Below are 230,686 nucleotides of genomic sequence, written 5' to 3'. Positions count from 1 at the left end.
TTGTGCAATCTATTTTTAATCAAGCTCAAGATATTCTGACAAAAATCGCAAAGCCCCATCCTCGTTATTGGATAAAAGGATCACATCAGCATCCCCTTTTACTGTTTCAGAAGCATTTGCCATTGCAGCACCAATTCCTGCAAATCTTAACATCTTTCTGTCATTGTCTCCGTCTCCAACCGCAATTATCTCTTCTTTTTTAATACCAAGCATATCACAAAGCCATTTCAGACCCGATGCCTTACTTACACTACTGTTTTGAAGTTCTATATTATCTGCAATAGAAGAAGTCGCTGAAACTTCCGTTTCCTCTTTCAGCACCATTTTGATTTTTTCCTGTACATTCTGATTTACAAAAAATAAATTAATCTTCTCTATATTTTCAAGCAGTCTATCCTGTGCTTTCAGATGATTTACGAAGGTATGATTCTGTCTGAAATATGAAACAAAATTACCATCTTTGTCAACCTGATTCAGACGGCTGATATTTTCAATATCGGAATATACATTTCCTTCTGAAAAAAATTCTGCAAACCCGTCGGCCACCTCCAGACAATCTGCGATTTTTCGCACGATGTCATATGGAATTGTCCTGCGAAAAAGAAATCTCTGATTTTTCAGATCGTATATACCTGCCCCATTTTCCACTATTGCATAACGTATTCCACTCACTCTTTTCAATTCTTCCGGAAATAGGGGCACGCTTCTTCCAGTGGCAATGACAATCTCAATTCCTCTGTCTATCGCCTTTTGAATCTGTCGAATTGTAAAATCACTTATTTTATTTGCAGAATCCAACAGTGTCCCATCCAAATCAAATGCCGCCAGCCTCACGTCTTTCATATCCATCCCCCTCTTTATCACATCTATCCTATTTTTTCTGCAATCCATGCTTCATAAGGAAGAAATGTCTCAGGAATTTCTGTTCGTTTATAATTGCTGATGACAATCTTCATAGTTTCATCCAGACAATCTCTTACCTCTTCCAATGAAATTTCTTTTTCTGACAGATTCGCTGCCACAAGCCATCTTTTTCCATTCCATGTTCGTTCATATACGAATAATTCTGGATGTTCCGGCAATAACAGATGGTAATCTGCTTCTGTCAAAATATCTTCTGTATGACGCAGTGTGATCAATTTCTGATAATAATAAAAAATGGAATCTTCATCCGCAAGTGCTTCTTTCACATTGATCTCCTGATATCGGTCACTGACTTTGAACCACGGTGTGCCGGTTGTAAATCCTGCATTGTCACTGTCATCCCACTGCATCGGTACACGTGCGTTGTCACGTGCTTTGTTCCAAACCGCCTTTTGAAAATCTTCTCTGCTGATACTCTTGCCAGTTTCCACTAATTCTTTGTACGCATTATGAATTTCCACATCGTCATATTCGTCTAATTCATACTGCACATTCGTCATACCGATTTCCTCTCCCTGGTATATATAAGGAGTTCCCTGCATACCATGCAATACCGTTGCATATGCTTTTGCACATTCCTTACGATATTCACGGTCATTTCCCCATCTGGAAATCACTCTCGGCTGATCATGATTCTCAAAATATAAAGAGTTCCAACCCACTCCATTTACCTTGTTCTGCCACTCACTCATGACTCTTTTTAGTTCTACCAATGAAAATGGTTTCAGCGCCCATTTTCGGTTTACAGATCCTGGAATACGGTCAATATTCATATGTTCAAACGTAAATATCATATTCAGCTCTTTCCGCTCTGGATTGCTGAACAGACTTGCCTCCGAAGCAGTCGACCCTGGTGCTTCTCCTACTGTCATACAGTCATATTTTGAGAGCACTTCTCTGTTCATCTCCTGCAGAAATTCATGCAGACGCGGACCATTGCTATGCATATACCCTGTGTAATACTTCTGCCCTGGCTTCTGCGGATAATCTGGGAAATCGGTATATTTGGAAATTGATGCAATCACATCCATTCGCCATCCATCTACCCCTTTATCAAACCAGTATTTCATAATGTCATAGACTGCCTGTCTCACTTGCTCGTTTTCCCAATTCAAATCCGGCTGTTTCTTTGTGTAGAAATGCAGGTAATATTGTCCTCTTGTCTCCGCATATTCCCAAGCGCTTCCACAAAAGCTGGAGCCCCAATTATTCGGCTCACTTCCATCCGCTTTTGGGTCTTTCCAAAAATAGAAATCACTGTACGGATTGTCATCGGATTTATAGCTCTCCACAAACCACTCATGCTCATCCGAAGTATGGTTTACCACAAGATCCAAAATAATTTTGATTCCACGGGCATGTGCCTCTTCGATCAGGCGGTCCATATCCTCGTTTGTTCCAAATTTGTCATATATTTTTCGGTAATCACGGACATCGTACCCATTATCATCCTGAGGAGAATCAAACACAGGACTCAGCCAGACTGCATCTGCCCCAAGCTTTTTGATATAATCCAATTTTTCTATAATTCCGTTCAAATCTCCGAATCCATCTCCGTTAGAGTCTTTAAAACTTCTCGGATAAATTTGGTATACAACTGATTTTTTCCACCATTCACTCATTGTCCTTCTCCTCTTCTTTTATGCAATTCCCAAAACCGATAACACAATGCTAAGTACGATCACTCCAAGAATCAATACTGTGATACTGACATTTTTCTTTTTCAGCAGATAATAACAAAGTAAGGTGATTCCAAGCGGTACAATTCCAACAAAAATCTGATCAAGCATATTCTGAAGGTTCATCACAGATTCCCCCTTCATGCTCACTTCCAGCTTTGAAGTGAATGTCACCATCTGAGCAGTCATTCCTCCGACCATAATCAGACCAACTGTACTCGCCGCCTTCGTCAAAATATTCATCAGACCACTTGCATATACTTTCTGAATATACTGTGAACCAAGTTTATATCCTAAAAATGTTCCGTAATAACGAACTAAAATAGACGGAAGGTTAAAAAGTATTAAAAACACAAGTGGTGCCAATACGTTTCCGCTCTGTCCCATGCTGACTGCAATTCCCGCTGCGATCACACGGAGCACACCCCAAAAGATAGAATCTCCAATCCCTGCAAGAGGTCCCATAAGACTTGATTTCACAGCATTGATCGATGCCGTATCAAAATCCGGTTTCTCGCTATTTTCTTTTTCCATAGAAGCTACAAGTCCCATAATAAATGTCGAAAACGGAACCGTTGTATTGAAGTATGACATACTTCTCGAAAGCGCCTCTTTTTTCTTTTCCGGATCTTTGTAAAAATGATTAAGCGCCGGCATCAGTGAATAACAAAACCCAGATGCTCCTTGTTTTGCCGGGCTTACTGCCGCATACAATGTTGCAGACCGCCAGAATGCTTTTCTTAAAAATTTTCTTTCTTCTGCCGAAACAGATTTTACAAGCTTACTCATTGAAAAATTCCTCCTCTTCCTCATCTAATTCTGTATCTTTTAGATCGCCTGCATACACAGGTCTCATCTGCGCTAGTTTACTCATTTGGTAATCATTCATTCCAATCACTACTGCTATGATCACGCCAAGAACAGCAAGTGCCACAAGTGGCAATTCCAAATATGCCACACAAATAAATCCCAGGAAAAAGAACATACATATTTTCTTGTCCCAAAGCATCTTCATGAGCATTGCCATACCAACAGCCGGAAGAAGTCCGCCGCATACAGTCAGACCATTCATAACTACGTCCGGTATCCATTCAAGAAATGCACTTACTGCCTCCGATCCAAACAGGATTCCAAAAAATGCAACCAGAGAATACAAAGCCCAATTCACTGCCCATAGTCCATAATGCAGTGCAGTAATCTGCTTTTGTTTTCCCTCCTGCGCCAGCCTGTCAAATGTCTTCGCAAACATTCCGACAATAAAAATATATAAAAGTGTCTTAATCTGTAATCCCAAAATTCCAATTGGGAGTGCCAAAGTCAGTGCAACCCCACTGCCTTTTCCCATCATGATCGCAAACGCTGTGCCTACTGCTGTAGCAATTCCAGGCTCCGCCGCAGATGCTCCACCGATATTTACCACTCCCATAAAAACAGCTTCCAACGCTGCGCCTACAGTCACTCCGGTTGATAAATCTCCCAGGAACAGTCCTACAAGCGGTCCGATTACAATCGGTCTGTTTAACATTGTAAATCCTGCTAACTCTGCCCCTCCAACGCAGATAAATACTGCTAATGCCACTAAAAATGCTTCTACCATTGTTCATTCTCCTCCTTTTATCTCTTGTTACTCATCCAGTTTCCCAAGTACATCTTTCACAAGTTTCTGCTCATCATTTGGAACTTGCTGCATACAAACTTTATCGTCCAATTCCACTAGTTTTTTCAAACTTTGTATCTCCTCTTTCGTAAGCATGATAGTCGGTGATAAACTCTGCTTTTTCGATGCCTCAATTCCATCAAATCTTCCTGTGTTTCCAAGATTCAAAAATCCAATCTCTCCAACATTCTCTCTTACAGTCACTGCATCTTTCACAGTTCTTGTCAAAACAAGAATTCGCATTTTTTCTGCTTTTGGATGATTCAGCATTCGAATAGCCTCTTGAACCGGCTTAATCAGCACTTTAATCCCTGCCGGAACTGCCATTTTCAATGCCATCTTCTGTGTCGGATCATTTGCCGCCTCATCGTTTGCAACCACAATTCCCTGTACTTTCAGCTGCTTTGTCCATGTCATTGCTACCTGACCATGAATCAATCTGTCATCAATACGCAATGCCGCAATCTTCGCTGTTGAATTTTCATAGTTTTCCGGCTGTTTCACAACTTGTTTCTTTTCTTGAGTACTCTTTTTCAATTTATTTTCCTCAACCAGACACCCATCTGCACTTACTAGTTTAAGTTCCTGTCTTGCCTCTTCAATCATCTTCTGTAGTTCATCGACAGTCACATCATCATCTGCAAACATAATTTGTATGAGAATTGGTATATTCACTCCGGTAATCAATACCACATTTTTCCTCTCACTGTACTTCAAGAGCTTCTGATTCACACTTCCCCCTTGTATGTCCGTGAATACAAAAATTTTTTCTTCGCCAGCCTGTTCAAAAAACTGACTCATTTGAGTTTCAATATCGTCATCGGGCTCTACATATGCATCAATTGTTGTAATCTCTGCCATGTTTCCTACCAAAAGCTGTATTGTGCGACTCATTCCGGATGCCATTTTTCCATGTGTCGCAATCAGTACTTTTTTCATCTCATTTCCTCCTTTTTCTATGTCATACTCTGTCAAAGTTATGTATGTAACTTATCTTGTTTTAAAGATATCACTCATTTATTTATGTGTAAATAGGTTATATACATAACCTATAAAATAGACAAGAAAATCAAAGATTTTCGCACAAAAAAAACATGAAAATTGTAAATAATGAACAATCACTTTTGCAACTTTCATGTTTTCTATTTTTCTCTTCTGAACTATTTTCTACACAGACTGCCGTGTGATCAACGTAACCGGAAATCGAAATTCCATCTCCAGGTCTGGAAACTCTCCTTCTTTTTGCTCAATTAAAGAAATCAGCGTATCAACTGCTTTTACTGCCCGTTCTTTTATATTCTGATGAACCGTTGTAAGCTTAGGTGTAGTGTATCTGGCATAATTAATATCATCATATCCTGCAATCCCAATCTGTTCCGGAACTTTTATCTTTCTATCCGCCAGAAAGCTCATTGCCTCAATTGCAAACAAGTCTGAAAGAAAGAATGCTGCTGTTTTCTTTGCAAATGGAATTTGACTGACAAGTTCTGCATAATGCTTTTCTCTCTCTGAGCGGCTTCTGCCAAGCGCCATAAAGTAAACTTTTGCTTCTCTCTGTCTGAAATGTCCCAGCGCCTGCTGTGCCCCTTCCCATCGCATGTGGTCTACACCATGATCCCTTGATGCACAGACAAATATCTGATCATAACCAATATTCAAAAGATACTGCGTCATCATATAACCACCACTTATATCATCCAGTCCGATATTCGGCACAATCTGATTCCCTTCCAATTCGCCATATGCGTCAATTGACACGACCGGCTTTTCTATCATATAATACATTTTTTCACAATCTCGCTTTGTGAAAGATAATGTCACAACACCATCAATGTCCCAGGCCATCACCATCCGGAAAATGTCATCTAGATTATCAGCCGAATAGAACATCATATAATATCCAAGTGTTCTTATTTTTTCCTCAATAAACCCGAGAATTTTGCCATAAAAAGGATCTGCCAAAATCGCCTCATCAAATTTTTTATGCGAGTTTATCACAACTGCGATAAGCCTTGAGTTTCCATGTCTCAACACTCTAAGTCCCATCTTTTGAACATATCCCATCTCTTTGATAAGATTCTGTATTTTTTCGATATTGGCAGGTGATACTTTTTTTGTTTTTCCGTGAATTACATTGGAAACAGTTGTCGTACTGACTCCTGCCTTTTCCGCGATATCTTTTATTGTGACCATACTCATCGTCCCCTTTATATCCCTTTATGCAAAAATACCCGACAGCAAGTTGTCGGGTATTCTAATCACTATTGATTTACACTAATTCAAGAAGAACTTCCATAGCGGCATCACCTTTACGTAAACCGATTTTTACGATTCTTGTGTAACCACCGTTACGGCTCTCATATTTAGGAGCGATCTCTGTGAATAATTTTTCCACTAAATCAACTTCTTTTGCACTTCTCTTCTTGCCATCTTTTACTTCAACTACAGGATAAAGAACTTTTAACATTTGTCTTCTTGCATGTAATCTTGAAGGCATATCTTTTTTGATTGTTTTTTCAACTTCATCATAAACAGTAACTTTTTTACCATCTACAACTTCTTTTACTCTCTTGCCGTCTTTGTCTTTACGAGCAACTTTTGCCATAACTTTTACTTCTTCAAAGTTATCTTTTTCTTTTACAGCTAAAGCGATAAGACCTTCAGCAACTTTGCGGATCTCTTTTGCTTTTGCTTCTGTTGTAACGATTTTACCATTGTTAAGTAAAGCTGTTACCTGATTTCTGATTAATGCTTTTCTTTGGCTTGATGTTCTTCCAAGCTTTCTATATTTTGCCATAATAATTATCCTCCATTTGACACGTGGTTATGCTTCTTCGGGCTTACTAGCCATGTGCTTAGTCATGCCATCGGTCTTACTGACTAACATAATTTTCACTAAGTGCTCTACTCTTCACCTTGGCTCAGTTCAAGACCAAGCTCTTTTAATTTAGCTAATACTTCTTCTAAAGATTTACGTCCAAGATTACGTACTTTCATCATATCTTCAGGAGTTCTATTAGTTAACTCTTCAACTGTATTGATTCCTGCTCTCTTCAGACAGTTATATGAACGAACAGAAAGTTCTAATTCATCAATGCTCATCTCAAGCACTTTTTCTTTTTCATCGTCTTCTTTTTCAATCATAACTTCCGCTGCCTGAGCAACTTCTGATAAATCGATGAATAATTTCAAGTGTTCGTTGAGCACTTTCGCTGCAAGACTGACTGCTTCGTCCGGAAGTAATGTACCATTAGTATATACATCAAGTGTCAGCTTATCATAATCTGTAATCTGACCAACACGTGTATTCTCTACTGTAAGATTTACACGTTCTACCGGTGTATAGATAGAATCAATCGGAATTACCGCAATTGGTAAATCCTCTTTTTTATTCTTATCTGCGCTCACATAACCTCTGCCCTTTGTGATTGTAAGTTCCATGTACAGTTTGCTGTCAGCTCCGCCATTCAAAGTTGCGATAACCGCATCAGGATTCATAATCTCAATATCCGGATCTACCTGAATGTCAGCTGCAGTAACTACACCTTCACCTTCAAACTCGATGTAAGCAGTCTTTGGTTCGTCTGTTTCTGAAGTATTTTTGATAGCTAATGATTTTAAATTCATTACAATCTCAGTAACATCTTCTTTTACTCCCGGAATTGAGCTGAACTCATGTAAAACTCCATCGATTTTCACCTGACTGATTGCAGCTCCAGGTAATGAAGAAAGCATAATTCTTCTCAAAGAGTTACCAAGTGTTGTTCCATAACCTCTCTCTAAAGGCTCTACAACAAATCTTCCGTATTTCTTATCTTCTGAAATCTCAGTAATTTCAATATTGGGTTTATTAAAATCAAACACTACAAAGCCCCTCCTTTTGGGTTATTAAAGTATTGAGGGTGAATCAGTTTCTACATAATCCTAGGGATTATTTAGAATATAATTCGACAATCAACATCTCGTCTACAGGAACATCGATAACTTCTCTTGTAGGAAGTTCTTTTACAGTTCCCTGAAGGCCTTCTGCATTTACATCTAACCATTCTGGAACTAATCTTCCACCTGTTACTTCTAAGATATCTTTATATCTCTGTGAACCTTTGTGTTTTTCTTTGATTTCGATAACATCTCCAGCTTTTACTAAGTAAGATGGGATATTTACTTGTTTACCATTTACTAATACATGTTTGTGGTCAACAATCTGTCTTGCTTCTTTTCTTGTTCTTGCAAATCCCATACGGAATACAACATTGTCTAATCTTGACTCAAGAAGAATCATAAGATTTTCACCTGTCATACCGTTCATTTTAGAAGCTTTTGCAAAGTAATTTCTAAATGGTTTTTCTAAAACGCCATAGATAAATTTCGCTTTTTGTTTTTCGCGTAATTGAAGTCCATATTCGCTCATTTTTCTATTAGCTCTTTTTAATTGTCTGTTAGATTTTTTATCGATTCCTAAATAGATTGGATCCATACCAAGTGATCTACATCTTTTAAGAACTGGAACTCTGTTTACTGCCATGTTCTATATCCTCCTATTACACTCTTCTACGTTTTGGTGGGCGACATCCGTTATGTGGAACCGGAGTCACATCTTTGATACTTGTTACATCAATACCGCATGCCTGTAATGCACGGATCGCTGCCTCTCTACCAGAACCTGGTCCTTTTACCATAACGTCTACTGATTTAAGACCATGTACTAATGCTGCTTTAGCTGCTGTCTCAGCTGCCATCTGAGCTGCATAAGGAGTAGATTTTCTTGAACCTCTGAATCCTAGACCACCAGCACTTGCCCATGAAAGAGCATTTCCCTGAGCATCTGTTAATGTTACGATTGTATTATTAAAAGATGATTGAATGTGTGCTTGTCCGCGTTCAACGTTTTTCTTGACACGTTTCTTTGTCACTTTTTTTGTAACTTTTTTAGCCATTTAAACTAACCTACTTTCTTTGTTTTTGTTATATTGTTTCTTTTCATAAGGTAGTTCTTCTTACTAAATTCGTGCATCGGTATTCCCTCGCACTCATTAAGTTCCGAAGAACAAAGTTCGCACTAACCTCAAGCTGCGTTTAACAACTTGCTTTCGCTAAGTGCTCTACTTTTATTTCTTCTTATTTGCAACAGTTCTCTTAGGACCTTTTCTTGTTCTTGCGTTTGTCTTTGTCTTCTGACCACGAACAGGAAGTCCTTTTCTATGACGAATACCACGGTAGCATCCGATTTCCTGTAATCTCTTGATGTTTAAAGCAATCTCTCTACGAAGATCACCTTCTACCTGATAGCTTTCATCGATAACAGCACTGATCTGTTTTACTTCTTCGTCTGTTAAGTCTCTACAACGAGTATCTGGATTTACTCCAGCTGCCTCCAAAATTTTTGTTGCGCTTACTCTACCGATTCCGTAGATGTAAGTCAAACCGATTTCTACACGTTTGTCTCTTGGTAAGTCTACACCAGCAATACGAGCCATGTAATTTTCCTCCATCTTGAATTTTAGTAAATAAATAACTGCAGCCCGATAAAATATCGCCTGAAATGTGTGCAGATATTTATTCCCATTGGTTAATATTGTCTCAAATTGGGGTACATCATAACGTACCCAGCTGCTAGATACTACAGCCTTTCCCGGAAATGACACCGGGTATTATAAGCAATATACATCGAGGAATAGTTTCCCTGTATATTAATAGTGTTTCCACACCGCCTGGCGTGTCACACTACAGCCGCCTAAATAATGTTTGTGCTCTCACGCACAAAATCGACAACGATAATTATCCTTGTCTTTGTTTGTGTTTCGGATTTTCACAGATTACTCTGATGCTTCCTTTTCTTTTAATGATTTTGCATTTTTCGCAAATTGGTTTAACTGATGATCTAACCTTCACGTCAAATCCTCCTTTCATCCACTGCTTTGCCTGTATTTACCACGTTTTCTAATATTAGATACTAGAAAACGTTCGTTTTACATTATAGCATTATTTTTTATTTAAAGTCAATACTTTTTTATTTATCTCTCCAAGTAATTCTTCCTTTTGTCAAATCATATGGTGACAGCTCTAAAGTTACTTTATCTCCCGGCAGGATCTTGATAAAGTTTGTGCGAAGCTTTCCACTGATATGCGCTAAGACCTGATGGCCATTTTCCAATTCTACTTTAAACATTGCATTTGGTAATTTTTCTACTACTGTTCCTTCAATTTCAATTACATCAGCTTTTGACATTTCTAATTCCTCCCTGTTTCCTTATCAAATAATTTTAGTATTCGCTTTATTGCAACATCGTCCATTCCGGACAGCTCATACTTTTCACATATGAGCTGTACATGTTTCTTTTTCTTTTTTTTCGGGTTCTCAAGTTTTCTGCCGGAACCGTCTATTAAATATACATATGTTTCATCCACCTGATGTATCACATACACATGCCCTTTATCATGTCCGGCTTTGGATCTTGCAAGCATTCCAACTTCATATTTTTCCATACTGCATCCTCTTTTACTTCGATAAGGTCAAAAGTATTGGTTCGTCTTCTGTGATCAGTACTGTGTTTTCATAATGTGCTGACAGCGAACCGTCTCTTGTCACAACTGTCCAGTCATCGTCCAGCCAGTTGACGGCACAACCTCCGATGTTGATCATCGGTTCTATCGCTAAAGTCATTCCTTTTCGAAGTTTCATTCCCTTTCGGTTCATTTCGTAATTTGGTATTTCCGGAGCCTCATGCAGCTTTGTTCCGATGCCGTGTCCACACAGATCACGAACTACGCCGTATCCACGTTCCTCTGCATATCTGCCGATTGCGGAAGAAATTTCAAATAAATGGTTGCCCTCTTTTGCAAACTTTATTCCCTCAAAGAAACATTCTCTTGTCACTTGGATCAAGTCCTTTGCCTCTTTGCTGATCTCTCCGATTCCATGGGTTCTTGCCGCATCTGAATGGTAACCTTTATAAATAACGCCTGCATCCAAACCTACGATGTCGCCTTCCTTCAGGACTCGTTTCGCACTTGGAATTCCATGAACAACTTCATCATTTACAGAAACACAGATGGATGCCGGATATCCGTTATAGTTCAAAAAAGAAGGCTCGCATCCATAGCTGCGTATAATCTCTTCTCCCAAACGGTCTATATCAAGTGTTGTCATTCCCGGATGTAATGCTTTCCCCAATTCATCGTGAACGATCTCCAAGATTCTTCCGGCTTCCTTCATCAATTCAATTTCTCTTGCTGATTTTATTGTAACTGGCATAATGTTTACGCTCCTAACACGTTTACGATAGCAGCAAATACCTCATCAATATCTACAGTACCATCTACTTCTACTAAAATATTTTTTTCTGTATAATAATCAATCAATGGCTGTGTCTGCTCATGATATACATTCAGACGTTTCTGTACTGTCTCTGGCTTGTCATCTTCTCTTAAGATTAATTCTCCATGACAGTTATCGCATATATTTTCTTCTTTTGTAGGTGCATATACAATATGATATGTAGCACCGCAGTCCACACATGCTCTGCGTCCCGACATACGGCGGACAATGTTTTCATCTGGAACTTCCACATTGATTGCGTAGTCCATCGCTTCTCCCATCGCTGCCAAAGCTTTGTCAAGTGCCTCTGCCTGAGGAATTGTTCTCGGGAAACCGTCTAAGACATAACCATTGCTGCAGTCATCCTGCTTTACGCGGTCTACGACCAAATCTACAACAAGTTCATCCGGCACTAAAAGTCCCTGATCCATATATGTCTTTGCTTTCTTTCCAAGCTCGGTTCCGTTTTTAATATTTGCTCTGAAAATATCTCCTGTGGAGATATGAGGAATCGAATACTTTTCAGCAATTTTCTTTGCCTGTGTCCCTTTTCCCGCACCAGGTGCACCTAACATTATAATTTTCATATGCTTTCCTCCATAAAAATATCCATATAGCATTTTAACTCGCTGAACTTCTATCCTACCAAGACTGAAATTCAACGAGCTAAATAGCTAAACAATTACTTGCCTACTTATGTTTTTAGTATCCAAGGAAGCTGTTACTGCTTACAGAACCTTTTCCACTATTCAAAAATCCTTTGTAGTTACGTACAAGCATCTGTGATTCGATTTGTTTTAACGTCTCTAACACAACACCTACGATGATGATGATAGAAGTTCCACCAAACGAAACATGTGCTCCAAAAACTCCATTAAAGAAGAATGGAATTACCTGTACAATCACTAATCCAATAGCACCTATAAAAATAATATATTTCAAAATCTTTGCTAAGTAATCTACAGTTGGTTTTCCTGGTCTGATACCTGGAATAAAACCACCGCTCTTTTTCATATTATTCGCAATTTCCAACGGATTAAATGTAATTGATGTATAAAAATATGCAAATAAAATTGTCAAGATAATGTATACAATCAATCCCCATGAATACTTGATATTCTCTGGATTACACCAGTTATTCGAGTTTAATCCTCTTAAAATCTCACTTCCGATACCGTCTCCATCACCTTTTCCAAGGAAAGATGCGATCACGATTGGGAACTGCATTAAAGAAGATGCAAAAATAACCGGAATTACTCCTGCTGTATTCACTTTCAACGGAATGAATGTAGATTGTCCCCCCACATTTTTTCTTCCTTGAATTTTCTGTGAATATTGAACTGCGATTTTTCTCTGTCCATCCTGAAGGAAAATAACAAACACAATAACTGCAAGGATGATTGCTACGATAATGAACGCCGCTAATCCTGCTGTTGCAAGGCTCTTTCCCTTCATAAACTGAGTATATAATGTATTAAAGTCATCTGGAATACGTGAAAGAATATTAATCAAAAGTACGATAGAAATACCATTTCCAACACCTTTTTCTGTAATTCTCTCTCCAATCCACATCAAGAATGCGGAACCAGCTGTCAATGTAAGTACTACGATTGCTGCGTTCACAAAGTTATATTCTACAAGTAATCCGCTGCGTCCAAATCCAACTGCCATAGCTGTTGACTGGATTAAAGCTAAAAGAACTGTCACATAACGTGTAAATGCTGCAATTTTCTTTCTTCCTTCTTCACCATCTTTTTGCATCTCTTCCAATTTTGGAATCGCAATTGTAAGAAGCTGCATAATAATAGATGATGTAATATAAGGTGTAATACTCAAAGCGAATATTGACATTTGTTCAAATGAACCACCTGTGAAAGCGTTAAAAAAATTAAACGCTTCCCCAGTTTGATTTGCAAAGAAATTTTGAATAAAAGTTGGATCCACTCCCGGTGTAGGCAGTTGTGATCCAAGTCTAACAACGAACAGCATTGCAAATGTATAGAAAATTTTCTTTCGAATCTCTTCTATTTGAAATGCTTTCCGAAATGTCTTTAACATTAGATCACCTCAGCTTTTCCACCAAGACTTTCAATTTTAGCTGCTGCACTTGCACTAAATGCGTTTGCCTGAACTGTAAGTTTCTTAGTTAACTCTCCGTTTCCAAGAATTTTTACTCCATCTCTAGGATTTTTCACAATACCAGCTTCAATAAGAGTTTCTACTGAAACAACTGTATCGTTTTCAAATACCTCTAATGCGCTTACGTTAATACCAACGATCTCTTTTGTATTTCTGTTAGTGAAACCTCTTTTTGGTATTCTTCTATATAATGGCATCTGTCCACCTTCGAAACCTGGTCTTGTGCCGCCTGAACGTGCTTTCTGACCTTTGTGTCCTTTTCCGGCAGTTTTACCATTTCCAGAACCGTGTCCACGGCCTCTTCTGAAATTATCACTATGTTTTGATCCTTCTGCTGGTCTTAAGTTTGATAAGTCCATCGTGACACCTCCTTATCTTTTTCTTATACTTCTTCTACTTTTACTAAATGTCTTACTTGTTGTACCATTCCTCTTGTTGCAGCGTTATCTGGTAAAACAACTGTTTTGTTCAGTTTTTTAAGACCTAAAGCTTCAACTGTTTTTTTGTGTTTTGGCACAGCACCGATTGTAGATTTTACTAATGTAACTTTTAAATTTGCCATTTTCAATCTCCTCCTTAGCCTAAGATTTCTTCTACAGATTTACCGCGAAGCTTAGCTACTTCTTCTGGAGTCTTGATCTGACTTAATCCATTAATTGTAGCAAGTACTACGTTTTGTTTATTGTTAGATCCCAATGATTTTGTACGGATATTTTTGATACCTGCAAGCTCAATTACCGCACGAGCCGGTCCTCCGGCGATAACTCCAGTACCTTCCGGAGCTTTTTTCAGTAATACTGAAGCACTTCCGAATTTACCAATCAAATCATGTGTAATACTTTCGTTTTCATCTAAGGAAACAGAAATGAGTTTTTTCATAGCATCTTCTTTTCCTTTGCGGATTGCTTCCGGAATTTCAGTAGCTTTTCCTAAACCTGCACCAACATGGCCATTTCCATCACCAACAACTACTAAAGCTGTGAATCTGAAGTTACGACCACCCTTAACAACTTTTGTTACACGTTTGATTGATACCACTTTTTCTGTTAGTTCTAATTGACTAGCATCAATACGATTTTGTTTCATGTGTGTTCCTCCTCCTAGAATTCTAATCCAGCTTCTCTAGCTGCATCTGCTAACGCTTTGATTTTTCCCTGGTAGATAAATCCACCTCTGTCAAAGACAACAGTGTTAATACCTTTTTCAATTGCTTTTTTAGCAATTACAGTTCCCAAATATGCTGCTGCATCAACGTTGTTAGTTTTTTCTAATTCTGCTTTTACATCTTTCTGTACAGTAGATGCTGATACCAGAGTAGTTCCAACTGTATCGTCAATAATTTGAGCATACATATGATTATTACTTCTAAACACAGCTAAACGTGGTCTTTCAGCAGTTCCGCTGAAACGGTTACGTAATTTTCTATGTTTGTTTACACGAACTTCGCTTCTTGATTTTTTACTAACCATCTTCACACTCTCCTTAATTATTTTTTACCAGTCTTACCAACTTTACGTCTAATAACTTCATCAGCATATTTAATACCTTTACCTTTGTATGGTTCCGGTCTTCTCTTATCTCTGATTTCAGCTGCGTATTGGCCTACTTTTTCTTTATCGATACCTTTTACAGTAATTTTGTTCTGTCCGTCAAGTACTGTCTCAACACCTTCTGGATCGATCATTTCTACTGGATGAGAGTATCCTAAGTTTAATGTTAATTTGTTTCCTGATTTTGCGGCTCTGTAACCAACACCGTTTACTTCAAGAACTTTTTCATATCCCTGAGTAACACCAACAACCATGTTGTTGATCAGTGTTCTTGTAAGACCATGTAAAGCTTTCATTTTCTTTAAATCACTTGGTCTTGTTACTACAACTTCTTCGCCTTCTTTTTTGATTTCCATTTCTACTGGAAGTTCTCTTACAAGAGTTCCTTTTGGACCTGTTACAGTCACTTTGTTGTTCTCAGCGATTTCAACAGTTACACCTGCTGGAATTGCTACTGGCAGTCTTCCTATACGTGACATACCCTTACCTCCTACACTTAAATTTTCGGAGAAGCGGCTATGGCTTCTCTGTTTTCAGTTGCTTTCGGGCTACCAAACAAATGCTAAAACTTCTCCACCTACGTTAAGTTTTCTAGCCTCTTTGTCTGTGATAACACCCTGATTTGTTGAAATGATAGCTGTTCCAAGTCCACCTAGAACCTTTGGAAGTTCGTCTTTGCTTGCGTATACACGAAGTCCCGGTTTAGAAATTCTCTTAAGACCTGTAATAACTTTTTCATTTTTGTCTGCACCGTATTTTAATGTAACACGGATTGTCTTAAAGCTTCCGTCTTCTACGATGTCATATTTTGTAATGTATCCTTCGTTTAAAAGAATATCAGCAATAGCGATTTTCATTTTAGACGCTGGAACATCTACTGTATCATGTTTAGCAGTGTTTGCGTTACGAATTCTTGTAAGCATATCTGCGATTGGATCACTCATAGTCATTTGAAGTTGCCTCCTTATTCTTTGCTTTTATTGTTACATCCTTCAGATGCAGCCGGTGAAAACCGACCACTTCTACTACGGATATCCTAGTTTTCACTAAGTTGCTTTCAGTCTACCAAGAAGCTTTTTTCACTCCTGGGATTTGTCCTTTGTAAGCTAATTCACGGAAACATACTCTGCAGATTCCGTATTTTCTTAAATATGCATGTGGACGACCACAGATTCTACAACGATTGTACTCTCTAGTAGAGAATTTTTGTTTACGTTGTTGTTTGATTTTCATAGATGTTTTTGCCATGAAATATTTCCTCCCTACTATTTTGTAAATGGCATATTGAACTGAGTCAATAATTCGCGAGCTTCTTCGTCTGTCTTAGCTGTTGTAACAAAGATTACGTCCATACCTCTTACTTTATCAACCTTATCGTATTCGATTTCAGGGAAGATTAATTGTTCTTTGATACCAAGAGCATAGTTACCTCTTCCATCAAATGCGTTAGGATTAACACCTCTAAAGTCACGTACACGAGGTAATGCTAAGTTAATCAGACGATCAACGAACTCATACATTTTTTCTCCTCTTAATGTAACTTTACATCCGATAGCCATACCTTCTCTAAGTTTGAAGTTAGCTACTGATTTTTTCGCTTTTGTAAGAACCGCTTTCTGACCTGCAATTTTCTCAAGGTCAGCTACAGCTGATTCTAAAACTTTGTGATTATCTTTTGCTTCGCCAACACCCATGTTGATAACAACCTTATCAAGTTTTGGCACTTCCATAATATTTTTATAACCAAATTTTTTGATCATTGCGTCAACGATCTCGTTCTGGTATTGTTCTTTCAGTCTACTCAAAGTTTATTTCCTCCTTCCTTAGATTAGTCAATAACTTCGCCTGTTGATTTTGCAACACGTACTTTTTTGTCTCCATCCATTTTGAAACCTACTCTTGTAGCTTTTCCTTTGTGAAGATACATTACGTTAGATGCATCAATAGGTCCTTCTTGGTGAATGATGCCACCATTCTGATTAGCAGCACTTGGTTTTGTGTGCTTTGTCAGCATGTTTACACCTTCAACTAATACTTTGTTATCTTTTTTATTAACAGCAATTACCTTGCCTTCTTTATCTTTATCTTTTCCAGCGATTACTTTTACAGTATCACCTTTTTTGATTTTCATAGTTGACATCCTCAGGCACCTCCTTATAGTACTTCCGGAGCTAATGAAACAATCTTCATAAATTGTTTTTCACGAAGCTCTCTTGCTACTGGTCCAAAAATACGAGTTCCTCTTGGGTTTTTGTCATCTTTAATAATTACAGCAGCATTTTCATCAAATCTGATGTATGAACCGTCTTTACGACGAGTTTTGTTTACTGTACGAACAACTACAGCTTTTACTACATCACCTTTTTTAACAACGCCACCTGGTGTTGCATCTTTAACAGAAGCAACGATTACATCACCGATGTTTGCATATCTTCTAGTAGAACCACCTAACACACGAATGCAAAGTAATTCTTTCGCACCTGTATTATCTGCTACTTTAAGTCTACTTTCTTGCTGTATCATGCAGGTAAACCTCCTTCAATACTATTTTACTTTTTCCATAACTTCAACAAGTCTCCATCTTTTATCTTTTGATAATGGTCTTGTCTCCATAACTTTTACTTTGTCACCGATGTTGCATTCATTTGCTTCATCATGTGCTTTCAATTTATATGTTCTCTTTACGATTTTGTTGTAAAGAGGGTGTTTTACGTGATCTTCAACTGCAACTACAATAGTTTTATCCATTTTGTTGCTGATAACTTTACCAACACGTGTTTTTCTTAAATTTCTTTCCACAGTTTTGCTCCTTTCACAATTTTCAACACAATCTTAATTATTATTCAGCTTTAGAAGCTTCTGTAATAACTGTCTGAATTCTAGCAATGTTTTTTCTTACTTCTTTAATTCTGCTTGTGTTTTCTAATTGATTTGTTGCGTTTTGGAATCTTAAGTTAAAAAGTTCCTTTTTAGCAGCTACTAATTCTTCGTTTAATTCTGCAACTGATTTTCCTTTTAAATCTTTTACAAATGTATTAATTTTCACTGTTATCACCGCCTTCTAAATCTTCGCGAGAAACGATCTTACATTTACAAGGTAATTTGTGCATAGCAAGACGTAATGCTTCACGAGCTACTTCTTCAGGTACTCCTGAAAGTTCAAACATTACACGTCCTGGTTTTACAACTGCTACCCAGTATTCAAGAGTTCCTTTACCAGAACCCATACGTGTTTCAGCTGGTTTCGTAGTTACAGGTTTGTCAGGGAATATTTTAATCCAAACTTTACCACCACGTTTGATGTAACGTGTCATCGCGATACGGGCAGCTTCAATCTGGTTTGAACGGATCCAGCATGGTTCCATTGCAACAATACCATATTCACCATTTGTGATTTTATTTCCACGTAAAGCTTTTCCTTTCATAGAACCACGGAATTGTTTACGACGTTTTACTCTTTTAGGCATTAACATAATTATTTATCGCTCCCTTCCTTAGTTGCTTTCGTTGGAAGAACTTCGCCTTTATAAATCCAAACTTTCACACCTACTTTACCGTAAGTTGTGTCTGCTTCAGCGAATCCATAATCAATATCAGCTCTAAGTGTCTGAAGTGGAATAGTTCCTTCGCTGTAAAACTCTGTACGAGCCATATCAGCTCCACCTAAACGACCTGATACTGCTGTTTTGATACCAAGTGCTCCGGATTTCATTGTTCTTGACATGCAAGATTTCATAGCACGTCTGAATGAGATACGGTTCTCTAACTGTAATGCGATGTTTTCAGCTACTAACTGAGCATCTTTATCCGGTCTTTTGATTTCTTTGATATCAACAACTAATTTTTTATCTGTGAACTGTTGAAGTTCTTTTTTCACTTTTTCAATCTCAGCTCCACCTTTACCGATTACAACACCCGGTTTTGCTGTGTAGATGATGATTTTTACACGGTCAGAAGCTCTTTCGATCTCAATCTTAGAAACTCCTGCGCTGTATAATTTCTTTTTCAGAAATGTTCTGATTTTATGATCTTCTACTAAATAATCTGCAAATTTATCTTCTGCATACCATTTAGAGTCCCAATCTTTGATAACACCGACTCTCAAGCCATGAGGATTAACTTTCTGTCCCATTATTGCCCTCCTTATCTTTCATTCAGCACTAAAGTAATGTGGCTCATTCTCTTTTCGATTCTGTAAGCTCTACCCTGTGCTCTCGGTTTAATTCTCTTCATTGTTGGTCCCTTGTTTGCGTAACATTCTTCAATGTAAAGGTTCTCAACATTCATACCGTTGTTGTTCTCAGCGTTTGCGATTGCTGATTCTAATAATTTCTTTATTAAGCTAGAAGCATATCTTGGATTGTATGTTAAAATACCAAGTGCTGTTTGTACATCCTTACCTCTGATGGCATCTAATACGAAACATGCTTTCTGAACAGAAACTCTAGCGTAAGATAACTTAGCTGATGGTCTAGTGTCCTTATTTGCATTTCTCTCTCTTTTGATCTGGGATCTATGTCCTTTTGCCATGGATGAACCCTCCTTTCAAATTACGATTAATTAACGAACTCTTGATTTCTTTTCGTCTTTTCCATGTCCTCTGTATGTTCTTGTTGCAACAAACTCTCCAAGTTTGTGTCCAACCATATCTTCTGTTACATATACAGGTACATGTTTTCTTCCGTCATGAACTGCGATTGTATGTCCAACCATTTGTGGGAAAATAGTAGAACGACGTGACCAAGTTTTGATAACTGATTTGTCACCTGCTTCGTTCATAGCTTTTACTTTTTTCAGTAAGCTTTCATCCGCGAATGGTCCTTTTTTAAGTGAGCGAGCCATAGGTTCTAACCTCCTTGTAAACTGATTTATTTAATACCTTTACCATCTCTTCTTCTAACGATTAACTTGTTAGACTGTTTGTTTTTCTTTCTTGTCTTAAGACCAAGTGCTGGTTTACCCCAAGGTGTACATGGACCTGGACGACCAATTCCTGTCTTACCTTCACCACCACCGTGTGGATGGTCATTAGGGTTCATTACAGAACCACGAACTGTAGGTCTGATACCCATGTGACGTTTACGTCCGGCTTTACCAATGTTAATCAGGTTGTGATCTCCGTTACCTACAACACCGATTGATGCTCTACAGATGATCGGCACCATTCTCATTTCGCCTGATGGCAATCTTAATGTTGCATATTTTCCTTCTTTAGCCATTAACTGAGCGCTGTTACCAGCTGAACGAACTAACTGTCCGCCTCTTCCTGGATATAACTCAATGTTGTGGATCTGTGTACCTACTGGGATCTCAGAAAGCGGTAAGCAGTTTCCTACTCTCACTTCAGCTTCTGGTCCGTTCATTACTTTCATTCCATCTGTTAAGCCTTGAGGTGCAAGAATATAAGCTTTTTCACCATCTGCGTAGCAGATAAGCGCGATATTCGCTGTTCTGTTTGGATCGTACTCGATTCCGATTACAGTTGCCGGAATACCATCTTTCTTTCTCTTAAAGTCGATAATTCTATATTTTCTTTTAGCTCCGCCTCCGCGGTGTCTTACTGTGATCTTACCTTGATTGTTACGACCAGCTGTTCTGCTTTTAGAAGCTAACAAAGATTTCTCTGGAGTTGTCTTTGTGATTTCTGAAAAATCAGAACCTGTCATATGTCTTCTGGAAGGTGTATATGGGCGATATGTTTTAATTCCCATTACTGTCACTCCTTTCGTTTACGATTATTTATTATCACGGTTTTAATCCGTATGGTTTCTATTGTTGGGCTGTCTCTTACAGTCCTTCGAAAATTTCGATATCAGCGCTTTCAGCTGTTAACTGAACGATTGCTTTTTTTGTCTTAGCAGTTTTTCCGAATGTCATACCACGTCTTTTTGTTTTTCCATCAAGATTCATAGTATTTACGCTTTTTACTTTTGTTCCTGCGAACATTTTTTCAACTGCTTCTTTAATCTGATTCTTTGTAGCCTGTGTGTGAACTAAGAAAGTGTATTTCTTGTCAGCCATAAGCTCCATAGATTTTTCAGTGATTACTGGTTTAAGGATTACGTCATAGTATTTAATGTCTGCCATTATGCGTACACCTCCTCGATTGTTGCAACAACAGCTTTCGTTACGATTACTGTGTTGTATTTTAAGATATCGTACACATTAATTGTATTTGTCCAAGCTGTTTTCACATTTGCAATATTTCTTGCAGATAATGCTGCATTTGTGTTTCCATCTTCTAACACTACTAATGCTTTAGATACTTCTAAGTTGTTTAACATGTTCTGGAAATTCTTTGTTTTAATTTCACCAAAGTTCATTTCGTCAAGAACGATGAATTTGTTTTCTAATACTCTTGTTGTAAGAGCTGATTTCAGAGCTGCTCTCTTTTCTTTTTTGTTTAATTTGAAAGAGTAGTCTCTTGGTGTTGGAGCAAATACAACTCCACCGCCTGTCCATTGTGGAGATCTTGTAGAACCTTGTCTTGCATGACCTGTTCCTTTTTGTCTCCATGGTTTTCTACCACCGCCTGAAACTTCTGAGCGAGTTTTTGCTTTCTGCGTTCCCTGACGTTTATTTGCAAGTTGGTTCACAACTGCCATGTGTAATAAGTGTTCATTTACTTCAACACCGAATACAGCATCATTCAAGTCGATTGTTCCAACTTCTTTACCTTCGATATTATAAACAGATACGTTTGCCATCTGTGTGTTCCTCCTTTCCTATTAAAGACTAGATTGCTTTTACGCTTTCTTTAATTGTTACTAAAGATTTCTTAGGTCCCGGAACTGATCCTTTTACTAAGATTAAGTTGTTTTCAGCATCTACTCTTACGATTTCAAGATTTTGAATTGTAATTCTCTTGCTTCCCATGTGTCCTGGCATCTTTTTACCTTTGAATACTTTACTTGGATCAGATGCAGCACCATTAGAACCTGCATGACGATGGAATTTAGAACCGTGAGTCATAGGACCTCTGTGTTGGTTATGTCTCTTAATCGCACCCTGGAATCCTTTACCTTTTGAGATTGCAGTAGCATCTACTTTGTCTCCTGCTGCAAAGATGTCAGCTTTGATTTCCTGTGCTAATGTAAATTCCTCAGCATTTTCAAATTTGAATTCTCTTACAAATCTCTTGCTTGAAACACCAGCTTTGTCAAAATGTCCTTTTTCTGCTTTTGTTGTACCATGTCTGTGTACAATCTCTTTTTTACCATTTTTGTCTTTGTTCACGATTTTGTCTTTTTTGTCAACAAAACCAACCTGAACAGCACTGTAACCGTCGTTCTCAACTGTTTTGATCTGTGTTACTACACAAGGACCAGCCTGAAGAACAGTTACTGGAGTTAATACTCCGTCTTCGTTGAAGATTTGAGTCATTCCGACTTTTGTAGCTAAGATAGCTTTCTTCATTATTATTACCTCCTGTGATTTACAGCGGAACACTTTCGTGTTCATCCTAAATTATAGGATACTTACTGTCTCTTAATTTGATCGAACTCTTATTTGTTTTTCATTTTGATGTCGATATAAACACCAGCTGGCATCTCTAATCTTGATAATGCATCAACAGTTTTCTGTGTTGGTGTGATGATATCGATCAGTCTTTTGTGAGTTCTTTGTTCGAACTGCTCTCTGGAATCTTTGTATTTGTGTACGGCTCTTAAGATTGTTACTACTTCTTTTTTAGTTGGAAGTGGTACCGGTCCGCTCACCTGTGATCCATTTTTCTTTACAGTTTCGATAATTTTCTTTGCAGATGCATCAACCAATTGGTGATCATATGCTTTCAGTGTAATTCTCATTACTTGACTTGCCATAAAAAAAGTCGCCTCCTTTTCGTACTATTAAACTCAAGTACGACAAGCGGTGACTGTACACTCTCCCGTGTGTGTCGTGAGAACTCACACGTTGTTACCGTTTTTCATCGGTTGTTATTGATTCGTACAGTGACTTGTCGCCAGTTTCCTAACTTGACATTCGCTCCACGGAACACCTACTATTATAAGTAGCAACCTCACGCTTCAACGCTATCATGTCACAGCTTTTTTAGTATACATGATTTCTTTTCATTTTTCAAGACTTTTTTTTATTTTTTTCTGCCAGTTCGTTTACAAGAGAAAATTTCTCATAAATCTGCTGCAAAACCGACTGCTATACCACTGTTTCAAGCTTTTGCAGCCGAACTGTTACTCTTATATTTATAAATAGGAAGAAACGCTGAATCTTAGGCTTTTTTTCGGCACTTTACTGAACTAAATTTCACCTTTGAATCCATTGACTTTTCCTATTGAACTTGTTACAATTATCAATAGATAAAGACATATTTTTAACAAGGTATATTCAATATCGGGGGCTTTGCATATACTATCTCTTTGATATGTCTCTATTTTTTACCAATTTTCAAAATTTAATATTTAATCTGGAGGGATATTATATGAACGCTACTCTTATTTTACGTATCGTTATTATTGCTTATACTGCAGTTTTTGCTATTTACTGGATTGCCGACTGTATCAAACATAAAGAAGAATTTACAGGCAAGAAAGTTATCTCATTGTTACTTATTGGTATTATCACTAACTTTTTCGATACATTAGGAATTGGTAGTTTCGCTACCACTCAGGCAGGTTTCAAATTTACAAAGTCTTGTGATGACGAAGTAATGCCAGGTACTCTCAACGTTGGAGATGCGATTCCTGTCGTAACAGAATTCGTACTCTTCCTTGGATTGATTGACTTAGACACAGTTACATTAGTAGGTTTACTTGCAGCAGCTGCAATCGGTTCTTACATCGGTGCAGGTATCGTTTCAAAACTTCCTGTAAAACAGATCCGTATCGCTTTAGGTGTTGCATTACTTTTCCTTGCAGTGATGATGGGTTGTAAATTAATGGAAGTTGGACCATTCGGTGCTGCCGGAACAGCTACAGGTCTTACAGGCGTAAAACTTGTTCTTGGTATCGTAATCAACTTCTTCTTAGGTGCTTTGATGACAATCGGTGTTGGACTTTACGCTCCATGTATGGCTATGATTGGTGCACTTGGTATGAATATTAAATCTGCATTCCCTATTATGATGGGTTCTTGTGCATTCTTAATGCCATCTTGTGGTATCAAATTCATCAAAGAAGGAAAATACGACAGAAAAGCTTCTGTTATGTTAACAGTTGGTGGTATGATCGGTGTATTCATCGCTTACTTCTTAGTAAAAGAGATGCCAACTACAGTGTTGACATGGATTGTTATCGTAGTAATGATTTACACAGCACTTACATTCTTCAAAGATGCGAAAAAACTTTCATAGTTCTATATACGCAAACAGAAACCGGAGCAAAAGCTCCGGTTTCTTCTTTATTATAATACTATCGCTTCTCTTTTCTCTTTCTTTCCATTAGGACAACTAACATCGATACTGCTACTACAAGCCAAACAATCATAGAATTGTTATCTCCTGTTTTCACACTCGATTGCTCTTTTGGATTTTCTTTTGGATTTTCTTTCTGATTTCCACTTTCCGGCTTATCCGGTGTTGTGCCACTTTCAGATTTTTCTTCCAATCCCTGAACTGCCGCTCTCAGCATATCTGATGCCTTTCTCACATCAGCACTTGTCGCATTCTCATCAAATGCAACTTTCTTTGCAAACTCCAATGCTGATTCCACCTTGCCTGCTGATTCCTCAGTATATCCTGTAAGATCCATTTGTTCCACATCTTTGATCAACTCTTCTAATTTTTCCTTGCTCGGAATTTGTCTCAGATCAAAAATCGCCTTCTGCAATTGTCCAAATGCTGCATCTACCGCTTCCTGAGTTGCCTTTTCATCCTCATATACCTCTTTTGCAAGTTCATAAGCTTTCACAAAAGCTTCTCTCGTTACAGGTGTATAGGAATCAAGCTCTTTCCTGTATTGTTCTGCCTCATCCAGTTTCTTCTTAAGATCTTCTTTTTTCACAGGCGTGCTCGGAATCAACTCCAACCCTTTTTCTGCTTCCTGCAGCCGTTTTAATGCTTCATCAACTGTTTCTTGTGCCGACTTTTCATCGTCCAATACTGCTTTTGCATTTGCAATTGCATCTTCCATCACTTTGCGGCTCTGTTCCGTGTACATACTCAGATCCATTTTAGCCGCCTTATCATAGGCTTCCTGTAGTTCTGCCTTGTCAACCGGCACTTCTACCTTTTTCGGTCCGGTAATGCGAATCTCAGTAGCGGAAGCATAATTATTAGAATCCGTCGAAAGCGACTCTACCGCATAGACACGGACATTTGTTGCCTCCACTTCTGAAAAACTTGCCTTTTTCCAACTGTTTCCAGAACTCCATGTTCCACTGCTCACTTCCTGATAACTCTGTCCGTTGTCAGCACTCACTTCAATTCTGTATTTTGTGATAACTCCATTTGTTCCACTTGTTCTTGGCAACAAACGGATTCCATCCACCAGTTGTTTTTCCGGAAGCCGGATATCAATCCACAGGTCTTCTCTCTCTGCCCCAGCCCATGAAGAATGCCACAGCGTTCCTGTATTGTTATCCAGAACATAATTTGCCAAGCCTTCCGTCTCACTTCCTGCCTGCTCACTTCCGGCAGTTGCAGTCATTCCTTCCAGAGAGATATCAAACTCATCGTTCTCTGCAGGATCTTTCGGAATCTGGCTTACAGAATACTTATCAAGAATCTCTGTCCCCAGCTTTTCCAAATCCATACCGTTTGCTTTCGTTGGATATTCGTTATTGCTCCGAGCCCACGCCCATTCCATTTCAAACCAATCTGCTGCTGAGTAATTTTTTGACTCTTCTCCTGCCAATTCTTTTTTCCGTTCGGCAATCCATTTTTCCCAGCGTGGTTTATAATAGTCGCTTGTAAGTCCTGACCACTGACGATTGGAATAATCAATCAAGCCTCCACTGTTTGCCTGCTCGATACTTCCCCATGTTGTGATAAGGCCACGTGCATTTAGCTCATACAATTCTTTTGTGAAATCGTCTGCATTTTTCGCAAGTGCTTTCGCCGATTCCAGCCATGTGCCAAGCATAAATTCTTCCTGTGTTCCGGTTACTTCCTCTACCTTTGTAATAATTTCAAGGAAACTGTTTGACATTTTTTCAAATTTTTCAGCGTCCCCCTCGCGGAATGCATCTGCCATCTTCTTCTGATATTCCTGAGCAGTGTTCGATAACACCTGCTCTAATACATTTGCAAGATCATATTGATAACCGGCACTGTCTTTTAATTTGTCATAGTCTTTTAGCAACAGTGCTGCCGCTTTTTCCAGTTCAGCCTTATCATAATCGATCACCGCATTTCCCCAAGTGGAAGCCGCTCCAATATCTAATCCCGGACGGGCGTTGACAACCGACTCCGGCGCTCCCTGTCCTTTCATATTCATCTCTGGATTATACACAGTATCATTCAGGATTTGCATTGCTTCATACGCCGATTGGCTCTCTGCCCCATATCTTCTCGTTGTGTAATCCTTAAACCATTCGTCCAGGTTGATCGCCGATAAATTCTCACCATCATCTGACCAGATTGTCTCGAAGAACAGATCATACAGTACCGGATTATTCACAGATGCTTCCGGTGTGATACCGATTCCCGCCATATGGTTCGCCTGTGCCGCTGCCTGCGCAACACCATTTACAAAATTCTCAATATGTCCGTGCAGTCCGAGACGCCCTCCGAAGTTATTCAACATGCAGTAAACCCAAGGAGTGTTCAAAAATTCTCCACCGCCTTCTGCTCCACCGTAAGAGCCAGGATCTGTCTCGTTCCAGTGCGGAGTTTTCTCTGCATAGAGATCAAGTACAAGCGCATGGTCACGTGCTGCATCTAATCCCTGAAGCAGAGCCGTCGACGGATTTCCCTGCCATGACTGAATAATCCAGATACCATTTTCGTCTGCCTCCATCATGTTTGCCAACACTTTCTCGGCAATGACTGTCGGGCTCATACCACCTGTGTTTCCACCTTCATGGAACGGATCTGTTGCATAGTAGTCAGATACATCTCCATATACTTCCTTTTGTACCTTATAGAACAACTGCGCATATTTGTCAAATGTCTCACTATCTGTCTTCAGCATACTCGGTCTTTGGAACGAACACCATGTCCCCTGCTTGATTACCTGTGCACTTGGGTCTTTATCTGTAATATCAACAGGAACCATACCGCTATAACCTTGCAGTACCGGCTGCATGCCAAGTTTTCTCATAATAAGCTGATTTTTTCTCGCAAGTTCTGTTCTCTCCGTGAACCAGCTGTCATGTACCGGTCCTCCAAATCCGGATAGATTTGCCATATATGCCCATGCATAGTATGCCGGCCCTGCGATGAAATCTTTTGCTTCTTCGTGCGAATATCCAAGTTCTCCCAAAAATCTTCTCCACACTTCTTCCTGCGCTGTTGCATCGAGAACAACATTTACACCATTCAATGCAAGCCAGTCCAATTCATTTCTCCATTCTTTCTCACCCCAGAACGCCATAGAATATGAAAGCGTACAGTAGTTATAAGAATAGCGGACCGGGAATTTTGTCTCTTTATGTACCGTTCCCTCAATTGGAACAATGCTCTTTGGCATCTTCACCTGATCCCCAACCTGAGAAATATTTACGTTACAATAATATTTCAAATAATGGTTCAGCCCTGTCGCAAGAGAGACACCATCGTTTCCTTTGATGTGAATCTTTCCATCTTTCTGAGATAACTCAAAGTAATCATATGCATTGTCGCCTTCTGCCACTTCCAAGGTAAACCAGTCAACATACGCTGAGCCGATTCTTCTTTCAATGATCCCTTTCACTTCATCAATCGTATCTTGTTCTGTAATCTGCACATCATATGCGGAACCCGCAAAATCTTCCACCTGAACTTTTGGTGTCTCCTGAATTTTCGTTCCGCTTTCCTTTCCAAGCACACGGATTTCATTGATCAAAGACTTTTCCGAAGTCGACTGATATTCCATATATACACGAACAATTCTTGCTTCTTTTCCATCAGCAGCGTATTTTTCACCGTCTGCCGGACAGCTTTCTTTACTTGTTTTTTCCGCAAGCTTATCAAAATCTCTTCCGTCCATACTCGTATAAATCGAATACTGGGAATATCCTGTGGACGGTGTAAACACTTGAATCTCATCCAGATTATAATTTTTCTCCAAATCAATATCAATGTATGCCGGATATCTGTCCCCCGACCACACATTCGTTGTAGAGCCATCATTCACTCTGGATACTGTAGACTGACCTGTGTTAGTATGAACCGGTTTTTTATATGCGATACTCTCAGTATCTTCTACATTGCTTCCGTTTGCATCTGCAAAGATTTTAAATTCCGCCAGCGCCGGCCACGGATCTCCGCCTGTGCTCGCAATATCAGTCACATTGATGCGAATGCTCTTTAAATTCTTGACACTGTCTAAAGATAATGTCTGAATATATCCATCCTCCAGACGCGTTGCCTTCACTCCTGCAAATAACGTCTGCCACTCGGTGTCATTTTTACTCTTCCCAAGTACGTCAAATGTAAATTCAAAGCCATTTTCATCCGGATCCACAAGTTCAAAAGCCGCCTCCATAGATTTTACCGGATACTCTCTGTCGAGCTCCATCTCGATCCATGCGCCGTCTTTCAAACCGGAGATACCTCCATTGTTGTAAACGTACAATGTCTCATAATTATCATCAACCAGATTGCTTTTTACTCCGGCATCCCCGCCAACAGATGTGATTGTCGCCTGCGGCGCCACATTGGTCAGATCACTTTCCTCGGAAGATGCCTCCGCCCAGATTTCCACCTCTGCAATAGCCGGCCAGAACGCTCCCGGCTGTCCATCGTTTTGCGGATTAGACAATGTAATATACGTGTGTGTAAAATTCAAAGGTGTCTCATATTCAAATTCATAGACATCATCAAAACAGTGATTCACTTTTGTATCATCCACAACAAGATCACTCGTGACGTTATTCAATGCATGTGACAGTTGAATATCCACCGTCCAAGGAGTATGTCCCTGTTCAAACTTTACAACGATTTTTTTAATCTTTTTTGTATTATCTGCAGGCAGCTTCAATGATACCTCACTCGGCCATGTATCACCGTTTTGCACCCACAAGGTCGCATCGTCACCGTCAACCAGATTTTCTTTTTCTTTCCCCGCTTCCGAACTTGGGACTGTAATCTCTGATTCCGGTGCGATATTCACCAATTTTTCCTCTCCTTTTTTCTCTCCGGCAGCGACAAGTGTCGGTACCTGGATCGAAATCATCACAAGACTCAATACAAATATTCCTGCAAGAATCTTATGAAATCCCTTATATATTTTCCTTTTCATTTCTTTTTCCTTTTTCCCATTTCCCTTTTCCCTTTTAAAACAACCGGCAACTTTCATTGCCGGCTATTTTATTATTCATCCGTTTTTTTCTTTTTTAAGATTTCTTTTCCTGCAATTACGGATGCTGCTGCCGCAAGAACCATCATCATTGGCGCCGCAGTCGAATCTCCTGTCACCGGTTTCTTTCCTGATTCATCTGAACCACCGGCAGATGGAGTACTTAGTTTCTTATTTTCCTCTTTTTTCACTAAATCCTTAGCTGCCTTTGCAAGTTTCTCTGTAGCTGCCTTGATTTCCTCTGCTGTTGCATCTTCATCATCAAGCACCGTCTTGGCATTTGTGAGTGCTTCTTTATATACTTTCCAGCTGTCTGCTGTGTAGTCAGCTTCTTTGTAGTATGAAACACATTCATTGTAGTATTTTTCCAAAGCGCTCTTATCTACTTCGCTCGGTACTACAGGTTTGTCAGCTTTTTCTAACTGTTCAACTGCTGCCCTCAACTGCCCCTCTGCTGCATCTACAGCATCCTGATCAGCTTCCGGATCTTTCATAACTACTTTCGCCTGAGCAAGTGCATCTTCAAACACTTTTACGCTCTCTGATGTATATCCGCTCAGATCCATCTTTTCTGCTTCTTTGATTAAGTCTTCCAATTTATCTTTGTTTGGAATCAGTCTCAATTCAAAGAGAGCTTTTTGAAGATCATCATGTGCTTTTTTCACTTGTTCTTCTGTTGCTTCTTTATCGTCAATGACTGCTTTTGCAGCGTCTATTGCATCTGCATATGCTTTCCATGTACCTGGTGTGTACTCTTTTTCGTCTCTGTCAGCCGCTACACAGTCATCATACAATTTCTTAAGACTGTCTTTGTTTACTCCATCCGGATCTACCGGTGTGTCAGATTCTTCAAACTTAGCAACCAATGTCAGGTTATCCTCCGGTGTTACTTTGTAAGAAGCTTCCTTGCTCACTTCATTTCCGAAAATGTCATACCAGCCAACGAATTTGTTTCCTTTATCTGCTTTTGCAGTAAATGTAACTTCCTCGCCTTTGTTAATCTGCTCTTTTGAAACTTCTGCTGTTCCTCTTCCTTCTACATATGTGCTGATGCGAAGTGGTACTTTTGTCAAGTCCTCTGTTCCTCCAAGCACTTTGAACTCTGCCGCACTACCGAAATCATTCTGTCCTTTTGTAACTGTCAGTCTTAATTTTGATGTGTTGATTGGTTTAAATCTCACATTTTTCTCAGATCCGTTAGAAGCCCATGTTCCTTTATCTACAGCTTTCTGCCAGTTTCCGGAAGCATCTTGATATTCCAATGTATATTCTAAGATATATCCATTATTTCCTGTCTGTCTTGGCATATAGTAGAATCCATTGATATCGTAATTCTTCTTCATATCAATTGTGATCACAGCCGGAAGTGGTTTCTTGTTTGGCGACCACTGTGTATGCCAGATTGTAGAAATATTATTATCAAATGCATTTGTAATTTTTCCATCTGAGTTTTCGTTGTCAGCTGTCACTGTGAAGTCTTTTGAATCGATTGCTCCCTCTGTCAAATCTTCTTTTACCACTTTAGAAGTCAACACAATGTTATCGATCACTGCGTTTACCGCATTTGTCTTAGAACCAATTCTTTCTGTCGGCAATGACAATGACGCACGTGAGATATTAGATGCTTTCAAATCGCCTTCATATGTGTAGCTTCCTGTTGCAGTATATTTCTTGCCATCTGCAATCAGAGAAGTCACATCTCCGTCTGTTCTGATTGTCAGAGATACTTTCTGATTTACCGGAAGCTTATATCCAAAGGAATAGTCATAACCTTCTCTTGTAAATCCAAGTGTTCCATCTTCCATGATACGGATATCATATGTTCCGTACTCTGCATCTGCCTCGAATAAAATTTCTCCAGGCATTCCAGGTTTTTTCATTGTAATGTCGAAAGAAAGTTCCTTTCCAGGGCCAACACGGTCAAGCGGAGTAGAGACATAGCTTTCTTTTCCGTTCAATACAAATGCTTTATCTTCTACTTTTGCGTTCACTGCATCTTTTGCATCATAGCCGTTTCCGGATTCATCATTCAGACCTTCATCAAAATCGTATGATACAATAGTGTCCCCCTTGCTGTCTACTTTGTCATATGCATTTGTGCGAGGAGCTTCTCCAACTGCTTCACTGACTTCTGTTGCCTCTGCGTAAGTCTTTTCTTCATCTCCCCACAAGCTTGATGCGTAGAATGGAGCTGCATCGTTGAAACGGTCATAAATTTCCAGCTCAGAAAGACCATTTGCTTTCTTATCTACCATGTCATTCCAAATTGCATAAGCTCCACCGAGTGTCTGTTCAGAACCAACCGGAACTCCCATACGTTTTGCCGGATCATAATTACTGTATAAGTGCTGTTTATTCAAATAATCACCATAATATCCGGCTGCCGGAACAATGTAAACTGTTCCATCGTTCATATCAATCAGATCATATCCTTCTTTGTACATCTCTTTTGGATTTGCCCAACCGTCATTCCAGATATTCATCTGTACATCTTCGCTTCTTACATCTGTCTGACCTTTTCTTGCAGTAAGACTTCCCCAAAGACGAACTTGATTACCTTTCTCTTGAACATGTGCTAACAAATCATCTGTAAATTGGCGGAACTGTTCTTTATATGTTTCTGAATATTCATCTGTTCCGATATTAACAATTGTCTCTTCATCGAATACAGGATTCTCACCTTCCAAATATTCATCCCAAAGACCTTCTACAAATTCTAAAGACTTCGCATATGGCGTTTCACTTGCATCACCCCCACTAGGAGTTGCCAAATTAAAGTGATCATTCTCACGTCCATTTCCACCCATTTTAAGGTCTGGACGAACCTTTGTAAATGCAAGAGAGTGTGCCGGTGTATCGAACTCAGGTACAATATCCATACCGATTTCACGGTAATCCTGAATCATCTGACGCATCTCATCTTTTGTCCAGTACATGTCATCACTTGTCAAATCTGCCTTATTCAGATTTCCATCTGCTTTGATATCAGACTCCAAACGGAATCCCTCATATGCAGTCATCGGATCTTCTCCTGCAGTTGTGTAATCTTCCAAGAAGATATAGTTGTCATTTAAGTGAAGCTGTAAGTCGTTCATCTTGTACCATGCCATTGTCTTTGCAACTTCATTGACAATTTTCTTAGAGAATGGTCTTCTTCCGACATCAAGCATGAATCCACGCACTTCGTATTTTGGATAGTCACGCGCCTCGCCTTTTGCGATTGTTCCATCTGTCTGTTTTAAAATCTGAAGAATACTTCTTGTTGCCCAGTATGCACCTGTTGAAGTTTCTGCTTCCACTGTAACTGAATCACCAATTTTCAGATTGTATCCTTCCTCTTTCAGACCTGTTCCTGCTTCTACAAGTGTAAAGAAGAAATCTCCGGCATTTGCGCTGTCCGCATATACAATTTCAAGATCTTTTCCAAATAAATCTTTATAATCTTTCTGGAACTCTGTTGCCGCTCTCTGAAGCGCTGCTTTATCTTTGTTTGCAACAACGATACGGCTGCCGTCCTTCACTGCAAACTCTCCGCCTTTTGCACCTTTCCACTCAGCAAGTTCCGGAATTACTGCTGGCTTTGCGTTGTCTCCCTCTTCCTGCTCGTATTTACCGGTAACAGTCATTGTATATTCTTTCGAGTCAACTGCTTTTCCATCTTTTCCTTCTGCTTTTACATTGAAGTTCATCTTAATCTGCTGTGTAACCAACGGCTGATAAACTGTCAAGTCTCTGTCTAAAATCTGCTCATAATCTGCTCCGACAAAGCTTATTTCAAACCCTTCCGGAACTTCCGGCATTGTAAATTTCTTAGAATCACCTTCGATCGATTCAGGCAGCTCTAAGTTATCTGCAACTTCCTGTGGATCCTGAGTGTTTTCCGGCTCTTCTAATTTTCCGGCATAAGTCTCAAACTCCCAGATACCAACTGTGTTCCATGTCACCTCAGCTCCGTTTTCCGGCGCCCCTTTTGGATCGAATTCTTCAATGAAAAGGCGTACATGCTGTGTGTTGATCGGTTCATCTAAGTTGATAATCTGCTGATAGCTGTCTGGTTTTTTCTCAAAACTTACAACCGGCTCCCAGTTTGTACCGTCTGACGATTTTTCCAAACGATATTTTGTTGCATTCGTGCGCTCCCAGTGAATCTTGAATGACTGGATAGAAATTTCTTTTCCATAATCTAAGCTAATCCAGTGTTGTCCTAACTTAGCCGGACTTGCCCAACGCGTTGTATCATCTCCGTCAACTACTTTACTAGGTTGGAATTTTTCAAGATTATCTTCATATCCGTCTGCTGCTACTGTTGCACCTTCACTCAAGTTCTCAGCCTCTCCGAGTACTTTGAACTCATAGAGAGATACAGACTGCCAGTTACCCGGGTTCAACGTATACCCGTTCACCGTCAAACGAACAAAACGTCCTGTTGCAGCTTTCTCAAGATTGATCCTGCTTGTGAGAGATGTAATATTCTTACCATCTTCCTTTACATAAACATCTTTATAAGTACCATCTTCTGTGTCAGAAACAGAAATCTTGAAATTTGTAATATTGGTTCTCTCCCACTCAATTACAAACTGACTGAATGTCTTTACTGCCCCCAAGTCTAATGTCAACGTTCTCGCTTCCTGTGTGGTGCTCTGTGCTGTTGACCAGCGTGACTGTTCCGGTTTCTCAGCATCACGATTCACAATGCCATCTACCGCTTTCTCCGGTCCCCACTGATTTGCCAGTTCCTGATTGCTCGCAGTTACTTTTGAATTAAGAGCATAGTTAACCTCATAACCCGCTTTCTCTTCCACATTTTCTGCCTTTACAGCCGGCGCTACAGTTACAGACCCCAATACCATTGCCGCAGAAAGGGCGCCTGCACTTGCACGCATCCATGTTCCTTTTTTCTTCATATCTTTCCTCCTCATTATTTATTATCAGACGAATCTTTACAGCAGGAAAATATTCTGCTTTGCACTAAAAAACCGAACTTTTGGAACAGACTATACAATTTTACATTATATACTCTGTTCCAAAAGTTCGGTTTTGCCTAAAAAGTAACAACCCGCCTGTATAATATTAATTTTATTAAAGCACTTTTTGCCAAAATTTGCAAGTGAATATTTTATTCTAAATCCTATATCGTTAGATTTCCTCTTTCATCTTCCTTATTCAATTTGCTATTTCTGTGTATTCAACTGCTTGTATCTCTTATAAATTCAAAAAAGATTGCGCTTCTTTGCACGAAGTGCATTTTTTTGAATTATAGGATTCCAAAGGAATTTCCTATAATTCAAGAAAAACCCCGGAAACTTGCGTTTCCGGGGTATAAATTCAATTAGTTCAAATCACAAATCAACGATTACTCAATGATTGTAGCAACTCTTCCTGAACCTACAGTACGTCCACCTTCACGGATAGCGAAACGTAAACCTTGTTCCATAGCTACTGGGTGAATTAATTCGATTGACATTTCTACGTTGTCACCAGGCATGCACATTTCTGTACCTTCTGGTAAGTTACAAACACCTGTTACGTCAGTTGTTCTGAAGTAGAACTGTGGTCTGTAGTTGTTGAAGAATGGTGTATGACGTCCACCTTCATCTTTTGTCAATACGTAAACCTGAGCTGTGAATTTGTGGTGGCAAGTTACACTACCTGGTTTAACAAGACACTGTCCTCTTTCGATTTCAGTTCTCTGAACACCACGAAGTAATGCACCGATGTTATCACCAGCTTGAGCTTCGTCAAGAAGTTTACGGAACATCTCGATACCTGTGATAACAACTTTACGAGATTCTTCTTTGATACCAACGATTTCAACTTCGTCAGATACGTGAAGTGTACCACGTTCTACTCTACCTGTAGCAACTGTACCACGTCCTGTGATAGAGAATACGTCTTCTACTGGCATCAAGAATGGCTGATCTGTTGCTCTCTGTGGATCTGGAATGTAGCTATCTACTGCATCCATAAGTTCCATAATTTTGTCTCCCCATTCTCCGTTTGGATCTTCAAGAGCTTTAAGAGCTGATCCCTGGATGATTGGAGTATCATCTCCTGGGAATTCGTATTCATCTAATAATTCACGAATTTCCATTTCTACTAATTCTAATAATTCTTCATCGTCAACCATGTCACATTTGTTCATGAATACTACGATGTAAGGTACACCTACCTGACGAGAAAGTAAGATGTGCTCTCTTGTCTGAGCCATAACACCATCAGTAGCAGCTACAACAAGGATAGCACCATCCATCTGAGCAGCACCTGTGATCATGTTTTTAACGTAATCGGCATGTCCTGGGCAGTCAACGTGAGCGTAGTGACGTTTTTCTGTTTCGTACTCAACGTGAGCTGTAGAAATTGTGATACCACGTTCTCTTTCTTCTGGAGCTTTGTCGATGTTTTCGAAATCTACAGCAGCGTTACCAGCAACTCTTGCTGCAAGAGTTTTTGTGATAGCAGCTGTTAAAGTTGTTTTACCATGGTCAACGTGTCCGATTGTACCAATGTTAGCATGTGGTTTTGTTCTTTCAAATTTAGCTTTAGCCATTTTGAATAATCCTCCTTAATTATATGCCCCTTATAAAGGGGCTTTTTTCATATTTTTGATTTACTCGGTTATCTCTGATTATATTTCAAATCATATAGATTTTCAAGTCTTTTTAAGATTTTCGTCCCGAAAATTAGTAAGAATTATGCATTTTTATTAGATAATACTTTTTCCTGAACGTTCTTCGGTACTGGTTCATATTTCTCAAAGAACATAGAGTAGTTACCACGTCCCTGAGTTCTTGAACGTAAGTCTGTAGAGTATCCAAACATTTCTGACAATGGAACGTAAGCTCTTACGATCTTACCGCCGCCTAAGTCATCCATACCTTCGATACGTCCACGACGTGCATTGATGTCACCGATAACATCACCCATATATTCTTCCGGCATTGTTACTTCAACTTTCATGATTGGCTCAAGAAGTACCGGAGCCGCCTTTGCCATAGCATCTTTGAATGCTAAAGATCCAGCAATATGGAATGCCATTTCACTTGAATCGACTTCATGGTAAGAACCATCGTATACAGTAGCTTTAATACCAACTACCGGGAATCCACCAAGTGTACCAGATTTCATAGCTTCTTCAATACCTTCTCCTACTTTTGGAATGTATTCTTTTGGAATCGCTCCACCTACTACTGTAGATTCAAAGAAGAATGTCTGCTCGCCATTGACATCTGTTGGCTCAAATTTAACTTTACAGTGTCCGTACTGTCCACGTCCACCTGACTGTTTTGCATATTTGCTGTCTACATCAACTGCTTTTGTGAATGATTCTTTGTAAGCAACCTGCGGTGCACCTACGTTTGCCTCTACTTTGAATTCACGAAGAAGTCTGTCTACGATGATTTCAAGGTGAAGCTCACCCATACCAGCGATGATTGTCTGACCTGTTTCCTGATCTGTATGAGCGCGGAATGTCGGGTCTTCTTCTGCAAGTTTTGCTAAGGATTCACCAAGTTTACCCTGAGAAGCTTTTGTTTTTGGTTCAATAGCTAACTCGATAACCGGCTCTGGGAATTCCATAGATTCAAGAACTACCGGATGCTGTTCGTCACAAATTGTATCTCCAGTTGTAGAGAATTTGAATCCGATCGCAGCTGCGATATCTCCTGAATATACTTTGTCAAGCTCTTCTCTCTTGTTTGCATGCATCTGAAGGATACGTCCAACACGTTCTTTCTTTCCTTTTGTTGCATTCAATACATAAGAACCTGAGTTCATTGTTCCAGAGTAAACTCTGAAGTATGCTAACTTACCTACGAATGGGTCAGTCATAATCTTAAATACTAATGCTGAGAAAGGACCTTCATCAGAAGATTCTCTTACAACATCGTTTCCGTCTTCATCAACACCCTGGATTGCAGGAATGTCAAGTGGTGAAGGCATGAATTCGATAACTGCATCAAGAAGTTTCTGAACACCTTTGTTTCTGTAAGCTGTACCACAGCATACCGGAACAGCTGCACAAATACATGTTCCTTTTCTTAATGCTGCTTTCAACTCTTCTACAGATGGTTCTTCTCCTTCTAAATATGCCATCATTAAATCGTCGTCTAATTCGCAGATTTTCTCTACTAATTCTGTACGATATAACTCAGCATCATCTTTCATATCTTCCGGAATATCAACGATAGAAATGTCATCACCTTTATCATCATTGTAGATATAGGCTTTCATTTCAAATAAATCGATGATTCCTTTGAAGTCATCTTCTTTTCCGATTGGCAACTGAATGCAGATTGCATTTTTACCTAATCTTGTCTTAATCTGTTCAACTGCTGCGTAGAAGTTGGCACCTAAAATGTCCATCTTATTGATGAATGCCATTCTTGGTACGTTGTATGTGTCAGCCTGACGCCATACGTTTTCTGACTGTGGTTCAACTCCACCTTTTGCACAGAATACACCTACTGCACCATCAAGTACACGGAGTGAACGCTCAACTTCTACAGTAAAGTCAACGTGTCCCGGAGTATCAATGATGTTGATACGGTGCTCTAAAGCGCCAGCTTTAGGTTTGCAGTTTTCCTGCAATGTCCAGTGACATGTTGTAGCTGCTGAAGTGATTGTGATACCTCTTTCCTGCTCCTGAGCCATCCAGTCCATAGTAGCAGTACCTTCGTGAGTATCACCAATTTTATGGTTAACACCAGTATAGTATAAGATACGCTCTGTTGTTGTTGTTTTACCAGCATCAATATGAGCCATAATACCGATGTTTCTTGTTCTCTCTAATGGATATTCTCTTCCAGCCAAGATTTTTTCCTCCTATTATTTGAATCAATTTCAGCAAGCTGAAATTAGAAACGGTAATGAGCAAATGCTTTGTTTGCTTCTGCCATTTTGTGCATGTCTTCTTTCTTCTTTACAGATGCGCCTGTGTTGTTAGCTGCATCAAGAATTTCGTTTGCCAGTCTTTCTTCCATTGTTTTTTCTCCTCTTTTACGAGAATACAATGTAATCCAACGAAGTGCTAAAGCCTGTCTTCTGTCAGCTCTTACTTCGATCGGCACCTGGTATGTTGCACCACCGATACGTCTTGCTTTTACTTCAAGTACCGGCATAATGTTGTTCATTGCTTCTTCAAATACTTCGATAGCTGGTTTGTCAGCTTTCTCAGCAACTCTTTCAAATGCTCCGTATACAATCTTCTGTGCTACACCTTTTTTACCATCTAACATAATGTTATTGATAAGTTTTGTAACCACTTTGTTGTTGTATAATGGATCCGCTAATACGTCTCTTTTTTGAGTATGTCCTTTACGTGGCACGGTTCTTCCCTCCTTAATTATGGTTTCGAAATTTTCATTTCTAATAAAATTAATTCATCGGTACTCACATTTTCTGAAATATGAATGTGTTCGCGCGGGACTTACTATCTATCGATATAACCCGCAACCTACAGGAATCATAGTTCTGTTTGTGATACGATTGTTACATAAAATGTAGTTCGCACTACACTCGCGCTATGCACTTGCTAATATTCTATTTCTTAGCGTCTTTTGGTCTCTTAGCTCCGTATTTAGAACGAGCCTGACGTCTTTTTGCAACACCTGCTGTATCAAGTGTTCCACGAACGATATGGTATCTTGTACCTGGTAAGTCTTTAACACGACCTCCACGGATAAGAACAACACTATGTTCCTGAAGATTATGTCCCTCTCCTGGGATATAGCTTGTTACTTCGATACCGTTAGAAAGACGAACTCTGGCAATCTTTCTAAGAGCTGAGTTAGGTTTTTTAGGTGTAGCTGTCTTAACTGCTGTACAAACACCTCTTTTTTGTGGTGCTGAAGCATCAGTAGCTTTCTTTCTTAAAGAGTTGTACCCTTTCTGAAGAGCTGGTGCTGTTGATTTCTTTACAGAAGTCTGACGTCCCTTTCTTACTAACTGGTTAAATGTTGGCATTCCTTTCACCTCCTATGAATACTGTTGGTTGCTGTTTTAACTTATTCTAAGTTATACGTGCACAAAAAACAATGCGTTTCGATGCACACTTAGACAGTGTAGTATGATTCTTTCCAAAAGTCAAGTATCCAAATCAAAAAAATAAGAAATAATCCCAAAAAACTGAATTATTTCTTACTCTGTTTCACTTAACTCATCATATTTCTATATTCATTCGCCGACATTCCGACAATTTTCTTAAACACTCTGGAAAAATGTGCCATGTCCAAAAATCCTACCTGCTCTGCAATATCACCAATCCGAAGAGACTGTTCTTTCAGCAGCTCCTGCGCTTTTGCAATCCTCGTTCTGTTCAAAAGCTCAGAAAAACTGTGACCGGTATGCTTATTCAACAATTTACTCAGATGCCACTGACTGACATAAGTCTGCTCTGCTACTTCCAAAAGCGTCAATCTCTCTGTGTAGTGATTTTCTATATATCTCATTGCATTTTTCACAATAAAACTATTTGCCATATCACATTTTTCTTTTGGGCCCTCCGCCTTAGAAATTGCTGCTTTCTTTCCGAGTCCTTGAACCATAGCCTCCACCGCTTCTTCAATCTCTTTCATGCTGGAGGGTTTCAAAAGAAATCTTCGCACGCCTAGCCGAACTGCTTCCTGCGCATACTCAAAATCGCGATATCCTGTCAAAATACTGATCTCCATATCCGGAAACTCTGATTTTAATCCCGCTATCATCTTCAACCCGTCAACTCCTGGCATGGCAATATCAGAAAAAACAAGGTCCGGATGATACTGTTCGATAATCTTGCGTCCTTCTTCCCCATCGCTTGCCGTTGCAACGATTTTGCAGTTCCACTGCTCCCACGGGAGTGTCTTTGTCAATCCTTCTACGATAATCAATTCGTCATCAACAATTACTACTTTGTTCACTTCTCACACCCTCTGCCTTACATCAACAAACCATCTCTTATTATACACGTCCCAAAAAACTTGTCAAAACCTTTTCTGCCCCTTTCAGGGAATCCCGTTTAAAAACGCCCCGTCTCTTCCAGACGTTTTCTTACATTCTCCCGGCTGTCACGCTCCATCTCCACTTTCTTTTCACGTACCGGAATCACAATCGTTGACACAATATATTCCCCCTCTTGTTCAATACAAAGTCCATACTCTTCTCCATAGATCAATTTCACCCGCTCGTTAATATTCCGAATCGCAAGCGAGACATGATGCCCCATCTCCTTGGCAATCTCCTCCGGTCTTTGATTCAGCAATGTTTCAATTCGTTCTTTCGCCTCTTTTGTGAGCGGTTTTCCACTATTCATCACCTGAAGATAAACGTTTTCCACGTCGCTGTGTATTTTTATCTTAATTATCCCCTGCTTAATTCGTTCAATACCGTGAACGACCGCATTTTCTATCATCGGCTGGAGCACAAGCTGAGGAACTTTGATTGAAAGCAGTTTCTGATCAATTTCCTTCTCCACGGTAAGTCTCTTTCCAAAACGCTTTGATATAATATGAAAATACGCATCCGCACAGCGAAGTTCCTGCGAAAGCGTTGTCAGACGCTTTGATTCCCGATTCATATTATAATCAAGTACAACTCCTAAAGATTCAATCATGCTCGACACCTCCAGATTGCCTGACATTCTTGCCTGCCAGTTCATCATTTCCAGCGTATTATTTAAAAAATGGGGATTGATCTGCGCCTGAAGCGCCATGATTTTTGCATCTTTCCTTGCCATTTTTTCATCATAAGCATAATCAAACAAATACTTTACCTGTTTTGACATCTTATTAAATGCTTCCCGCAAATACTCAAATTCTATATTCGGCATCTTTTCATCCTGCACAATTGTCCCGATCGCCCCTCGTTCAATCGCTTTTGATGCATCGATCATCTTTGTGATTGGCTTGGAAATATGAATCTTCAAAAAGTAAAACACATATACAAACAGAGGGATCATAAGCAGGATAATAAAGAGAATCACTTTGTAAAACTCGTACACTTCAATATACAACTGTCTGTTTGAAGACAGATAGATGATTTCTAAATTATAATACTCCTGACGATTGCTTCGCATATATCCGCTGTACTCCAGATTATGTATACTAATCTGCTTATACGATTCCTTTCGTCCAAACTGCTGTAAAAGCTCCTTCTCCATTTTCTTCTGCCATTCCTCTTTAATTTTGCCCTGTATCATCACACGATTCTCTACTTGGTTCAGATAAATCGCCGTCTCCTCTGCTATTTGGGGCTGAATATCATGAAACAGTCTGGATACATTCAGTTCAATTGCCAATGTTCCAAATATCCCCTGCGCAGAATCCGCATACAGATTTTGCACGATAAAAATACGCCCGTCTATCACGAGCATCTGCACATCCAACCTCTCCTGCTTTCTAATTTCTCGAATTGGCTCATGTATATTCTTCATGCAGTCAGGAACTGTACCTCCCTCTCTTACACTATAGCAAAAAGGAAATTCTTTTCCCTTCTCGTAAAACAAAAATGTGTCATAGCTTTGTTCTAGATAAAACATACGTTCCAGCCGTTTTTTCACCCTCTCACGAAACAGCTCCTCTGACTGCTTCCCAATTTGATATTCCCTCCATGCATTTTCATATTCTTCATCGTATGCTGCTTTGCAGATTTCAATCGCATGATTCAATCTTCCGGAAATCAGCGATGAGACATACTCCATCTCATTCTCCACCATAGACTCCGTTTTTTCCATAATTCCCCGCCTGTAAGAACTTGCCACAAACAGGACAATAAAAATAACCGGCACGATCCCGCACAGCAAAATGATCCCCATAAGCCGGTTATTCAAAGACTTCCCCCACTCTTTTATTTTCTTCAACACCCACACTCCTCTATTTCTATTTTTAGCTACATTCCCAATGCCACACACCAAATTGGGAGCGTGATAAGCGATACTATCGTCGTGACAAATATCATTCCCGTAGCATATGTCTCGTCCCCGTCGTATTTCGCTGAAAGCAGCGCCGTTGTGATCGGAGCCGGCATTCCTGCAATGATGACAGCAATCCCGCGAAGCAGCGGATCAATGTCCAAAAACATCGTCAGTAAAAAGACAACTCCAGGGATCACAATCAGACGGACACCTGTATAAAACAACATAGTCCGGTCAATGAGTCCTCTCGGGTTCATCTCCGCCAACATCATCCCTACAAGCATCATGCTAAGCGGTGTATTGCAGCTGCTTAACCCCGAAATAGTTTTCATCAGAAACTCCGGCAATACAACTCCTGTTCCCATTAGTATTGCGCCGACATAAACTGCGATAATACACGGATGCGTCAGCACCTTTTTCAAAATATTTTCTCTCTTCCCTTTTAAAAATACCGATATTCCAACACTCCACATCACAATCCGCACCGGGATCATAAAAATGGAAGCGTAAAACAATCCGCTCGTCCCGTACACTCCCTCAATAATCGGATTCCCCAAAAATCCACCATTGGAGACAATCGTCCCATATCGCAGCGTCTTCTTCCTGTCCTGTGGCGCTTTTTTAAACAACACCGAACTCAGAAAAACACTGACTGCATTGTATCCGACTGACAATAGCAAAATCACACTGCACGAAATAAGCATTTCCCATTTCCAATCGACAAAAAAGGAATTCAAAATATTGAATGGGAGTGTCACATAGAGACACAGATCCACCATATTTTTCCTTCCTTCTGTCTCGACAATATTTTGTTTTCGTATCAAAAAGCCGATTAAAACAAGCAGAAACATCATCATCTGCATGTTGAGCATATTCTTTAATATCATCTGTTACAGTCCCAGTATATCTGAAATTTTGCCCATCTCTTCCAATGCAATATCAATCAAGTCATCCAGGCTTAACTTAGTAAATTCGATGGATTCCATGTAATCACGGTTCGCACCTGCCGCAAATCTCATCTCATTGAAACGTTTCATAACGGATTTATGTTTTACGCTTGCAATCTTCTTATCCGGATAAATCTGTGCAACTGCCTTTACAAATCCGCTCATCGGATCCGCCGCCAGCACTGCGTACTGAAGATTTGTCTTTGCTTTCACACCACATTTTGGATTGTGTGCACAGATTGCGTCATGCAGCACCTTATCGTCCACTCCTTCTTTTTTCAGGATTTCGACAGAAGTAGACCCGTGTACTTCTGGGTGGTTCTTCCAGTCACAATGTTCTTCATCCAGATCATGCAGTAATCCTACGATTCCCCAAAATTCCTCTTCTTCCGGGGCGAGTCTCTTTGCAATTCCTTTCATAATCGCTTCAACCGCATAAGAATGTTGAATGTAAGCCTCTCCTTTCATATATTTCATTAAAATATCATGTGCTTGTTCTCTTGAAATACTCATTTCTTCAAAACTCCTTTTCCAAAACTCTTTCTCTCTATTCTAATACAAATCTCACTTTCTGTAAATAGTCTTGTTTTTTTTGCTATATTCCTAAGAATTGGCAAATAATGCCAAGAAATACAATTGTATTTTGTCAGAATTAGGAGGATAATAGAAATAGTTTGAAAACACACAAATATCTTACAGAATTAGGAGAATTATTATGCATTACACAGAACCTTACAAACTTCAATTGAATCTAGAGATCTCCAGTTCAAACATGTTGGAAATTCTAAAACAATTGGCACGTCTTTCAAAAGACAGCAACATCAATACGTCTTTCACACTTCCCGAAGCCATACCTGATATTTCCGGCGAGCCTTTGGAAACTCGTATCGTATCTCTCATACATGAGATTGGTATTCCCTCTCACATCATGGGGTATCAGTATCTGAAAGATGCCGTACAGATTACGATGCACGACAGAGATACACTCAATGCGATCACAAAAGTATTATATCCGGAAGTTGCCATAAAAAACAAAACAACTTCAAGCCGAGTGGAGCGTGCCATACGCCATGCAATTGAAATTGCATTTACCAGAGGAAACTCAGAATTTATCACCTCCTTATTTGGTTACAGTATCAATCCTGCTACCGGAAAGCCTACAAATTCCGAATTCATTGCTGTCATTTCTGATTATCTTCGTATGAAACATCATTAATCTCCCAGACAAAAGAAAAAAATCATCGGTCTTTAAAAAGATTCCGATGATTTTTTCTAATGATTGTTTTTAATATGCCTCTACAATCTCTTTTAATAATTTCCATACATTGTCGATTGACTGCTTGGACACACGCTCTTTTACCGTATGTACATCCATCATATCCGGTCCCATGGAGATAATATCCACGTTTTCCATCTTGCCATCCCAGAATCCACATTCCAGTCCTGCATGAATCGCCTCGATCACTGCCTTCTTTCCAAATAACGCTTCATATTTTTCAATCGCAAGATCACGAAGCGGAGATTCTTTCTTAAACTCCCAGCCCGGATAGTCGCTTGAGGAGATGCTCTTTCCGCCAAGTACATCTGCAACTGCTTCGATCTGGCTCTTCACAATGGATTTCTGTGATTCTACCGAACTTCTCACAAGACTTCCGATCACAAGCTTTCCATCCTCTTCTTCCATCACACCTAAGTTTGTAGATGTCTGAACAAGACCTTTCACACCCATTGACCAGCTTATGATACCATTTGGCAAAAGCAGTAACGCATTCTTCACATTCGAAGCTGTCTTTTCTGTGTAAACCGTACAGCTGTCCACTTCCGGCTTGACCTCAACGAGAACCTCTACTTCATCTGAGAACTGCAGCTCATTCTGGAATACAGCCTCACATGCTTTCAGACATTCTGTGAATCGCTCTACATCTTCAGGTCTCACAAAACATTCCATCTTTGCCGAATGACAAATAACGTTCATCTTGCCTTTCGCCTCCACTGCTCCGATCTCAAAACCAAAATCGTTCAGCGCATAGAGAATTCGTCCTAAAAGCTTGATTGCATTTCCTCTCTCCAAATGGATATCCGCACCGGAATGTCCACCCTGCAATTTGCCAAATGACACTTCCACCGGCACATATGTTCCATGTTTTTCTTCTCTTTCTATCGGAAGCTCAAATGTATTGCGCACTCCACCGGCACATCCGACACAAAAGATTCCCTCTTCTTCCGAATCCAGATTGATCAGCGCCTTTCCTTCCAGCACACTCATATCCAAATTCTCTGCACCTTTCATGCCGACTTCTTCATCCACTGTAAAAATAAATTCTAACGGTGGGTTTTTGATATCTTTGCTGTCTAAAAGCATTAACGCATAGCAGACTGCAATTCCGTTATCTGCCCCAAGCGTCGTATCTTTTGCATAGAGGAACTCCCCATTATCCAGAACCTCGATTCCGTCCTCATAACGATGATCAGAGTCTTCTGTCTTGACATAGACCATGTCAATATGTCCTTGGAAAATAATTGGTCTTCTATGCTCTTCCCCCGGAAACGCCGGTTTCTTAATAATGACATTGTTGTATTCATCCTGAATCACTTCAAGATTACGTTCTTTTGCAAACGCCACCAAATAATCACTGATTGCCTGCTCATCTCCGGAAGTTCTTGGTATTTTTGAAATTTGTTTAAAATAAGAGATAATCTTTTCTAAATCTGTCATCTTTATATCCATTCCTTTCGCTTTGCTCAGGCACAAAACGTTATGAAAACAGTTTTCTACCCGGCTTTTTTTCTTTATAATTCTTTTTGTAGGGAACTCGGTATACTACAAATCACGGGGAGGTGAGTAGGCTGTTCCTCTTCTGGAATGACTGTATTTTTATATGTGTAGTTCGCCTTTTCAAGCACAAATAAGTGTGACACCAAGCACGTAATCTTATCTTTGTATAAACTACTTCGTTTATGGCTTAGGCGTTCAGTCAATGCCGTCTCTCCCTATAATCTTTAGTGAACCTTTTGGTTCTGAAAGGAGTCCCTATGGCTTTAAAAATCGTGTACAAAATTTGTTGTGGTATCGATGTCCACAAAAACTTTGTAGTGGCTTGCATTGCTAAAACGGATAAGCAAGGCGTTACCACTTATGAGCGCCATCACTTTTCAACCTACACGAAAGGACTGAAACAGTTGCTCAAATGGCTGCTCGACCGTAATTGCAAGGATGTCTGTATGGAATCTACAGGTAAATATTGGATTCCCGTTTACAATGTCTTAGAACACGACTGTTCCATTGTCCTTGCTCATCCGAAATATGTTAAGGCTATCCGTGGTAAAAAAACTGACAAGAAAGATGCGAAATGGATTGCTGACCTGTTTAAACATGATCTTGTTGCCGGTAGCTTTATGCCTCCTGCTGACATCCGTCAACTCCGTGACCTTATGCGTTACCGTTTCAAACTGACCTGCTTTAAGTCCAGCGAAAAGAATCGTCACCAGAATTGTCTCACGGTTTCCAACATCCAGTTGGGGAACGTTGTCTCGGACACTTTTGGTAAGAGTTCTCAAAAGATTATTGCTAAAATCCTTGAAAATCCTGATGATACTTCTTTTGATATCGGATCTTTAATCCATGGTTCCATGAAAGATAAACTTCCTGAACTGGAACTCGCCATTGACGGATATATCACTCCGGAACAGGCTGCTAAATTAAAGATCATTAAAGAACATTTTGATAACCTTGAAGCCCGGAAAGCAGAGTTAGAAGAACTCATTCTTGCGCTCGCCAATCCCTATCAGCAGGAAATTTCCATTATCCTAACCGCTCCAGGTTTTAAGAACACCTTTACTGCTATCGGTATCATCTCCGAAATCGGAACAAACATGGAGGCTTTCCCTTCGGCGAAACACTTATGTTCATGGGCTGGTCTTACTCCAACCAACAATGAAAGTGCAGGGAAGAAAAAATCTGTCCGGGTTTCCAAGGCCGGATGCTATATCAAACCACTTCTTGTACAGTGTGCAAACGCTGCGATCAAGAGCAAAAAGCATCCTGAAATTCGTGACCGCTACCTCCGTATCAAAAAGCGTCGCGGTCATAAGAAGGCAATCATTGCTATTGCAAGAATGCTTCTTACAGCATTATACCACATGCTCAAAAATGGTGAGAATTATAATTCAGATTTATACCAAAAATCTGATATTCTTCCGACAACCCGTGAAATCACGGTTGAGCAGGCTATTTTAATGGCTCAGTTTCAAGGTTTCCGCATCAAGTCAGCAACGGAATAACCTGTAACTTTGTCTACATATTCAATTTTCAAAGCAGCCACCGTAAGATGGCTTTGTTGTGATACGATTAAGGTAATGGATAACCTCTACTTTTCATTTTCAATCTTACTCCTTAAACCGGTACAACTGTTAATTCTTTGCTTAAATTGTTCAGTACTTCACATCCGTCTTCTGTAATCAGTACCAAATCTTCAATACGAACACCTGCTACACCCGGAACGTAGATACCTGGTTCTACTGAGAAACACATACCTGGTTTCAATACGTTTTCATTGATTCCGGAAACATCACCGTATTCATGAACTTCCATACCAATGTTATGGCCTGTTCTGTGTGTGAAATATTCTCCGTATCCCATCTCTGTAATATAATCACGCGCTGCATTGTCAACATCACAATATCTTGCTCCCGGTTTTGCCGCTGCAATTCCGCGTCTGTTTGCCTCTAAAACGATCTCATAGATCTTTCTCGCTTCGTCAGATACCTCTCCGATGAACACTGTTCTTGTCATATCTGCACAGTATCCGTCTTTGATACATCCGATATCAAGTACTACCGCATCTCCGACTTTTCCTGTAGAATTGTCTGACTCATGATGTGGATCAGCTGCATTATCGCCATATGCGATAATTGGCTCAAATGAGTGTCCTTCTGCTCCGAGTTCCAAATAGATCTCTAAAAGTTTATCTCCCATCTCAAGTTCTGTATAACCTTTTGACACAAGTGGAATCAGTTTTTCACACCCAAGATCATTCAATCTGGAAGCCTGTCTCATCAAGTCCTGTTCTTCTGCACTCTTGATCTGACGGATATTATCAACGATAAATGAAGCATTGATATATTCTGTTCCCACGCCAAGCTCCATCAGGCGAAGTAAAAATTTTGCAGGCCAGATCTTATCAACTCCGATCTTTGTGCCTTTTCTCATGTAACTTGCTAATTTTGCTACACAGTCCTCTGTATCGTCAAAGTAAATAACTTCTACTCCCATCTCAGGTTGTGGGAATAACTTTCCGATAACAAATTTGTGATTCCCTTCCACATCCAGATACAATACCTGCATTCTTTCCATACAGTTTACATAGCGTCCTGTCAGATAATTGATAGATGCCGGGTCTGAAATGAGCAGCTGCTCAATTCCTGTTTCTTTCATTGATTCTAATACTCTGTTTAATTTGTTTTGATCCATGGTTATACACCTCGTCTTCATTTTTTTAGTCAAATTCATTATAAACTTCCTCTATTTAAAAGTCAATCTGGCATCGGTTGCTTTTCCAAACAAATCGCCCTGCATATAATCAAAAATCATATCTTCTACGAGCTTTAATTCTTCCATCTCCGCCACTCCTTCGAGGCAGACCTCTATCTCCATGTCATGACATATTTTTACTATAAACCGGATGAAATCCAAATCAAAACTGCTTTTGACAACACGGCGCACGATTGTTCTGTCCACCTTCACGATATCTACCAGATCGTTTTTCAGCAGACCGATCGATGCGTAATCTGCGCCAAAATCATCCAGCATGATCTTCATACCGCTTTCTTTGATAGCTCTGAAAGCCTGTTCATAAATCTTCATATCGCTGATAAAATAACTGTCCACCACTTCGATTACAATCTTTTCCGGCAGAACCTGTGAGCTTTTTACAATCATTATAATTTCCTGAATATAATTCCAGTCCGAAAGCTGCGCATAAGACACGTTCAAATTTAGAGACAGATTCCAGCCCTCCGACAGCCACTTTTTCAGTGCCATGCATCCAGTCTGGAACATCCATCGTCCGACTGGATTCAATAACCTGTTCTTTTCTAAAAACTTACTCAGCTCATCATACTCCAAATTTGCAATGTGAGGATTGTCCCATTGCAAAAGCGCCTCAACAGCTATCACTTCCTTCGTCTCACCTTCCACAATCGGTTGATATTTTAAAGAAAATGCTCGAAAATTGTCCGAGATGTCTTCCTTTAACAGTCGGATGATATCCAGTTCTCTGGATCTGTATGCCAACATTTCCTGGGAAAACAGTTCCAGACAGTCTCTTCCGTTCTCCTTTGCATATTGCAGCGCATAATCCGTATACTCATACAGATCAACAAAGGAACCTGCATCTTTCGGATATTCTGCATAGCCTGCCGACACTGTCATCAAAAGTCTTCTCTTTCCATTCCCCCGGTAACACTGGCAGCGCGAGCGTATTGCATCATACAATTTTTTCACAATTTCTTCATTCGGATATTTCACAAGAATTCCAAAATGATCCCCTTCCAGCCTGTAGACACGAATCCCCTCCGGAACCAGCTCTAAAATTAATTTTGCCACTGTCTTTAACACCTTATCCCCTGTCTGCCTTCCGTATCCCTCATTGATATTACGAAATCGGTCAATCCCCACGACAAACATTCCAATCTCACCAAATGCATTCTCTTCCAGCATTTTCGCAAAATCCTCTGAGAAAACTTCACTCGTGTAAAGCGAAGTCAGCGCATCGATTCTCGGCTTTCTGTCAAGTTTACTGAGCACTCCGGCAAACACTGCCGGCTGATCCTTCTCATCCCGCATGAGATATCCCCGACATTTCACCCAGTGATACTCACCATCCCTTGCACGAATCCGAAATTCCACAAGGTGATTATCTTTTCCTTCTTTCCCAATCTCCATATTCGACAGATAAAACGTTTCCCAGTCATCAGGATGTACTACCTCTTTCCAATAAGGCAGAGGATTTTTTATCACTTCCCTCGGAAACTGAAATTCTTTCACCATTCCCGAAGGATAACGATATACTCCGTTCTTCATATTACATATATATATATATTCATCTGTACTCCGAATCAAAGCGTCATATAACAGTTTTGTGTCATATGAAAATTCTCCCACCAAACTATGTTTCAACTCCTCTCACTCTTTCTAACTGTAAAAAGGAATGTGCAAAGCACATTCCTTTTTCTCTATTCCTGAACGGTCAGTTCTTCCGCATTCTCTTCTGTTATTTCTTCTGTAAATTCTTCCGAAGTTTCATCCACTGCAGTCTCTTCTACTACACCTTCTGTCAACTCTTCAAAATCTTCCAGTGTAATCTCATCATCCATCTCGAGTTCTGTATCTAATTTTACATCACGATACTTTCTCATACCTGTACCGGCTGGAATCAATTTACCGATAATTACATTTTCTTTCAGACCGATCAACGGATCGACTTTTCCTTTGATTGCTGCCTCTGTCAGAACTTTTGTCGTCTCCTGGAAGGACGCTGCTGACAAGAAAGAATTCGTAGCAAGAGAAGCTTTTGTAATACCAAGCATTACCTGTTCTCCAACTGCAGGTTCTTTTCCTTCTGCAATCAATCTTTCATTTGTATCTTCAAAATCAAGTGTATCTACCATTGTTCCCGGTAAGAAGTCAGAATCACCATTCTCTTCGATACGGATCTTCTTCAACATCTGACGAACAACAACTTCGATATGCTTATCGTTGATTTCTACACCCTGAAGACGATATACACGCTGTACTTCCTGAATCATGTAATCCTGCACAGCACGCAAACCTTTAATCTTCAAGATATCATGAGGGTTTACGCTACCTTCTGTAAGTTCATCTCCGGCACCTAATTCTGCTCCGTCCTGAACTTTGATTCTGGAACCGTATGGAATTAAGTAAGCTTTCGACTCACCTGTCTCATGATTTGTGACGATAATCTCACGTTTTTTCTTTGTGTCATTGATTGTAGCAGTTCCGCCGAACTCTGTGATAATTGCAAGTCCTTTTGGCTTTCTTGCCTCAAAAAGCTCTTCGACACGAGGAAGACCCTGTGTGATATCGCCGCCGGCAACACCACCGGTATGGAATGTACGCATGGTCAACTGTGTACCCGGTTCACCGATTGACTGAGCTGCGATAATACCAACAGCTTCACCAACCTGGACAGGCTCACCTGTCGCCATGTTCGCACCATAACATTTCGCGCAGACACCGATGTGTGATTTACAAGAAAGAATCGTACGAATCTTCACTTCTGTAATCGGTCCACCGTCTTTGTTCACACCAAATTTCATTACCTGTTCTGCACGTTTTGGTGTTACCATATGGTTTGCTTTTACGATGATATTTCCATCTTTATCATAAATTGTCTCACATACATAACGTCCTGTGATACGTTCCTGTAAGCTTTCAATCTCTTCTTTTCCATCCATGAATGCTTTTACATACATTCCCGGAATCTCTGCCCCTTCTTCCACACAGTCAATCTCACGGATGATCAAATCCTGAGATACGTCAACAAGACGTCTTGTCAGGTATCCTGAATCGGCTGTACGAAGCGCTGTATCGGAAAGACCTTTACGAGCACCATGGGCAGACATGAAGTATTCGAGTACGTCAAGACCTTCACGGAAGTTAGACTTGATTGGCAACTCGATTGTACGACCCGTTGTATCTGCCATCAAACCACGCATACCAGCAAGCTGTTTGATCTGTTTGTCAGAACCACGGGCACCGGAGTCAGCCATCATAAAGATGTTGTTGTACTTATCCAGTCCGTCAAGCAGAGCTTTTGTAAGCGCATCATCGGTATTCTTCCATGTCTCAACAACTTCTTTGTAACGTTCTTCTTCTGTGATAAGACCACGTTTGAAGTTCTTTGTGATTCTGTCCACAGTATCCTGTGCTTCCTGAATCATCTGCGGTTTCTGAGGAGGCACTGTCATCTCAGAAATAGATACTGTCATCGCAGCTCTTGTAGAATATTTGTATCCTGTCGCTTTGATCTTATCCAACACTTCTGCTGTCACAGTTGCTCCATGTGTATTAATAACTTTTTCAAGAATCTGTTTGTTCTGTTTTTTACCTACAAGGAAATCAACTTCCAATAACAGTTCGTTGCCCGGAATGCTTCTGTCTACGAAACCTAAATCCTGAGGAATGATCTCGTTGAATAAGAAACGTCCAAGTGTAGATTCTACATTTCCTGTAAGTGTCTCGCCGTTTGGCATTGTCTTTGTCACACGTACTTTGATACGTGAATGAAGTGTGATAACTCCATTTTCATATGCAAGGATTGCTTCGTTCAAGTTCTTGAAGAACTTGCCTTCTCCTTTTACTCCCGGTCTTTCCTGTGTCAGATAGTAGATACCAAGAACCATATCCTGTGAAGGAACAGCTACCGGACCACCGTCAGACGGTTTCAGTAAGTTGTTCGGAGATAACAGTAAGAAACGGCACTCTGCCTGAGCTTCTACGGAAAGTGGAAGATGGACAGCCATCTGGTCACCGTCGAAGTCGGCATTGTATGCAGTACATACAAGTGGGTGAAGCTTAATCGCCTTACCTTCTACCAGAATCGGTTCAAATGCCTGAATACCGAGTCTGTGGAGGGTAGGGGCACGGTTTAACATAACCGGATGCTCTTTGATAACATCTTCTAATACATCCCAAACTTCTGTCTGAAGTCTCTCTACCATTTTCTTTGCATTTTTAATATTATGAGCAGTACCATTTGCCACTAATTCTTTCATAACGAATGGCTTGAACAGCTCGATTGCCATCTCTTTCGGAAGACCACACTGGTAAATCTTAAGTTCCGGTCCTACTACGATAACGGAACGTCCTGAGTAGTCAACACGTTTTCCAAGTAAGTTCTGACGGAAACGTCCGGACTTACCTTTCAACATATCAGACAATGATTTTAACGCTCTGTTACCAGGTCCTGTTACCGGACGACCGCGACGACCATTGTCGATCAATGCATCAACAGCTTCCTGAAGCATTCTCTTTTCATTACGAACGATAATGTCCGGCGCTCCAAGCTCTAACAGTCTTCTCAGGCGGTTATTTCTATTGATGATTCTTCTATACAGATCATTCAAGTCAGATGTTGCAAAACGTCCACCATCCAACTGTACCATCGGACGCAAATCCGGTGGGATGACCGGAATGACTGTCATGATCATCCATTCCGGTTTGTTTCCTGAACCACGGAAAGCTTCCACTACTTCAAGACGTTTTACGATTCTGGCTCTCTTTTGTCCTGTAGCGCCTTTTAAGCCTGCCTGCAGTTCTTCATATTCTTTATCAAGATCAATTGCCTGTAAGAGTTCCTGAATGGATTCCGCTCCCATACCTACACGGAAAGCGCTTCCCCATTTTTCTCTTGCTTCCTGATACTCTTGCTCTGACAATACTTGTTTGTACTGTAAATCTGTCTCACCTTTGTCTAATACGATATAAGATGCAAAGTATAATACTTTTTCCAGTGTTCGCGGTGATAAATCAAGGATCAATCCCATACGGCTTGGGATTCCTTTGAAATACCAAATATGTGATACCGGCGCAGCAAGATCGATGTGTCCCATACGTTCACGACGAACACTTGCCTTTGTTACTTCAACACCACATCTGTCACACACAACACCTTTGTAGCGGATTTTTTTGTATTTACCACAGTGACATTCCCAGTCTTTGCTAGGTCCAAAGATCTTTTCACAGAAAAGTCCGTCCTTTTCCGGTTTTAAAGTTCTATAGTTGATTGTCTCTGGTTTTGTTACTTCGCCTCTTGACCATTCCAAGATTTTTTCAGGTGACGCCAAACCGATTTTGATCGCATCAAAAGTCATCGGCTGGTATGCTGGTTCATTATTTGTTACTGGCATTATTGGCAATCCTCCTATTCTTCGTCTAACATATCGTCAAAATCGATATCATCCGGTTCATCAAATTCATCTTCCTCTACATCCACAAGTTCCTCGCCTGCAAATTCCTGCTGACTGAAACCATGTTCTCCATAAGATTCATTCTCAGAATTGTATCTTCTGTCTCCTTCAATAATTGAATGTAAATCTGTTTCACCGTAATCGATTGTCTCCATAATCTCAACTTCTGTCTGATCTTCACGCAATACTCTCACGTCAAGTCCCAGTGACTGAAGTTCTTTCAGGAGTACCTTGAATGATTCCGGAATACCTGGTTCCGGTATATTGTCACCTTTGATGATTGCCTCGTATGTCTTCACACGACCAACAACATCATCGGATTTTACAGTTAAGATCTCCTGCAGTGTATATGATGCACCGTATGCTTCCAGTGCCCAAACTTCCATCTCTCCGAATCTCTGTCCACCGAACTGTGCCTTACCACCTAACGGCTGTTGTGTTACCAGTGAGTAAGGACCAGTAGAACGCGCATGGATCTTGTCGTCTACTAAGTGGTGCAGTTTCAGATAGTGCATGTGTCCAATTGTAACAGGGCTGTCAAAATACTCTCCCGTACGTCCATCACGGAGACGAACTTTACCGTCACGTGACAGCGGAACACCTTTCCACAATTTTCTGTGTTCTCTGTTGTCTGATAAATACTGTAATACTTCCGGAAGTAATTCTGCTCCATGTTTCTTTTCGAATTCTTCCCATTCAAGGTTTACATAGTCATTTGCCAGATCTAATGTATCCATAATATCGATCTCGTTCGCACCGTCAAATACCGGTGTTGCGATATTAAATCCAAGTGCTTTCGCTGCAAGACTCAAGTGAATCTCAAGCACCTGTCCGATGTTCATACGTGAAGGCACACCAAGCGGGTTCAACACGATATCAAGCGGACGTCCGTTTGGAAGGAACGGCATATCTTCTACCGGAAGTACACGGGAAACAACACCCTTGTTACCGTGACGACCAGCCATCTTATCACCTACAGAAATCTTTCTCTTCTGTGCGATATAGATGCGAACTGCCTGATTCACTCCAGGTGAAAGCTCATCTCCGTTCTCTCTTGTAAATACTTTTGCATCTACAACAATACCATATTCTCCGTGAGGTACTTTCAGGGAAGTATCTCTTACTTCTCTCGCCTTCTCACCAAAGATGGCACGAAGAAGTCTCTCTTCTGCTGTCAGCTCTGTCTCTCCCTTCGGAGTTACTTTACCAACTAAGATATCTCCGGCACGAACCTCGGCACCGATGCGGATGATACCTCTGTCATCCAGATCTTTCAATGCATCATCACCGACACCCGGAATATCACGTGTGATCTCTTCAGGTCCTAATTTCGTGTCACGTGCTTCTGCCTCATATTCTTCAATATGGATTGATGTATACACATCATCCTGTACTAATCTTTCACTCAGTAATACAGCATCCTCGTAGTTGTAACCTTCCCATGTCATGAAACCGATCAGCGGATTCTTACCAAGAGCCATTTCACCGTTAGATGTCGAAGGACCATCTGCGATCACCTGTCCGGCTTCTACTTTCTCCCCTTTGACAACGATTGGTCTCTGGTTGTAGCAGTTGCTCTGGTTACTACGTAAGAATTTTGTTAATTTATATGTTTTCTTTGTTCCATCATCATGTTTAACAACGATCTCTTTTGAAGTAGAACGCTCGATCACACCAGCCTGCTCTGCCACGATACATACACCAGAGTCTACTGCTGCTGTTGTCTCGATTCCCGTACCGACTACCGGAGCCTCTGTCATCATAAGCGGTACTGCCTGACGCTGCATGTTGGATCCCATAAGAGCACGAGTAGGGTCATCGTTCTCAAGGAAAGGAATCAATGCTGTCGCTACAGAGAATACCATCTTCGGAGATACGTCCATGTAGTCAAACGCTGTTCTTTCATATTCCTGTGTCTCTTCACGGTAACGACCCGCAACATTCTTATGAATGAAGTGTCCTTCTTCATCAAGCGGCTCATTCGCCTGTGCCACATGGTAGTTATCTTCTTCATCCGCTGTCATGTAGACTACTTCATCTGTTACGACAGGATTCTTCGGATCTGCTTTATCAATCTTACGGTATGGCGCTTCAATAAAACCATACTCATTAATTCTCGCATAAGTAGCCAGCGAGTTGATCAGACCGATGTTCGGACCTTCAGGGGTCTCAACCGGACACATTCTTCCATAGTGAGAATAGTGAACGTCACGCACCTCGAATCCGGCTCTGTCTCGCGAAAGACCACCTGGACCAAGTGCAGATAAACGTCTCTTATGTGTCAACTCACCAAGCGGGTTGTTCTGATCCATGAACTGTGACAACTGTGAAGAACCAAAGAATTCTTTTACAGCTGCTGTTACCGGCTTGATATTGATCAATGACTGTGGTGAAACTCCTTCTAAATCCTGAGTTGTCATTCTCTCACGAACCACTCTCTCTAATCTTGACAGACCGATTCTGTACTGGTTCTGAAGCAATTCGCCAACCGCACGGATACGTCTGTTACCTAAGTGGTCAATGTCATCATCTGTTCCCATTCCATATTCCAAATGAATATTGTAGTTAATAGAAGCTAAAATATCTTCTTTTGTAATATGTTTTGGAATCAATTCATGTATATTTTTATGGATCTCTTCTTTTAATTCGTCAATGTCCCCAGCTGTTTCTTCCAATAATCCAGCAAGTACCGGATAGTACACTGCCTCTGTTACGCCAACTTCTTCCGGATCGATATCTACAACTGCTCCTAAATCTACCATCATATTAGAAAGCACTTTGATATTACGTTCCTCACCGTCTACGTCAATCCATACATATGGAACAGCCGCATTCTGGATTGCTGTCGCTTTTTCTCTCGATAATTTCTCACCTTTTTCAGCAATCACTTCACCTGTGATGGCATTCACAACATCCTCTGCCAACACCTGACCTGTGATACGGTTCTGAAGCGCTAACTTCTTATTGAATTTGTAACGTCCTACTTTTGCAAGATCATAACGTCTTGCATCAAAGAACATACTTGTGATAAGACTCTCTGCGCTGTCCACTGCAAGAGGCTCACCCGGACGAATCTTTTTGTATAACTCTAACAGACCTTCCTGATAATTCTCAGCAACGTCCTTTCCAAAGCTTGCTAAAATCTTAGGTTCCTCACCGAATAATTCTAAGATCTCTGGATTTGTTCCGATACCAAGTGCACGAATCAACACTGTAATCGGTACTTTTCTTGTTCTATCAACACGAACGTAAAATACGTCATTCGAATCTGTCTCATACTCCAGCCATGCACCACGGTTCGGGATTACTGTAGAAGAATATAATTCTTTTCCCACCTTATCATGTGCAATCGCATAGTAAATTCCAGGAGAACGAACTAACTGGCTTACGATAACACGCTCGGCACCATTGATAACAAAAGTACCTGTCGCTGTCATAAGCGGAAGATCTCCCATGAAAATCTCGTGCTCGTTAATTTCATCTGTTTCTTTATTATAAAGTCTTACTCTCACTTTCAAAGGTGCCGCGTAAGTCGCATCACGCTCTTTGCATTCTTCAATCGTGTACTTTACATCATCTTCGCATAGTGTAAAATCTACGAACTCAAGGCTCAGATGACCGCTGTAGTCAGAGATTGGCGAAATATCTTCAAATACTTCTTTTAATCCGGCGTCCAAAAACCACTGATAAGAATCTTTCTGAACTTCAATTAAATTCGGCATCTGCAATACTTCTTTTTGCCTTGCATAGCTCATACGCGAACTTTTTCCGTTTGTGATGGGACGAATTCTGTTTTTCTCCATTGACGTTTCACTCCTCGTATATATATTTTTCTGGGTTACATTGCATTCAATAGTCCATACTACTCCACAATAGTGCATCTTTAACCCTATCATAAAAAAACAGGCTTGTCAATCATTTTTTTTCAAAAAAAGAGAATGTGACTGTACACATCCTCTTGCGCCTCTCCTATTCATTATGACCGTAATATTGCCTATACTTTTCGCCATAATATCCGCCTTTGCGAACTTCCACTTTACTCAGCACAGCACCAAGTACCGGGCAGCCGCTATTTTCAATTTTCGCTTTCACTTCTTGAACCAGACGATACTTCGTCTTCCCAGATTCAATAACGAGCACGGCTCCGTCACATTCTTTTGCGATGATCGCAGCATCAATCACAAGACCAAGCGGCGCGCTGTCTATAATAATATAATCATAGACATCTTTCAAAGACTCCAACATCTTGTGAAACTTCTCCGATGCCAAAAGCTCTGTCGTGTTCGGTGTGGATGGTCCTGCCACTGCAACATGCAATTTTGGAACGTTTGTCGCACAGATTACATCACTCAACGGACATTGCCCGGATAAAAAATGAGACATTCCATATTGTACTTTTCCCATTTCAAAACGAGAAACCAGCACAGACTTTCTCAAGTCCATATCCAGCAATAACACTTTTTTATTCATCTTCGCCAATGCTGCCGAAAGATATACTGACTTTTCTGTCTTCCCTTCTCCCGGAAACGTGCTTGTAATCAAAATAACTTTTTTATCCACTCCACAAAACATGAGATTCGTTCTGAGTGTCTTAAACTCTTCTTCCATATCATAATTTAAATCTTCTAATTCGATATTTAATCTATTCATATGCTTTCTCCTACTTTATCGTCTTCCATCCAGCATTTTTTTCGGGTTCTTCACAAATACTGTTTCTGCGTACTCTTTTCCCATTTTTTTTAACACATATTTTGCACATTCTCCCAAGTTTGGATAACGCGTTTTAGAATCATGTGCATCACTCGCAATGAAATGTATCCATCTTTTCTTCAGCAATCTGCGAGATACATTCTTCATTCTAAATCCATTCTCCCCAAGCAGAGAGCCTGCATTGACCTGTATCATCGCTCCCAACTCAATCAACTCTTCTACCTGCTCCAGTTGTTTTATCACTTGAGGATATCGCTCCACATGAGCCACAACAGGACAATACCCTTCCTGCTGCAACTGATAGATATAGTTACGCACTCTTTGATAATCATGTCTGCCCGAAAACTCGACCAGCACATATCTTCCGCCATTCATCCTAAAGCGCTCTTCCTTACATAATTCCATCAGCATATCTGCATTGGCATGGTATTCACATCCGAGATATACCTGCATATCCAGTCTAATCCTGTCAACCTCACGCGCAACATATTCTGCCCGTCTCTCAACAATATCTCTCGGTGTCTCAAACATTCCTTTTCTATAGTGCGGCGTCAATATCAGCTCTCTGACACCACTTTTATACTCTTGCAAAAGCAGATTCCTGACTTCCTTTTTGGATGCAGCACCATCGTCTACCGCTGGGACAATATGACAGTGCACATCAATCATTCCTCGCATAAAGGCTCTCTCTTTCTGCTACTTTCCCGTATTTAGAAAAATCTCTTCTTCTAGGCTTTCCTAGCAAGAAGAGATTTTTTAATCTGTTTCGCTATGCTATTATTATCTTACACTCTCTTTTTTTCTGAATGCAAAAGCTCCTGCTGCTGCAACTACAACAACTACTGCTGCCATTGTCACTGCCATACTCTCACCTGTCTTCGGTGACGTAGAAGAAGATGCTGCTGTATTCTTATCTACTACAAAAGCAACCGGTGATAAAGAATCAAATGTTGCTGTGATTGTTCCCTGTCCAGCTTTTGCTGTCTCTTGTTTCCATGCACCGTCTACATAGTGAAGTACTGCAACTTTTGTTGTCTCTAATACTCCTGGTACTTTGAATGTGATTGTAAGTGGAAATTCTACATTGTCCCCTGTAACAGTCACTTCACGAACATCAACAACTTCCATACCTTCTACGAAACTGTCTTTTAATACTTCTTTTACTTTTGCTACATTCTTAATCTCGTCTGCAGCTGCTTTATTCGCTTCCGGAACATCTGAAATCTTAACCTCAACTGCATTCCCATTCTTGTCTACTGCTTTTTCTGTCTCTGTAACTACGGAATCTATACGCTTACTTGGTGCTGCAAGTGCACTCATTCCCATCATAGATACCATCATAGCTGCGAGAATAACTCCCATAATTTTCTTCTTCATCTCACATACTCTCCTTTGTATATATTTTTTATAAATCTAAACAATTTTTATTGTAGCACTATTTCTTCTGTTTGTAAAATAGTTTTATGATCATTTCTTGTAATTTTTGATTATCCACAATGAACTCGTCATGTTTTTCTCCCGCCTGCACTTCTCCCGGAACCACTTCAATCGGTTTCTTCATCTCATATCCGGACAGACGTTCCATCTCATCTATCGACATATCAGTAACAACATACTCTTCGATCTCTTTAAATATCTGTCGATACCAGCTTGTGTCCTTTCCTTGAAGCTGATATACCAATGCTTCAATAAACTGTGACTGCCGCTCCATACGCTCATTGTTACTTCCTGTCTTATCGATATCACGCTTCCTTACATACTGCTCTGCCTGTTCTCCATTCAGTACAAGTGTGGCTCCTTTTTCAAACAGCGGATTGATCTCCGTATAATCCTCCGGCACAGTAATCTGTACGCCGCCTACTGCATCTGTCAACTCCTTGACTCCCTCTATACTAAGAGCCAAATAAGAACTGATTGGAATTTCGTACAACAGATTGGAAACCGCCTCTTTCGTCAACTGGCAGCTCTCTGCCTCCCCATCTCCATACGCATACTGTATCGTAATCTGGGCACGCTCCTTTCCGAGATACTCTCCATTCAGATCATACGTCTTAACATCTGTCATGGAATCTCTAGAAATCTCCAAAAGAGTTGTCGTCTTATCCTCTTTATTCGTACTAAGCAGAATCAGAGCATCTGACTGACCGCCTTTTCCCACTTGCTGTTCTGTAAACTCATCTGATTTATCGACACCTATGAACAAAATATTTTTCAAATTATGATTATATTCATATTGTTTCCCCTGATAGGTTACATAGAGATCTTCCTGTGTACGTTCTCCTGCATCAGCATTGGCTTCTTCCCCTTTGCGTCTATTCCATTCACCATATCCAAACAAACCGCCAACCAGAAGGACTATCACCAGCACACTTCCAATTATCACTTTTTTCTGCTTATTCATCTACCTCTACCGCTCCCACAATAAATCGATTCTCCGGCTGTCCGCTAATGCATGTACTGAGCGTAATGATATGACTATTTTCATCGACAGACACCTCACTACGGATCTGATTCTTCATATTCCGAGATTCATAAATCGACTGCAGAAAATCCTTTCGGTCTTCCACATTCTGATTATTGTAATAATACAAAATATGTCTGTCATCATAGACAACTGCCGCAAAAATCTTATAGACTTTTTTCTCCGTCTCTGTATAGATTACAACTTCTTCATGTTGATTAAAAAAGTCAGCATCCTCAAACTTATGCAAATCCTTAAACATGGAACCATCCTTCATATCATGTCCATATATAACTGTATTAAAATCCGAAAAATCTTTCGCATTCAAACGTTCTGTATAAATCGAACCCGGATACCCTTCTGCCCCCTCAATCGTATGGTTCAGATAATAGGAATCATCCGTCTGGCTTTGCACAATCGGATAATGAATATTCGTATCCGGAATATCTATCCATGCATAAATATCTTCATTCGTCTCTTTTAGAGAAGCAAAGTCGATTGGTATCTGATCCTTTTGTTCTTCTTCAGTCATCGGCTCTTTTATCTGCTCTTCTACCTCTTTTTGTACTTTTTTGTAGATATCATTATTTTTTTCCTTATGCAGATAATCGTATCCGATATATGCCACACCTCCAATGCAGACAACGATGCAGCTCCAAAATAAAATTCTCTTTACTTTTCCATTCATAATACTCGCCTATCTTCTGCTTCTTTTTCCTGCCGGAAATGCCGCCAATGTGTCCAGATTCAGATATTTTCTCACATCTTCTGAATCCTTGATTGTATCATCCATCATATATAGCACTACAAGAATTCCAATCATAAGAATCGCGCCAATCATTCCCCCTAATACAACATTCTTCGTCATACTAGGACTGGCTGGATTCTTCGGTTCCACCGCTTTCTCCACAACATTCGGCTTATCTATATTCATAACATTCGCCACACGTGTTGCAGTCGCATCCGCCATTGCATTGGCGATAGACTTCGCCATCTTAGGATCTGTATCTGTTGCCGTAATTTTTAAGATTGTCGTCTCACTCGGATTCTCAACTGCAATGTTATTCGACAACTGTTCATACGACATATCCAAATCCAATTCTTCAATTACATTCTCAACTACCGGTCTGCTTTTTGCCAGAATCGTAAAATCTGCCGTCAACTGACTGCTGAGCGTCAAACTAATATTAGAAATATTCGCTGTCGAACCTAAAATATATATTGATGAAGATGCGGTATACTGTGGTGTCATAAAAATCTTCGTGTAGCTTCCCATAACCACTGCTCCGACAACGAAACACAGAATTATCATCCATGCCTTTTTCAATAGCACATGAAACAATTCTGCCAAATCAATTTGTAGCTCATCCGAATTCTGATATTCATATTTTTCCTGCATCTTTATTCCCTTTCCATTTTCCCTTGTATATTATTAATAAAAATCAAAATATATAATAGCATACTTTTTTTTCAATTACAATGTGTAGGCGTTTAATTTACAAGCCAAACGCATGAATGTGCTCCTCAACCACACCATATACTAAATTCAAAAATTATAAAGACATAATCTTCTCTAAATGCTTTTCTGGATTTGTTCCAATCACATACCGTTTCTTTTTCATGCTTAACGGACGGCTTCCTACCTCTAAAATTTTTAACATATTCAAAGCCAGTTTTCTTATAATGTTCAGATTATAGGATGCCTGCTTTTCTAATGTGTGATTCCCATCTTCTCGAAAGGTTACATCTAAATGCCAATGATAGCTTTCTATCATCCAATGACCACGCACAGCTCGCTCTGCTTCTTCTATATTGGTCGACAGGCTGCTTATGAAATATCTTTCTTCTACTGTTGTACTGCCATCTGTCCCTGCTATTGTATTACGAGTCATGATAATGCTTTTTAATCCTGCCCATTCTTTCTTCCGGCTTAACCAGCTGATGTCTTCTGTCTGCCAGTATTCCCGTTTCTCAAGGTTCCCCCTGGCCTTTTCTATCCGGTTTTTATAAGCGCATTTCTCACGAAGTTCTTTATCTGCAAAATATTCCCTCACATCTTCCAGAAGACTCCCCTGGTTTGCCTTTAATGCCAGAACATAATCCGCACGCTTTTGGCGGATTTTCTTTACAATAGCCACCTGGGTTCCCATGGCATCTGTTGTTATGATTGTCCCTTTTATATTCAGATGGTCCAACAGTTCTGGGATTGCTTTGATCTCATTTGTTTTTTCTTCTACTCGTTTCTGTCCCAGGCAAAAGCCTCTTTCATCTACAGCACTGACAATATGATTCGGTCTCTGGTTCTTATTTCCGTTCCCTCTCTGGGTTTTTCCGTCAATCGCAAGCAGGCGCTTTACTTTCTCCCCCTCATCGCTGCTTAACATTTCATTCCACTTTTGCTGAAAACTTTCCAGAAATTCAGTGGGCACCATTGCAAAAACTCTTTGGAGTGTATCATGGAAAGGGATTCCATTTGGAAGTTCCAGATAATTTTGCAAAAAATCTTCATGTTCTTTTCCAAACATCTCAATCTCTACCCAATCATCTGCATTTGCAAGCGTAGCAAAAAATACAAGCAGGATAATATCCGCCATCTTATGCAAAACTTTCTTCTCCTGTCTTATGTCCATCACCGTACCTGCATAGTCTAAAATCTCTTTCATATGAACACCCCATCCTTTTTTCTTTGATTATATCAAAAAATCCGGACAGGGTGTTCATAATTTATTCATTCATGCGTTTGTCGTGGAGCTTGTACTTTTTTTCTTTGTATATTATTTTTCGTTTTAAAATATTTTCTCTATTCCCCACGAGGCTCGTGACGCTCCTTAATAAAACATCCTACATGCTCTTTCTATTCAATATGATTAAATATATCTCATGTTGTAGTTTATCGGAGCAATGGCTCCCTTGACCGGCTTGAGATGTCGATTTCAATACATCTCATGTTGTAGTTTATCGTTGTCGCTATTTATAAATCCATAAACAGCTTTATATATTTCAATACATCTCATGTTGTAGTTTATCGCCGGTTTTACCATCACCGCGTTGGTCTTTTCTCCCATTTCAATACATCGTAAACGCAAAATAGCGAGTACCTTGACATTTTTAGGCGGCTGCTTTGCAGCCACCGATATTTAAGCTTTGCGGATCCCTGCCGGAAGTTTTTCTGACCAGGGCAGAAGATCTTCCAGAAAAGAACAATCCTTATCATTCATGTGTTTCGGAATCTCTTCCAAGAGATGCTGCACATAATCAAAAGGTTTCAGATTATTGGCTTTTGCAGTTTCTACAATACTGTAAATGATTGCGGAAGATTTGGCTCCATGAATCGTATCGATCATCTGCCAATTCTTTTTTCCAATACAAAAGCCTCGGATTGCCCTTTCGGATGCATTATTATCAATCGGAACATCTCCGTCTGTAAGAAATACCCGGAGATATTTTTCCTGATTTAGTGCATATCTTACGGCATCACCAAATTTGTCCTTTTTAGACACATTTATGGTTTTCAGGTACGAAAAAAAAAGCATCCACAAGAGGTTTGATAACCGCCTGCCGCTGTTTAATCCGTTCATCCGAAGAAAGGGCATTCAGTTTCCCTTCTTCCCGATAGATCGCCTGAATCTGTTTCATCAGAAGAAATGTATTGGATTCCTTTTGATAGGATTTTGGGATCAGCTTTAAGGCTTCATCAAATCTACGGCGACAGTGCACCCAGCATCCGGCAAGGGTATAAAATATTGACACATGATAGGATAATAAACTAAAAGGATAGTCATCTGACGGGCAGTATACTGCCCGTCAACCTTAATACAACATCGAAAATAATCTTTTTATACCATCATCTTTTCATTTCTACGATTTTTTTGTTAGTATTTTCTATATCCATCGTAGTGTTTGTCAAATGAAATCCATGTTTTTATAATCAAAAACACAATAAAAATCTGATTATCCGCTAAAACACAGTATCTATCAGCATTTTCAAGAAAACAAATACATCAATTTACTACTTATTTACTACTAACGAATGAGCCTTGATACGCAAGTTTTCCTAGATATGCAAAGATATGGTACAGCACATCAGTATTAAAATAAGAAAAAATTGAATAACTCATAGACTATGGAACGCCTAACATGACGTTCCTTTTCTATTTCCAGCCGTTCTTATTGGACGGCTATTTTATTACCCAAAATGAAAGGAGCATTAGATTTATGAAAAAGATGTTAAAACGATTGTGTACGGGCTTCTTAGCTCTTGCAACTGTCGTTACTGCTTTACCGACTACACCCGTCCATGCAGAAAGCAAGCAATACTGGACGGAAAGTGCAGAGCGTGTCGGTATCATTGAAAAAGTAATGAATGACGGTTCTATCGGTTCGACATTCAATGAGGGCTATATGAAAGTCGAGGGCGAAACTGCCTATTGTATTGACATCAATACAGATTTTAAGAACGGCTACAAGACCAGAGCTGACGCAAGCTCACGCATGAGTGCCGACCAGATTTCAGATGTGGCGTTGTCCTTAGAGTATGTCAAACAGTATGGCGAAGCTCACAAGGAATTGAACTATAAACAAGTCTATCTGTTGGAACAATGTGTAGTCTGGCAGAGATTGAGCGTACATCTTGGCTGGCAATGTGATAACGTGCGAGCTTCTTATGATGAAATTCCAAAGGCAACGCAGGACGAAGTTTTCTCTGGTGCAAAAGCCTTTGTCAAAGAAAATAAAGGACGCTATGAATGTGGCGGTTATATCTACTCTGGCGAGGGGCAGGAATTGGGACAATTCTGGGCGAAGCTGAATGTCGGAAATGCAAAACTGCAAAAGACTTCCAGTAATACCAGTATTACCGACGGTAACGGGAATTACTCTGTCGCTGGTGCGACCTATGGTGTCTTTGCTGATAAGGACTGCACAAAACAGCTTGCCACCCTTACGACTGATGAAAACGGAAATACAGATGTTGTAGAGGTAAAAGCAGGCACAGTCTATATCAAGGAATTATCCGCACCAGCAGGATATAAAGTGGATAAAACAATCTATCCATTAACAATCAAAGCTGGCGAAACAGCAACTTTGAATGTATCAGATACACCAAAAGTAACGGACACTTTGATTGAGCTTTTCAAGATTGATATGGAAACACAGAAAGACAATCCGCAAGGGAACGCTTCTCTAGCAGGTGCAGAATTTACATGGAAGTATTATGCAGGCTTCTATAATAAAGACAATCTCCCTGCCGAAGCTACTCGTACATGGGTTACAAAGACAATCGCTGAAACAGACAGCGACGGGACAACTCACTACATCAAAAAATTAGCGGACGCATACAAGGTATCTGGCGATAGCTTCTATATGCAGGACGGCAAGGCGGTTCTTCCACTTGGAACGCTAACCGTTGAGGAAACGAAAGCTCCAAACGGCTACTTGTTAGAGGGTGCATATATGCAGGCTGGCGATAAGTCCGAACAGATTAAGGGCTTATATGTAACACAGATTACCGAGGACGGCGACCTTGCCGTATTATCTGGAAGTAACCAGTTTTCCGTATCAGACAAGGTTATCCGTGGCGGTGTCAAAATTCAGAAACGAGATTTAGAAACGGGCGATACAAAGCCACAAGGAAGTGCTACCTTGAAAGATACTGCTTTTGACATCATTTCCTTAAATGATAATGCGGTATTGGTTGAGGGCAAATTATACAAGAAAAATGAAGTGGTAAAAACAATCCATACCGATATTGAGGGTGTCGCTTCTACTTCTTCTGACCTTTTACCTTATGGAAAATTCCGTATCGTTGAAAGTGAAGCTCCCGACGGTTACTTAACTGACGGTGCAAAGCCGATTGATTTTACAATCACAGAAAATGGAAAAATCGTGGACTTAACCGACGAAGCTCATTCTATCTATAATCAGATTAAGCGTGGAGATATTGAGGGTGTAAAAATCGGTGCAGGTACACACAAGCGTCTTGCTAATGTTCCCTTTAGGATCACAAGCAAGATGACGGGCGAAAATCATGTCGTGGTAACTGATGATAACGGGCAATTCTCCACTTCTGCTGAATGGGCTTCTCATAAGCACAATACAAACGCAGGAAAGACCAGCGAGGACGGTGTGTGGTTTGGAACTTCTGAACCAGATGACAGCAAAGGTGCATTACTTTATGATACCTACATCATTGAAGAATTACGCTCTGATAGTAACAAAGGCTTTGAACTTATCCCACCTTTTGAAATCGTGGTATCAAGAAATAACCTTGTGATTGATTTAGGAACGCTGACTGATGAATACGAAAAAGAAATCTCTATCCATACCACAGCGACCAGCAAAGACGGCGAAAAGACTATCCTTGCAGGAAAAGAGATTACGATTGTTGATACTGTCAAATTAGACGGACTTACAAAAGGCACAAAGTATCAGTTAAAAGGCTGGCAGATGTTAAAAGAAGAAAATGTAGAACTTCTTATCAATGGAAAACGTGTGGAAAATGATTATACCTTTGTCGCTGATGATGAAGAAATGAAAGTGGAAATTTCCTATACATTTAATGCGTCTGCTTTAGGTGGCAAAAACCTTGTTACCTTTGAAGAATTGTATGATTTCAGCAATCCAGACGAACCCGTAAAAGTTGCGGAACATAAAGACATTGAGGACGACGGACAGACGGTACTTATCACAGAGCGTATCGTCAAAATTCATACGACTGCTACGGATAAGGACGGCAACAAAGAGCTTGAAGCTGGAAAAGACGTTACAATCATTGATACCGTAATCTTAGAGGGCTTAGAAGTCGGTACACAGTACAAACTTGTGGGCTGGCAGATGTTGAAAGAAGAAAATGCAGAGCTTCTTATCAATGGAAAACGTGTGAAAAGTGATTACACTTTTACTGCTGACAGCGAAACTATGAAAGTGGAAGTTGCCTTTACCTTTGACGCTACTTCTCTTGACGGCAAACAGCTTGTAACTTTTGAAGAATTGTACGATTTAAGCAATCCAGACGAGCCGAAGAAAGTTACCGAGCATAAGGATATTGAGGATAAGGGACAGACGATTACCTTTAAGGAAAAAACCAAAGTCCCAGAAGAACCAAAGAAACCCGAAACACCACAGACACCAGATACACCGCATAAAACAGACAGTCCAAAAACTGGCGATAGCACAAACCTTTACGGACTGCTTGCACTTCTTTTGACTTCTGGTGCTGGACTGGCAGGTATCTTCTTCTGCAAACGCCGTAAAATGAAGAAATCATAAGGCGGTAACGGTATGAGAAAAGAAAAATCACGTTCTCCGCCGATACCGTGTCGGCAGACTTCCGCTTATTCTGGATTGTCTGCTACTTACCTGCAAGAACACGGATAGTCAAGGGTGCGTAAGCATTGATTTTACCCTTTACTATCTGGGGGATTGCTGGTACTTCCCAAACCGCCAGAATAAGAAATCACAATCAAAAAACTTATCAAAAATAGAAAGAAATGAGGTAAAACACTATGGAAATGAAATATGTCGTGCCAGATATGGCACAGTCTTTTGGAACTCTTGAATTTGCAGGCGAAAGTGAGCCAGTCTTTGAAAGAGATAAAAATAACCGCAGGGTCTTAGCCAGACGAAGCTATAACCTTTATTCTGACGTACAAAAAGGCGAAAATGTTGTGGTAGAAATTCCCGTGCAGGCTGGCGAAAAGCATTTCAAGTATGAACAGAAAGTAAAACTTGTCAATCCGAAGTTATATGGCAGAGGTTACGCAATCGGGGATATGGGACATACCGATTATGTGTTGCTTGCTGATGATATTGTAGCAGTTGAAGAAAAGTAAAGGAGTGAAGAATTTATGAGATTATCAAACGGGTTTGTTATTGACAAAGAGAAAACATTTGGAGAATTAAAATTTACAGCGGTGCGAGATGTGTTCTTGCAGAATGAGGACGGGACACCGAGTACCCAGCTTAAAAAGCGTATCTATGATTTGAAGTGCAGTCTGCATGGTGGAATTATCCCCGTGTCCGTACCGCCAGAAGTACCGTTAAGGGAATTTCCGTACAATGCAGTTGTGGAGCTTGTCAATCCCGTAGCCGATACGGTATCAAGAAAGACTTATACGGGTGCAGATGTGGACTGGTATGTAAAGGCAGAGGATATTGTATTGAAGAATAAAGGCAACCAGAACGCAGGCAGTCCACAGAACCCTACAACGCAGGGACAGCCGAAGAAATAAAAGTGATGTATTTGTCTTAATTTTGATTGACCAATTTTGATTGACACAAACAATGCGGAGTGATATATTTATCTCATAAAGATACAAAAACATCTCATTTGAAAGGAGAGATAAATATGTCAAAGAAACAAATTAAAAAAATTATTTTTATGGGGGTAGGGTGTGCTTTATTGCTTATTGTTGGTACAATCTACTCCCTATTATACAATAATGGACGCTGGGTCAAAAATATGGATATGTCGGAATATGTATTTTCTTACAAGGATATTCCTATGTTAGTAATTGGAGCTTTAATAGCACTATATGCTATCTATATAGTAATTATCTGCTTTAAAAATGTCTTTTCAAAAAACAGCAGGGAAAAACGATATTCAAGAACAATTTCTCCTTACTGGGGATTTTGTGGAATGTTTGGTTTTCTGGGGTTTGGCGGATTTTGGACATACTATAAATTTGGAGAAATATTTCCTTTTGCTTTTTTCATATTTTTTGGTTTTTTCAGTTTTTTCTTTGAAGGTAAACTTTCTCATATCTTAGAAGATGAGCTTTTTCAAGAAAATAAACGTAAGGCACAATTAGAAGCTTACAAGATAGGTTTTAAACTATTATTTGTAGTTATCTGGCTTATGGCAATAGGTATGTTTTCCCGTAATGTTGAGTGGTGTGCAATGTTTATGCTGATTTCTGTTTCACTTATCTATGCTCTTGTTCTTTTTCTTAGCAACTATTTATTATATCGTTATGAAAAAAGGGAATAAATTATGGAAGCAAAGTTTGTATGTAATTTAAAAAAATATCGTGTAGCACAAGAATTAACACAAGAACAACTCGCTGACATTGTAGGTGTTCGTCGTGAAACTATTATGAGATTAGAAAAAGCACAATATAATCCGTCACTTAAATTGGCAATAGATATTTCAAGAGCTGTAAAAGCTCCGATAGAAGATATATTTATTTTTGAATAAAGACAGTTTAAAGCAGTTAGTCTTAGGATTGACTGCTTTTTTCGTACACAGAAAGGAGAGATTGTTTTATGCGTAAGATTTGGAATAAAGGACACCGTATCAGAGCCAGCGACAAGCACCTTGTTTACCACTTTTCCATAGGAACGCTTCTGTTTGTATTCGTGGCGGTTCTCCTGCTACTGAATAGTAAACAGCTCATGCGTACCGACTGGGAACATTTCAGCTTATTAGACAATGGCTTTACGCTTTCCCTTTACAACTTCATAACCATACTGATAGCGACTGGTGTTTGTGCATTGGTCGCTTTTCTGTATTACCGCTTCTGTTACGACAGTTTCAAGAAGCTACTGCACCGTCAAAAGCTGGCAAGAATGATACTGGAAAATAAGTGGTATGAAGCCGATACCGTACAAGACAGCGGTTTTTTTACTGACCTGCAAAGCAGATCAAGGGAAAAAATCGTCTGGTTTCCAAAGATTTATTATCAAATGGAAAAAGGACTTCTTCATATCCGCTGTGAAATTACGCTGGGAAAATATCAAGACCAGCTTTTACGGTTGGAGGATAAGTTGGAAAGTGGCTTGTATTGTGAGCTGACCGACAAGACCCTGCATGACGGCTATATCGAATATACCCTGCTTTATGATATGATAGCGAACCGCATTACCATTGATGAAGTACGGGCAGAAAACGGTTGTCTTAGATTGATGAAAAATCTTGTCTGGGAATATGACGCACTCCCTCACGCTCTGATTGCTGGTGGGACTGGTGGCGGTAAAACATATTTTCTGCTGACACTCATTGAAGCCTTACTGCATACAAACGCTGTCCTTTATATCTTAGACCCGAAGAACGCTGACCTTGCAGACTTAGGGACAGTTATGGAAAATGTGTATCACACCAAAGAAGAAATGATTGATTGCGTCAATGCCTTTTATGAGGGCATGGTACAGCGAAGTGAGGAAATGAAGCGACACCCGAACTATAAGACGGGCGAAAACTATGCCTATCTGGGACTGCCACCCTGCTTTCTTATCTTTGATGAATATGTAGCATTTTTTGAAATGCTGGGGACGAAAGAAAGTGTGAGCTTACTTAGCCAGTTAAAGAAAATCGTTATGTTAGGACGACAAGCAGGTTATTTCCTTATCGTTGCCTGCCAGCGTCCAGACGCAAAGTATTTCTCGGACGGTATCAGAGATAACTTCAATTTCCGTGTGGGCTTGGGGCGTATCAGCGAATTAGGTTACGGTATGCTGTTCGGTTCAGATGTGAAAAAGCAATTTTTTCAGAAGCGTATCAAGGGACGTGGCTATTGTGATGTGGGAACAAGCGTTATAAGTGAGTTTTACACGCCTTTAGTTCCAAAAGGACATGATTTTTTGCAGACTATCGGCTTTCTTTCACAAGCAAGGCAGGACGGGACGGCGACGTGCGAAGCGAAAGGCGACGGCACGGACTAGCCGTTGCTGGTGTGGCGTAAGCCACGCCAGCAGGTAAAACCCCTCGGTATCTAACAGAGGGGTACGTTTGCAAATAGACAATAGACAAAAAACATAGGAAACATAAGGCTTCTGGCATGGTTTTCTAGCAAAAATCGGCTGTGAAGTCGCCTTAAAAAACTTCACACTTTACAGATTGGGGGTATGGTTCTGAATGAAGAACAACGGATAAAAGAATTACGGGAGAAACGGATTGCTTACGGTATCTCACAAGGCAGGCTGGCGGTGGCTTCTGGTATCACAAGGGAATATTTCAACAAGATAGAAAGTGGAAAAATGAAGCCGTCAAAGGAACTTCTGGAAACTCTGCATAAGGAACTGGCAAGGTTCAATCCAGAAGTACCGCTTACCATGCTGTTTGATTATGTGAAAATTCGTTTTCCCACGCTGGATATACAGCACATCATCAAAGATATATTAAAACTGAATATCAATTATATGCTCCATGAAGATTACGGACATTACAGTTATACGGAGCATTATTCTTTAGGGGACATCTTTATCTATACGTCGGCTGACGAAGAAAAAGGTGTCCTTTTAGAGTTAAAGGGGCGTGGTTGCCGACAGTTTGAAAGTTACCTGCTGGCACAACAAAGAAGTTGGTATGACTTTCTCATGGACGCACTCATAGACGGTGGCGTGATGAAGCGTATCGACCTTGCTATCAACGACCATACGGGTATTTTGGATATTCCAGAGCTTGCGGAAAAATGCAGGAAACGGGAATATATCGGAAAGTCCAGAAGTTATAAGTTTTATCAGTCGGGCGAGCTTATCAAGCATAGAGAGGACGACAGAGAATATATGGGACGCACCCTTTATCTTGGTTCGCTAAAATCAGATGTGTATTTCTGTATCTATGAAAAGGACTATGAGCAGTACGTCAAGTTAGGGACACCGCTGGAAGAAGCCGACATTATCAACCGTTTTGAGATACGGCTTAGAAATGAACGTGCCTATTATGCAGTACGAGATTTGCTGACCTATTATGACGCAGAGCAGACTGCCTTTTCTATCATCAACCAGTATGTGCGGTTTGTTGATGAAGAAGCAGACAAGCGAAAAAATGACTGGAAACTCAATGACCGCTGGGCGTGGTTTATCGGCGATAACAGACAGAGCTTGAAGCTGACGACAAAGCCAGAGCCTTACACCTTAGACCGTACATTGCGGTGGGTACAACGGCAGGTAGCACCGACCTTGAAAATGCTGAAAAGGATTGATAAGGGAAACGGAACAGACTACATGAAAACTATCGAACAGCAGGCAAAGCTCACAGAAAAGCATGAAATGATAATCAAACAGCAGACGACCCCTGCAAAAGATTTAGTAGAAAGTTAGGAGTGATGAAAAAATGTGGGAATTATTGAAAGACTTCCTGCTGGTATCTGTTGGAACGGGTATCGGCGTAGCCTTGATGTGTATTTTAAGTGTTGGCAAAGGAGCTGACTATGAAATGAAGAAATTAAAAGAAAGCGAGGACAAATAACATGAATTTCGGGCAAAATTTGTATCAATGGTTTTTAAGCAACGCACAGAGCTTAGTGCTTATGTCGATTGTGGTTATCGGTATCTACTTAGGGTTCAAGCGTGAGTTTTCAAAACTTATCGGTTTCTTGGTAGTTGCCTTGATTGCTGTCGGCTTGGTATTCAATGCTGGCGGTGTGAAAGATGTACTGTTAGAGCTGTTCAATAAGATTATCGGTGCATAAAATTTTATTGTGGGGCTGATGTATGGGTGCTATAATGTGAAAAAAGAAGTAATCGAGGTGTTCTATTTTGAATGAGAGAGAAAAAATTATTCGTTTATGGTTTGATATGTGGTTGAAACAGCAAGACTTAGGAATAGATAAAATTTTTACAGAAGATGTTGTTTATACGGAAAGCTGGTGTCCTAAATATGAAAATCTTAAAACAGTAAAACATTGGTTTAATGAATGGAATACTCGTGGTAAAGTCATTATTTGGGATATTAAACAGTTCTTTCATAAAGAAAATCAAACTGTCGTAGAATGGTATTTTAAAAATGAAATGAATACGGGAAGCGTTGAAGAATTTGACGGTATTTCCTTAATTGAATGGACAGAAGATAACAAAATCAAATCATTAAAAGAATATGGTTGCAATCTGAATAACTATAATCCATATCAACACAGCGATAACCCTCAATTTAGAGATGAAAAAACAAACTGGTTTTAAAACTTAATCAAATTATATCCATATACATAAAGCAGTTAGTCTTAGGATTGACTGCTTTTTTCTTACCTAAAATCAGATTGGAGTGATGAAATGAGCGATATTTTTAAGGATATGCAGGCAAACGTCGGCTGTGATTATATTTCTAACCTGCCCTCTTACAAGCGTAAAGTGTGGCATGAAATGAAGCGATTACCGCTTACGAATTATGATATAAAACAGTTAGAAGATTTTTCAAAGTATGTGTTTGGTATGTCGTACCAGAGCTTAAAAGATGTGATGAAGCAACAGAAAGGACGTGAGGAACAATGCAGGAAACAAGGGTGCTGGTGGAAACGAGAGGAACAACTGGCGAAGAAACAATATCATACTGGTTCGACCTGCCGATAGATGTTGCCGAGTTTGAAGAAAAGTTAGGTATCGGTGCAGAAAGTGGGGATTATCGTATTATCGAAAAGGTGTTGCCTTATGCTGATGAAGTCCACGAACACACCAGCGTGTACCAGCTCAACGAATTAGATTTTATGTACCGCCAGCTTTCAAGTGATATGCAGGAAGAATATGTATCACTACTTACGGTGTTTGAAAATTTAGAAGCACTTTATATTTGCAGGAACGTGATTATTGTTTATCCCGACTGTAAAAGCATGATAGATGTTGCAAGGCAAAAGCTGATGAACGACCCGATGTTCAAGCATTTATCCGAGGACTGTCAAGAATACTACTTTGACTTTGAAGCCTACGCTTCTCACTTGCAGGAACACGGGAAATTTTTAGTAACAGAACACGGTATCTTTGAACTGCCAGAGTAGGAAATGAGGTGGTGCTTATGATTGATGATATGGCGGTTTATATTGCTAATCTTGGCAAATACAATGAGGGCTATTTAGTCGGTGCTTGGTTCACGTTCCCCATTGACGAGGAAGATGTGAAAGAAAAAATCGGCTTGAATGAACAGTATGAGGAATACGCTATCCATGATACCGACAACTTTCCCATTGCGATTGGCGAGTATGTTTCCATTGAAGAACTCAATGAGATGTATGAAATGATAGAGGAACTTCCCGACTATATTGTAGAGTGTCTGGACGAATTTATCAGCCACTATGGGACGCTGGAAGAAGTCGTGGAACATAAGGACGATATTTACTATTATCCCGACTGTGAAACCATGACAGATGTTGCCTACTACTACATAGACGAATTGCAGGCACTTGGGGACATTCCACCCAGCTTACAGAATTACATTGACTATGAAGCCTACGGGCGAGATTTGGATATGGGCGGTTGCTTTATTGAAACAAGCCGAGGTATGTGCGAGATACCATATTAACGCTGGAAGATCAGCGACAAGCATTGTTGCTACTGACAGCGTATTTCTCTTTAAGGGACAGTCTGAAAATGGCTGTCCTTTTCTATTTTGAAAGGAGCTGAAAGAACTTGAAAAAGATTAAAAGCTACACGGGTATCTGGAACGTGGAAAAAGTCTTGTATGCAATCAATGACTTTAACTTACCCTTTCCCGTTACTTTTACACAGATTACATGGTTTGTGATTACGGAATTTATCATCATTCTGTTTGGGGATATTCCCCCACTTTCCATGATTGAGGGAGCATTTCTCAAATACTTTGGTATTCCCGTTGCTCTCACTTGGTTCATGTCGCAGAAAACCTTTGACGGAAAGAAGCCGTACAGCTTTTTGAAATCACAGATAACCTATGCCCTGCGACCAAAAATCACTTATGCAGGAAAAGCCGTAAAACTGCATAAGCAGATATTGAATGAAACAATCACGGCAGTAAGGAGTGTGAACTATGTTCCCGATAAAATATATTGACAATAACCTTGTCTGGAACAAGGACAATGAGGTGTTCGCCTACTATGAGCTGATACCATACAACTATTCTTTTCTATCCGCAGAGCAGAAATTTATCGTGCATGACAGTTTCCGACAGCTTATCGCACAGTCCCGTGAGGGTAAAATTCATGCGTTGCAGATTGCCACAGAAAGCTCAATCCGCAGTATGCAGGAACAGTCAAAGAAGCTGGTAACTGGAAAATTAAAGGAAGTTGCCTGCCAGAAGATAGACGAACAGACCGAAGCGTTAGTATCTATGATTGGGGACAATCAAGTGGACTACCGCTTTTTTCTTGGCTTTAAGCTCATGGTTACGGAAGAACAGCTCAATCTGAAGAACATCAAAAAATCGGTGTGGCTGACGTTCACAGAATTTCTCCATGAAGTGAACCACACGCTGATGAATGATTTTGTTTCCATGCCGAATGATGAAATCAACCGTTACATAAAAATGGAAAAGTTACTGGAAAATAAAATCTCCCGTCGCTTTAAGGTGCGTCGCTTGGAAATCCATGATTTTGGGTATCTCATGGAACATCTTTACGGCAGGGACGGTATCGCTTATGAAGATTATGAGTACCAGCTACCAAAGAAAAAATTGAACAAAGAGACGCTGATAAAATACTACGACCTTATCCGTCCGACAAGGTGTGTGATTGAGGAAAGCCAGCGGTATTTACGATTGGAACATGAGGACAAGGAAAGCTATGTGTCCTATTTTACCGTCAATGCGATTGTAGGAGAGCTTGATTTTCCGTCGTCTGAAATCTTCTATTTCCAGCAACAGCAATTCACATTCCCCGTTGATACGAGCATGAATGTAGAAATCGTGGAAAATCGGAAAGCATTAACGACCGTCCGCAACAAGAAAAAGGAACTGAAAGACCTTGATAATCACGCCTATCAAGCAGGAAGTGAAACCAGCTCAAATGTGGTGGACGCTTTAGACAGCGTGGACGAGCTGGAAACTGATTTAGACCAGACAAAAGAAAGTATGTATAAGTTAAGCTACGTCATACGGGTGTCTGCACCCGATCTTGACGAGCTGAAACGCCGTTGTGATGAAGTCAAGGACTTTTACGACGACCTCAATGTAAAGCTGGTGCGTCCTGCTGGGGATATGCTGGGGCTTCATTCTGAATTTTTACCAGCCAGCAAGCGATATATCAATGACTATGTGCAGTATGTAAAATCAGATTTTTTAGCTGGGCTTGGCTTTGGTGCGACACAGCAGTTAGGAGAAACTACGGGTATCTATATGGGCTATTCTGTTGATACGGGAAGAAATGTGTACCTGCAACCGTCCCTTGCCAGTCAAGGTGTAAAAGGTACAGTTACCAACGCTTTAGCGTCTGCTTTTGTCGGTTCGCTTGGCGGTGGGAAATCGTTCTGTAACAATCTTCTGGTATATTATGCGGTGCTGTTTGGCGGTCAAGCACTTCTGTTAGACCCTAAAAGTGAGCGTGGTAACTGGAAAGAAACGCTCCCAGAGATTGCACATGAAATCAATATCGTAAATCTTACCAGCGATAAGGACAATGCAGGGCTTCTTGACCCGTTTGTGATTATGAAGAATGTAAAAGACGCTGAAAGTCTGGCAATCGACATCTTAACATTCCTTACGGGTATTTCTTCAAGGGACGGCGAAAAATTCCCCGTACTTCGTAAGGCAGTACGCTCCGTTACCCAGAGCGACAGTCGGGGCTTGCTCCATGTGATAGACGAGCTACGCCGTGAAGATACGCCCATATCAAGAAATATCGCAGACCATATCGACAGCTTCACGGACTACGACTTTGCACACCTGCTGTTTTCAGACGGTACGGTAGAAAATGCTATCAGTCTGGATAATCAGCTCAATATCATTCAAGTAGCCGACCTTGTACTGCCAGATAAAGATACCACTTTTGAAGAATACACGACCATTGAATTGTTGTCTGTGTCTATGCTGATTGTGATTAGTACCTTTGCCCTTGATTTTATCCATTCGGACAGAAGCATTTTTAAGATTGTCGATTTAGACGAAGCGTGGGCGTTCTTAAATGTGGCACAAGGAGAAACCTTATCAAATAAGCTGGTTCGTGCTGGGCGAGCTATGCAGGCAGGCGTTTATTTCGTTACCCAGTCTGCCTATGACGTGTCAAAGGAAAGTCTGAAAAACAATATCGGCTTAAAGTTTGCATTTAGAAGCACGGATATAAACGAGATAAAGCAGACCTTAGAGTTTTTCGGTATCGACAAGGACGATGAGAACAACCAGAAACGCTTGCGTGATTTGGAGAACGGACAATGCTTATTGCAGGACTTATACGGGCGTGTCGGTGTGGTGCAGATACACCCAGTCTTTGAAGAACTGCTACACGCCTTTGATACCAGACCGCCCGTACAGAGAAATGAGGTGGAGTGATGAAAGAAAGGATAAAAGGTGTGTTCACAAAAAAGAAGATTTTCCACTTTCTCAAAATGGCTCTGTTCGTGGTGGCACTCTCCCTTATCCTGCTTTCACTTTTGGGGACGGTGGCTCATGCGACGGGGCTTGTAGACGATACCATAAACGCAGAAAATCTTTATTCAAAATATCCCCTTTCCAACTACCAGCTTGATTTTTTCGTCGATAATAGCTGGTCGTGGCTTCCGTGGAACTGGCTCGACGGTATCGGAAAATCGGTACAATACGGGCTGTACTGCATTACCAACTTTGTCTGGACTATCAGTTTGTATTTGAGTAATGCAACGGGCTATGTGGTGCAGGAAGCCTATAAGCTGGACTTCATCAATGATATGGCAGACAGTATCGGAAAGAGCATACAGACCCTTGCAGGCGTTACCGAGAACGGCTTTTCTTCTACGGGCTTCTATGTTGGTTTCCTGCTTCTCATTATCTTAGTGGTGGGAATGTACGTTGCTTATACGGGACTGATAAAACGGGAAACCAGCAAAGCACTTCACGCTGTTATCAACTTTGTGGTGGTGTTCGTGCTGTCCGCTTCATTTATTGCTTATGCTCCCGACTATATCAAGAAGATAAATGAATTTTCATCAGACATCAGTACCGCTTCTTTGGATTTGGGAACAAAAATCATGCTCCCTAACTCCGACAGCGAGGGTAAGGACAGCGTGGACTTGATACGGGACAGCCTATTTTCTATTCAAGTGGAACAGCCGTGGCTCTTGCTTCAATTCGGGAACAGCAACGCAGAAGAAATCGGGACAGACCGTGTAGAAGCTCTCGTATCGGCAAGTCCAGAGGACGAGGACGGGAAAACCAGAGAGGAAGTCGTGAAAACAGAAATCGAGGACAACGACAATAACAATCTGACAATACCGCAGGTCGTGAACCGTTTGGGTATGGTGTTCTTCCTCTTGTTCTTTAACTTGGGTATCACGATATTTGTATTCTTGCTTACGGGCATGATGTTGTTCAGCCAGATACTTTTTATTATCTTTGCAATGTTTTTACCTATCAGTTTTTTACTTTCCATGATACCGAGCTATGAAAGCATGGCAAAGCAGGCAATCGTGAGAGTATTTAATACCATAATGACACGGGCAGGAATAACGCTCATTGTAACGGTGGCATTTAGTATTTCCAGTATGTTTTACAACATTTCCACAGACTACCCATTCTTTATGGTGGCGTTCTTGCAGATAGTATGTTTCGCTGGTATCTACATGAAGCTGGGCGACTTAATGAGTATGTTCTCACTTAATGCTGGCGACAGTCAAAGCATGGGACGACGCATATTCCGCAGACCGTATCTGTTTATGCGACATCGGGCTAGGCGTATGGAACACCGTATTGCAAGGGCGGTAAGTGCTGGCGGTATTTCGGGCGGTGTAGCTGGTGCGGTGGCTGGAAGTGCCGTTGCTGGCAAGAGAGCCGAAAGAAAAAATACGGCTTCTAAAGAAAATCGGGGCAATACCACTTCCAGCATGGGACAGCGTGCAGGTTCAAAAGTCGGTGCTGTTTTAGATACGAAAAATAAAGTGAAAGACAAGGCAAACGCTGTCAAAGAGAATATCAAGGATATGCCGACACAGACCGCTTATGCGGTGTATTCCGCAAAGGAAAAGGCAAAGTCCAGCGTGTCCGACTTCAAGCGTGGCATGGTGCAGGAACAGCAGTCCAGACAGACGGGACGCTTGGAAAAGCAGGAACAGCGTAAGAAAAATATCGCTGACAAACGTATGGAGCTTCAAAAGGCACAAGAAGCAAGGCAGGTACAGCGAAAGGCTGACGGATCAGCGACAACGGGAGCTACCCGTCCCCATGAGCGACCAGTCACAGCTTCAACCATTCCAAAGCCGAGTGTTGAAAAAATGCAGGAAGTCAAACGCCCAGCCACAGCTCCAACTCCGAAAGCAAGTGAGCCAGTCAAGACAAATGTTATCAAAGAGCGTCCGTTATCTTCTGGTGCTTCTGATAAGAAAGCACCCCAGCCTACACAGACAGTACATAGGCAGAATGTAGAAAAAGTGGTATCGCAGGAAACACGCCAGAATGACACCAAAGACCGCAGGATAAAGGTTCAGCAGACCCAGAGCGTCCAGAAGAACCAGCAGACCATAGAGAAAACCCGTAACCTTGTAACGAAGAAAGGACAGAAGAAAAAATGAAACTGAAACATATCGCTATCATTGGCAGTCTGTTTCCTATCCTCTTTTCTCTGGTGCTTTTCTTTGGCGTCCTCATTAGTGCGGACAGCGACGACGAGAACAGCAATTTTTCTTCTGGCATTACGGGTATGAACCTATCCGCAGAAGTCTTGAAACATCAGCCTATGGTAGAAAAATACGCCAGAGAAAACGGTATCTCCGAGTATGTCAATGTGTTACTTGCTATCATTCAAGTAGAAAGTGGCGGTACGGCAGAAGATGTTATGCAGAGTTCGGAAAGTCTTGGTTTACCGCCTAATTCCTTAGATACGGAAAGCTCAATCAAGCAGGGGTGTAAGTATTTTGCGTCCCTGCTTTCTTCCTGCAAAAATCAAGGTATCGACGACTTGAATGTAGCGATACAGTCTTATAACTATGGCGGTGGCTATGTGGGATATGTGGCAGGAAAAGGAAAAAAACACACTTTTAATCTTGCAGAGAGCTTCGCCCGTGAGAAATCGGGTGGAAAGAAAGTAACCTACACCAACCCGATAGCCGTTGCTAAGAATGGGGGCTGGCGGTATGGCTATGGAAATATGTTCTATGTGGAAGTAGTCAATCAGTATTTAGCAGTTCCGCAGGTATCGGGAGAACTGGCACAAAAGGTAATGAATGAAGCGTTGAAATATCAAGGCTGGAAGTATGTGTATGGTGGCAGTAACCCGAATACTTCCTTTGATTGTTCGGGATTGACGCAATGGTGCTATGGAAAAGCTGGTATCTCCTTACCGAGAACAGCACAAGCACAGTATGACGCAACCCAACATCTGCCACTCTCGCAGGCAAAAGCAGGCGATTTGGTGTTTTTCCATTCCACCTATAACGCTGGTTCGTATGTAACACACGTCGGTATTCTTGTTTCGCCGACACAGATGTACCACGCAGGCGACCCGATAGGATATGCAGACCTAAGTAGTAGTTACTGGCAACAGCACTTAATCGGTGCAGGACGAGTAAAACAATAGAAAGGACTTGAAAAATATGTTTAAGAAGAATAAGAAACAGACAGAAACTATCAAAGAACCAAAAGAAAAAAAGGTGCGTACTGTCAAGGTAGGCACACATAAGAAAACCGTGATTGCGTTGTGGGTGGTGCTTGTCGCAAGCGTGAGCTTTGGGGTGTATAAGAATTTTACGGCTATCGACCAGCACACCACCCATGAAAAAGAAATCATTGAACTTTGCTTGCAGGACACCAACGGGATAGAAAATTTCGTGAAAAACTTTGCGAAGTCCTATTACACATGGGATAACAGCAAAGAAGCTATCGAAGCAAGGACGCAGGCAATCAGCGGTTATCTGACAAAGGAATTGCAGGACTTAAATGTAGACACCATTAGAACCGATATACCGACCAGCTCCACGGTTACAGATGTGATTGTATGGCATATCGAGCAATCGGGAGCGGACATTTTTTCTGCTACCTACGAAGTAGATCAGCAGATAAAAGAGGGAGAACAGACAAGCAATGTGAAAGCAACCTATACTGTAAAAGTCTATGTGGACGCAGACGGGGATATGGTAATCGTTCAAAACCCTACCCTTGCACCAGCAGTTGAAAAATCAGACTATGAGCCTAAGACACCAGAAGCAGACGCAAGCGTGGACGCTGATACGGTAAATGACGCTACCGCTTTTCTGGAAACATTCTTTAAGCTGTACCCAACAGCGACGGAAAAAGAGCTTGCTTACTATGTATTGGGAAATGTGATTGAACCTATCGGCAGGGACTACCTTTATTCTGAACTGGTAAACCCTATCTTTATAAAGGACGGCGACAATGTGAAAGTCAAGGTTGCGGTAAAATTCATTGATAATCAGACAAAAGCGACGCAGGTATCGCAGTATGAGCTTGTGCTACATAAGGATAGTAACTGGAAGATTGTAGGATAAATGATATAGCGTGCATTTCCTATCAGATTTGCACGCTTTTACAAAACGACAAGAAAACTGTGCAAAAATATTGACTTGTAATGACCGAATGCTATAATATAAATGACAAGTGTACTTGGTATTATTTGAAGGGAGCGTTATATAATGGATAAAGAAAAAATACTATCACAAAACAAAAAAGAGAATCTATATCTTGATGAATACGAAAAACATATTAAACTTCAAGGGAAATCTTTTGGCTTAATGTTTGTTTTATTTATCTGCATTTTAATTCTTTTCATTAAAGCAGTTTGTAAAGAACCTTACTATGACATAATGACAATTATTGGGTCTGTGGCATTTGGCTCTATGGGTTATGAAGCACATATTTCAAAAAATAAATCCAAATTTGTTATTGCTTTATTCTTTTTTCTATTTATGGGGTATTACTTTTATAAATTTTTAATGGTAGGTTTATAGAATGGACGAACATTTAATTTTGCGAAACAGATTAAAAACTGTACGAAAAGAAAAAAAATTATCACAAACAGAATTAGCTGAACTAGTCGGGGTTTCTCGGAATACAGTTAGTTCTATTGAAACTGGACAATTTAATCCAACAGCAAAATTGGCATTAGTGCTTTGTATAGCTTTAGATAAAAAATTTGAAGAATTATTTTATTTTGATTAAAGGAGAGAACGATTATGGAATTAGAGGAATTGATTGTTGAAATAGTTATAGGATTGTTTTTACTTTTTACATCTTATCAAATAGGTATAAAAGAGAATATTACTTTATTACATGGTTATCATTATACACAACTTGACCCTAAAGATAAAAAGGTGTTTACAAAAAAAATAGGAATAGGCACTTTACTGGTTAGTATTGGTATTCTTGTTATGCCGATTATCAATTTAATCTCTCATTCTGAATTAGGCTATTACATAGGTCTTATTTTGATTGTTGTAGGAGTGTTTTATATCATATTCATCATTGTAAAATACAATGGAAAACTTATTAGCTTTAAAAAGTAGAATTGAGGTATGAATATGATAGGACTGAACAAAAGAGATATAAAAAAGGCATTGAAAGCTGGTGCAAAAGCTGGCGGTGTATCATTGGCTGATGTTCGGGCGGATATTGAAGCTACGATTGATGAAGCTATGAATAGCACCGACCCAGAGGTGCAGGCAAATTTCAAAAAGTATTTTGGGAATAAACGCCCTACACCAGAAGAATATATTTATATCATTACGAAAAAGACAAAGGCAAAATTATAATAAAAGGGTCGTGGAAATGCTTCACAAAATTGTGATCTGCATTATCACGGCTCTTTTACTCTCTGTTTACTTTCAAAACTGTAAGTGTAATTGAATACTGCCCTTGCTATAATTTAATTGTATTCCAAAACAAATAAATGTGGCAGGAAGAAAGGAGCGATTTTTAATGGAACACATTTTAAATTTAGAGCAAGTAAAAAAATACTACGGGGGTAACTCTGGAAATATCACAAAGGCAGTAGACGGTATTTCTATGTATGTAGATAAGGGCGAATTTGTCGCAATCATGGGAGCTAGTGGTTCTGGAAAGACTACCCTATTAAACTGTATCTCTACGATTGATACTGTAACCAGCGGACACATTACAGTCAATAATCAAGATATTACCAAAATCAAGGATAAAGATTTTGCTGATTTCAGACGTGAAAATTTAGGGTTCATTTTTCAAGATTTCAACCTTTTAGATACTTTAACGATTGGAGAAAACATTTCTTTATCATTGGTTATCAACAAACAGAACCCTACTGATATTGAGAAAAGAGTTCATGCTATCGCCGATAAATTGGGTATTCGTGATATTTTATCGAAATTTCCTTATGAAGTTTCTGGCGGACAAAAACAGCGTTGTGCTTGTGCTAGAGCCTTAATCAATGAACCGAAACTGATTTTAGCTGATGAACCGACGGGAGCTTTGGACTCAAAAGCTTCCAGATTATTACTGGAAACAATGTCTGAAATCAACAAGAAAATGCAGGCTACTATTTTAATGGTAACACATGACCCGTTTAGTGCGTCTTTCTGTGAACGTATTTTGTTCTTGAAAGACGGTAAAATATTCAATGAAATTTTCAGAGGGGAAAAAAGCAGAAAAGATTTCTTCAATGAAATACTGGATATATTAACCTTGCTCGGAGGTGAAGTGGGAAATGTTAGGTAAGTTAGCGTATAGAAATACAAAAAGAAATATTAAAGATTATTTGATTTATCTGATAACCGTTACTGCATCCTTTTCTCTTATATTTGCTTTTAATTTGGTGGCAAATTCTGATGAAATTGTAAAGTTATGTTCCAGTATGGATGCATTTAAGAATTCATTGTTCGCTGTAAATATTCTTATTATTTTTGTGATATGCTTTTTGATCAACTATACAACGAAATTTATGTTTGAAAAAAGAAGTAAAGAATTAGGAACATATATGCTTCTTGGCATTAAGAAAAAAGAAATTGCCCACTTAGTTGTAATTGAAAATATACTGTTGGGAATTTTAGCATTTGTATTAGCTATTCCTATTGGCTTTTTATTCAGCCAGTTTGTGTCGTTAGTAATTGTAAACTTACTGGGTATTCCAAAAACTCTCTTTATTTCTTTGAATTTCGTTTCTATTGGACTATTGATAATTTATTTTTTAACTATTTATGTTTTGGTTTTGCTTAATCTATTAAGAAGAATAAGTAAAATGACGATACGTGATTTTCTTTATTTTGACAAACAAAATGAAAAGAAAATGTTCCGTGACAGTAAAAAAAGAAATGTCATTTTTGTTTTAAGTATTATTCTTGGTGCGATTTCTCTTTTTCTCTGGAATTCACGTTGTACTATGGATAATTTTAATAAGCAAGAAACACTTACTTATTTGATGGTAAGCGTAATCATGTTGATTATCAGCATTTATGGTATATCTACAACTTGTGCAGATATGTTCTTGACTGTTATCTTAAAATTTTGTATAATAGGAATTGAAGTTAAATTAGATGCTAAAAATTTGTAATTAAGAAGGAGGGATTCGTCATGTTGGTATTCCAAATGCGTAATGTAGATAAAACATCTACTGTTTTGAAACAGACTAAAAACAGTGATTACGCAGATAAATAAATACGTTAGATTAATTCCTACCAGTGACTAATCTTATGACTTTTTAAACAGATAACTAAAATTACAAACAAATCGTTTAACTTCTGTATTTATTTACAGATGTAATCACTTCAGGAGTGATTACATGAACAAAAATATAAAATATTCTCAAAACTTTTTAACGAGTGAAAAAGTACTCAACCAAATAATAAAACAATTGAATTTAAAAGAAACCGATACCGTTTACGAAATTGGAACAGGTAAAGGGCATTTAACGACGAAACTGGCTAAAATAAGTAAACAGGTAACGTCTATTGAATTAGACAGTCATCTATTCAACTTATCGTCAGAAAAATTAAAACTGAATACTCGTGTCACTTTAATTCACCAAGATATTCTACAGTTTCAATTCCCTAACAAACAGAGGTATAAAATTGTTGGGAATATTCCTTACCATTTAAGCACACAAATTATTAAAAAAGTGGTTTTTGAAAGCCGTGCGTCTGACATCTATCTGATTGTTGAAGAAGGATTCTACAAGCGTACCTTGGATATTCACCGAACACTAGGGTTGCTCTTGCACACTCAAGTCTCGATTCAGCAATTGCTTAAGCTGCCAGCGGAATGCTTTCATCCTAAACCAAAAGTAAACAGTGTCTTAATAAAACTTACCCGCCATACCACAGATGTTCCAGATAAATATTGGAAGCTATATACGTACTTTGTTTCAAAATGGGTCAATCGAGAATATCGTCAACTGTTTACTAAAAATCAGTTTCATCAAGCAATGAAACACGCCAAAGTAAACAATTTAAGTACCATTACTTATGAGCAAGTATTGTCTATTTTTAATAGTTATCTATTATTTAACGGGAGGAAATAATTCTATGAGTCGCTTTTTTAAATTTGGAAAGTTACACGTTACTAAAGGGAATGGAGATAAATTATTAGATATACTACTGACAGCTTCCAAGAAGCTAAAGAGGTCCCTAGCGCCTACGGGGAATTTGTATCGATAAGGGGTACAAATTCCCACTAAGCGCTCGGGACCCCTTGTAGGAAAATGTCCTAAGTGTGGCAACAATATTGTATTAAAAAAATCGTTTTATGGTTGTTCAAATTATCCTGAATGTAAGTTTACTTTAGCTGAACATTTTAGAAAGAAAAAACTAACCAAAACGAATGTAAAAGAATTACTGGAGGGAAAAGAAACCCTGGTAAAAGGAATCAAAAACAAAGAGAAAAAGCCCTACAATGCCGTTGTAAAAATTGGGGAAAAGGGATATATTGATTTTATCTCTTTTTCAAATCAAAACCACCGGCTTAGCCGGTGGTTTGTACTAGCCCTATAAGGGCTTATTACCGACGCTAAGTCTAAAGACTCATCGAATTTGGTTCGCCAACTGTACCGTCATTTACTTATTAAGCCCTATGGGGCTTATTTTATTTATTTTGGTTTACTGGCTCACCCGTAAACGGGTCAATATATTCTTTTAGTGTCATCTGATCATACTCTAAATCATTTTGTAATTGATTTTGAATATATTCTTGTATCTTCTTTGCATTTTTCCCTACAGTATCTACGTAATATCCTCTGCACCAGAAATGGCGATTTCCATATTTGTATTTTAAATTTGCATGGCGTTCGAAGATCATAAGTGTACTTTTTCCTTTCAAATACCCTACAAAACTTGAAACACTTAAACTTGGTGGTATCTTTACAAGCATATGCACATGGTCTGGGCATATCTCTGCCTCTACTATTTCTACACCTTTTCTTTTGCATAGCATACTTAAAATATTCGCAATATCCTGTTTCATCTTCCCATACGCTACTTTTCTTCTATATTTTGGTGCAAAAACAATATGATACTTACAATTCCATTTCGTATGTGCTAAACTGTTTATATCCATTTGGATAACCTCCTTTGATTTTATGTGGTTGGCGAACCAACATAATTATATCACTGGAGGTTTTTTACTGTAAGCTTAAGCAATGCTGACTCACCGGCCTAGCCGGTGGTTTATTTGTTCATCAAAGTTCCGTTTCTCTTCTGAGAAACTCCACTATGCTGAACAGGCTTAAAGCCTAACAAATAAACATAAAAGCCCTTTAAAGAGGGCTTTTATATATTAATCACAAATCACTTATCACAAATCACAAGTGATTAATCACAAATCACTTGTGATTTGTGATTCTTAATGATACAATATTACTATGTTTTAGCTTTAAAGGCTCGTACAGACTATATGTTTTGTGCGGGCTTTTTTCATACCCGAAAAAATTTAAAAAATTTTTCAAAAGAGGTCATTAAATCACACCTAGCTGTCCTTATATGGTGCGGAAAGAGGGATAAACACTTTTCAAATCATAAAGGAAAGGAGGTGAGATTGATGAAACCGTCTGACTTCCAGAAAACAGTTCAATGTCGTTTTGAAAGTTGTTTAAAGAAAGTTGTCCGTAGTGTCGTGAAAGATTATTACAAGGAATTAAACCGTCGTAAGAATAAAGAAATATCTTTCAGCGAATTGCCAGATGTCCTTGTTGATAAAATGGCTGTTTGGGACGACTACGAAACAGATTATACAATCTTTTCAGTATGTGGCATTGATATTCGTGTCCTTGATGATGAATTGGCAGAAGCCTTGAAGAAACTTCCAGAAAGAAAACGCAATACTCTGTTGATGTATTACTTCTTGGAAATGACAGAAAGTGAAATTGCCAACTTGCAGAAAATCACGCAAAGCGGTGTATTTAGAAACCGACATCACGCTTTGGAAACTATGAAAAAAATACTCAAGGAGGAACATTAGAAAATGAAACAGTTATTTAAGAAACCGTCTTATTACTTGATTTCATCAGCTATGGACGGAAACGAAAAAGCGATTGAAAAATTACTGGCATTTTATGACCCTTACATATCAAAGTGCTGTTTGCGTTCACTTTATGATGAATACGGCAATGTTTATATCGTTGTAGATATGGAATTAAAAGGACGTATCAGAGAAGCACTTATCAAAATGATTTTAGGTTTTGATATTGAAGATATGGACTTAGAACCAGAAGAATAAGCAGTTTTTAGCGGAGCATGATTTAATATCCCCCCTCTTTCCTGCTCTGCCACCTGCTTTTATATGAAAGCAACACGCTTTCACCACAGCTCTTTGACAACTGAATAAAGCAGACAGATACGTTTGTGAGATGGCGAGCCACGGGGACTGTACGCCACGACCTTTTCAAAAGAAAGCGAGCGACCCACGCAGTGATCCGAGAGCGACTGTTGGAAAAGTTGTTTTGCCACGACCTATCCTCACAGAATAATGATACGTCCGCATGGTGCGGTTCTGCCCACAAGAATGGGAATAGTTGAGATACTAATGGAGCTTTCCAAAGCCGTCTGCCTGCTTGTAAAAAACGACACACAGTAAAGGGGGGTGCATAGATTATGAACAATACTGATGTGCCTATTTGGGAAAAATATACGCTGACGGTTGAAGAAGCGTCCAAATACTTCCGCATTGGCGAAAAGAAATTGCGTAAATTAGCCGAAGAAAATCTTGACGCTGGCTGGGTTATCGTGAACGGCAACCGTATTCAGATTAAGCGAAAACAATTTGAAAAAATCATAGATACATTGGACGAAATCTAATGTCATTGAGCCGTAGATATGGTATAATAAATATAGCGTATCACGGCTCGTTCCATGACGGAAAGGAGCTTTACACTATGTCTAATGTAAAACGAAAAGACAGTAAAAATCGCAATTTGCGTAATGGAGAGAGCCAGCGAAAAGACGGAAGATACGTTTATAAATATACCGATATATACGGAAAGCCACAATTTATCTATTCTTGGAAACTTGTACCGACAGACAAGACACCTGCTGGAAAGCGTGATGATATATCGTTGAGGGAAAAAGAAACACAGATTAAAAAAGACCTTAACGACGGTATCGATACAGCAGGCGGTAAAATGACAGTCTGCCAGCTCTACGACAAGAAGAACAGCCAAAGAAAGAACATCAAGAGGGCTACTGAAAAAGGACGACAGTATCTTATGAACGCTCTGAAAAATGACCCATTGGGTATGAGGGCGATTGATACTGTTAAGCAGTCGGACGCTAAAGAATGGGCTATCAGAATGAGCGAAAAAGGATACGCCTATAAAACGATTGATAACTACAAGCGTTCCTTGAAAGCGTCATTTTACATGGCGATACAAGACGACTGTATCAGAAAGAACCCGTTTGAATTTAAGCTAAGTGATGTTCTGGAAGATGATACGGAGCAGAAAGTTATCCTTACACCAGAGCAGGAAGAACGCCTGCTTGCCTTTATGGAAAAGGATAAGATTTACAGCAAGTATTATGATGAGGTTGTGCTTCTGCTGGAAACGGGACTTCGTATTTCTGAATTTTGCGGACTAACGACGCATATTGATATGCAGAACAGAATACTCAATATAGACCACCAGTTATTGAAAGACAGCGAAATCGGCTACTATATTGAAACGCCAAAGACCAAAAACGGAAAACGAGAACTTCCATTGACAGAACGGGCTTATCAAGCAATCCAAAGAATACTAAAGAACAGAGGAAAGGCACAACCGTTGATTGTAGGTGGTTATAGCAATTTCCTATTCTTGAACCGTGAGGGCTTACCTAAAGTTGCAGGAAACTATGAGGGCATGGTGCGAGGACTAATTAAGAAGTATAACAAGTATCACACGGACAAGTTACCGAACATCACACCACATTCATTCCGACATACTTACTGTACGAATATGGCAAACAGAGGAATGAACCCAAACACCCTGCAATATCTTATGGGACACGCTAACATAACCATGACACTTGGCTATTATGCACACGGTACATTTCAATCTGCAAAAGCAGAACTGGAAAGACTGGCTTGTTAATATCGGAGCTTATATTTACTACTCATTTACTACTTTTGGTTGCATTTTCATGCTGGTAAATGCCAGCTTATGCAAGGTATCTTCCAAAAAGAAAATACCGATAAAGCCCTAAAATACGGGATATATCGGCATTTACCAACTTATGAAAAGATAATCAGAAATTTAGTAAGTTTTTGATAAAAAGAAATTGCCTTATCATTTTCTTGAAGTACCCATAAATGATTGGTCTTTAATTCTTTAATTGCAAATTCAATTAATTCTGAGCCTATTCCGCTATTTTGAAAAAAAGGATCAACATATAATTTGCAAATTTCTGTCTCTTTTATTTCCATAAATGCACTTACCAAACCATCATCAAAAACATAAATACTTTCTAAGACTTCATCAAATTTAAAATACTCATCAATTATTGAAATAACTTGCAACTTACTAACTAAGACTTCCCATACCCCAAATTGGACTTGTTCCTTGAAAATTCAATATTTCAGCTAACAAAATAGCGATTTATGCCACAGTAGCCAGTGGATGGAGTGCATTACGCAGATATTCTGGCAGTCTGGACTCAAAATCAGCAGTAAATCTAGCCAACTGTTCGTCACTAAGCTTCAGAAGTTCCTGAAGGCTTGCCATGAAAGCATCCATCAGGATGCTAAGTGAACGGTAGAAAGTGATATCTGCCATTTCATCTACCAGAAAAAAGAACAGTTCCCCTAGGGTTCGTTGATCTTCATTCTGTCTCTGCTCCATTGCAAGTAACATGTATCTGGTAAACACGATTGCTACGTGAGCAGTCAGTGCATCATAAGATAAGCTATGACATTCACCAATCAGATTCAGCATAGACTTGCAGGTCTTGAAAAAGACCTCGATTTTCCAGCGTTTGCCATAGATGCGGATGATTTCTTCTTCGGAGAGCGATGTATCTGTGCATATGAAAGCAAGCCAATCCTTACGATTGGCCTTGTTTCTTACGCAAACGATTTTTGCTGGAATGGGATTCTCTTTCCCTACCATCACATCAACAGAAAGAAGATACCTGGAACGGCCACGACGTTTCTTGTTCCTGGAATATATTTCCTTGATATTAAGCTGGTCCTCACCATAAGTGTACTTGATGCGGCTACTTTTCTTGATCATGGCAATGACATCCATTCCTCTAGACTTAAGCGCAGTTATCTGTGCAGGATTGGAAAACCAGGAATCAAAAAGCACATATTCTGCAGAAAGCCCCGCAGATACAGCGGTATCAAGGAGTGTAAGCATTGCCTCCGGAGCTTTTGTCTGTGCAAGCTTACGACGCTTTCCGGCAAGAGTTCTCTTATCAAATGCCTTCACAGGGCCGATGATGTTCGACTCTTTGGATGAAGCCAGGAGACAGCTGTTTACAGGAATCAGCGTATTCCCATCGCTCCAGCTTACGGTCTGCATACGGAAGCCTTTCTTGTAGTTCATTCCCGTATGATCAAAGACTTTAGATCCCAGTTCTGTCTTTTTGCAGCTTGTACGATGGAACAGACTGTCGTCGATGATAAACACGTTCTTACGGGAGTCATCAGTAAGGTGCTTTAGATCATTCTTCACGATGTCAGCAGCAAGAAGTGATGTAAAACGGAGCCAGTTGGTTTTCGTAGAATTCAGAAAACGATAGAAGGTGTTCTTGGAAAACGCTTCTTTGAAGGAACCTGTTTTCTGTTGCATATACATACTTCTTCCAGTGAAAATGTTCCCCATCTTATACTTAAGCAGAGAAACAGCGGAAACGCCTTTCTCTTTGGTGCCGTTGCATTGCTTCAACAACCTGCCAACGTGATGCTTGATAAAAAACTTCTGGACACAATCAAGTAATGCTACCTCATTGCTATTGTTCTGTGATATACTGGACATGGCATAAATCCCCTTTTCTATTTTGGTTTTTCGACAATTCTATTATACCAAAGGAACGTATTTATGCCTTTTTAATTGGCTGAAATATTGAATTTTCAAGGTTAATCACACCTTATTGGTGTGGGAAGTTTGAGTTACTAAATGAATAAATTTTGTCTTTAAATACCGGATAATAATTTGCACGATTATTAAAGACATAGATTTCTCCAATTCTTGATAAATCTTCTCTGCTTGCTTTTCTAATGTTCATATAATAACCCCTTGTCAAATATTTTCAACTTTCTTTGAATACCAGTCATACTAAGCACTTACGACATCCATTCAAAGCATTAATCTGTCTTTTAATAAAAACTGATTCTTATTATATTCAATGAGTCCATCTTTTTGCATTTTGGAAAGTTCGTTGCACATGGTACTACGGTCAACATTCAAATAATCAGCCAGCTGTTGGCGATTATATGGAATGAGAAAAGAATTCCCTCCAAATTGTTTTACACATTCTGAAAAATAGGACATTAATCTCCCACGTATAGATTTAGAACTGGTATGTTGAATCCTTTGAGAAAGTTGAAGACTTTTATATGCACAAACAGTCAACAAATTTTGTACAAGTTTGGTGTGAAAGATACATGATTTAGAGCAAGTAGTCAGAACACGCCCTACATTCATAAATAATACAGAAGTATCTTCAACTGCAGACACTGTAACCAACATTGGTTGGCCCGGAATACAGGCATATACTTCACCAAATACGGAACCAGGGGCAACATTTCCCAGAACGCTGCTATTTCCCCAAATATCATTGCATGATATCATCACCATGCCTGAGAGAACAATTCCTATATTTTCTGTAATACTTCCTTCAGAAAGAATAACTTCACCTTTTTTGTAGCTGTGTTCCGTGGTGTTAAGGCAGTTCAAAAGACTTGTAATTTCAGTTGTTTCTAACCCACGAAATAGTTGTGTATTAGATAAATTCACATTTTCCTCCTTTTTGTTGTTATAACAACATACTTTCATTATAAATTATATTATAGTAACATTGAAAATACAAGAGAAAGGATGAATTTATAATGATTCGTAAAATTATCCAGATAGATGAAGAAAAATGTAATGGATGTGGAGCTTGTGCTGATGCCTGTCACGAAGGAGCCATTGGTATCGTAGACGGGAAAGCAAAACTCCTGCGCGACGACTATTGCGATGGTTTAGGAGACTGCCTCCCTACCTGTCCAACCGGAGCGATTTCCTTTGTGGAACGAGAAGCTGCTGCCTACGATGAAAAGGCGGTACAAGAAAATATGAGAAAAAAGAATGAACAGAATTCTTTTTCTGCTAGTGTTCATGAAGGCTGCCCCGGCAGCCGGATGCAACATATCCAACGTTCACCGCAATCTGCTCCTTCTACTCCAATACGGACTGAATCACAGCTGGGGCAGTGGCCCTGCCAAATCAAGTTAGTTCCCGTCAATGCCCCCTATTTTGACGGAGGTAAATTACTGATTGCAGCAGATTGTAGCGCATATGCCTACGCCAGAATGCACGAGGATTTTATGTGCGGAAAAATTACGTTAATTGGCTGTCCCAAGCTAGACAATGTAGACTATAGCGAAAAGTTAACACAGATTATTCAAAGCAACAATATCCAAAGTGTGACAATTGTACGAATGGAAGTTCCCTGCTGTGGCGGACTGGAATTGGCCGCAAAAAAAGCGTTGCAAGCAAGCGGAAAATTTATCCCTTGGCAGGTCATCACCATCTCTGTTGATGGTAAAATTCTGGATTGATCTTACATTTAGATTCAGGAAATACATCCAACAACACAAAATAAAAACACTTGATAGGAGGCGATTATTATGAGTATAAAAATGAAAAATATTTCACAAGCAGAAGTATTAACACTAAAAGAACAGATTTCTTATCAGGATGGGCAAGTTGTCAGTAAAACACTGGCACAAAATCCAGCAGTAAGTATTACCTTGTTCTCATTCGCAAAAGGGGAGGAAATCAGCACTCATGCGTCAGATGGGGATGCTTTTGTTACCTGCTTGGATGGTGTTGGAAAAATCACTATCGACGGTACTGAGTATCTGTTACACGAAGGGGAATCCATCATTATGCCTGCTGGACACCCTCATGCGGTATATGGACAAGAAGCATTTAAAATGCTTTTAATCGTTGTATTTTAATGAAATTCAATTCCCATAATCAGGAGGTGATTTTATGAAATCTGCAAGAGTAGAACAGAATCTCTGTATTGGTTGCGGACTTTGCTGTAGTGTCTGTGACGAAGTTTTCCGCATAAATGAACATGGAAAAGCAGAGGCTTATCAACCGTCAACCAATGAAAATCAAGAGGTCGTACAAGAGGCTATTGATTCGTGTCCTGTGTCTGCAATCGTTTGGAACGATTAATTTAAATGCATTTATCTTTTTCAGATTATACGGCAACCACATAAACGAAAATCAAATAACTTTATTTAATAACTTTTAGGAGGTCTATTATGGAACAAAAAATGTTTTGCTATCAATGTCAGGAAACCGCTGGGTGCAAAGGCTGTACCATGTCTGGTGTGTGTGGAAAGAAACCTGATGTAGCAGCCATGCAGGATTTGCTGGTCTATGTCACAAAAGGAATTTCGGCTGTCACAACTGCACTACGTCAGGAAGGCAAACAGGTGTCCGCAGAAATCAATCATCTGATTACTTTAAACTTATTCACTACTATCACCAATGCAAATTTTGACAAAGAGAGCATTGAAGCGAGAATCCGCGCCACACTGACAGAAAAAGAGGTACTGTTGGCGCAAATCACAGATCCTTCTGTCCTGCCAGAAGCAGCAAAATGGAATGGCTCCGGCAACTGGGAAGAAAAGGCCCAAACAGTCGGCGTACTTTCCACAAAAAATGAAGATATCCGTTCTCTGCGAGAACTGATCACCTACGGTCTGAAGGGATTGTCTGCATACTCCAAGCACGCAAATGTGCTGTTGAAGGATGACAGTGAGGTGGACACTTTCCTTCAGCAGGCACTGGCTGCTACACTGGATGATAATCTCAACATGGAGGACTTGATCGCCCTGACAATGGAAACCGGAAAACATGGTGTATCCGGTATGGCTTTGCTGGACAAGGCCAACACGGAAGCCTATGGAAATCCCGAGATCACAAAGGTAAACATTGGCGTTGGAAAAAATCCCGGTATTCTGGTTTCCGGTCACGACTTGCGAGATCTGGAAATGTTGCTGGAGCAGACACAAGGAACTGGTGTGGATGTTTATACCCATTCCGAGATGCTTCCCGCTCATTATTACCCAGCATTCAAAAAGTATCCCAACTTTATCGGTAACTATGGTAATGCGTGGTGGAAACAGAAGGAGGAATTTGAATCTTTCAACGGTCCTATCCTGATGACAACCAACTGTATTGTTCCGCCCAAGGACAGCTACAAGGACAGACTCTACACCACCGGCGCAGCCGGATATCCAGGATGCACCCATATTCCGGGAGAAATCGGGGAGCAGAAGGACTTTTCCGCTATCATTGAACACGCCAAAAAATGCTCTGCACCAACCGAAATTGAAACGGGAGATCTCATCGGCGGATTTGCACATGCACAGGTTTTGGCTCTTGCAGATCAGGTTGTTGAGGCAGTAAAAAGCGGCGCGATCAAAAAGTTTGTAGTTATGGCAGGCTGTGATGGTCGAGCCAAGAACCGGGAATATTATACTGAATTTGCCAAGGCACTGCCGAAGGATACCGTGATCCTGACAGCTGGATGTGCGAAATATAAGTATAACAAATTGCCTTTAGGCGACATCAATGGTATTCCACGTGTTCTAGATGCCGGACAGTGCAACGACTCGTATTCTCTTGCTGTCATTGCATTAAAACTTAAAGAAGTTTTTGGTCTGGACGATATCAACGACCTGCCTATCATTTACAACATCGCATGGTATGAACAGAAAGCTGTTATCGTTCTGTTAGCGCTTTTGTATCTTGGTGTAAAGAACATCCATCTCGGTCCTACTCTCCCGGCATTTCTTAGTCCTAATGTAGCTAAGGTCTTGGTAGAAAACTTTGGCATTTCAGGAATTAGTACTGTAGAAGATGATCTGAAACTTTTTTTTGAAACACTTGCAGAATAATTCTTATTAGTAATATTTTTCATGTTAATTAATCTTATAACAATTTAATACGAAGATCAAAGGTAGTCATTCTTTATGATTGACTACCTTTGACCTTAAACATAAAGATTTAAATAGAACTATCTGAGAAAACAGCAGAAACAACATTTTATTGCCCTAAAAAGAGAACTGGACTGTGAGGAAGCAGGCAAGGTTCAAATATTTTAAGACATATTTTCTACTAGTATTGTTTTTCTGTATCATAAGTTGTATCATATGTTGATATACTCACTGATGATAGAAGGCGGTTTTATTTGTGTATCAAGGGTTTGCAAAATTTATTCGTGGAAAAGTATTTTCCGTTATTTTTTTAATAGTATCATTCTTCCTTATTGGATATATTTCTATAAGAAGTACAGCAAAAGGTTTTAAAGGACTGTGACCTTGTACTAAGCTATAATGGGATTCCCACCAGTAAGCACACCCTCCCACGGGCATTAGAAAAACTTGCCGGATTGGCAGGAGTACACCGTATCAAGATTCATGCACTCAGACATTCCCATGCTTCCCTGCTCATCAGTATGGGAGAAAATCCTTTATTGATTAAAGAACGTCTGGGGCATGAAAAGATACAGACCACGTTGGGAACCTACGGACATTTATATCCCAACACCAACGTGGAAGTTGCCAAAAAATTAACTGGCGTTCTCACTTATACTCCGGCAACAACCAGTGTTGCCGATTACACCAGCAATCAGCATACAGCACTCTATCACAGAGCAGTTGAATAAAAAAATGCAATCAAAATGCAATTCTATAAAGGAAAAGCTGTAAAACCGTAAGCGCAAAATATTGCTACGCTGCCCATGAATCACGCTTGCACCAAAATGATAGATGCAAGCGTTTTGCTCTATGTTTAGTTTTGACAGTTTGCTTTCGCAGTCTCGCTCCATGGGGCAAGCTGTTCCAGCTGTTCATCTGACATTTTATCGTCTGGCCGCTGTGATAAGAGGTATGTCAGATATTTGTAGGTATTCAGGTCATTCGCTTTTGCCATCTCAACCATTGTATACACAATAGCACTAGAGGCCGCTCCCTTCGGACTGGCACTGAACAGCCAGTTCCTCCGACCAACAGTGAATGGTCTGATTGCATTCTCGCTAAGATTGTTGGATAAACTGCAATGACCATCTTCCAGATAGGTCATCAGGGTGTCTTTCCGATTTTGGGCATAGTTCACCGCTTTCGCCAAACGGGTTCCCTTGTTTGGACGCTGTTGATCCAGCCAAATCCAGAATGCCTCCAGTATCGGCTTCTCCTTTTCAAGACGGAACTGTTTTCTCTGCTCCGCAGTATGATTTTTTGCTTTTGAGTACCGCTCACAATCAAACAGCTTGGAGCAAAATTGTACTCCCTGCACCGCCGGAAGGCTGTAATCATACTCTTTCCCTTTCGGTATGGCATCTGTGAAATAACGTCTCACATGTGCCCAGCAAGAGCAGCGTTTGATATCCGGCAGATTGTTATAACCCTGGTATCCGTCGGTCTCCAGATATCCACGGAACCCCTGCAGGAAAGATGCTGCATGGAACTTTGCCCTTGTCTCTGTGTAATGATAGAGCAGGATCGGCGGAAGCCCATCTTCTCCACTGCGGAAGAGCCACATCCAGGAATCTGTTTCAGGATTGCGCTCCGGCTCATTCAGTACCTGAACCCGAGTTTCATCTGCCATCAGATATTTACGCATCCGTAACTGACGGTGAAAATAATCATAAACATGGCAGAGGTAATTCTCGGTACAGTAAATGATCCAGTTAGCAAGCGTAGCCCGGCTCAATGGGACACCCAGCTGCTTCCATTCCGATTCCTGCCGGTTTAATGGCAGACCATTCTGGTACTTCTGGTGCATTGCCCATCCTACAACGGATTCCGATGCATAACTTTCCGGGATCAATGGTTCCTGAACAGGCGCTTTGACAAATGTCTGATCATCCGGGTGTTCCTCTGATATGGCACACTCCGGGCATTTATAGGTTTCACGATAGATATTTACTACTTTCCCTTTGGCAGGGGTAAACCGGAATTCATGGCGGACGAATTCTTTCCCAATACATTCCATCTGCGTTCCGCAGGTTGGACAGTTCCGCTCCTCCTCCGGAAGAGAAATGATCTCGTCGCAGGAAGGAACATTTTTAAAGAGATCCGCATGTGTCCGTCGTGCTTTTCGCTTATGTTCCGGAACAGTGATGTCATCAGGAAGTTCCTGTTTCCATGTCGGATCTGCTTCCTGCTCGGCTTCATCAAAAAGATTCAGCTGACCATCGATATCTTTCCGTTTTTCACTGGAAGTACCAAAGAGCTTCTTCGTGAGATATTCAATCTGCTGACGAAGATTTTCTTTTTCCAGACGGTCTGCTTCCAATGTTTTTTGTAAAGACTGGATCAGTTCTGTCTGTGCGGAAATCGTTTTATTCAGTTGGTTGATCATGTCCTTGTACGCAAGGATTTTTGAATCTTTTGAATTACCAGCCATATGTCTTCTGCTCCTTTTTTACTGCTCTTATTATACCATAAAAAGCAATGAAAAGGAAGCAGAAAACCCAGTATTTACAAGGGATTGCAGACATGATACAGGGTGTGGAAAGCTCTCCATTTTTGTTGGCTGGCATAGAGGTTTTACACAATCATTCCGTAGGTTTGAATGCTTTTGGTTGTTCGATTTCAAGACCGGACATGAGCCAGTCGAATTGCTGCCAGGTCAGTTGCTTTACTTCCAACTGATTTCTGGGCCAGCGGAATCTGCCCTGGACTTCCATACGTTTATACAGCAACACAAATCCGTCAGATTCCCAAAGCAAAGCTTTGATCCTGTCACAACGTTTTCCACAGAAAAGATACAGGGCGCTTCGCCTTGGATCCATATGGAGTTGATTCTCTACAATAGCACACAGCCCGTCAATGGATTTCCGCATATCCGTTCTGCCTGTTACGATATAGATTTCATCGGCGGCTGTGATATCCCCTAACATTCCAACTCCTTCACAATGCGAAGCGTTTGAGCCAGAAGCTGAGGATCTGTTCCATTTGGTATTGTTAGATGCAAACTTCCTACAGACAGCTTCATTGGCTCTGCTACGGAAAGGTTATTTTTTTCCGTAGCTACCGGAATCACATTTAATGGCTGTTCATATGGGAGCGGGTCAGTATCATGAAAATCCACTCTGACAACTTCCTGGCTTTCCGGTGCACGATAGCTGCGTCCGGTTGACGCTGGCAAATCCACACAACCTTTCTGACGCAGCCTTTTTACCCAGTTGTAAAAAGTTCCCGGTTTAATGTCATGTTCCACACACCATTGATGATCTGTCAACCCACTTTGACGGCATTCCATGATGAGACGGTATTGTTCTTCGGTAGGTATTCTTTTGCTTCTCATGAGCACACCTCCATAAATCGGATAGAGTAAAATGCTCGCATCTATCATTTCTAGCAAGAGAAGATGAAGTGAAATGCTTGCATTTTCTATTGATTATTATGGAATGATTTTTAGGGCAACACAATCCGTCGAATTATTTTGCGCTTACGTAAAACCCTTGTAGATAAAGGCTTTACAGCTTAGCTCCAACTATTCAAACTCTTCCCCAAGGAAGTATTATCAAATCAAAAATGCTGATTTTATGCGGCATTCCACCGCATCTGTTTCATCTAATGTTACTCTTTTCATATCGTTTTCAAAAACTTTAGTAGCAAATTAGTTGCAATTATTCAATATTGCATCTACGAAATCCACGGCAGATATAATCTACTTTTACTACTAAAAAAGAATAATCAAATGTGGCTTACGGGTACTTCACCGTGCCTGCTGCCACCACCACTATGAAAGGAGCTTTTCTATGAGCAATCAACACAAACACCCAACTATAAGTTTTAGAATCAGCGATGCTGAACGCAAACAAATCGAAGCTCGTATTCTTGCCAGCGGCATGATGAAAAAAGATTACTTTGTCCGTTCCTGCATCTATAACCGCATCTGCGTTGTCGGCAAGAAAGAAACTATATATCCTCTTGTGCAGACTGTTAATGCTCTGTATCTACAATTACTTGAAATGCAGAAATCATTTATTGAATGCTGTGAACATCAAGCTTTAAACAGTCTTCCTAAAAGCGATGAAATCAGAGAACTACAGACCGATTATAACAATCTGCTTACAGCCATCATTGACCTGCTTGATGGTGCTAAGTATCTGTGGGAAGGAGAACATCATGAAACAAAATAATCCTTGTTACCTGTTTGGTATGTATGAACCTGACACAGATTCCGTTATTGTTAATGCCATCAATGATACCTATACCGGCACGCCTCTTACTATCAGTTGTGAAAAATGCAATTCATCTGTCTTGCTTGATACACCGAATGATATTGTGTATCTATATCGTCTGACACAGGACAGTCCTCTGCTGTATGCTGAATTGGCTTGCAAACCTAATGGATTACAGGAATATGCAGATGCTATGAATGAATTTAATTGATTTTTCCAAAATTAAAAGAGCATTTTATTGGGGTTAGTCTCATCTACGTCTCACCAGTCTCAAGAATATTTTGAGACTGGTGAGACTATGTTAAAATCCCAGTATTTTATTTGAATTACAATTTCTTCTCCACCTTCTCCAATTCATCCAACAATGCTGGTTTTCTTGGATATCTCTGCATCAATTCCTCAATTAAAGATTTAGCAGTATCATTACCCTTCCATTTTATAAGCTGTGCAATATTCTTTGTTATCTTTTTATATTCTCGTCTATCCTTTGCCTGAGCACAACTCTCACTTATTTCCTTATAACATAACTCATATACCTGCTCCGGATAATCCTTTACCAAATATTTTCCATAATAAAACAAATCATACGGATTTTCCATTACATCGTCAAGCAATCTCTTCTTTTCATTTTCAGAAATAAGAACAGTACGATAGCAAACAGTTCGCTTGCTATTCTTTAATTCATCTAATAAGCTTTCGTAATTCTCATTCCATGCGTCGTGCTCTTTATAAATCTGTTTCAAAACATCCCAGAACTTCTCATTTCCCATTAATAACAGTTTTTTTGCCTGTGCGATTTGCTTTTCCGCAATGTTTGCTGTCTTGTATATGTCATATAGCACGTTATTCCAATCTTCCGGATCGCTACTATGATAATGCCATGTCTCTTCTTCGTTTGCTTTCTCTAAACAAAGCTTCTCTGCCTCATCATAGTTCTTGTCTTCCATAGCATCTTTAATAGCTATAATACGGAGTTCATTTATCGAAATATTCTGATATAGTTCCTCATGCGTATTCTTTTTGCCATATAAATGTCTATGTAAAAGGTATCTTACAATCAAATCTTCTTTTTTCGTATATTCCGGGTAATAATCCTCCCGTGAAATTTCCAACAGGGTATCCAAAACCTTTTCAAGTTTCTTTGCACTCTTTTCATCGCATAGGCAAATCCCACATTTCAGCAAGTCATAACGCCAGTCAGTCCAACCATCAAATACACTCTTTTTTGCCTCTTTTATAATCAATGCAAATGCTTGTTCCCGCATTTGTTTGTCCTGTTTTTCGATTTCTTTTGCGCATTTTTCTATTAATTCGTATGTACACATGATAACATCTGTAAGCATTCCCGAACTACTATCTGCATGAGATGCTAACTTAACACCAGATACCAGGATATATGTAGCCGCCTCAAGTGCAACCATATAACCACGCATTTCTAAAGTCTCAGCACACATATCAAGACAGTCATGCATATCCATACAAATATTATCGCAGCTGCTCCAACCAATGTATCCCCGATAGGTGTTACATTTAATTGATGCAGTAATTGTGTTTTTCACTATCGATATAATATCTTCTGTGGGTATCATAGTATCCCCTTTCTTTTATTCAACAATATCAATCTTATATCTTTCACACCATTGCGTTGCGATTTTTTCATAAGCTTCATCACGATATTGGTACCAATGTTTCTCCAGATTTAAGTCATACAATTTATCCTTAAATCTTCTAAAAGCACCTCTACCCTAGATTTCCCCTGCCAATACATCCTGATTCTTTCCCGCCGGAAGCTCGTATATGAACTCTTCCATTATTCGATACTCGTTGATATCGTATTGTCCCGGTAACGGTATATAATCCTCAACAAATCCCTCTTTAATATCTTCAAAGAGTTGCGGATTGTCCTCACCATCCACCATTCCATCAAACAACATCAGAACTTTTTCATTGTGGGTATCATAATAATATTCTGTTTCCATATTGGCAAATTCCATTGCCTCGATTATGTCTTCTAATTTTACTTTCATCTTTTATCCTTTTCCGACTTCTTTATTTCCACTTTCAATAATTTTGCAGCAATAGAGCTATTTATTTCTTTATTTGTATCGAAATAATCTGTTTTCTTGTTCTTTCCAATTCGGACCTTATCTCATTTTCTTCAAAATCTTGAGGAACATCATAGTTCAGGTTCGGCATTACTACAATAAACTCCCAAATGACGTTTATCTCCTTTTATTTGCTTTTCAAACTCCCTGAATTTTCTGATGCAAACTTTAATCCTACTTCCAAAATTACACATGCTCTACTGAGACATTCTATATAATTTCCCTGCCAATCTGATAATCTCTCAAAAGGATTTCTAATTCTCATTACTTATTATTTTCTTTGTCTATGATTTTGCGTTCAATTATATATCAATTAGATTAAGCTTATTATTTATAACACTTTCTACATCTTCCTGATTCATCAACCACCTAGAAACATCCTCTATCTTCTTAGTTTCAAACCCCGTAAGATACTTTATCTCACTTAGAGTCAGCCCTTTCTGAATAAGTTTTGAAACGCCCTTTAATGCAAGTGTTGTTGTATTTATGTTATTAACTTCTTCTAATTTTTCTTGTATCGTAGCCAGTGCCGAACTGGAGGTAATCTTCTTTCCCTTTGTATTCAAAAAGAAATATTCTCTATTAGGATATCTATGTACCATATTATATTGTCTAATATCAGATACCATTGACTTATCCACACTTAGATTGATTACACTATCTTTATTTCTAATTGTAATAATTCCATCAATGTCATTTACATCATCCTTTTTTAAGTTTACTAATAAGTTTAGTTTAAATCCATATTTTAAGAGAAGGTTGCATAATATCTTCTGACCGAATTTATAAAAATCACTCTTTTTTAGATTATTACAAATTTTTATTATCTCAATTTCAATCTTATCATCTATCGGACAATATATTTCTTGCTTTAATTTTGTATTGAGACATTTTTCAATATCTTCAATCATTTCATTGTTCCTACATCCACCTTCAAGTGCACTACATTCTATCCCACCCATCTTTTTTATATAGTTTTTATAGAACAAATCGATTGCAGACAAAAATCTATTAACTGCCTCTTTTCTATGCGCCTTTGCGCTAGAATTATAATATGACGCACATGCGCACACTATATCCTGCCTTAATAATTTGTTATTGAATAAATCCTTAAGATCACAATCTCCATATATATCACAGTACTTTAAAAAAGCTTGATAACATTGCCAATAATTTTCTCCCTTTCCGCCAACCTTCAGACTTTCAAAATGTGTTTTTAATGCTATTGATAGAAATTGATTCATTTTATCTTCTCCAATCGATAAATCATATAAATTCATTAATCATTTTTAGTCTCAACTGAGTCTCATAATCTCATCTTAAAAATGAGACTCAGTTGAGACTGACTTGAGACTAAGTTTTTCCGACACGCTAAAAGTCCCTATTTTATCACGTTTTTAGATTTTTCTTCAGTCTCATAAAGTATCAAAATTTATGAGACTTTGTTGAGACTAACTTGAGACTGTCTCATTACAATGTCCATGTTGAAGTCTTTTTATCGTAAACGGCACCTGTTACTTTCTTAATTTTCGCATAATCTCTAAACACCGTTGATCTTGATATATCCAATTCTGCCATTACCTGTTCAACTGATAAATGCAGATTCTCGCAAATCATATTATAAATTTTCTGTTCTCTTTCAGATAATGTTTTCTGTTCTGTTGCTTCATCTGCAGCTATTCTGTCTAATGGTATATTAATTCTAAATACATCATCTTCAATTAGCTCTGGCTTACCACCATCTGAATACATCGGTGTATACTTATAAAGATTTCTTACTCCCGAACCAATAGTATCTGTTCTACCAATATTAGCAAAAAATTGCTGAATTAAAGGATTCTTTGGATAAGGAGTAAACTCATCACTCATAATATTTCCATGGCGTCTAGGAATACACCAATTTTCTGTTCTCAGCCAATCCTTTTCGATAATCACCTTTGCTGGATATGCACTTGAATAATCCCTATGCACAAGTATATTACCAATAACCTCTCTTGAAATAATACCTCTAATACTCGTGCTAATATTGTTGATTAAGCAAAATTTATCTGATGTATGCTTTGCAACAAATTCCATTAAAAGATCATATGCCTCAATTAAATTAGTTGTTACCTGCAATCTATCATCATATCTATCTAGATTCTCAACCCTATATAATGCATCGGTAATATATCCAGGACAACAAGACCTTATCACATCATCTTTGCCAAACAATAACACACCTGCAAGATTATATCCTTGAATACCTGATGAAAAATCTTTTTCCCATAATCCGGCACTCTTCATAATTTCATCATCTGACATTGTAAGCCATTGATGGTCCGGATTTTTACTTTTAGCCAAGTTTCTTACTTTATCCATTAAATCAATACGAAGATCATCCTTCGTAACATATGGAAAAATCTTATGCTCTGCATATGTGTTGCTTTTTCTGTTATACATATTTTGTAACTGAATAGGTGAATCTGTAATATCCATGTCCCCATCTTCATTTCTGTCATATATTCTATTAATACATTTTTCGACAGTTGATGTTGGTGGTACATACACCCATAATAATAATTTACCTTCATATTCAAATTCTTCTATGGAAAGATATAGTGTAGGTGACATTCTATCAGGATTGTTAAGCTGATTAACAAAGTTTTTTCTCATATCTTTACTCATATTTCTATTAATCCCGATTGGTGTTCCATCATCTTCTACGCCCATGATAATATAGCCACCATATCTATTAGAAAATGAGCACACTGTTTCATAAACATCTGCCTGTATCCCATGCTGACATGTCTTGTACTCAATTGTTATTTTCTCATCATTTGTGAGCAAATTTCTCATCAATTCGGTTGTCATTTAATCGCCTCCTGTATTTATTAATCAGCATAATATTCTGCCATAAATCGCATACCATTTTCTTCATTATCCTGAATATACTGTAATAGTTTCTTATCAAACCTATCATTCATATATTCAACAATTATTGGACATACCCAATATTGACTTCCCTCCTGAGGTTCCATATCCATTTCTAAAGCATCAAGATAATCCGAAGAATGAAATTTTATACTATCTATAACTGACAACAAACTCAAAAATATATCTGTAATATTTTGAAGTGTCTCTATAAGCTCTTTATCTTTATCTTCCTTTTTGTTCTGATATATATAATTATCCGTTACAAATCTAATGCCATTCGCATGGACATAATTATTTAACTTTCTGTCCTCTCTCAACCACTTATCTACAAGAAAATTATCAAAAATATATTTGACCTTTTCATTATTACTTACCAAATATGATTTGTATTTTGATGTATCAAAAAATTGTTTTCTATCCTTATTGTTTTCTGAGCTTTCCAATACATTATAAATCCATTTTTCCATAGCTAGTTCTGCGTCTGTTTTTCTTTCACCTGAAACCAATATAGACACATCTAACTCTATCATTTTCATCATAGATTCCGAGTTTATGTTGAATTTTTCTGCTTCTTCATCCGTTAAACCATGTTTGTTCTGTATAACATTCAATACAAATAAATACTGCATTAAATCATCTCTACACTTCCGTAATAAAGTATACGCATCCGAATAGGCATCTCTATTACAACAAAAATCAATAGTCTCTAGGGTTTTACATATTGACATCATTGTCTCTCCGGATAACATATATGGTCCTTTTTTTCCATAAGATACATCTACAGACGAAAATGCTGAATCTGCTAAACAAAAGAATATATACCATATATTTTCAATATCTTGGGAATAAAACTTATAATTAGTGTCTTCTATATCATCCATACGTTCTCCTTCGCATCCATTCAAACAGTTTATTTATATTTGCCACACACCTTCATTCTTACCATTTCCTTCATAACCTCTTCTATCTGCTTTGCCTTATCATGGGATTCAATCAAGAATCCCATTTCAATATTTCCTTGCATTCCGTGATATGAAAGATTAGCTGACGACACCAGTGATTTCTTTACATCTGATACAATAAGTTTCGCATGCAATGCTGCCATCTTGTCATCTTCTTGCTTTTGATATTCATATATCTGTAAGAATCGCGAACGATATGACATCAGTCTGTCAAGCACTTCCTTCTGCTTTTCTGTATCATTCACATATAAACGAACATATACTCCTTGCTGGCTTTTTTTAATAATAACATCGAGCATTTCGGTAAAATAATCTGAGATTGAATAACCAGTTATAGTAAGACTCTTTTCTGTATTCTCTATCAGATTACGCATTGTATCTTTGGTTCTTAATGTTTTCACACGGAATGAATCTGGTGCAGTAAGAACAAGCTCTGCGTGTTCAATTTTCTTTGACGAATACATTTTCATGCAAAGACTGATTATATCTGTTATCTCTTCTTCGGAACAATTAGTAAAATGTTTTCTAAGCTCTTCAATCACACAATAAAACTGTGCATTCTCTCCATTAACAGAATAATTTTCAAGTGCATCTACAATCAGACCTGCGATATATTCGATTTTTACACTTGTATTCCACATAAATCTCTCACCAATTCTCTGAAATATCCCATTTCCTCATGCTCCGGTACCGGTACAACTAATGCTCTATCAAGTAGGCGGTTACCATTTTCACATGCAGTTTCTGATATCATAGTACAAGAATGGCAGGCAGCCCCATTTAATCTCTCACTTGTCGGATTCTTCATAAAGCATTCTGGATCTGTTGTACATGTCAAACCATTCTCTAATGCCCCTTTTAAAAGCGGTAAAAACTTATTCATTCCACCTAGTTCAACAAGTCCACCTAGTGAGCCTTCCTTATCTGCCGCACCTGTATAAATTAAAATTCCACACATATTTTCACTACTATAAATGCGCTCATGTAATGCAGATGACGAATATCCTGACTGCATAGACATTTCCTTAATCAGCATATGTGAAAGTGTATGTAACAACACATACTCTGCATTTCTTGGTTTAAAATTCTCCCATCCTTTTTTCTGACAATATACTGCATAGCATTCCTCATATTTATCGGAACGAGATTTCACAGTCTCTATCTGCATCCACTGATTTATTTTTCCCTTATTTAATTCAATGAATACACCTTCACCATTAATTTCGACTGCCGGAAGCCATTTTTCTCCCGAAGAGCACTTCAATTTTACGATATGTGACTGCTCATCCACTTCTGGTTCTGGTGCTTCCAGTCTTGTAAAACCTGTCAAAACTCGTACTTCACGTAATCTATGTATTTTAATAATCCTAGAAATATACGCTTTTAAGCTTTCGCTCAAAGCAACTTCTTCCGCTTTAAAGTACTTAACATCATGTTGATACTCAACATCCTCATGATGCGTAATAGCTGCATACTCCATTTCTTTAAGTTCAATAAACTCTTTGATATTTTGGCTTAATCTATCATAGGCAGCTTTAAAGTCTTCATAAGAATATTTATCTCCAAAATACTTCTGATAAGCAAATGAAAGACCTGCCTCTTCTCCCATAGCCTCTACCAATGCTTCAATAGTTGCTCTTTGTGCACCCATGATATCATTAATAGGATTTGTCCAAGGCGGAATTGATATTGCATTTCTTGTGACTGTAAAATGCACATTAGATGCACCACGCTGGCTAGGTATTACACTCTTCTTACAAATTTTCGTCTTTGCTCCTGGTCTATGTGGATGGTTTCCTGAACAGCATAGACCTGCAAATTTTTCTTTTTGCATTGCCCCAGACATATCTCTCCTTGCACCGCAATTACACTCAACACGGAGTTCTGCAAGTGATGAAGTATTGCCCGTTGATTTTAGGTACATATCTTCTTTACAACTTGTTTCTCCATGATGTACCCACCATCTCCAAGGGAAATCGTCCATATGCCCATCTTCGCATACTGTTATAAATCTCGAAGGATATGCTGGAAATCCACACTTAGGGCATTTCACTTCACCTTGATTCTTTTTGTACTGATCCAAATCAAAGTAATCTCTCATATCAAATAAAAATTTACAAGTTCCCTTTGAGCACACATGGTAGTATGGGAATGACACAACAGGAATATCCTCTTTTCCACCTGTCTTTGGCATAAAGAATCGTCGAACATTCATATAACTAGCCAATCTTGCATCTCTAATTTCTTTACCAATATTGTTAGTATCCCAGTACTCTATATCTAAAACTGTCAATGAATCATTTACAGCATCCATTATCGAGCCTGGTCCATATGTAGTTATTAACTGATTCGGACGAATCTCGCCCAATTTTTTATAAAAATTCATCAGACACCCTCCCAATAAAATACTGTTGACGACTGCTCAACATCACGCATAGAACTTAGTGTTGGTTTTTCTTTGTCTCCATAATATTCGCCATAATATGTAAGCAGCCTCTTCTTATCATCAGCTATTGTTGGAACAAAATAATATAGCTTTTCGTCTTTTGCAATGTTCTTCCAAGTATTGATAAACTCATCCATTTCTTTCTCCGTATCTACATAAGACGATGGTGCCGTTATCTTAACTCGCTCAAGAATTTTGTCTTTTATATCTTTGATTTGTTCATCAGAAATATCATTAATGTTTGATGCTCCACCATTATCAGCCATCGTCTCTACCTGTAATCTTAGTAAAGAAACTACCAATGCATGTAATACTCTGTCTCTAGCTCTGGCTGCAAATGGCGTTGCTGTAGTTCCTTCTACATATCTATACATCTGAGAGTGGAAACCAACAAAATTCTCATAATTAGACAAATCCCTTGGTCTGTATGGGTTGTAAACAGTAAAAATAATTCCTGGATGCTGTCGCCCCACACGGCTTGTAGCCTGAATATATTCAGAGTTCTGCTTTGGCTGACCTACAACTGACATAAGTCCTAAACGGTCAACATCCATACCTACCGCTATCATATTAGTTGCAATAACAACATCATAACAGCCTTGCTTCTTCTTGTTTTTATCATAAGAAATTGCTAACTTTTCAAGAACCTGCGCAATCTCCCATGAAGGTATACGAGATGTAATTTCCTTCTTTCCCTCAAAACTGAGATACCTCTGTTCTGAGCTATTATATTTATTCTTTACAACACGAATACGGCTTGCTATATCATCGTCAAGAAGGCGCACTGCACCACCCAATTCTCGAATACTATTAAAGTACCCAATCAATGTGTAATATGGATCAATATAATCCTCATATTCCGGATCCTTTGCTATATCTAGTGCTGTTTGCAAAATAATTGAATACAAACGAATAAGAGTTGTTTTTACAGATTGTCCGCTCGCACATATACCAGCATATTGACGAAATGGCTTTTTTCCATCACTAATCATTCTACTGATTTTTTCTTCTGAAGCATCAACTAAATTTTCAGTTGGAAGCGGTACTTCCTTAATAAAAAATGAATCTCTTGTATCAAAGCCACTTGGCGGAAATTGTGCAAATTCATTTCTCCCATAAAGAAACTTAATCTGTTCCCCAGCATTTCTAATAGTTGCTGTTGAAACAATATACTTAGGGCGAATCTTCTTTCCATTCTTCTCAATACAACACATCTCTTCTACAACAGTTTCATATCCACCATAAATAGTTCCAAGAGGACCAGTAATTAAATGAAGCTCATCCTGTATAATTAGCTCAGGAGGATAGAATTGTTTACATGCAACTGTTTCAGCCTTTTCCAATCCCGCTGCGACATCTGCATTATGTCTTCCTGCATGCTTTTCTCCAATAGCAATATGTCCACATCTACTACAATATCTATCTGTTCTGCCAAATAGCAAACCAACTCGTTCAGACCATGGAAGTCTAGCAAATTTATCTACCGTAGAAATAATCACAGTAGGACACTTTGCATAAATTTCCTCATCAACAAGATAAACCGGTATGGTTCTTCCTGTTTTTAACGAAAACATACAATTCTTATCTGCACAATGAATTTTAACATACTTTCCCTTTTCATTGATGTCATATTCATCCCGTGTGATTTCCTTACCGCAATAAGGGCATTTAATAATCTGCTTTGTAAGCTTCCTTATAAATTCTTTCTTCTTAAACTGATCCGAATCACTGTATTCGCTAAATTTATTTGGGGTAACATTACCTCCAACCCAAAATCCAATTGAAATTCTTTCCTTACCATATAGTTCTTGGTTTTCTTCTCGCAGTCGTTCCATCGCAACAATAAGACGCATCAGTCTGTCTCTCTGCTGAGTTGTAAGTAAACGAAGCGTGTACCTTAAAAATACTGTTACTCCACCATCTTTCTCATAATCAGTTTCATCTGAAGCTGTCAGTCTCCTATATGCTATAGTAAAAGCAATCAGCCCTAAATATGCCTCTGTCTTACCACCACCAGTAGGGAAGTATAATAAATCAACAATATTTCGTTCCGGAGACTCACCATCCATAATCCCATACAAATTCAAAAGAACAAATGCAATCTGGAATGGTCTCCACTCACTGTGATCTTTCTTTCTTCCTTTTTCTGGCATATCAGTCATATAATCTCTTAAGCTGCAAGGAATGCCATTACCATAATCTTTTGAAAAAGCTGTAATACTTCTCTGTAAATACATTGCTTGATTCATAAATACAAACGCTTGATATACCTTATCATTGTTTTCAATCAAATCAATTCCAGCATTCATCCTACGATTTGCATCATTGCATTTATCAATAATAGTCTGACCTGTTGCCTTAAATTTATCATCATGCATAGCTTCGTCGTTTGTCAATGCATCTGTAATCCAACTTCCATACATTTCTGTCAATGTACGAAGATTCTGAATAACTTCTGACTTTTTCTTTGGTGAGCCCATCTGAAGCATCGAAAAGGCATGCTCCGTCATATCATCTATCTGTGCACTTACACTTGGAATTTCATAATCTGGAATAAATGATGATTTTATAGCAGTTGCATTTATCTCTTCTGCTTTCTTTTCCCAAGTAGCAGTACAACCTCTTCCTCTTGCATAAACTGGTCTGCCTTTATAATAATATTCATCCTCTAATTCAACTTTTCTACAGAGATATTCTGGTACAAAAATAGGACTCATCAAATCATCTGCTATAAGCATCTCCACTTGGAACATTACCTTTTCATATTCTTTTTCATCGCCATCTGACTTATCATTATTATGCAAATAAACCGATACCATCTTGTATCCATTGTCTAACTGCATCTTCATAACATAGATATAGATGTTTCCATTAGACTCAAGTGGAATCTGCTTCGAACGCCCCACCTGATTAAAATCGATTTCCACAACATCATTCATCTGCTCACGAATATATATGGTATGTTTCTTCTTTTTCTTATTCTCTGCATCTTCTTCTAAGGTTTCATCTATTACTTCACCTTGCACCTGTTCTGCATAATACTTTCCCCAATTAATATAAGCATTAACCTTTTGAACATCATCAGAGACATAGAAAGACACACCTATAGAAGACGGCTTCTGAAAACCACCTTTTACTCTATCCTCTGGTTCCTCTTCTTCAAAAATTCCTGCCTCCAAAGTTTCTCCATCAGCATCGAAATTCTTTTCTGTAAACTCTACATCATTGTAATTTTCATCTTCCGTTACATCTGTATCAGCAGGATATAATAATCCCGTAATATAACTACTCGTTGGTACTTCATTCAATTGTTCACAATCTGATGTTGGTCCTATTAAGTCTTTTCGTACTGCATCTAAAATCTTCTGTCGAACAATAGCATGTTTAAAATCCTTTATATCAGCCATCTACAACCTCCGTTTATTCTCCGTCTACTACAACAGGAATTGCCATACCAATTACATATTTGAATGTATTACCTACTATAATCTTATCCCCTGGCACTAGGCGGTACTCCCAAGTCTTTCCGTCCGCATCCACCTGTGATGCACATTCGCACCACTTAATTGCAGCCTTTGCTTTTTCCTGTACATCTTCATTATCTGTTTGATTTGCAGCCTTCACTTCAATCATATATTTCTTATCAGCCGTCTCTACTAAGAAATCAGGATTATACTGTTTTGCCGCCTTATAAAATAGTCCTAACTGATTCAAAGGCGGCTTTATAAATCTAATAACTTCTGAATCCTCTTCTAATACCACGGACAACCTTCTCTCATCATCACTATCAAATGCATTCTCTGCATAATATGATTTTTTATAGCCTTCAAACAAATATTGCTTAATATTTTTCTTATCTGGCACTTCCTTCTTAAAATTCAGTCGTCCATTTTCCTTCATATTCTTCGCAAATGATTTGAATATAATAAGGTCTTTCTGAACGTTAAATACAAACTCAGTGCTTTCTTCCTTTGACGCATATATCTGTTTTCTTAAGTCCTCTACTATAACAGTTGCATATCTACGGACAATCTTCTTTTTTACTTCATCCGTACCTTCGATTAATGCGAGATACTGATCAACCACATCAAGAATAAATTCTGCATCATCAGAACTAAACTCTGGAATACTCTCCAATAAAGAAACTGCAAGCATATTCTCAGGATTTTCTACAATAAGTGCGTCTGCATCCAGCACTTGCAACAACCTACCATTTACAGCGTCATACCTCTCGATTCTCGATGCCGCAACATCAAAATCCATAATGTTTCGCTTAACAGTAAAAGGTTTAAATATAATTGTTGAACTATAACTAATTCCAATTTTGGGAACAGATATAGCAACTTTCTTTAACTCTTCAACTTTCTTGATAAACTCTTGTTTTGCATATGGCAATACATTCTTACTACCAGATGACTTCTGTAAATCAATCTGCAATGAACCATCCCCCTGATGTACAGTAAATGATGTATCAACTGCATCAGTACCAATGCTCGTCTGTGTCATTTTGTAATCTGATGCTGTGCCATCACTTGTTTCTTTTCCATCATCGTTAGCAAAATAATCAAAAATAGACATCTGTCCACTATCACTTTCGGACTTCTTGGGTGCTACTTTCTTTGCAAATGCTTTCTGATACTCAGCAAACAGATTCTCCACCACATTTTCATTATTCAAATCTTGGTATGATTTCACTTTACTTTCGCATAACGCTTCATCAAATAATGAAATCTGCTGGTTCTCAACTGCTGGCTCTACCATAACTGTTTTTGTGTTCGGTATATCTTCCTCATCAAGATTTCTCTTCTTAAATACAGGGTTATTCTTGATATCATCAACAATTTCTCGATAATGGTCGTGAGCAACAATATCCAGGGTATCTAATTCCTCAATACCCGTTATCTCACCAAAAGGAAGCCTCAATCCTCTACCAATAGTTTGAAGTGCCAATATATCACTCTTTGCAGCATTAAGAGGGATAATTGTAAACAGATTATTTACATCCCAACCTTCTTTCAGCTTATATACATGCAGCACAATCTCAATGGGATTGGTATTTTTCTCAATGGTTAGTAATTTCTGAATGTTCTCTTCTGTCTCTGCACCACTTGTACTTGAGTCAATTTCAATAACCTTGCCAACATAACGGCCTCCAAAAAAAGCATCAGAATCTATTTTTTCTTTTATTTTTCTAGCATGTGTTGTATCTTTACAAGCTATCAAAACAATCGGCTTTACCTGTTCTAACTGATTGTCTATACAATATTTACATACGATGGACTTTCTTCTCTCATGAAGCTTGATTCCATCTTTCAACTTCATTTCCTCTATATCATCATCTGAATATCCTGCTGTATTTGTTCTTCCCATAACAACCGGAATCTTCAAAAACTTCCCAGCTCCATCCTCTAATCCGTAGTGATAAATAATATTCTTATTTGTACTTTTAGGTGTAGCAGTATATTCTAATCCCAACACTGGATTAAGATAATTAATCGCTTTCTTTGATGCTGGGGCATAGTAACGATGCGCTTCATCCATACAAATAACCAAGTCATCAAACGAACGTAACACATCCGCAAAAGAGCCACCCAAATTTTCATTAAACTTGTGAAATTTAAATTCGATAGCTCCCCTAGTAAAAATCTTTGAAATATTAAAGATAAATATCTGAATATCAGATGTTTTTTCTACCACCATTTCCTCTTGGATATATCTTACCGGGTATGATAAATAATTTTCCCCATCATAAACTTTGGGTCTTCCCATCTCTGCTTCAAGTCCCTTAAACATGTATTTTGGATGTCCCGGGACCGCCTCTCGACGCATTTTGTCATAAATCGTATTTCCTGGTGCCAGAATAAAGAAATGTTTGTACCCTTTTGTCTTGTACAAATAATAAATGCATGCACCCATTAAACGTGACTTACCAATACCGGTTGTCATATCAAAGCAGAATGATGGAAAATCAAATTCCTTATCTACAGATATTGTATGTGGAGCTTGGCAATTCTCTGATGCTATTTCCTCTGCTTCAGCTTTTGAACTAGTTCTATATTCAATCTTGGAACTGATTGCATCAAAGTATTGTAGCGCTTCATACTGAGGATCACGCAGGCTCATAGCCCATTTGATTTTATCTACTGAACTCATTATTCCTGCACCTCGCTTTCAAAATTACATTTATCTAATAAATCCTTTGGTATCTTTTTCACTTCAACATTCTCTGGAAGCATCATATCTGCTTGATTTTTCTTACAATAAATCAGTAAACTCTGCTTATCACCTAAGTTCTTCATTATCGACATCACATACTTTGTATTAACAAATTCTTCTGTGATATGTATGAATCGATTCTCTGATGAATGTCCTTGAAACTCCCCAGATGGTTCATAGGTAAATCCTTCTATCTTGCAAATAGCTTCACATACCATATCCCATGTATAAGATGGATTTATTTGATAAACAGGAAGAACTTTGTTCTTTACAAGTAATGGTTCTGCAAGTTCGTAGAATTTATATCCCCCGCCACCTTGCCAACCTACCTCTTTAGAAATTCCTCCCTGTTCACCATCAATTACGTTATCAAGTCTAACTTTACAATGCGAGTAAGCTTGATTTTCCATCTCAATTCCTATCCATCTTCTATTGAGTTTATGTGCTGTAGCTGCCGTAGTTCCTGACCCCAAAAAACTATCTAATACCATATCTCCTTCTGATGTTGTCATTTCAATAATTTGCTTCAGTAGCTTTTCTGGTTTTTTACCATTAGGGAATGTCACATCGCCCTCTTTAGTTAAATTCTTCATCCATGCATTCATGTCCCAATATGTTCCCTGTAAATCCTTTTTATACAGTTTTCCATCTATTATCTCTGAAGTATCTCTTAACCAAACAAATAAATTGCATACATCCCCTTTATAAAACTGTTCATAAACTACGCCTCGATTTTTTCCAGTTTTAGGAATATATTCTATTGATAGATATTCATCTTCAACACCAGCTTCTTTTCTGTAATCCATAACTCTTGTCCTTATTGAAGTCTGAGCGTTGGTAGTTCTAAATACATTTATTCCGTATTTTTTATAAGCCTCTTGTGTAGTTAATCCCTCTCTTTTAGCAACTTGATTAATAGATAATGTTTCAACTCCACTTCTTTTATATATTTTAATTTCATTTCCATCACCATCAACAGTTGATCCGATATATTCTTTTTCTCCAGGATTAACCAAAACACTTGTATATTTCCAGCTCTTACCTTCGTCTATGTACTGCTGTATCAATTCAGACATTTCAGTATATTTATATGGTCCATTAAATAGAGGTAGCAAATCATAATTTTTAGCATACACTAGTATATATTCACAATTTTTCTTTAATCGCTTATCTTCGCCTCCACCAGATGCCCCTGCAACATTTTTCATATTTACGGAAATCATATTAACAAAATTACTTCTTCCAAAAATTTCATCACACAATACCTTTAAATATGCCTGTTCTTCATCATCTATCTGAATCCAAATAGTTCCATCTTCGGCAAGTAAATTACGAAGGATTTCTAATCTTTTTTTCATTATTCCTAACCAAATAGAATGCTCTAAATTATCATCATAATGTTCAAACGCCGCTCCAGTATTATATGGTGGATCAATATAAATACACTTTATCATCCCCGTATACTTATTTTCCAAAGCTTTGAGTGCCAACAGATTATCCCCATGAATCAGCATGTTTTCTGTATTCGATTCACCATATGATTTTGATTTATCTTCAATTAATATTCTCGGTTCTAGTTTCTCTTCCTCATATTTACCAACCCATGTCAATTCTAACTTTCCTTTTTTATCCATGGTAGCCTCCTAAAACTTAATCACTATCTTTGTTACCAGTTGTGTTTTTACCAATATATCTTCTGCAAACTGCTTCTGCATATTTACAGTCTCTTCTTCCAATGTCGACATTTCATCATGAAATGCCCGTACCATTTTTTGTTTCTGTTCTTCTAAAATTTCTATTTGTTTTTTTAATGCAATCTTCTGTCTAAAATCGCCTTCAATTGCATATTTTTCTTTAAGCTCGTCTAATTCTGATGTATCCTTGACTCTAAGCAAATATTCCTCTTTTCTTGATTGCAGCCAATTATCCAATTTTTTCTGATTAGCAATCAAAACTGTTCTTTTAGATTCTGTATATTTCTGTTGCATAAATTCATCCACTTTATCAATATATAAAAGGATTTCTTGATTATTAGGAGTCTCTTCTTCTAAGCACTGCTCATTCAATTTTTCACAAAGCTCTCTAGCCAACACATCTGAAGCGCCATATATTTTTCCTGTTATATCAATAATTTCAAATACTGCATCTTCAATAATCTCTCCAACATAAGAACTACCAATAAGTAAATATCCGTGTTGAATTTCCGGAATTTCCAAGTCTATATTAGTTTCATAGTACTTTGGAAATATCTCATTTTCCTCTTTACTTCTACTATTCCAATACTTAAACTGTGAATCATATTCAGCAATTTCTTTCATGATAATATTAAAATGAGACTTATGTTGTTCCTCTGTTTTATATGTAAATATGGATTTCAGTTCATCCATTTTCTTGTTTCTTTTCTTTTCTAATTCCTTTTCCAAATCCTTAAATTGCTTTGTAAAATCTGATGTTGTTTTACATTCCTGATATATAAGTGTAACTCTTTTTTCAAAATCTGCTCCACTTTCTAATAATCCAATAGCTTTATCTGATGCACCAAATACGCCTTGAAATAGCTCAAATTTTTCAGAAAGGATTTCATATACTCTCTTATCTGCTACATTCTGAGTATTAAGCAAATTAATAACCACAACATCGTTCTTTTGTCCATAACGATGACAGCGACCAATTCGCTGCTCTATCTTCTGCGGATTCCAAGGAAGGTCATAGTTTATAATCGTATTACAAAACTGAAGATTCAATCCTTCCGAACCGGAATCTGTTACAAGCAAAATTTTGTATTCATCCCTAAATGCTTCTACGATGGCATTCTTCAATTCAACATTTCTACTACCCACATACTTTCCATAGTTTCTAGCTTCCCATGCCTTATAAATCTGTTTAGTAACAGGATCATTTGTACTACCATTAAACTTAAGTATCTGACCTTCATATCCGGCATGAGATAATTCTTCAAACATGTATTGTTGCGTTCTAATAGATTCCGTAAACACAACAATTCTTTGTTTTATGCCAGCTTCATTTTGAAATACAAAAGCTTTCTCCACTGCCTGTTTCAAGGCTGTCATCTTCGCATTTCTTTTTATACTTTCAGCTTTATTAATAATGGCTGTTACCTCATCTATTTCATGCTGAATAAATTCATTTACCTTTTCTCTTGTGTATAATTCATCCTGCTTACTATCATCATCCGTCTCTATTTCATCATCATCAAAAAAACTAAGGAAAAAATCAATACTTTCATCCGCTGATTCAGTTCTAGTTGTTTCCTTCAAAGTTTCAAGTCTGCCTTTTAATACCTTGAAGGTTTCTGCAACTGCCATACTTGATGATGCAAGCAATTTTCTAATAACAGATGTAATAAGTGTTCTGTGTGAATTGGGCAAAGCATACAAGATTTCCTTTTTCAGATAATTATTTATCATCACATAAAGTTCTATCTCCATTGGCGATAGTTCAAAATCAATTGTCATTTCTTTACGCTCTGAAAATTGGATATAATCTGCTACTTCTTTTCGTAAAGTTCTTTGCACAACAGGTTCTAAACAAGCCTTCAAATCATTGTAATCTTCTCCCCGCAAATATCTTTCGGAAAATATCTGCTTACTATAAAAAACTCTATCATCGATAAACTGAACAAGTCCATATATATCAAGTAAAGTATTCTGCATAGGAGTCGCAGTTAATAGAATCTTTGGAATTCCCTTTGTTAATTCATATAATGAGTTAGCCATCTTTGAACCATTCTTATATACATTCCTAAGCCGATGTGCTTCATCAAATACACAAAAATCCCAAGCTATCTTTCCGAACTCTGCTTTTCTTTTTGAGGCAAAGTGGTAGGAAACAATAATTACTGCTTGTTTACTCCTTACCTTTGCGAGATAATCCTCCCAGTTAGAACTATCCACAATTAATGAATCAATATCAAATTTCTCTTCTAATTCAACTTGCCATTGCTTTCGCAGATTTGATGGCATAATAAGTAGTATTTTATTTTTTCCACTGCATAGCAAATACTTGATGACCAAGCCAGCCTCAATAGTTTTTCCAAGACCTACCTCATCTGCAAGAATTGCTCCACCAAGCTCTAATGAAGATAGTGCAAATGTGAATGCTTCAACCTGATGAGGATTGATGTCAATATCAGCCATATGCAAACAACTATATGAATTATTTTTCAATTCTTGTTGCTTTAACTCAGCATATGTACTTTCAACAATACCCATTTGCAAAACCTCCAATTTTATTTTCTTAATTGTTCTTTTATTTTATCTGCTATTACCTTTGCCATCATTGGCGGAACCGCATTCCCCACCTGAACAAATTGTGCTGTCCTTGGTCCTTCAAAATAATAATTATCTGGAAACGACTGTATTCTTGCTGCTTCCCGCACTGTAATTGATCTATGTTGCTCTATATCTGGATGAATGAAATAATGTCCATCTTTCGATAAATGAGCAAGTATTGTGTGACAATGATCCATATCACCCTCAACAACTTTAAATCGATCTACAAATGAAGTTCTATTTTTATGTGTTTTCAAATCTTCTGGTAAATCATCATATTTCAAACGTTCATGCTGTTCGTTTTCAAACCACATATCAATTGTTCTCTTATAGATTTCAATGTCTTGTGCAGTATGTGGTCTTGCAATATGTCCTGTTAACACATCCGATTTCACACGAATGTCATTATCTTTTACATATTTTTTTAATCTGCGCATATCTGTCATTGTATGCTCTATAGCCTCTTCGCCAGGCTTTAACACTGGCAAATCGTTAAGTAAATCCCATACTTCTGCTTTACTATGAATTACATCAAATGATGGGTATTCATATCCTGTGCCTTTAAGCCAACCCACTATAATTACTCTTTTTCTACTTTGTAATACTCCAAAATCCTGAGCATTCAACTCATGATAATCAATTTCATAACCTACACGTTTCATATATGTCTGAAGATTTTTAAATGCTGCCCCACCTCTTGCAGTCTTTATTCCGGCTACATTCTCAAACACAAACATTCTTGGCTTATACTTTCTAAGAAATTGAACATACATCTTATATAATTCATTTCTTGGATCATCTTCCATCGGAACAATCATATGACTGCTCTGCGCTCTTCCCACTAAAGAATATGCTTGGCATGGAGGACCACCTATAATTACATCAATCTTATCAATTTCTTTTTCCCTTTTGATATCATCAATTGTGTTGAAAATCCCTTTAATCGTGGATTCTGACATTTCTTTATTAATTACAGTCTTAAGTTCCTCTTTTGGTATTTTCTCCAAAAGTTGTTCTCTGGTTATTTTTCCTTTTTCATAATCATAATAACTTTTAATTTTGCCATTATCTTTTAAGTAATAATATGCTATTCTTGTTTCTATTGTCTTTGCTGCATGCTCATTCATTTCCACATGTGCTACTGGTCTATAGCCACTTTGAATAAATCCTTCTGAAAGTCCACCGGCACCAGCAAAGAGATCAATATAATTTAATCCATTTTCATTCATGGTTGTTCTACCTCATTATCTCACATTTACTGTCCCATTATCTGGACTTGTATTCTCATTATGGATTTTTTTCTTTACTTCAGCTAAATCAGTAAACTCCATAATATCAGATATATCACATTCCAATTCGGCACATATTTTTTCTAATACGGTCATAGCAACCATCTCTTCATTTGTCATTTTAGCCATAGTACTACTACTAATTTTTATCTTTTTACACAACTTGCTCTTATTTATTTTTTTATCGATCATTAATTTCCATAATTTATTGTATGATACAGCCATATTATCCTCCGTGCTTTTAGGAATATAATTTCACTATTTTATTATATATTATCTCAATTTCGTTGTAAAATACTTTATTTGATTTCTCGAACATTTTTTTCAAGTTTTGAAATAAGTCAGCAGAGGAATCATCTCCCTCTGCCCCTATTCCACATCTTATCTTCTGCTTTATCTTTACCAACATCTCTGCTAACTGCTTCATCATAAATCCTCTGAAACTCCTCATAAAGCTCATCCCCATCAAGCTTCATCCCCAGCCTTTTCATTACATCTGAGAACAACCTTATGCTTCCACTCACATCAGCAATATCGAATCCGAATACATCTGCCTTAACTGAATCACTGATATTTTCATAACCGCCAAGCTCTAATATTCTCCTGACAATCCAACCAACTTTGTCCACAGGCTCAGTTTCTTTAGTTTCCACAAATTCACTTTTACCTGTTACATCAGTTGTACTTTCGTCCAGTCTTGCCACATTCACATAAGACGAATTATGAACCTCTGGTATTCCTATACCCTCTAAACCAGTCTGTTGTTTTCTCGCACTATCTGTTTGCTCTTTCTGTCTGCCTATTTCATTCTGATTATTATTAAGATTCATTACCTCAACACTTGCATCAGGCTTAACAACTGCTGCCGCCACTTTCTCAACCTCAGTATTCTCTTCCATCCCCGGTATCTCAACATCCCTGTCAGCAACAATCTCCTCATTCCCCGACACCGCATAATAAACTGTATACAAATCTTCTTTTATAATGTCATCCGCAAGCTGTATCTGCCTCTTAATTTCCCTTTTCTCCTGCTTCAGTTCGTCCAGTTCTTCCTGCACTTCCACATGCCATATCTGATATTCCCGGTACTGCTCTTCATTCTTTATACTGCGTTTCCGACTAGAGCTTTCTCTGTATATCTCATGCTGTCTGTCCTCAATCTGCTGGATTTTTTCTTCCTGCTCACCTATGAAATCCACAAGATCCACAACACTTTTGATGTCATTATTTACAAGTAGCAGATATTCGTCCTGCAACCGATGAAACCTCTTCAAATCCTCTGTATACTTTGCTCCGCCAACTACAAAGCGCTTCTGCTCTACAATCCTTAACCTGTACAGCTTTGCATAAAACTTCTTCTGGAATGGTGACAGCTTCGCTCGGTGCAATCCTCTGATATCCGACGAATAAAAGTAAGGCTTTGCCATCCAGGGCATATCCACATGATGCCTTAACGTCTCCTCTGAAAACATTTCGTCCAGCTTTGCCAGTTTATGATAATACCGAAATCCCGGTGCCTGCACCTCCATCCATGCGTCTTTCTTAAATACATATCCAAGTCTTTTCATCAGATATTTAAAATGCTCCACATTTCCGGCTGCATATGCACACATCTTGGCATCACGAAGAATTATTTCTTTCATGGACATTTCCTTTTCCCACTTGTCCCTTCTGATATTCTTTGGATTCTTGCTGTACTCTGCCGGCATTATGGAAAGTCCAAGTTCATCACAATATTTATTTGTGATAGGCTGGAGATGATTCTTCCAGTTGCTTTTCGGTGAATTGTATTTCTTGCCGGTTGTCATGCTGACACTGTTCCAGATAAGATGTCCATGCATATGCTCTCTGTCTGTGTGGACTGCATACACAGCCTCATAATCATCACTAAGCACATCCTTCGCAAAGTGCTCCAGCACATACATTGCCTGCTCTGCCGTCACTTTTTCTTCCGGTGAAAATGATATGATCACATGATACCCCTGCCTTTTACCCGTCTTATGAAAAATGTTCTTTGTCTCTTCCATCTGCTCAAATGCTGTATCCGGCAGGCAGTTAATACCGCCCACCAGTACACATTCTTCTGTCTTATCTGGATTCTGAATATATTCCAAAGCATTCTTTAGGTGTGATGCTGGATTTCTACCTTCCGATTCCATGATATTTAGGATCTTTGTAATCGCCATACTTCCATCACCTCCCCGAATGTTTTCTTTACCTCATCCATACTGCTCTGCAATTTATCAATATCGCTGTAATACAATCTTCCCTGTGAATTGCCAAGCTTAACCACCTGATTAATATTATTTGCAATACCTGCAATAACACGAATTATTTTTGCCCTGTCCTCTGGATAACTTGTATCAATGTTGCCTCCTGTCCGAATTAATTCTCTTATATAGGCACTTGCTGTCATTCCTGTTCGCTTAAGTGCCGCTTTCAGAATATCCATATCTTTCTCTGACAGCTTCACCGATATCTTATAATCTTTCCTGTCAGACTTGTATCTTCTCTTTCCATCTGCCATACGTTTTTCCCCTTTCGTAATTTCCAAATTCTGTATCAAACCAATCTCTTTTTATCTGTACCATTGCTTTTTTCATCCTTTCTAAAAGTTCTGCTTATAGGTTTTGCAAGATGCGGAAAAGGTCGGACCTTTTCCCGAAAAAATATAAACGCATCAGCGTTTACATAATTTTTCGTCTTGGCAGGAGCACCTGCACCCTGTATATGATATGTGGTGGTTAATGTACCACCACAATTACTGATATGGTGGTTGAAGTTCCACCTGATTTAAAAGTGGTGGCACTTTTTGCCATCACTTTGCTTATTTGGTGGCATTTTCCGCCACCGCTTTTCCATTTTGATGGCACTTTCCGCCACCATGACTTTTTTCTCGCTTATCTGAGTGGTGGCGCTTTTTGCCGTCACTTTGCTGTTTTGACGGCGCTTTTTGCCCCCACTTTTGCATTTTGACGGCACTTTTTGCCTCCACACTTTTTCGGCTCTGATTTGTGCGGGGGCGCTTTCTGCCCCCACTTTGTGGTTTTGGGGGCGCTTTCTGCCCCCATTTGCACGTTTTGGGGGCGCTTTTTGCCCCCACTCGCTGGATTCACCTATTCAGTTGTCTCTTTCACCATTACATCTGCATCCAACATCACATTTTCTGCTATCTCAGCACCATCTTCCGACAATTCATTTGTTTCAGGCGGTATATCCACTTCATCCTGTTCACTTATCACAGAATCCCCAACTGCCGCTTCATAATCCATTTCTTCTGCAACCTTGCTTCGTTTACGCTGTGGCTCATAATCCAGATTGTAATAATCTTCGTAACCATAGATTTTCTGTTCAAAGTACTTCCTTGGACATTTACCCCACGACAAACGCATGAATGAATAAATTATGAACACCCTGTCCGGATTTTTTGATATAATCAAAGAAAAAAGGATGGGGTGTTCCTATGAAAGAGATTTTAGACTATGCAGGTACGGTGATGGACATAAGACAGGAGAAGAAAGTTTTGCATAAGATGGCGGATATTATCCTGCTTGTATTTTTTGCTACGCTTGCAAATGCAGATGATTGGGTAGAGATTGAGATGTTTGGAAAAGAACATGAAGATTTTTTGCAAAATTATCTGGAACTTCCAAATGGAATCCCTTCCCATGATACACTCCAAAGAGTTTTTGCAATGGTGCCCACTGAATTTCTGGAAAGTTTTCAGCAAAAGTGGAATGAAATGTTAAGCAGCGATGAGGGGGAGAAAGTAAAGCGCCTGCTTGCGATTGACGGAAAAACCCAGAGAGGGAACGGAAATAAGAACCAGAGACCGAATCATATTGTCAGTGCTGTAGATGAAAGAGGCTTTTGCCTGGGACAGAAACGAGTAGAAGAAAAAACAAATGAGATCAAAGCAATCCCAGAACTGTTGGACCATCTGAATATAAAAGGGACAATCATAACAACAGATGCCATGGGAACCCAGGTGGCTATTGTAAAGAAAATCCGCCAAAAGCGTGCGGATTATGTTCTGGCATTAAAGGCAAACCAGGGGAGTCTTCTGGAAGATGTGAGGGAATATTTTGCAGATAAAGAACTTCGTGAGAAATGCGCTTATAAAAACCGGATAGAAAAGGCCAGGGGGAACCTTGAGAAACGGGAATACTGGCAGACAGAAGACATCAGCTGGTTAAGCCGGAAGAAAGAATGGGCAGGATTAAAAAGCATTATCATGACTCGTAATACAATAGCAGGGACAGATGGCAGTACAACAGTAGAAGAAAGATATTTCATAAGCAGCCTGTCGACCAATATAGAAGAAGCAGAGCGAGCTGTGCGTGGTCATTGGATGATAGAAAGCTATCATTGGCATTTAGATGTAACCTTTCGAGAAGATGGGAATCACACATTAGAAAAGCAGGCATCCTATAATCTGAACATTATAAGAAAACTGGCTTTGAATATGTTAAAAATTTTAGAGGTAGGAAGCCGTCCGTTAAGCATGAAAAAGAAACGGTATGTGATTGGAACAAATCCAGAAAAGCATTTAGAGAAGATTATGTCTTTATAATTTTTGAATTTAGTATATGGTGTGGTTGAGGAGCACATTCATGCGTTTGGCTTGACATTTACCCCGCATGGTGAAATAACCTTTTGCCTCAAGCTCTGCATTATATTCCTTTATAATTGCATATGCCTTCGTCATCCCGATACCAAGCATCTGGCTTATCTCACCTGCATCTATGAATGCTTCCTTTATACCCTTCATGCAGCTCCTCCTTTCATAAATCGTTATTTTAAATACGTGTTTTACAAAACAGCTATCCTGTTCTTCATTTAATCCGTATTTCTAATTCGTGTTTATTTTAATATCCTTTTCAAAATTTGTCAATAGAACTTTTTATAATTACGCACTTGCAATTCGTTTTTGTTTATGATAAAGTAATCGTACAATCATAAACAAGTCACTTACTGATACGTATTTCATTTAATATCAACCTAATACGTATCTTTACAACGGACTATTTCATATAAAGGAAGGTGAACAGAATGGCTTACTCTGATTCCATTAAACTTACTATGTCCTCTTCAGAAGAAATCGGAAAGGCAATACAGAAGCAGCGCAGAGCACAAAAGATCACGCAAAAGGAGTTTGCACAGCGTCTGGGAAAATCAGAACGTACTATCCAGAAATATGAATCTGGTGAAATACTGTTAAAGATAGATGTTTTAAAACAGATTGCTAATGAATTAAATGTTCCATGGCAGGAGCTTTTATTTGCAAAAGATACTAATACTCCAAAAGATAATACTACCGCTGAATATCCGGCATATGAATTCCACACTATGTCAGATGTAATCAATGCTCTCTTTGCCATAACTGAACTTACTGATTTTTCATTTGAGCTGACCAACACCAAACCTCCTGAAAGTCCTGAATGGACTGCCGGGATCAAGGTTAATGGCAAAGGCAATGGAAAATATGATGCAGACTTCTGTCTCTTTATGGAAAACTGGATAGAAAAGAAGAATATGCTTCAGACAGGAAAAATTTCAAAAGAAAAGTTTGATTCATGGAAATCAGATATGTTGGCATATTATAAGGATTCCAGACTGGATAATGAAGCCGATTCAAAAACTGAATAATTGCAGGCTTACACCTTTAGTAAAGAAAAAGCTCCGGCACACTCCTTCTCGCAAAAGGAATAACCGAAGCTATGTAAGTGATTGACCCGAAGGCTTTATAATCACCCTGAACAAGTAGATTATATCATAGCCTTTTGATGATTGCACAACAATTTTACAAAAAGGAGATGATATTCATGACAGCTTACAAAGATGAAAAAACTGGTAAATGGTTCGCCAAGTTCTATTATACGAACTGGCAGGGAATCAAAAAACAGAAGTGGAAAAGAGGCTTTGCCACCAAAAAGGAAGCCTTAGGATTTGAAAGGGATTTTCTGGAAAAGCAGTCTGCCAATCCTGACATGACATTTCAAAACCTTTATGAAATTTATATGGAGGATACGGCTGCAAGACTTAAGCAGTCAACTCTTCTGACAAAAAAGGCGGTACTACAGACGCATATTCTTCCATTCTTCGGTAGCAAGCCGATAAATGAAATCAAAGCCTCTGATGTACGAAGATGGCAGGCGAAGCTTATGAGTTCGCCGAATAATTACTCCCAGACCTATCTGAAAAAGATTAACACGGAGCTTAACAGCATCATCAATTACGCCAAGCGTTTCTATGACCTTAACACCAATCCCTGCGGCAAGGCAGGCACCATTGGAAAAGCAAAGGCTGAGGAAATGGATTACTGGACTTACGATGAATATATTGCTTTCCGTGAGGGTGTAAAAGACAAGTCGCTATCGTATATATGCTTTGAAGTCCTGTACTGGACTGGTATGCGAGAAGGTGAACTGCTTGCTCTATCACCTGCTGATATTGACCTTGATAACAAGACAATATCCATCAACAGAACATATCAGCGGATAGAAGGAAAAGATGTATTTACATCACCTAAGACAAGAAAAAGTAAGCGAAAGATTCCGATTCCGGATTTTCTCTGCCAGGAGCTATCAGACTATATCCAGTCAAGGTATATGCCTGACGCAGATGAAAGGCTGTTCCCGGTAACAAAATCATATCTCTCACACGAGATGATAAGAGGTTGCAAAAACACAGATGTAAAGAAGATACGAATCCACGATATCAGGCATTCGCACGCCAGCTTACTTATTAATCAGTGCTGTGATGCGCTGATGTTAGCAGACAGGCTCGGACACGAGAAAGTATCCACAACACTTAACACATACTCTCATCTGTTTCCACATAAACAGCAGGAGCTTGTGCATAGTCTGGAATCATTGCAGGCAACAGATTCGCCAACACCTGAACCACCATCTGATAACCCTCTGCTTGAAGCAATAGGTATCACCTGTGAAGTATCTCATGCTCAGGACAACGGCTCAGATGTAACAATCCGACCTCAGTTTGGACCTGCGTTAGTACCACCAAATACCGCATCAGGGAAAATCATCCAGATGCCACAAAGAAAGATCATATAGAAGAAATTCAGCAGTCATCAGGGTTTCTTGCTATTAAAGTTAATAATAACCATATGAAGACGATAGAAAAAAGAGTAGTTGCTATTAGTAGCAAATTAGTAGCAGAGCAAAAGAAAAAGTCTCGGAATCCGCTTGTTTAGCGGATTCCAAGACTTGTGGCTCTTATTCAAACTCGGGTGCAGATAGGATAATCTAGGTACTTTTCAGTACACATTTGTGTTGTTTTGTGTTCATATTCCCTGATTTTTATCTGATATTTTTCTCCCATCAAATTATCAGAGCCAAAATAGAGCCAACAAAAACTATTCTTCCTGTTTTAATTTCTCCAATATTGATAGAATATCTGTTTGTGTAAGCATGAACTTCACATCTCGATTTAACACTCCTAACACTTTTGTATGAACTATCTGAACTGTTGTTACCATATTCTTGTTATCATCAAATAAGGAAATCTAATTGCACTTGTACCCAATATGGTAAATCATTAAATGATTTTTGAAGTTGATTACGAATTTTTTGCTCTAAATCCTCTTCATCATCACTCTCTTTTTGTTTTCCTGTAAAAACTTCATCATATAAATACAATGCTGTTTCTCGCGGAATACCTAATTCTATCATCATTTTTATTGTTTCTGTTGTTGCTCCCGACTGTATACATGTCAGGAAAATGCTATCTGGATTCTTTATATCAAATATTGGTTTCAATAATAATGGTACATTAAATGATACGACATTTTGCAAAACTTGTATCGTTCTTTCTATTTCATCCGCTCCCGTTTCACCAGAATAACGTTCCTCATTTAATATATCATGCAACGAAACACCTGTCGCCCATTTCATACATAAGTTAACTAAATATGATCTATTAGAACCTTTCTGCAACTCTGATGGAACATAACGTTCATACATTGATGAAGTTTCTTCTGTATCACGCATATACTTCAACATTCTATTTAATTTAGCTTTTGCACCGCGTTCGTAAGGTGACACCGGAACCGCTTCCTTATAGTCTTCAAATATTTTTTGCAACACAAATGGATCCCAATATCTATTTTTAATACATATATCTTTCGGAATAGTAAGTGTTTCCAATTTATGGATTATTGCCGCCACTTGTTTTTGTGTTAATTTAATTCCCACATCTTGCATTTTTCGCCGTGATCCTTTCCCGTATCGTAAAACTGATTGTCGAATATATGAAATCAAATAACCATATTTCTTCATGCTATGATCTACTGTTTTATTTGTTTCAATAACATCTTCTATATCTTCGCGATATTCTTCAAATCGTTCTCCATACCCTGAAGGCAATTCTTTCGTAACATCTTCAAACAATTCCAATTGATCATATCCATCTGCATCAGCAAAAGCACTTTCATCAAGAACATATGTCCTGCCAATAAAATCTTTGAGCAAACGTCCTGCCCTTCCCCTTAAATTTGCCATTTCATAATTTGAAAGTTCTGCAGCCGAATCTGTCTTTTTTAAATATAAATGTGGATTTCGTATGACAATATTTTGTGCTGGCATATTAACACCCTGCATCAGAGTTGTTGTGCACACGATATTATTTATCTTTTTCTCTACTATCGCTTTTTCCAAGGTTCTACGAACATGCATAGGAAGCTTCCCATGATGATACGCTGTTCCACTTCCTAAAGTTTTACATAACGTATATTTTTCATGTATTGTATCTTTGTAATACTGTATTAAATCAGTATTACTTTCTTTATCTTCTTTATTCTGCGACAAATAATCTGCTATTTTTCTAGCTGTAGGCGCTGTAGGCGCAAATATTATATTCTGTTCATTTTTTCCTATATGTTCAAGAAAATACGATAAATAATCCAAATATTGAAGGTTATATAATTTTTTTCCGTACCCATATATTATATCTGAATTGGTTATTTCTTCACATTTCGGATTCGAATTCAACATACAATATTGTTTAAAATAATATTTTTTATCTATTTTGCAAATACTATAGGTTAGATTCAAAACCGGACTTATATCCGTACTAATATCTTCAGTCTCTATTCCAAATATACTCTTTCCTAATTTATCAATATCCTCTATTCTTGGTCCTGATATTATTATTTGTTCTACATTATTCTTATATCTAAATTCCATAAGTGTATCAAATAAAATTTTGGCTCTTTCATCTGTCTCTTCTTTAATTCTTTCAATGTTCTGAATCTCATCAGCAACCAAAATCATTCTTTTTTCAAATGCTTTTTCTTCATTAGCGAAAGCTGCTATTGCTTTCTCTTGAGTCATTACATATATACAATTTGCTTCACTCTTTTCTGTAGGTAAAAAAGTGTTTGAGATTCTATATTGCGATATTTTCATACTCTTCAACAATGTATGGAAATCCTCCGTAACTTGATTTAATAAGCTGAGCGTTGGAACTATATATACAATATCATAAATCCCATTCATCAATTTTTTAATAATCTTTAGTAAAATAACAAAGGACTTTCCAGCTGAAGTAGGTGCTGATATACCAATCACTTTCTTTTCATCCATTGAATCCCAAATTCTTTTTTGAAAATTTGTTAATAGGAAATATTTCCCATTTACCTCCACCTCATTACTAATTTGATTTAACCCAACAGTAATTTGATCCACCACGCTGCTAAGCGAAGTAAACAAACAATTTTCTTTATCAAAATAATCATCAGCTATAATTGCAGAAGTAGGATAACCTATTCTTGATAATATTTTCACAACAAAAGAACGTAAATCATACTTTTCATGATTTACATATGTCCACATCAGCGAAATCAATGTAATAACTAAATTTGTGCTTTCTTTCCCTTGTTTCATAGAAGTAAGATAGTCCAAACATCTTACTGTATCATTAATTAATTGGGGCTCTACTGCCAGAGATTTGTTTATGAATCCCGCCTTATTTGCAATATAATAAAAATCTATTTCCAACCACTTCTGTAACACTTCTTGAACTTTTTGTTCCATATTCTGCTCCTGCAATTTATAACTGCTCTTGAAATTCTTTTATTAATTCATCTAACTTCCATATAGGAAAAACTATATATGTCATTCTTTTTAGAATTATATTTTCTTTTATCGGTATTTTTGAATTATCAAAATCACGATATCTCATTTCAATAATTTCTTCTATTTGTCTTCTGATATCGTTTTCATTTGTCAAATTTATTTTCTTCGTTTCATCATACACAATTATGCTTACTAAATGGATTTCTACATTTTGCAGTCTCTTATCCAAATACTCCTCAGCAATTTCATTCATTTCTTCATCCAGAAAATCTTCATGCACATACAGATTCAATTCATCTCTGTGTGTTTTATAGGTATTTAAAATACTATTTAAAGCATCTTCAAATGCTGCATTAAACTTATATTTGCTCGAGTACGTTTTTGCTTCACCCAAAATTATTATATTTTTTCCGTTCTCAACCTTATAATGTATAGCATCCGCACCAAATCTTTCATGTTGTGATGATGTAGTAATTTTCATTTTTCTTAATAATGGAACCGCCTTCATACATTTTTGTATAAAATGAAACAATAATAATTCTCCAAATTGCCCTTGTACCAAAAGAGTATTGCCGGAACCTTTACGAAACTTATCTCTTGCCCTTCGTTGAACAGAAGCATGCGCCGTTGCCTCAGATTTTCCTTTTTTCGTTTCCTTTTCTTTCAACACCGCATATTTATCCGCACTATAAATCCAATCAACTATCGTATCCATTAAATCTACTAAAAAATCTTCTCGAAGTTCTTGTAAATCTTGATACGCTATACTTGCACCATAATGAACATTACCATCTGGCAAAATATCAAATTTTTTCGATATCACATGAATATCAGCAAAAAGAGCCTTATTTGGCATTAACCTTTTAGTGATTTCACTTTCCTGCAATTTACCCATAATTTTTCTTCATTTCTTTACAAATTTTATCAATACATTGCTACTATCAAATTTTATGATGGATGAGAGTTTCCAATTTGCTTCACATACTCATAAATCCGTTTCAACATTCCTTCAGTTCCTTCTCCCAACTGTTGCTCCATTTTACTCCCAAATCCCATATATGTATTGAATCCGAGCATGTATACTGCCATTGCCATCGACAAATCTTCTGACTGATTATCGTACACTTCTGCAACTTTCTGTAATTCATCTACTACAGTATCATGTGGAACTGTAACTCCACCTTCTTCATTTACAACTGAATTAATAACCTCCGGTAATGCCATACACATCTTATAAAACGCATTTTCATCACCTGTAAGAATACTATAAAACTGATCCATACTTACACGGCGAATTAATCTATGCTGCACATTCTTTCCATCAACCTTCGTTGTCCATTTGATATTTTGAGATTTCTTTGCAATGGCTTCTACCAAAAGGCAAGCACAATCATCGTCTTCCAATATCTGCCCTTGCATCTTTATATAAGTTTTAGCCGAAGATGCAGAATTCATTGTATTATGCTTATTTTTCATTTCAACATATACAGTATGAACAATATCTCCATCTGGCATTTGTATACCATCAGGATTTTTATATATTACATCCCATCCTTCCTGTGGCACTTCACATCCTTTAAAATATGCAAATATGTTTTGATGAAAATAGCCAATATCATTATTATTTGATTTATCTCTCTGTCGGAATATCTCATTATTTACAATTTCTTCCCAACTTGTTCGATATACTGATTTATCAAAAATCAACTTTATCGGATCAATCAAATTACTATTAAATTTCTTCAAATCATACGATTCCAATTTTTCTCCATACTTCATGATTGTTGCACGTACATGATTTCTGAAATCTTCTTCTGAAAGAAAATCTAAATTCCAATCCATTATTTATCCCCCTCTAATGCTCTATGTATTTCCATTGCAATTTCATATGCTAAATTTACCGGCACTGCATTCCCCACTTGTTTATACTGAGACTGCACACTTCCACAAAACTGCCAATCATCCGGAAATGTCTGGCATCTTGCATTTTCTCTAACCGTAAATGGTCTTGCTTCCAAGGGATGACATCTTTCAGTCTGCTTCTGTGAAGGAGATGTCAGTACAGTCAACGAAGGCTCATCCAGACTCATCCTCCTTAATATCCCAGTTCTTCCACCTTCCATATCCCAACAACTTTTCATATATTCTTTTGCAATTTCAGGATCAATATCTCTCCAATATCCCCCCGGCGGGACAAGTTCAAATATTTTTCTTTTATTTTCACCATAAGGTACACCCGGACCATCCGGACAATCCAAAAGTACATCTCTTAATACTGGTTTATAATCATGCGCTTCTGGAAAATGAAATTTAATCCTATTAACTAAATCATTTCTAATTCCAATTGTAATTAAACGCTCTCTTTTTTGAGGTACTCCATAATCCCACGCATTCAAAATTCTCTTTTGAATTGTATATCCTGCCTGTTCAAAAATATTAGTAATGGTTTCATACGTTCTTCCTTTATCATGAGTCAACAGTCCTCGTACATTTTCAAACAAGAACGTTTTTGGCTGTAGTTTCTGCAAAAAAGTAGCATAATGATAGAATAATGTTCCTCTTGCATCTTCTAATCCCAAACGCTTTCCTGCATAGGAAAATGCCTGACAAGGTGCACCTCCAGACAGCAAATCTAACTCCCCTTTTTTTATACCAAAATATTCTTCCAAATTCAAACATGAGATATTTGCAACATCCTCATTAATAACTCTCCAATCAGGACGATTCTTTTTCAAGCTATCTGATGCGTCCTTATCGAACTCAATAAGTCCCAATGTATCAAATCCAGCCTTCTCTATACCAAGTGCAAGTCCTCCTGCTCCAGCAAACAATTCAATTGTTGTATAATGTTTAGGAACATTCTCTATGAAATTATCTCTCTGTATCTCAACAATATCTTCAATATTGCAATTTAAGGTAAAACATATTTTTTCAATTGATTCAAATGAGACCGGTTCATTTTTCCCTAATCTAGCCAATACATTAAAACTAATTCCTGATGTTTCCTTCAGTTCTGTACGATTCATTTTTTTATCAATCAATAGTTTCCATAATCTATCATAACAAATTGCCATGTATATTCCTCCTAGAATTCCTATGTTGTATATCTTATCATATATCCACTTTATCCGCAAGAATCCTCTCACTATATCGTTAGATTTCCTCCTGTTTGTTTCTTTTGATTTTCTTGCTAACTATAATCTCTTTCTCCACAATCTCCCTCGCACACGCTTGTATATTGTTCATTCTCGCTACCCATTCCATCTGATTTTCTGCCTTTAACTGTTCCGTGATCCCCTGTGCCTGTTTCATCTGCTCTACAACCCTTTCAAAGCGTTCCTGTGCCTGTTCTTCTATATCTGCCAAATAATCATTCAGCCTGCCGCTTGTAAGCAAATTCAAATATATACCCCTGCGATATTCTTTCAGATAACGTAAATGTCTTTGTCCCCATACGCCTATAAACCTCTGTTTTTCCTCCGGCAAGGTAAGACCGTGGATAAGATAATCCCCTTGTCTGATATAAGTGCCGCCTAGTTCTTCAAATATTGTTTTCTTCATAATCGTTTCCACCTTTCTTATCGTTCTCTATCCATAGATTTTTTCTTAGCAGACCGTTTTGGTTGCTGTCTGCCTTCTTGCTGATAGCGATGCAGCTTCTCCAGTACACTCGCTTTTTTCGGCTGTTCTAACGGATTCCCTTTTTTCTGTTCCGTCTGATTTTTCCATCCCCTTAGTTCTTCGTTGTATTCTATAATCAATTCTTCTGCCTTGTTATAAACCTTCTGAAAGGCTCGCACATTGGGATAGCCTTCCCGTTTTACGATCTGTTCCAAACTCTTGTGCAGACGCTTTTCCAAATCCTCTAACAGTTCAATTCGCCCTTCCAGAGATTTTCGCTCTTTGCCTTTAAATAGTCCTCGTAACTCTGACAGTTGCTTTTTCAAAGAAGAAATATCCTGCTGTGTGCGTTTTATCTCCATGGACTGTCTCTGCAATTCATACATGACCTTCCGCATATCTTTCCACTCTTGCAAATCAATCTTTGGTACAGGTTTCGGCGGTAGTTTAAATTTGAAAATCACTTCCTGCAAAAAGTCTTTCGCACCTCGGATAATCTGACGGAACATATCCGGCAGCCAACCGTGTGTCCTGATAGATTGCAACGTTTTGTCTGTGATTTTTTCCTGCTTGATCTTCAAAATATCTTCTTCGGGAACGCCCTCTACTAATGCCACATCAACTGTCCGATTCCATTCCTGCCTTGCCGCATTGTCTGCCCTTATCTCCTCTGCTTTCGGATTGTTCTTTCCGATTTTCTTGGTTGCCAGATATACACCGCCCTGTTGGAATACGGATAATTTTTCTGATTCCTCTTTTACATATCGGTTGATCGTATCAGTAAACAGTTCTTTGACTTCTTTGGTAAATGCTTTGTTCTTAAACCATTCATCCTTTTTCGTGAAGATATGGCTTTCATAAACTTCCCCTTTGGGGATGATACTGCATCCCGCCCGAAGATTGCCCTGCTCATCCAAAATCTCTTTCTTTGTGCGTCTATGCTTCCCCTGCTCATCATAAAACATATTTCGGGTAGCAATCTTTACTTCGGGCTGTTCCAATATTTTACGTTCGCTGAATACCAGATGAATATGATAATTCGTCTTTGTCTTGTTATGATGAAGAGCAGCGATGCACTCCACGCCATATCTTTTATGAAAAGCCTCCGCAAAAAGCCTTACCACATCCTCTGCCCTGTACTGAACAAAACTTTCGGGAAGTGCAATGATACACTCACGCCCCTCAATACATTTCCCTGCTGAACCACTCGCCTTAAAATCCAACTGATTTTCTCTTGCAAGATTTTTCCAAAACTCCGTTGTTGCTCCTTCTGTCTGATAGGTCGCATAGAGATACTCCTGTCGTTTCGGATTGGAGATATAATCAATTCTTCCTGCCACATCGGACAGCTTACTTTGTCTGATAAATGAATGTCTGCCTATAAGCATCCTCCTTCCCTGCCTCTCGCCAGCTTTGCTGTGAGTAGGTGCATAGGCACCTGTTTACGAACTTATCTGCCTGTTGGCAGTGCGGCTCCCGGCAGGGCGAAATACACCCATCGCATAAACGAAGTTTGTGCGATGGGTGTATTTCGCTCTCAAACGCCGAGGGCTTGTTTTGTTTAACAAAATCCGATTACTTCTCGGACTTACGCTTATATTTATGGACATATCCGCCCTTTTGATCTGCCCGTATCCGGGCTGCTTTTTCTATGACTGACAGCAGATGATCTACGGTATTTTCTTCCCATCCGGCTAGCCATATCAGAGTTTTTTCCTCTGCTTTTGTCAGTTCCACGTCTGCCAGTACCTTGTTCATTTTTTGTATCTGTCTGCCCTCCATCTCATAAAATAAAGCATTCGCATTTCTACTTTCTCTTTCCGGCTGCTTCAACATCCGCAACACTCCTTTCCTGCCTTATCTGTTATTTACAGGTGCGTGCCACGCTCCTGTTTTTATCATCAAGGAAGCATTACCACCGAAATTTCTCCGGCACTCCTCGTCTTTCCAGATATTCTTTTCTCGCCTGTTCCCGTTCTTCCTCTGTGGGCGCAGTTTTGTATTTTGAATATAAATCTCTCATCACCAAAGAATCCAACTTTGCTTCTAATCCTTGTTTTATGCTTGGTAAATTTTCTTCCATATCCAACAAATGGAATTTTACAAGTTCCATAAATAGCTGCTCTGGTATCTGTATTTGTTTCATAAGGTCTCCTTTCCAACTCCGCAACAATGCAATGTCTTTAGTGTTTGCAACCTTGCACTTACGTCTCTGCAATTTCTATACACACTGCATTGTTGCGTTCTTATCTACGATTTCACAATTTCATCAAGTTTCCAATACCACGATTCTCCGATTCGTTTTCCTTTAATACCCAACTCTTTTTTTGCATTTTCCAATGTTCGTTTTGAAATTCCTTTTTCTTCGGCAAGATTAACAATATCCTCACTTTTCACCACATTATTTGTTTCTGCCAGTTCATAAATGAGTTGTTTTGCCCGCTCCTTTTTATTTGCTTTCGGGGTTACTCCTCCTAGCAATTCGTCTGCCGTAATTTCATAATTGCCTAACCACTGAAACCCGTCTTCTGTCAGTTCAAACGCTTTTGAATGTCCAAATGCAGCAAGGTTATTTTTTATTTGTACAACTGCACGTGTATTTTCCTGTCCCTCTATTCTACCGACTAAAAGAACGCTTCTTGCTACTGCGAAAAAATCAATCGAACCCATTCCTCTATATGCCGCCTTGTTTCCGGCAGCCTTATTCATGTGACCGATCAGGATAATTGCACATTTATACTTCTCTGCTAAAAGTCCTAATTTCTTAGTCATATCTCTTGCTTCATTTGCCCGGTTCATATCCATTCCGCCGCCCAGATAGGCTTGTATCGGGTCTAAAATAAGTAAGCGGGCATTGGTTTGAATAATCGCCTGTTCCAAACGTTCGTCTACCATAGAAAGAGATTTTTCGCTTTCGTCAATGACCATAATTTTCTCGCAATCAGCATCTGCCGCTTCAAGTCTCGGCTTTACTGTATCTGCTAATCCATCCTCGGCAGTCTGATAAATAATATTCATAGGCTCTGATATCGGCATATCTTCATCAAGTCCGACACCTTTTGATAATTTGGCTGCAAGATTCAATACAAGCGTTGTCTTTCCATCTCCGGGATCGCCTTGAATAATCGTCAATTTCCCATAAGGGATAAACGGATACCATAACCATTCAATTTCCTGCGATTGAATGTCTGCCATATTGATAATTTTTAATTCAATTTTCTGTTCTTCCATAAAGTCCTCCATTCAAAAATTCTGTTGTTTCTGCGGAGAACCTCTGTTATACTGATTTTGTAAATATCTTGATAACAAAGGTTATCCGATTTTTCGTAAGTCCTAACAGTTGCCGCTGTCGGGACTTTTTTCTGTTCCCTGCCAAAGATATTTCGCCCCGTCTAACATCCATATAATGGCTTTCAGCATATCCAGACAGTCATTTTTCATCTGCTCCAACCCTTCGTCTGATAACAAAATTTCCTGCTCTTCAAATTGCTTTAGGATTTCTGCAATGTTGTACTGCATAAGTTGTAATTCCTCAACCAGTTGATATATCACTTCCTTTTTCCCGACCACGCACACTTTGTTATAGATACAGGAACGGACAAAATAATCTTTTTTCTGCATACCGCTCGCTTTGATTTTTGCTTCGATTTCATCCCTCTCTCTTGGAGAAATACGAAAACTGATTGTTGGATATTTGTGTACTCCGCTCATAACTACTCCTCTCCGTTGGCGATTTCCAACTTTTCTGCCAATTCCGCTTGTTTATTTGGATACAAATGTGAATAGGTATTCAAGGTAGTCTCAATCTTTTCATGCCCCAACCGTTCTGCAATCGCCAATGGCTGAAATCCCATCTCTACCAATAGAGATGCATGAGAATGCCTCAAATCATGCAGGCGGATACGTCTAACACCTGTTGCTTTTATACCCCTGACCATTTCATGTTCCATAAATGATTTTGTAAATCGAAACATTCTTTCTTTATCTGTAATTCCATACAGCATACTGCAATACTCCTTTAGTTCTTCTGCCAAAAATAGGGGAATTGTTATCTTTCGATTGCTTTTAGGCGTCTTGGGCGGCGTTATCATGTCCTTACCATTTATTCGCTGATAGGATTTGTTAATCCTGATACAACGCTTTTCCAAATCTATATCTTCGTAAGTTAAAGCAAGCAGCTCTCCAATTCTCATACCGGTCCAATATAAAATCAGAAATGCCATTCTCGCTTCCGGCTTGTTTTCCATAGATGGCAGAAACTCTTTGAACTCTTGTTTTGTCCAAAAATCCATTTCATCAGCCTTGCTCTTTCCGATACTTCCTGCTTTTCTGCAAGGATTATCTCGCAAATCATAATAACGTACAGCATAGTTAAAAAGAGCTGCCAACTGATTGTTAATGCTTTTCAAATAAGTTGGGGCATATCCCTTTTTAATCAACTCATTCTGCCATGCTCTGATATCTGAGGTTTGAATTTCACACATTTTCTTGTGCCTAAAATATGGAGTTACTTTCAGATCAAACACATATCGCTTATTGATAATTGTGCTTTCTCTCAAGCGATTCTCCATATCTGCAAAATAAATTTCCACGAAATTTTCAAAACTAATATCCAGATTCTTCTGCTGTTGCTGAAGAAAATTTCTTTCCCATTCATCCGCTTCTCCTTTTGTTTTAAAACCTCGTTTGTTCTTTTTTCGGCGTATTCCCTGCCAATCCTTATAATAAAACTGACTGCGCCATAATTTTCCGTCTCTCGTTGCCGGCATATCATCATTCCCTTTCTTCTAAACTACCATTCCATAAAATTTTTCCTGAAAAAACTTTCTTGGCACTTTTCCCGAAATCACTCGAAATCCCTTTGCTTTCAACTCATCATTCAGTCCTCGAATAACTTTATAGGCATACCCTCTGGATACTCCGAGTAATTCAGCAACTTCATCTGCGGTAATATACATTTTCATCGTATTCTCCATATTCATTTCTCCTTTCCTTTTTAATTTTAGTACACATTTGTGTTCCTTGCAATTCGTATTATATAGTACACATTTGTGTTCGTCAAGTATTTTTCATAATTTTTTATACACAAATGTGTCCCAATGTGCTAAACTATCACTATACACACAAAACACAAAAAGGAGAAACGCTATGACTGTCGGAGAAAAAATCAAATATTATCGGAATATACGTGGAATCTCACAAGAAATGTTGGGGAATCTTTCCGGCATAAATCCGGCTACTATCAAAAAGTATGAATATGGTATTCGCAATCCAAAGCCGGATCAATTACTGAAAATCACAAACGCCCTTGGCATTAGCATTAACCTGTTCATGGATTTTGATATAGAAACTGTATCGGATGTGCTTTCTTTACTGTTTAAACTGGATGAGCAAGTAGATATGAGATTTGAAGCAGAAAAAGATGAAAACGGAGAATTTATCCCTTCTACTATAAAATTATCTTTTCAGAATGCCGCAATCAATCAGAAACTTTGCACCTATCTGAAAGCCAAGCAAGGAGCAGATATTCCCATAGAGGATGTTAAAAACTGTCTTGTTGATGATAATAGAGTAGTCAGAAAAGGAGTGAAACGGATTACTGTAAAAGTATTTCCACAATAAAATTACCAAAGAGGTGACTTAAAATGAAGAAGAAATATCAAGTATTTATCAGCTCAACATATGCTGATTTAAAAGAAGAACGTATGGCTGTTACACAATGCCTTTTGGACAATGATTGCATCCCTGTTGGAATGGAACAATTTCCAGCAAGTGGAATGTCCCAAATGGAATATATAAAAAAAATGCTTGATGATTGTGATTATTATATCTTAATTTTGGCTGGACGCTATGGTACTCTTGATAAAGACGGTATTGGATTTACCGAAAAAGAGTTTGATTATGCATGCCAAAAAAACATACCTATTATGAGTTTTGTTTTTGAAGATTCCTCGTTAATACCAAATGGAAAAAGTGAACAAACAGATCTCGGTAAGAAAAAACTTGCCGCATTCCGAAAAAAAGTATGCGACAGCCGAATGGTTAATTTTCACACTAACATTGACCAACTCAAAGCTAATGTAGCCACGTCCATAAACAAATGCATTAGAGATTTTCCAGCAATTGGTTGGGTACGCAGAGATGGATTCTTAAACAATAATGTTGATATTGAAAACGAAATCTCAAACTATTTAGAAACACACACGATTTCAGAAGACGAAATCAAAGCTCTATTTACTGACACTACTGAAGGTCTCCAAATAATAACTTCCACTAGATATAGCAATCCTAAGAAATCAGGTCAGTTTACCTTCGATTATTCAAATAATAACGGTGAATTTACAATTGGGTACGACAAAAACACTTTTGTAACAAAATGGAGTAAGGCAAGTAATACATCAATATATGCATATAAAGACGGAACTGGCATTATAGCAATAGCTAGAATCAAAGCCCCTGCCGAATTACAAGATGCCCTTAATTATCCTTGTGATTTTTCTTCTCGTTGCCGTACTCCTCAAATTGGCGACATTATTATCTGGAAAAATGAGCACGGGAATTATGCTGGGACAAAAATTATTAGTATCAAAGATGATACTCGTGGTGCAGATCATGATGAACTTACATGTGAATATATCATCTACAATTGATTCTATTTTTATAAATTAGAGCCAAATTAGAGCCAACAGGCATAAAGAGACCTCGGAAACCCTTGTAAAACGGGCATCCGAGGTTTTCTGTCCGTTACTCAAACTCTATCGTTCCTGGTGGTTTGCTTGTAATATCATACAGTACTCGATTCACATGATCCACTTCATTCACAATTCGGTTCATAACTTTTCCAAGCACTTCCCAAGGAATCTCTGCAGATTCCGCTGTCATAAAGTCCACCGTTGTAACCGCTCTAAGCGCAACTGCGTAATCGTATGTTCTCTCATCACCCATGCAGCCTACAGAGCGCATGTTTGTCAACGCTGCAAAGTATTGTCCGATATCTTTTGCCACGCCTGCTTTTTCCAGCTCCTCACGGTAGATTGCATCTGCATCTTGTACGATCTTCACTTTCTCCGCATTGACTTCTCCAATGATACGAACACCGAGTCCCGGTCCTGGGAATGGTTGTCTGAATACAAGGTATTCCGGAATTCCAAGTTCCAATCCGGCTTTACGCACTTCGTCTTTGAAGAGATCGCGAAGTGGTTCGATGATCTCTTTGAAATCTACGTAGTCAGGAAGTCCACCTACGTTGTGGTGAGATTTGATGACTGCTGATTCACCGCCAAGTCCGCTCTCTACGATATCCGGATAAATCGTTCCCTGTACAAGGAAATCTACTGCTCCGATTTTTTTCGCCTCTTCTTCAAATACACGAATGAACTCTTCTCCGATGATTTTACGTTTTGCTTCCGGATCTTCCACGCCTTTTAATTTTGCATAAAAACGCTCCTGTGCATTGACGCGGATAAAGTTCAACTCGTAGTTTCCTTCCGGTCCGAAAATCGCCTCTACTTCATCTCCTTCGTTTTTGCGGAGAAGTCCGTGATCTACGAACACACAGGTAAGCTGTGAGCCGACTGCCTTTGAAAGCATAACTGCTGCCACAGAGGAATCCACACCACCAGACAGTGCGCAGAGCACTTTTCCGTCTCCTACTTTCTCGCGGATTGCTTTGATTGAGTTTTCCACGAAAGAATCCATCTTCCAGTCACCTGAGCAGCCACATACATTATATACGAAGTTAGAAAGCATCTTCTTTCCTTCCTGTGTGTGAAGTACTTCCGGATGGAATTGTGTTGCATATAATTTTTTCTCTACGTTCTGTACTGCTGCCACCGGACAGTCTGCCGTGTGCGCAATGATATCAAATTCCGGTGCTGCTTTTGAAATATAGTCGTTATGGCTCATCCAACAGATTGTCTTCTCGGAAATATCTGTAAACAATTGGGATGTTGTATCCACTGTCACTTCAATCTTTCCATACTCGCGAACCGGAGCCTTCTCTACTGTTCCACCCAACAGGTGCATCATCAGCTGGGAACCGTAACAGATTCCAAGCACCGGTATTCCAAGCTCGAACAATTCTTTGTCGTATGTCGGTGAATCTGCCTCATACGCACTGTTAGGTCCGCCTGTCAAAATGATTCCTTTTGGATTCATCGCTTTAATTTCTTCCAGATTTTTCTTGTAAGAATATATTTCGCAATATACATTACATTCTCTGACACGTCTTGCAATTAATTGATTGTATTGTCCCCCAAAGTCAAGGACGATGACCGTTTCGTTCTTCACAAAAATATCCTCCTACTTTTTAATGAATAGATTTATTATATAAGAGCTTTGTTTGATTTACAAGTCCTTATCGGTTAATTCTTTCTATACTGTACTTCTTCCCTGTCGTTTACCACTAAAACAGCATTCCAATGTGATATACCACAAACGCCATGATCCATGCGATTACGCATTGTCCGATGGCCATAGCCACCGCCCATTCCCCGCCAAGTTCACGTTTTACAGATGCGATTGCAGCAACGCACGGTGTATAAAGCAGACAGAATACTAAGAGTGCAGCTGCGCCGACTGTCGTCAGGCTTCCCTGCAAAGTCACTGTGCTTCCAAACAACACCGTAAGCGATGAGACCACGCTTTCTTTAGCGAGAAATCCTGAGATCAACGCTGTCACAATTCTCCAGTCTCCAAATCCAACCGGAATAAAGATTGGAGCAAGTGCTCCTGCGACAAGAGCCAGAATACTATGTTGTGAATCGGATACCATGTTCAGCCCTGTATCAAAGTTCTGCAAAAACCATATGACGATCGTCGCAATGAATATAACCGTAAATGCTCTCTGCAAGAAGTCTTTTGCCTTATCCCATAACAAATGTCCCACATTCTTTGCTCCCGGCATACGATAGTTTGGAAGTTCCATGACGAACGGCACTGCCTCTCCTTTAAACGCTGTCTTTTTGAAAATCAGCGCCATAACGATTCCCATCACAATTCCAAACACGTACAGTGCAATCATCACCAAAGCTCCATGATCCGGGAAAAATGCTGCAGTAAAAAATGCATAGATTGGAAGCTTTGCCGTACAGCTCATAAACGGCGTCAGCAGAATCGTCATTTTACGGTCTCGCTCTGATGGCAATGTACGGCTCGCCATAACACCCGGGACCGTACACCCGAATCCAATCAGCATCGGCACAATACTTCTTCCGGAAAGACCAAGTTTTCGAAGTAATTTATCCATGATAAATGCCACACGTGCCATATATCCACTATCCTCCAGAATTGATAAGAAGAAAAAGAGTGTCACAATGATCGGCAGGAAGCTTAAGACTCCACCGACACCGCTAAAAATTCCGTCGATCACAAGAGAATGTACCACACTGTTGACATTTGCCGCCTGCATCGCCTTGTCCGCCAGATCTGTCAAAGCTGTGATTCCAGATTCTAAAAGCCCCTGTAAAAACGCGCCGATCACATTAAACGTGAGCCAGAACACAACTCCCATGATTCCGATAAATGCCGGAATTCCTGTATATTTCCCGGTCAGGAACTCATCTGCTTTTCTGCTTCTTACCCTCTCCTTGCTTTCCTTGGGTTTGATGACAGTCTCGCCGCAGATATCCTCGATATAATCAAAACGCATCTGGGCAACCGCGGCCGCACGGTCCATGCCGGTCTCTTCCTCTGTCTGTTTTGCAATTTCTTCCAAAACATGCTGCTCATTCGCTGTCAGCTTCAGCTGTTCCAAAATTTTCGTGTCACCTTCCATCACCTTGCTCGCCGCAAAGCGCACCGGAACCCTCACTTTTTCCGCATGATCTTCAATCAGATGCATGACCGCATGGATTCCTCTGTGGATACCTTCCTCCCGCTTACAAAAGTCGGTCTCCAAAGGCTGTTCCTGATATTTCGCCACATGAATTGCGTGCCGAATCAGTTCTTCGATTCCTTCTCCTTTTGCCGCTGAAATCGGGATAACCGGAACTCCCAGCTCTTCCTCCATCTCATTGACAAGTACAGATCCATCATTTTCCCGCAGCTCATCCATCATGTTCAAGGCGACAACCATTGGGATTCCCAGTTCTAAAAGCTGCATGGTCAGATAAAGATTTCGCTCGATATTCGTCGCATCTACAATATTGATGATTCCCTTTGGCTTTTCATGGATAACAAACTCTCTTGTCACAATCTCCTCGCTGCTATATGGAGACATAGAGTAAATTCCCGGCAAGTCTGTAATCAGTGTATTGTCATGTCCTTTGATTACGCCATCTTTTCGATCCACCGTCACACCCGGGAAATTTCCGACATGTTGTTTGGCGCCGGTCAACTGATTGAACAATGTGGTCTTTCCACAGTTTTGATTTCCTACAAGGGCAAATGTGAGTGTCTCACTGTCCGAAAGAGGATTTTCGTGATTTCTATCATGGAATTTTCCTCCCTCACCATATCCCGGATGATGTTTCTCTGGCTTTGCCACTTTCTTTTTCGAGGTTTTTGGCTTATGAGGCTCACTGGTCTCGATATTTTCTGCATCTGCTAATCGAATCGTCAGTTCATAACCGTGGATACGCAATTCCACCGGATCTCCCATCGGTGCATATTTTACGACAGTGACCTCCGTTCCCTGTATCAGCCCCATGTCCAAAAAATGCTGGCGCAGTGCGCCTGCCCCTCCCACACGAAGTATGGTTGCAGTGCTTCCTATTGATAATTCACTTAACTTCATTTGTTGCTCCCTCCTTATATTCCTTAGTCTTCTCTAACCTTCAATTGAAAACGGAAGCAATGACTTGTCCAGTCATTGCTTCACAGCTAATATTTTTAAGAACGCGAATTGCCTTTAAAATAGCAATAATCATTACTTCCGCGTCCGCAAAAATCACCTAAAATAAAGTCTTTATGTAATTAGCTCACTTGATCAACACTCCCTAGTTTACCATTTCTTTCAACATTTGCATAGTCCAGAGGTATATCCATTTATAGCAACTGCATAAAAAATAATTAGTGCAAAAAATTATTTGTGACTTTCCCACTCCCGTAAAAGCTCCCGAATGGTCTGCATGGACACGTCAAGTGATGCGATTTCATCTGCGCATCGTTTCAACTCACTTTTGATTACAGTCTCATGCTCTACACTTTTTTTATACTTCATCTGGTGCTCCAGCACAGCCCAAAAATCATGGGCAATTGTCCGAAGCTGTATCTCGGCGGTAATCTGTTCCATTCCTTTTTCTGTAAACTTTACAATCAAATGAAGGCTTCGATAAGCATTTGGTTTCGGATAGGCAATATAATCTTTACGTTCTATCACTTCCACATGTTCTCTATTGGAAATCCATTGTGCAACCCGATATACTTCTTCCCCGAAAGAACAGATCACCCGGACTCCGATGATGTCGTGTATCTTTCTCAGCGCCGTATCACAATCCGCCTGCAGTCCTTTTTTCTGCAATTTTAGCATCAGGCTTTCCGGCGCTTTGATTCGAGAATTTATATAAAGAATCGGCTGAATCCCGTCCGCCGTCTTTTTCACCGGATATTCCGCGATCATATCTGATAGATATTGCTGCCCGTTTCGCAGCATCTGCAGTTTTTCACCATAATATTGTTCTAAGGTCAAAATACCACTCCTTTTTATCCGTTACTCCATACGTCGTCTGCCGCCTGCAAAATATGCAGCTGCTCCTCCGATAAGAAATGCTCCTCCTGTCACCCAATAAACAATCATCAGCCGGTTGGTCGTGCCGTAGATTTCCAAAACGCCCTGCAGCAGACAACCGACAGTCAATGCTGCAATCCCAAACTGCCATAAGCTTCGAGAAACTTTCCCGGGAATCTTCCACTGAAAATACCCCATCAGGAAAAATAACAATGCTCCGCCCACCAGAGGAATCATGAATGCGTATAACATATAATAGGAAAATACACTGTGACTGAACAATTCATAGACTGCTCCGAACAGAGCGCAGAACAGAGCTGCCGTAAAATATTGTAATCCTGTTTTAATAGCCGATGTAGACAATGTCACTCACGCTCCTCTCCTGAATACTTTTCCCATTTGTGGTCGGTTGATTGATGACCTCGCCGTTAAAGTACATTGTGGAAGATCCGCCGCCATCCAGATTATAAGCTGTTTTTACCCCGAGGGAATCCATAAATTCCGCCAGTTCTAAAAGTGACAATCCCTCACTTTCTTCTGTTCGCCCATCTGAAACTACAAACACATAATGTAAATCATCAATCATTCCAATCGCAGTCCTCGGATTGCTCGCCATCGCTTTTCCGACTTCATCGGACTCCGTCACCGCAATCTCACCATCTGTGATCAGCGCCGGACCAAAAGAAAGTACTTCCTTCGCCCCTTCTTCCAGCAATTCTTCTGCCGTCACCTCATCTTCCGAGATAATTTTCATTGTCCCATCTTCATAGATTACCAGATCTTGCTGGTCTGTTTTTGCCGTATCCCGATACAATACGCCATCACGGATCACATATCCCTTCTCCTGTGCTCCATAATAGTCTCCGTTGATTGCCAAAATCGTGCCCGCATCTTGTGCCATCTCAGATGTTTTCTCTGTCACATTTCGCCCATAACTGCTCTGCGCGAATGCTGTCTGCAAATATTCCGGTGAGGAGAGCACAACATCTGCCACATAAACGGTGGTGTCATTTTCCCGATATTCTGTCAGCGTAATCTGTATGTTGTCGTCACTGTACGTTGTCCCTGTCGAAACAGCTTCCTGCTGCTCATTTTCCGTATCATTATCACTTTTGTTTTCCTTTTTATCATTGGCAACGACATAGACTTTTGTAAGCAGAAATGTATCCATGAGCATATATCCGGTAAATGCAATCAAAATGACACTGCTAATCATTCCCCACCAATGTTTTTTGAATCGATGCATACTATTCCTCCTTCTTTTGAAAGATAAAATGACTTTGTATAAACCAGCTTGCAAAGAAAAATATAAATTCGGTACACAGTTTACCGACATAATGGTTCATTCCGATTGCATTGACCAGTATCTCCAGCATAATTGTGTTTCCCACCAGAATTCCAACTGCAAGTGTAAAATACTTCAGCGCCGATCTCACCGGATTTTCTTTGCTTTGAAACACCATATTGCGATTGACCATATAATTAAATACTGCGCTTACTATTCTTGCCCCTATGTTTGAAAAGGCTACCGCACCACCATTTGCAAATCCGGTCGCTGTTATCGCAGTCAACAGGCTGTACATTCCGTAATCAATCAAAAAGCTTCCAAACGACGCCGCTGAGAATTTCAGAATTTCCTTGTAGATGCGATAAGAATCTTTTAGTGTATCAAAATGGGAAGACGAATTATTATCTAAATACACCGTCTCAATCGCGACCTCTTTGATTGGAATATGGCATCCTGAGCATTCTAACAGCACATTCATTTCATATTCATAGCGTTCTCCCACGATTCCCAAAAACTTTGGAATCAGTACTCCTTCAAAAGCTCGAAGTCCTGTCTGCGTGTCATATACCCGAATTTTTGTAAAAAGCTGATAGATCAGACGAGTCACTGTGTTGCCGAATCTGCTCCGCAGTGGAATATCGCCCTTCATTTTCCTGCTTCCAAGTATCAAACAGCCTGCATGATTTTCTGCTTCTTTGCAGACTCTTTCCACATCATTTGGCTTGTGTTGACCATCTGCATCTACTGTAACTACAACACAGTCTGCCGAAAACTTCGAATAAATATAATCCAGTCCGGTCTTCAATGCCCGTCCTTTTCCCCGATTCTCATTATGTTTCAGAATGACTGCATTTTTCGCAGCCATTCGAAACACCTCTTCCTTCTCGGGTGAACTTTCATCATCTACCACAACAATTTGAAATCCCGTATCTTTGATCTCCTGCACCAGCTGTGCCATATCCGAATTTGGCTGATAAGCCGGTATCAAAGCAACTCGTCTGTTTTGCATTTCTATCACCTTCCTTCTTTATTATGATTATTAACTTTTTTCCGGAGGCGTTCCCATGTTTCCGCCGTCTCCCGAGCCTTTGCCCGTTCCATTGCCGTCATCTGGTTTCTGTCCCATATCTCCACCGTTTCCCGGACCTCCGCCATTTCCTGGGTTGCCTCCCATTCCACTTCCTGAGCCATAGACAATACTGTCCATCGTAATCTGTGTCGTATCGCTTCCTGTTGTTAACGTATACTCCTGTCCTGTTGTAATTTCCGGACAGCTGATGATAACAGAAGTGTATTCTTTCTCCGGAGTCCATGACACAAGTTCATTTCCGCTGCTGTCAGAAAGAGAAACCGCACTTCCTGCAGCCTGAGAATTCACTGTGACCATCATAACTCCCTGTGTAGAAGAATCTCCGAAATTCTCCGCCATTCCGGATGAACCGGCAGCAATAAAGATTCCTCCCGTGACTGTTCCTGTTCCGTTGTAATCCAACGCACTGTTTCCATCATTTGTCGGACCTGACACATAAGTTTCACCGCCTGTAATATCAATGCTGAGCCCTTCAATTCCCTCATAACTTTCTGTAATATCAATAGTTCCTCCGGAAATGGTTGTCGCTGAATCTGCATGAATTCCGTCATCACCGGAAGCAAGTGTAAATTCCCCATCACTGATTGTGATATTTGCATTGGAATGAATCGTGTCATCCGCGCTGTCCAAAGAATACTTTCCGCCTTTCAGAATCAATTCTCCTGCCGCCTTGATCGCTTTCATGCTGACAGTGTCTTCCTCTGTCGTATCGGTACTCTCTGTCTGCTGTCCAGGTCCAAACTGCCATTCTCCGTCACTTTTCTGGACATTTTCACTGCCGCCTCCTGCTTTGACCGTGTAGACACCACCATCTGCCTGAAGCCAGTTTCCTGCGCTGATTCCATCCCCGTCAGATGTGATATCAAACGTTCCGTCTGCCAGATAGACAAATCCAAGGCTGGTGTCATCTGCATTTTCCGCATGAATTCCATCTTTTCCGGATACAATTGTATAACTTCCGCTGGCGATGCGGACACTGTCTTTTCCGGATAGTCCATGTGATGCCGCGTCAATCTGATATGTTCTGCTGGTAAGTACAAGATCATCCTTTGACACGACACCGTGTCCCGCCTTTGCTGTAATTGTCAGAGAACCGGCGCCGTTTAACGTCAGATCTGATTTTGAAAAAATCGCAGCGTCGATATTGTTGTCGTCAATTGCAGTGTAGGTACCTCCATTCGTGAGTGTATTTTGGGAATCACTCGCCGTCATGATAAACACCTTATCTGCCTCACGTACATAAATGGCTGCAGATTCTGCACTTGTAATATCCACTCCATCTAACACAAGCTGGACTTTATCGGTATCTTCCGCATCCACGATCACCATACCATCGGTCAGCGTTCCTGAGAGAATATAAGTTCCCTCGTCGATGATTGTCACTGTATTTCCTGATATCTGAACCGCATCGGAATCACATGTCGTACTATCATCGGAAAGTTTGATCACTGTACTGTTTTCTTCATCATATCCAATCTCTTTATCTCTGTCTGAAAACATGTTTGAGACATCGATGCCTTGTGCTGATGAATCCGTGCTCGTACTGCCAGATGATGTTTCGTTGCTGTTATTTGTCTTGCTGCATCCGGAAAGAACCAGTGCTCCAGTCAGTAAAAATGCTAATACTACCTTTCTTTTCATATGCATCCCTCCTATAGTTCACCAATAATTGTCTCCTGTTTTGATACGGAAATCTCAAGGTTTCCATTTCTGCACCGAAGTGCGTCAATCAATGCCTTTTCTTCCTCCGCATTTTTTAATGTAATATTATATGTAAGCTTAAACAAACTTCCCATGTTGGTTGTCTTTACCTGCACCACCTCATACGTTTTTGTATATTGTTTTAAGATTTTGTCAAATACACCTGTGTAGTCCAAATTTTCCAGAATTGTAATATGTAATGTCTTATATAATGCAGCTTTTTTCCCTGCTCCAAAATCCACCTTATTATATAGTAAGGTCACTCCTCCTAAAATCACTGCAACGAGAAATGCATATCCAAGATATCCCATTCCTGCTACCAGACCGGTTCCCATTGCAAGGAAAATAGCTCCAATCTCTTTTGCGGATCCCGGTACCGACCGGAAACGAACCAGACTGAATGCCCCTGCCACCGCAACTCCGGCTCCGACATTTCCATTTACCATCATGCTGACAACACAGACAATCGCCGGCAGTACCGCAAGTGTTGCAACAAAACTCTTTGTATATCGTGTCACATACATATAGGCTCCTGCCAAAATTAATCCAATCACCAGCGCACATCCTACACAAAGCAGAAAATCCGGCACCGCAATCACCGTTGTCATATCCGTATCAAAAATCCCCTGAAACATATTATTAAGCATATTGAACTCCTCTCTGTACTTTTTCATCCATCATCTGCTGATATGCAGTTCCGTATTTCGAAAAAGATGTTTTAAATAATGTATTTTTTGTAAGTGTCTCGCTCATCCAAAGTGGTATCCCACCCGATGTCTTGATCTCCATCAGTGTCTGATTCTCTCCTAATATCGGTGTGCCATATATCTTACTTCCAAGTGAAATATCTTCCTCCCGATAAAGGATATTTTCATCAAATATCACTCGAAAATCGCTTCCATCCAGCGCATAGTACGCTTCTCTTTCATAGGTAAGAAATACGGTCGGATGAAGCGTTTCATAATAATCCCAGAAATATGCAATCTCCTCCCCGATCTGTGAATGAATCGGAAGTGGTTTTCCGTGTTCAAAGCACTTCATCACCTGTGCCTCCGGCAATACCAATCTTCGTTTGTAGACAACCGATTTATATTTCTTCTTTAATTCTACAAACACCGGATCGTCCGGTCCTGCCGGCTGATAGCTGCGGACACGTAATTTTTCTTTATAAACCGGTTTTTCCAAAGAATGACGAATCAGCCGGTATGTGTCTGTATCGAAATAAATATTTCAGATAGTTGTTCGCCCATAATCATCCAGCTTCATATGTTCTGCCATACTTTTCAACACATTTTGCTTTTCCTGCCGTGTCAGCAGATATTTTAATTCATAACGTTTAAAAGTCGCTTGATAAGCCATAATCATTACTCCTCTCTCATTTCGTTAAACATACTATACGCAACGAACCTTAAACAAACTTAAAAATATTTAACTTCTTTTTTTAAATACTTTTACAGACAAAAAAGAGCCTGTCTGCATTTTTGCAAACAAACTCTCGTTTTATGAAATCGGAAATATAACTGTGATCAACAAGGATTTTTCATCTTCCGTTGTCGCTGTAATCTTCCCTCTATGTGCTTCCACTGTAGCGGCTGCAATGGAAAGTCCCAGTCCATATCCTCCTGTCTCGGAATTTCTTGACCTGTCTGTTCGATAGAATCGATCAAACAAATGCTCCATATGCTCTTTGGAAATCTGTTCTGTCGTGTTAAATACAGACAAACGAATCCGTTTTTTCTGCTTTTCCAATGTCACACATATACGTCCATTCTCCTTTGCGTATTTCACTGCATTGTCCAAAAGAATGGTGATCAGGCGTCGGATAGCCTTCTCATCTCCTTTCATTGCAATCATTGGTGTGATATTACTCTCCAATACCTTATTTTGTGTCTTTGCCAGCGCCTGAAATGTCCCGACAGTCTCTTCCGCTACATCCGACAACGGAAAATCCACCATCAATTCTTTCGTCCGCTCCTCTTCCATTCTAGATAACAAAATCAGGTTATTTGTAAGGTCTGCAAGGCGCCTTGTCTGGCTTTGGATATCACTCAACCACTCATTTTCTCCAAAATCCATCTCCAATACTTCCGCATCCGCATCTATGATCGTGAGCGGTGTCTTCAACTCGTGTCCGGCATCTGTGATAAAACGTTTCTGCTTTTCATAGTTTTCCGAAAACGGCTTTACAATCCGTGCCGACAGAAATATCATCAGGATAAGTACTGCCAAAAGACCGGCGGTGGAGACCACGACTGCTGTGACAATAAAATTCTGAAACGTAGAAAGATTTCTGCTGCAATCCAGAAAAATCACTCTCACTTCGGAATCGGAATTCACTACAACATATCGATACCCCTCCAAAAATCCTCGTTCTTTTCCACTCTTTAAGACTTGTTTCGCATACTCTACCGCATCAGAAGTATCAATTCTGGCAATCTTTCCTGTATCTGTTGTGAGCACTTCCCCTTCACTGTCAAGCAGTACCGAAAAATATCTGGATTCATATGGAAGCTCAGATGACATTCTGCCCTCTTTCTTTTTTTCACTTGGCTTCTCAGGCGGTGGAACATCCGGAAATTTTCCGTTATTTTCTTCTAAAATCTCCAACGTCTGATCTGTCTCCGCAACAATTCTATTGTAGTTCAACGCTCCCGCAATTCCTTCTATAATCAGCAATACTGCCAACAATGACATCATAGATGCAATGATCAATTTCATACGCAGTTTCTTTATCATTTGACTTCCTCCAAAGAATACCCCACATTTCTTGTTGCCTTAATCTGAATATTGGCATGCAGCGCAGTCAGTTTCTTTCTTAGATAAGAAATATAGACCCATACTACATTCACCTCCGCTTCACTGTCATATCCCCAGATTTTCTCCATAAACCGTTCTGCGGAAATCAAGTGACTCGGATTGCTCATCATCAATTCCAGCATTTGAAACTCTTTATTTGCCAGCCGAAAGCTTCCCGCCGGTGTGGAAAGCTCAAAAGTCGCTCGGTCTAACGTGCCATTTCCAATCTGAAGCTTGGAATCTGCCTGTGCTGTCTGGGTTCTTGTCATCGCCCGTATCCGCGCAAGCAATTCTTTTGAATGAAAAGGTTTCGCCAGGTAATCATTTGCTCCGGCATCCAGCCCCGCCACCTTATCATCAACCTCTGACTTTGCCGTCAACAGTAAGACAGGAATCAGATTTCCACGATTTCGAATCGTCTTTAATACCGTAATGCCATCTACTTTCGGCATCATAATATCCAAAATCACACCATCGTAATTGTCTGCATCCAGATATTCCAAAGCCTCCTCACCGTCATAGACCGCATCTACGGAATAATTATTTCTTTCTAAAATTGCTGTAAGTGCCTTTGATAATGGTTTTTCATCCTCTGCAAGCAATAAACGCATCACTCATTCCTCCTCTTTTGTTTCATGATAGCAAGAATATAATATGTCAACCTTAAATGAAGTTTAAAGATGTTCATTTTCCAAATCAATACCGAACTACAAAATGTCAATATGCTCTCCATTCAGCGCCTTGTTCATACTTCTGACCGCACAGAATTTCCCGCACATCGAACAGCTCTCCTCGATTTCCGGCTTTCTCTCATCGCGAATGCGCTTTGCCGTCTCGGGATCAATGGCACACTCCCACTGTTTCTCCCAATCGAATGTTCTTCTTGCATCTGCCATCTGATCGTCCAGATCTCTTGCATGCGGGATATGCTTTGCAATGTCCGCCGCATGAGCTGCGATCTTGGAGGCTATGATCCCCTGTTTGACATCTTCCACATTAGGAAGAGCCAAATGTTCAGCCGGCGTGACATAACAAAGGAACGCCGCCCCCGCTGATGCAGCAATCGCGCCACCGATCGCTGAAGTGATATGATCATATCCAGGCGCGATATCCGTCACAAGCGGTCCCAGTACATAAAACGGCGCCCCCATACAGATTGTCTGCTGCAGCTTCATGTTCGCCTCAATCTGATCAAGCGGCATATGTCCCGGTCCTTCTACCATCACCTGAACGTCTTTTTCCCACGCACGTTTCGTCAACTCTCCCAGACGAACCAGCTCCTCGATCTGGCAAACATCACTCGCATCTGCAAGGCATCCCGGACGACAAGCATCTCCAAGCGAGATTGTCACATCATACTCCCTGCAGATCTCCAGAATTTCATCATAATATTCGTAAAATGGATTTTCTTCTCCGGTCATACTCATCCATGCAAACACAAGAGAACCTCCACGCGAAACAATATTCATTTTCCTTTTATGCTTTTTGATCTGCTCAATCGTCTTTCTTGTAATTCCGCAATGAAGTGTCACAAAATCCACACCGTCCTGCGCATGAAGCCGGATGACATCAATAAAATCTTTTGCGCTCAATGTTGAAAGATCTCTCTGGTAGTGAATGACACTGTCATAAACCGGAACCGTTCCAATCATCGCCGGACATTCACTTGTAAGTTTTCTTCTAAATGGCTGTGTGTCTCCGTGAGAAGACAGATCCATGATCGCCTCAGCTCCCATATTAACCGCCGCCATCACTTTTTCCATCTCTACGTCATAATCCTTGCAGTCTTTTGACACGCCAAGATTGACATTGATCTTTGTGCGAAGCGCAGAACCTACTCCGTTTGGGTCAAGACAAGTATGTCGTTTATTGGCACAGATTGCCACCTGTCCTTTTGCAACGAGATCACGTATTTCCTCCTCTGTCCGAAACTCCTTTTCCGCAACAATTTCCATCTCTTTTGTGATAATTCCTTTTCTTGCTGCTTCCATCTGTGTATGGTACATCTTAATTTTCCTCCTTCACAAATTTTCCTTGTAAATCAAATCCATGGTTCATCGGACCACTTCCTTTTCCCAGATCAAGCATCGCCTCCAATGCGCCGGAAATATATTCCTTTGCCCTCTGTATCGCTGTCTCCAGCGAAAATCCTTTCGCAAGATTGGATGCAATCGCACTGGATAGCGTACAGCCCGTTCCGTGTGTATTCGGATTCTCAATCCGCTTTCCCTCAAACCACCGAACAGCTCCTTCCCTATAGAAAAGATCGCTTGCATCATTTAAATTATGTCCGCCCTTCAGCAATACCGAGCAGAGATATCTGTCACCGATTTTTTTAGCTGCCACAATCATATCTTCCCGAGTTGTAATCTTCATATCCGCTAAAATCTCTGCCTCCGGAATATTGGGTGTAACAAGTGTCGCTAACGGCAGCAATTCACACTCCAACGTATGAACCGCATCATTTTTTAACAACTTAGAACCGCTCGTCGCAACCATAACCGGATCCACAACGATATTGTCTGCCCCATATTTTTTCAGGCAGCCTGCAATCGTACTGATTAGTTCACTGCTTGCAACCATGCCGATCTTCACCGCATCCGGTCGAATATCTTCAAATACCGCCTGAATCTGCTTTTCCAAAAACTCTGGCGGCACTTCCATGATTCCTGTCACTTTGGTTGTATTCTGAGCAGTCAATGCAGTTACCGCACTCATCCCAAATACACCGTTCATGATCATCGTCTTCAAATCCGCCTGAATACCGGCTCCTCCACTGGAATCACTTCCTGCAATTGTCAATGCTGTTTTCATTCTCTCTTCACCTCACACGATTCTTTCTATTTGTTTTAATAGTCCCCGACACTCCTGCTCAATATCTTCCGCTGCAAAAACTGCCGACACGAGCGCCACTCCTGCGATGCCGCTGCCTGCAAGCGCTTCTATATTCTGTTTTCCGATGCCGCCGATTGCGACAACCGGAATGTTCACACTCTCACAGATCTCCTTCAATATCGCATGGGAAATTTCTTTTGCATCGGTCTTGGTACTCGTTTGAAATACGGCTCCCACACCGAGATAATCTGCTCCGGCGCGCTCTGCCTGCACCGCCTGTTCCACCGTCCTTGCTGACACTCCAAGAATCATTTTGGGTCCAAGTATCTCCCGTGCTCTCCCCGCTTCCATATCTTTTTGTCCCAAATGCACTCCTGCTGCTTTGCATTGTTTCGCAATCTCTACATGATCATTGATAATCAGCGGAACCTGATAGGTCTCACACAGCTTTTGCATCTCCATCGCCTCCCGCAAAAATGCTTCCTCATCAAGGTTTTTCTCCCGCAGCTGTATGCAGGTTGCACCTCCGCAAATTGCCGCCTCCACCTGCTCGATCAAGGACTTTTTCTTTGTCCACGTACGGTCTGTTACCGCATATAATCGCATCATCTCCGGTCTACATCTCATTACTTTTCTCTCCATCTTCATTTACTTTTTCTACTCGAGCCAAGCGCTCAAGCTTCTTTCCATCCAACCGATAAACTGCATCAATCAGGTAATTACGATAAGATGCATTTCCATCCAGATCACTCATACGTTCATACGCCAGCTCTCCACAAACTCCAATCGCACTGACCGCCGCTGTCACCGCCTCCAGTGTATGCTTCGGATTCGCAGCCACATACGCCGCAGTCAGCGCTGAGAGCTGGCATCCTACTCCGGTGACTGTTTGCATCATTGAATGTCCGTTTTGAATCCAATATGCTTTTCTTCCATCCGATACAATGTCGTTCTTTCCCGTTGCCGCCACAACCGCACCACTTTTTTCTGCAAATGCAGTTACCATTTTTACGTTCTGATACAGATTCTTCTCCCCCATCAGATCTGCAGGCTCTGCGTCTACCCCTCTTGTGCCACACACTCCACACATCAACGTCCGAATCTCTGAGAGATTTCCACGAATGACAGTAAATCTGACTTCTTTTAACAGCTCGGATACTGCTTCTCTTCGAAATGCCGATGCGCCGACTCCAACCGGATCTAAGACAACCGGAATATGAAGTGCATTTGCCCGCTTTCCGGCTTTTTTCATTGCCTCTATCTTCTGTCTGTTCGGCATCCCCATATTCAAGACAAGCCCATCACACATTGCCGTGATCTCTTCCACTTCCTCGATTGCTTCTGCCATAATCGGAGAGGCTCCGCAGGCGAGCAGAATGTTCGCACAGTCATTGATCGACACCCGGTTTGTCATATTATGTATCAAAGGTGCATGTTTTCTCACCTGATCTGACATTAATTCTAACATGTTTCCATTCTCCCTATTTTTTAGCTGCCATACGGAGCACTCCTGCTTTTTTCAGCATCTGGATCAGAATGCCCGCCAATATTGCTCCCCCTGCTGTAGATACAAAAAACGGAAGTACATATGCATAAAATGCAACTTCGCCTGCTGACACACCCATGACAAGAACTGCCAACGGATATGCACAGAGTCCTCCAAGGATCGCTGTTCCAAATACCTCTCCAAGCAGTGTCAATAATAAGTTCTTGCTCTTCCAGTACACAACTCCACAGAGCAGCGCCCCAAACATGCTTCCCGGAAATGCCAAAATACTTCCAAGCGCTAATAAGTTACGAATCAAACTTGCGCAAAATGCAACTCCAACTCCGTATCCAGGTCCTAACAATACCGCACAGAGCACATTTACCATATGCTGTACCGGGGCACATTTGCTCCCAAATACCGGAACGGACAGTGTGCTTCCGACCACTGCAACGGCACATAAAATTCCTGCCATACATAATTTTTTCGTCTGTTCTCTTTTCATCTTCTCTACTTCCTTTCTGCCACAAAAAAACGGAGATACCTAATACGATATCTCCGAAAAAATCAGCAATTATGATTTCCTACGGCGGCATTATCCGCATCAGGTTAAAGGGTCGAAGTTGATTACTTCCTCTCAGCCTGCCAATACAAGCTCCCCTATGTTTTTGTTTTTCTTAGTTTAACACTCTCGATTTCGATTGTCAATGACTCTTGACAGGTACGCCCGAAGGTGTATAATATGATTATAGAAGAACAACCGTTCAAAGTGGTTGGCCTCTAAATGAGAATTAAAATTCCACCCTAGTCCGCCAAGACTTTTTATAGGGTGGTTTTTTATGCACTAATTACTTATCAAGTAAATAAAAGTCAATAGTGATAGTATGAACATACCAAATTGCATCAAATCTTTGAAATCAAAATGTTTGTTGTCCATTAGCATCACCTCCCGTATGTAAATGAGAGGTCAGCCTACCCTGTTCACGATTGTTCTGTAAATTATCTTATCATATTTTTATCCGCGTATCAATTAAAATTCCACCCTATTTCCCTCTCACCAGCTCCTGCTCTATCGTCTTTCCTGTCTCTAAAATCACCTGTTTCAACTCTTCCAACAGACCCGCATCTTTCGCTTCCAGTTTCTTCCTTGTCTCATGTTCCAGCACAATGCCTGCACCGTCTTTCAAAGCTCCCTCAAAAGCGGTTCGATCCATTTTATAAGGCTTCAACTCTGGGAATACATTCTTTTTGATGAACTGAAAAATACTGATTCCGCCGTAATCCATATCTCCCCAGTGTAAAAACTCGCAGTCTGCGTCAGCAAGCTCCGGGATTTTCTTTAAAAATCTCACTTCTTTTGGCGTGAAATACCCATGACAATAAATGTACAACGTTTCTTCTGAGAAAATCATACTCTCGTAATTTGCCTTATTTTCAATTGTCATAATCCGTTTGCATCCGGAAAGGTCTGTCACGCTGGCGTGTTCCATCGTCTGAGAATTAATCACTGTTCCATAAGTGTTTTCGTCTGTATCCACAACATTACCATTATCCAACCTATATTCAAGACAGCCTTTCCACTCCAGTGTCTGCGCATAGGAGTGGATATTATGTGCTGCCAGAAGCGTCTCTGCGTCTATTTCCTCCTCGTAGTACGGAGAACAATTTTTCAAAATCGTAACAATGCTGTTCTTATATTCATTCTGAAATGTCTTCGAATTGTGGAACACTCTGGCGCTGAACACACGCTCCCAAATAAATTCCTGTTGTGCTGCCACTGCGTTCAGACACAAAAACAATTTCTCATCTTCTGCTTCTGAGACTTTTTTGCCAAGTGTAAGCCTGCTCAAAAGCGTATCATAATAGTTTTCCACCCACTCACACTCGCTGACCTTATTTTTCCACATTTGTACCCGTGTTATCAACTCCGCTTGGTGTTCCCGAACATCTTTCACACCAAGCTTTCTGCAAAGCAATGGAATTGCGGCAACCTCATAATCAATCTGTGAGATGTCACTTCCTAAATTACACCACCGAAATTGAATCATCCCGCTTTTGCCAAGTGCCTCATCCTGTTCAAGCACTCTTGCCTGACGGATAAGGTTTTGCATCCCACCGACCGCATCAATCAGTTTTTGGTCTACTTTCGGATGTTTCTTCCCTGCAAGTTTTCCTGCACGATATGCTTCGGTATCATTCTGTTCGATGAGCCACTGTGACAGCGTCACTGTTTTCTTCTTCATCTGCTTCTCCCTCTATCATCCGCAAATATGCCCCTTTGTCAATATGAATCATCGAAATCCGATTGTTGGCTCTTCGGAATGCGTACACGCAGTCCACGTTCTGTACAAGTGACTGCAGTCTCTCATCCGGCACACACACGACAAGCTGGAGTCCCAGTTTGCGCGCATATGCAAGGCATACTTCGCTTCGCTCCTTATCCATCTTGGAAAATGCTTCATCCAAAAGTACAAGACGTATTTTGGTGTCACGGTTTGTCTGTTGATGATAGAGCATAGCAAATCCCGCCAGCAGCGCCACATATTTCGGATTCTGTCCTTCTCCTCCGGAATCACGCCCCGCCATATCATCCACGTAATTCTTTTTTATATTTCCGTCCTGATCCTCGGTCTGCTCGTACATGCTGAATTTCAAATACGTGCGGTAATCCGCATATTTTTCCATATCTCGTTTATGTCTTTCTCTCGCAGAAGGCTCGTCCTCCTTCGGCGGCATGAATTTGTCAGTCAGGCGCTTAATCTGCGCCTCGTATTTTTGATAAAAGGCATCCTCACCAAAACTTAACTGTCCTTCCATGTCTCGGTCGATCACTTTCATGTTCAGTTCCTCCGCCGTCAGCATCTCATAAAACTGTCGTTTTTCATCGTCAGTCGGCAAAATGTCAATCTGATAAATACTGTCGGAAAAACGGATTTCAGAAAGCATCGCATTGATCTCTCGGCGGTGTCGTTTCGCTTCTTTAATCTCACTGTTGATTGTCGCAATCACATTTTCCCGCAGCATCTGATAGATAAGCTGATACTGTTTGTCAAACTCCGCCTTATACTTCGGCTCAAAATTCTGCTTACAGTTTTCCAACAACTCATCATAGGCGGTATTATCTTTCTCGAACGGACTGAAATCATACGATGGAAATGCTTTATTGAATTGCTCTCTCGCATCTCCTCTTTGTTTGAATTCCTCTTCTTCCTGTGAGCGCAGCTGTTCGAATGTCTTTTTCTGCTCTCTCTCAAAACGGTATTCATTTCCTTTGTCAATGACCGCAAGAACGGTCTCTTTCAGTTCTGCATTCGGGACAAATCCTTCCTCAAGCTTCTCCAGGTATTCTGTGCGTTCCTTTATATCCTGTTCCTGCTTTCCTTTTGTCGCCGAATAATTTGTCACCTCTTTCTGTACCCCATTTTTCTCTTGTTCCAGCTTTCGAATGGACTCATTCAGACTCTGTTCCTGTTTCTGAAGCTCTGCAACTCTTGTACCTGCCTGAAGTTCTCGGATTTCTTCCGACAGACGCGCCTCTTCTTCGTAGTACTCTTTCAGCCGGCTTGCCGCATTAGATTTCTGCAGCATGGTCTCGTAATCATATGTCTGCAGACGCTCAAAATCCTCCGCTTGCTCAAGCTCTGAGATTTCCCCGCCAAGACGAATCAGTTCCACATTCAGCCTGTATACGCCTTCCTCCAGTTCCTGCATCTGCTTTTTGGAAACCTTTCTGCCGATTGTCTGATATCTGTAATCTTTCTCCCGCAAATGTCGGAACATGTAATTGCTGTATGAATAGCAATCCTGAGTAACACCGTCTTTGACCTCATGCAGTTCTTCCACGGTCTCACATTTTTTGATATGTCCAAGATAACGTTTCAGGCAAAAATCTACATATGGAATGTCCGTCTTTACCGCATCATACAGCGTCTCATCCATCGCCTGCGGCTCATCCCGCTGTATTGCTGCCGTGTTGATCAAATCCACCGTCTCGTATTCTCGCTTCTTCATTCCCCGGAAAATATTCGCTGCATCTAAAGCATATCTTGGCTCCACAATAAGACCGTATTTGATTCTTCCAAGTCTTCCCTCAATTGCATTTCGCCATGCCTCGTCTGTAATGTCGAACAAATCTGCAAACACTTCAACCGATATGGTTCTGCCGTATCTTGCTGACAATTCTTCCTGCAGTTTTCTCCTGACCACTTTCACTTCTTTGGAATAATGCTTTTTGTCATTTTGTAAATCCTCAAGCATCTCCTTCTGTTCCTGATAGTCCGCTTCCACACGTCGTCGCTCTGCCTTCAGCTCTTCCACCTCAGATTTGATACTCTCATACGTTTCCTTCAGTCGCTTTTTCAGTCCGTTCACATTCTCTTCTGTGATATTTCTCTCTTCGATTTCTTCCAGAAGATTGCAAAGCGGGTTACTGACATACTCGCAGACTCCGTCTGTCTCATTCCAACGATTCAGTCGCTTGAGCAATTCTCCCCACTCTCTTGCCTCATTTCCGCACAGACGGATTGTCTCCTGCAATTTTGTAAGGTCTTCTTTCTTTTTCTCAAAATCACTGGCACGAAGTTCCGTGCGCACCCCAATCAGTTCTTCTCGTTTTCCATTCAATGTCATCTCGAGATCTTTTATCTGTTCTTCGAATTGCGCGATTTTCTCACATGTATTTGAGAACTCCTCCGTCTTTGACAAAAGTTGTACCCGCCTGTTTTCAATCTCCAAAATCCGTAAAAGCGTTTCTGTCTTTACCTGCTCTGCCTTTGCAAGCGTAAGCTTTCTGTCATGTGCCTGCACCTCCTCTAAAAGGGTAATCTGTTTTTCCAAATCTTCGACCCGCTCTTTTATCTCCCGGTAAGCCGCAAGCTGTTCACTGATCGCAGTGATCGTATCTTCCTTGCTCTTCGGAAACATATAGTCTTTGATAAACTGACTCGTTCCCTTTGTCATGCGAAGCGCGATCGCACTTTTTTGCATTGTTTTAAACCGACCTGCATCTACGTACCCGAAAATAATATCATTTACGATGTTCAGATACGCTTCTCTGGACGGATAGATCCGGTTGACATTTCCTCTGCTTTTCGCATCTTCTGACTGTTCTCTTTCATGGACCAGTTTCTGAATCTGTGCAATTGAATACGGAATTCCAGACACAGTAACATACTCATCTTCCGGAATTTTTCCGGCATGGCTGAAAAAACGGAACCGTTTCAGGTCCATATCATTTTTTCCGACTTCGAAAACTGCTCCGATACATGTGTAACTTTTCCGCCCTGTATCCTGTATCTCCAAGACAATATGGGCATAAAAATCCTGATTCTCACGGTTCGCCGTACCATCTTTTTGCTCTCCGCGCAAATAGCTTAACACACTTCTTTTATTGGCGCTGTCATCTGCCGCTCTGTTGAGGAAATCATTTCCGACACTTCCATATAGCACGACCTGCATGGCATCCATCACAGATGATTTTCCGGAACCGCTTTTTCCGCTGAACAGATTCACATATTCATTCAGACAAAGTACCTGATGGTCAATTCCGCCCCAGTTATTCATCAAAATTCGTGTAAATATCTTCTTTGCCTGCTTCATCCTCTGCATTCTCCTCTCTGTACGCCTCAATCAGCTCGTTAATCAACGCCGAACTGCAATATAAATTAATCGTGCTGTAAATATAAATCGGTGTATCGTCCTCAAGATCACGAAGCGCCCCCGGATACTCCACAATCTGATGTTTTTTCATAATCGCCAAAGCGCTCTTCCATTCACCGTCCGGAAGTTTCTGATTCAAAAGATTCGTATTCTTCCCGTACTCTCTGATTTCTTCTAAATTTGTCACCGTCGCAGCAAGTCCCTTTCCCATGATCTTATCCCGATAGATCATCTTTATGAGCAGAACAATAATCGTTGTCTCCTTCGACAGGACCTCCGCCTCCACGCCTTCTCCGACAAGCCTGAAAATGCGCTCCTGTGAATCATACAGCAATTCACATCCGAGAACCGAAAGATAGTTTTCAATAAAGTTGCGATGTGTTCTGCATATTGCAAACTGCTCGTTGTCACTTGGGACCAGTGTAACCGGGTCATATTTTTCCTGCAAAATACACGTCTGGCGAAACAGACTCAAGATAGTCTTCTTTAATTTTTCTGCTTCCGTCACAGATAAACTTTCTAAATATTGTTCCATATTACTTCCTCCTGATTGTAAATCCTGAATACTGCAAGCCTTCCTCTGTCGTAAATTCCTCTCCGATCACAATCTCTTCTGTCTCTTGCGCAATCTCAGTGGCTTCCTGCCATACAAATAAAAGCTTCTCTAAATCTTCCACTGTGTGAACGGTATCTTTTGTCACCTGAAATGCTCCATCCACCTCATTTTGTCTGCGAAATTCCCGAATCTGTGCCTTTGTATATAATGGTTTTACAACAAACTCATCCAACTGTTCCTCACTTTGTCCCGTCTTTACAAGTTCCTGTGGTTCAAACGCTTTCTTTTTCGCATCTCTCGGTTTTGCAAAGCTCCTCTCTTTCAGCACTGCAAAACGCTCTGTCATGCCCATACGTTCACCAAGTTTTTTCAATATCTCATCTTTTCGGTCGCTCATATTTAATAGCCTGATCAGCGCTTTTGTGTGGTCTTCCTCCACATCACCCTCCGCCAAAATATATCGGATACGAGCCGCCGCACGTTTTGCAAATACTCTCTTTTGATCAATGAGACGATTGTATCTGCGCTCAATCCCGTCAAACTCCCGATTGATCTGAAACAAGATCTCCATTGCCTCATCGCAGCTCTGTACTCCACGTTCATTTCTTCTCCACGCAAAAGAATCTGCCTCCAGCCCTTTTCTCCTCTGAAGCAACTCCTGCTTTCTAGCCTCATTTCCCATCAGATTCTGATCAATAAGCTCTTTCACCTCTTCTTTATACCGGTAAAAACTATCCGTTGTCGTCAAAATCGCATACTTTTGGCTATCTGTATTATTCATTTCCTGCACAAGCACTTCCTGAATTCCAAGAAATGTCTTCTGCTTCGTCATTTCCTCAAAAAATCCACGAATTCCTTCTTGCATATTCGAGAGCATCTGAAGCAATGCCTTCGAAGACTGCAGCGCACTTTTCAAAATCTCATTGTCCTTTTCCTTAGAAGAGTGGTATGTAAACAGATGGCTGTATATCGTCAACAGACTCTCACGCTCCATACTGCTTTCTTCATTATATAGCCTGCCAAATAACTCTGTGAACATCTGGCTGTAATCCGGAAATGAAACGACATAGCAGTTCAGAGATTCGTCATAATCCTTTCGGAGCCATCCCCACTCTTCCAGCTTTCGAAGCATCACTGACGCCATATTCGCCCGCGTGAGAAGTTCTCCCTCTTCCTCCAGGTCACTTTGACTAAAATCCATCGTAAATGTAGAAATCTCCATCTCGATCGTGTCCTGACATTCCTCTTCTGTAAGTCCAAGCAATGAATACGAACTTGCCGACTGCTCATAAAGTGCAATCAAAATCCGCTGAAAATACTCGACGTACTTACTGTTAAATAATTTATAAAACTCCTTTGGAATTCTGTTTTTTATACTCATAGATATTTGTCCTTTGTCTCTATATATGGTTCCGTTCCCCTTAACAGGTCAGTTTATATTTTCCCGCAAGTTCCTCATTCAAAACGGCCACTTCAATTCCCCATATTTTTCTATAGGTTTTTAAACGCTCTTTCAGTTCTGCCATTACACCTGGAAGCCATCTTTCATCCGCATTTTTTATGACGAGAACACACTTAATTTGAATACCCCGAAAACTTTTGATATCTAATAACTTCGTTCCTATCTCCGAAATATCTTCATATTTATCCAATATAGCTGCAATATAAATTTGTAATGACTCAATAAATTTATCTGTAATAGCTAAATAGTATTCCTCAAACTTTTTCTCTTTTTCTTCTGAGTCATATCTATTGTCTGAGTTTGGACAACTCTTTTTGGCTTCTAGAAATATGATACTATTTTTATTGTATCTCAAAATAAATTCTACCGTCTTTATCCCAGACCCCATTTTTTCATATAACTGCGAGTTCTCTATATGAAATAAGTTCATTTCCTCAAATTGACCAAATCTCATGTCTGATTCTGGTATTACTTTCACTGAAGCACCACCCCGATTTCCTCTCTGTACAGTTGACGAAAAGTATCCATAATAGCATTGTGTTCTAATAGTTCAAATTCTTTTTCTACCTCGCACTTTATTATACTTGTTTTATCCTTGTATAACGAAATATATTGAATTTCACTGTCTTTTTTCTTTTTGACTTCAATATATTTAGACAAAAAATAATCATGCGTGGAAACAAAAATCTGAACACCTTCACGTTCCAACATAATAAGTAATTCTGCCAAAACGGGAATATATTTAGGATTAATATTTGCCTCGGGCTCATCCCAAAATAAAACAGAACCTCTTTCCAATGTACCGTTCTTTATTAACTGCCACAATAATGCAATCTTACGTAATCCTTCAGCTACCAAATTAAACTCCAGCCTTGCCTGTGTACCTGGTTTAAGATAAAATCTATCATCGTGCAAAGCAACTTTGCCTGAACTGATTTTTTGCAAAAGCTCCAAATATTTTTTTCTTGCCCCTGTATCAACACCTCTTGATATATCAATCTTGGCAGCTGCAATAATATCAAGATACGTATCATCAAATTCTACATTTCCCATTTTAACTGCTGCATCAAGGTTCCATGCATTTGATAAAATTTCTTTTGCCGGAATGAATACACTTGTCAAATCTGACATCTGTTTTTCCCAATTTGGCTCAGTCTTAATCTCTGCATCCCATTTTTTTGTTTTAATAGAAAATGACATTCCGATTTTTGCTACATCTGACTCAACAGAAATTTTCGCCGTATTATTACCATTTTTTCTTCTATTTACAAGACGTCCGATACTGGACTGATCAGGTCTAAATAACATTACGCTTTTCTGCGAAAATGACACATCATGCTTTGATGCTTGACACGCAGCATACGCAATCTTCATAACATGCGTTTTCCCCACTCCATTTTCTCCTACTAGTACGTTCAACCCTCTACAAAACGGGATTGATATCTTCTCAAATACTGTAAAGTTCTCCGCTTCCATCTTTGTTAATGGCATTATTTTCACCTCACTAACTGTCTTTGCCGTTCCCATATTTCTAATCCTAAATATCATATCATGCAGTGAATCTTTTTTCAATCAAACGAAATATCAAACGCAATCCTTTCGCTGCCATTTGCAACGTGAATAATTCCGCATTTTTGAAATCCGTATTTCAGGATTGCCGCCTGCATTGGTTTGTTATCCTGATGCGTGTCAATCCTAAGATAACGGCATTTTGTTTTGCAAAAATCAAAACAAATTTTTGCAATCCCCTTTGCCTGTCCATCTGATGCAAGTCTGTGTATTGTTCCATATGTTTCTGCGCTGTGCCATGCACCATGCTCGATTTTCTGATATGTCGGGTCCTCTCCCACTATAAACGAAAACACACCTACAACTTTCCCCTGTTCCTCACAGATGTAACAATTTTTTTCTATAATATCCTTTTCAACTAGCTGCTGCCCCGGATAGCCAACCGCCCATTGTGTAGGATTCCCACTGTTCTCCATAAATACCCTTGCTTTTTCATATATCTTCATAATGGTTGGCACATCCGCCAACTTTGCCTGCCTGATTTCCATTTTTTCCTTCCTTTCCTTCCAATCTGTAACAGTTCAGTCATAACAGCTCGAGTTTACTGAACTGTTACAAAAAAATAGATACCTCATTCATCTGAGATACCTATTTTATCAGCTTTTTTCTTAAAACACTACTCCTAATAACATTTCAAATTGCTCTTAATCTAATATTTTCCCATCAATCGAAATCGTGACAACTTGCCATGGAATAAACTTTCCACTTTCCTTAAGTGCTTTTTTCGCAGCCATCTCAAGACCACCGCAGCAAGGGACTTCCATACGAAGTATTGTGACACTTTTGATATCATTATTCTCCAAAATCTGTGTCAGTTTCTCGCTATAATCGACATCATCCAGTTTTGGACATCCGATAATTGTCACCTTTCCTCGCATAAATTCCTGATGCACATTAGCGTAGGCATAAGCCGTGCAGTCCGCTGCAATCAGCAATTTCGCCCCCTGAAAATAAGGTGCATTTACTGGCACAAGCTTGATTTGACATGGCCATTGTGCAAGCTGTGACGGCTGGATTCCCGCCGGTGCTGCTTTTTTCTGATTTTCCAAAACGGCCTGTTCATCATACGCTGCTGCCTCTCGCTCTACAAAACGGATTGCCCCTGTCGGACATGTCGGAAGGCAGTCTCCAAGTCCATCACAATAATCATCACGAAGAAGTTTCGCTTTCCCATCTACCATACCGATTGCTCCTTCATGACAAGCCGCTGCGCAAGCTCCGCACCCATTACATTTATCTTCATCAATCTCAATAATTCTTCTAATCATATTTTTTCCTCCTTGCATTTGTAACCTGAGTATAATATAATCAATCCAATAATTCAGTGGTTATAACCACGGAAATGAGGATTTTATGAAAAAAATTGAATCAGTTTTATTTCAGGGCATTACGGAAAATGAGTGGATGCACATGCTGGATCTTGGCTGCATGCGCACACAGCACTTTGCAAAAAATACTATTATCCTTCACACCGGAGAACATATCCATGAAATCGGTATCGTCTTAAGCGGAAGTGTCAATATTGAAAATATTGATCTCTGGGGCAACAAAAGTATTTTAAGCAATATTTCAGCAGGACAGGTATTCGCCGAATCCTACGCGCTCTGTCAAGAACCGATGATGGTTGACGCAGTCACTGCCGAAGCTGCTGATATCCTCTTTCTAAATATCGCACCTCTGAAACAGATTCAAGATAAAGAGAGCTGGAGTGCTAAAATCATGCAGAATATTCTCTATATCTCTGTGCAAAAAAATCTAATACTTTCCAGACGCATTTTCTGCACTACTCCTAAAACCGTTCGCAGTCGTCTCTTTATCTATCTTTCTACAGAAGCGGCAAAAGCCAAAAGTACAACATTCCAAATTCCGTTTGACCGTCAGGGACTTGCCGACTATCTCAATCTGGATCGCAGCGCCCTATCGAAAGAGCTTGGAAAGATGCGCGACGAGGGGATATTGGAATTCCATAAAAACAAATTCGTACTGCACTCTCTGCCTTCAAAAGTGTAAGGATGCCTCATGGGAAGTGCGGCTTCTTGTTTTATCCTTACCTCTCTCAATTATTTACAAGTTATATTTTTTTCTCCTTATAAAACTTCCGGTTATTACAACACTTGCAAGAGCAAAAATACTAATCGAAAGAAGCGGGTTTTGCTCATCTCCTGTTTTTACAACTTTATTTTCGTTCTGTTTTGGTTTTGTATTAGAGTCAGGATTAGGTTCAGGTTTTGGACTCGGTACTGGGTCTGGAATTTCAGGAGAGTTTTCTTTCACTGTAACAACAAATGTCTCTGTCTTCTCTGCATAAGTAACTGTAATAGTATAACTTCCTGCTTTCTGAGAATTGAAAGCACCGCTATCAACTGTTGCTGCCTCTGTCACATCCGCTGTTTTTCCGCTTTCAAACACCGCTGTTACTTTCACTCCTGTCAAATCAAGTTCTTCTCCAATCTGATATTCTGTCTTATCTGGAAGTGTAACCTCTATCCTGGTCAGAATATCCTCTTTTTTCTCCAATGCTTCAATTGCTTTTCGTAGATTCTCTGCCGCCTGATCAGCTTCCTCTGTTGTAGTCACTATATCCAAAGCTTTTTTGGCAGACTCTAATGCCGTTTTTAGTTGCTGAATACTTTCTTCGGTATAGTTTTGTTTCTGATTTGTCAAAATATCTTTCGCTTCTTCAATCACTTCTTTTAACAAGGACTTGTCAACATAGCTTCCGTCTCCCCACTGTCTTTGCAGTGCACCATATTCCTTTTCTGTTACCGGCATTACATAACCGTGGCGGTATTTGCTTGGAAAACTATATTCACTGTCATCCAACATTCTAAATTCACCCGAATTCAAATCTGTGGTAATGAGAGGATAATATCCCTGTCCTCTTGCAAAACGATCTACCATCAGACACCATTGATCTTTTCCATCTTCTGTTTTTTCATTCATTTTAAAGATAATCGGACCTTCTACTGCGCCCCTCTTTGCTGGAAGCTCCGAAGAAAGCACGTTAGAGTCAATCTCTGAAAATTCTCCAAGTATAGAATCCGATTTATCCATAACAATGGTTCCTTTGCTTTCATTTTTAGTAAAACGGTAATACGTATCCCCATTTTGAATCATTGTAGAATCAATTACTTTTACAATTTTTCCATTCGCGTCTACGCCACCATCATGATATAATTCTGCTTCTGTAAATGTACGGAAATCCCTGGTTTTGCAATAATAAATTGCGTGATTTTCATATTCCTGTGTAATATTTTCTTCTTCATCTACCTGAAGTGTTGTTGCAGACCAATAGACAATGTATTCACCGGTTGTTTCGTCGTAAATAAATTCCGGCGCCCATGTGCATCCTGCTCCTTCTGGTGCAATTTCCGCAAGCCAAGGTTCACTCCAATTTACCAAATCATCAGATTCCCATACGACAATGCTGTGGCTTCCGCTTCCTCCTGCTGACCCCCAATCTGCTCCACCATTTACTTTATTTAAGGCAATACTTAAGTCTGTTGCTATCATGTAAAATTTGTCACCTTCCGGTGCTCGAGCTATAAAATGATCTCTTAATCCGCTTTCACCAATCGTGCTTTTCAATACTGGTTGATTTTGATTTAAATCTGTCCAATTGAGGCCATCCTCACTCAGTGAAAAATAAGTCTGCTCTTGATCTCCATTTTCTTCTGTTCCATTAAACCTCACGAACAAATAACCGGCATAATCTTCCTCTTTTACTGTCTTTGCCTTTGCTTTTACAATCACCTCATATTCTTTTTTCACATCTTTACTTCCTTCTTTTGAGAAAACTGCCGTGAGTGTTACCTTTGTATCTTCTTTCTGTCTTGTAACAACGCCTGCTGGTTTTTCTCCATCTTTTTCGGGATTGATTACCTTCGGGTTAGAGGAAGACCATTGAATCAATACACCATCTTTTTCACTTGGAAGGGTAATGTTACTCTTAATATTATCTGCATTTGGAATCTCAAACTTCTCTGCTACAAGTTTAACTTCTCCCATCTTTTTTTCTCTGGCTTCTTTTTCTTCTTTCGTGACTTTTTTCACTTCTTCATCTGTCATCGCATAATCATATACTTTTATGTTATCAAAATATCCACGGAAATATTTATCCTCTGAATAAAATGATTTCCCGATATATGCTTTAAGGTTTCTCCCCAAATCATCTAAGGAGATATTTGTATTCAGATTTTCCGCAATTAATTTTCCATCTTGATAAAGGCTGATTGATTTTGGTGTCACAACCATTTTTATATTAATCCATGTTCTGCTGTTATTTGGATATACCGAGTTCCTATTTGCTAACTTTTCATTCTGATATCCAGACGTAGTGACCGCAAGTTTTGTGCTTGTCGGTGCGGTCTTTAAAAAAAGATATTTTTGATTATTCTGTCCTACACCGAATGTAAAGTAGTTTCCACTTCTTGTCACTTCATTGACATCCATTGAAATTGTCACTTTATCTTTTCCATCAAAATATCCCTCTGGAAATTCCAAATAACTGTCATGTCCTCCATCTGTTTTATCTCCATCCAAATATAATACCTGACCATATTCTTTATCCCATACATAAGATGCACCTTCTGTCACTGTTCCATCCTGATTTCCTGCGCTGTCTTTCACAATTCCTGTATAATCCTCATCGAAGTTATACTCCAAAGATGGTTTACTTTCTTCTGACTCTCCTTTTACTTTTACTTTGACTGTAATTTCCGAACCACCTTTTACAAACTCTTCGTCCGAAAGATTCAAAACCGGCGCTCCATCAGCACCAAACAAAACTGGTTTTACGTATGCATGACGACATGGATCATAAAGTGGATCTCCCGTATGACCTGCATGAGTATCTGCCGGTCTTGCATGATATACAATCACTGCATTTCCATATTCATCAACTGTAAAAGAGTTATGCCCCGGTCCACATAGTTCATCATTAAAATCACCACTTGTCATAATTGGGTATGGTGTTTTTACCCAATTTTCCTTTTTTGTCAGATCATCATCTGCATTTCCTGTCAAAAGTCCGACACAATATTCTGAGCCTGTTCCCGAAGCCGAGAATGCCAGATATACTTTCCCATCTTTTTGTAATACTGCAGGTCCTTCGTTTACTTTATATCTCTCTAATTCCCATACATATTCCGGTACTGTAATAACAGAGCAGGTACTTGTCAGCTGAGTAGGATTCGATGGGTCGATCGTTGCTATATAGAGACTTGAAATACCGGCAGGATTTCCGTCATTTTTAGTGAAATCAGCCCACACAAGATAGTGTCTTCCTCCTGCTTCAAAATATGTCATATCCAGAGACATTGCATTTAATCCAGTTTTGTCTCCTTGCATCGTCTTCACACGCTCTGGTTCTCCCCAGCTGTCTGGATTCGTAATTTCCTCTGAATTGTTACATTTCATCATAAATGGACGAATATTAAAGTTTCCTCCAGTTGTTTCATCTAGTGATGCTGTGCTGAGAAAATACCAGCTATCACCAATTTTATGTAATTCCGGTGCCCAAATCCATCTTCCATATCCCTGCACTTCGCTTTCATCCCAGATAACGTGTTCTTCAGCATCAGCAAGTCCCTCAATTGTTTTTGCCTCACGGATAACCAATCGATCATAACCATCTGCTCCGCCTTTTCCATTTACCGGATAGGATGCTGTAAAATAGTACATTTGTCGTTCTTCATCATAGACAATATATGGGTCTGCACGTTCTTCAATCAATGGTGAATCTGCCTTTGTGTAATATGCAGAACCTCCAATTGTTCCTCGCACAGTATATTCCATTCCCGCTCTGTCTGTATCCGCTTTTTCAATATCTGCTTCATTCCAACGCACGGAATATGTCTTTTCTTCTCCGTTTGAATACTGTGCAGTCACTTCTCTAACCGCCTTTTTCAGTTCTGTTTTCACATCTGCTCCTGTATCAACCGTAATTTCCTTGGTTATTTTTGAAAGTGATGTATTGTACGGAGTTGTAAATTGTTTTTCAATAGCGTCACATTCTTTTTGTGTCAATGCTTCTTTTTCTGCCCAAACAGCATCCTCTGCCACTTCACCAGCTTCAGGAATCGCATAGTCTGTTACTTTTGCTTCCTCAAATTCGGTAAGATTCTTTGAAGTTGTAATATAAGTCTGTCCATTTGCTTCTATAAATACTTTATACACTGCATCTGCACTATCATATACACAATACATTTTTTGTATTGAAGTAATTCCCTCAATCGTGGCAATTCTTTGATTCGAATATGTAATTAAATCTTTGGAATCATAGAGAACAACAGAGCCACTGTTTCCTCCATCCGCTGCAATAACCCCAAAGCTTCCATCTGCCTTTCGAAAGATTTGTGGAGCAACATAAGATTTAGTTCCCACAGAAGAATACAGAATCGGCTGATCTTTATGCAGCGCCTCATACTCGCCTTCTTTCTGCAACGCAATCTTCATACCACCATTTTGTGCAACTACAGGTTCATTACTTACATAGGCAGCAATATTTGCTCCTTTTGCAATGACCGTCAACGGGAACTCTTTTGTTCCATTTTTTGAAGCGCCATTTACTTTTATTGTCGCTGTCAATGTAACTGTTTTATTTTCATCTGATCTTTTGACCTTTCCGTCTTTTGTTATGACTGATGCATCACTTGTCTCCCAAACAACATCCGCATCTCCCACTTTTGTCGGAAGCTCTATATCCTCTGAGACAAATCCCGTATTTAATGTCAATTCTTTCGTATAAGTTACCACATCCTCCTCAGGATTTTTCTTGAGTACGGTTACCTCTATCTCCTTTTTCACCGAACGATCTTCAAGAGATATTGTTGCTGTCATAGTTACCTTTTTGTCTTTCTCACCTCGTATAATCGTTCCATCATCTTTCATTACATCTGATGCCGAAGACTTCCAGCTGATTTGTGTCATGCCACTCGCCCCTGTTTTTGGAAGCGTCAAAGAGCGGTCTGTCGTTTCCGGAAGTGTAAGCAAAGCACAATCACTCTCCAAAACATAATCATTATATTCCGCTGACACCTGCTGTGCTGTGAGTGCTGTATCATATATGCGGAAATTATCGATCAAGCCTTTGCAATATTCTCCCGTTCCCCAATTGGCCTTCCCGATTTGCAAAATACTATTCTCTCCTAAAATATCATCAATCGCATATTCACTTCCCTGTGTCGCTTTTTTTACACCATCTACATAAATTGTCGTATCCTTTTCACTGTGTACAACATCTATATGTACCCACTTCGTATAAATTTCAGATACATCTGCAGTTGCAGATACTGGTCTTGCCCCATTATTTTTATAGCGCTCTGCAATCATCTCGTTTTCACTATTGGTCGAGCCATGCAGAATTCCAAGATAACGTTCATTTGGATAGGACGGAGCTTTATTACTGTCCGAAGCATACAAAATCCATCCTTTGGCTCCCTTTTCCAATTTGGCATCGTAAGAAACCGTCAATTCTTTTTCTCCTGTCAACAGACTTTCTCCATCTTTTTTCTTTACATCTAAAAATTGTCCCGTCCCATTTAAAGAGAGCGCTTCACCTCCACCTTTATAACTTTCTGCCAACGAATATTCTCCGGTAGCCTTTGCATTTTTGTAAGTGATTTCTGCATTTTCCGATAAATCCTCAAAATCAAATTTTACCAATGGCTCCGGTATGTCCGCCGCTTCCACGGAAGCTGCTCCACTGTTGAAAGGACTTGTAATTCCGCCCAATAACGCAGCTACTGTGATCCATGAAATACATTTTTTTGTCTTTCTTTTCATAGTCTTCCCCTCCTGGATTTCTATTTGGTTTTCGTTTCTTTTTTTCTCCACACTACACCCAACGCTATCATCATTGTCATAATCAAAAGTATTACATTTGTGCCATCTCCTGTAGGAGCTGGTTTGGATGTTGTCATTTGTCCATTATCATTCTGTGGCGTATCCGGCTGTTCCGGATTCATTGGTTCTTCAGGATTCTCTGGTTGTTCCGGCGTATCTGGCGTATCTGGAACCTCTGGTGTATCTGGAACCTCTGGTTCATCCGGTATCATTTTCACTGCGTCTACCCCTTCGTGTGTAGGAGTAACCTGCATATAACCGTCTTTATCAAAAGTAATCTCATCAATACAAGTTTCCCTGTGTACACCGAGTCCATCTCCTGCCGTAAATATATTCAATGGCGTGTAGAATCTGTGATATGCCATAAAATATCGATCCTGACCTTTACCGTCTTTAACATGTACTATCGATTGATGTGCGGATCCCAGTATTCCTAGACTTTCATCTTTTGCCAGTAAATTTTTCTTTACCAGAGTAACTGATGCACTTCCATCATCGGTAAGCAAAGTATCAGATACACCGTAATTGACATGATAATTCGGACTATTGGCATCATCACAAGACCAGGTCCAGTGATATTTCCCATTCGCCTTTGTCACTACTACAGATTCTCTAAAATCCGTCAATCCATTTATTTGTTTTAAAGTATCTTTTTCAATGCTCATCATGTCATCGCTTAACTGTGCAATAGCGGCAGCTCCATTTCCAAATGTAATATAAGAGGTTCCATCATCATCTGTGAAAATTGATGGGTCTATTGCCTGCCCCATCTTGATACCAGCTTGTTTACACATATCTACAGTTATCAATGCTTCCCCTTTATCTTTATAAGGTCCTGCCGGATGATCTGCCACTGCAACTCCAATTGCAGATTGTCCATTACTGAACTTCCCACAGTAATAAAAATAATATTTTCCATTTTTTTCTTCAATGGTTGGAGCCCATGCGCTTCCACCCTCTGCCCATGGTGATGTTGCAATCTCCACTCCGTTTTCATTTTTTCCTGGATTTTCATTCGCTAATTCCATAATGATTCCTTCATCTGTCCAATTCACCAAATCTTTTGATGAAAATGCATGAAACTTTGTTCCACTCCATCCTGGGTACCCATCCGTCGTTGGGAAAATCCAGAATTTCCCATCAAAGTAATCAATATCAGGATCCGCATGCTGTCCCGGAAGCACAGGATTATTGGAAAGTATTGGTTTTTGAATTGTCCATTCTTCTTCTTTTTCATTACTTATCAGCGTGATCTTCAAATCTTTGGATAGATCTAATTCTGTTCCATTGCTGATTGTTTTATCCTGAACTTTTATTTCAACTTTTCCGTTAAATGTAAAAGTGACTGGAACTTTGGTAAGATCTGCTTCATCTTTAATATATGGAGTCATCACTTTATTCTTTGTATCAATCTTAGTAAAGACCGCCGTATGATCATCAGTTCCTCGATATTCTAATGCCTCCTCCCTTTCCGGAACGCTTCCAATCGTCACCGCTTTTATAATCGGTTGCGCTGCCAAAAACTCTTCGGAAAGTTCTTTTACCTCTTCCTCTGTCAACGCTCTGTTCTCAATGCGGAAATTATCAATCCAGCCTTTAAAATATTCCCCTTCTCCCCAGTTTGATTTTCCAATCTGAAGAATACTGTTTTTCCCAAGAATACTCCTCAAGCTATAAGCACTTGTTTCGGAAGAAACCTTCTGTCCATTAACATAAATAGTTGTGTCCGTCTTGCTCATAACAACATCAATGTGATTCCAATCATTCCCGGTCTGTGCTGAAGGATTAGCCGGTCTGTCTCCACTGTTTTTATATCGCTCAACTGTAGTCGTTCCACTTTTTTCCATAATGCCAATATATTTTTCGTATTGGTATTGTGGTGTATTTTTGTTCGGCGCCGCATACATAATCCAATTTGTATCACTTCTTTCTGTTTTTGCATCATAAGAAACTGTAAGTTCTGTCACATCTGTGAGCAGACTTTTTCCCTCTTTATCTGTTACCGTTAGGAAATTATCCTCTTTTCCATTCAAATATAATGCTTTCCCTGATTCTTCAGAATAGCTGTCTGCAAGCTCATATGCCGCTCCTGTTGCTCTTGCATATTTACTTTCAAATCCTGAACCTTCTTCGTCAAAATTAAATTCTGCCAAAACCTTTTGTTCAGGATCCGGCTCTTCCTCTCGATCTTCCCCGTAAGCTGACAAAATTTTTTTCTCTTCTTCTTCTGAAAGCCGAATAACCGTACCATGTCTGAATCTTCCATCCACAAAGTTTGCGTTTTCAACTGTAAATTTTCCACTTGCCAAATCGTCTGTCAAAAATGCTTTATAGCCTCCATTGTCTCCCATTGCACACCATCTCCCATCAGGAAGTTGATATACGGTAAACCCTTCTCTTCTGTCAAATCCTGCCTGACTGCTTTCGCTTCTTTTTACGATACGTTTCCAGTCCCCATTTTCGCTCGATTCTTCCCCTTGGCGTACATCGAATACATCTTCGGATAATGAATTGCTGACATCGATTACCGTATTCCAATCCGAGGTAGAAAAACGATAAAATTTACCGTCTGATTTTACAATCGTGCTGTCAATAATATTGACTTCATTTCCTGTGTCCTGATCTTCACTCAGCCATACCTTCGGTTCAGAAAATGTATGGAAATCCTTTGTCCTGCAAACATATACCCTCAATGCATTTTGATCTGTTCCATTTTTTGATTTATCTCTGGAAGACCAGTACACAAGATAGTCATCTGTTGCTTCGTCATAGATTGCTTCTGGCGCCCACACACATCCTGCATTATCAAATCCTGCATAAACAAGCTGCGGTTCACTCCAATTCACAAGATCTGTGGATTCCCATACCACTAAATTTTGACTTGCATTTATCTGATCCCATCCGCTTCCTCCTGAGCCTCCTCCTTCTGCATGGAGGTCTGTACCTAAAATCCAATATTTATCTCCCTCTTTTGATCGAATAATGTGAGGATCTCGCACCCCAAGATCACTGCCTTGTGCATCATTGACAAGAATCGGCTGTGCATTTCCATCTTCATCTTTATTTAATTTTTCCCATGTCAATCCATCCTTGCTATATCCAAGAAAAATCTTTTCATATCCGTCTGATGAATCAAAAAATGTCCAAAGATAACCTGCATTATACTCAGAATCTGTCTCTTCTCCTTTAAGTTCAGAATCACTGAGCACTCGATTATACACTTTTATATTATCAAATGCCCCTTTAAAATAGGTGTCTCCGTTATAGAATGACCTTCCAAGATATGACTTGAGTTCTTTTCCAAGCTCTACTATTTCACGTTTTACATTTTTATTATGCCCAATCAATTGATCATCCAAATATAACTTCATATCGATTCCATCGACAATCAGCGTCAAATGAAGCCATGTATCTTTTACACTTGTTCCCGTTTTTTCCGTAAAACCATTCTCGCTTCCCCATGATCCAGTTGTTATTACTGATTTGATTGCATCTTGCGTCGGTTTCATAAACAGATATTTCTTACTGTCCTGTCCTATCGAAAATGCAAAGAAATTTCCGTCTACTTTTTCTGCTTTCATATCCATTGAAATGGAAAATGTATTTCTTCCGTCAAAAAATCCTTGTGGCAATTCTGCAAATGTTTCTGATGTCCCATTTAAATATAGTACATTTGAATTTCTTTCCTCATCCTTTTGCACCTTTGCCTCTCCATACATTGTACCGTTATTTCCATTTCCACTTATATCTGTAATAACTGAGCCTTCTGTATTTTCGAAGTCATACGAGAGTACTGGGGCTTTCTGTTCTTCTTCATCATTCTCTTGCGCAGACCCCTTTCCCCACTTTTGCATAACGGCATTATATTCTTCTTCTGTCACACGTATAGGAGTACCATGTCTCGCCCGCGAAGGCATGGTGTATATCTCCGGCGAAGAAAATTCTCCCGTCGAAAGTGCATCTGTAACAAGTGGATAATACCCGCGTCCACCAAAATCATCTACTAATAGACACCATTTCCCATTGGAGCTATCCTGCTGATTAAACTGAAATATGGTTGGTCCTTCCACCCACTGGTTATTATTTAAGGATTCTGAAGGAATATGTGTCCATTCTCCAAGAAGAGTCTTACTTTTTTCTGCAAATATTGTTTTTGTCTTTGCTCCAATTGAATTGGTTGCACTACCTTCATTTTTTGTATACCGGTAATACATTTGTTCCTCTTTGTTGTAAATGATTGTTGTATCAATACAAGACTCTGTCTTGTCTTCAATATAAACTTTTGGTTCTGTGAATGTATAAAAATCTCTGGTTTTTGCATAATACACTCTCTGCTTCCCATAATTGTCCTCACTCACTTTCGATGCCCAGTATACAATATATTCGCCTGTGATCGGGTCGTAAGTTGCTTCCGGAGCCCATGTGCATCCTGCATTAATCGAGGCACTCACTTCCACCATACGCATATCAGACCAGTTAACAAGATCCGTTGACTCCCAAACCATTAAAGATTGACTGCCTGATGTCTGTGCTGCTCCCCAGCCATTTCCACTATTGATTTTTAAATCAGTTGCAATCATATAGAATTTATCGCCTTCCGCAGAACGAAGAATAAATGGATCTCGTACACCTTTTTCCCCTTGATCAGAAGTCAATACTGGTTCATTATCATTTAGGTCATACCATTTCAGTCCATTTTTGCTTGCCGCAAAATAAATTTGTTCACCATCTGCATACCCTTCTCCCGCAAAATAAGAGAAAAAGTAGCCTTTATAGTCTTCCTCTTTCAATTTCTTAGCTGCCTTTTTAACTGTGAACTTGAATTCTTTTGTATCACTTGCATTTCCGTATGTTAATGTTGCAGTCATTGTTACAGTAGTTTCTTTTTGAGGACGTGTCACTGTCCCTGCCGGTGTCTCATCATATCCTTCATTCTTATGGGACTCTATATCCACAATTTCGGGATGATCCGTTTCCCATGTCACCACTGCACCATTTTCTGTTTTTTTCGGGAGTGTAATGTTTCCATATACATTTTCATATGGAAGTTGTAATTGTTCTTTTGCCTCTGCAACTTTCCCTTCATCCGAATTGTCCTTCTTTTCCGCACAAATTTTAAAAGACTTTAATTTTCCTCGAAATGCCGGATCTGGACTATATAGGGACTTACCAATGTATCCAGAAACATTTCCATCTGTTCCACCATTTAATATCTGCTGAATAGAGTACCCTGTTTCTATACTTTCAACCTCTTCTTCATTTACAGATAATGTCACTTTGCCTTCCTCAAAGACATACTTTACCGTATTATATCCTTCTTGAATTTGGGCATCCTGTCCGAGAAGAATTTCACTCGTTGCATTTTTAATTCCCGCACGCATATTTTTGTCTTTTCCATTGTTATTTCCGCCTTGTACCGGGCAGAAAAAAATATAGTTTTTTACGTTTGGCCATGTATCTACTTTACTGCCAAGGCAAAATAGCCATTGATTATAATTTTGCTTTGTAATTTCAGTCTGAAATTGTGCCTCGATTGTAAAATTTTCCCCTTCAACCAATTCAGCCGGTAGTTTCACATACTTTTCTTTATTTCCTGAAAAGCACAAAACTGTGTCCCCATCTTCCTCTACAAAATCAGAGTCTTCAAATCCTACTAATTCTGCATCATTTTCATTTCCTGAAATATCCCTCAATTTTCCATCTCCATGGCTCATATCATACTCTGCCACAACTTCCAGAACTTTCTCTTCGTCTTCTGCTTTTGCAGCCGCCGAAGGAAGAACTGAAAACGTCATTGCCGCACACAATAGAATTGCCATAAACCTCTTATGCCTCCTCATTTAAAAACCTCCTTTAAAAAAACGTTATAGCATCCTATCAGATACTATAACGTTCTTTTTTAATAGTTAAAATATAATTTCTTATACTTTTGTTTGATTTTTTTTGCATTTTATCTAGAAAAGTTTGATTTTTTATGATAGTAATTTGTTTTTTTTAGAATTACAATTACTGCTGCTGTCGCACATAGCAACCAAATTGCAATGTTTATTTTTCAGATTGACCATAATAGGCATTCGCCCCATGTTTTCTATAGTAATGTTTATCCTGAAGTTCTTGCGGAGCCGGCGTGTTTTGTGAATTCAACATCTCACACCTAGCCGCCATTTTTGCTACCTCTTCCAGCACCACTGCATTGTGGACAGCTTCGTTTGCACTTTTCCCCCAAGTAAATGGTCCATGATTCTTGCAAAGTACTGCTGGGGTCGCCACATAATCAATCTTCATTCGCTCAAACTCATCTGCGATTAAAACTCCTGTATTTTTCTCATAGGCCTCTGCAATCTCTTCTTCTGTCAAATTTCTCACACACGGAACTTCACCATATAGATAATCAGCGTGAGTTGTTCCGTAACATGGAATACCGCGCCCTGCCTGTGCCCAGCTCGTTGCCCATGAAGAATGTGTATGAACAATCCCGCCAATATCAGGAAATCGATTATACAGTACAACATGTGTTGCCGTGTCCGAAGAAGGGTTGTATCTTCCTTCTACTCTATTTCCATCTAAATCAACAACCACCATATCTTCCGGTGTCAGCAAATCATACTCTACTCCACTCGGTTTAATGACAAACAACCCTTTTTCTCTATCAATTCCACTGACATTGCCCCAGGTAAATGTTACTAATCCGTATTTCGGAAGCAGCATATTTGCCTCATATACTTCTTTTTTCAATTGTTCTAACATCATGCCTTCCTCCTCATACTAAATTTTTTAATGCAGACTGCTCAATAGCAATTCCATTTTTATATCTTTCAATGAAGCGCTCAAATCCTTCCACATCTTTTGCGTCCGGTTCCATGCTGACTCCTGCATTTCCTGAAAATACCTTTTTGCTAAGATAATCCCCAAGACTTTCTTGTTCTTCCTTCTGAATCATATAAGCAGCAAGCAATGCCATTCCCCATGGACCTCCTTCTCCCGCAGTCTCCATGACCGATACTGGAGCATTGATAGCCGCCGCAAGAATTTTCTGTCCTACTCCTTTGGTCTTAAAAAGTCCTCCATGTCCTAAAATTGTATCTATTTCAACATGTTCCTCTTTCATCATAATATCCATACCAATTTTTAATGCACTAAGTGATGTAAATAAATGTACTCTCATAAAGTTTGACAAATTAAAATTGCTCTTTGGCGAACGCACAAATAACGGTCTTCCCTCTGCCACTCCAGTGATATTTTCTCCTGAAAGATATCCGTAGGAGAGCAGACCGCCACAATCGTCATCTCCCTCCAAGGCTTTCCGATACAATGTCCCAAACAGACTGTCCATATCTACTTTTATGCCAAAACTTTCTGCAAATTCTCGAAAGAGTCCCACCCATGCATTCAAGTCTGATGTACAGTTATTTGCATGAACCATTCCGACAAGACTGCCATCCGGTGTTGTCACAAGATCAATCTCCGGATACACCCTTTCCAGCTCTTTTTCTAATACAACCATTCCAAAAACAGATGTTCCCGCAGATACATTTCCTGTTCTTTTTCGCACACTGTTTGTCGCTACCATTCCGGTTCCGGCATCACCCTCTGGTGGACAAAGCAAAATACCTGATTCCAAATTTCCACTTATATCCAGAAGCCTCGCACCTTCCTGTGTCAACATCCCAGCTCGTTCTCCAGACTGTAACACTTTTGGTAAAATCTCTTCTATTTTCCAGGAAAATCCTTCTCCTTCCACAAGTGTATCAAACTTCTGAATCATTCTCTCATCATAATTTTTCGTATTTGGATCAATTGGAAACATTCCTGATGCATCTCCTACGCCAAGTACTTTCTGCCCGGTTAATTTCCAGTGAATATATCCTGAAAGTGTTGTAAAAAATGCCACTTTTTTCACATGTTCTTCTTTATTTAAAATTGCCTGATACAAGTGTGCAATGCTCCATCTTTGCGGAATATTATATTGGAATAATTCTGTCAACGCTTCTGCCGCCTGCTCTGTGATTCCATTTCTCCATGTTCTAAACGGCACAAGCAAATTTCCTTCCTGATCAAATGCCATATAACCGTGCATCATTGCACTAAAACCGATCGCCCCAAGCTGTTTAATCGTTACATTGTATTTTTCCTTGACATCCGCTGCCATTTTTGCATAACTTTCACGAAGCCCCGTCCAGATATCCTCCAAAGTATAAGTCCAAATTCCATTATCTAAACGATTCTCCCACGCGTAATCCCCAGATGCGATTGGCACATGTTCCTCATCAATCAAAACTGCTTTAATTCTCGTCGAACCAAATTCTATTCCAAGCACTGCCTTTCCACTTTCAATTGTCTCTTTTACATTGCCCATCTATTTTCCCTCCAAACAAATATCATTTCCGATACACAGCACTATTCCATAACAGTTCATTTTTAAACTGGCGAATCCTTGTATCCTGATCAATATAGACTGCCTCAATTCCCATTGCTGCTGCCCAATCTCCCATCTGTTCCGCTGTCAAATCATAAGAAAATGCCGTATGATGTGCACCTCCAGCCAAAATCCATGCCTCTGTTCCTGTCTGCAGATTTGGACGCGGTGTCCAAAATGCAGTTGCGACCGGAAGTTTCGGCATTGGCTTTTCTACTTTTTTACAGTCCACATCATTGATAATCAAGCGGAAACGGTCACCAAGATCAATCAATGATGTTGCAATTGCCGGACCTGTCTTTGCGGTAAACACAAGTCTTGCAGGATCTTCTCTGTCTCCCATAGAAAGAGGCTGCTCTTTTATACAAATCTTTCCATCTGCAATTGTTGGACAAACTTCAAGCATATGTGACTGCAAAATTCCTTCTTTTCCAGGTACTAAATTGTAAGTATAATCTTCCATAAAAGAAGTTCCTTTTGTTTCTTTCATTCCTTCTGTCATAATCTTCATAACACGTACCATTGCCGCTGTCTTCCAATCCCCTTCTGCGCCAAAGCCATAGCCTTTTTCCATCAAACGCTGAATTGCAAGTCCCGGAAGTTGTTTTAATCCACCCAAATCCCCGAAATGAGTCACAATAGCATGGTAATTCTTTTCTTCCAGAAAACGTTCAAACCCAATCTCAATTCCTGCCTGTACTGCCACATGATTACGAAATTCTTTCTCGCTGCGCCCCTCTAAAAGAATTTCGTATTTGTCATAATATTCTTCTACAAGTGTATCAATATCTCCTTTTGAAACACTGTCGACCATCTCTGTGATCTCGTTTACCGGATAAGCATCTACTTCCCAGCCAAATTTTATCTGTGCTTCAACCTTATCTCCTTCTGTCACTGCAACATTTCGCATATTGTCTGCAATACGCATCACACGGATATGACTACTTTCAATGACACCTACTGCTGTTCTCATCCATGAACCAATTCTCTTTTGCACATCTTCATCTGCCCAATATCCCATTACGACTTTTCGTTCCATTCCAAGGCGACTGAAGATATGTCCATACTCTCTGTCTCCATGCGCCGATTGATTTTCATTCATGAAATCCATGTCAATGCTATCATACGGAATCTCCTGATTAAACTGTGTATGCAGATGAAGCAATGGTTTTCTATATTCCTGTAGTCCTAAAATCCATGATTTTGCAGGTGAAAATGTGTGCATCCATGTAATGACCCCTGCACAATTTTCATCCATATTTGCATCATTAAATGTCTTCCGAATCAATTCATTTGTGATTAATGTCGGTTTCCACACTACCTCATATGGAAGATTTCCCGATTGATTTAAATTATCTACGATAATGCGTGAATGCTCTGCTACATGTTCCAGACATTCCTCTCCATACAGATCCTGTGACCCTGTGCAAAACCAAAATTGATATTTCTTTGTTTTTAGCATTATGTTTCCCTCCTAATATTTCGCAATTTTTTAATCTGACTATGTACAACAAGGGCTCCCCTGGCGGAAACCCTCGGAGTATACTATTTATTTTTTCTTACGTGCCATTACAATACTCTGGATCACAAGGAACAGGCAAAGCATTGCCGCAACGGTAATTCCTGTCCACCATGCCTCATCGAGACCAGCTGACGATACAATATTCTGAATCGTGCTAAGTGAAATCACACCAAAGAATGTACCTATAATATTTCCTACACCACCTGTCAGCATCGTTCCACCAATGATAGATGATGCAATTGCATTCATCTCCATACCAGTTGCATGGGACGGTGAGCCTGAACCTACATACAAAAAGTATACGAATCCACCGATTCCTGCGAGCACACTGCAAAGCAGATGTGAAAGGAATTTTGTTCTCTTTACATTAATTCCAAGCATCAACGCACTTTGTTTATTTCCACCGACTGCATAAAATGAACGGCCAAGTTTTGTCCATCTTAAAACACAGAACATTACTACTACAACAAGAATTGCAACGATTACACCAATCTCTACATAGGCATCTACGTATTTACCCAAACGATTCACAGAGCCAAAGCCAGGTACAATAATACGTGTATTTTTCAATGCTACAAATGATTCATTCTGCACATTGAATGGATCGTTATTGATGATTGTTGTCATACCTCTTGCGAAAAACATTCCTGCCAATGTAACAATAAATGGCTGGATATCAAGATACGCAACAAGAATTCCCTGTACAATTCCGAATGCAAGACCAATCGCAATTGCAATCGCCATCGCTCCAATGACATTTCCATCATGGTAATCCAAGTAAACCGCACAACTCATACTTACAAGCGCTGTCACACCACCCACAGAGATATCAATTCCCCCGGTAATCATAACAATGCTCATACCTACTGAAAGAATCAACAAAGCTGCATTTGCATTTAAAATATTAAAAAAAGTCTGTGGTTTTAAAAAGCCGCCTCCCTGAAAAAGAATTGCTCCGATATACATCAGGAAAAATACAACAACCGTAATCGAAAGCAGCATGTTTGTGTCGGTCATATTTCCTAATTTCCATTTACCTGCTGGTTTTGCTGCCATAGGTTTGCTCTTAACTGCTGCCATATTAACCGACCTCCTTTACTTCTGGTTTTGTTTTTATTTTTTTTCCAAGTACTTTGAACCACTCTCTTACTGTCGGTGCACTGCACACAACAAGTACGATAACAACAACTGCTTTATATGCCGGAAGAGCATCTGCCTGCACATTGAATTTATACAATGTTGTTGTAAGGAACTGAATTACATATGCGCCAAGAATAGATGCTGCCATATTAAACTTTCCGCCATTCAAAGCATTTCCGCCAAGGGCAACGGCTAAAATTGCATCCATCTCAATATCTTTGGCAATAACAGAATAGTTGATAGAAGATAAACGGCTTACTTTAATCAGCCCTGTCACCGCCACACATACGCCTAAGATTACAAATGATAAAAACTTGATAAATGTCGGATTCAAACCATTCAATCTAGATGAAAATTCGTTGATACCAACTGCCTGTGTATATAACTTCAAATTTGTAAATTTCATTGCCAGGGCAATGATAATCATACACAACACTGCAATGAAAAACGGTGTTGGAATTGGAATACCCGGTATAAATCCACCTATGTAACTAAATGTCTTATCACTTACGATTGGAAGTTCATTGTTGTTAATCCAAGCTGCGATAGAGCGCCCTGCCGTATATAGGATCAATGTCGCAACCATTGGTTGTATCTTAAAATGAGCAACCAGCACACCATTAAACGCCCCAAATAGCATTGCTACAAGACAACTGATTAAAAATGCTACAATAATCGGTGCCTGAAGTTCGTCAGGTCTTGAGTTTGTTCCACAAAGGACTCGAAGTACAACACTTCCTGATATTGCAATCGCTGCACCAACACTGATATCCTGTCCTCCGGAAGCCGCCGTGACAAGCGTCATACCAATTGCAAGAATTGCAAGTTCTGATCCGTAATCCAATATTGTTATAAGATATCCAGACAAAACCGGATCTCCCGCTGCATTATGTCCCAATGTTATTTTAAAGAAAGATGGATCTACAATCAGATTAAACAATGCCAAAATTACAAGGGCGGCAATCGGTATAAAAATCTGCTTTCTAAACAGTCCATTAAATCTATCCATAGCTTTTAAACTATTTCCTGTTTTTGTCTTCATCACTTTTCACCTCCTGCAATTGTATTCATGATCATGCTCTGTGAAAGCTCCTTATCTGAAAGTTCCCCTACCACTTTACGGTCGCGCATTACAATCAATCTGGAACATGTGCGGAGCATCTCATCTGTCTCTGAAGAAATAAATGTAACACTCATACCTTCAGAAGCAAGTTTTAATACCAGTTTCTGAATATCAATTTTAGTACCAATATCAATACCACGTGTAGGCTCATCCAAAATCAAATATTCGGGTTTCGTCAAAAGCCATCTTGCAAGAATTACTTTCTGCTGATTTCCACCTGACAATGATTTGATCGGCGTATCTGCAGACGCTGTCTTAATAGAAAGCAATTTAATATATTCTTCTGCAAATTTATTTGCCTCTGCCTTAGAAAATGGTCTAAAGAACCCTTTCATAACCTGAAGTGCAAGAATAATATTGTCTCTTACTGAAAGATCTCCAATAATACCATCTCTCTTACGGTCTTCCGGAAGATATGCAATTCCTTGTCTCATAGCATCGATTGGTTTTGTAATCTTTACAACTTTTCCATTTTTCTTAACTGTTCCACGAATCACTTTATCTGCACCGAAAATTGCTCGAACACATTCACTTCGTCCGGAACCGAGCAATCCTGTAAATCCATTTACCTCTCCCTTTTTGATATAGAAGTTAAACGGTTTGATTCCCGCATTGCTCTGAAGTCCTTCTGCCTCAAATACCGGAATATCTGTCTTTGCTTTGTACACAATGCTGTCGTCTTTAATTTCTGCAACATCATCAAGTTCTTTTCCAAGCATCTTCGATACCAGTTTGACTCGCGGAAGATCTTTAATCTCATATTCTCCAACAAGGGCTCCGTCTCGAAGAACCGTAATCTTATCACATACCTCATATACCTGATCCAAAAAATGTGTGACAAAAATAATTCCAACACCTCTTGATTTGAGGTCTTTCATTAGCTTGAATAATTTTTCTACTTCCTGATCATCCAGAGAAGATGTCGGTTCATCTAAAATTAAAACTTTACAGTCCATATCCACTGCACGTGCAATAGCTACCATCTGCTGTACTGCAATAGAGCAGCTGGATAGTTGTTGACTCGCTCTTGCCGGAATTCCAAGAGACTGTAAAATCTTATCCGCATCTTTGTTCATTTTCTTCCAGTTTTGGCAGACTTTATTTGTTCTTCCTATATACATATTCTCTGCCACAGAAAGATTCGGACAGAGCGTAATTTCCTGATATACAGTACTAATCCCGAATTTTTGCGCATCCTGCGGCGAACGAATGCTGACTGCCTGTGCCTGCCCCTTGATATAAACCTGTCCTTCATCTTTTCCATAAACACCAGTAAGAACCTTGATCAAAGTTGATTTTCCAGCGCCATTTTCACCCATTAATGCATGAATTTCACCTTCACATAGTGTAAAATCCACTCCCTTTAAAGCACGTACTCCGGGAAAGCTTTTGTGAATATTTCTCATTTCTAATACTGTGTTTTCTTTCACTGTTCTTTTCCCCCTTAATTTTTTCGCAAAAGGAGCGTGGTGCATGCGTACTATCACTGCGCCACGCTCCTTTTTTCAAACATTATTCGTTTCGAAATCTGAGTTTTAATTAGATGCCATATTGATCTACATCATCCTGAGTAATCGTTGTTGCATCAAATCCTTTTTCATCCATGATGATTGTCTTTTCTTCAATTTCTTCTCCTGCTTCCAATTTTTGAATAACTTCATCTATATAAGAAGCTTGGAATGGATTACACTGTCCATCATAATTCCAATTCTGTGCAAGTAGTTCTTCTAATGCCCATTTATTACAGTCGAATCCCATAACAACCACATCTTTTCCTACACCATGGGAAATATTTGCTTTGTCAAGAGCTGCCACTGCACCTTTTGCCATATCATCATTTTCTGCATAGATTACATTAAATTTTTCACCTGAATCTATTACTGACTGAACGATCTGCTGTGCCTTCTCTGCATTCCACTCTGCTGTCTGTTGTGTAACAAGTTTCCAGCCTTCTGATTTCACTGCTTCGTCAAGAGCTCCTGTACGTCCTTGTTGTGCTGCCGATCCCATGACACCTTGAATATGAATGATATTGTATTCCGAAAGTGCTTGATCTTTTAACCAATTTACTGCTGTCTCACCTTCTTTATCCATATCGGAAACGATGGATGCTGCATAAAGACTTTCGTCTGCATCAATTGTACGGTCAAACAAAATCACTTGAATTCCTTCTGCCTGTGCATCTTTTAATACGGAATCCCATCCTGCTGTATCTGCTGCTGAAATCAGCAAATAATCAACTCCATCCTGCACAAATTTTTTCGCCGCTGTAATCTGTTCATCATTTTTTAAACTATATGCAAACTGTGCATCATATCCGTTCTCTTCTGCGAATTTCGCTTTCAAATCTTTGTCGTTTGCGGTACGATATCCCGATTCATTTGGATCATTGTTGATAATTCCAACTTTAATTAAGTCAGAGCCACCTCCATTTGAATCTTCTCCTGTTGTTTTGTCCTTGTTTCCACAACCAATGAGCATTGATGCTGTCATAGCCGCGCATAATAAAACACTTACAATTTTTTTCTTCATGATAATTCCTCCCTGTACTATGTATTCCGGTCTCTCTTTTTTCTGTTCCGGTTGTTACATTTAATATACTGGAAGTCCTTTTATTTTAAAACCAACAATCTTCCGTAAAAAGTTCAATTATTTTTAATTTTTTTCAAAATGTTAATTTTTTTAAGGTAAATGTTCAATATTTTTTGCTGCTATAATAATTGTTGCCTCCGTCCCCTCATTTTCTGTACTTTCTATGTATAAACCATATGTTTCCCCATAATAATGTCGAATTCTTTGATTTACATTTGCCAGACCAAAACCTTTATTTTTTCTTTCATCCGGTCCTTTCTGAACATTTTCCCGAAGTGTGTTCAACTCTTCAGCAGACATACCTTTTCCGTTGTCAATAACTTGAAAAATAAGCTTTTCATCTTTTTGAAAACCTTTTACCCGAATCAGACTTTTCCCTCGTTTTTTCTTCACACCATGATAAAGCGCATTTTCTACAAGTGGCTGAAGCAATAACTTTGGAATCACAAATTTCTTCATTTCCTCTTCTATCTGAATCTCATAATCCATAATGTCCTGATATCGAAATTGCTGAATCTTAAGATAACTTATAATATGTGCCTCTTCCTCTCTGACAGTAATATAATCCCGTCCCTGACAAAGTGTTGTGCGGAAAAAATCTGAAAGTGAAGTTACCATGGCTACGGCTTCTTCATTTCGGTTGTCTTCTGCAAGCCACACAATTGTATCTAACGTATTGTAAAGAAAATGCGGATTGATTTGTTCCTGTAAAAGCTTAGTCTCCATCAAATGTAAATTTTTTTCTTTTTCTTTAATATCTACCACAAGATTGCCGATTTCTTTTGTCATATCATTAAAATTATCCATCAGCACTGCAATCTCATTAATACGGCTGTCCTGTCTCTGCACTGTAAAATCCCCGCCCGCAACTTTCTGTGTCCGTTCATACAATTTTTTAACCGGAACCATAACATTTCGAAGTGCTTTTCCGGTAAGAAAAAGTACCGCAATAATGACAGACATCACAATTACGAGGCAAAGCCAGTACACTTTTTGGTTGTGACGCTCCTGCTCAATACGGACTTCCTGCAAATTTGTTGTCTCTACATGGATGTACTCCTGAATCCCTTCCTGAATAACACTTGTAAGCATGTAAATATTTTCATCCAGATATACCATGTTTTCCTCATAATCTACAGAGCTTTGTATTCTTGCTTGAAGTGTTGAAATATTCTGTTTTAAAGATTCTAATGTGTTATGGATTCTTGTAATCTGGTTCCGATTAATGTCTACTGTAGCTAAGTCCGATAACGTCAAACACCGCTTTTCCATCTCTCCAATATATTCATATGGATTCACTGTGACGATTCCATTGACCGTCATTTCTCCGTCCCCCAGCTCTTCAAATGCCATCTTCCTCACAACTGCAAGATACATACTGTAATCCATTCGCTCCTTGAATTCCAGCGCCTCATTCGCATATGTAACACTGTACGTAATTTTTGAATACGCTGTTGTAGCGCCGGAGAGCGTATACAATGCATAAAAAAGAACAAGCAGCATTGGCACAAATGCCGTAACTGCAATTGTGATCAAGCTCGTATTCAAAGAGACCTTTTTCTTGTCTTTCATCTTTTATTCCTTTCCTCTCGCTCGGTACTCTTTGGGTGAGCATCCCTGCACTTTTTTAAATATATAACTAAAATAATGTGGATCTTTATATCCTACCTCATATCCAATCTCAGACGTTTTCATAGAGGAGCACATCAAAAATTCTTTTGCTTTTTCAATCCTTACTTCCGTCAAATACTCTACAAACGTTTTTCCTGCCTCTTTGCTAAAAATAGAACTAAAATAGCTTGGACTCATTCCCACACTGATCGCTACTGTATTAAGCGAAATTTCTTCCGTCATATAATGATTCTCTATCTCTTTTTTCGCCGCCGCAATGAGATCCGAATATCTTCTTCCACTCTCCGCATCTCGCAATTCTATTGCTTCATTCAATAAACGTACAACATATTTTTTAATCTCTGACAAAGAGTGTATTTTCTGCATCATCTTTTGCAGCTCTTCTGCCTCCTCCTGCAGTCTATTTGCCGAAGATATTCTTTCGCAAAATGACAAGATGACTATGCAGACATCTATCACAACATACTGCCGTACCATCGTCGATCGGATATTTTCCTCCTCTATCCTTGATATATAAGCATCAGAAAAGGCTTTCACTTCCTCGCGCGTTCCATTGCTCAGAAATTTCTGCAACATCTCTCTGGATTTTCCAATTTGTACTACACCTTGCATTTTCAATCCTTCTTCCATCTGACTTTTCTCAAACTCTTTTTGAGAAATAATCTGATTTGCCTCTTCTACAAATCTTGCCGCAAATGCCCTGTCTGCTTCTCGAAAGGACTGTTTCAAGCTCCGTATTCTCGGGACTGTGCTGCCGATTCCACCAAAATACTCCAATTGCGTATAATTCTTCATTGCCTGTTTCAGATTCTGATATAATATTTTTGCACTTTCTTCCATACTTTTTTCATCCTGTGCAGTCAAAAGAAACGCCCAGCCTTCTACACCTCTCTGAAATACATATACCCCCTCCATCATTGACGCTGCTTGTTCTACTGAACTGCAGGCATCTACCATCTGCTCTGCATACACGTGGTTTTCTAAATTAGCAAGAATTTTAAAAAGCACAATTTTGTAGCAGGAGGCTCCCAAATTCATACCAAACCGTTCTCCTGCTTCCAAAATCTCTCCCATAGATAAGTCTCCCATCAGCAGTTTCTCAAACAGCCTCATCTTATCCCGTTCTGTATTTTCCCGCATCTCCGCAAAATATGTCTCCAAAAGATTTTTTTCTTCATTTTCTTGCCGGATTGTCTCTGCCACTGCATTCAGCACCTCCGTAAGCTTGGCTGCCGAAATTGGTTTTAGCAAATACTCTGTCACACCAATCTTAATTGCTTTTTTTGCATACTCGAATTCATCATATCCGCTTAAAATCAAGATTTTAATATCCGGAAGTTCCTTTTTTACCAGACGGCTCAACTCTAAACCATCCATAAAGGGCATACGAATATCCGTAATCAAAATATCTGGTTTTTCTTTTAAGATCATAGGATATGCCAGTTCACCGTCACTTGCCTCACCCACAAATTCATATCCTTCCTGTTCCCAGTTGATACTTTTTTTGACTCCGCTGCGAATAATCACCTCATCTTCTACAAGAAATACCTTTATTTTCCTTATCATGCGAATACTCCCCCTTGTCTTCTAATAATCTCTCATTTCAATCAGTTCCTCTGTCACTGGCTGAACATCATATGTTTTCCCATCTACACACACGTCAGTAATAACGTTTCCATCCACAAAAATCTGCTCTGGTACAAATGCTTGTTTCTGGGGTGTTTTTCCGTCTTGTAATTGCTTAATAATTTTCTCCGCCTCTGGTCCCTGCATCGGATTACATTCCATATTGATCATGATATTTCCATTCATTGTATATCGAAGTCCTTTTTCTGTCGCATCAAAAGAAATCAACTTAATTCCGCCGCCATTTGAATATTTCTTTTTAATCGCCTCCAACGCCCCAAATGTCTCATTGTCATTTTCGCAATACACAAAATCAATATCATCATATTCGTTCAAAACGCGGTTCATTATCTCATAGGCTCCAGCTTCTGTATAATCTCCACTCTCCTGTGCAACTATGTTCCATCCGTATCGACTTGCCGCTTCTGTCAGCGCCTGCGTTCTTGCAATCTGAGCTGTCGCTCCAAGTGTCCCCTGAATATGTACAATATTGACTTTCTCCATCTCCTGTGCATCCACGTAAGCTTTCAATGCCGCACAGGCCTTTTCTCCTTGCATATAGAAGTCTGATCCAACCCATGCTGTATACAGACTGTCATCTTTTACATTCACCATACGGTCTATTACAATAACCGGAATTCTTGCTCGTTTCGCTTCTTCTAAGACCGTATCCCATCCGTCCTCCACCACTGGTGAAAAAATAATATAGTCTACATCCTGCTGAATAAAACTTCGAATCGCCATAATCTGATTTGACTGATCCTGTCTGGCATCCTCAAATATCAAATCATATCCCCGTTCCGGCGTAAATGTTTCCTTTATCGAAATGGAATTTGCAGTTCTCCAGTCTGACTCCGCTCCAACCTGTGAAAATCCAATTGTAATCAATTCTTTCTCATCTTTTATGTTCTCTTTTTTCCCTTGCGTAAAACATATTGTAAAAATCGCTATTACTGCCACACCAGCCATCATACCTGCAATATATCTCTTTTTCATATGCCTTTCCTCCCGGAACCTTATTTTTTTTATTTTATCATATCAAAAATTTTTCGGCGTTGATTTTTTTTCGAAGTTTTTTCAGTTTTTTTCAAAAATATTATTTCTCTCCAATACAAACCGACGAAAGTTCTGCACTGCAGGCGGCATAAATACACGTTCGTCATGGACCATAAACAGCACCTGTTCACAGTTTGGTGAGACAATTGGAAGAATTTTTACATCCAGCTTTAAGAGCAGATCCATGTACGGAACAATCGCAATCCCAAATCCCTGTGCAACCAGACCTGCAATCACTTGATCTTCTTCGGTCTCATAGGCAATATTCGGTGTCTCTCCAATATTCAAAAACATCTGATCGATCACACTGCGAATACCTGCACTTTTCTCAAAATAAATCTGTGGATACGAGACCGTCTCCTTCAGATCAATTGTATCCTGACCTGCCAGCGGATGGTTCTTGGGAGTTATCAATACCAGATTCTGCTTTTGCACCGGGGTCGCACTTAAATTTGCCTTTTCAGATGGCTGCGAACAAAATACCAAATCAAATTTTCTGCTCTCTAAACCATCTAAGAGTGTCTGCGTTGCCCCCGTATGAAAGGTAAATTGTATATCTCGCTCTTTATTTTCCCTCAAAAATTGCGCAGCCAGCTTCGGTATATACTCAATCCCTAACGTGCGAAGCATACCAAGGCGAATGACACCTTCTCCCTTTGCACTCCGATGAATCGAGGCAACTCCTGCATCTAAAGTAGATAACGTGTGCTCTGCACAGACAAGAAACTCTTCTCCAAATTGTGTCAATGTCGTATTTCTCCCATTTTTTTCAAACAGCGGAATTCCCAATTCCTTTTCCAGCTGTGTCACCGCATGGCTCAGACTCGGCTGTGTAATGCATAACTGTTCTGCTGCTTTCGTGTAATGTCGAACATGTGCCAGCGTGACGAAATAACGTATATAAGACAGATTCAATGATACCGCCTCCTTTCTTACCGTCAGTATATCACCGCATAATAGACATAGTCTATAGTTTGATTAAAACTATTTATTTGATTAATCACAAATAATTTTATACACTAGAAGAAGTTTGAAATGATTTTATTCACGTCAAAAACAAGAGACAAATGTTGTATCATAAGGAGGAAGGTCAAATGAAAAGACCAATCACAAAAGAAGAGCGCCCCATACTTTCCGGTGAGTTAGCTCTTGCAATTAACATTATCATCAACAGCTTCGCAGTAGTACTCATGCTGTATTCCGGTGCCGGAATTTCCGCGATTTCCAGCGTACCATTCGCTTTTTCGGAGGTGCTTCCCCACTTGTCACTTGGGACATGGACATACCTCTTTCAAGGACTTCTCGTCTTAATTTTGATGTTTTTGCAAAAACGCTTTGTCCCACAATACCTTTTTAGTTTTGTAGTCGGATTTTTATTCGGACAATTGGTGGATGTCCATGAACTTTGGATTCATATCCTTCCACAAACGTTGCCTTGCCGCATTCTTTATTTTATAATCAGCTATCTGTTACTCAGTGTGGGAATTGCGCTTTCCAACCGGTGCGGTCTGCCTATCGTTCCTACCGATCTTTTTCCTAGAGAAGTATCACAGATTTCCGGAATTCATTATCCAAGGATTAAAATTTCCTTCGATGTACTCTGTCTGGTAGTCACCGCATGTATGACAAAACTTTTTCTCGGACATTTGGACGGTCTCGGAATCGGAACTGTTTTAGCTGCACTTACCATTGGAAAAATGGTCGGGATTATTGGCAGCTGGCTGGATAAACATTTAGTAAACGCACCATAGTGCGTATATTGAATTCCCTCTAGTTATTTGAGAAAATAGACTCAACAAATGATACTTGTCAAAAAAGTTTAGTCTAAAAAATTTAGCCTAAAGTTTCGACAACATGGAGGTGGTCTATTACGAAAACTCAAACAGCTATAGTTGCACGTAATTGCCGATTACAGGAATGGGCTCAAATGATTCAGGATTGCCAGAATCGTCCGATCGGTGTAACTGTCAGTGAATGGTGCCAAGCACGGAAGGCAATCGGTAAATATGTGCACACTTACAACTTTGAACGTTGTCATTCTGCACTCAATAATCAAACACCGGCATCCTGCTATTATCCGATTCTGTTACTGGATGATCATGCAGCCTAAGGGGGGGATTTTCTCCCCTACCCAGTTACATATATCAGTTCATTATAAAAAGCTTAGATTTTTGTCTTGACAACTGAACCACTATATGATGTATCTTGATAAGCAGATTGTCCTATATGAGTATCAACCTACTCGTAATGCAAACCATCCAAGATCCTTCCTAAAGGAATTTCGTGGAGTCTGTATAACGGATGGCTACCAGGTTTACCACACGATTGCAGAAGAACGTGAAGACCTGAAGATTGCCGGACGTTGGGCACATGTGAGACGTCGCTTTGATGAAGCGGTAAAGGCTTTGCCGAAGGCGAGTCAGAAAATGTCACTTGCATATCTTGCATTAAAACAAATCCAAGCGATTTATCGTGAGGATAATAAACTCAAGGAGTTAGGTTCTGAGGAACGTTTGAAACATCGACAGCTGACTGTGAAGCCTCTGGTAGATGCTTATTTTGCGTGGGCAAAACAAAACTTGTTGTCTGTGATGCCAAAGAATAAAACAGCAAATGGATTCACGTATTCATTGAATCAGGAAAAATATTTGCGTGTGTTTCTTGAAGATGGTGATGTCCCACTAGACAATAATGCCGCAGAACAGGCAATCCGCCCATTCTGTGTTGGCAAGAAAAACTGGGTCATGATTGATACCATTGCAGGAGCTGAAGCAAGTGCAATCATCTATAGTATTGCTGAAACAGCAAAAGCAAACAATCTGAAACCATACGATTATTTTGAATATTTACTCACAGAGATTCCAAAACATATGGAAGATCATGATACAAGTTTCTGTGAGGATCTGCTTCCTTGGTCAGATAAGTTGCCAGAGAAATGTAGAAAGTAACTTATAAAATATGCCACTCTGATGAGTGGCTAATCAATTGATAGTACGCACTATGGTGCGTTTACACCACCACTTCAACATTAATATCTGAAACGTTTTAAACCGTATAACACAAGAAAACTGATTCCACCGTAATGGATCAGTTTTCTTTAAATAATGGCTACTTCATTTTTCTCTTTTTATAAAATCCTACAATCAAACCAAGACTAACAATCGCTATTAAAAACCATGCAACTATATTGGTTGTATCTCCAGTTTTTACCGTATTTATTATTTTCTGAATAGTATTTGGCTTATCAGGTTTTGAAGGTACCGGATCCTTTGGCTTATCTGGATTGTTCGGTGGTGTTTCTGGTGAAACCCATTCAGCTTTTGGCTCTATCGTTACATTATATTCTACACTCCCATTGATTTCAGATGGAATATTAACAAGGAATGGAGCAGATTCAAATTTATCTGTACCACTTTCCACATTTTCAATCTGTGCAATCAGATAAATTCCTTCATCCAATTCTCCAAAACTCGTGCGTCCTAAACTATCTGTTTCTTGCATTAAGCTGGAAATATCATTTTCCTTCGCAAATGCAAACAATTGTTTTGCCTGTTTTTCTCTTGCTTCTGCACTGGTATCTTGTAATGATATACCTGAATCTTTAAAACCATCTTCCCAGACCAGCTCATCATTTTTCATATATTGAATTGGAAATATCGAGAACTTTGCTCCGGAAAGAGTCACTTCTTTATCCGAACTATTTCTTCCCTTGTAACTAATTTGAATGCTTCCTGTTCTACTTCCTGCTTCAGCATGGATTGTTGAAATATCTATAAAATTACCGACAAGAAAAAGCAAAACGAATAAAATAATGTGAATACTTCTTATCTTCTTTCTCACCTTACTTTCCTCCTTTTTCTATCTCGTATACTATAAATTATAGCTATCATCAGCCCTATAAAAATTACTATAATTGTTACAATCAGCACTTTAGCAGTAAAAGATAACTCTGGTTTTATATTTGTATCAGGTTCTTGCTTTGTTGCCTCTTCATAAGGTATTCTCTCTCCACGAACTAAAAGTCTATGTGTGTTGATTGCAAATGGTGTACAAGTAACAAGTGTTGCATAATCCTTACCTGGTTCAATGGACAAGCTATCTGTCTCTTGTGGCAAAACCGTTAATATCTGATCAATCTGATATGCCAGTGTTTCATCTAAGACTTTAATGTAAAAAATATCCCCTACTTCCAGTTTATCCATATTGGTAAATAGTGTTTTTGTCGGAAGACCTCTATGTCCAGTCAGAACTGTATGTGTACTTTCTCCACCAACCGGAAGAGATGTACCCCAGAAATGTCCGACACCTGCCTGTAACACAGCTTCACTTGTTCCATGATAGATTGGAAGTTCTACATTAATCTTAGGAATGCGAATGTATCCCATCATTCCAGAACCATCTACGTTTAACAGGCTCTCATAGCGAGCATCTATTTCCACATCTTCCTGCGAAAATGGATCAATCAAATCAATATTTCCCAGCATTTCCTTATTGTATGCTCTCGCATCTTCCAGCATTTGCTCTTTTTCTGCCTTACTTAACTTTACGCTTTCCTCATCATAATAGGATACAACTTTGGAACCATTCTTTTCATTCAAGTATCTGCTGTATGTCGGATATAATAACACGGCGAATGCAACCAAAAGCACAAGTAAACGAATAATATCTTTTATTGTAATCTTACCTTTTTTCTTACTTTTCATTGCATTCTCCCTATCGTTATATCGGAACTACGGCTATCCAAAAGGATATCCGCAGATTCCATTTATTCTGTCTTATGTTTCTTGCCCATTATTCTTAACATTATGCTGCTTTTCTTTTATCACGGATAAAGCTTACTACTACACCAAATACAAGGATTGCAGCGATAATACCAAATGCGATTGCACCTTTACCACCAGTTGATGGAAGAAGAGAACCTGTACTGTTTTCGATATCGATGATCTTATCAGCTTCGTCATTGTCATCTTTGGAAAGAGTCCATGCTGTTTCATCACCTGTTGTACTCTTTGTAATGACAATTTTTACATCTTTGGCCAGTTTGTTATAACCCTCTGGAGCTTTTGTCTCTACTAAATAGTATGTTCCTTCTGCAAGACCATTGACATGAAGATTGTATTCATTCTCGCCAATTTTTGTAGCCGCAGATTCAAATACTGTGTTTTCAGATGTTGGATCTACTACATAGTTTCCGTTTGTTCCAGTAACTTTAATAGCCTGTCTTGTATCCGCATCTTTATTATATTCTGTTTCTGTATAAAGGCTGAATTTTGCACCTGCTAATAATCCAGATGTTTTATGATCTGTTTTCTTAATGTTCAGTGGATATGTAGGTGTTTTTGCTTCACTTGGTGTTGTCTCTGTTGTATTGTCTGGATCATTACCATATTCCAATTTAGCGCTGTTCTTTTCTGCTACAACAGCCTTATCATTTACTTTTGCATAATATGTTACATTAAATTCTTTGCCTTTATTTCCCTGATTCTCTCTAACCCATGAGGACAGGTCAAGTGTCATCTTTCTATGATTGACTGCATCCAGTGTTGCTGTTGTAGGTGCTTTAGATTCATCTGTTACATCTGTATCTTTAAAAGCAACTGTAACCTTAACTGTTGTAGCATCTTCTGCAAGTGCAGTTCCATTAACATCATTCACAAAATCAAGACCATTTGATAATGTATCGTTAATTTTGTATGTATACTGAGCATATCCTGTAGTATCCGGAATAGAACCTGTTACTGTATAGGTAACTACATTTCCGATTTCTACTGAAGTTTTGTCTGCCTTTTTCTCGATGCTTGGAGCTTCACTTTTCAGATTAACTGTAGCTGAATCAGAGTCAACTGTTACTAATGAAGCCTGAATCTGTTTTCCACCGGTTACATATACAAGATAATAACCGTATGCTAAGTTTGAAAAATCATAAGAATCTTTGTTTGTATCTGTGAGTTTTTCAGAGTTTGCTGTTGCTGTTACATTATTTGTTAATGCGTAAGTTGTAAATGCATTGGCAAACTTCTGTACTTCAGTAGAGTCATTTTCTCCAAGTTTTGCTACTTCATCCGCATAATCTGCATCTGTAGAAGTGTCAGTAATAGTGCTACTTCCAAGTGCTGATTTAATTGCATTTTTGTAACCAGTTGCAGTATTTATCGTATAAGCATAGTTCTTTGTAGCTCCACTGCCAGATTCTGTTACATCAAATAATTTATACAGGTAAATTGTCTGTCCGGTGAGTGTCTGTCCATCTTTTACATTTACTGTAAGTGTTCCTTTTGTTGCTCCTTCTGCGGCAAATGCTGTGACAGACATAGCCATCATCATAATCGTTGCTAGCATTAATGCCATGATTCTTTTCATTCTCTTCATAACTATTGTCTCCTTTTCTTGAGAATTTTTTCTATAGTTTTTCTGCTTTTTTATTTTCCTTGCATTTTTTATATCTCATTACGAAATATACCAGGAAAAGCAGAACAGCTATCAGGTAAATCAAATAGCTTCCGTATCCTCCGGTATCCGGAAGACCTGGGAAATGTCTATTAGTTATTGTGAAGGTAAATCCATCTGGCGATTTATCTATCGTTGTTGTATAACCATCCACCTTTGCTTCTGTGATGGAATACGTGTAATAATAAATTTCATCTCCATCTGTCTTGTATGCCGGGAGTTCCTTTATCACCTCCTGCCATTTAGATTTATCGATAGAACCTTCTATTTTGTAACTCTCGTAACCTGGTACTGGTTCTGTCGTTTCATTTCCTGCCTTATCTTTCCAAGTACGTGATATTGTTACCGTAATACTGTTTGGTCTTGAATGATCAAAATTGTTTAAATCTTTCCAAACTTTATTGATCGTCAGCTTGATGTTCTCATCACATGGATCCTGTGACTCGGATGGTTCCGGTGTATCACTATCTCCCGTGTTCAATGTTGTTTTAGTATCTGCCATCAATACTGCTTTTGCTGGTGATTCATAGGCATTAAGATCTGCTTTCACTGAATCACTCTTGCTTGCCAGAACAGCATTCTTTAAAGTCTCAAAGGTCTTTACCGGATTCATGTGTCCTATTGTATAAATATCCCATCCGCTTGCATCATCCTTTTCATGACTGCTGTTCAAGATACTATTATTCTTTTCAATTTGATCTAATGATTGATCCAGTTTTCTATAAATACGATAATTGTTCTTTTCGCCTTCCACCTTTTCCTGGCTATTGAAGTCATATACCGTATCCAGTTCACTTTTTCCACTAAATGGTCCAACAAGATCTTTTGTTCCCCGAACCACATCACAGTAATACATGTTGTTGTTCTTCAAAAGTCCTTCATCGTTGAATCCAACAAAGCCACCACTTCGTCCGTCTTTAGCATCACCATCATTGTTATTTCCGGCTCCACCGGCATAGACATCATATCCTTGACTGACACCGTAGACATTACTATCTGTGATTTTTGTTCGATTCGCCTTGATCAGACTCACACTGATATTGGATTTGGCATCATTATCATTCAAAAGTCCATTTTCATCGCATGGAAGTTTGATGGATGAATCTCCAATCGTAATAATTGCAAGGTCTGTCTGTTGATTGTTATCCGTTGACTTTTTTGAAAGTCCTACAGAAATATCCACTCCAAGCAGATTTACATGAAGCAGTTTGCCATCATACAGCGCATCCACTTTGATGATTCCAAGATTAATCTTCAGAAGATCGGAATCCTGGATTTTATCCAGATATAGTGCTTTTACAAGTTGATTAACAACTGAGAATATTACATTCACTGCTCCTGAATCCAACTTCAAATCTGCAAGATAAGCGAAACTTGTTCGTCCTGCAAATCCACCGGCTGTTCCACCTGACGCTACCTGTTTCAGTCCAATTTTCTGGTTTGTCTTGTCACCTGCTGTACAATTCGACATTCTTGCAAGATTTGCATATCCGATAAATCCTCCGGCAATCTGCTCATCTCCATTTGTACTCTGCACAGTGTAACCATCATCAGTTCCTGTAACTGCACAGTCATCAATGTGAGAACCAAAAATGTCCATAACTCCAAGAGCTCCACCCAGTAACTGTCCTGTATTGTCTCCAATAACGTCTATCTTGTCTGCCTTAACTACTCCACTCTTTCCAGAATAGCCGACAAATCCTCCGACACTATTTAAACCTCTTACATTACTTAATTCTGTTACTTTACTGTTTTTCACAGAACCATTTAGCAATGAGCCGCCAAAACCTCCGGCTGTTCCACTATAGGTAACCTGATTGTTCTGTCCGGATTTTATCGCTGTGTTTGCGCTGACACTTAAGCCAGCATCCTTACTTCCGCTTACAGTTCCGTAATATACATAGCTTCTAAACGCATCCAGCACATCGGTTCTTCCAAGCTTTAATAATTTATCAAGAAGCGAGGTCTCATTTCCTGCACTGATATTGGCAACTCCGGCTACATCTGCGATTCCGAAGCATCCTCCGGCATATTCACCTGCTACTACAGAACGAATATTCTGTACAGAGACTCCTGCCTCTTCCGTATCTTCCGTATCTTTCTCACCGAGTACAGTTCCTTCCAGATTTCCGGCAAATCCTCCAGCTGCTTTTGCATAAGAAGTGTTATTACTTCTACTTGCGTAAGCACCATTTACGATGATTCCCCAGTCATCCCAGGATTCCACATCCGCATAACGGATAGTTGCGACTGTGGCATTTAATACTTTTATCAAATCTGCCGGTGTACTTAACAGTTTATTCAGAAGCTGGCTGAGCAATCCTTCTCCTGCAGTTGGATTCAGTGTTGCTACACTTCCTGGTCTAGAGCTTCCGACAAATCCTCCGACATAGCTTCTTCCGTCAACTCGTCTCAGCTTTGTGACCTTGCAGCGTGCATCATTTTCGCCCCAGATCTGCCCACCGATCAGTTTTCCTACATAACCTCCGGCATAACCGCAGGTATCCTTGTCATCTACACCTTCTGACTGGACAATCAGTCCACTCTGATAACCCTCTACCGAAGATTTCTTAATCACCGGCACAAAGACATTAAGCACCTGTAGCATTCGTCCTAATTGTAGATTAAGACCAAGGATATCAACTCCTCCAAGCTTTGCTGCTCCGCCGTTTATCATTTCTCCCGCAAAACCGCCGGCGCATCGAAGCCCTTTAATTGTCTTCGCCTGATAAGCCTGTCCATTTGTAATGGTTCCAGTCTGCATCGAACCAACATAGCCACCGGCGGCTCCGCCATTTGCCAGTTTTATCTCATCCCGATAATTTACTCTTCCTGCTACGACATTGTATCCGTAAGCATATTTTCCAATAATCTTATCCAGTTCTTCTTGACTTTTTACTGTTCCATTCGCAGCAAGGTCACTTCCGTAACCACCTTTTTTACCGACAAATTCTACCCAATCATTCCAAGTTTTATAATCCATCAAGGCAAGCGGACCATAAACTGCCGTATTTTCTTCCGTTGGATAGACAACGCTGAGTGCTCCCAGGATGTTATCTACTTTTACCAGTCCCCACAACAAGGACAGGTTTCCGGTACTTGCCGTATCTGCTGACTCCATAAGTCCTGTGAAGCCACCAGCGATTTCTTCTCCGTATACCGAGCGGATTCTTACTGCTTTACAAGTACTTGTTGGTCCGGTATATTCTTCTTTACTTTTCCATTTCTTTGTATTGTTTCCCCAGATGTGACCGCCTTCATTATGTCCTGCATAACCTCCGGCCATACCTCGTTGTACTTGCTTTGTGGAGGCCGCATCTGCACGAACTGCACCACCACAAGGAATACATGTTGTGGAACTGTTTCTGATCGTTGGTACAAAATCCTCAGCAACAGATGCTAATGCACTTTCTGCATTAACAAGTCCGCCTAAAATAGTTGCGTCTCCAAGAACATTTGCAACATTTCCTGGCTGCAAGTCTCCCACATAACCACCAGCCGTAATCTGACCAATGATATAAGAGAAGTTATTTGCATTGGAATCCTGAATGTGCCCACCAGAAATCTTTCCGGCAAATCCACCGGCATCTCCAAGAACATCATTTGCTGAGGCATCGGATGCAGTATTTTTCCAAGAAGCCTTTACTGCAAATCCTCCAACATTTCCTGTGACATTTGAATGCTCAATTGTAGAAACAACGACATTCAATGCATCCAGCACATTATTGATTCCTATCGATTTACCAAGTACGCTCAAACCTTTTCCAACGGAAGCTGCAGAACCAATATCCATATATCCGATATATCCACCAGCATATCTAGCACCTGTTACCGCATATGTGCTTTTGTTTTCATCATAGTATGTTGGCGCTTCATTGGCTTCTAAATCCTTCGGTGCCTTCACCGTTGTGTGCTTCAGGTTCGTAACATCACAGTAACTTACCTGAACACCGCTTCCGTAACCGATAAATCCTCCGGCACTTCCAGAATTGCTATCGTCTGTTTTCATTTTGTTGGCAGTAACAGTAAATCCGTTGTCTGACTTGACTCCGGCATACTGTACATATGGAATGTAGGCATTGATCAGGTTCAGCAAATCTCCTACATTAATATTCAGCCCCTTGATACCTCCAAGAATGCTGATTCCGCCTCCAGCATCTGCCAATGCTCCGGAGTAAACATTTCCACCAAAGCCTCCTGCATAAGATTGCCCGTTTACATGATCCAGATTATACACAGAATAATAGTTACCTTCTCCTGCATCCTGGTTGTTAACCGTTCCACTCTGGAAGTTTCCGGCAAAACCGCCTGCTGTATCTGCAGCAACTCCGCCTTTATCAACATAAGTAACCGTGCACTCTGTATAAGAAGGAAGCAAGTACGTGACAGCACCTAACAACTTATTTGCATTTAACAAAGCCTTAACATCCGCTTCACCAGCTACATCTGCAAGCCCTCCGGTCTGTGAAGAACCTACAAATCCTCCTGCAAAACCATCTGTATCATTTGCTGTTACTTCTTTTAAATTTTTCACATCGGACTTAATGATCTCACAGCTGTTACTCTTTCCGATGAAACCACCGGCCGTATAATCCACTACTTCGCCGTTGGAATTTGTACCTGTTGCTTGTACAGTCATGCCTCCTGCGATGCCATTTACATGAGCTTCGTTGATTTTGACTCTGACACCTTCTGCCACAGAAAGCAGATTTTCTACTTTCAGCAAGTTGTTCAGTCCTAACAGATTCAAAGTCAGTCCGTTTCCACCTGCCAGATCTCCTGGACCTGCACAACCGATAAAACCACCGACTCTGTTTTTTGCCGAAACAGATTTTACCTGATTTAATGTTACAGTATCCACATCTCCACCAACAGCCTCACCAAGTGCTCCGCCGGCATAATTTTCTTTTGCTTCTACTGTATATCCATCATTTACTCCCGTCACTGTTACATGATGCACAGTAAATCCAAGGAAGTTTCCGATTCCAAGCGTATTATTTAAAAGTCCTGTGACATTTGCTGTTGTTACACTTCCGGCAATACCCCCGGCACGATTTTCACTTGCCGTAACTGTTTTTAATCCTGTGAGCACATTATCTCTTTGGGCTACACTGCTCGCATCTCCTCCGCCATGTTTCCAATACGGAAGTTTATTTAAATATTCGGAACTGGATTCTGCAATATAGACGCCATCACCGCCACCAAGAATACCACCGGAATAGCTCTTACCAGCCTCAACTGAAACTGATGAACAATCCATGTTACATCCCAAGATTGCTGATGGTGCAATTCCTACAAGTGACAAGAGCATACCTGCTTTTTCCGGATCACTCGACAAAAGACCTGTCAACAAGTCTTTCACTGTTGTTAAAAGGCTTGCATCCTTGACTTCTTTATTTCCAAGGTTTGTAATCCATCCAACTGTTGAAATACCACTCACACCACCGGCATAACTTCCGCTTGCTTTAACTGCAATGCTTCCGCTCGCTCCACAGTTGACTGCATAGCTGTTGGTCTGTGCTCCTACAATACCACCTTGATAATTTTCACCAGATACTGAGACATTACATCCTGTCAGATTGCAATTTAACAAGATACTCTGTGGCTGCATTACTCGAATAAGTTCAACACCTACATCACTTAACAAACCTCGGATTTTTGCATCTCTGCTGATTCCTGCAAATCCTCCGCCGTATTCTTTTGCCGTTACAGAATAACTACTGTTTTTCACGGAGCAGTCAAAGATTCTTGTTCCTACCTGCTGTCCTACAAAACCACCTGCATAATCTTTATCCGCAGCTCCGATAGTTCCTGCCAGATTCTCTACATGACAGTATTTGATATTTACATTTTTGTATCCAGTAGGGATTAAACTACCAACCGGCAATGCATTGTCCAGAAGAATTGTGATCAAATCTCCAAGCCCAAGTCCCGGAATTGCATTTAACAATGATGATAATGCATTCACCGTTACTCCAAGAGCTTTTGACAATCCGTCATACTCTGTTACACCTTCTGTATAACCGACAAACCCACCAGTACGATCATTAATATTCGAAACACTGACTGTTCCTGTCACATCACAGTTTTCAATGGAAACATCACCCACTAGCCTTCCGGCAAATGCCCCTGTTGCATAAATCGTCGGATCCTTTGCTCTTGCATTTAAAAGTGCTGATAATGTATCTCTCAAATTCAGGTTTACGCTTCCAAATGTTAAAACTCCTACTAATAAATCAACTACACCACCTACAAGCCATCCAAGCCCTGATGTGAGTCCACTTATTATAGTCTGTGTATTTTTATGCGTATTCGTATTGTTTTGTACATTTACATTTTGTAATTCCAGGTTTGATACAGAGACCGTTCCGGCGCTGACACCAATGTTGTTTACATTCACCTCATTCGTAACTGTTCCAAAAAAACCAATTCCTATATATTTAGAACCATCCATTTCTTCTGTCTGGTTCACATTCACATTAGAAATTACAGGTCTTCCAGTTGCCAGAATACTGTTCTCATCTGCTAACTTCGTCTCGCCGCCGGAAAGCTTGGCACCGACGATATCACCAGATACCATAAGTGGTGTCCACAGATCATCTTCTTTATTTGAGTTCACACCATCCTTGGATAAGTCAATATCTCGAAAAATGATGTAATTTGCATTGGATGAATATTTTAAACCACCATATTCTTGCTTTAACTTCATCAGACTCGCTGTTTCATTGTCAGGTAACCCTTGGTCGTTAACGCCACATAAACTACCAGTTCCTACTGTAAGACCACCCAATAATGTCCCTAACAGTCCACCTACTCCCTTCAACAGGCCCGTAACAATATCATCGCTTGTCAAATCGACATCTGCCAGCTTATACTTACCATTATCTTTATAATATAGATACGAGTTATCACCTTTCACTGTATCTGGCTTTTGTTGGAATCCAGAAAGATGGGTAGTTGCCCCTTCTGCAGCAACAGCATTAAGTCCAAGATCCGCATCGCCTGGATAGTATGGTGTGTAGAAAGGCTTTCCGCCAAGTAATCCGCTTACTAACCCCTGACGGTAATAAACATACAGTCTCGGAGTTACGCTCTTATTGCTTCCAATCGCCCGCAACTGTGACTCATTTCCGATCAGAATATATTTCTTCCCGGAAACTTCTACATATAATTGTCCCGGTTTTGTTCTTCCATCTGCATGTTCACCATCTAGCCACTGAACTCCATTCGCTGATTTTTCTGTCAATTGATCTGCAACCAGTTCTGGCTTATCCGAATTAAACTTCTGCGATAACACATAATTATGAGACTTACTATAAGTCAGATACTCCTGATCTTCTCCATCCGGGTAAATCATCTGCCCCATACCAAACTGTGGTGCATCATAATCTAATGTCATAACAGGTTCTGTTTCAGATTCTTCCTGTGCAAGTACCATTAACTGATATGGATTATATATGTAGATTGTATCCGTTTCCTTATCATACAGCGTTGGTGTTTCGTTTTCTTCTAGTTTCGTGCCTGTGATAGTTCCGGTAAATGAATCCGGTACTGACCAAATCTGTTCCGAGTTCATCTGGATGTCATTCATCAAAATGTACTGGGCATCTGCACCGTATTTCAGCTCTGTGCCTTCATTCTTTACTACTTCTCCAGAACCAATCTTTCCATCCTTATCACCTGTGTAAATATAAGCATCTGAACCAATCTGTTTTAATTGTTCATAATTATAAATGCATATTTTACTATCCTTATAATAAGCATCTATATTATCTGTTGATTCCGCTTTAACATTTCCACCGGACGATTCCGATTCGTCATTTTTCGAGTTTTCACTTGTTTCCTCCGATATCTTAGATTCGGATTCCGTGGTGCCATTTATTTCATCTGAAACTGTGGACTCGGTTGATACTTCACCATTACTCTTATTGGCATCATCAGAAAGTGTCACTTGACTAGTGTTGGTACCCGATGGATTTACGTCTGCCGCATCCGCAATATTCACTTGAGAAAATAAGATAGCCATACATAGTATTACTGCGATAATTCTGTTCTCTATCCTTCTTTTTTTCTTCATATCTGGACCTCTAATCGGAATAAAAATTCCTACCATTTACTCAATATTGCATTCTAATATCTAGAATGATTTTTTAGCATAAAATAACTAATTTTATTATAATATCCGTTAAAATTTCTTTCATTTTCATCAAATACCTACTGGGCTTTTTCCTTACTCTTCTCTGTTTGATTCTACTTTCTGCACCCACTCTTTTTGCATAGCCGCAGCAAAAAAACATTGAAGCAATTTCATGGAAAACGCTCCACATTCAGCATTTACAATCATCCTTACCGCCTCGGCATGTTTCAGTTTTCGTTTATATGGTCGCTCACTGACCAAAGCATCATAGGCATCCACCAAACCGACCACCTGAGCACAAAGCGGAATCTGATCTCCCTTTAAACCGTCCGGATATCCAGAGCCATCAAATCTCTCATGGTGATGTCGGCAGATTTCATAGCTGTACTTATTCAATTTCTCTGTTGTCATACCATTCGGAAATCTCAATGTCATCTCTGCACCGGTAATTGGATGCTGCTTCACGACTTCCATCTCGTCTATCGTTAATTTCCCATTTTTATTCAATATTTCTATCGGTACCCGGATTTTACCAATATCATGGATTGGTGCCAGGTGTGATACATTTTCAATCTCTTCTTCGGTAATTCCAAATTCCGGATAATTTTTCTGCAGTTGGCGATAAACCTGCTCCGTATAAAAACTAATATCATCCTGATGTTCCGTTTCCACCAGATTATTATGATTCAATACCGCAACAAGCAAAGAAACCATATCCCAATACTGTTTCGTGATATTCTTTTCTTTCTTCCGCAATTCCTGTTCCATATTAACAATCGTATCTGGAATGACCTTCGCATTATGTAATGTGAGAATGGCAATATTCTCCGTCTCATCTACATATCTTTTTGCTTCCATCCAAATATAAGAATCTGCTTCATTATCACATATTCTGCGGTAGGACATATCATCTTCCATACAGCCGTCTACTAAGTGTTCCGTAAGCTTTTCGCTTGTCAAAAATCGTCTTAACTTCTGGCGATCCTGTTCATATACATATTGTTCTGTGTACTTCCTTATAAACTCATCATAGGTAGCTGAATCACTTACTTTATCATAGACTTCATGTACGTGGGAATAAATACATTCATATGTTTGATCCTTTAAATTCAATTTTATAACTACATAAAAACGTCCAAAATATTCATCTTTGCCCGGCTGAATAATATCTGATATTTTCACATTTTCCAGCCTGTTATTATAAGTGTTCTGCAGATCCAGTAACACCTTATGTACCTTGCAGCAATCTGAATAATTTCTGGAACAGTATCCGTCCTTCTCCAGACATCTGCTAATTGCCATTGTTGACTCTGTACAGTTAATAACGTCCATAAGAGAAATTTCTTCCGGTCGTTTTTCCAGCATATAGCCTCCATTCGATCCCTCTGCCGCTTTAACAATTTCTTTTTCTTTTAGTTGCTTTGTTACTTTAGGAATATAACTTGCCGGAATATTTAATTCACGAGATAGTTCTGCTGTAGTTATTACCTTATTTTCTGATGCTAGATAACATACGATTCTAATGGCATAATCCGTTGTATTTGTAAGCTGCATAATGTCACCCTCTCTATCCGTCCCCAATAATGATTTTTATCCTGAACATTTTTCTTGTTTCTTTCATTGTAAAAAGGAAGAATCATACTTCCAGGTTCTTCACTTCACAAGCACAATTCTTCCTTTTTGCCTTAATGATATTTTCTTTTTACTTTTCTGAAAAATACCATGCTTCCAATGCCAATCAGTAAAACCACAATCAGCATCATAATCCAGCTATTATTCTGAATATTTCTTCCGGTTACGGGCGGTGCCACGGTTGATGTATTTGTAAATTGGATATCTTCCGTTCCTGTTGCTGCCATTGTAAATGATGCTGCTTCTCCAACGGTTTTCGATCCACCATTTATCGAGTATGACACCTCGAAGTTTGTTCCCGGTGCTGTCTCCGTAACGGTATATGTCCATCCTGTCGGTAAGCAACTGATATCTACAGATTCATCTTTTTTCAATGTAAAGGCTGCCTGATTATTTGTGAAAGTCAGTTTTTCTGCTGTTCCATTTCCTTTTTCAATAACAGCTGAAAGATATCTTCTCCCAGTGTCGTTTCCTGTCTGGGAAGCTGTTTCTCATTATTCTGTTCTTTCTCAACCTGTTTCTTTTTCATGTTTCATTCCTGCTTCATATCAACTTAGATAATCAAGGTATTCTTTTATGGACTGGTTAAAGTATAGCACTTGTTTTTTGCAAAAATAATACAGAGAATAGGAAGATATTTTCACGTTTTGCTACAAAAAGTTTGTAGTTATCGGTTTTTCGCAAAAAAAGAAACCATACCGTAGAGATATAGTTTCTCTTTAAATTACAGTGTTTCTGCCATTTTGAATAAAACGATTCCATTTCTAACAGCCAGCATCTCAGCAGAATTCTTGAAATCAATGCCAGAAATATCTCTTATTATTTTCAATCGCCCTGAAAGAGTACGATAATTTACATAGAGTTTTTCAGCTGCTTTATTCGCACTCTTATCACAGTCCAGATACACCTGCAGCGTTTCAATCAGTTCTCCATCATGTTCTTTATCATGTGTGCTTTCTCCACCAACTGGAAGAGATGTACCCCAAAAATGTCCGACATCTGCCTGTAACACAGCTTCACTTGTTCCATGATCAAGTGCTGTCAGGATTGCTTGCTGTGCACATCTATTCGGTCTGAATCCGTAGCTATGGTCATGGAACTGTTCCTCATAGATTGGTGTTAAGACCTGTGCAATGGCTTGTTGTATGAATCTGTCTGTTACTGTTGGTACTCCCAGGTTTCTGACACCACCGTCTGGCTTTGGTATCTCCACTCTTCGTACTGGTTGAGGTTTATATTTTCTTGTCCTCAACTGTTCCTTGATAATTTCGCCGTCCTTTACAAGATGTTCTTTAAGTTCTGTGTACTTCATTCCGTCCACTCCCTCGGCACCTTTATTTCGTACGACTTGCAGATATGCTCTGTTGAGATTATCGCTGGATAGTATCTGCTTCATTAGACTACTTGTGTCCATGCGTTCTTTCCTTTCCGTCTCGCTTGATTTGACCACCTTTTTCCCGATTGATTACGGCAGATGTTGTCATTTCTGCAATACGAGACATACTCAAACTTATTGATTGTTCGCCCCTTCGCTCCATCTCCATTACAGAGACTTCTTCGCTACTATGGGCTCGGCTGACTTCTCACAGTTCGTTGTTACTAGGCTAATGAAACCTCTGTGAGACCTCCACGCTTAAGGTGCACGCTCTTTCCTCTCATATATCCGCCACATTTACTCGGTTCCTACAAACGGCAACTTTACGGCTTTGTCTTATTTAGCAGACTTACCAAGCGGAACCTAGCCTCATATGTGATTTCTGTCCGTCGGACCAAGAGTTTGCTTACAGCTTCCTTCAGATTCTACCTTACGATAGACACCCTTGCTGTTCAGCTATACACTTCCTTGTCGCCTAGGCGTGTTCGGGACTTTCACCCGTTAGAGCGCGCCCATGGCGCGCAAACTAAAATATCGCCAGCCATAGCATGGCTGACGATACAAAAATTTATTATTTTTTATTGTCCTCTTGACGGGGATCATACCATTATTATAGTGGTTTATTTTTTTATTCCAATGCAACAAACATGTAAAATGTCTGATGTATTTTTGCAAGTTTTGTTCCATAGCAGTGTTTATCTTATTTTCCGTCTTCTTCTGAAAAACAGAATCATGATAATACTTATGGCAAATAGTAACCATACATGCCTGCTTGTTCTCAGACGAACCCCTGTTTCCGGTATTAATTGTGTGTTTTCGTTTGTGATTTTTAACTCAATCACGTCTCCTCGTGCAGCCTCAATCCGCTGTTTCATGACAGCTGTATTTCCATTCGATGTTGCCTGCACTGGATTTGAATACTTATCATTCTCTTCTTTTTTAGAAATCGAAACAGCGTATTTTGATGTATCAACAGTTTCTGTTATTATGATATCCGAAGATATATCTACATTTTTTAATGTAACTTTATCTCCATGTTTCAAAGAAGTTCTAATTGTCTTGCTACGCAGCTTTTGACCATCTTCCCAATAGAGAATTTCCATATCAAATGGCTTCTTGCGGTTTCCAAGTGGACCAGTGACTTCCTTTGTAATCTCAACCGTCACCCCGCCTTTTTGCGGATGATTGACGATATGTCTGTCCGAAACAGCTCTCCAGGTATTTGTCATCGGTGATTTCTCATATAGGAATAAAATATCGGATTCTACATCGACCATATATAAATTAAAGTTATCCTGATACTGTGTTTTGGTTTTATCTGCTTTGTCCTTTTTGTTTGGAGTAACAGATTCTACCATCCAGTATCGTCCGTTCTCAAAGTCCTCCGGTAATTGAAGCATTCCATTTTCATCTGTTTCTAAGGAACGATACGTCGTACACGTTTTTCCATCCTTTTTCAGAACGATATCGTCCTTACTCTGTGTATTGTCATAATCTACTGTATATCCTGTATCATCCGCATATTTTTTCGTAACATCATCATACGGTACTTTGTAGAACAGAAAACCTGCACCAGCAAGTCGGTTTCTTGGAAGATCATCCGTCTTTAAGAAACTTCGTTCAGCAAGATTGAAATGCAGATTCTGCACTTCCAGTTCCATCTTGGAAACATCCTTGAACTCATTCTCATCCTTCGGGAATATTTGTTGTCCATTTGAATCGAAATACTGAATCTCTGGATAAATAACTTCATAATATAGGAAACCATCCCCGTATTCCAAAGAATAATGTGTCTTTCCTATCTCAATTTCTTCCACCTTATATTCCACCGGATTTCTGTCCTGGAATAGTGGAATATTGTCGACTGTGTGTTCCCATCCGTTCTCTTCATTCAGCAGGAATTCCTGTCCTGTAGAAATTCCATTCTGATACAATCTGATTTTCACCTGTTTTTCCGTCAGTGCATCATTTGGATTTTCCCATGTCTTTTTTATATGCAGAGTGCCTGTTTTAGCAAAATTTCGGATATTAAGGCTGGTATCTCCCCGCTGAAGCAGAACAGATTTTCCGTCTATCTTACCATCAACTGGTGCCTTAACAGCCTCCTGATTTTCGTTAGCCTTCCTATCCACCAGTTTTGCATCAGTGATTTTGAATGCTCCATTGGCAATCTCAACTGTGATCTGTATATCTCCTGTGTCTACATATCCCGTTGGTAAGTTTGTCTCTCGCAACAAATACGTCTCAGTTGCTGTTCGATTCTGTTTGTTCTCATCTTGTAACGGAATATGAAGTTGTGCGATTCCGTATTTATCAGTTGTTACCGCTTCCTCCTCAACACCGTTCTTACTAACAGCAAAATTGATCTTCTCCATTCCTTGTCCGGTAGACTCATCAAATTTGTTCAGTGTGAGTATTCCCTCTTTCTGATAACGGTTCTCCAATTCAATAGTAAGAGTTTCACCACCGCGTCCAATTCCACGTCCTGTGAATTTAATTCCACTTTCTGGATATGCTTCCCATGAATTTACATTATCTCCTTCTTCATGAGAATTGCGAACATTGTACCAACCTGAAAATTTCACATTCGAATCTTTTGGCTTATAGTTGTACTCTTTTAATGTGTATTTCCAGAATGAGTCCGCCTTAACGATCCACGTACAGCTTGTATGTGTTTCATCTGTCCATGTACCTACAACTTCTATTGGAGCATCCTCCGCTTGCGGAGCTTCTGCATCCGGTTTCTGGCTATCTTCTGAAGGAAGCACAAGTTTCATATGCTCATGAAATGCAGGTGGCTGCGGTTTTCCATCTAAAAGCTTTTCATCCATATCTACCTGGATATAATAATCTTTCTTGACTTCCTCTATTGCTTCCGGCATTCCGACAAAATCTTTCTTTACTGTCAGGTAACCATTTTTTGCTACAATACGTCCGTCAATATGCCACCCATCGGACATTTCACTTTTGAAAGAATACCAATAAATGGTGAAGAATTCGGTATCTAATTTCGATGGCGGAATCTCCCTGTCTCCGATACGAATCATACGTCCGCTTTCACGAATTGTCTGGAATACCTCTTCATCGGAAGGAATTCTATCTATCTTGTAGATATAGTCTCCATTTCCAATATATCCCTCATCTGGTTTAGTTCCCTGCAAAAGTTCTTGCACTCTCTTATTTCCATCCGCATACTGTTCCCACGTAGATGGATTCTTATTTCCAAGAACTGGAACATCATGCAATATACTTGCCTTCACATTACAGTTTGCCACGGCAACCGCACTTGTATAATCGTCTACATTCGTGGTTGGTAATGCTACCGAACCATCTTCCGGCATCGCTGACTTACAGATATAAAACTGTACCTGTTTTCGATTTTGGTTACTCACCTTACGCCACGCTGCATAGAGGGTGATTGGCTGTCTTGCATTATTATTTATAAGATCAGAAATAGAATCCCCTGCACCGCATTCCTGCCACTTTCCGTCTTTGTTTCTGTAATCCCAATGATCGAATTCATACTGTTCCAACTCTTTGCTGTCATTATCTTCATGATCATAAACCAGAGGATATGGTGACTTAACGTTATGTTTTCCAGCTTCTATTTCATTCTCATAATCATCTGTATGTCTTGTCTTATTCTCAACCTGAGGGGTCAACTTAGCTTCCTTAGGAAGTTTCTTCATATAACGAGTTGTATTATAGATAACCCTGACTGCCCCAGACTCCAGCGGTTTGTCTGCGATCACCTCATAAGATGAGTTAACATTCGGAATTTCAAATTTTACCTTATCATCTCCGGACGGTTCCGGAAGAACCTCATTTTCGTCCCTGTCATTAGATGTACAACTCCAGACAATCTCCTTGCCATAATACTCACCTTCTAAACTTGCCCTCTTTGGTACTTCCACAGTATATGCTTCCCCATGGCCTACATACTGTCTCTTAATCGCCTCTCTTTTGGTCAGGTTCAGTGGATCCAACACTTCAATCAGATGAAAACTTCCCTCTACACTGAAATGTCTTCCTGCCAGCCCAACCTGAGAAGAAAGTCCTGTCAAACGATCAAAATAATTTTCGATTCTGTCTGGATTCAGTGGGTTTGGCTGTGAGAAATAATAGACAGATACATCTTTCCCGTTTTTCAGGACAGGAATATACCATGTACCATCGTTGTCCTTATAAGGGTGCTGTACAAACACACGGCTGTCTGTCGCATAACCAAACAGAATCTTCTCTTTCTGATCTGCGCCGGGCTCCAGCTTGCTCGGAGTGAAACCAAACTCACTGTAAATTTTAGAAATCGTATCATCTGGTTTAGCTCGCAAATAATAACGACTGGCTCGGCCACTGTTTGCTTTGATTATGTAATGCTGCTCAGCATTGAGGTTCTTTATCAGCTTATAATGTCCATCGATAAATACATAAAAACTGATATTTGCTTCTTTTGTTGCTGCCGGTTTTTCTGTATTATCAGGAACAATCACATATGGACGTACTGCATCATCTGGCTTAATAGTAAAGCTCATGGTATGCTCTGCTTCATTTTTACTCCATGTAACTGCTGAAAGAGTACCATCTTCCTCTCTGCATTCCCAGTTTATATCCTGCGTTTGTTCTTCTACACGCGGCTTTGTACTAACTGTTCTTGTAAGTGTTGACTTTCTTGCAACAAAATCAATTGCCGGAAGATCACGCAAAGCTGTTTGGCTGTAAACCTGTCCATCGTCATCCTGTACTGTCACACTGTAAAAACCGTTATATCTATCATCGTCGTATTCTAGTAAGGTCTTTGCACTCATTATGGCAATATCCTGTCCGTCTGGCAGGTAATACACATCCATCGGCTCTCCGGACTTTCCTATATAAATACATTCATGACCTTCTATCGTGTATTTCCCTGCATTATGGATTGTATCGTAATCTCTCTTGGAATAATAAAAACGCTCTTTTGCTCCATTTTGAATAGAACCATCGTAATGGAATTTTTCAAAATGCTTTTTTAACTCATCATTAGAAATATAATAATAAACTGTTCCCGGCTTTGTTGTAGTATCTTTTATAACAGGAATTTCTTCGTTTAGAACATTATATCTCTCATTATTTACAAAAGTATAGAATTTAATGTTCAAGGTTGCTGGTGCAAAAGTGTTGCATGCAACCGTATATGGTTGCTCTATCTTCCCAATAGAAAAGGTTAGTTTATCGCCCTGTTTTACCGGAGAAATTGTTTTATTTTCATCCTCACTGGCACAAAGCCAATCGCTTTCCTTCGTATCTCCTGGATCAACGGAAATTGTGACCGCAGAATCTTTCTTATAGTAACTCACAGTTCGATTTCCATCCGGATTGATCACTGTAACCGAATAGAAACTGTTCTTATTCTGCTTAATCTGGTCTGAATTATTATCCGGAATTTTTTCGCCATCAGATGCTCCTTTTGGCATATAATAAACGTCTGTTGGTACAGTTGCTTCCTGCTTGTCCAGGTTATAAGATACATATTGCTGTCCTTTATAAGTTACCACTGTCGCCTGTGCTAATGTCTTCTCACCACGGACTGTATATGGAAAATAATTTCCGGACTGTGTTTCCTCTGCATTCAAGCCGAACTCTCTATAAATCTCAGCAAGATCACTGACAGATAAATAGCATCTGCCCTGATGGTTCCATTTATACACCTTTTTCAGAGAATCAGCCGGCAGCTTTCGAACCTCATTGTCTGCATATATATAAAACTGAATGTCAAAGGCTGTCTGATCCGCTCTCTGGATCACATAAGACTGTGTGATTTTTCCAATTGCGAATCTCGTCTGGTTCCCCGATTCCCGTATACCATCTATCACCTTATCGTCTGTTCCCATACAGGTCCATTCGATCTGGTCTGTCTGGTCTGGCAATTTGGGATTAAAGTCAGCCACAGCTTCTTCCACTACAGTTCCTGTTAATGCATAACGAATCCGATCCTGCCCTTCGCCCTTTACCTCTACGGAATAAAACGAATTGTCCTTTTTTACAGAATCTTTTAAATTTAATGCAACGCCTTTTCCATTTGGAAGGTAGTAAACATCTACCGCTTCCCCTTGTTTATTCTGGCCATAATTGTAAGAAACATAGGTCTTTCCGGATTCTGTGTCTGTATAAACTTCTCCGTATTCTATCCTGCTTTTTCCCCGGTATGCAGATACAAACTTTTTTATCGCATCCGGATTCTGACTCTCGCTGTTTTTCACAAATCCAAATTCTTCATATATCCGGAGCAGGTCCTCAATGGAAACACCATGATAGGTAGTTCTTCCGTCTTTCCATGTTGCAATGCCGGTAATGTCATTATGCTGAAGCTTTACCTTGTTTCCATCAATAATGACATAGAAATCAATATCAAATCCTTCGGAAATCTCCTGAAGTTTCGGTGATTCCTCTTGTGCAATCTGCTCCTCGAAGGCTTTTTCTTCTTCTGAAAGCTCTCCCTGGGATGGAGTAATTTCTTCCTCCGGAATCTCTTCTAATGGCGGGGTGATTTCCTCTCCAGGAGTCTCTTCTGATGGCGAAGTATTTTCTTCTTTCGACGTCTCTTCCGACAATGATGTACTTTCCTCCGGAATAAAATCTTCTGTGCGCATTTCACCCTCTTGAGTACTATTTATATTTGGAATATTCTCTTCTTCCACTGAAACTGCCAAAACTGTCGTTCCTGCGCTATTCATGCACAAAACCAATAAAAGTGTCCAGGCTATCCATCTTAGCCATCTCTTTTTCCTCTTCACACAAATTCCTCCTAAAAACATATTTTCATTTTCTTAGCTATCTGCCTTTTTTATCCATTCCTTCTGCATTGCCGCTTCCATAAAACAATGAAGCAGTGGTTGGGAGAACGAGCCACATTCCCCGTTCAGGATCATTTGCAATGCTTCTCCATGAGTCAGTTTACTTTTATAAGGGCGAGGACTGATTAAGGCATCATATGCATCAGCCAGTCCCACAACCTGTGCACAAAGAGGAATTTCTTCTCCATGCAAACCATCCGGATACCCTGCTCCGTCATATCGTTCATGATGATGTCTGCAGATTTCATAACTAAGCGCATTTAATTTGTCTATAGTAAGACCTTTTGGAAACTTCTTTGTCATTTCAGCTCCAACCAGTGGATGCTGTCTCACGGTTTCCATCTCTTCTTCTGTCAGCCTGCCATTTTTGTTCAGGATTTCAACAGGCACCCTGATTTTTCCAATATCATGAATTGGCGCCAAATGTGATACAGCTTCTACTTCTTCGTCTGTAATTCCATATTCCGGATAATTTTTCTGCAGCTGGAGATACATCTGCTTTGTAAAGAAAATAATATTGTCCTGGTTTTCCGCTTCTGATAAATTATTATGATCCAGAACTGTAGACAATAATGACACCATATTCCAATATTGCTTGGTCTTATCGCGCTCGTTCTTCTGGAGTTCTCGTTTCATTTCCATTACGGATCTGTAGGTTCTTTTTACATTATGTAATGTAATCATTGCTATATTATCTTTTATATCCACATATTTCTTAGCCCTCATCTTTATATAAGATTTTTCACTCTCTATTCTGCGGTATATGATATCCTGCTCTGCATAGCCATGAACCAGATTTTCTGTTAACTTATCGCTTAACAGGAAATCTCGTAGCTTTGATTTATCAGCATCATGAATAAATCTCTCTATATATATCTGAATAAACGTATCATAATCTTCTGTCTTTCTTGCTATTTCAAATACCTCTTGATTATGTGAGTAAATGCATTCATACCTATTTGTTTTTAGATTTAATTTTAATGCTACATAAAACCTGCCAAAATCCTTATCTGTGCAAACCATTGGTTTTTCCTGCTCCATAACTCCACCTCTTACATAACTCAACCCTTAAAGATACTAGTTTATGTCAAAAAAATATTCCTTAATACTATTTTCATATATAATAGTATATCGTTCTTTCTATTTTTTATAATGCACAAAATTTGCAAATATGATGTATATATTTTGCAAGAAATGTTCCATTATATGAATTTTTCCAAAAAAAGAAAAACGAACCACACTAACCATGTGATTCGTTATCTTTTATAACAATTCCAGTATTTTTAATATAATAATTCCATTTCGGACAACTAGCATCTCAGCTATGTTATCGAAGTCCATCCCCGTTAGTTTTACTATTTTTTGCAAACGATACGAAACTGTCCGGGCATGCACGCCCATTAGTTCAGAAGCTTTTCGAATACTCTGTTTATTATTCAGATAGCATTCCAGCGTATCAATCAGTTCCCCATTTTTCTGAATATCATACTGATGAATTTCATGCACTGTATCTGGTATATATGTTCTTAATTGCTTTTCATCCTTAATATTTGCAAAAATATGAAAAAACCCCAATTTTGAACAATCCACCACTGATTTATTTGCATCTCCTACTATTTTTCTAATGACATCAATGTATTCTATTGCAATTTTAGAGTCTGCGAAAGATTCTTTCAGATTGTGGTAACCCTTAACTTTATTTCCTACCCCAATCAGAAATTCGTATTCCGATTTTCCTTCTTTCAATTGGTCTTGTATCATTCTCTGGAACTCTTCCAGTTTTTTTCTTAAATCCAGTTTTCCTTCTTTCCTGTTTTCTTTATGAATACATATAACTTGGTTCATGTTACAATAAGCATACTCTTTCGGCACTATATCTAAAATTGCTTTTTCTATATCCTCCATCTTTTTTCTTTGAGAAGCAGTAAAATTATCTTTATAATTTTCAGGTTTCAAATAACAGGTGATAACCCTATAATCTTCAGTTACACCAAATTTAAGCAAATTTGCAACATCTTCTTCTTCCGCTTCAGACAAGGATCCATTTAACAATCTGTACTCCAAATCTCTATGATATTTTTTCTCCATATTTTTATCAGTTACAATTTGAGTCAGAACATATAATAAAAGCGGCATTAAACTATCTAATGTTATAAAATCCAGTTCTCTTAATGGTCCACTCACTTCCGAAACCACCAAATAAAACGTGCACTGGTTTAAAATGTTGATTTTTCTAATATACTCAACATTTTTTCTCTTTTGCCGCATATATTCATATCTCGAAATAATGTTGGGAACATACTTTTCATAACCATCTGCGATTATTAAATCACTTTCTTCTGATGTACCTGAATACATGTAGTGGAAATCTTCATCATACAAAGCTATTGGATTCCCAAGTATCCTCCCTGCTCTGTCAAACAGATTCTCTAATGATCTGTACTCACTAGTTCCTTCTGGAAAAAGGCGATTAAATTCATCACGTGTCATTTTAGAGTAGACTGCTTTTGCAATTTCTATACTATATACCTGCGACAGCAAATATTTAATAATCGCCCAACAATTAAAGTCCTGGGGAACCTCTAAAACCGGAATACTATGTTTATTGCAAAAAAGCAATAAAGTTTCAAATGGCTTATTTTGATGTGCTGTATTTTGGATTCTTTTCACAATAAACCCGCATACCTGTTTTTTATTTAATTCTTCCAAATGACTTAGCATCATACGCTCATCCAGCTTTTCATAAACCATCAGAGATGTCAGAAGGAGTTCACCCCCCCCAGAAATTTTTCCATATCTGGCACTGCTATAATCTGAGTCCCTTTTATTTCTCTAGTGATTTCTGAATTGTCACTAATTAATTTCATTTCCGGAAAGTTGTTCGAGTCGATAAAGTCTTTTATTGTGTATCCCATTTGTGTTTGTACCTCCGTATGTTTCTAAAATAATTTGGCTATTCTATATTCATTTTCATATTCTTATAAATGATTATTTAGAAGAGATGGCAAAGACCATCTATAACTATTGGTTTATACAGTTTGATTTTCCAGATGAAAATGGGAAGCCGTATAAATCCTCTGGTGGAAAAATGTCATTTTGTAATGAATTAAATCGAGAAATCCCTCAAAATTGGAACTATACTTCTATTGGAAATATTACAATCTGCCTTGATTCTGAACGAATTCCGCTTTCTAATCAACAGCGAGAAGGAATGAAAGGTTCAATTCCTTATTATGGTGCCACGGGCATAATGGATTATGTGAATCGCCCCATTTTTTCTGGAAATTTTGTTCTTCTCGCTGAAGATGGTTCGGTAATGGATGATAATGGTAATCCAATATTACAAAGAGTATCTGGCGATGTTTGGATCAATAATCATACACATGTTTTACAGCCCGTGAAAGGTTATTCTTGCCGATTGCTATATTTATTACTAAAAGATATTCCTGTTTCAATAATAAAAACCGGTTCAATTCAAATGAAGATTAATCAAGCAAACCTAAACAATTACAATATTTTGAGTATTCCAGATGCAATTCGTACACAATTTATTAATTGTGTTGAACCACTAGATACCAAAATCATGCAAATCCAGCAGGAAAACAATAATCTAATTCAGTTTCGTGATTGGCTTCTACCAATGTTAATGAATGGTCAAGCTACCATCGAAGATTGATATGATAAATAATCATTTATCTCTTTATTCTTCCGAATTTTACATTCAATATTATAAAGCATATCTCCAATTCTTACCTGTTCGTCATAATCCGGTAAGTATACATCCAAAAATGTAAAAATTTCCTCATTAAAGCTTGCTCTTAAAGTCATGAACGCATTATAGGTTACAGCTTTTCGAAACAAAGCACTTCTAAAATAAAATGCCATATATTTGGGATATGCTATTCCTTCTCTTTTAGGTCGAAGACGTTTTGTAAAACCACTATACGTTGCTTTTGGATAATCTTTTACTGCCACACAACTCATAGCCAATTCATCTATCGTTTCACTTGTTCTGGTAATAAGTACGTCTCCTGCTTTTATAGAGTATGTCTGCTGCTCTTTTTCATTTGTATCCATCAAATCCGGTAATTCTTCCGGTAAAAAATAATTATTAAAAACCGTCCCAAAAGAAACAAAAGGTGCTCCATGTCCAGCTTGTTCTTTCTTGGATGAGAGTCCCGAACTCATATCGTATAAATCAGATAAAGCATATTTAGTAATCTTACTCATATTTCACCTTCTTCAATTGTTCCATGATCTCCGCTTGCAACACATTTCCTTCAGCAAATAATTCTGTTAGTTTTTCCGTATATTCATCCATTTTCGCTTTAAATTCTTCCTGAGTCAGTTCCACGTACTCAATCTTTACTTCAAAATATTGCCCAGCACTAAATGAACACTTTTTCTGCTCAATCTTCTCATAATCAACGACTACAGAAAAATCATCTTTTGATTCAAAGTTATTAAAGGTATGGATAATGTCCTCGATTTCTTCAGGTGAAAGCACTGTCCTCTGATTTTTTCCATCAATCTTAACCTTTGTTCCAAGCTTAGATGCATCCATCAAAATTGCCTGCTCGTACTTTTTAGTATTGTCCAAAAAGACAACTGATACGTTTGTTCCAGTTGTTGCGAAGATATTACTTGGCATCGAAACAACACCTCGAAGCATTCTTTCCTTTACAATACGTTCCCTTATTTTTTTAGGGATTCCAGTACCTGCTGTTAAAAAACCGGTTGGTACTACAACTGCAGCTTTACATCCATTCTCTTTCATTGAGAAAATAATATGCTGCAAAAACATTTGATAAATAGCCATGCTATCTTTTTTCTTATTAGGAATATTTGGCACTCCTGCCCAGAATCTTTCCTTATAAATATCACCTGCAAGAGTATCTCTGTTATCAGAAAAATCTACATTAAATGGTGGATTGCTGACAATATAATCAAATTTCATCAATCCATTTTTCTGACGATTCAAATGTTGCGGGGAAAGAAGTGTATCCCCATGTACCACATGTCCAAGTGAATGTACAAGATTATTTAAAATTAGATTCAATCTCAAAAATTCATTAGACTTCTGCGAAATATCTTGTGTATAAATTGTACAATTACTCTCACCGATTTCATGTGCAAGAGCAAGAACCAGCGTTCCAGAACCTGCAGCTGGATCATAAACCGTTACATTCTGTGTTCCTTCCGGAACCATGATTCTTGCAATAATACTTGCGATAGAATGTGGAGTATAATACTCTGCGTATTTACCAAAATCTTTATTATAATCTTTGATTAAATATTCAAAAATGGTTGCAAAAAAATCATACTTTTGCGAAAACGCATCTGCAAAGCTAAATGTCACCAATTTATCAATCATTGCTTTACAAAAATCCGATCTGCGATTTGATTCCGTAACATTTTGTGATAAATGTTCATCAAATAATCGAATCTTATCCCCTGATCCAGTACTTACGGAAAAAACATCCAGGTTAGTATTGGAAATATCCCATAAAGTTGAATCAAATAGTTCATTAAATTTGTCATCGTTTTTATGATTGAACAGACATGATATAAAATGTTCCTTTTTAAGTTTTGCTGTTGCTGGTGGCAAAAGCATCATAAGCATTTCATAATCATCTTCTGACATATCGTTTAAAGCCTGTTCCACGTTATCGGAATCTTTTAATGACTCTTCTGCTTGCTGTACCTCATAAAGAAACTTGTCATTTAAAAATTTATACAGAAAAATCTCTGTAATAATCTTATATTCACTGCTTGCATTGCCCAGTCCAAAATTGGCACATACAGTCTTTAAATCATCAATCATCTGTTTTGTATTTGCTATTATCGTTTCAGTAGTCATCAGGATACCCAATCCCTTTCTAATATATATTCTTTTGACAGACAGTTATCTATAAACATAAGCTGCGGTTTATCTAATTTTACCTTTTCTCCCATACACGCTCTCAAGATAATTGGTTGTAAGGATTTTATAAAATACTCCTCATTATCGAGTATGTTTTCATTATGAGCAATCTGGTCATCTGCCTTAGACTTAACTGTCATTAAAATTCTATGTATTGTTACTGCGTCTGTGATAGGTGGTGGACTATTCATAATTCGCTTATGTGTTCTCATGTACTTAACATCACCTGAATACTTTGCTGCAAGCATTCTGTCTGCAAGATTCCTCTTTTCTGCCTTCTTTTTTAAAGCATTCAGATTCCCCATCATCTGTTTCATTTCATCCGCTGTCAATTCTTCAATGTTTTTCTTCTTGAATACTCGTTTTAATTCATCCAAAAGTGATATATACTCTGGATCTTTTGGATCAAGACATCTATCTACAATTTCTCTTCGTGTTTTCTCCAAAGTGTCACGGAATGCATCAGCTATGATTAGTTCTTCTTCCTTTATTTTTCGGAATTGAAAATCAATCTGATCCAATGCCATGTTAAGTATCTGCGACATATCTTCAGATGAATCAATACTGTTTTTTAAGTTTATGATGCTGATTCGGTTATTAACCTCATTTAAGCATTTAATGGCATTCTCAACATTAAAATGTGTATACAAGTCCTCATAGCCATACAGTCGAATCAAATTATACATTGCCTTATAATTTTCAAGTGCCTGACGTAAATTCAATAACTGCTTCTTATCATCAATCTCACTAATTTGATTGATAAAACTAACCACATTACTTGTATCATATAAGAAAAGTTGATTCTTTACATCTTTCAAGTCTTTTTCAATATCTTCTTTACTTTTAAATATATTGCTATAATTCTGTACTTCATCTCCAAGTTCTGATTGCAATTCATCAAAGTATGCCTTATTGGTCTTATCAAATTCATCTTTAATATTTGCAAAATCAACAACATATCCGTAATGATAACCTTTATACGGACGATTTACTCTTGTCAACGTCTGAAGTAGATTATGAGCTTTTATCATTCTCGCTAAATACTGCTTTTTTAATCGTGGTGCATCAAACCCTGTTAAAAGCATATTGTAAACTACAAGAATATCTATATTTCCTTTTTTAAACTCCTCCTGGTCATTTTTTCTATCTTGTTTTGTACCTTCATCATGAAGCACCAATGCATGTGTATAAGCAGAAAAGCGTTTTAACTGTCTATCCACCTCTCTAGCCTGTTCTGAAGAATCACATACAATCATTGCCCCAATAGAAGAATCTAAAGCAGTCCTTCCCTCTTCAAAATCCTGAATAATATAATCAACCATTTTTTCTACAAATTTAGGATGTGCATATAAATTTTTCTTAGCAATACTTCCTTGTCTTACTATTTGATCCAACGTAGCATTCAACTGGTTTTTGTAAGTTGTTTCTATCTCTTCACGAATCAACTTCAATGTATATCCATCTGCAATCGACTGATTATAATAGTATTTATGAATATAATTTCCAAATACATCTTTTGTATTGTATCCATCTCCTATGAGCGGTGTTCCCGTAAGTGCTATCTGTACTGCATCACGGTCTGATGCCATCAGGTTGGCTAAAAATGAGCCTGTTGGATTATAACTCCGATGTGCCTCATCTAAAAAGTACACTCTCTGCACATCCACATTGTAATCTGATGGCTTTGTTACAGATTCCTTGGAAAATTTTTGAATATTGATGACAGTCATTGTAACTTTGCCACTAGTATTTGATTCTCCTGGATTCGTAATATCTGTAATAAACGCTTCCTTGTCTTTTATCAGTTTTACTTTAAGTCCTCTGGCTTCAAATTCATTTTTTGCCTGCTCAGCTAAATCTAAACGATCTACAATAAAATAGAATTTTGCAATTTTCCCTTCTTCTTTGCTGAAATAATCAGTTAAAAACTGTACATTTGAATAAGCAAGTGCAGTTTTCCCACTCCCCTGCGTATGCCAAATTACACCTTTTCTGACTCCTTCTCTCAACTTATCCCGAATTGCCAACGTTGCAAACAATTGCGGGTATCTCATTATATGCTTCTCTATCTCCGTAATTCCATCTTTGTTAGTTGTTGTTTTATAACAGATACCATACTTCAGTAAAAACAGCAGTCTCTCTTTCGTATATAAAGATGTAATTATTCGATTTGTGGGCGATTTCTCCGATAAAGAAGATACATACTCTGGTGTCCCTTTTATAGCAATCAGATTATTATCGCTTAAAACAAACTCTTCCGTTTCCGTAACAATTGACTGCATATCTGCCTTTAATTCATCTTCTCTTTGCTCACGGAATTTGCTAAAAAACATTCTCTTATAACTACTTGAAGCATAAAAAGCTCCTTGAATCGGTTCGATATCAGAGTCATCATATTCATTATTATTAGAAAATACTGTAAACTGTGTAATTCCTACAAATCGACGATAAATCTTATTGCCAAATCTTCTCTCCATCCGGCTTCTTTCTGTCAATATGCCCTCTCGATTATTCTGTCGTTTAACCTCTATAAATGACAAAGGCATACCATTAATTAATACAACAATATCCGGGCGAAAATTATCATCTCCATTTTCATATGGTAACTCAGTTACAACTGTATAATCATTCTTTGTTCCTGTTATATCAGAAAAATCAATCAACTTAATTCCATCAATACCGGATTGCAATATCTTAAAAAAGGATTTTCCCAAATCATCATTGTCTAATTTAATCTTGAGTTCACCAATTATTTTTTTTGCGTCTTCTAGTGTTAATTCGGTCTGATTGATTCGATTAACTGCTGACAAAAATTGACTATAAAAAATGTTGGTATCACCATCATAGTCAACGTTACATTCCTTATCTTTAATTGACATATAGGTATATCCAAGTCTTGTAAAGTGTACAAGCGCTGGAATCTTCACTCTGGAATCTTCTGGCCTTCCCATAAGCATTATAACCTCCAATACGTCATCTATTTTTCCTTCGAGGGTCTGTTGGCTTTACCGCATCTTTTGGTATTAGCCAAGTCTTTCCCTTTTTCTCTGCTCCAGGCACTCTTCCCTGGCTACATAAAAGAGAAATTCTTCTAGATGAAATTCCCCATATTTTTGACATTTCGATCGTTGTTATATAATCCATAATTTTCCTCTAAACGATACAACAAGCCTATTATAAGTATATTCTTTTATCGGAATAGTTTCAACCACAATTAAGTTTTCTTCTAGGTTGTTTGTTTTGTTATTATTTTCTAATATTTTCATAAAAAAATGCCTACGGCATCTCAGCTCCCCCGCCCCTCAATCTTGAGGGGTAAGGGCTTGCTTTCTCTCCTACTTTGTTTCATAATAATCTCATGAATGTGATACAGAAGATGCTCAGAGATTATTATGAAATAATTGAATACGATTTAAAACCAAGACCTGTTGTAATGGAAAACATCGAAAAAGTAATTAACTGTGGTGATCCTTCCTATGGTGGCGCCATGTATATCTGCACACATTGTAAAAATTGGAAATTTGTCCCTTTCCGTTGCCACAGTCGTTTTTGTCCTACCTGCGGCAATAAATATGCCATGGAACGCACTACCAGTATGTCTTTTAAACTCGTGAATGTGAATCATCGACATTGCGTTTTTACCATTGATAAAAATCTCAGGGACTTCTTTCTCAATGACCGGTCTCTGCTCAACTGTCTTTTTCACGCTGTGAACAGTGTCATCTCTCGTATGTTTTTTCAAATGAATAAATCCAAAAACTTTACCCCCGGCTTTATCATGGTTTTACACACTTTCGGCAGAGACCTCAAATGGAACCCTCATATTCACTGTCTCATCTCAGAAGGGGGATTTAGCGATGATGCTTTCTGGCGCCATGTCAAATATTTTAACTACAACTTTCTTCGCAACGCCTTCCGTACTGCTCTACTGAATGAAATGGAGACGATCATTGGTCCTTCGTTTAAAAATGTGAAATCCAGATGTTACCGTGAACATAAACAAGGATTCTACGTTTATGCAAAACCGAATCTTTGTGACCCTAAGAACGTTATCAAATACATCGGGCGTTATCTTGGCCGTCCTGTCATTGCTACATCCAGAATCGACAACTATGATGGGGATATCATTATCTTTCTGACCGTCATCGCCATATCGGTTGCAATCCGATACTCATAGCAGGAGTTCTCGCTGTTCTGAAATTTTCAGAAGTTTCGGCGTACCTACTAAAGTGGCTATCATCAGAATTAAAGTCTTAACGACCTATGTATTCAGTTGTCAAAGAACAAGTGAAAAGGCTTCCGTTTTCATCATCAGGAATTAACCCCTTCACTCATTGCACAAAAGGCTTCATTTTGGACACCCAAAATCGCTGCTTTTCCGAAAAAATTTCAAAAAATTTTTGACAACAAAAAAAGCCGCCTGTTTCGGTTAAAAAAACAGACGGCATAAATGCTTGAAATTATTTGATTTTCAGTTTCTTTTTCTTTGCGGACAGCACTTTCAGAAGAACTTCATCTACTGCGTCGGTGTATCTTCCTTGTACTATGAGGTTATTTTTCAGATTGATAAGCGACTGTATCACTCTGCTTTGCTCATCATCGGTTAGGTAAATATGATATTTCTTTTCTCTCATCGGCTGTTCCTCCAGTTCTTAAATATTTTCCTGATTATCCTGACATCTTCTTCTGTATCGGAAGATATAAATATATGTACGCTCTGAAATGCCGCTTTGATTCGCTGTGCATATTCGGATTCCGCTTCGTTTGGCTTCATCGGCAACTTAATGAGTTTGATTCCACGTTGTTTACAGAGATGTTCCTTTAGTATATCTATCTTCTCCGAGTCCGTATTCACTTGAATGGCAACCTGCTCCAGTGGGATATATACATCAAGTGGAATGCCGAATAACCTATCAGAGCCAAGTTCAACTTTCAATCCTTTCAAATTGGCATAATAACTGATTACAAGAGCCGGGAACAACGACAGATACTCCTGCTCACATATTCTGCACCCTTTTCCGAGAACAGTACGCTCGTTTATCTTCATACTCCAAGAATGACCGTATCTGCATTGCCACCATGCTCTCTTTGCTGAATTTCTTGAAACTTCCGTCGGCTTCAACTTATTTAATTCATAATCCCATTCTGTCAGAAGCTGCTTATCCGTCGTAGCCAAATCATTGTATCCGGCAAGTACCTCTCGCTCTGCACAAACAGGGCAGACCGTTCCTTTCACACGAGCATTGATAACCGACTTCCACTCGTTACCGCATTTCCTGCAATGCCACCATACATTTTTCCTCGACTTTGCATTGACTTCATCCGGTTGCAGAGGATAGTTTTTCTCTGACCATTCTTTGGCTATCTGTGGGTGTGTACTTTTTAGGTCATTCTTTCCTTTTATAAATATATATCCACTGCAACAAGGACATTTACTGCCGCCTGAGCGTGTAGAGATAAGCGTATTCCATTCATAATCGCAGGTTCTGCACTTCCACCAAGCCTTGCTGTTTGCAAACGCCATAACTTCGGTAGACTTCTTTTCATTCTTATCAGACCATTCGTCTGCAACTTCTGGGAACAGGGTTGCAAGGTCATTAAATCCTGCAAGCACTTTGTTATGGGAGCAGTACGGGCAACCTGTTCTATTGATGGTTCTGCTCTTTACAGTGACTATCCATTCGTGTCCTAATTTACATTTCCATATCACTTTCTTGTGTGAGCCGATAGATACCTCTGTCGGTTTGATTTCATTTTCCTCTGACCACTCTGAAGCTAATTCCGGCTTCAATGTACTTAAATCATTAATGCCTGCAACTACTCTTGCACCGGAGCATATCGGGCATTTCTCGCAGTTGGAACGAGCCTTTACGCTTGTTTCCCATTCGTGACCGCAAGCACCTTTCCACCATACTTTCTTATTCGAGCCGAAAGTTATACTGTCCGGTGTCAGTGGTAAATTCTTTTCTGACCACTCTGCAATCAATTCTGGATGTACTGCCGCTAAGCTGTTACCCATAT

The 230,686-nt window shown here is 39.3% G+C and carries 201 protein-coding genes, 5 pseudogenes and 1 riboswitch; of the genes and pseudogenes, 52 read left to right on the top strand and 154 right to left on the bottom strand.

What is annotated here, in order from left to right:
• Positions 1–15: 15 nt before the first annotated feature.
• The 38 genes from AC6I5B_RS02410 to rpsJ form a co-directional block, all read right to left on the bottom strand.
• Positions 16–843: a Cof-type HAD-IIB family hydrolase gene (locus AC6I5B_RS02410; RefSeq protein WP_181989690.1), complete on the bottom strand. Its 828-nt coding sequence runs from the start codon at positions 841–843 to the stop codon at positions 16–18.
• A 23-nt stretch (positions 844–866) separates the two neighbouring features.
• Positions 867–2,546: a glycoside hydrolase family 13 protein gene (locus AC6I5B_RS02405; RefSeq protein ID WP_022250480.1), complete on the bottom strand. Its 1,680-nt coding sequence runs from the start codon at positions 2,544–2,546 to the stop codon at positions 867–869.
• An 18-nt stretch (positions 2,547–2,564) separates the two neighbouring features.
• A complete protein-coding gene (locus AC6I5B_RS02400) occupies positions 2,565–3,392 on the bottom strand; it encodes a PTS system mannose/fructose/sorbose family transporter subunit IID (RefSeq protein ID WP_004611916.1) in 828 nt (275 codons plus the stop codon).
• Complete coding sequence (locus AC6I5B_RS02395) at positions 3,385–4,200, bottom strand: PTS mannose/fructose/sorbose/N-acetylgalactosamine transporter subunit IIC (protein WP_497773569.1); 816 nt, start codon at positions 4,198–4,200, stop codon at positions 3,385–3,387. The genes AC6I5B_RS02400 and AC6I5B_RS02395 overlap by 8 nt, the downstream gene beginning before the upstream one ends.
• 27 nt (positions 4,201–4,227) lie before the next feature.
• A complete protein-coding gene (locus AC6I5B_RS02390) occupies positions 4,228–5,199 on the bottom strand; it encodes a PTS sugar transporter subunit IIAB (protein ID WP_022250479.1) in 972 nt (323 codons plus the stop codon).
• Between the two features lie 228 nt (positions 5,200–5,427).
• Entirely contained in the window at positions 5,428–6,453 is a 1,026-nt protein-coding gene (locus AC6I5B_RS02385) for a LacI family DNA-binding transcriptional regulator (protein ID WP_022250478.1), read from the bottom strand.
• Positions 6,454–6,529: 76 nt separating this feature from the next.
• Positions 6,530–7,057 carry a bL17 family ribosomal protein gene (locus AC6I5B_RS02380; protein WP_004611911.1) on the bottom strand — a complete coding sequence of 176 codons (528 nt, stop codon included), beginning with the start codon at positions 7,055–7,057 and terminating at the stop codon, positions 6,530–6,532.
• Between the two features lie 107 nt (positions 7,058–7,164).
• Positions 7,165–8,124 carry a DNA-directed RNA polymerase subunit alpha gene (locus AC6I5B_RS02375; protein WP_004611910.1) on the bottom strand — a complete coding sequence of 320 codons (960 nt, stop codon included), beginning with the start codon at positions 8,122–8,124 and terminating at the stop codon, positions 7,165–7,167.
• A gap of 67 nt (positions 8,125–8,191) precedes the next feature.
• A complete protein-coding gene (gene rpsD / locus AC6I5B_RS02370) occupies positions 8,192–8,785 on the bottom strand; it encodes a 30S ribosomal protein S4 (protein WP_004611909.1) in 594 nt (197 codons plus the stop codon).
• Between the two features lie 16 nt (positions 8,786–8,801).
• On the bottom strand, positions 8,802–9,197 hold the full coding sequence (gene rpsK, locus AC6I5B_RS02365) for a 30S ribosomal protein S11 (protein WP_004607272.1): 396 nt from the start codon (positions 9,195–9,197) through the stop codon (positions 8,802–8,804).
• A 171-nt stretch (positions 9,198–9,368) separates the two neighbouring features.
• Entirely contained in the window at positions 9,369–9,737 is a 369-nt protein-coding gene (gene rpsM / locus AC6I5B_RS02360) for a 30S ribosomal protein S13 (protein WP_022250477.1), read from the bottom strand.
• A 301-nt stretch (positions 9,738–10,038) separates the two neighbouring features.
• Positions 10,039–10,152 carry a 50S ribosomal protein L36 gene (rpmJ, locus tag AC6I5B_RS02355; protein ID WP_003497809.1) on the bottom strand — a complete coding sequence of 38 codons (114 nt, stop codon included), beginning with the start codon at positions 10,150–10,152 and terminating at the stop codon, positions 10,039–10,041.
• Between the two features lie 118 nt (positions 10,153–10,270).
• Entirely contained in the window at positions 10,271–10,489 is a 219-nt protein-coding gene (infA, locus tag AC6I5B_RS02350; protein WP_004611906.1) for a translation initiation factor IF-1, read from the bottom strand.
• Positions 10,490–10,491: 2 nt separating this feature from the next.
• Entirely contained in the window at positions 10,492–10,746 is a 255-nt protein-coding gene (locus AC6I5B_RS02345; protein WP_022250475.1) for a KOW domain-containing RNA-binding protein, read from the bottom strand.
• 13 nt (positions 10,747–10,759) lie between these two features.
• Positions 10,760–11,515, bottom strand: coding sequence for a type I methionyl aminopeptidase (gene map, locus AC6I5B_RS02340; protein ID WP_117788001.1), 756 nt, complete (start codon positions 11,513–11,515; stop codon positions 10,760–10,762).
• A 5-nt stretch (positions 11,516–11,520) separates the two neighbouring features.
• Positions 11,521–12,165, bottom strand: coding sequence for an adenylate kinase (locus AC6I5B_RS02335; protein WP_022250474.1), 645 nt, complete (start codon positions 12,163–12,165; stop codon positions 11,521–11,523).
• A 115-nt stretch (positions 12,166–12,280) separates the two neighbouring features.
• Positions 12,281–13,636 (bottom strand): preprotein translocase subunit SecY, encoded by a 1,356-nt coding sequence (gene secY, locus AC6I5B_RS02330; RefSeq protein WP_004611902.1) that lies wholly within the window; start codon positions 13,634–13,636, stop codon positions 12,281–12,283.
• The gene (gene rplO / locus AC6I5B_RS02325) at positions 13,636–14,076 is read right to left on the bottom strand and encodes a 50S ribosomal protein L15 (protein ID WP_022250472.1); all 441 of its coding nucleotides are present in this window, start codon (positions 14,074–14,076) and stop codon (positions 13,636–13,638) included. Before rplO ends, secY begins: the two co-directional genes overlap by 1 nt.
• 23 nt (positions 14,077–14,099) lie before the next feature.
• A complete protein-coding gene (gene rpmD / locus AC6I5B_RS02320) occupies positions 14,100–14,279 on the bottom strand; it encodes a 50S ribosomal protein L30 (protein WP_004611900.1) in 180 nt (59 codons plus the stop codon).
• Positions 14,280–14,293: 14 nt separating this feature from the next.
• A complete protein-coding gene (gene rpsE / locus AC6I5B_RS02315) occupies positions 14,294–14,803 on the bottom strand; it encodes a 30S ribosomal protein S5 (RefSeq protein ID WP_004611899.1) in 510 nt (169 codons plus the stop codon).
• Between the two features lie 14 nt (positions 14,804–14,817).
• Positions 14,818–15,186 carry a 50S ribosomal protein L18 gene (gene rplR, locus AC6I5B_RS02310; RefSeq protein WP_004611898.1) on the bottom strand — a complete coding sequence of 123 codons (369 nt, stop codon included), beginning with the start codon at positions 15,184–15,186 and terminating at the stop codon, positions 14,818–14,820.
• A 17-nt stretch (positions 15,187–15,203) separates the two neighbouring features.
• Complete coding sequence (gene rplF / locus AC6I5B_RS02305) at positions 15,204–15,746, bottom strand: 50S ribosomal protein L6 (RefSeq protein WP_004611897.1); 543 nt, start codon at positions 15,744–15,746, stop codon at positions 15,204–15,206.
• 69 nt (positions 15,747–15,815) lie between these two features.
• Positions 15,816–16,217, bottom strand: coding sequence for a 30S ribosomal protein S8 (rpsH, locus tag AC6I5B_RS02300; protein ID WP_004611896.1), 402 nt, complete (start codon positions 16,215–16,217; stop codon positions 15,816–15,818).
• A 112-nt stretch (positions 16,218–16,329) separates the two neighbouring features.
• Complete coding sequence (locus tag AC6I5B_RS02295) at positions 16,330–16,515, bottom strand: type Z 30S ribosomal protein S14 (protein ID WP_004611895.1); 186 nt, start codon at positions 16,513–16,515, stop codon at positions 16,330–16,332.
• A gap of 17 nt (positions 16,516–16,532) precedes the next feature.
• On the bottom strand, positions 16,533–17,072 hold the full coding sequence (gene rplE, locus AC6I5B_RS02290; RefSeq protein ID WP_004611894.1) for a 50S ribosomal protein L5: 540 nt from the start codon (positions 17,070–17,072) through the stop codon (positions 16,533–16,535).
• A 23-nt stretch (positions 17,073–17,095) separates the two neighbouring features.
• On the bottom strand, positions 17,096–17,407 hold the full coding sequence (rplX, locus tag AC6I5B_RS02285; RefSeq protein WP_022250490.1) for a 50S ribosomal protein L24: 312 nt from the start codon (positions 17,405–17,407) through the stop codon (positions 17,096–17,098).
• A gap of 14 nt (positions 17,408–17,421) precedes the next feature.
• Positions 17,422–17,790, bottom strand: a complete 369-nt coding sequence (gene rplN, locus AC6I5B_RS02280) for a 50S ribosomal protein L14 (protein ID WP_004611892.1) — start codon at positions 17,788–17,790, stop codon at positions 17,422–17,424.
• A 21-nt stretch (positions 17,791–17,811) separates the two neighbouring features.
• The gene (gene rpsQ, locus AC6I5B_RS02275) at positions 17,812–18,066 is read right to left on the bottom strand and encodes a 30S ribosomal protein S17 (protein WP_004611891.1); all 255 of its coding nucleotides are present in this window, start codon (positions 18,064–18,066) and stop codon (positions 17,812–17,814) included.
• 40 nt (positions 18,067–18,106) lie between these two features.
• Positions 18,107–18,313, bottom strand: coding sequence for a 50S ribosomal protein L29 (rpmC, locus tag AC6I5B_RS02270; protein WP_004611890.1), 207 nt, complete (start codon positions 18,311–18,313; stop codon positions 18,107–18,109).
• A complete protein-coding gene (rplP, locus tag AC6I5B_RS02265) occupies positions 18,303–18,740 on the bottom strand; it encodes a 50S ribosomal protein L16 (protein ID WP_004611889.1) in 438 nt (145 codons plus the stop codon). Before rplP ends, rpmC begins: the two co-directional genes overlap by 11 nt.
• A 2-nt stretch (positions 18,741–18,742) precedes the next feature.
• The gene (rpsC, locus tag AC6I5B_RS02260) at positions 18,743–19,399 is read right to left on the bottom strand and encodes a 30S ribosomal protein S3 (protein WP_004611888.1); all 657 of its coding nucleotides are present in this window, start codon (positions 19,397–19,399) and stop codon (positions 18,743–18,745) included.
• Positions 19,400–19,410: 11 nt separating this feature from the next.
• Complete coding sequence (gene rplV, locus AC6I5B_RS02255; protein WP_004611887.1) at positions 19,411–19,797, bottom strand: 50S ribosomal protein L22; 387 nt, start codon at positions 19,795–19,797, stop codon at positions 19,411–19,413.
• Positions 19,798–19,827: 30 nt separating this feature from the next.
• Positions 19,828–20,109: a 30S ribosomal protein S19 gene (rpsS, locus tag AC6I5B_RS02250; RefSeq protein WP_004611886.1), complete on the bottom strand. Its 282-nt coding sequence runs from the start codon at positions 20,107–20,109 to the stop codon at positions 19,828–19,830.
• Positions 20,110–20,135: 26 nt separating this feature from the next.
• Complete coding sequence (gene rplB / locus AC6I5B_RS02245) at positions 20,136–20,978, bottom strand: 50S ribosomal protein L2 (RefSeq protein WP_044986801.1); 843 nt, start codon at positions 20,976–20,978, stop codon at positions 20,136–20,138.
• Positions 20,979–21,054: 76 nt separating this feature from the next.
• Entirely contained in the window at positions 21,055–21,354 is a 300-nt protein-coding gene (gene rplW, locus AC6I5B_RS02240; RefSeq protein WP_004611884.1) for a 50S ribosomal protein L23, read from the bottom strand.
• Positions 21,354–21,974, bottom strand: a complete 621-nt coding sequence (rplD, locus tag AC6I5B_RS02235; RefSeq protein ID WP_004611883.1) for a 50S ribosomal protein L4 — start codon at positions 21,972–21,974, stop codon at positions 21,354–21,356. The genes rplW and rplD overlap by 1 nt, the downstream gene beginning before the upstream one ends.
• A 28-nt stretch (positions 21,975–22,002) precedes the next feature.
• Positions 22,003–22,683, bottom strand: a complete 681-nt coding sequence (gene rplC, locus AC6I5B_RS02230) for a 50S ribosomal protein L3 (protein ID WP_044986800.1) — start codon at positions 22,681–22,683, stop codon at positions 22,003–22,005.
• An 89-nt stretch (positions 22,684–22,772) separates the two neighbouring features.
• Positions 22,773–23,090: a 30S ribosomal protein S10 gene (rpsJ, locus tag AC6I5B_RS02225; RefSeq protein WP_004607300.1), complete on the bottom strand. Its 318-nt coding sequence runs from the start codon at positions 23,088–23,090 to the stop codon at positions 22,773–22,775.
• A gap of 617 nt (positions 23,091–23,707) precedes the next feature.
• Here rpsJ and AC6I5B_RS02220 point away from each other — a divergent pair.
• Entirely contained in the window at positions 23,708–24,577 is an 870-nt protein-coding gene (locus AC6I5B_RS02220) for a sulfite exporter TauE/SafE family protein (RefSeq protein ID WP_044986798.1), read from the top strand.
• Positions 24,578–24,635: 58 nt separating this feature from the next.
• Here AC6I5B_RS02220 and AC6I5B_RS02215 read toward each other — a convergent pair whose 3' ends face one another.
• From AC6I5B_RS02215 to AC6I5B_RS02170, 10 genes are all read right to left on the bottom strand, one after another.
• The gene (locus AC6I5B_RS02215; protein WP_497773568.1) at positions 24,636–29,606 is read right to left on the bottom strand and encodes an alpha-N-acetylglucosaminidase TIM-barrel domain-containing protein; all 4,971 of its coding nucleotides are present in this window, start codon (positions 29,604–29,606) and stop codon (positions 24,636–24,638) included.
• A gap of 71 nt (positions 29,607–29,677) precedes the next feature.
• On the bottom strand, positions 29,678–34,567 hold the full coding sequence (locus tag AC6I5B_RS02210) for a discoidin domain-containing protein (protein WP_235837113.1): 4,890 nt from the start codon (positions 34,565–34,567) through the stop codon (positions 29,678–29,680).
• Between the two features lie 449 nt (positions 34,568–35,016).
• Positions 35,017–36,210: an elongation factor Tu gene (tuf, locus tag AC6I5B_RS02205; RefSeq protein ID WP_004611878.1), complete on the bottom strand. Its 1,194-nt coding sequence runs from the start codon at positions 36,208–36,210 to the stop codon at positions 35,017–35,019.
• Positions 36,211–36,353: 143 nt separating this feature from the next.
• Entirely contained in the window at positions 36,354–38,471 is a 2,118-nt protein-coding gene (fusA, locus tag AC6I5B_RS02200; protein ID WP_497773567.1) for an elongation factor G, read from the bottom strand.
• A gap of 44 nt (positions 38,472–38,515) precedes the next feature.
• Positions 38,516–38,986 (bottom strand): 30S ribosomal protein S7, encoded by a 471-nt coding sequence (rpsG, locus tag AC6I5B_RS02195; protein WP_004611876.1) that lies wholly within the window; start codon positions 38,984–38,986, stop codon positions 38,516–38,518.
• Between the two features lie 214 nt (positions 38,987–39,200).
• Positions 39,201–39,623 (bottom strand): 30S ribosomal protein S12, encoded by a 423-nt coding sequence (gene rpsL, locus AC6I5B_RS02190; RefSeq protein WP_004611875.1) that lies wholly within the window; start codon positions 39,621–39,623, stop codon positions 39,201–39,203.
• Positions 39,624–39,811: 188 nt separating this feature from the next.
• Positions 39,812–40,558 carry a response regulator transcription factor gene (locus AC6I5B_RS02185; RefSeq protein WP_071143596.1) on the bottom strand — a complete coding sequence of 249 codons (747 nt, stop codon included), beginning with the start codon at positions 40,556–40,558 and terminating at the stop codon, positions 39,812–39,814.
• A 98-nt stretch (positions 40,559–40,656) separates the two neighbouring features.
• Positions 40,657–42,495: a sensor histidine kinase gene (locus tag AC6I5B_RS02180; protein ID WP_117788009.1), complete on the bottom strand. Its 1,839-nt coding sequence runs from the start codon at positions 42,493–42,495 to the stop codon at positions 40,657–40,659.
• 29 nt (positions 42,496–42,524) lie between these two features.
• Positions 42,525–43,436: an AEC family transporter gene (locus tag AC6I5B_RS02175; RefSeq protein ID WP_004611872.1), complete on the bottom strand. Its 912-nt coding sequence runs from the start codon at positions 43,434–43,436 to the stop codon at positions 42,525–42,527.
• 3 nt (positions 43,437–43,439) lie between these two features.
• Complete coding sequence (locus AC6I5B_RS02170) at positions 43,440–44,009, bottom strand: HD domain-containing protein (protein ID WP_004611871.1); 570 nt, start codon at positions 44,007–44,009, stop codon at positions 43,440–43,442.
• 202 nt (positions 44,010–44,211) lie between these two features.
• Between AC6I5B_RS02170 and AC6I5B_RS02165 the strand changes: the two genes are divergently transcribed.
• Entirely contained in the window at positions 44,212–44,712 is a 501-nt protein-coding gene (locus tag AC6I5B_RS02165) for a sporulation initiation factor Spo0A C-terminal domain-containing protein (protein ID WP_004611870.1), read from the top strand.
• Between the two features lie 69 nt (positions 44,713–44,781).
• Here the strand turns inward: AC6I5B_RS02165 and AC6I5B_RS02160 are convergent, their stop codons facing one another.
• Entirely contained in the window at positions 44,782–46,212 is a 1,431-nt protein-coding gene (locus tag AC6I5B_RS02160; RefSeq protein ID WP_022249831.1) for an aminoacyl-histidine dipeptidase, read from the bottom strand.
• Positions 46,213–46,529: 317 nt separating this feature from the next.
• Here AC6I5B_RS02160 and AC6I5B_RS02155 point away from each other — a divergent pair, with 317 nt between their 5' ends.
• Complete coding sequence (locus tag AC6I5B_RS02155; RefSeq protein WP_497773566.1) at positions 46,530–47,777, top strand: IS110 family RNA-guided transposase; 1,248 nt, start codon at positions 46,530–46,532, stop codon at positions 47,775–47,777.
• 112 nt (positions 47,778–47,889) lie between these two features.
• Here AC6I5B_RS02155 and AC6I5B_RS02150 read toward each other — a convergent pair whose 3' ends face one another.
• The 12 genes and pseudogenes from AC6I5B_RS02150 to AC6I5B_RS02095 all read right to left on the bottom strand — a co-directional run.
• Positions 47,890–48,966: a M24 family metallopeptidase gene (locus AC6I5B_RS02150; RefSeq protein ID WP_022249832.1), complete on the bottom strand. Its 1,077-nt coding sequence runs from the start codon at positions 48,964–48,966 to the stop codon at positions 47,890–47,892.
• A gap of 51 nt (positions 48,967–49,017) precedes the next feature.
• Positions 49,018–50,673: a GGDEF and EAL domain-containing protein gene (locus AC6I5B_RS02145; protein WP_181989691.1), complete on the bottom strand. Its 1,656-nt coding sequence runs from the start codon at positions 50,671–50,673 to the stop codon at positions 49,018–49,020.
• A 56-nt stretch (positions 50,674–50,729) separates the two neighbouring features.
• The gene (gene rpoC / locus AC6I5B_RS02140) at positions 50,730–54,425 is read right to left on the bottom strand and encodes a DNA-directed RNA polymerase subunit beta' (RefSeq protein ID WP_004611865.1); all 3,696 of its coding nucleotides are present in this window, start codon (positions 54,423–54,425) and stop codon (positions 50,730–50,732) included.
• A 14-nt stretch (positions 54,426–54,439) separates the two neighbouring features.
• Complete coding sequence (rpoB, locus tag AC6I5B_RS02135) at positions 54,440–58,288, bottom strand: DNA-directed RNA polymerase subunit beta (protein WP_022249834.1); 3,849 nt, start codon at positions 58,286–58,288, stop codon at positions 54,440–54,442.
• Between the two features lie 166 nt (positions 58,289–58,454).
• The gene (locus AC6I5B_RS02130) at positions 58,455–59,135 is read right to left on the bottom strand and encodes a polysaccharide biosynthesis tyrosine autokinase (protein ID WP_004611863.1); all 681 of its coding nucleotides are present in this window, start codon (positions 59,133–59,135) and stop codon (positions 58,455–58,457) included.
• A gap of 15 nt (positions 59,136–59,150) precedes the next feature.
• Positions 59,151–59,873: a CpsB/CapC family capsule biosynthesis tyrosine phosphatase gene (locus AC6I5B_RS02125; protein ID WP_004611862.1), complete on the bottom strand. Its 723-nt coding sequence runs from the start codon at positions 59,871–59,873 to the stop codon at positions 59,151–59,153.
• 102 nt (positions 59,874–59,975) lie between these two features.
• Positions 59,976–60,572: an LPXTG cell wall anchor domain-containing protein gene (locus AC6I5B_RS02120; RefSeq protein WP_004611861.1), complete on the bottom strand. Its 597-nt coding sequence runs from the start codon at positions 60,570–60,572 to the stop codon at positions 59,976–59,978.
• 58 nt (positions 60,573–60,630) lie between these two features.
• Entirely contained in the window at positions 60,631–61,596 is a 966-nt protein-coding gene (locus AC6I5B_RS02115; RefSeq protein ID WP_004611860.1) for an LCP family protein, read from the bottom strand.
• Positions 61,589–62,344 carry a class B sortase gene (srtB, locus tag AC6I5B_RS02110; protein ID WP_004611859.1) on the bottom strand — a complete coding sequence of 252 codons (756 nt, stop codon included), beginning with the start codon at positions 62,342–62,344 and terminating at the stop codon, positions 61,589–61,591. Before srtB ends, AC6I5B_RS02115 begins: the two co-directional genes overlap by 8 nt.
• A gap of 9 nt (positions 62,345–62,353) precedes the next feature.
• Positions 62,354–63,055: a YveK family protein gene (locus AC6I5B_RS02105; RefSeq protein WP_004611858.1), complete on the bottom strand. Its 702-nt coding sequence runs from the start codon at positions 63,053–63,055 to the stop codon at positions 62,354–62,356.
• Between the two features lie 154 nt (positions 63,056–63,209).
• On the bottom strand, positions 63,210–64,319 hold the full coding sequence (locus AC6I5B_RS02100; RefSeq protein ID WP_497773521.1) for an ISAs1 family transposase: 1,110 nt from the start codon (positions 64,317–64,319) through the stop codon (positions 63,210–63,212).
• Positions 64,320–64,793: 474 nt separating this feature from the next.
• Positions 64,794–65,391 (bottom strand): annotated as a pseudogene (locus AC6I5B_RS02095) (IS66 family transposase); the annotation flags it as partial.
• Between the two features lie 480 nt (positions 65,392–65,871).
• Here AC6I5B_RS02095 and AC6I5B_RS02090 point away from each other — a divergent pair.
• The 27 genes from AC6I5B_RS02090 to AC6I5B_RS01960 all read left to right on the top strand — a co-directional run bounded on the left by AC6I5B_RS02090 (position 65,872) and on the right by AC6I5B_RS01960 (position 87,420).
• Positions 65,872–68,922, top strand: coding sequence for an SrtB-anchored collagen-binding adhesin (locus AC6I5B_RS02090; protein ID WP_497773565.1), 3,051 nt, complete (start codon positions 65,872–65,874; stop codon positions 68,920–68,922).
• 236 nt (positions 68,923–69,158) lie between these two features.
• Positions 69,159–69,485, top strand: coding sequence for a YdcP family protein (locus AC6I5B_RS02085; RefSeq protein ID WP_008792581.1), 327 nt, complete (start codon positions 69,159–69,161; stop codon positions 69,483–69,485).
• Between the two features lie 15 nt (positions 69,486–69,500).
• Positions 69,501–69,884 carry a YdcP family protein gene (locus AC6I5B_RS02080; RefSeq protein WP_008787611.1) on the top strand — a complete coding sequence of 128 codons (384 nt, stop codon included), beginning with the start codon at positions 69,501–69,503 and terminating at the stop codon, positions 69,882–69,884.
• 116 nt (positions 69,885–70,000) lie between these two features.
• Positions 70,001–70,642 (top strand): DUF2178 domain-containing protein, encoded by a 642-nt coding sequence (locus AC6I5B_RS02075; RefSeq protein WP_017143883.1) that lies wholly within the window; start codon positions 70,001–70,003, stop codon positions 70,640–70,642.
• A gap of 3 nt (positions 70,643–70,645) precedes the next feature.
• Positions 70,646–70,849: a helix-turn-helix transcriptional regulator gene (locus AC6I5B_RS02070; protein WP_008787613.1), complete on the top strand. Its 204-nt coding sequence runs from the start codon at positions 70,646–70,648 to the stop codon at positions 70,847–70,849.
• Between the two features lie 68 nt (positions 70,850–70,917).
• Complete coding sequence (locus AC6I5B_RS02065; RefSeq protein ID WP_497773564.1) at positions 70,918–72,312, top strand: FtsK/SpoIIIE domain-containing protein; 1,395 nt, start codon at positions 70,918–70,920, stop codon at positions 72,310–72,312.
• Between the two features lie 183 nt (positions 72,313–72,495).
• Positions 72,496–73,692 (top strand): MobT family relaxase, encoded by a 1,197-nt coding sequence (gene mobT, locus AC6I5B_RS02060; protein WP_003062030.1) that lies wholly within the window; start codon positions 72,496–72,498, stop codon positions 73,690–73,692.
• Between the two features lie 13 nt (positions 73,693–73,705).
• Positions 73,706–73,840, top strand: coding sequence for a DUF3789 domain-containing protein (locus tag AC6I5B_RS02055; RefSeq protein WP_003061156.1), 135 nt, complete (start codon positions 73,706–73,708; stop codon positions 73,838–73,840).
• 1 nt (position 73,841) lies between these two features.
• Entirely contained in the window at positions 73,842–74,063 is a 222-nt protein-coding gene (locus AC6I5B_RS02050; protein ID WP_003060793.1) for a hypothetical protein, read from the top strand.
• A 67-nt stretch (positions 74,064–74,130) separates the two neighbouring features.
• Complete coding sequence (locus AC6I5B_RS02045) at positions 74,131–74,550, top strand: nuclear transport factor 2 family protein (RefSeq protein ID WP_003060053.1); 420 nt, start codon at positions 74,131–74,133, stop codon at positions 74,548–74,550.
• Positions 74,551–74,640: 90 nt separating this feature from the next.
• Positions 74,641–74,937, top strand: coding sequence for a hypothetical protein (locus AC6I5B_RS02040; RefSeq protein WP_008687105.1), 297 nt, complete (start codon positions 74,641–74,643; stop codon positions 74,935–74,937).
• Positions 74,856–75,359 carry an antirestriction protein ArdA gene (locus AC6I5B_RS02035; protein ID WP_003062492.1) on the top strand — a complete coding sequence of 168 codons (504 nt, stop codon included), beginning with the start codon at positions 74,856–74,858 and terminating at the stop codon, positions 75,357–75,359. Before AC6I5B_RS02040 ends, AC6I5B_RS02035 begins: the two co-directional genes overlap by 82 nt.
• A gap of 17 nt (positions 75,360–75,376) precedes the next feature.
• Positions 75,377–75,880, top strand: a complete 504-nt coding sequence (locus tag AC6I5B_RS02030; protein WP_002323345.1) for an antirestriction protein ArdA — start codon at positions 75,377–75,379, stop codon at positions 75,878–75,880.
• 107 nt (positions 75,881–75,987) lie between these two features.
• Positions 75,988–76,386, top strand: a complete 399-nt coding sequence (locus tag AC6I5B_RS02025; RefSeq protein WP_003061368.1) for a conjugal transfer protein — start codon at positions 75,988–75,990, stop codon at positions 76,384–76,386.
• On the top strand, positions 76,364–78,814 hold the full coding sequence (gene tcpF / locus AC6I5B_RS02020; protein WP_003060327.1) for a conjugal transfer ATPase TcpF: 2,451 nt from the start codon (positions 76,364–76,366) through the stop codon (positions 78,812–78,814). Before AC6I5B_RS02025 ends, tcpF begins: the two co-directional genes overlap by 23 nt.
• Entirely contained in the window at positions 78,814–81,024 is a 2,211-nt protein-coding gene (locus AC6I5B_RS02015; RefSeq protein ID WP_003060083.1) for a CD3337/EF1877 family mobilome membrane protein, read from the top strand. Before tcpF ends, AC6I5B_RS02015 begins: the two co-directional genes overlap by 1 nt.
• On the top strand, positions 81,021–82,028 hold the full coding sequence (locus AC6I5B_RS02010; protein ID WP_003059774.1) for a bifunctional lytic transglycosylase/C40 family peptidase: 1,008 nt from the start codon (positions 81,021–81,023) through the stop codon (positions 82,026–82,028). The genes AC6I5B_RS02015 and AC6I5B_RS02010 overlap by 4 nt, the downstream gene beginning before the upstream one ends.
• A gap of 16 nt (positions 82,029–82,044) precedes the next feature.
• Complete coding sequence (locus tag AC6I5B_RS02005) at positions 82,045–82,956, top strand: conjugal transfer protein (protein WP_497773563.1); 912 nt, start codon at positions 82,045–82,047, stop codon at positions 82,954–82,956.
• A gap of 144 nt (positions 82,957–83,100) precedes the next feature.
• Positions 83,101–83,415 (top strand): DUF6442 family protein, encoded by a 315-nt coding sequence (locus AC6I5B_RS02000; protein WP_003061887.1) that lies wholly within the window; start codon positions 83,101–83,103, stop codon positions 83,413–83,415.
• A 1-nt stretch (position 83,416) separates the two neighbouring features.
• The gene (locus AC6I5B_RS01995) at positions 83,417–83,626 is read left to right on the top strand and encodes a helix-turn-helix transcriptional regulator (RefSeq protein WP_007286202.1); all 210 of its coding nucleotides are present in this window, start codon (positions 83,417–83,419) and stop codon (positions 83,624–83,626) included.
• Positions 83,627–83,640: 14 nt separating this feature from the next.
• Positions 83,641–83,970 carry a DUF3784 domain-containing protein gene (locus tag AC6I5B_RS01990; RefSeq protein WP_003061243.1) on the top strand — a complete coding sequence of 110 codons (330 nt, stop codon included), beginning with the start codon at positions 83,641–83,643 and terminating at the stop codon, positions 83,968–83,970.
• Positions 83,971–83,985: 15 nt separating this feature from the next.
• A complete protein-coding gene (locus tag AC6I5B_RS01985; RefSeq protein ID WP_003060191.1) occupies positions 83,986–84,216 on the top strand; it encodes a hypothetical protein in 231 nt (76 codons plus the stop codon).
• A gap of 166 nt (positions 84,217–84,382) precedes the next feature.
• Positions 84,383–85,153: an ABC transporter ATP-binding protein gene (locus AC6I5B_RS01980; RefSeq protein WP_003061398.1), complete on the top strand. Its 771-nt coding sequence runs from the start codon at positions 84,383–84,385 to the stop codon at positions 85,151–85,153.
• Positions 85,143–85,985 carry an FtsX-like permease family protein gene (locus AC6I5B_RS01975; RefSeq protein WP_003060411.1) on the top strand — a complete coding sequence of 281 codons (843 nt, stop codon included), beginning with the start codon at positions 85,143–85,145 and terminating at the stop codon, positions 85,983–85,985. Before AC6I5B_RS01980 ends, AC6I5B_RS01975 begins: the two co-directional genes overlap by 11 nt.
• A 20-nt stretch (positions 85,986–86,005) precedes the next feature.
• Positions 86,006–86,089, top strand: a complete 84-nt coding sequence (locus AC6I5B_RS01970) for a 23S rRNA methyltransferase attenuation leader peptide (RefSeq protein WP_001814874.1) — start codon at positions 86,006–86,008, stop codon at positions 86,087–86,089.
• A gap of 124 nt (positions 86,090–86,213) precedes the next feature.
• Positions 86,214–86,951, top strand: a complete 738-nt coding sequence (gene erm(B) / locus AC6I5B_RS01965; protein ID WP_001038795.1) for a 23S rRNA (adenine(2058)-N(6))-methyltransferase Erm(B) — start codon at positions 86,214–86,216, stop codon at positions 86,949–86,951.
• 145 nt (positions 86,952–87,096) lie between these two features.
• A complete protein-coding gene (locus AC6I5B_RS01960) occupies positions 87,097–87,420 on the top strand; it encodes a topoisomerase C-terminal repeat-containing protein (protein WP_117614142.1) in 324 nt (107 codons plus the stop codon).
• A 91-nt stretch (positions 87,421–87,511) separates the two neighbouring features.
• On the opposite strand, the gene tnpA (AC6I5B_RS01955) is transcribed toward AC6I5B_RS01960, so the two are convergent.
• Positions 87,512–87,982, bottom strand: coding sequence for an IS200/IS605 family transposase (tnpA, locus tag AC6I5B_RS01955; protein ID WP_009264818.1), 471 nt, complete (start codon positions 87,980–87,982; stop codon positions 87,512–87,514).
• 480 nt (positions 87,983–88,462) lie between these two features.
• On the opposite strand from tnpA (AC6I5B_RS01955), the gene AC6I5B_RS01950 reads away from it, so the two are divergent.
• The 4 genes from AC6I5B_RS01950 to AC6I5B_RS01935 all read left to right on the top strand — a co-directional run bounded on the left by AC6I5B_RS01950 (position 88,463) and on the right by AC6I5B_RS01935 (position 90,986).
• Complete coding sequence (locus tag AC6I5B_RS01950) at positions 88,463–88,882, top strand: RNA polymerase sigma factor (RefSeq protein ID WP_003061815.1); 420 nt, start codon at positions 88,463–88,465, stop codon at positions 88,880–88,882.
• Positions 88,883–88,885: 3 nt separating this feature from the next.
• Entirely contained in the window at positions 88,886–89,140 is a 255-nt protein-coding gene (locus tag AC6I5B_RS01945) for a helix-turn-helix domain-containing protein (protein ID WP_002322727.1), read from the top strand.
• Positions 89,141–89,514: 374 nt separating this feature from the next.
• Positions 89,515–89,718 carry an excisionase gene (locus tag AC6I5B_RS01940; protein ID WP_002322728.1) on the top strand — a complete coding sequence of 68 codons (204 nt, stop codon included), beginning with the start codon at positions 89,515–89,517 and terminating at the stop codon, positions 89,716–89,718.
• 77 nt (positions 89,719–89,795) lie between these two features.
• Entirely contained in the window at positions 89,796–90,986 is a 1,191-nt protein-coding gene (locus tag AC6I5B_RS01935; RefSeq protein WP_003062094.1) for a site-specific integrase, read from the top strand.
• Positions 90,987–91,126: 140 nt separating this feature from the next.
• Here AC6I5B_RS01935 and AC6I5B_RS01930 read toward each other — a convergent pair whose 3' ends face one another.
• From AC6I5B_RS01930 to AC6I5B_RS01920, 3 genes are all read right to left on the bottom strand, one after another.
• Entirely contained in the window at positions 91,127–91,411 is a 285-nt protein-coding gene (locus AC6I5B_RS01930; RefSeq protein ID WP_497773562.1) for a GNAT family N-acetyltransferase, read from the bottom strand.
• Between the two features lie 79 nt (positions 91,412–91,490).
• Entirely contained in the window at positions 91,491–92,870 is a 1,380-nt protein-coding gene (locus AC6I5B_RS01925; RefSeq protein WP_497773561.1) for an IS4 family transposase, read from the bottom strand.
• A 321-nt stretch (positions 92,871–93,191) separates the two neighbouring features.
• Positions 93,192–93,851, bottom strand: coding sequence for a Crp/Fnr family transcriptional regulator (locus tag AC6I5B_RS01920; protein WP_022238937.1), 660 nt, complete (start codon positions 93,849–93,851; stop codon positions 93,192–93,194).
• Between the two features lie 92 nt (positions 93,852–93,943).
• Between AC6I5B_RS01920 and AC6I5B_RS01915 the strand changes: the two genes are divergently transcribed.
• The 5 genes and pseudogenes from AC6I5B_RS01915 to AC6I5B_RS01895 form a co-directional block, all read left to right on the top strand.
• Positions 93,944–94,657 (top strand): ATP-binding protein, encoded by a 714-nt coding sequence (locus tag AC6I5B_RS01915; protein ID WP_004611850.1) that lies wholly within the window; start codon positions 93,944–93,946, stop codon positions 94,655–94,657.
• 69 nt (positions 94,658–94,726) lie between these two features.
• The gene (locus tag AC6I5B_RS01910) at positions 94,727–95,059 is read left to right on the top strand and encodes a cupin domain-containing protein (protein WP_004611849.1); all 333 of its coding nucleotides are present in this window, start codon (positions 94,727–94,729) and stop codon (positions 95,057–95,059) included.
• A 34-nt stretch (positions 95,060–95,093) separates the two neighbouring features.
• Entirely contained in the window at positions 95,094–95,285 is a 192-nt protein-coding gene (locus AC6I5B_RS01905) for a ferredoxin (protein ID WP_004611848.1), read from the top strand.
• Positions 95,286–95,374: 89 nt separating this feature from the next.
• Positions 95,375–97,018, top strand: coding sequence for a hydroxylamine reductase (hcp, locus tag AC6I5B_RS01900; protein WP_004611847.1), 1,644 nt, complete (start codon positions 95,375–95,377; stop codon positions 97,016–97,018).
• Positions 97,019–97,407: 389 nt separating this feature from the next.
• Positions 97,408–97,788: pseudogene (locus AC6I5B_RS01895) on the top strand (tyrosine-type recombinase/integrase); the annotation flags it as partial.
• A gap of 125 nt (positions 97,789–97,913) precedes the next feature.
• On the opposite strand, the gene AC6I5B_RS01890 reads toward AC6I5B_RS01895, so the two are convergent.
• The 3 genes from AC6I5B_RS01890 to tnpA (AC6I5B_RS01880) all read right to left on the bottom strand — a co-directional run bounded on the left by AC6I5B_RS01890 (position 97,914) and on the right by tnpA (AC6I5B_RS01880) (position 100,433).
• Positions 97,914–99,530 carry an IS66-like element ISRgn2 family transposase gene (locus AC6I5B_RS01890; protein ID WP_119636217.1) on the bottom strand — a complete coding sequence of 539 codons (1,617 nt, stop codon included), beginning with the start codon at positions 99,528–99,530 and terminating at the stop codon, positions 97,914–97,916.
• A gap of 151 nt (positions 99,531–99,681) precedes the next feature.
• Positions 99,682–100,026, bottom strand: coding sequence for an IS66 family insertion sequence element accessory protein TnpB (gene tnpB / locus AC6I5B_RS01885; protein WP_119636218.1), 345 nt, complete (start codon positions 100,024–100,026; stop codon positions 99,682–99,684).
• A complete protein-coding gene (gene tnpA, locus AC6I5B_RS01880; RefSeq protein WP_172590409.1) occupies positions 100,020–100,433 on the bottom strand; it encodes an IS66 family insertion sequence element accessory protein TnpA in 414 nt (137 codons plus the stop codon). The genes tnpB and tnpA (AC6I5B_RS01880) overlap by 7 nt, the downstream gene beginning before the upstream one ends.
• Positions 100,434–100,890: 457 nt before the next feature.
• Between tnpA (AC6I5B_RS01880) and AC6I5B_RS01875 the strand changes: the two genes are divergently transcribed.
• Together AC6I5B_RS01875 and AC6I5B_RS01870 are read left to right on the top strand one after the other, a co-directional pair.
• Positions 100,891–101,274, top strand: coding sequence for a plasmid mobilization protein (locus AC6I5B_RS01875; RefSeq protein ID WP_117788355.1), 384 nt, complete (start codon positions 100,891–100,893; stop codon positions 101,272–101,274).
• Positions 101,261–101,527, top strand: coding sequence for a hypothetical protein (locus tag AC6I5B_RS01870; RefSeq protein WP_117788357.1), 267 nt, complete (start codon positions 101,261–101,263; stop codon positions 101,525–101,527). Before AC6I5B_RS01875 ends, AC6I5B_RS01870 begins: the two co-directional genes overlap by 14 nt.
• A 115-nt stretch (positions 101,528–101,642) precedes the next feature.
• Here the strand turns inward: AC6I5B_RS01870 and AC6I5B_RS01865 are convergent, their stop codons facing one another.
• The 17 genes from AC6I5B_RS01865 to AC6I5B_RS01785 form a co-directional block, all read right to left on the bottom strand.
• Positions 101,643–102,905: a hypothetical protein gene (locus tag AC6I5B_RS01865; protein WP_497773560.1), complete on the bottom strand. Its 1,263-nt coding sequence runs from the start codon at positions 102,903–102,905 to the stop codon at positions 101,643–101,645.
• 156 nt (positions 102,906–103,061) lie between these two features.
• Complete coding sequence (locus AC6I5B_RS01860; protein ID WP_243132346.1) at positions 103,062–103,343, bottom strand: hypothetical protein; 282 nt, start codon at positions 103,341–103,343, stop codon at positions 103,062–103,064.
• 380 nt (positions 103,344–103,723) lie between these two features.
• Positions 103,724–104,665: a site-specific integrase gene (locus tag AC6I5B_RS01855; RefSeq protein ID WP_022250161.1), complete on the bottom strand. Its 942-nt coding sequence runs from the start codon at positions 104,663–104,665 to the stop codon at positions 103,724–103,726.
• A 226-nt stretch (positions 104,666–104,891) separates the two neighbouring features.
• Complete coding sequence (locus AC6I5B_RS01850; protein WP_004611837.1) at positions 104,892–106,274, bottom strand: DUF8451 domain-containing protein; 1,383 nt, start codon at positions 106,272–106,274, stop codon at positions 104,892–104,894.
• 20 nt (positions 106,275–106,294) lie between these two features.
• Positions 106,295–107,218, bottom strand: a complete 924-nt coding sequence (locus tag AC6I5B_RS01845; RefSeq protein ID WP_004611836.1) for a hypothetical protein — start codon at positions 107,216–107,218, stop codon at positions 106,295–106,297.
• A 29-nt stretch (positions 107,219–107,247) separates the two neighbouring features.
• Entirely contained in the window at positions 107,248–107,940 is a 693-nt protein-coding gene (locus AC6I5B_RS01840) for a phospholipase D-like domain-containing protein (protein ID WP_004611835.1), read from the bottom strand.
• Positions 107,922–109,685: a DUF1998 domain-containing protein gene (gene drmB, locus AC6I5B_RS01835; protein WP_004611834.1), complete on the bottom strand. Its 1,764-nt coding sequence runs from the start codon at positions 109,683–109,685 to the stop codon at positions 107,922–107,924. The genes AC6I5B_RS01840 and drmB overlap by 19 nt, the downstream gene beginning before the upstream one ends.
• Positions 109,685–113,152, bottom strand: coding sequence for a DISARM system helicase DrmA (drmA, locus tag AC6I5B_RS01830; RefSeq protein WP_004611833.1), 3,468 nt, complete (start codon positions 113,150–113,152; stop codon positions 109,685–109,687). The genes drmB and drmA overlap by 1 nt, the downstream gene beginning before the upstream one ends.
• A 13-nt stretch (positions 113,153–113,165) precedes the next feature.
• Complete coding sequence (locus AC6I5B_RS01825; RefSeq protein ID WP_004611832.1) at positions 113,166–115,898, bottom strand: DEAD/DEAH box helicase family protein; 2,733 nt, start codon at positions 115,896–115,898, stop codon at positions 113,166–113,168.
• Positions 115,898–117,595: a site-specific DNA-methyltransferase gene (locus tag AC6I5B_RS01820; RefSeq protein ID WP_497773559.1), complete on the bottom strand. Its 1,698-nt coding sequence runs from the start codon at positions 117,593–117,595 to the stop codon at positions 115,898–115,900. Before AC6I5B_RS01820 ends, AC6I5B_RS01825 begins: the two co-directional genes overlap by 1 nt.
• Positions 117,596–117,604: 9 nt before the next feature.
• Entirely contained in the window at positions 117,605–120,193 is a 2,589-nt protein-coding gene (gene drmD / locus AC6I5B_RS01815; RefSeq protein WP_412364198.1) for a DISARM system SNF2-like helicase DrmD, read from the bottom strand.
• A 17-nt stretch (positions 120,194–120,210) separates the two neighbouring features.
• Entirely contained in the window at positions 120,211–121,482 is a 1,272-nt protein-coding gene (locus tag AC6I5B_RS01810) for a DNA cytosine methyltransferase (RefSeq protein ID WP_004611829.1), read from the bottom strand.
• Positions 121,483–121,497: 15 nt separating this feature from the next.
• Entirely contained in the window at positions 121,498–121,767 is a 270-nt protein-coding gene (locus AC6I5B_RS01805; RefSeq protein WP_004611828.1) for a helix-turn-helix domain-containing protein, read from the bottom strand.
• A 128-nt stretch (positions 121,768–121,895) separates the two neighbouring features.
• Complete coding sequence (locus tag AC6I5B_RS01800) at positions 121,896–123,728, bottom strand: relaxase/mobilization nuclease domain-containing protein (protein WP_004611827.1); 1,833 nt, start codon at positions 123,726–123,728, stop codon at positions 121,896–121,898.
• Positions 123,707–124,108: a plasmid mobilization protein gene (locus AC6I5B_RS01795; protein ID WP_004611826.1), complete on the bottom strand. Its 402-nt coding sequence runs from the start codon at positions 124,106–124,108 to the stop codon at positions 123,707–123,709. The genes AC6I5B_RS01800 and AC6I5B_RS01795 overlap by 22 nt, the downstream gene beginning before the upstream one ends.
• Positions 124,109–124,369: 261 nt before the next feature.
• Positions 124,370–124,537: a hypothetical protein gene (locus tag AC6I5B_RS01790; protein ID WP_207661702.1), complete on the bottom strand. Its 168-nt coding sequence runs from the start codon at positions 124,535–124,537 to the stop codon at positions 124,370–124,372.
• A 121-nt stretch (positions 124,538–124,658) separates the two neighbouring features.
• Complete coding sequence (locus tag AC6I5B_RS01785) at positions 124,659–124,934, bottom strand: hypothetical protein (RefSeq protein WP_412364202.1); 276 nt, start codon at positions 124,932–124,934, stop codon at positions 124,659–124,661.
• 71 nt (positions 124,935–125,005) lie between these two features.
• On the opposite strand from AC6I5B_RS01785, the gene AC6I5B_RS01780 reads away from it, so the two are divergent.
• Entirely contained in the window at positions 125,006–126,115 is a 1,110-nt protein-coding gene (locus tag AC6I5B_RS01780) for an ISAs1 family transposase (protein WP_071143769.1), read from the top strand.
• Positions 126,116–126,124: 9 nt separating this feature from the next.
• Here AC6I5B_RS01780 and AC6I5B_RS01775 read toward each other — a convergent pair whose 3' ends face one another.
• Entirely contained in the window at positions 126,125–126,313 is a 189-nt protein-coding gene (locus tag AC6I5B_RS01775) for a hypothetical protein (RefSeq protein WP_004611821.1), read from the bottom strand.
• A gap of 281 nt (positions 126,314–126,594) precedes the next feature.
• Between AC6I5B_RS01775 and AC6I5B_RS01770 the strand changes: the two genes are divergently transcribed.
• Entirely contained in the window at positions 126,595–127,191 is a 597-nt protein-coding gene (locus tag AC6I5B_RS01770; RefSeq protein WP_004611820.1) for a helix-turn-helix domain-containing protein, read from the top strand.
• Positions 127,192–127,367: 176 nt separating this feature from the next.
• A complete protein-coding gene (locus AC6I5B_RS01765; RefSeq protein ID WP_330673970.1) occupies positions 127,368–128,618 on the top strand; it encodes a site-specific integrase in 1,251 nt (416 codons plus the stop codon).
• Positions 128,619–129,056: 438 nt separating this feature from the next.
• Here the strand turns inward: AC6I5B_RS01765 and AC6I5B_RS01760 are convergent, their stop codons facing one another.
• The 12 genes from AC6I5B_RS01760 to AC6I5B_RS01705 form a co-directional block, all read right to left on the bottom strand.
• Positions 129,057–131,597, bottom strand: coding sequence for a DEAD/DEAH box helicase (locus AC6I5B_RS01760; protein ID WP_004611817.1), 2,541 nt, complete (start codon positions 131,595–131,597; stop codon positions 129,057–129,059).
• A gap of 16 nt (positions 131,598–131,613) precedes the next feature.
• The gene (locus AC6I5B_RS01755; RefSeq protein ID WP_004611816.1) at positions 131,614–132,534 is read right to left on the bottom strand and encodes a HamA C-terminal domain-containing protein; all 921 of its coding nucleotides are present in this window, start codon (positions 132,532–132,534) and stop codon (positions 131,614–131,616) included.
• Positions 132,535–132,587: 53 nt separating this feature from the next.
• The gene (locus tag AC6I5B_RS01750) at positions 132,588–133,481 is read right to left on the bottom strand and encodes an Eco47II family restriction endonuclease (RefSeq protein ID WP_004611815.1); all 894 of its coding nucleotides are present in this window, start codon (positions 133,479–133,481) and stop codon (positions 132,588–132,590) included.
• Positions 133,481–134,713, bottom strand: a complete 1,233-nt coding sequence (locus tag AC6I5B_RS01745; RefSeq protein ID WP_118208537.1) for a DNA cytosine methyltransferase — start codon at positions 134,711–134,713, stop codon at positions 133,481–133,483. Before AC6I5B_RS01745 ends, AC6I5B_RS01750 begins: the two co-directional genes overlap by 1 nt.
• 79 nt (positions 134,714–134,792) lie before the next feature.
• Positions 134,793–135,200 carry a TnpV protein gene (locus AC6I5B_RS01740; RefSeq protein ID WP_004611812.1) on the bottom strand — a complete coding sequence of 136 codons (408 nt, stop codon included), beginning with the start codon at positions 135,198–135,200 and terminating at the stop codon, positions 134,793–134,795.
• A 17-nt stretch (positions 135,201–135,217) separates the two neighbouring features.
• On the bottom strand, positions 135,218–136,648 hold the full coding sequence (locus AC6I5B_RS01735; protein ID WP_004611811.1) for a MobA/MobL family protein: 1,431 nt from the start codon (positions 136,646–136,648) through the stop codon (positions 135,218–135,220).
• A gap of 187 nt (positions 136,649–136,835) precedes the next feature.
• Complete coding sequence (locus tag AC6I5B_RS01730) at positions 136,836–137,096, bottom strand: hypothetical protein (protein WP_004611810.1); 261 nt, start codon at positions 137,094–137,096, stop codon at positions 136,836–136,838.
• Positions 137,097–137,172: 76 nt separating this feature from the next.
• Complete coding sequence (locus tag AC6I5B_RS01725; protein ID WP_044986777.1) at positions 137,173–137,406, bottom strand: hypothetical protein; 234 nt, start codon at positions 137,404–137,406, stop codon at positions 137,173–137,175.
• Positions 137,407–137,510: 104 nt separating this feature from the next.
• The gene (locus AC6I5B_RS01720) at positions 137,511–138,491 is read right to left on the bottom strand and encodes an AAA family ATPase (RefSeq protein ID WP_044986775.1); all 981 of its coding nucleotides are present in this window, start codon (positions 138,489–138,491) and stop codon (positions 137,511–137,513) included.
• A gap of 102 nt (positions 138,492–138,593) precedes the next feature.
• Positions 138,594–138,971: a plasmid mobilization protein gene (locus tag AC6I5B_RS01715; protein WP_004611807.1), complete on the bottom strand. Its 378-nt coding sequence runs from the start codon at positions 138,969–138,971 to the stop codon at positions 138,594–138,596.
• A gap of 2 nt (positions 138,972–138,973) precedes the next feature.
• On the bottom strand, positions 138,974–140,029 hold the full coding sequence (locus AC6I5B_RS01710) for a site-specific integrase (RefSeq protein ID WP_004611806.1): 1,056 nt from the start codon (positions 140,027–140,029) through the stop codon (positions 138,974–138,976).
• Positions 140,030–140,047: 18 nt separating this feature from the next.
• The gene (locus tag AC6I5B_RS01705) at positions 140,048–140,242 is read right to left on the bottom strand and encodes a hypothetical protein (RefSeq protein ID WP_004611805.1); all 195 of its coding nucleotides are present in this window, start codon (positions 140,240–140,242) and stop codon (positions 140,048–140,050) included.
• Positions 140,243–140,408: 166 nt separating this feature from the next.
• On the opposite strand from AC6I5B_RS01705, the gene AC6I5B_RS01700 reads away from it, so the two are divergent.
• Positions 140,409–140,882, top strand: a complete 474-nt coding sequence (locus AC6I5B_RS01700) for a helix-turn-helix domain-containing protein (RefSeq protein ID WP_004611804.1) — start codon at positions 140,409–140,411, stop codon at positions 140,880–140,882.
• A gap of 23 nt (positions 140,883–140,905) precedes the next feature.
• Positions 140,906–141,910: a DUF4062 domain-containing protein gene (locus tag AC6I5B_RS01695; RefSeq protein WP_004611803.1), complete on the top strand. Its 1,005-nt coding sequence runs from the start codon at positions 140,906–140,908 to the stop codon at positions 141,908–141,910.
• Positions 141,911–142,004: 94 nt separating this feature from the next.
• On the opposite strand, the gene guaA is transcribed toward AC6I5B_RS01695, so the two are convergent.
• From guaA to AC6I5B_RS01570, 25 genes are all read right to left on the bottom strand, one after another.
• A complete protein-coding gene (guaA, locus tag AC6I5B_RS01690; protein WP_004611788.1) occupies positions 142,005–143,549 on the bottom strand; it encodes a glutamine-hydrolyzing GMP synthase in 1,545 nt (514 codons plus the stop codon).
• Positions 143,550–143,664: 115 nt separating this feature from the next.
• Positions 143,665–145,995 carry a ferrous iron transport protein B gene (gene feoB, locus AC6I5B_RS01685; RefSeq protein WP_004611787.1) on the bottom strand — a complete coding sequence of 777 codons (2,331 nt, stop codon included), beginning with the start codon at positions 145,993–145,995 and terminating at the stop codon, positions 143,665–143,667.
• A gap of 288 nt (positions 145,996–146,283) precedes the next feature.
• The gene (locus tag AC6I5B_RS01680; RefSeq protein WP_004611786.1) at positions 146,284–146,889 is read right to left on the bottom strand and encodes a GTP pyrophosphokinase; all 606 of its coding nucleotides are present in this window, start codon (positions 146,887–146,889) and stop codon (positions 146,284–146,286) included.
• 21 nt (positions 146,890–146,910) lie between these two features.
• Entirely contained in the window at positions 146,911–147,297 is a 387-nt protein-coding gene (locus tag AC6I5B_RS01675) for a hypothetical protein (protein ID WP_022250169.1), read from the bottom strand.
• Positions 147,272–148,174 (bottom strand): phosphodiester glycosidase family protein, encoded by a 903-nt coding sequence (locus AC6I5B_RS01670; RefSeq protein WP_004611784.1) that lies wholly within the window; start codon positions 148,172–148,174, stop codon positions 147,272–147,274. Before AC6I5B_RS01670 ends, AC6I5B_RS01675 begins: the two co-directional genes overlap by 26 nt.
• A gap of 1 nt (position 148,175) precedes the next feature.
• Positions 148,176–149,225 (bottom strand): bifunctional glycosyltransferase family 2/GtrA family protein, encoded by a 1,050-nt coding sequence (locus AC6I5B_RS01665; RefSeq protein WP_004611783.1) that lies wholly within the window; start codon positions 149,223–149,225, stop codon positions 148,176–148,178.
• Positions 149,226–149,255: 30 nt separating this feature from the next.
• Positions 149,256–150,947 (bottom strand): carbohydrate-binding domain-containing protein, encoded by a 1,692-nt coding sequence (locus tag AC6I5B_RS01660; protein ID WP_497773558.1) that lies wholly within the window; start codon positions 150,945–150,947, stop codon positions 149,256–149,258.
• 11 nt (positions 150,948–150,958) lie between these two features.
• On the bottom strand, positions 150,959–151,654 hold the full coding sequence (locus AC6I5B_RS01655; protein ID WP_044986764.1) for a DUF4956 domain-containing protein: 696 nt from the start codon (positions 151,652–151,654) through the stop codon (positions 150,959–150,961).
• Positions 151,647–152,234 (bottom strand): VTC domain-containing protein, encoded by a 588-nt coding sequence (locus tag AC6I5B_RS01650; protein WP_330673606.1) that lies wholly within the window; start codon positions 152,232–152,234, stop codon positions 151,647–151,649. The genes AC6I5B_RS01655 and AC6I5B_RS01650 overlap by 8 nt, the downstream gene beginning before the upstream one ends.
• A gap of 3 nt (positions 152,235–152,237) precedes the next feature.
• Positions 152,238–152,366, bottom strand: a complete 129-nt coding sequence (locus AC6I5B_RS01645) for a hypothetical protein (RefSeq protein ID WP_022250175.1) — start codon at positions 152,364–152,366, stop codon at positions 152,238–152,240.
• Positions 152,367–152,507: 141 nt separating this feature from the next.
• Positions 152,508–153,743 carry a sensor histidine kinase gene (locus tag AC6I5B_RS01640; RefSeq protein WP_004611777.1) on the bottom strand — a complete coding sequence of 412 codons (1,236 nt, stop codon included), beginning with the start codon at positions 153,741–153,743 and terminating at the stop codon, positions 152,508–152,510.
• Positions 153,740–154,414, bottom strand: coding sequence for a response regulator transcription factor (locus AC6I5B_RS01635; protein WP_004611776.1), 675 nt, complete (start codon positions 154,412–154,414; stop codon positions 153,740–153,742). The genes AC6I5B_RS01640 and AC6I5B_RS01635 overlap by 4 nt, the downstream gene beginning before the upstream one ends.
• A 96-nt stretch (positions 154,415–154,510) precedes the next feature.
• Positions 154,511–155,809, bottom strand: coding sequence for a phosphomethylpyrimidine synthase ThiC (gene thiC, locus AC6I5B_RS01630; protein WP_004611775.1), 1,299 nt, complete (start codon positions 155,807–155,809; stop codon positions 154,511–154,513).
• 1 nt (position 155,810) lies between these two features.
• Positions 155,811–156,617 carry a bifunctional hydroxymethylpyrimidine kinase/phosphomethylpyrimidine kinase gene (gene thiD, locus AC6I5B_RS01625; protein ID WP_004611774.1) on the bottom strand — a complete coding sequence of 269 codons (807 nt, stop codon included), beginning with the start codon at positions 156,615–156,617 and terminating at the stop codon, positions 155,811–155,813.
• A 12-nt stretch (positions 156,618–156,629) separates the two neighbouring features.
• Entirely contained in the window at positions 156,630–157,265 is a 636-nt protein-coding gene (thiE, locus tag AC6I5B_RS01620) for a thiamine phosphate synthase (RefSeq protein ID WP_044986760.1), read from the bottom strand.
• A complete protein-coding gene (gene thiM / locus AC6I5B_RS01615) occupies positions 157,255–158,106 on the bottom strand; it encodes a hydroxyethylthiazole kinase (RefSeq protein ID WP_117788261.1) in 852 nt (283 codons plus the stop codon). The genes thiE and thiM overlap by 11 nt, the downstream gene beginning before the upstream one ends.
• 13 nt (positions 158,107–158,119) lie before the next feature.
• Complete coding sequence (gene thiW / locus AC6I5B_RS01610) at positions 158,120–158,629, bottom strand: energy coupling factor transporter S component ThiW (RefSeq protein ID WP_071144629.1); 510 nt, start codon at positions 158,627–158,629, stop codon at positions 158,120–158,122.
• A gap of 59 nt (positions 158,630–158,688) precedes the next feature.
• Positions 158,689–158,796, bottom strand: a riboswitch (TPP riboswitch).
• Between the two features lie 371 nt (positions 158,797–159,167).
• Positions 159,168–160,367: a Wadjet anti-phage system protein JetD domain-containing protein gene (locus AC6I5B_RS01605; protein WP_117788259.1), complete on the bottom strand. Its 1,200-nt coding sequence runs from the start codon at positions 160,365–160,367 to the stop codon at positions 159,168–159,170.
• Positions 160,318–163,722, bottom strand: a complete 3,405-nt coding sequence (locus AC6I5B_RS01600; protein WP_497773557.1) for an SbcC/MukB-like Walker B domain-containing protein — start codon at positions 163,720–163,722, stop codon at positions 160,318–160,320. The genes AC6I5B_RS01605 and AC6I5B_RS01600 overlap by 50 nt, the downstream gene beginning before the upstream one ends.
• Positions 163,679–164,317 (bottom strand): DUF4194 domain-containing protein, encoded by a 639-nt coding sequence (locus AC6I5B_RS01595; protein ID WP_004611768.1) that lies wholly within the window; start codon positions 164,315–164,317, stop codon positions 163,679–163,681. Before AC6I5B_RS01595 ends, AC6I5B_RS01600 begins: the two co-directional genes overlap by 44 nt.
• Before the next feature lies 1 nt (position 164,318).
• Complete coding sequence (locus AC6I5B_RS01590) at positions 164,319–165,719, bottom strand: Wadjet anti-phage system protein JetA family protein (protein ID WP_004611767.1); 1,401 nt, start codon at positions 165,717–165,719, stop codon at positions 164,319–164,321.
• 40 nt (positions 165,720–165,759) lie between these two features.
• Complete coding sequence (locus AC6I5B_RS01585; RefSeq protein WP_004611766.1) at positions 165,760–166,278, bottom strand: hypothetical protein; 519 nt, start codon at positions 166,276–166,278, stop codon at positions 165,760–165,762.
• Positions 166,275–167,327 (bottom strand): AAA family ATPase, encoded by a 1,053-nt coding sequence (locus AC6I5B_RS01580; RefSeq protein ID WP_022250182.1) that lies wholly within the window; start codon positions 167,325–167,327, stop codon positions 166,275–166,277. Before AC6I5B_RS01580 ends, AC6I5B_RS01585 begins: the two co-directional genes overlap by 4 nt.
• Before the next feature lie 41 nt (positions 167,328–167,368).
• Positions 167,369–167,857, bottom strand: coding sequence for a GNAT family N-acetyltransferase (locus tag AC6I5B_RS01575; protein WP_004611764.1), 489 nt, complete (start codon positions 167,855–167,857; stop codon positions 167,369–167,371).
• A 156-nt stretch (positions 167,858–168,013) separates the two neighbouring features.
• Positions 168,014–168,637, bottom strand: coding sequence for an ATP-binding protein (locus tag AC6I5B_RS01570; RefSeq protein ID WP_022250183.1), 624 nt, complete (start codon positions 168,635–168,637; stop codon positions 168,014–168,016).
• Positions 168,638–168,722: 85 nt separating this feature from the next.
• Here AC6I5B_RS01570 and AC6I5B_RS01565 point away from each other — a divergent pair, with 85 nt between their 5' ends.
• Complete coding sequence (locus AC6I5B_RS01565) at positions 168,723–169,379, top strand: Crp/Fnr family transcriptional regulator (protein WP_004611762.1); 657 nt, start codon at positions 168,723–168,725, stop codon at positions 169,377–169,379.
• 54 nt (positions 169,380–169,433) lie between these two features.
• Here AC6I5B_RS01565 and AC6I5B_RS01560 read toward each other — a convergent pair whose 3' ends face one another.
• The 13 genes from AC6I5B_RS01560 to AC6I5B_RS01500 form a co-directional block, all read right to left on the bottom strand.
• The gene (locus AC6I5B_RS01560; protein ID WP_052536462.1) at positions 169,434–175,154 is read right to left on the bottom strand and encodes a family 43 glycosylhydrolase; all 5,721 of its coding nucleotides are present in this window, start codon (positions 175,152–175,154) and stop codon (positions 169,434–169,436) included.
• Between the two features lie 20 nt (positions 175,155–175,174).
• Positions 175,175–181,054: a family 43 glycosylhydrolase gene (locus tag AC6I5B_RS01555; RefSeq protein ID WP_004611760.1), complete on the bottom strand. Its 5,880-nt coding sequence runs from the start codon at positions 181,052–181,054 to the stop codon at positions 175,175–175,177.
• Between the two features lie 205 nt (positions 181,055–181,259).
• Complete coding sequence (locus AC6I5B_RS01550; protein ID WP_022250188.1) at positions 181,260–181,961, bottom strand: L-ribulose-5-phosphate 4-epimerase; 702 nt, start codon at positions 181,959–181,961, stop codon at positions 181,260–181,262.
• Between the two features lie 13 nt (positions 181,962–181,974).
• Positions 181,975–183,570, bottom strand: a complete 1,596-nt coding sequence (locus AC6I5B_RS01545) for a xylulokinase (RefSeq protein ID WP_004611758.1) — start codon at positions 183,568–183,570, stop codon at positions 181,975–181,977.
• Positions 183,571–183,592: 22 nt separating this feature from the next.
• Positions 183,593–185,092: an L-arabinose isomerase gene (gene araA, locus AC6I5B_RS01540; protein ID WP_004611757.1), complete on the bottom strand. Its 1,500-nt coding sequence runs from the start codon at positions 185,090–185,092 to the stop codon at positions 183,593–183,595.
• An 87-nt stretch (positions 185,093–185,179) separates the two neighbouring features.
• Positions 185,180–186,208: an ABC transporter permease subunit gene (locus AC6I5B_RS01535; RefSeq protein ID WP_118208541.1), complete on the bottom strand. Its 1,029-nt coding sequence runs from the start codon at positions 186,206–186,208 to the stop codon at positions 185,180–185,182.
• 25 nt (positions 186,209–186,233) lie between these two features.
• Positions 186,234–187,334, bottom strand: coding sequence for an ABC transporter permease (locus AC6I5B_RS01530; protein WP_118208525.1), 1,101 nt, complete (start codon positions 187,332–187,334; stop codon positions 186,234–186,236).
• Positions 187,334–188,890 (bottom strand): sugar ABC transporter ATP-binding protein, encoded by a 1,557-nt coding sequence (locus AC6I5B_RS01525; RefSeq protein ID WP_004611753.1) that lies wholly within the window; start codon positions 188,888–188,890, stop codon positions 187,334–187,336. The genes AC6I5B_RS01530 and AC6I5B_RS01525 overlap by 1 nt, the downstream gene beginning before the upstream one ends.
• Positions 188,891–188,954: 64 nt before the next feature.
• Positions 188,955–189,947, bottom strand: coding sequence for an ABC transporter substrate-binding protein (locus AC6I5B_RS01520; RefSeq protein ID WP_004611752.1), 993 nt, complete (start codon positions 189,945–189,947; stop codon positions 188,955–188,957).
• 150 nt (positions 189,948–190,097) lie between these two features.
• The gene (locus AC6I5B_RS01515) at positions 190,098–191,579 is read right to left on the bottom strand and encodes a sensor histidine kinase (protein WP_227038947.1); all 1,482 of its coding nucleotides are present in this window, start codon (positions 191,577–191,579) and stop codon (positions 190,098–190,100) included.
• 3 nt (positions 191,580–191,582) lie between these two features.
• The gene (locus AC6I5B_RS01510; protein WP_118208524.1) at positions 191,583–193,205 is read right to left on the bottom strand and encodes a response regulator; all 1,623 of its coding nucleotides are present in this window, start codon (positions 193,203–193,205) and stop codon (positions 191,583–191,585) included.
• Between the two features lie 21 nt (positions 193,206–193,226).
• Positions 193,227–194,261, bottom strand: coding sequence for an ABC transporter substrate-binding protein (locus AC6I5B_RS01505; protein ID WP_004611748.1), 1,035 nt, complete (start codon positions 194,259–194,261; stop codon positions 193,227–193,229).
• Positions 194,262–194,342: 81 nt separating this feature from the next.
• A complete protein-coding gene (locus AC6I5B_RS01500; protein WP_044986756.1) occupies positions 194,343–195,236 on the bottom strand; it encodes a LysR family transcriptional regulator in 894 nt (297 codons plus the stop codon).
• A 179-nt stretch (positions 195,237–195,415) separates the two neighbouring features.
• Here AC6I5B_RS01500 and AC6I5B_RS01495 point away from each other — a divergent pair, with 179 nt between their 5' ends.
• The 3 genes and pseudogenes from AC6I5B_RS01495 to tnpC all read left to right on the top strand — a co-directional run.
• Positions 195,416–196,072 carry a DUF6198 family protein gene (locus tag AC6I5B_RS01495; RefSeq protein ID WP_044986753.1) on the top strand — a complete coding sequence of 219 codons (657 nt, stop codon included), beginning with the start codon at positions 195,416–195,418 and terminating at the stop codon, positions 196,070–196,072.
• A 176-nt stretch (positions 196,073–196,248) separates the two neighbouring features.
• Positions 196,249–196,431, top strand: coding sequence for an integrase core domain-containing protein (locus AC6I5B_RS01490; RefSeq protein WP_071144636.1), 183 nt, complete (start codon positions 196,249–196,251; stop codon positions 196,429–196,431).
• An 88-nt stretch (positions 196,432–196,519) separates the two neighbouring features.
• Positions 196,520–197,269, top strand: a pseudogene (gene tnpC / locus AC6I5B_RS01485) (IS66 family transposase); the annotation flags it as partial.
• Positions 197,270–197,429: 160 nt separating this feature from the next.
• Here tnpC and AC6I5B_RS01480 read toward each other — a convergent pair.
• From AC6I5B_RS01480 to AC6I5B_RS01425, 12 genes and pseudogenes are all read right to left on the bottom strand, one after another.
• Positions 197,430–198,161 (bottom strand): pilin N-terminal domain-containing protein, encoded by a 732-nt coding sequence (locus AC6I5B_RS01480; protein ID WP_004611744.1) that lies wholly within the window; start codon positions 198,159–198,161, stop codon positions 197,430–197,432.
• Positions 198,158–199,024, bottom strand: a complete 867-nt coding sequence (locus tag AC6I5B_RS01475; RefSeq protein ID WP_004611743.1) for a class C sortase — start codon at positions 199,022–199,024, stop codon at positions 198,158–198,160. The genes AC6I5B_RS01480 and AC6I5B_RS01475 overlap by 4 nt, the downstream gene beginning before the upstream one ends.
• 100 nt (positions 199,025–199,124) lie before the next feature.
• Positions 199,125–200,690 carry a SpaH/EbpB family LPXTG-anchored major pilin gene (locus tag AC6I5B_RS01470; RefSeq protein WP_004611742.1) on the bottom strand — a complete coding sequence of 522 codons (1,566 nt, stop codon included), beginning with the start codon at positions 200,688–200,690 and terminating at the stop codon, positions 199,125–199,127.
• A gap of 31 nt (positions 200,691–200,721) precedes the next feature.
• Positions 200,722–208,845, bottom strand: coding sequence for a Cna B-type domain-containing protein (locus AC6I5B_RS01465; RefSeq protein WP_497773556.1), 8,124 nt, complete (start codon positions 208,843–208,845; stop codon positions 200,722–200,724).
• A 153-nt stretch (positions 208,846–208,998) separates the two neighbouring features.
• Positions 208,999–210,459: an Rrf2 family transcriptional regulator gene (locus tag AC6I5B_RS01460; protein ID WP_118110411.1), complete on the bottom strand. Its 1,461-nt coding sequence runs from the start codon at positions 210,457–210,459 to the stop codon at positions 208,999–209,001.
• Between the two features lie 131 nt (positions 210,460–210,590).
• A complete protein-coding gene (locus AC6I5B_RS01455; RefSeq protein WP_226972280.1) occupies positions 210,591–210,944 on the bottom strand; it encodes a DUF7601 domain-containing protein in 354 nt (117 codons plus the stop codon).
• On the bottom strand, positions 210,941–211,066 hold the full coding sequence (locus AC6I5B_RS01450; RefSeq protein WP_004842243.1) for a hypothetical protein: 126 nt from the start codon (positions 211,064–211,066) through the stop codon (positions 210,941–210,943). Before AC6I5B_RS01450 ends, AC6I5B_RS01455 begins: the two co-directional genes overlap by 4 nt.
• Before the next feature lie 195 nt (positions 211,067–211,261).
• Entirely contained in the window at positions 211,262–211,582 is a 321-nt protein-coding gene (locus AC6I5B_RS01445) for a helix-turn-helix domain-containing protein (RefSeq protein WP_497773761.1), read from the bottom strand.
• Positions 211,567–211,951: pseudogene (locus tag AC6I5B_RS01440) on the bottom strand (group II intron reverse transcriptase/maturase); the annotation flags it as partial. The gene AC6I5B_RS01445 and the pseudogene AC6I5B_RS01440, both read right to left, overlap by 16 nt.
• Before the next feature lie 656 nt (positions 211,952–212,607).
• Entirely contained in the window at positions 212,608–218,682 is a 6,075-nt protein-coding gene (locus AC6I5B_RS01435; RefSeq protein WP_497773555.1) for a SpaA isopeptide-forming pilin-related protein, read from the bottom strand.
• A 33-nt stretch (positions 218,683–218,715) separates the two neighbouring features.
• Complete coding sequence (locus AC6I5B_RS01430) at positions 218,716–219,783, bottom strand: HD-GYP domain-containing protein (protein ID WP_004611728.1); 1,068 nt, start codon at positions 219,781–219,783, stop codon at positions 218,716–218,718.
• A gap of 222 nt (positions 219,784–220,005) precedes the next feature.
• On the bottom strand, positions 220,006–221,451 hold the full coding sequence (locus AC6I5B_RS01425; RefSeq protein ID WP_497773554.1) for a PucR family transcriptional regulator: 1,446 nt from the start codon (positions 221,449–221,451) through the stop codon (positions 220,006–220,008).
• A 292-nt stretch (positions 221,452–221,743) separates the two neighbouring features.
• On the opposite strand from AC6I5B_RS01425, the gene AC6I5B_RS01420 reads away from it, so the two are divergent.
• Positions 221,744–222,418: a restriction endonuclease subunit S gene (locus AC6I5B_RS01420; protein WP_044986896.1), complete on the top strand. Its 675-nt coding sequence runs from the start codon at positions 221,744–221,746 to the stop codon at positions 222,416–222,418.
• On the opposite strand, the gene AC6I5B_RS01415 is transcribed toward AC6I5B_RS01420, so the two are convergent.
• Genes AC6I5B_RS01415 through AC6I5B_RS01400 form a run of 4 tightly spaced genes read right to left on the bottom strand, consistent with a single transcriptional unit; the run spans position 222,397 to position 227,809 of the window.
• A complete protein-coding gene (locus AC6I5B_RS01415; RefSeq protein ID WP_497773553.1) occupies positions 222,397–222,972 on the bottom strand; it encodes a restriction endonuclease subunit S in 576 nt (191 codons plus the stop codon). The two genes, AC6I5B_RS01420 and AC6I5B_RS01415, sit on opposite strands and share 22 nt — an antisense overlap.
• The gene (locus AC6I5B_RS01410; RefSeq protein ID WP_004611721.1) at positions 222,965–224,602 is read right to left on the bottom strand and encodes an HsdM family class I SAM-dependent methyltransferase; all 1,638 of its coding nucleotides are present in this window, start codon (positions 224,600–224,602) and stop codon (positions 222,965–222,967) included. Before AC6I5B_RS01410 ends, AC6I5B_RS01415 begins: the two co-directional genes overlap by 8 nt.
• Complete coding sequence (locus tag AC6I5B_RS01405; RefSeq protein ID WP_071144784.1) at positions 224,602–227,616, bottom strand: type I restriction endonuclease subunit R; 3,015 nt, start codon at positions 227,614–227,616, stop codon at positions 224,602–224,604. The genes AC6I5B_RS01410 and AC6I5B_RS01405 overlap by 1 nt, the downstream gene beginning before the upstream one ends.
• Before the next feature lie 22 nt (positions 227,617–227,638).
• A complete protein-coding gene (locus AC6I5B_RS01400; protein WP_004611718.1) occupies positions 227,639–227,809 on the bottom strand; it encodes a helix-turn-helix domain-containing protein in 171 nt (56 codons plus the stop codon).
• A gap of 214 nt (positions 227,810–228,023) precedes the next feature.
• On the opposite strand from AC6I5B_RS01400, the pseudogene AC6I5B_RS01395 reads away from it, so the two are divergent.
• Positions 228,024–228,800: pseudogene (locus AC6I5B_RS01395) on the top strand (IS91 family transposase); the annotation flags it as partial.
• A 325-nt stretch (positions 228,801–229,125) separates the two neighbouring features.
• On the opposite strand, the gene AC6I5B_RS01390 reads toward AC6I5B_RS01395, so the two are convergent.
• Positions 229,126–229,299: a hypothetical protein gene (locus AC6I5B_RS01390; RefSeq protein ID WP_004611713.1), complete on the bottom strand. Its 174-nt coding sequence runs from the start codon at positions 229,297–229,299 to the stop codon at positions 229,126–229,128.
• Positions 229,296–230,684 (bottom strand): zinc-ribbon domain-containing protein, encoded by a 1,389-nt coding sequence (locus tag AC6I5B_RS01385; protein WP_412364284.1) that lies wholly within the window; start codon positions 230,682–230,684, stop codon positions 229,296–229,298. The genes AC6I5B_RS01390 and AC6I5B_RS01385 overlap by 4 nt, the downstream gene beginning before the upstream one ends.
• Positions 230,685–230,686: the final 2 nt, after the last annotated feature.

The organism is Faecalimonas nexilis, from assembly GCF_059731825.1.
Note: the sequence above shows the minus strand (reverse complement) of the source record. Positions and strands in the feature narration are given on the sequence as shown.

Excerpts from the sequence above, each read along its gene's own strand:
- AC6I5B_RS02410 (WP_181989690.1), bottom strand. The coding sequence starts at position 843 with ATGAAAGACGTGAGGCTGGCGGCATTTGATTTGGATGGGACACTGTTG.
- AC6I5B_RS02405 (WP_022250480.1), bottom strand. The coding sequence starts at position 2,546 with ATGAGTGAATGGTGGAAAAAATCAGTTGTATACCAAATTTATCCGAGA.
- AC6I5B_RS02400 (WP_004611916.1), bottom strand. The coding sequence starts at position 3,392 with ATGAGTAAGCTTGTAAAATCTGTTTCGGCAGAAGAAAGAAAATTTTTA.
- AC6I5B_RS02395 (WP_497773569.1), bottom strand. The coding sequence starts at position 4,200 with ATGGTAGAAGCATTTTTAGTGGCATTAGCAGTATTTATCTGCGTTGGA.
- AC6I5B_RS02390 (WP_022250479.1), bottom strand. The coding sequence starts at position 5,199 with ATGAAAAAAGTACTGATTGCGACACATGGAAAAATGGCATCCGGAATG.
- AC6I5B_RS02385 (WP_022250478.1), bottom strand. The coding sequence starts at position 6,453 with ATGGTCACAATAAAAGATATCGCGGAAAAGGCAGGAGTCAGTACGACA.
- AC6I5B_RS02380 (WP_004611911.1), bottom strand. The coding sequence starts at position 7,057 with ATGGCAAAATATAGAAAGCTTGGAAGAACATCAAGCCAAAGAAAAGCA.
- rpsD (WP_004611909.1), bottom strand. The coding sequence starts at position 8,785 with ATGGCAGTAAACAGAGTTCCAGTTCTTAAAAGATGTAGATCACTTGGT.
- rpsK (WP_004607272.1), bottom strand. The coding sequence starts at position 9,197 with ATGGCTAAAAAAGTTACAAAAAAAGTGACAAAGAAACGTGTCAAGAAA.
- rpsM (WP_022250477.1), bottom strand. The coding sequence starts at position 9,737 with ATGGCTCGTATTGCTGGTGTAGACTTACCAAGAGACAAACGTGTAGAA.
- infA (WP_004611906.1), bottom strand. The coding sequence starts at position 10,489 with ATGTCAAAAGCTGATGTAATTGAAATTGAAGGAACAGTAGTAGAAAAA.
- AC6I5B_RS02345 (WP_022250475.1), bottom strand. The coding sequence starts at position 10,746 with ATGGAAAAATATGAAGTTGGAATGCTTGCAAGATCCAAAGCCGGACAT.
- map (WP_117788001.1), bottom strand. The coding sequence starts at position 11,515 with ATGCCAGTTACAATAAAATCAGCAAGAGAAATTGAATTGATGAAGGAA.
- AC6I5B_RS02335 (WP_022250474.1), bottom strand. The coding sequence starts at position 12,165 with ATGAAAATTATAATGTTAGGTGCACCTGGTGCGGGAAAAGGGACACAG.
- secY (WP_004611902.1), bottom strand. The coding sequence starts at position 13,636 with ATGTTAAAGACATTTCGGAAAGCATTTCAAATAGAAGAGATTCGAAAG.
- rplO (WP_022250472.1), bottom strand. The coding sequence starts at position 14,076 with ATGGACTTATCAAACTTAAGACCAGCAGAAGGATCAAAACATAGTGAT.
- rpmD (WP_004611900.1), bottom strand. The coding sequence starts at position 14,279 with ATGGCAAATTTAAAAGTTACATTAGTAAAATCTACAATCGGTGCTGTG.
- rpsE (WP_004611899.1), bottom strand. The coding sequence starts at position 14,803 with ATGAAACAAAATCGTATTGATGCTAGTCAATTAGAACTAACAGAAAAA.
- rplR (WP_004611898.1), bottom strand. The coding sequence starts at position 15,186 with ATGGTTAGTAAAAAATCAAGAAGCGAAGTTCGTGTAAACAAACATAGA.
- rplF (WP_004611897.1), bottom strand. The coding sequence starts at position 15,746 with ATGTCACGTATAGGAAGACTGCCAGTAGCAATTCCAGCAGGTGTAACT.
- rpsH (WP_004611896.1), bottom strand. The coding sequence starts at position 16,217 with ATGACTATGAGTGATCCAATCGCAGATATGCTTACAAGAATTCGTAAC.
- AC6I5B_RS02295 (WP_004611895.1), bottom strand. The coding sequence starts at position 16,515 with ATGGCAAAAACATCTATGAAAATCAAACAACAACGTAAACAAAAATTC.
- rplX (WP_022250490.1), bottom strand. The coding sequence starts at position 17,407 with ATGTCAACTATGAAAATCAAAAAAGGTGATACTGTAAAAGTAATCGCT.
- rplN (WP_004611892.1), bottom strand. The coding sequence starts at position 17,790 with ATGATACAGCAAGAAAGTAGACTTAAAGTAGCAGATAATACAGGTGCG.
- rplP (WP_004611889.1), bottom strand. The coding sequence starts at position 18,740 with ATGTTAATGCCTAAAAGAGTAAAACGTCGTAAACAATTCCGTGGTTCT.
- rpsC (WP_004611888.1), bottom strand. The coding sequence starts at position 19,399 with ATGGGACAGAAAGTTAATCCTCATGGCTTGAGAGTCGGTGTTATCAAA.
- rplV (WP_004611887.1), bottom strand. The coding sequence starts at position 19,797 with ATGGCAAAAGGACATAGATCCCAGATCAAAAGAGAGAGAAATGCAAAT.
- rpsS (WP_004611886.1), bottom strand. The coding sequence starts at position 20,109 with ATGGCTCGCTCACTTAAAAAAGGACCATTCGCGGATGAAAGCTTACTG.
- rplB (WP_044986801.1), bottom strand. The coding sequence starts at position 20,978 with ATGGGAATTAAAACATATCGCCCATATACACCTTCCAGAAGACATATG.
- rplW (WP_004611884.1), bottom strand. The coding sequence starts at position 21,354 with ATGGCAGACATTAAATACTATGACGTAATCCTTAAACCAGTAATCACT.
- rplD (WP_004611883.1), bottom strand. The coding sequence starts at position 21,974 with ATGGCAAACGTATCTGTTTATAATATCGAAGGTAAAGAAGTTGGAACA.
- rplC (WP_044986800.1), bottom strand. The coding sequence starts at position 22,683 with ATGAAGAAAGCTATCTTAGCTACAAAAGTCGGAATGACTCAAATCTTC.
- rpsJ (WP_004607300.1), bottom strand. The coding sequence starts at position 23,090 with ATGGCAAGTCAAGTAATGAGAATTACACTGAAAGCATATGATCACCAA.
- AC6I5B_RS02220 (WP_044986798.1), top strand. The coding sequence starts at position 23,708 with ATGAACGCTACTCTTATTTTACGTATCGTTATTATTGCTTATACTGCA.
- AC6I5B_RS02215 (WP_497773568.1), bottom strand. The coding sequence starts at position 29,606 with ATGAAAAGGAAAATATATAAGGGATTTCATAAGATTCTTGCAGGAATA.
- AC6I5B_RS02210 (WP_235837113.1), bottom strand. The coding sequence starts at position 34,567 with ATGAAGAAAAAAGGAACATGGATGCGTGCAAGTGCAGGCGCCCTTTCT.
- tuf (WP_004611878.1), bottom strand. The coding sequence starts at position 36,210 with ATGGCTAAAGCTAAATTTGAAAGAACAAAACCACATGCTAACATTGGT.
- rpsL (WP_004611875.1), bottom strand. The coding sequence starts at position 39,623 with ATGCCAACATTTAACCAGTTAGTAAGAAAGGGACGTCAGACTTCTGTA.
- AC6I5B_RS02175 (WP_004611872.1), bottom strand. The coding sequence starts at position 43,436 with ATGATATTAAAGAATATGCTCAACATGCAGATGATGATGTTTCTGCTT.
- AC6I5B_RS02170 (WP_004611871.1), bottom strand. The coding sequence starts at position 44,009 with ATGAGTATTTCAAGAGAACAAGCACATGATATTTTAATGAAATATATG.
- AC6I5B_RS02165 (WP_004611870.1), top strand. The coding sequence starts at position 44,212 with ATGCATTACACAGAACCTTACAAACTTCAATTGAATCTAGAGATCTCC.
- AC6I5B_RS02160 (WP_022249831.1), bottom strand. The coding sequence starts at position 46,212 with ATGACAGATTTAGAAAAGATTATCTCTTATTTTAAACAAATTTCAAAA.
- AC6I5B_RS02155 (WP_497773566.1), top strand. The coding sequence starts at position 46,530 with ATGGCTTTAAAAATCGTGTACAAAATTTGTTGTGGTATCGATGTCCAC.
- AC6I5B_RS02150 (WP_022249832.1), bottom strand. The coding sequence starts at position 48,966 with ATGGATCAAAACAAATTAAACAGAGTATTAGAATCAATGAAAGAAACA.
- rpoC (WP_004611865.1), bottom strand. The coding sequence starts at position 54,425 with ATGCCAGTAACAAATAATGAACCAGCATACCAGCCGATGACTTTTGAT.
- rpoB (WP_022249834.1), bottom strand. The coding sequence starts at position 58,288 with ATGGAGAAAAACAGAATTCGTCCCATCACAAACGGAAAAAGTTCGCGT.
- AC6I5B_RS02130 (WP_004611863.1), bottom strand. The coding sequence starts at position 59,135 with ATGAATAGATTAAATATCGAATTAGAAGATTTAAATTATGATATGGAA.
- AC6I5B_RS02125 (WP_004611862.1), bottom strand. The coding sequence starts at position 59,873 with ATGCGAGGAATGATTGATGTGCACTGTCATATTGTCCCAGCGGTAGAC.
- AC6I5B_RS02120 (WP_004611861.1), bottom strand. The coding sequence starts at position 60,572 with ATGAAGAAGAAAATTATGGGAGTTATTCTCGCAGCTATGATGGTATCT.
- AC6I5B_RS02115 (WP_004611860.1), bottom strand. The coding sequence starts at position 61,596 with ATGAATAAGCAGAAAAAAGTGATAATTGGAAGTGTGCTGGTGATAGTC.
- srtB (WP_004611859.1), bottom strand. The coding sequence starts at position 62,344 with ATGAATGGAAAAGTAAAGAGAATTTTATTTTGGAGCTGCATCGTTGTC.
- AC6I5B_RS02105 (WP_004611858.1), bottom strand. The coding sequence starts at position 63,055 with ATGCAGGAAAAATATGAATATCAGAATTCGGATGAGCTACAAATTGAT.
- AC6I5B_RS02100 (WP_497773521.1), bottom strand. The coding sequence starts at position 64,319 with ATGAAAGAGATTTTAGACTATGCAGGTACGGTGATGGACATAAGACAG.
- AC6I5B_RS02090 (WP_497773565.1), top strand. The coding sequence starts at position 65,872 with ATGAAAAAGATGTTAAAACGATTGTGTACGGGCTTCTTAGCTCTTGCA.
- AC6I5B_RS02085 (WP_008792581.1), top strand. The coding sequence starts at position 69,159 with ATGGAAATGAAATATGTCGTGCCAGATATGGCACAGTCTTTTGGAACT.
- AC6I5B_RS02080 (WP_008787611.1), top strand. The coding sequence starts at position 69,501 with ATGAGATTATCAAACGGGTTTGTTATTGACAAAGAGAAAACATTTGGA.
- AC6I5B_RS02075 (WP_017143883.1), top strand. The coding sequence starts at position 70,001 with ATGTCAAAGAAACAAATTAAAAAAATTATTTTTATGGGGGTAGGGTGT.
- AC6I5B_RS02070 (WP_008787613.1), top strand. The coding sequence starts at position 70,646 with ATGGAAGCAAAGTTTGTATGTAATTTAAAAAAATATCGTGTAGCACAA.
- AC6I5B_RS02065 (WP_497773564.1), top strand. The coding sequence starts at position 70,918 with ATGCGTAAGATTTGGAATAAAGGACACCGTATCAGAGCCAGCGACAAG.
- mobT (WP_003062030.1), top strand. The coding sequence starts at position 72,496 with ATGGTTCTGAATGAAGAACAACGGATAAAAGAATTACGGGAGAAACGG.
- AC6I5B_RS02055 (WP_003061156.1), top strand. The coding sequence starts at position 73,706 with ATGTGGGAATTATTGAAAGACTTCCTGCTGGTATCTGTTGGAACGGGT.
- AC6I5B_RS02050 (WP_003060793.1), top strand. The coding sequence starts at position 73,842 with ATGAATTTCGGGCAAAATTTGTATCAATGGTTTTTAAGCAACGCACAG.
- AC6I5B_RS02040 (WP_008687105.1), top strand. The coding sequence starts at position 74,641 with ATGAGCGATATTTTTAAGGATATGCAGGCAAACGTCGGCTGTGATTAT.
- AC6I5B_RS02035 (WP_003062492.1), top strand. The coding sequence starts at position 74,856 with ATGCAGGAAACAAGGGTGCTGGTGGAAACGAGAGGAACAACTGGCGAA.
- AC6I5B_RS02030 (WP_002323345.1), top strand. The coding sequence starts at position 75,377 with ATGATTGATGATATGGCGGTTTATATTGCTAATCTTGGCAAATACAAT.
- tcpF (WP_003060327.1), top strand. The coding sequence starts at position 76,364 with ATGTTCCCGATAAAATATATTGACAATAACCTTGTCTGGAACAAGGAC.
- AC6I5B_RS02015 (WP_003060083.1), top strand. The coding sequence starts at position 78,814 with ATGAAAGAAAGGATAAAAGGTGTGTTCACAAAAAAGAAGATTTTCCAC.
- AC6I5B_RS02010 (WP_003059774.1), top strand. The coding sequence starts at position 81,021 with ATGAAACTGAAACATATCGCTATCATTGGCAGTCTGTTTCCTATCCTC.
- AC6I5B_RS02005 (WP_497773563.1), top strand. The coding sequence starts at position 82,045 with ATGTTTAAGAAGAATAAGAAACAGACAGAAACTATCAAAGAACCAAAA.
- AC6I5B_RS02000 (WP_003061887.1), top strand. The coding sequence starts at position 83,101 with ATGGATAAAGAAAAAATACTATCACAAAACAAAAAAGAGAATCTATAT.
- AC6I5B_RS01995 (WP_007286202.1), top strand. The coding sequence starts at position 83,417 with ATGGACGAACATTTAATTTTGCGAAACAGATTAAAAACTGTACGAAAA.
- AC6I5B_RS01990 (WP_003061243.1), top strand. The coding sequence starts at position 83,641 with ATGGAATTAGAGGAATTGATTGTTGAAATAGTTATAGGATTGTTTTTA.
- AC6I5B_RS01985 (WP_003060191.1), top strand. The coding sequence starts at position 83,986 with ATGATAGGACTGAACAAAAGAGATATAAAAAAGGCATTGAAAGCTGGT.
- AC6I5B_RS01980 (WP_003061398.1), top strand. The coding sequence starts at position 84,383 with ATGGAACACATTTTAAATTTAGAGCAAGTAAAAAAATACTACGGGGGT.
- AC6I5B_RS01975 (WP_003060411.1), top strand. The coding sequence starts at position 85,143 with ATGTTAGGTAAGTTAGCGTATAGAAATACAAAAAGAAATATTAAAGAT.
- AC6I5B_RS01970 (WP_001814874.1), top strand. The coding sequence starts at position 86,006 with ATGTTGGTATTCCAAATGCGTAATGTAGATAAAACATCTACTGTTTTG.
- tnpA (WP_009264818.1), bottom strand. The coding sequence starts at position 87,982 with ATGGATATAAACAGTTTAGCACATACGAAATGGAATTGTAAGTATCAT.
- AC6I5B_RS01950 (WP_003061815.1), top strand. The coding sequence starts at position 88,463 with ATGAAACCGTCTGACTTCCAGAAAACAGTTCAATGTCGTTTTGAAAGT.
- AC6I5B_RS01945 (WP_002322727.1), top strand. The coding sequence starts at position 88,886 with ATGAAACAGTTATTTAAGAAACCGTCTTATTACTTGATTTCATCAGCT.
- AC6I5B_RS01940 (WP_002322728.1), top strand. The coding sequence starts at position 89,515 with ATGAACAATACTGATGTGCCTATTTGGGAAAAATATACGCTGACGGTT.
- AC6I5B_RS01935 (WP_003062094.1), top strand. The coding sequence starts at position 89,796 with ATGTCTAATGTAAAACGAAAAGACAGTAAAAATCGCAATTTGCGTAAT.
- AC6I5B_RS01925 (WP_497773561.1), bottom strand. The coding sequence starts at position 92,870 with ATGTCCAGTATATCACAGAACAATAGCAATGAGGTAGCATTACTTGAT.
- AC6I5B_RS01915 (WP_004611850.1), top strand. The coding sequence starts at position 93,944 with ATGATTCGTAAAATTATCCAGATAGATGAAGAAAAATGTAATGGATGT.
- AC6I5B_RS01910 (WP_004611849.1), top strand. The coding sequence starts at position 94,727 with ATGAGTATAAAAATGAAAAATATTTCACAAGCAGAAGTATTAACACTA.
- AC6I5B_RS01905 (WP_004611848.1), top strand. The coding sequence starts at position 95,094 with ATGAAATCTGCAAGAGTAGAACAGAATCTCTGTATTGGTTGCGGACTT.
- hcp (WP_004611847.1), top strand. The coding sequence starts at position 95,375 with ATGGAACAAAAAATGTTTTGCTATCAATGTCAGGAAACCGCTGGGTGC.
- AC6I5B_RS01890 (WP_119636217.1), bottom strand. The coding sequence starts at position 99,530 with ATGGCTGGTAATTCAAAAGATTCAAAAATCCTTGCGTACAAGGACATG.
- tnpB (WP_119636218.1), bottom strand. The coding sequence starts at position 100,026 with ATGTTAGGGGATATCACAGCCGCCGATGAAATCTATATCGTAACAGGC.
- tnpA (WP_172590409.1), bottom strand. The coding sequence starts at position 100,433 with ATGAGAAGCAAAAGAATACCTACCGAAGAACAATACCGTCTCATCATG.
- AC6I5B_RS01875 (WP_117788355.1), top strand. The coding sequence starts at position 100,891 with ATGAGCAATCAACACAAACACCCAACTATAAGTTTTAGAATCAGCGAT.
- AC6I5B_RS01870 (WP_117788357.1), top strand. The coding sequence starts at position 101,261 with ATGAAACAAAATAATCCTTGTTACCTGTTTGGTATGTATGAACCTGAC.
- AC6I5B_RS01865 (WP_497773560.1), bottom strand. The coding sequence starts at position 102,905 with ATGATACCCACAGAAGATATTATATCGATAGTGAAAAACACAATTACT.
- AC6I5B_RS01860 (WP_243132346.1), bottom strand. The coding sequence starts at position 103,343 with ATGAAAGTAAAATTAGAAGACATAATCGAGGCAATGGAATTTGCCAAT.
- AC6I5B_RS01855 (WP_022250161.1), bottom strand. The coding sequence starts at position 104,665 with ATGAATCAATTTCTATCAATAGCATTAAAAACACATTTTGAAAGTCTG.
- AC6I5B_RS01850 (WP_004611837.1), bottom strand. The coding sequence starts at position 106,274 with ATGACAACCGAATTGATGAGAAATTTGCTCACAAATGATGAGAAAATA.
- AC6I5B_RS01845 (WP_004611836.1), bottom strand. The coding sequence starts at position 107,218 with ATGGATGATATAGAAGACACTAATTATAAGTTTTATTCCCAAGATATT.
- AC6I5B_RS01840 (WP_004611835.1), bottom strand. The coding sequence starts at position 107,940 with ATGTGGAATACAAGTGTAAAAATCGAATATATCGCAGGTCTGATTGTA.
- drmB (WP_004611834.1), bottom strand. The coding sequence starts at position 109,685 with ATGAATTTTTATAAAAAATTGGGCGAGATTCGTCCGAATCAGTTAATA.
- drmA (WP_004611833.1), bottom strand. The coding sequence starts at position 113,152 with ATGGCTGATATAAAGGATTTTAAACATGCTATTGTTCGACAGAAGATT.
- AC6I5B_RS01825 (WP_004611832.1), bottom strand. The coding sequence starts at position 115,898 with ATGAGTTCAGTAGATAAAATCAAATGGGCTATGAGCCTGCGTGATCCT.
- AC6I5B_RS01820 (WP_497773559.1), bottom strand. The coding sequence starts at position 117,595 with ATGGATAAAAAAGGAAAGTTAGAATTGACATGGGTTGGTAAATATGAG.
- drmD (WP_412364198.1), bottom strand. The coding sequence starts at position 120,193 with ATGGGTATTGTTGAAAGTACATATGCTGAGTTAAAGCAACAAGAATTG.
- AC6I5B_RS01810 (WP_004611829.1), bottom strand. The coding sequence starts at position 121,482 with ATGAATGAAAATGGATTAAATTATATTGATCTCTTTGCTGGTGCCGGT.
- AC6I5B_RS01805 (WP_004611828.1), bottom strand. The coding sequence starts at position 121,767 with ATGGCTGTATCATACAATAAATTATGGAAATTAATGATCGATAAAAAA.
- AC6I5B_RS01800 (WP_004611827.1), bottom strand. The coding sequence starts at position 123,728 with ATGGCGATTACAAAGATCCTAAATATCATGGAATCGGAAGGTAGAAAT.
- AC6I5B_RS01785 (WP_412364202.1), bottom strand. The coding sequence starts at position 124,934 with ATGCGTTTGTCGTGGGGTAAATGTCCAAGGAAGTACTTTGAACAGAAA.
- AC6I5B_RS01780 (WP_071143769.1), top strand. The coding sequence starts at position 125,006 with ATGAAAGAGATTTTAGACTATGCAGGTACGGTGATGGACATAAGACAG.
- AC6I5B_RS01775 (WP_004611821.1), bottom strand. The coding sequence starts at position 126,313 with ATGAAGGGTATAAAGGAAGCATTCATAGATGCAGGTGAGATAAGCCAG.
- AC6I5B_RS01770 (WP_004611820.1), top strand. The coding sequence starts at position 126,595 with ATGGCTTACTCTGATTCCATTAAACTTACTATGTCCTCTTCAGAAGAA.
- AC6I5B_RS01765 (WP_330673970.1), top strand. The coding sequence starts at position 127,368 with ATGACAGCTTACAAAGATGAAAAAACTGGTAAATGGTTCGCCAAGTTC.
- AC6I5B_RS01760 (WP_004611817.1), bottom strand. The coding sequence starts at position 131,597 with ATGGAACAAAAAGTTCAAGAAGTGTTACAGAAGTGGTTGGAAATAGAT.
- AC6I5B_RS01755 (WP_004611816.1), bottom strand. The coding sequence starts at position 132,534 with ATGGGTAAATTGCAGGAAAGTGAAATCACTAAAAGGTTAATGCCAAAT.
- AC6I5B_RS01750 (WP_004611815.1), bottom strand. The coding sequence starts at position 133,481 with ATGGATTGGAATTTAGATTTTCTTTCAGAAGAAGATTTCAGAAATCAT.
- AC6I5B_RS01745 (WP_118208537.1), bottom strand. The coding sequence starts at position 134,713 with ATGGCAATTTGTTATGATAGATTATGGAAACTATTGATTGATAAAAAA.
- AC6I5B_RS01740 (WP_004611812.1), bottom strand. The coding sequence starts at position 135,200 with ATGAAGAAAACAATATTTGAAGAACTAGGCGGCACTTATATCAGACAA.
- AC6I5B_RS01735 (WP_004611811.1), bottom strand. The coding sequence starts at position 136,648 with ATGCTTATAGGCAGACATTCATTTATCAGACAAAGTAAGCTGTCCGAT.
- AC6I5B_RS01730 (WP_004611810.1), bottom strand. The coding sequence starts at position 137,096 with ATGTTGAAGCAGCCGGAAAGAGAAAGTAGAAATGCGAATGCTTTATTT.
- AC6I5B_RS01725 (WP_044986777.1), bottom strand. The coding sequence starts at position 137,406 with ATGAAACAAATACAGATACCAGAGCAGCTATTTATGGAACTTGTAAAA.
- AC6I5B_RS01720 (WP_044986775.1), bottom strand. The coding sequence starts at position 138,491 with ATGGAAGAACAGAAAATTGAATTAAAAATTATCAATATGGCAGACATT.
- AC6I5B_RS01715 (WP_004611807.1), bottom strand. The coding sequence starts at position 138,971 with ATGAGCGGAGTACACAAATATCCAACAATCAGTTTTCGTATTTCTCCA.
- AC6I5B_RS01710 (WP_004611806.1), bottom strand. The coding sequence starts at position 140,029 with ATGCCGGCAACGAGAGACGGAAAATTATGGCGCAGTCAGTTTTATTAT.
- AC6I5B_RS01705 (WP_004611805.1), bottom strand. The coding sequence starts at position 140,242 with ATGAATATGGAGAATACGATGAAAATGTATATTACCGCAGATGAAGTT.
- AC6I5B_RS01700 (WP_004611804.1), top strand. The coding sequence starts at position 140,409 with ATGACTGTCGGAGAAAAAATCAAATATTATCGGAATATACGTGGAATC.
- AC6I5B_RS01695 (WP_004611803.1), top strand. The coding sequence starts at position 140,906 with ATGAAGAAGAAATATCAAGTATTTATCAGCTCAACATATGCTGATTTA.
- feoB (WP_004611787.1), bottom strand. The coding sequence starts at position 145,995 with ATGAAGTTAAGTGAATTATCAATAGGAAGCACTGCAACCATACTTCGT.
- AC6I5B_RS01670 (WP_004611784.1), bottom strand. The coding sequence starts at position 148,174 with ATGCATCGATTCAAAAAACATTGGTGGGGAATGATTAGCAGTGTCATT.
- AC6I5B_RS01665 (WP_004611783.1), bottom strand. The coding sequence starts at position 149,225 with ATGCAAAACAGACGAGTTGCTTTGATACCGGCTTATCAGCCAAATTCG.
- AC6I5B_RS01660 (WP_497773558.1), bottom strand. The coding sequence starts at position 150,947 with ATGAAAAGAAAGGTAGTATTAGCATTTTTACTGACTGGAGCACTGGTT.
- AC6I5B_RS01655 (WP_044986764.1), bottom strand. The coding sequence starts at position 151,654 with ATGCTTAATAATATGTTTCAGGGGATTTTTGATACGGATATGACAACG.
- AC6I5B_RS01645 (WP_022250175.1), bottom strand. The coding sequence starts at position 152,366 with ATGGCTTATCAAGCGACTTTTAAACGTTATGAATTAAAATATCTGCTG.
- AC6I5B_RS01640 (WP_004611777.1), bottom strand. The coding sequence starts at position 153,743 with ATGATAAAGAAACTGCGTATGAAATTGATCATTGCATCTATGATGTCA.
- AC6I5B_RS01635 (WP_004611776.1), bottom strand. The coding sequence starts at position 154,414 with ATGCGTTTATTGCTTGCAGAGGATGAAAAACCATTATCAAAGGCACTT.
- thiC (WP_004611775.1), bottom strand. The coding sequence starts at position 155,809 with ATGTACCATACACAGATGGAAGCAGCAAGAAAAGGAATTATCACAAAA.
- thiD (WP_004611774.1), bottom strand. The coding sequence starts at position 156,617 with ATGAAAACAGCATTGACAATTGCAGGAAGTGATTCCAGTGGAGGAGCC.
- thiE (WP_044986760.1), bottom strand. The coding sequence starts at position 157,265 with ATGAGATGTAGACCGGAGATGATGCGATTATATGCGGTAACAGACCGT.
- thiM (WP_117788261.1), bottom strand. The coding sequence starts at position 158,106 with ATGTTAGAATTAATGTCAGATCAGGTGAGAAAACATGCACCTTTGATA.
- thiW (WP_071144629.1), bottom strand. The coding sequence starts at position 158,629 with ATGAAAAGAGAACAGACGAAAAAATTATGTATGGCAGGAATTTTATGT.
- AC6I5B_RS01605 (WP_117788259.1), bottom strand. The coding sequence starts at position 160,367 with ATGAAGAAGAAAACAGTGACGCTGTCACAGTGGCTCATCGAACAGAAT.
- AC6I5B_RS01600 (WP_497773557.1), bottom strand. The coding sequence starts at position 163,722 with ATGAAGCAGGCAAAGAAGATATTTACACGAATTTTGATGAATAACTGG.
- AC6I5B_RS01595 (WP_004611768.1), bottom strand. The coding sequence starts at position 164,317 with ATGGAACAATATTTAGAAAGTTTATCTGTGACGGAAGCAGAAAAATTA.
- AC6I5B_RS01590 (WP_004611767.1), bottom strand. The coding sequence starts at position 165,719 with ATGAGTATAAAAAACAGAATTCCAAAGGAGTTTTATAAATTATTTAAC.
- AC6I5B_RS01580 (WP_022250182.1), bottom strand. The coding sequence starts at position 167,327 with ATGGGAACGGCAAAGACAGTTAGTGAGGTGAAAATAATGCCATTAACA.
- AC6I5B_RS01575 (WP_004611764.1), bottom strand. The coding sequence starts at position 167,857 with ATGGAAATCAGGCAGGCAAAGTTGGCGGATGTGCCAACCATTATGAAG.
- AC6I5B_RS01570 (WP_022250183.1), bottom strand. The coding sequence starts at position 168,637 with ATGATTAGAAGAATTATTGAGATTGATGAAGATAAATGTAATGGGTGC.
- AC6I5B_RS01565 (WP_004611762.1), top strand. The coding sequence starts at position 168,723 with ATGAAAAAAATTGAATCAGTTTTATTTCAGGGCATTACGGAAAATGAG.
- AC6I5B_RS01560 (WP_052536462.1), bottom strand. The coding sequence starts at position 175,154 with ATGAAAAGAAAGACAAAAAAATGTATTTCATGGATCACAGTAGCTGCG.
- AC6I5B_RS01555 (WP_004611760.1), bottom strand. The coding sequence starts at position 181,054 with ATGAGGAGGCATAAGAGGTTTATGGCAATTCTATTGTGTGCGGCAATG.
- AC6I5B_RS01550 (WP_022250188.1), bottom strand. The coding sequence starts at position 181,961 with ATGTTAGAACAATTGAAAAAAGAAGTATATGAGGCAAATATGCTGCTT.
- AC6I5B_RS01545 (WP_004611758.1), bottom strand. The coding sequence starts at position 183,570 with ATGGGCAATGTAAAAGAGACAATTGAAAGTGGAAAGGCAGTGCTTGGA.
- araA (WP_004611757.1), bottom strand. The coding sequence starts at position 185,092 with ATGCTAAAAACAAAGAAATATCAATTTTGGTTTTGCACAGGGTCACAG.
- AC6I5B_RS01535 (WP_118208541.1), bottom strand. The coding sequence starts at position 186,208 with ATGGCAGCAAAACCAGCAGGTAAATGGAAATTAGGAAATATGACCGAC.
- AC6I5B_RS01530 (WP_118208525.1), bottom strand. The coding sequence starts at position 187,334 with ATGAAGACAAAAACAGGAAATAGTTTAAAAGCTATGGATAGATTTAAT.
- AC6I5B_RS01525 (WP_004611753.1), bottom strand. The coding sequence starts at position 188,890 with ATGCACCACGCTCCTTTTGCGAAAAAATTAAGGGGGAAAAGAACAGTG.
- AC6I5B_RS01520 (WP_004611752.1), bottom strand. The coding sequence starts at position 189,947 with ATGAAGAAAAAAATTGTAAGTGTTTTATTATGCGCGGCTATGACAGCA.
- AC6I5B_RS01515 (WP_227038947.1), bottom strand. The coding sequence starts at position 191,579 with ATGAAAGACAAGAAAAAGGTCTCTTTGAATACGAGCTTGATCACAATT.
- AC6I5B_RS01510 (WP_118208524.1), bottom strand. The coding sequence starts at position 193,205 with ATGATAAGGAAAATAAAGGTATTTCTTGTAGAAGATGAGGTGATTATT.
- AC6I5B_RS01505 (WP_004611748.1), bottom strand. The coding sequence starts at position 194,261 with ATGAAAAAGAGATATATTGCAGGTATGATGGCTGGTGTGGCAGTAATA.
- AC6I5B_RS01495 (WP_044986753.1), top strand. The coding sequence starts at position 195,416 with ATGAAAAGACCAATCACAAAAGAAGAGCGCCCCATACTTTCCGGTGAG.
- AC6I5B_RS01490 (WP_071144636.1), top strand. The coding sequence starts at position 196,249 with ATGATTCAGGATTGCCAGAATCGTCCGATCGGTGTAACTGTCAGTGAA.
- AC6I5B_RS01475 (WP_004611743.1), bottom strand. The coding sequence starts at position 199,024 with ATGAAAAGTAAGAAAAAAGGTAAGATTACAATAAAAGATATTATTCGT.
- AC6I5B_RS01470 (WP_004611742.1), bottom strand. The coding sequence starts at position 200,690 with ATGAAGAGAATGAAAAGAATCATGGCATTAATGCTAGCAACGATTATG.
- AC6I5B_RS01465 (WP_497773556.1), bottom strand. The coding sequence starts at position 208,845 with ATGAAGAAAAAAAGAAGGATAGAGAACAGAATTATCGCAGTAATACTA.
- AC6I5B_RS01460 (WP_118110411.1), bottom strand. The coding sequence starts at position 210,459 with ATGCAGCTTACAAATACAACGGATTATGCCATTAGAATCGTATGTTAT.
- AC6I5B_RS01450 (WP_004842243.1), bottom strand. The coding sequence starts at position 211,066 with ATGAAAAAGAAACAGGTTGAGAAAGAACAGAATAATGAGAAACAGCTT.
- AC6I5B_RS01430 (WP_004611728.1), bottom strand. The coding sequence starts at position 219,783 with ATGGAGCAGGAAAAACCAATGGTTTGCACAGATAAGGATTTTGGCAGG.
- AC6I5B_RS01420 (WP_044986896.1), top strand. The coding sequence starts at position 221,744 with ATGGCAAAGACCATCTATAACTATTGGTTTATACAGTTTGATTTTCCA.
- AC6I5B_RS01415 (WP_497773553.1), bottom strand. The coding sequence starts at position 222,972 with ATGAGTAAGATTACTAAATATGCTTTATCTGATTTATACGATATGAGT.
- AC6I5B_RS01410 (WP_004611721.1), bottom strand. The coding sequence starts at position 224,602 with ATGACTACTGAAACGATAATAGCAAATACAAAACAGATGATTGATGAT.
- AC6I5B_RS01405 (WP_071144784.1), bottom strand. The coding sequence starts at position 227,616 with ATGGGAAGGCCAGAAGATTCCAGAGTGAAGATTCCAGCGCTTGTACAC.
- AC6I5B_RS01400 (WP_004611718.1), bottom strand. The coding sequence starts at position 227,809 with ATGGATTATATAACAACGATCGAAATGTCAAAAATATGGGGAATTTCA.
- AC6I5B_RS01390 (WP_004611713.1), bottom strand. The coding sequence starts at position 229,299 with ATGAGAGAAAAGAAATATCATATTTACCTAACCGATGATGAGCAAAGC.
- AC6I5B_RS01385 (WP_412364284.1), bottom strand. The coding sequence starts at position 230,684 with ATGGGTAACAGCTTAGCGGCAGTACATCCAGAATTGATTGCAGAGTGG.